The 225,329-nt window shown below is 64.9% G+C and carries 215 protein-coding genes and 23 pseudogenes (2 of these 238 only partly in view); 137 read left to right on the plus strand and 101 right to left on the minus strand.

Annotated elements, in window-relative coordinates; translation table 11 throughout:
• Together ACQP1O_RS16330 and ACQP1O_RS16335 are read right to left on the minus strand one after the other, a co-directional pair.
• A protein-coding gene (locus tag ACQP1O_RS16330) for a protein kinase domain-containing protein (RefSeq protein WP_433566625.1) crosses the window boundary here: on the minus strand, positions 1 to 2,779 show its 5' portion. 506 nt of this gene lie to the left of the window's left edge; the window shows 2,779 of its 3,285 coding nt (coding positions 1-2,779); it begins with the start codon at positions 2,777 to 2,779; its stop codon lies beyond the left edge, outside the window.
• A 595-nt stretch (positions 2,780 to 3,374) separates the two neighbouring features.
• Entirely contained in the window at positions 3,375 to 4,058 is a 684-nt protein-coding gene (locus ACQP1O_RS16335; protein ID WP_433566626.1) for a GntR family transcriptional regulator, read from the minus strand.
• A 166-nt stretch (positions 4,059 to 4,224) separates the two neighbouring features.
• On the opposite strand from ACQP1O_RS16335, the gene ACQP1O_RS16340 reads away from it, so the two are divergent.
• From ACQP1O_RS16340 to ACQP1O_RS16375, 8 genes are read left to right on the plus strand one after another with little or no spacing between them, the layout of a single operon-like run.
• On the plus strand, positions 4,225 to 5,412 hold the full coding sequence (locus tag ACQP1O_RS16340) for a CaiB/BaiF CoA transferase family protein (protein ID WP_433566627.1): 1,188 nt from the start codon (positions 4,225 to 4,227) through the stop codon (positions 5,410 to 5,412).
• Positions 5,409 to 6,266 (plus strand): HpcH/HpaI aldolase/citrate lyase family protein, encoded by an 858-nt coding sequence (locus tag ACQP1O_RS16345; RefSeq protein WP_433566628.1) that lies wholly within the window; start codon positions 5,409 to 5,411, stop codon positions 6,264 to 6,266. The genes ACQP1O_RS16340 and ACQP1O_RS16345 overlap by 4 nt, the downstream gene beginning before the upstream one ends.
• A gap of 2 nt (positions 6,267 to 6,268) precedes the next feature.
• Complete coding sequence (locus ACQP1O_RS16350; RefSeq protein WP_433566629.1) at positions 6,269 to 7,078, plus strand: ABC transporter ATP-binding protein; 810 nt, start codon at positions 6,269 to 6,271, stop codon at positions 7,076 to 7,078.
• The gene (locus ACQP1O_RS16355) at positions 7,075 to 7,908 is read left to right on the plus strand and encodes an ABC transporter permease (RefSeq protein ID WP_433566630.1); all 834 of its coding nucleotides are present in this window, start codon (positions 7,075 to 7,077) and stop codon (positions 7,906 to 7,908) included. Before ACQP1O_RS16350 ends, ACQP1O_RS16355 begins: the two co-directional genes overlap by 4 nt.
• A gap of 10 nt (positions 7,909 to 7,918) precedes the next feature.
• The gene (locus ACQP1O_RS16360) at positions 7,919 to 8,950 is read left to right on the plus strand and encodes an ABC transporter substrate-binding protein (protein WP_433566631.1); all 1,032 of its coding nucleotides are present in this window, start codon (positions 7,919 to 7,921) and stop codon (positions 8,948 to 8,950) included.
• The gene (locus ACQP1O_RS16365) at positions 8,947 to 9,789 is read left to right on the plus strand and encodes a cyclase family protein (protein ID WP_433566632.1); all 843 of its coding nucleotides are present in this window, start codon (positions 8,947 to 8,949) and stop codon (positions 9,787 to 9,789) included. Before ACQP1O_RS16360 ends, ACQP1O_RS16365 begins: the two co-directional genes overlap by 4 nt.
• Entirely contained in the window at positions 9,779 to 11,149 is a 1,371-nt protein-coding gene (locus ACQP1O_RS16370) for an MmgE/PrpD family protein (RefSeq protein WP_433566633.1), read from the plus strand. Before ACQP1O_RS16365 ends, ACQP1O_RS16370 begins: the two co-directional genes overlap by 11 nt.
• Before the next feature lie 20 nt (positions 11,150 to 11,169).
• Positions 11,170 to 11,868 (plus strand): hypothetical protein, encoded by a 699-nt coding sequence (locus ACQP1O_RS16375; protein ID WP_433566634.1) that lies wholly within the window; start codon positions 11,170 to 11,172, stop codon positions 11,866 to 11,868.
• 12 nt (positions 11,869 to 11,880) lie between these two features.
• On the opposite strand, the gene ACQP1O_RS16380 is transcribed toward ACQP1O_RS16375, so the two are convergent.
• Complete coding sequence (locus tag ACQP1O_RS16380) at positions 11,881 to 12,048, minus strand: hypothetical protein (protein WP_433566635.1); 168 nt, start codon at positions 12,046 to 12,048, stop codon at positions 11,881 to 11,883.
• A 150-nt stretch (positions 12,049 to 12,198) separates the two neighbouring features.
• On the opposite strand from ACQP1O_RS16380, the gene ACQP1O_RS16385 reads away from it, so the two are divergent.
• Together ACQP1O_RS16385 and ACQP1O_RS16390 are read left to right on the plus strand one after the other, a co-directional pair.
• Positions 12,199 to 12,945 (plus strand): GNAT family N-acetyltransferase, encoded by a 747-nt coding sequence (locus tag ACQP1O_RS16385; protein ID WP_433566636.1) that lies wholly within the window; start codon positions 12,199 to 12,201, stop codon positions 12,943 to 12,945.
• Between the two features lie 74 nt (positions 12,946 to 13,019).
• Positions 13,020 to 13,214 carry a DUF3303 family protein gene (locus ACQP1O_RS16390; RefSeq protein WP_433567699.1) on the plus strand — a complete coding sequence of 65 codons (195 nt, stop codon included), beginning with the start codon at positions 13,020 to 13,022 and terminating at the stop codon, positions 13,212 to 13,214.
• Positions 13,215 to 13,375: 161 nt separating this feature from the next.
• Here the strand turns inward: ACQP1O_RS16390 and ACQP1O_RS16395 are convergent, their stop codons facing one another.
• Positions 13,376 to 13,870 (minus strand): winged helix-turn-helix transcriptional regulator, encoded by a 495-nt coding sequence (locus ACQP1O_RS16395; protein WP_433566637.1) that lies wholly within the window; start codon positions 13,868 to 13,870, stop codon positions 13,376 to 13,378.
• Between the two features lie 90 nt (positions 13,871 to 13,960).
• On the opposite strand from ACQP1O_RS16395, the gene ACQP1O_RS16400 reads away from it, so the two are divergent.
• The 7 genes and pseudogenes from ACQP1O_RS16400 to ACQP1O_RS16430 all read left to right on the plus strand — a co-directional run bounded on the left by ACQP1O_RS16400 (position 13,961) and on the right by ACQP1O_RS16430 (position 17,729).
• The gene (locus ACQP1O_RS16400) at positions 13,961 to 14,476 is read left to right on the plus strand and encodes a hypothetical protein (protein ID WP_433566638.1); all 516 of its coding nucleotides are present in this window, start codon (positions 13,961 to 13,963) and stop codon (positions 14,474 to 14,476) included.
• Between the two features lie 167 nt (positions 14,477 to 14,643).
• Complete coding sequence (locus ACQP1O_RS16405; protein ID WP_433566639.1) at positions 14,644 to 14,805, plus strand: hypothetical protein; 162 nt, start codon at positions 14,644 to 14,646, stop codon at positions 14,803 to 14,805.
• Between the two features lie 491 nt (positions 14,806 to 15,296).
• Positions 15,297 to 15,647: a hypothetical protein gene (locus ACQP1O_RS16410; RefSeq protein WP_433566640.1), complete on the plus strand. Its 351-nt coding sequence runs from the start codon at positions 15,297 to 15,299 to the stop codon at positions 15,645 to 15,647.
• Positions 15,644 to 15,925, plus strand: a complete 282-nt coding sequence (locus ACQP1O_RS16415; RefSeq protein ID WP_433566641.1) for a hypothetical protein — start codon at positions 15,644 to 15,646, stop codon at positions 15,923 to 15,925. Before ACQP1O_RS16410 ends, ACQP1O_RS16415 begins: the two co-directional genes overlap by 4 nt.
• 38 nt (positions 15,926 to 15,963) lie before the next feature.
• Positions 15,964 to 16,821 (plus strand): annotated as a pseudogene (locus ACQP1O_RS16420) (nitrilase-related carbon-nitrogen hydrolase); the annotation flags it as partial.
• A 69-nt stretch (positions 16,822 to 16,890) separates the two neighbouring features.
• Positions 16,891 to 17,103 (plus strand): hypothetical protein, encoded by a 213-nt coding sequence (locus ACQP1O_RS16425; RefSeq protein WP_433567700.1) that lies wholly within the window; start codon positions 16,891 to 16,893, stop codon positions 17,101 to 17,103.
• 44 nt (positions 17,104 to 17,147) lie between these two features.
• Positions 17,148 to 17,729 (plus strand): UbiX family flavin prenyltransferase, encoded by a 582-nt coding sequence (locus tag ACQP1O_RS16430; protein ID WP_433566642.1) that lies wholly within the window; start codon positions 17,148 to 17,150, stop codon positions 17,727 to 17,729.
• Between the two features lie 145 nt (positions 17,730 to 17,874).
• Here ACQP1O_RS16430 and ACQP1O_RS16435 read toward each other — a convergent pair whose 3' ends face one another.
• The 6 genes from ACQP1O_RS16435 to ACQP1O_RS16460 form a co-directional block, all read right to left on the minus strand.
• Positions 17,875 to 19,500 carry an indolepyruvate oxidoreductase subunit beta family protein gene (locus ACQP1O_RS16435; RefSeq protein ID WP_433566643.1) on the minus strand — a complete coding sequence of 542 codons (1,626 nt, stop codon included), beginning with the start codon at positions 19,498 to 19,500 and terminating at the stop codon, positions 17,875 to 17,877.
• A complete protein-coding gene (locus ACQP1O_RS16440; protein ID WP_433566644.1) occupies positions 19,497 to 21,596 on the minus strand; it encodes a thiamine pyrophosphate-dependent enzyme in 2,100 nt (699 codons plus the stop codon). The genes ACQP1O_RS16435 and ACQP1O_RS16440 overlap by 4 nt, the downstream gene beginning before the upstream one ends.
• 78 nt (positions 21,597 to 21,674) lie before the next feature.
• Complete coding sequence (locus tag ACQP1O_RS16445) at positions 21,675 to 22,445, minus strand: cyclase family protein (protein ID WP_433566645.1); 771 nt, start codon at positions 22,443 to 22,445, stop codon at positions 21,675 to 21,677.
• Between the two features lie 111 nt (positions 22,446 to 22,556).
• Complete coding sequence (locus ACQP1O_RS16450) at positions 22,557 to 24,167, minus strand: phytoene desaturase family protein (RefSeq protein ID WP_433566646.1); 1,611 nt, start codon at positions 24,165 to 24,167, stop codon at positions 22,557 to 22,559.
• 110 nt (positions 24,168 to 24,277) lie between these two features.
• A complete protein-coding gene (locus tag ACQP1O_RS16455) occupies positions 24,278 to 24,718 on the minus strand; it encodes a cupin domain-containing protein (protein ID WP_433566647.1) in 441 nt (146 codons plus the stop codon).
• Positions 24,715 to 25,581, minus strand: coding sequence for a fumarylacetoacetate hydrolase family protein (locus tag ACQP1O_RS16460; protein WP_433566648.1), 867 nt, complete (start codon positions 25,579 to 25,581; stop codon positions 24,715 to 24,717). Before ACQP1O_RS16460 ends, ACQP1O_RS16455 begins: the two co-directional genes overlap by 4 nt.
• Before the next feature lie 176 nt (positions 25,582 to 25,757).
• Between ACQP1O_RS16460 and ACQP1O_RS16465 the strand changes: the two genes are divergently transcribed.
• The 4 genes from ACQP1O_RS16465 (at position 25,758) to ACQP1O_RS16480 (ending at position 30,782) form a co-directional block, all read left to right on the plus strand.
• The gene (locus ACQP1O_RS16465; RefSeq protein ID WP_433566649.1) at positions 25,758 to 26,162 is read left to right on the plus strand and encodes a RidA family protein; all 405 of its coding nucleotides are present in this window, start codon (positions 25,758 to 25,760) and stop codon (positions 26,160 to 26,162) included.
• Positions 26,163 to 26,267: 105 nt separating this feature from the next.
• The gene (locus ACQP1O_RS16470; protein WP_433566650.1) at positions 26,268 to 27,881 is read left to right on the plus strand and encodes an AMP-binding protein; all 1,614 of its coding nucleotides are present in this window, start codon (positions 26,268 to 26,270) and stop codon (positions 27,879 to 27,881) included.
• Positions 27,878 to 28,369: an acyl-CoA thioesterase gene (locus ACQP1O_RS16475; RefSeq protein WP_433566651.1), complete on the plus strand. Its 492-nt coding sequence runs from the start codon at positions 27,878 to 27,880 to the stop codon at positions 28,367 to 28,369. The genes ACQP1O_RS16470 and ACQP1O_RS16475 overlap by 4 nt, the downstream gene beginning before the upstream one ends.
• Positions 28,370 to 28,376: 7 nt before the next feature.
• Positions 28,377 to 30,782: a bifunctional salicylyl-CoA 5-hydroxylase/oxidoreductase gene (locus tag ACQP1O_RS16480; RefSeq protein ID WP_433566652.1), complete on the plus strand. Its 2,406-nt coding sequence runs from the start codon at positions 28,377 to 28,379 to the stop codon at positions 30,780 to 30,782.
• Positions 30,783 to 30,852: 70 nt separating this feature from the next.
• Here the strand turns inward: ACQP1O_RS16480 and ACQP1O_RS16485 are convergent, their stop codons facing one another.
• On the minus strand, positions 30,853 to 31,851 hold the full coding sequence (locus ACQP1O_RS16485) for an AraC family transcriptional regulator (RefSeq protein WP_433566653.1): 999 nt from the start codon (positions 31,849 to 31,851) through the stop codon (positions 30,853 to 30,855).
• 37 nt (positions 31,852 to 31,888) lie between these two features.
• Here ACQP1O_RS16485 and ACQP1O_RS16490 point away from each other — a divergent pair, with 37 nt between their 5' ends.
• The 6 genes from ACQP1O_RS16490 to ACQP1O_RS16515 all read left to right on the plus strand — a co-directional run bounded on the left by ACQP1O_RS16490 (position 31,889) and on the right by ACQP1O_RS16515 (position 38,069).
• Positions 31,889 to 32,872 (plus strand): SDR family oxidoreductase, encoded by a 984-nt coding sequence (locus ACQP1O_RS16490; RefSeq protein WP_433566654.1) that lies wholly within the window; start codon positions 31,889 to 31,891, stop codon positions 32,870 to 32,872.
• Positions 32,873 to 32,898: 26 nt separating this feature from the next.
• Positions 32,899 to 34,128, plus strand: a complete 1,230-nt coding sequence (locus ACQP1O_RS16495; protein ID WP_433566655.1) for a styrene monooxygenase/indole monooxygenase family protein — start codon at positions 32,899 to 32,901, stop codon at positions 34,126 to 34,128.
• The gene (locus tag ACQP1O_RS16500; protein WP_433566656.1) at positions 34,125 to 35,846 is read left to right on the plus strand and encodes a flavin reductase; all 1,722 of its coding nucleotides are present in this window, start codon (positions 34,125 to 34,127) and stop codon (positions 35,844 to 35,846) included. Before ACQP1O_RS16495 ends, ACQP1O_RS16500 begins: the two co-directional genes overlap by 4 nt.
• A 49-nt stretch (positions 35,847 to 35,895) precedes the next feature.
• Positions 35,896 to 36,165 (plus strand): dienelactone hydrolase family protein, encoded by a 270-nt coding sequence (locus tag ACQP1O_RS16505; protein ID WP_433566657.1) that lies wholly within the window; start codon positions 35,896 to 35,898, stop codon positions 36,163 to 36,165.
• Between the two features lie 90 nt (positions 36,166 to 36,255).
• A complete protein-coding gene (locus ACQP1O_RS16510) occupies positions 36,256 to 37,161 on the plus strand; it encodes an acyl-CoA thioesterase (RefSeq protein WP_433566658.1) in 906 nt (301 codons plus the stop codon).
• A gap of 23 nt (positions 37,162 to 37,184) precedes the next feature.
• The gene (locus tag ACQP1O_RS16515; protein ID WP_433566659.1) at positions 37,185 to 38,069 is read left to right on the plus strand and encodes a PaaX family transcriptional regulator; all 885 of its coding nucleotides are present in this window, start codon (positions 37,185 to 37,187) and stop codon (positions 38,067 to 38,069) included.
• 307 nt (positions 38,070 to 38,376) lie between these two features.
• Here the strand turns inward: ACQP1O_RS16515 and ACQP1O_RS16520 are convergent, their stop codons facing one another.
• Positions 38,377 to 39,006: a TetR/AcrR family transcriptional regulator gene (locus ACQP1O_RS16520; protein ID WP_433566660.1), complete on the minus strand. Its 630-nt coding sequence runs from the start codon at positions 39,004 to 39,006 to the stop codon at positions 38,377 to 38,379.
• A gap of 57 nt (positions 39,007 to 39,063) precedes the next feature.
• On the opposite strand from ACQP1O_RS16520, the gene ACQP1O_RS16525 reads away from it, so the two are divergent.
• From ACQP1O_RS16525 to ACQP1O_RS16545, 5 genes are all read left to right on the plus strand, one after another.
• Positions 39,064 to 41,451, plus strand: a complete 2,388-nt coding sequence (locus ACQP1O_RS16525) for an alpha-L-rhamnosidase N-terminal domain-containing protein (RefSeq protein ID WP_433566661.1) — start codon at positions 39,064 to 39,066, stop codon at positions 41,449 to 41,451.
• 18 nt (positions 41,452 to 41,469) lie between these two features.
• On the plus strand, positions 41,470 to 42,738 hold the full coding sequence (locus ACQP1O_RS16530; RefSeq protein WP_433566662.1) for a DUF3089 domain-containing protein: 1,269 nt from the start codon (positions 41,470 to 41,472) through the stop codon (positions 42,736 to 42,738).
• Complete coding sequence (locus ACQP1O_RS16535) at positions 42,735 to 43,970, plus strand: MFS transporter (protein WP_433566663.1); 1,236 nt, start codon at positions 42,735 to 42,737, stop codon at positions 43,968 to 43,970. Before ACQP1O_RS16530 ends, ACQP1O_RS16535 begins: the two co-directional genes overlap by 4 nt.
• A 622-nt stretch (positions 43,971 to 44,592) precedes the next feature.
• The gene (locus ACQP1O_RS16540; protein ID WP_433566664.1) at positions 44,593 to 45,270 is read left to right on the plus strand and encodes an LppU/SCO3897 family protein; all 678 of its coding nucleotides are present in this window, start codon (positions 44,593 to 44,595) and stop codon (positions 45,268 to 45,270) included.
• A gap of 116 nt (positions 45,271 to 45,386) precedes the next feature.
• A complete protein-coding gene (locus ACQP1O_RS16545) occupies positions 45,387 to 45,524 on the plus strand; it encodes a hypothetical protein (RefSeq protein WP_433566665.1) in 138 nt (45 codons plus the stop codon).
• A gap of 250 nt (positions 45,525 to 45,774) precedes the next feature.
• Here ACQP1O_RS16545 and ACQP1O_RS16550 read toward each other — a convergent pair whose 3' ends face one another.
• Positions 45,775 to 46,062, minus strand: a complete 288-nt coding sequence (locus ACQP1O_RS16550; protein ID WP_433566666.1) for an EthD family reductase — start codon at positions 46,060 to 46,062, stop codon at positions 45,775 to 45,777.
• Between ACQP1O_RS16550 and ACQP1O_RS16555 the strand changes: the two are divergent.
• The 3 genes and pseudogenes from ACQP1O_RS16555 to paaI all read left to right on the plus strand — a co-directional run.
• A pseudogene (locus ACQP1O_RS16555) lies at positions 46,043 to 46,468 on the plus strand (2Fe-2S iron-sulfur cluster-binding protein); the annotation flags it as partial. The gene ACQP1O_RS16550 and the pseudogene ACQP1O_RS16555 overlap by 20 nt on opposite strands.
• Positions 46,469 to 46,494: 26 nt before the next feature.
• Positions 46,495 to 46,716, plus strand: a complete 222-nt coding sequence (locus ACQP1O_RS16560) for a hypothetical protein (RefSeq protein ID WP_433566667.1) — start codon at positions 46,495 to 46,497, stop codon at positions 46,714 to 46,716.
• 15 nt (positions 46,717 to 46,731) lie between these two features.
• Positions 46,732 to 47,157 (plus strand): hydroxyphenylacetyl-CoA thioesterase PaaI, encoded by a 426-nt coding sequence (paaI, locus tag ACQP1O_RS16565; protein ID WP_433566668.1) that lies wholly within the window; start codon positions 46,732 to 46,734, stop codon positions 47,155 to 47,157.
• Between the two features lie 570 nt (positions 47,158 to 47,727).
• Here the strand turns inward: paaI and ACQP1O_RS16570 are convergent.
• Complete coding sequence (locus tag ACQP1O_RS16570) at positions 47,728 to 48,315, minus strand: TetR/AcrR family transcriptional regulator (RefSeq protein WP_433566669.1); 588 nt, start codon at positions 48,313 to 48,315, stop codon at positions 47,728 to 47,730.
• A 107-nt stretch (positions 48,316 to 48,422) separates the two neighbouring features.
• Between ACQP1O_RS16570 and ACQP1O_RS16575 the strand changes: the two genes are divergently transcribed.
• The 5 genes from ACQP1O_RS16575 (at position 48,423) to ACQP1O_RS16595 (ending at position 52,774) form a co-directional block, all read left to right on the plus strand.
• Complete coding sequence (locus ACQP1O_RS16575) at positions 48,423 to 49,568, plus strand: FAD-dependent monooxygenase (protein ID WP_433566670.1); 1,146 nt, start codon at positions 48,423 to 48,425, stop codon at positions 49,566 to 49,568.
• A 12-nt stretch (positions 49,569 to 49,580) separates the two neighbouring features.
• Complete coding sequence (locus ACQP1O_RS16580; RefSeq protein ID WP_433566671.1) at positions 49,581 to 50,255, plus strand: MBL fold metallo-hydrolase; 675 nt, start codon at positions 49,581 to 49,583, stop codon at positions 50,253 to 50,255.
• Between the two features lie 102 nt (positions 50,256 to 50,357).
• Positions 50,358 to 50,843, plus strand: a complete 486-nt coding sequence (locus ACQP1O_RS16585) for an ester cyclase (RefSeq protein ID WP_433566672.1) — start codon at positions 50,358 to 50,360, stop codon at positions 50,841 to 50,843.
• A 134-nt stretch (positions 50,844 to 50,977) separates the two neighbouring features.
• Positions 50,978 to 51,523: a 2,4'-dihydroxyacetophenone dioxygenase family protein gene (locus ACQP1O_RS16590; protein ID WP_433566673.1), complete on the plus strand. Its 546-nt coding sequence runs from the start codon at positions 50,978 to 50,980 to the stop codon at positions 51,521 to 51,523.
• Positions 51,524 to 52,579: 1,056 nt separating this feature from the next.
• Positions 52,580 to 52,774 carry a hypothetical protein gene (locus ACQP1O_RS16595; protein ID WP_433566674.1) on the plus strand — a complete coding sequence of 65 codons (195 nt, stop codon included), beginning with the start codon at positions 52,580 to 52,582 and terminating at the stop codon, positions 52,772 to 52,774.
• On the opposite strand, the gene ACQP1O_RS16600 is transcribed toward ACQP1O_RS16595, so the two are convergent.
• The 5 genes and pseudogenes from ACQP1O_RS16600 to ACQP1O_RS16620 form a co-directional block, all read right to left on the minus strand.
• A complete protein-coding gene (locus ACQP1O_RS16600) occupies positions 52,768 to 53,361 on the minus strand; it encodes a DUF5753 domain-containing protein (protein WP_433566675.1) in 594 nt (197 codons plus the stop codon). The two genes, ACQP1O_RS16595 and ACQP1O_RS16600, sit on opposite strands and share 7 nt — an antisense overlap.
• A gap of 16 nt (positions 53,362 to 53,377) precedes the next feature.
• Entirely contained in the window at positions 53,378 to 53,617 is a 240-nt protein-coding gene (locus ACQP1O_RS16605; RefSeq protein ID WP_433566676.1) for a helix-turn-helix domain-containing protein, read from the minus strand.
• Positions 53,618 to 53,642: 25 nt separating this feature from the next.
• Positions 53,643 to 53,765, minus strand: a pseudogene (locus ACQP1O_RS16610) (DUF6879 family protein); the annotation flags it as partial.
• 170 nt (positions 53,766 to 53,935) lie between these two features.
• Positions 53,936 to 54,724 carry an IclR family transcriptional regulator gene (locus ACQP1O_RS16615; RefSeq protein WP_433566677.1) on the minus strand — a complete coding sequence of 263 codons (789 nt, stop codon included), beginning with the start codon at positions 54,722 to 54,724 and terminating at the stop codon, positions 53,936 to 53,938.
• A gap of 228 nt (positions 54,725 to 54,952) precedes the next feature.
• Complete coding sequence (locus tag ACQP1O_RS16620; RefSeq protein ID WP_433566678.1) at positions 54,953 to 55,132, minus strand: hypothetical protein; 180 nt, start codon at positions 55,130 to 55,132, stop codon at positions 54,953 to 54,955.
• Between the two features lie 424 nt (positions 55,133 to 55,556).
• On the opposite strand from ACQP1O_RS16620, the gene ACQP1O_RS16625 reads away from it, so the two are divergent.
• Positions 55,557 to 56,198: a helix-turn-helix domain-containing protein gene (locus tag ACQP1O_RS16625; protein ID WP_433567701.1), complete on the plus strand. Its 642-nt coding sequence runs from the start codon at positions 55,557 to 55,559 to the stop codon at positions 56,196 to 56,198.
• A 35-nt stretch (positions 56,199 to 56,233) separates the two neighbouring features.
• Here the strand turns inward: ACQP1O_RS16625 and ACQP1O_RS16630 are convergent, their stop codons facing one another.
• From ACQP1O_RS16630 to ACQP1O_RS16665, 8 genes are all read right to left on the minus strand, one after another.
• Positions 56,234 to 56,578, minus strand: coding sequence for a hypothetical protein (locus ACQP1O_RS16630; RefSeq protein WP_433566679.1), 345 nt, complete (start codon positions 56,576 to 56,578; stop codon positions 56,234 to 56,236).
• Between the two features lie 116 nt (positions 56,579 to 56,694).
• The gene (locus tag ACQP1O_RS16635; RefSeq protein ID WP_433566680.1) at positions 56,695 to 58,284 is read right to left on the minus strand and encodes an acyl-CoA synthetase; all 1,590 of its coding nucleotides are present in this window, start codon (positions 58,282 to 58,284) and stop codon (positions 56,695 to 56,697) included.
• Between the two features lie 31 nt (positions 58,285 to 58,315).
• Positions 58,316 to 59,149: a 3-(cis-5,6-dihydroxycyclohexa-1,3-dien-1-yl)propanoate dehydrogenase gene (gene hcaB / locus ACQP1O_RS16640; RefSeq protein ID WP_433566681.1), complete on the minus strand. Its 834-nt coding sequence runs from the start codon at positions 59,147 to 59,149 to the stop codon at positions 58,316 to 58,318.
• Positions 59,146 to 59,994: an alpha/beta fold hydrolase gene (locus ACQP1O_RS16645; RefSeq protein WP_433567702.1), complete on the minus strand. Its 849-nt coding sequence runs from the start codon at positions 59,992 to 59,994 to the stop codon at positions 59,146 to 59,148. The genes hcaB and ACQP1O_RS16645 overlap by 4 nt, the downstream gene beginning before the upstream one ends.
• A 60-nt stretch (positions 59,995 to 60,054) precedes the next feature.
• Entirely contained in the window at positions 60,055 to 60,621 is a 567-nt protein-coding gene (locus ACQP1O_RS16650) for a 3-phenylpropionate/cinnamic acid dioxygenase subunit beta (protein ID WP_433566682.1), read from the minus strand.
• 59 nt (positions 60,622 to 60,680) lie between these two features.
• Positions 60,681 to 61,895, minus strand: a complete 1,215-nt coding sequence (locus ACQP1O_RS16655; protein ID WP_433566683.1) for an NAD(P)/FAD-dependent oxidoreductase — start codon at positions 61,893 to 61,895, stop codon at positions 60,681 to 60,683.
• The gene (locus tag ACQP1O_RS16660) at positions 61,895 to 62,233 is read right to left on the minus strand and encodes a non-heme iron oxygenase ferredoxin subunit (RefSeq protein WP_433566684.1); all 339 of its coding nucleotides are present in this window, start codon (positions 62,231 to 62,233) and stop codon (positions 61,895 to 61,897) included. Before ACQP1O_RS16660 ends, ACQP1O_RS16655 begins: the two co-directional genes overlap by 1 nt.
• Complete coding sequence (locus ACQP1O_RS16665; RefSeq protein WP_433567703.1) at positions 62,230 to 63,402, minus strand: aromatic ring-hydroxylating dioxygenase subunit alpha; 1,173 nt, start codon at positions 63,400 to 63,402, stop codon at positions 62,230 to 62,232. Before ACQP1O_RS16665 ends, ACQP1O_RS16660 begins: the two co-directional genes overlap by 4 nt.
• Positions 63,403 to 63,729: 327 nt before the next feature.
• On the opposite strand from ACQP1O_RS16665, the gene ACQP1O_RS16670 reads away from it, so the two are divergent.
• The 5 genes and pseudogenes from ACQP1O_RS16670 (at position 63,730) to ACQP1O_RS16690 (ending at position 68,337) form a co-directional block, all read left to right on the plus strand.
• Complete coding sequence (locus ACQP1O_RS16670; RefSeq protein WP_433566685.1) at positions 63,730 to 64,713, plus strand: zinc-binding dehydrogenase; 984 nt, start codon at positions 63,730 to 63,732, stop codon at positions 64,711 to 64,713.
• 26 nt (positions 64,714 to 64,739) lie between these two features.
• A complete protein-coding gene (locus ACQP1O_RS16675) occupies positions 64,740 to 65,678 on the plus strand; it encodes a 3-carboxyethylcatechol 2,3-dioxygenase (RefSeq protein ID WP_433566686.1) in 939 nt (312 codons plus the stop codon).
• A gap of 44 nt (positions 65,679 to 65,722) precedes the next feature.
• Positions 65,723 to 66,505: an alpha/beta fold hydrolase gene (locus ACQP1O_RS16680; RefSeq protein WP_433566687.1), complete on the plus strand. Its 783-nt coding sequence runs from the start codon at positions 65,723 to 65,725 to the stop codon at positions 66,503 to 66,505.
• A 37-nt stretch (positions 66,506 to 66,542) separates the two neighbouring features.
• Positions 66,543 to 67,355 carry a 2-keto-4-pentenoate hydratase gene (locus ACQP1O_RS16685; protein WP_433566688.1) on the plus strand — a complete coding sequence of 271 codons (813 nt, stop codon included), beginning with the start codon at positions 66,543 to 66,545 and terminating at the stop codon, positions 67,353 to 67,355.
• Positions 67,352 to 68,337 (plus strand): annotated as a pseudogene (locus ACQP1O_RS16690) (acetaldehyde dehydrogenase (acetylating)). Before ACQP1O_RS16685 ends, ACQP1O_RS16690 begins: the two are co-directional and overlap by 4 nt.
• 445 nt (positions 68,338 to 68,782) lie before the next feature.
• Here the strand turns inward: ACQP1O_RS16690 and ACQP1O_RS16695 are convergent.
• Positions 68,783 to 69,094 (minus strand): hypothetical protein, encoded by a 312-nt coding sequence (locus tag ACQP1O_RS16695; RefSeq protein WP_433566689.1) that lies wholly within the window; start codon positions 69,092 to 69,094, stop codon positions 68,783 to 68,785.
• A gap of 20 nt (positions 69,095 to 69,114) precedes the next feature.
• Between ACQP1O_RS16695 and ACQP1O_RS16700 the strand changes: the two genes are divergently transcribed.
• Positions 69,115 to 69,915, plus strand: a complete 801-nt coding sequence (locus ACQP1O_RS16700) for an IclR family transcriptional regulator domain-containing protein (RefSeq protein ID WP_433566690.1) — start codon at positions 69,115 to 69,117, stop codon at positions 69,913 to 69,915.
• Here the strand turns inward: ACQP1O_RS16700 and ACQP1O_RS16705 are convergent.
• The 5 genes from ACQP1O_RS16705 to ACQP1O_RS16725 are packed head-to-tail and all read right to left on the minus strand — an operon-like array spanning position 69,899 to position 73,968.
• Positions 69,899 to 70,741, minus strand: coding sequence for an alpha/beta fold hydrolase (locus tag ACQP1O_RS16705; protein ID WP_433566691.1), 843 nt, complete (start codon positions 70,739 to 70,741; stop codon positions 69,899 to 69,901). The two genes, ACQP1O_RS16700 and ACQP1O_RS16705, sit on opposite strands and share 17 nt — an antisense overlap.
• Complete coding sequence (catC, locus tag ACQP1O_RS16710; protein WP_433566692.1) at positions 70,734 to 71,027, minus strand: muconolactone Delta-isomerase; 294 nt, start codon at positions 71,025 to 71,027, stop codon at positions 70,734 to 70,736. The genes ACQP1O_RS16705 and catC overlap by 8 nt, the downstream gene beginning before the upstream one ends.
• A gap of 29 nt (positions 71,028 to 71,056) precedes the next feature.
• A complete protein-coding gene (gene catA / locus ACQP1O_RS16715; protein ID WP_433566693.1) occupies positions 71,057 to 71,908 on the minus strand; it encodes a catechol 1,2-dioxygenase in 852 nt (283 codons plus the stop codon).
• A gap of 51 nt (positions 71,909 to 71,959) precedes the next feature.
• Positions 71,960 to 73,063: a mandelate racemase/muconate lactonizing enzyme family protein gene (locus ACQP1O_RS16720; protein WP_433566694.1), complete on the minus strand. Its 1,104-nt coding sequence runs from the start codon at positions 73,061 to 73,063 to the stop codon at positions 71,960 to 71,962.
• The gene (locus ACQP1O_RS16725; RefSeq protein WP_433566695.1) at positions 73,060 to 73,968 is read right to left on the minus strand and encodes a LysR substrate-binding domain-containing protein; all 909 of its coding nucleotides are present in this window, start codon (positions 73,966 to 73,968) and stop codon (positions 73,060 to 73,062) included. The genes ACQP1O_RS16720 and ACQP1O_RS16725 overlap by 4 nt, the downstream gene beginning before the upstream one ends.
• A 256-nt stretch (positions 73,969 to 74,224) precedes the next feature.
• Between ACQP1O_RS16725 and ACQP1O_RS16730 the strand changes: the two genes are divergently transcribed.
• From ACQP1O_RS16730 to ACQP1O_RS16815, 18 genes and pseudogenes are all read left to right on the plus strand, one after another.
• Entirely contained in the window at positions 74,225 to 75,613 is a 1,389-nt protein-coding gene (locus ACQP1O_RS16730) for a Rieske 2Fe-2S domain-containing protein (RefSeq protein ID WP_433566696.1), read from the plus strand.
• 12 nt (positions 75,614 to 75,625) lie between these two features.
• Entirely contained in the window at positions 75,626 to 76,153 is a 528-nt protein-coding gene (benB, locus tag ACQP1O_RS16735) for a benzoate 1,2-dioxygenase small subunit (protein WP_433566697.1), read from the plus strand.
• 16 nt (positions 76,154 to 76,169) lie between these two features.
• Positions 76,170 to 78,395: a benzoate 1,2-dioxygenase electron transfer component BenC gene (gene benC / locus ACQP1O_RS16740; RefSeq protein ID WP_433567704.1), complete on the plus strand. Its 2,226-nt coding sequence runs from the start codon at positions 76,170 to 76,172 to the stop codon at positions 78,393 to 78,395.
• Positions 78,396 to 78,474: 79 nt separating this feature from the next.
• The gene (locus tag ACQP1O_RS16745) at positions 78,475 to 81,156 is read left to right on the plus strand and encodes a LuxR C-terminal-related transcriptional regulator (protein WP_433566698.1); all 2,682 of its coding nucleotides are present in this window, start codon (positions 78,475 to 78,477) and stop codon (positions 81,154 to 81,156) included.
• Positions 81,157 to 81,233: 77 nt separating this feature from the next.
• Entirely contained in the window at positions 81,234 to 82,079 is an 846-nt protein-coding gene (locus tag ACQP1O_RS16750; protein WP_433567705.1) for a CoA transferase subunit A, read from the plus strand.
• Positions 82,076 to 82,858 carry a CoA-transferase subunit beta gene (locus tag ACQP1O_RS16755; protein ID WP_433566699.1) on the plus strand — a complete coding sequence of 261 codons (783 nt, stop codon included), beginning with the start codon at positions 82,076 to 82,078 and terminating at the stop codon, positions 82,856 to 82,858. The genes ACQP1O_RS16750 and ACQP1O_RS16755 overlap by 4 nt, the downstream gene beginning before the upstream one ends.
• Before the next feature lie 97 nt (positions 82,859 to 82,955).
• Positions 82,956 to 83,333: a hypothetical protein gene (locus tag ACQP1O_RS16760; RefSeq protein ID WP_433566700.1), complete on the plus strand. Its 378-nt coding sequence runs from the start codon at positions 82,956 to 82,958 to the stop codon at positions 83,331 to 83,333.
• A 591-nt stretch (positions 83,334 to 83,924) separates the two neighbouring features.
• Positions 83,925 to 85,673 (plus strand): FAD-dependent monooxygenase, encoded by a 1,749-nt coding sequence (locus tag ACQP1O_RS16765; RefSeq protein ID WP_433566701.1) that lies wholly within the window; start codon positions 83,925 to 83,927, stop codon positions 85,671 to 85,673.
• A complete protein-coding gene (locus tag ACQP1O_RS16770) occupies positions 85,670 to 86,302 on the plus strand; it encodes a VOC family protein (protein WP_433566702.1) in 633 nt (210 codons plus the stop codon). Before ACQP1O_RS16765 ends, ACQP1O_RS16770 begins: the two co-directional genes overlap by 4 nt.
• A gap of 50 nt (positions 86,303 to 86,352) precedes the next feature.
• Positions 86,353 to 87,183, plus strand: a complete 831-nt coding sequence (locus tag ACQP1O_RS16775; RefSeq protein ID WP_433566703.1) for a fumarylacetoacetate hydrolase family protein — start codon at positions 86,353 to 86,355, stop codon at positions 87,181 to 87,183.
• 18 nt (positions 87,184 to 87,201) lie between these two features.
• Complete coding sequence (locus tag ACQP1O_RS16780; protein ID WP_433566704.1) at positions 87,202 to 87,621, plus strand: nuclear transport factor 2 family protein; 420 nt, start codon at positions 87,202 to 87,204, stop codon at positions 87,619 to 87,621.
• A 32-nt stretch (positions 87,622 to 87,653) separates the two neighbouring features.
• Complete coding sequence (locus ACQP1O_RS16785; RefSeq protein ID WP_433566705.1) at positions 87,654 to 88,400, plus strand: glucose 1-dehydrogenase; 747 nt, start codon at positions 87,654 to 87,656, stop codon at positions 88,398 to 88,400.
• A 46-nt stretch (positions 88,401 to 88,446) separates the two neighbouring features.
• Entirely contained in the window at positions 88,447 to 89,058 is a 612-nt protein-coding gene (locus tag ACQP1O_RS16790) for a hypothetical protein (protein ID WP_433566706.1), read from the plus strand.
• Between the two features lie 267 nt (positions 89,059 to 89,325).
• The gene (locus ACQP1O_RS16795) at positions 89,326 to 89,547 is read left to right on the plus strand and encodes a PaaI family thioesterase (RefSeq protein WP_433567706.1); all 222 of its coding nucleotides are present in this window, start codon (positions 89,326 to 89,328) and stop codon (positions 89,545 to 89,547) included.
• 131 nt (positions 89,548 to 89,678) lie between these two features.
• Positions 89,679 to 90,263: a hypothetical protein gene (locus tag ACQP1O_RS16800; protein ID WP_433566707.1), complete on the plus strand. Its 585-nt coding sequence runs from the start codon at positions 89,679 to 89,681 to the stop codon at positions 90,261 to 90,263.
• Positions 90,264 to 91,178: 915 nt separating this feature from the next.
• Positions 91,179 to 94,490 carry a protein kinase domain-containing protein gene (locus ACQP1O_RS16805; protein ID WP_433566708.1) on the plus strand — a complete coding sequence of 1,104 codons (3,312 nt, stop codon included), beginning with the start codon at positions 91,179 to 91,181 and terminating at the stop codon, positions 94,488 to 94,490.
• Between the two features lie 60 nt (positions 94,491 to 94,550).
• A pseudogene (locus ACQP1O_RS16810) lies at positions 94,551 to 95,353 on the plus strand (IS5 family transposase).
• Between the two features lie 232 nt (positions 95,354 to 95,585).
• Positions 95,586 to 95,728, plus strand: a pseudogene (locus tag ACQP1O_RS16815) (IS3 family transposase); the annotation flags it as partial.
• Positions 95,729 to 96,326: 598 nt separating this feature from the next.
• Here ACQP1O_RS16815 and ACQP1O_RS16820 read toward each other — a convergent pair.
• Positions 96,327 to 97,100, minus strand: a complete 774-nt coding sequence (locus ACQP1O_RS16820) for a transposase family protein (protein ID WP_433566709.1) — start codon at positions 97,098 to 97,100, stop codon at positions 96,327 to 96,329.
• Positions 97,101 to 97,348: 248 nt separating this feature from the next.
• Between ACQP1O_RS16820 and ACQP1O_RS16825 the strand changes: the two genes are divergently transcribed.
• The 9 genes from ACQP1O_RS16825 to ACQP1O_RS16865 all read left to right on the plus strand — a co-directional run bounded on the left by ACQP1O_RS16825 (position 97,349) and on the right by ACQP1O_RS16865 (position 106,220).
• On the plus strand, positions 97,349 to 98,563 hold the full coding sequence (locus ACQP1O_RS16825; RefSeq protein WP_433566710.1) for an NAD(P)/FAD-dependent oxidoreductase: 1,215 nt from the start codon (positions 97,349 to 97,351) through the stop codon (positions 98,561 to 98,563).
• Positions 98,564 to 98,576: 13 nt separating this feature from the next.
• Entirely contained in the window at positions 98,577 to 99,761 is a 1,185-nt protein-coding gene (locus ACQP1O_RS16830) for a cytochrome P450 (protein ID WP_433566711.1), read from the plus strand.
• A 72-nt stretch (positions 99,762 to 99,833) separates the two neighbouring features.
• The gene (locus ACQP1O_RS16835) at positions 99,834 to 101,045 is read left to right on the plus strand and encodes a cytochrome P450 (protein WP_433566712.1); all 1,212 of its coding nucleotides are present in this window, start codon (positions 99,834 to 99,836) and stop codon (positions 101,043 to 101,045) included.
• Positions 101,046 to 101,336: 291 nt separating this feature from the next.
• On the plus strand, positions 101,337 to 102,266 hold the full coding sequence (locus tag ACQP1O_RS16840) for a VOC family protein (protein WP_433566713.1): 930 nt from the start codon (positions 101,337 to 101,339) through the stop codon (positions 102,264 to 102,266).
• A gap of 2 nt (positions 102,267 to 102,268) precedes the next feature.
• Complete coding sequence (locus ACQP1O_RS16845; protein ID WP_433566714.1) at positions 102,269 to 103,123, plus strand: fumarylacetoacetate hydrolase family protein; 855 nt, start codon at positions 102,269 to 102,271, stop codon at positions 103,121 to 103,123.
• Between the two features lie 6 nt (positions 103,124 to 103,129).
• Positions 103,130 to 104,095, plus strand: a complete 966-nt coding sequence (locus ACQP1O_RS16850) for a TAXI family TRAP transporter solute-binding subunit (RefSeq protein WP_433566715.1) — start codon at positions 103,130 to 103,132, stop codon at positions 104,093 to 104,095.
• A gap of 48 nt (positions 104,096 to 104,143) precedes the next feature.
• On the plus strand, positions 104,144 to 104,830 hold the full coding sequence (locus ACQP1O_RS16855; RefSeq protein ID WP_433566716.1) for a hypothetical protein: 687 nt from the start codon (positions 104,144 to 104,146) through the stop codon (positions 104,828 to 104,830).
• A 35-nt stretch (positions 104,831 to 104,865) separates the two neighbouring features.
• Positions 104,866 to 105,123, plus strand: coding sequence for a hypothetical protein (locus ACQP1O_RS16860; protein ID WP_433566717.1), 258 nt, complete (start codon positions 104,866 to 104,868; stop codon positions 105,121 to 105,123).
• Positions 105,120 to 106,220 carry an alcohol dehydrogenase catalytic domain-containing protein gene (locus ACQP1O_RS16865; protein ID WP_433566718.1) on the plus strand — a complete coding sequence of 367 codons (1,101 nt, stop codon included), beginning with the start codon at positions 105,120 to 105,122 and terminating at the stop codon, positions 106,218 to 106,220. Before ACQP1O_RS16860 ends, ACQP1O_RS16865 begins: the two co-directional genes overlap by 4 nt.
• Positions 106,221 to 106,276: 56 nt before the next feature.
• On the opposite strand, the pseudogene pgi reads toward ACQP1O_RS16865, so the two are convergent.
• Both pgi and ACQP1O_RS16875 read right to left on the minus strand, forming a co-directional pair.
• Positions 106,277 to 107,879, minus strand: a pseudogene (gene pgi / locus ACQP1O_RS16870) (glucose-6-phosphate isomerase).
• A 52-nt stretch (positions 107,880 to 107,931) separates the two neighbouring features.
• A pseudogene (locus tag ACQP1O_RS16875) lies at positions 107,932 to 108,162 on the minus strand (6-phosphogluconate dehydrogenase); the annotation flags it as partial.
• A 516-nt stretch (positions 108,163 to 108,678) separates the two neighbouring features.
• On the opposite strand from ACQP1O_RS16875, the gene ACQP1O_RS16880 reads away from it, so the two are divergent.
• From ACQP1O_RS16880 to ACQP1O_RS16900, 5 genes and pseudogenes are all read left to right on the plus strand, one after another.
• Positions 108,679 to 110,034 (plus strand): hypothetical protein, encoded by a 1,356-nt coding sequence (locus ACQP1O_RS16880; RefSeq protein WP_433566719.1) that lies wholly within the window; start codon positions 108,679 to 108,681, stop codon positions 110,032 to 110,034.
• A 38-nt stretch (positions 110,035 to 110,072) separates the two neighbouring features.
• Positions 110,073 to 110,957: a methylenetetrahydrofolate reductase gene (locus ACQP1O_RS16885; RefSeq protein ID WP_433566720.1), complete on the plus strand. Its 885-nt coding sequence runs from the start codon at positions 110,073 to 110,075 to the stop codon at positions 110,955 to 110,957.
• Positions 110,958 to 111,027: 70 nt separating this feature from the next.
• Positions 111,028 to 111,858 carry a formyltetrahydrofolate deformylase gene (purU, locus tag ACQP1O_RS16890; protein WP_433566721.1) on the plus strand — a complete coding sequence of 277 codons (831 nt, stop codon included), beginning with the start codon at positions 111,028 to 111,030 and terminating at the stop codon, positions 111,856 to 111,858.
• A pseudogene (locus tag ACQP1O_RS16895) lies at positions 111,858 to 112,712 on the plus strand (bifunctional methylenetetrahydrofolate dehydrogenase/methenyltetrahydrofolate cyclohydrolase). Before purU ends, ACQP1O_RS16895 begins: the two are co-directional and overlap by 1 nt.
• A gap of 26 nt (positions 112,713 to 112,738) precedes the next feature.
• Positions 112,739 to 113,725, plus strand: a complete 987-nt coding sequence (locus tag ACQP1O_RS16900) for a VOC family protein (protein WP_433566722.1) — start codon at positions 112,739 to 112,741, stop codon at positions 113,723 to 113,725.
• Positions 113,726 to 113,767: 42 nt separating this feature from the next.
• Here the strand turns inward: ACQP1O_RS16900 and ACQP1O_RS16905 are convergent, their stop codons facing one another.
• The 5 genes from ACQP1O_RS16905 to ACQP1O_RS16925 all read right to left on the minus strand — a co-directional run bounded on the left by ACQP1O_RS16905 (position 113,768) and on the right by ACQP1O_RS16925 (position 117,939).
• Positions 113,768 to 114,874: a 4-oxalomesaconate tautomerase gene (locus ACQP1O_RS16905; protein ID WP_433566723.1), complete on the minus strand. Its 1,107-nt coding sequence runs from the start codon at positions 114,872 to 114,874 to the stop codon at positions 113,768 to 113,770.
• A complete protein-coding gene (locus tag ACQP1O_RS16910; RefSeq protein WP_433566724.1) occupies positions 114,871 to 115,581 on the minus strand; it encodes a 4-carboxy-4-hydroxy-2-oxoadipate aldolase/oxaloacetate decarboxylase in 711 nt (236 codons plus the stop codon). The genes ACQP1O_RS16905 and ACQP1O_RS16910 overlap by 4 nt, the downstream gene beginning before the upstream one ends.
• A gap of 6 nt (positions 115,582 to 115,587) precedes the next feature.
• The gene (locus ACQP1O_RS16915) at positions 115,588 to 116,394 is read right to left on the minus strand and encodes a DUF1932 domain-containing protein (RefSeq protein ID WP_433566725.1); all 807 of its coding nucleotides are present in this window, start codon (positions 116,392 to 116,394) and stop codon (positions 115,588 to 115,590) included.
• Entirely contained in the window at positions 116,391 to 117,128 is a 738-nt protein-coding gene (locus ACQP1O_RS16920) for a PIG-L deacetylase family protein (RefSeq protein ID WP_433566726.1), read from the minus strand. The genes ACQP1O_RS16915 and ACQP1O_RS16920 overlap by 4 nt, the downstream gene beginning before the upstream one ends.
• Before the next feature lie 205 nt (positions 117,129 to 117,333).
• Positions 117,334 to 117,939, minus strand: coding sequence for a GntR family transcriptional regulator (locus tag ACQP1O_RS16925; protein WP_433566727.1), 606 nt, complete (start codon positions 117,937 to 117,939; stop codon positions 117,334 to 117,336).
• A gap of 212 nt (positions 117,940 to 118,151) precedes the next feature.
• Between ACQP1O_RS16925 and ACQP1O_RS16930 the strand changes: the two genes are divergently transcribed.
• Positions 118,152 to 118,976: an IclR family transcriptional regulator gene (locus ACQP1O_RS16930; RefSeq protein WP_433566728.1), complete on the plus strand. Its 825-nt coding sequence runs from the start codon at positions 118,152 to 118,154 to the stop codon at positions 118,974 to 118,976.
• A 49-nt stretch (positions 118,977 to 119,025) separates the two neighbouring features.
• Positions 119,026 to 119,547, plus strand: a complete 522-nt coding sequence (locus tag ACQP1O_RS16935; RefSeq protein WP_433566729.1) for a MarR family winged helix-turn-helix transcriptional regulator — start codon at positions 119,026 to 119,028, stop codon at positions 119,545 to 119,547.
• Positions 119,548 to 119,597: 50 nt separating this feature from the next.
• On the opposite strand, the gene ACQP1O_RS16940 is transcribed toward ACQP1O_RS16935, so the two are convergent.
• Positions 119,598 to 119,876, minus strand: coding sequence for a hypothetical protein (locus tag ACQP1O_RS16940; protein ID WP_433566730.1), 279 nt, complete (start codon positions 119,874 to 119,876; stop codon positions 119,598 to 119,600).
• A gap of 519 nt (positions 119,877 to 120,395) precedes the next feature.
• Here ACQP1O_RS16940 and folP point away from each other — a divergent pair.
• The 7 genes from folP (at position 120,396) to ACQP1O_RS16975 (ending at position 126,903) form a co-directional block, all read left to right on the plus strand.
• The gene (gene folP / locus ACQP1O_RS16945) at positions 120,396 to 121,190 is read left to right on the plus strand and encodes a dihydropteroate synthase (protein WP_433566731.1); all 795 of its coding nucleotides are present in this window, start codon (positions 120,396 to 120,398) and stop codon (positions 121,188 to 121,190) included.
• Between the two features lie 90 nt (positions 121,191 to 121,280).
• The gene (locus ACQP1O_RS16950) at positions 121,281 to 122,618 is read left to right on the plus strand and encodes a hypothetical protein (RefSeq protein WP_433566732.1); all 1,338 of its coding nucleotides are present in this window, start codon (positions 121,281 to 121,283) and stop codon (positions 122,616 to 122,618) included.
• A gap of 30 nt (positions 122,619 to 122,648) precedes the next feature.
• Entirely contained in the window at positions 122,649 to 122,894 is a 246-nt protein-coding gene (locus ACQP1O_RS16955) for a hypothetical protein (protein ID WP_433566733.1), read from the plus strand.
• A 20-nt stretch (positions 122,895 to 122,914) separates the two neighbouring features.
• A complete protein-coding gene (locus ACQP1O_RS16960) occupies positions 122,915 to 124,141 on the plus strand; it encodes a chorismate-binding protein (RefSeq protein WP_433566734.1) in 1,227 nt (408 codons plus the stop codon).
• Between the two features lie 153 nt (positions 124,142 to 124,294).
• The gene (locus ACQP1O_RS16965) at positions 124,295 to 125,380 is read left to right on the plus strand and encodes a quinone oxidoreductase family protein (RefSeq protein WP_433566735.1); all 1,086 of its coding nucleotides are present in this window, start codon (positions 124,295 to 124,297) and stop codon (positions 125,378 to 125,380) included.
• Positions 125,381 to 125,511: 131 nt separating this feature from the next.
• On the plus strand, positions 125,512 to 126,543 hold the full coding sequence (locus ACQP1O_RS16970) for a hypothetical protein (RefSeq protein WP_433566736.1): 1,032 nt from the start codon (positions 125,512 to 125,514) through the stop codon (positions 126,541 to 126,543).
• A gap of 48 nt (positions 126,544 to 126,591) precedes the next feature.
• A complete protein-coding gene (locus ACQP1O_RS16975; RefSeq protein ID WP_433566737.1) occupies positions 126,592 to 126,903 on the plus strand; it encodes an alcohol dehydrogenase catalytic domain-containing protein in 312 nt (103 codons plus the stop codon).
• Positions 126,904 to 127,488: 585 nt separating this feature from the next.
• Here ACQP1O_RS16975 and ACQP1O_RS16980 read toward each other — a convergent pair.
• Positions 127,489 to 128,580: an alcohol dehydrogenase catalytic domain-containing protein gene (locus tag ACQP1O_RS16980; protein ID WP_433567707.1), complete on the minus strand. Its 1,092-nt coding sequence runs from the start codon at positions 128,578 to 128,580 to the stop codon at positions 127,489 to 127,491.
• A 5-nt stretch (positions 128,581 to 128,585) separates the two neighbouring features.
• Positions 128,586 to 129,587, minus strand: coding sequence for a hypothetical protein (locus ACQP1O_RS16985; RefSeq protein WP_433566738.1), 1,002 nt, complete (start codon positions 129,585 to 129,587; stop codon positions 128,586 to 128,588).
• A gap of 542 nt (positions 129,588 to 130,129) precedes the next feature.
• Here ACQP1O_RS16985 and ACQP1O_RS16990 point away from each other — a divergent pair.
• Positions 130,130 to 130,519, plus strand: coding sequence for a class II aldolase/adducin family protein (locus ACQP1O_RS16990; RefSeq protein ID WP_433566739.1), 390 nt, complete (start codon positions 130,130 to 130,132; stop codon positions 130,517 to 130,519).
• A gap of 571 nt (positions 130,520 to 131,090) precedes the next feature.
• On the opposite strand, the gene ACQP1O_RS16995 is transcribed toward ACQP1O_RS16990, so the two are convergent.
• From ACQP1O_RS16995 to ACQP1O_RS17025, 7 genes and pseudogenes are all read right to left on the minus strand, one after another.
• Positions 131,091 to 131,336 (minus strand): hypothetical protein, encoded by a 246-nt coding sequence (locus ACQP1O_RS16995; protein WP_433566740.1) that lies wholly within the window; start codon positions 131,334 to 131,336, stop codon positions 131,091 to 131,093.
• An 80-nt stretch (positions 131,337 to 131,416) separates the two neighbouring features.
• Positions 131,417 to 131,647, minus strand: a pseudogene (locus tag ACQP1O_RS17000) (CoA-transferase); the annotation flags it as partial.
• Between the two features lie 110 nt (positions 131,648 to 131,757).
• On the minus strand, positions 131,758 to 132,822 hold the full coding sequence (locus ACQP1O_RS17005) for an alcohol dehydrogenase catalytic domain-containing protein (protein ID WP_433566741.1): 1,065 nt from the start codon (positions 132,820 to 132,822) through the stop codon (positions 131,758 to 131,760).
• A 31-nt stretch (positions 132,823 to 132,853) separates the two neighbouring features.
• A complete protein-coding gene (locus ACQP1O_RS17010; RefSeq protein WP_433566742.1) occupies positions 132,854 to 133,759 on the minus strand; it encodes a dioxygenase in 906 nt (301 codons plus the stop codon).
• A gap of 13 nt (positions 133,760 to 133,772) precedes the next feature.
• Positions 133,773 to 134,837, minus strand: a complete 1,065-nt coding sequence (locus ACQP1O_RS17015) for a maleylacetate reductase (RefSeq protein ID WP_433566743.1) — start codon at positions 134,835 to 134,837, stop codon at positions 133,773 to 133,775.
• Between the two features lie 14 nt (positions 134,838 to 134,851).
• Positions 134,852 to 136,468, minus strand: a complete 1,617-nt coding sequence (locus tag ACQP1O_RS17020) for a bifunctional 3-(3-hydroxy-phenyl)propionate/3-hydroxycinnamic acid hydroxylase (RefSeq protein ID WP_433566744.1) — start codon at positions 136,466 to 136,468, stop codon at positions 134,852 to 134,854.
• A 14-nt stretch (positions 136,469 to 136,482) separates the two neighbouring features.
• Positions 136,483 to 137,199, minus strand: a complete 717-nt coding sequence (locus tag ACQP1O_RS17025) for a class II aldolase/adducin family protein (RefSeq protein ID WP_433566745.1) — start codon at positions 137,197 to 137,199, stop codon at positions 136,483 to 136,485.
• A gap of 108 nt (positions 137,200 to 137,307) precedes the next feature.
• On the opposite strand from ACQP1O_RS17025, the gene ACQP1O_RS17030 reads away from it, so the two are divergent.
• Positions 137,308 to 138,096: an IclR family transcriptional regulator gene (locus tag ACQP1O_RS17030; RefSeq protein ID WP_433566746.1), complete on the plus strand. Its 789-nt coding sequence runs from the start codon at positions 137,308 to 137,310 to the stop codon at positions 138,094 to 138,096.
• A gap of 126 nt (positions 138,097 to 138,222) precedes the next feature.
• On the opposite strand, the gene ACQP1O_RS17035 is transcribed toward ACQP1O_RS17030, so the two are convergent.
• The gene (locus ACQP1O_RS17035; protein WP_433566747.1) at positions 138,223 to 138,846 is read right to left on the minus strand and encodes a MarR family winged helix-turn-helix transcriptional regulator; all 624 of its coding nucleotides are present in this window, start codon (positions 138,844 to 138,846) and stop codon (positions 138,223 to 138,225) included.
• Here ACQP1O_RS17035 and ACQP1O_RS17040 point away from each other — a divergent pair.
• From ACQP1O_RS17040 to ACQP1O_RS17065, 6 genes and pseudogenes are all read left to right on the plus strand, one after another.
• Positions 138,845 to 140,473, plus strand: a complete 1,629-nt coding sequence (locus tag ACQP1O_RS17040) for a bifunctional 3-(3-hydroxy-phenyl)propionate/3-hydroxycinnamic acid hydroxylase (protein ID WP_433566748.1) — start codon at positions 138,845 to 138,847, stop codon at positions 140,471 to 140,473. The two genes, ACQP1O_RS17035 and ACQP1O_RS17040, sit on opposite strands and share 2 nt — an antisense overlap.
• Before the next feature lie 81 nt (positions 140,474 to 140,554).
• Positions 140,555 to 141,550 (plus strand): hypothetical protein, encoded by a 996-nt coding sequence (locus tag ACQP1O_RS17045; protein ID WP_433566749.1) that lies wholly within the window; start codon positions 140,555 to 140,557, stop codon positions 141,548 to 141,550.
• A 2-nt stretch (positions 141,551 to 141,552) separates the two neighbouring features.
• Positions 141,553 to 142,644, plus strand: a complete 1,092-nt coding sequence (locus ACQP1O_RS17050; RefSeq protein WP_433567708.1) for an alcohol dehydrogenase catalytic domain-containing protein — start codon at positions 141,553 to 141,555, stop codon at positions 142,642 to 142,644.
• 21 nt (positions 142,645 to 142,665) lie between these two features.
• Entirely contained in the window at positions 142,666 to 143,349 is a 684-nt protein-coding gene (locus ACQP1O_RS17055) for an MBL fold metallo-hydrolase (protein WP_433566750.1), read from the plus strand.
• A gap of 188 nt (positions 143,350 to 143,537) precedes the next feature.
• The gene (locus ACQP1O_RS17060; protein WP_433566751.1) at positions 143,538 to 143,981 is read left to right on the plus strand and encodes a fumarylacetoacetate hydrolase family protein; all 444 of its coding nucleotides are present in this window, start codon (positions 143,538 to 143,540) and stop codon (positions 143,979 to 143,981) included.
• Between the two features lie 49 nt (positions 143,982 to 144,030).
• Positions 144,031 to 144,240 (plus strand): annotated as a pseudogene (locus tag ACQP1O_RS17065) (acetaldehyde dehydrogenase); the annotation flags it as partial.
• 95 nt (positions 144,241 to 144,335) lie between these two features.
• Here ACQP1O_RS17065 and ACQP1O_RS17070 read toward each other — a convergent pair.
• Positions 144,336 to 144,818 (minus strand): annotated as a pseudogene (locus ACQP1O_RS17070) (transposase); the annotation flags it as partial.
• A 64-nt stretch (positions 144,819 to 144,882) separates the two neighbouring features.
• Positions 144,883 to 145,050 (minus strand): annotated as a pseudogene (locus ACQP1O_RS17075) (transposase); the annotation flags it as partial.
• Positions 145,051 to 145,199: 149 nt separating this feature from the next.
• Here ACQP1O_RS17075 and ACQP1O_RS17080 point away from each other — a divergent pair.
• A complete protein-coding gene (locus ACQP1O_RS17080; protein WP_433566709.1) occupies positions 145,200 to 145,973 on the plus strand; it encodes a transposase family protein in 774 nt (257 codons plus the stop codon).
• A gap of 94 nt (positions 145,974 to 146,067) precedes the next feature.
• Here the strand turns inward: ACQP1O_RS17080 and ACQP1O_RS17085 are convergent, their stop codons facing one another.
• Together ACQP1O_RS17085 and ACQP1O_RS17090 are read right to left on the minus strand one after the other, a co-directional pair.
• Positions 146,068 to 147,123, minus strand: a complete 1,056-nt coding sequence (locus ACQP1O_RS17085) for an IS4 family transposase (protein ID WP_433566752.1) — start codon at positions 147,121 to 147,123, stop codon at positions 146,068 to 146,070.
• A gap of 88 nt (positions 147,124 to 147,211) precedes the next feature.
• Positions 147,212 to 147,361, minus strand: a pseudogene (locus tag ACQP1O_RS17090) (transposase domain-containing protein); the annotation flags it as partial.
• Positions 147,362 to 147,599: 238 nt separating this feature from the next.
• Here ACQP1O_RS17090 and ACQP1O_RS17095 point away from each other — a divergent pair.
• Complete coding sequence (locus tag ACQP1O_RS17095) at positions 147,600 to 148,745, plus strand: IS701 family transposase (RefSeq protein ID WP_433566753.1); 1,146 nt, start codon at positions 147,600 to 147,602, stop codon at positions 148,743 to 148,745.
• 377 nt (positions 148,746 to 149,122) lie between these two features.
• Here the strand turns inward: ACQP1O_RS17095 and ACQP1O_RS17100 are convergent, their stop codons facing one another.
• The 3 genes from ACQP1O_RS17100 to ACQP1O_RS17110 are packed head-to-tail and all read right to left on the minus strand — an operon-like array spanning position 149,123 to position 152,798.
• Complete coding sequence (locus ACQP1O_RS17100; protein WP_433566754.1) at positions 149,123 to 150,064, minus strand: 3-carboxyethylcatechol 2,3-dioxygenase; 942 nt, start codon at positions 150,062 to 150,064, stop codon at positions 149,123 to 149,125.
• Complete coding sequence (locus ACQP1O_RS17105; RefSeq protein WP_433566755.1) at positions 150,061 to 151,935, minus strand: acyl-CoA synthetase; 1,875 nt, start codon at positions 151,933 to 151,935, stop codon at positions 150,061 to 150,063. The genes ACQP1O_RS17100 and ACQP1O_RS17105 overlap by 4 nt, the downstream gene beginning before the upstream one ends.
• Positions 151,932 to 152,798, minus strand: coding sequence for a fumarylacetoacetate hydrolase family protein (locus ACQP1O_RS17110; protein ID WP_433566756.1), 867 nt, complete (start codon positions 152,796 to 152,798; stop codon positions 151,932 to 151,934). The genes ACQP1O_RS17105 and ACQP1O_RS17110 overlap by 4 nt, the downstream gene beginning before the upstream one ends.
• A gap of 172 nt (positions 152,799 to 152,970) precedes the next feature.
• On the opposite strand from ACQP1O_RS17110, the gene ACQP1O_RS17115 reads away from it, so the two are divergent.
• From ACQP1O_RS17115 to ACQP1O_RS17130, 4 genes are all read left to right on the plus strand, one after another.
• Positions 152,971 to 153,483 (plus strand): TetR/AcrR family transcriptional regulator, encoded by a 513-nt coding sequence (locus ACQP1O_RS17115; protein ID WP_433567709.1) that lies wholly within the window; start codon positions 152,971 to 152,973, stop codon positions 153,481 to 153,483.
• A 186-nt stretch (positions 153,484 to 153,669) separates the two neighbouring features.
• Complete coding sequence (locus tag ACQP1O_RS17120) at positions 153,670 to 154,185, plus strand: VOC family protein (protein WP_433566757.1); 516 nt, start codon at positions 153,670 to 153,672, stop codon at positions 154,183 to 154,185.
• Positions 154,182 to 155,846, plus strand: a complete 1,665-nt coding sequence (locus ACQP1O_RS17125; protein WP_433566758.1) for an FAD-dependent monooxygenase — start codon at positions 154,182 to 154,184, stop codon at positions 155,844 to 155,846. Before ACQP1O_RS17120 ends, ACQP1O_RS17125 begins: the two co-directional genes overlap by 4 nt.
• The gene (locus tag ACQP1O_RS17130; RefSeq protein ID WP_433566759.1) at positions 155,843 to 159,361 is read left to right on the plus strand and encodes an indolepyruvate ferredoxin oxidoreductase family protein; all 3,519 of its coding nucleotides are present in this window, start codon (positions 155,843 to 155,845) and stop codon (positions 159,359 to 159,361) included. Before ACQP1O_RS17125 ends, ACQP1O_RS17130 begins: the two co-directional genes overlap by 4 nt.
• A 491-nt stretch (positions 159,362 to 159,852) precedes the next feature.
• Here the strand turns inward: ACQP1O_RS17130 and ACQP1O_RS17135 are convergent, their stop codons facing one another.
• Positions 159,853 to 160,290 carry a PaaI family thioesterase gene (locus tag ACQP1O_RS17135; RefSeq protein ID WP_433566760.1) on the minus strand — a complete coding sequence of 146 codons (438 nt, stop codon included), beginning with the start codon at positions 160,288 to 160,290 and terminating at the stop codon, positions 159,853 to 159,855.
• 128 nt (positions 160,291 to 160,418) lie between these two features.
• Here ACQP1O_RS17135 and ACQP1O_RS17140 point away from each other — a divergent pair, with 128 nt between their 5' ends.
• From ACQP1O_RS17140 to ACQP1O_RS17150, 3 genes are read left to right on the plus strand one after another with little or no spacing between them, the layout of a single operon-like run.
• A complete protein-coding gene (locus ACQP1O_RS17140) occupies positions 160,419 to 161,045 on the plus strand; it encodes a malonic semialdehyde reductase (RefSeq protein WP_433567710.1) in 627 nt (208 codons plus the stop codon).
• A gap of 26 nt (positions 161,046 to 161,071) precedes the next feature.
• Positions 161,072 to 162,019 (plus strand): alpha/beta fold hydrolase, encoded by a 948-nt coding sequence (locus ACQP1O_RS17145; protein WP_433566761.1) that lies wholly within the window; start codon positions 161,072 to 161,074, stop codon positions 162,017 to 162,019.
• A 14-nt stretch (positions 162,020 to 162,033) separates the two neighbouring features.
• Complete coding sequence (locus ACQP1O_RS17150) at positions 162,034 to 162,903, plus strand: fumarylacetoacetate hydrolase family protein (protein ID WP_433566762.1); 870 nt, start codon at positions 162,034 to 162,036, stop codon at positions 162,901 to 162,903.
• A gap of 287 nt (positions 162,904 to 163,190) precedes the next feature.
• On the opposite strand, the gene ACQP1O_RS17155 is transcribed toward ACQP1O_RS17150, so the two are convergent.
• On the minus strand, positions 163,191 to 163,652 hold the full coding sequence (locus ACQP1O_RS17155) for a hypothetical protein (RefSeq protein WP_433566763.1): 462 nt from the start codon (positions 163,650 to 163,652) through the stop codon (positions 163,191 to 163,193).
• A 258-nt stretch (positions 163,653 to 163,910) separates the two neighbouring features.
• Here ACQP1O_RS17155 and ACQP1O_RS17160 point away from each other — a divergent pair, with 258 nt between their 5' ends.
• On the plus strand, positions 163,911 to 164,396 hold the full coding sequence (locus ACQP1O_RS17160; protein ID WP_433566764.1) for a GNAT family N-acetyltransferase: 486 nt from the start codon (positions 163,911 to 163,913) through the stop codon (positions 164,394 to 164,396).
• 136 nt (positions 164,397 to 164,532) lie between these two features.
• Positions 164,533 to 164,982: pseudogene (locus ACQP1O_RS17165) on the plus strand (formylglycine-generating enzyme family protein); the annotation flags it as partial.
• A gap of 506 nt (positions 164,983 to 165,488) precedes the next feature.
• On the opposite strand, the gene ACQP1O_RS17170 reads toward ACQP1O_RS17165, so the two are convergent.
• Both ACQP1O_RS17170 and ACQP1O_RS17175 read right to left on the minus strand, forming a co-directional pair.
• A complete protein-coding gene (locus tag ACQP1O_RS17170) occupies positions 165,489 to 166,049 on the minus strand; it encodes a hypothetical protein (protein WP_433566765.1) in 561 nt (186 codons plus the stop codon).
• A gap of 34 nt (positions 166,050 to 166,083) precedes the next feature.
• A pseudogene (locus ACQP1O_RS17175) lies at positions 166,084 to 166,245 on the minus strand (MFS transporter); the annotation flags it as partial.
• A gap of 65 nt (positions 166,246 to 166,310) precedes the next feature.
• On the opposite strand from ACQP1O_RS17175, the pseudogene ACQP1O_RS17180 reads away from it, so the two are divergent.
• Both ACQP1O_RS17180 and ACQP1O_RS17185 read left to right on the plus strand, forming a co-directional pair.
• A pseudogene (locus ACQP1O_RS17180) lies at positions 166,311 to 166,601 on the plus strand (endonuclease/exonuclease/phosphatase family protein); the annotation flags it as partial.
• Positions 166,602 to 167,274: 673 nt separating this feature from the next.
• Positions 167,275 to 168,630, plus strand: a complete 1,356-nt coding sequence (locus ACQP1O_RS17185; RefSeq protein ID WP_433566766.1) for a Vps62-related protein — start codon at positions 167,275 to 167,277, stop codon at positions 168,628 to 168,630.
• 740 nt (positions 168,631 to 169,370) lie between these two features.
• Here the strand turns inward: ACQP1O_RS17185 and ACQP1O_RS17190 are convergent.
• From ACQP1O_RS17190 to ACQP1O_RS17205, 4 genes are all read right to left on the minus strand, one after another.
• On the minus strand, positions 169,371 to 169,739 hold the full coding sequence (locus ACQP1O_RS17190) for a hypothetical protein (RefSeq protein ID WP_433566767.1): 369 nt from the start codon (positions 169,737 to 169,739) through the stop codon (positions 169,371 to 169,373).
• Between the two features lie 2,122 nt (positions 169,740 to 171,861).
• Positions 171,862 to 172,035, minus strand: coding sequence for a hypothetical protein (locus ACQP1O_RS17195; RefSeq protein ID WP_433566768.1), 174 nt, complete (start codon positions 172,033 to 172,035; stop codon positions 171,862 to 171,864).
• A gap of 553 nt (positions 172,036 to 172,588) precedes the next feature.
• The gene (locus tag ACQP1O_RS17200) at positions 172,589 to 173,812 is read right to left on the minus strand and encodes a PucR family transcriptional regulator (RefSeq protein ID WP_433567711.1); all 1,224 of its coding nucleotides are present in this window, start codon (positions 173,810 to 173,812) and stop codon (positions 172,589 to 172,591) included.
• Positions 173,813 to 173,978: 166 nt separating this feature from the next.
• Positions 173,979 to 174,911 carry a class I adenylate-forming enzyme family protein gene (locus ACQP1O_RS17205; protein ID WP_433566769.1) on the minus strand — a complete coding sequence of 311 codons (933 nt, stop codon included), beginning with the start codon at positions 174,909 to 174,911 and terminating at the stop codon, positions 173,979 to 173,981.
• A 35-nt stretch (positions 174,912 to 174,946) separates the two neighbouring features.
• On the opposite strand from ACQP1O_RS17205, the gene ACQP1O_RS17210 reads away from it, so the two are divergent.
• Complete coding sequence (locus ACQP1O_RS17210) at positions 174,947 to 175,072, plus strand: hypothetical protein (RefSeq protein WP_433566770.1); 126 nt, start codon at positions 174,947 to 174,949, stop codon at positions 175,070 to 175,072.
• Positions 175,073 to 175,311: 239 nt separating this feature from the next.
• Here the strand turns inward: ACQP1O_RS17210 and ACQP1O_RS17215 are convergent, their stop codons facing one another.
• The 5 genes and pseudogenes from ACQP1O_RS17215 to ACQP1O_RS17235 all read right to left on the minus strand — a co-directional run bounded on the left by ACQP1O_RS17215 (position 175,312) and on the right by ACQP1O_RS17235 (position 178,322).
• A complete protein-coding gene (locus tag ACQP1O_RS17215) occupies positions 175,312 to 175,584 on the minus strand; it encodes a hypothetical protein (RefSeq protein WP_433567712.1) in 273 nt (90 codons plus the stop codon).
• A gap of 70 nt (positions 175,585 to 175,654) precedes the next feature.
• Positions 175,655 to 175,933 (minus strand): annotated as a pseudogene (locus ACQP1O_RS17220) (recombinase family protein); the annotation flags it as partial.
• Positions 175,934 to 176,087: 154 nt separating this feature from the next.
• Positions 176,088 to 176,791, minus strand: a pseudogene (locus ACQP1O_RS17225) (PAS and ANTAR domain-containing protein).
• 219 nt (positions 176,792 to 177,010) lie between these two features.
• A complete protein-coding gene (locus ACQP1O_RS17230) occupies positions 177,011 to 177,247 on the minus strand; it encodes a hypothetical protein (protein ID WP_433566771.1) in 237 nt (78 codons plus the stop codon).
• Between the two features lie 649 nt (positions 177,248 to 177,896).
• Positions 177,897 to 178,322, minus strand: a complete 426-nt coding sequence (locus ACQP1O_RS17235; protein ID WP_433566772.1) for an Hsp20/alpha crystallin family protein — start codon at positions 178,320 to 178,322, stop codon at positions 177,897 to 177,899.
• A 147-nt stretch (positions 178,323 to 178,469) separates the two neighbouring features.
• Between ACQP1O_RS17235 and ACQP1O_RS17240 the strand changes: the two genes are divergently transcribed.
• The 3 genes and pseudogenes from ACQP1O_RS17240 to ACQP1O_RS17250 all read left to right on the plus strand — a co-directional run bounded on the left by ACQP1O_RS17240 (position 178,470) and on the right by ACQP1O_RS17250 (position 180,230).
• Positions 178,470 to 178,826 (plus strand): MerR family transcriptional regulator, encoded by a 357-nt coding sequence (locus ACQP1O_RS17240; RefSeq protein ID WP_433566773.1) that lies wholly within the window; start codon positions 178,470 to 178,472, stop codon positions 178,824 to 178,826.
• A gap of 44 nt (positions 178,827 to 178,870) precedes the next feature.
• The gene (locus ACQP1O_RS17245) at positions 178,871 to 179,083 is read left to right on the plus strand and encodes a hypothetical protein (RefSeq protein WP_433566774.1); all 213 of its coding nucleotides are present in this window, start codon (positions 178,871 to 178,873) and stop codon (positions 179,081 to 179,083) included.
• A gap of 309 nt (positions 179,084 to 179,392) precedes the next feature.
• Positions 179,393 to 180,230 (plus strand): annotated as a pseudogene (locus ACQP1O_RS17250) (glucose 1-dehydrogenase).
• Between the two features lie 453 nt (positions 180,231 to 180,683).
• Here the strand turns inward: ACQP1O_RS17250 and ACQP1O_RS17255 are convergent.
• Entirely contained in the window at positions 180,684 to 181,106 is a 423-nt protein-coding gene (locus ACQP1O_RS17255) for an Hsp20/alpha crystallin family protein (protein ID WP_433566775.1), read from the minus strand.
• Positions 181,107 to 181,242: 136 nt separating this feature from the next.
• Here ACQP1O_RS17255 and ACQP1O_RS17260 point away from each other — a divergent pair, with 136 nt between their 5' ends.
• Entirely contained in the window at positions 181,243 to 181,599 is a 357-nt protein-coding gene (locus tag ACQP1O_RS17260; protein WP_433566776.1) for a MerR family transcriptional regulator, read from the plus strand.
• 80 nt (positions 181,600 to 181,679) lie between these two features.
• Here ACQP1O_RS17260 and ACQP1O_RS17265 read toward each other — a convergent pair whose 3' ends face one another.
• Entirely contained in the window at positions 181,680 to 182,597 is a 918-nt protein-coding gene (locus ACQP1O_RS17265) for an alpha/beta fold hydrolase (RefSeq protein ID WP_433566777.1), read from the minus strand.
• 161 nt (positions 182,598 to 182,758) lie between these two features.
• Positions 182,759 to 183,226: an SPW repeat protein gene (locus tag ACQP1O_RS17270; RefSeq protein ID WP_433566778.1), complete on the minus strand. Its 468-nt coding sequence runs from the start codon at positions 183,224 to 183,226 to the stop codon at positions 182,759 to 182,761.
• Positions 183,227 to 183,375: 149 nt separating this feature from the next.
• Here ACQP1O_RS17270 and ACQP1O_RS17275 point away from each other — a divergent pair, with 149 nt between their 5' ends.
• Entirely contained in the window at positions 183,376 to 183,804 is a 429-nt protein-coding gene (locus ACQP1O_RS17275; RefSeq protein WP_433566779.1) for a MarR family winged helix-turn-helix transcriptional regulator, read from the plus strand.
• A 355-nt stretch (positions 183,805 to 184,159) separates the two neighbouring features.
• Here the strand turns inward: ACQP1O_RS17275 and ACQP1O_RS17280 are convergent, their stop codons facing one another.
• The 3 genes from ACQP1O_RS17280 to ACQP1O_RS17290 form a co-directional block, all read right to left on the minus strand.
• The gene (locus tag ACQP1O_RS17280) at positions 184,160 to 184,705 is read right to left on the minus strand and encodes an ANTAR domain-containing protein (RefSeq protein ID WP_433566780.1); all 546 of its coding nucleotides are present in this window, start codon (positions 184,703 to 184,705) and stop codon (positions 184,160 to 184,162) included.
• A 562-nt stretch (positions 184,706 to 185,267) separates the two neighbouring features.
• Positions 185,268 to 186,050, minus strand: a complete 783-nt coding sequence (locus ACQP1O_RS17285; protein ID WP_433566781.1) for a DJ-1/PfpI family protein — start codon at positions 186,048 to 186,050, stop codon at positions 185,268 to 185,270.
• A gap of 111 nt (positions 186,051 to 186,161) precedes the next feature.
• Positions 186,162 to 186,467, minus strand: coding sequence for an antibiotic biosynthesis monooxygenase family protein (locus ACQP1O_RS17290; protein WP_433566782.1), 306 nt, complete (start codon positions 186,465 to 186,467; stop codon positions 186,162 to 186,164).
• A 795-nt stretch (positions 186,468 to 187,262) separates the two neighbouring features.
• Between ACQP1O_RS17290 and ACQP1O_RS17295 the strand changes: the two genes are divergently transcribed.
• The 3 genes from ACQP1O_RS17295 to ACQP1O_RS17305 all read left to right on the plus strand — a co-directional run bounded on the left by ACQP1O_RS17295 (position 187,263) and on the right by ACQP1O_RS17305 (position 188,976).
• Complete coding sequence (locus tag ACQP1O_RS17295) at positions 187,263 to 188,150, plus strand: alpha/beta fold hydrolase (protein WP_433566783.1); 888 nt, start codon at positions 187,263 to 187,265, stop codon at positions 188,148 to 188,150.
• Positions 188,151 to 188,224: 74 nt separating this feature from the next.
• Complete coding sequence (locus tag ACQP1O_RS17300; RefSeq protein ID WP_433567713.1) at positions 188,225 to 188,311, plus strand: hypothetical protein; 87 nt, start codon at positions 188,225 to 188,227, stop codon at positions 188,309 to 188,311.
• Positions 188,312 to 188,511: 200 nt separating this feature from the next.
• Entirely contained in the window at positions 188,512 to 188,976 is a 465-nt protein-coding gene (locus tag ACQP1O_RS17305) for a GNAT family N-acetyltransferase (protein WP_433566784.1), read from the plus strand.
• 808 nt (positions 188,977 to 189,784) lie between these two features.
• Here ACQP1O_RS17305 and ACQP1O_RS17310 read toward each other — a convergent pair.
• On the minus strand, positions 189,785 to 189,937 hold the full coding sequence (locus ACQP1O_RS17310; RefSeq protein ID WP_433566785.1) for a hypothetical protein: 153 nt from the start codon (positions 189,935 to 189,937) through the stop codon (positions 189,785 to 189,787).
• Between the two features lie 64 nt (positions 189,938 to 190,001).
• On the opposite strand from ACQP1O_RS17310, the gene ACQP1O_RS17315 reads away from it, so the two are divergent.
• The 4 genes from ACQP1O_RS17315 to ACQP1O_RS17330 all read left to right on the plus strand — a co-directional run bounded on the left by ACQP1O_RS17315 (position 190,002) and on the right by ACQP1O_RS17330 (position 193,483).
• Positions 190,002 to 190,442 (plus strand): hypothetical protein, encoded by a 441-nt coding sequence (locus tag ACQP1O_RS17315; RefSeq protein ID WP_433566786.1) that lies wholly within the window; start codon positions 190,002 to 190,004, stop codon positions 190,440 to 190,442.
• A 735-nt stretch (positions 190,443 to 191,177) separates the two neighbouring features.
• A complete protein-coding gene (locus ACQP1O_RS17320; protein ID WP_433566787.1) occupies positions 191,178 to 191,450 on the plus strand; it encodes a hypothetical protein in 273 nt (90 codons plus the stop codon).
• Between the two features lie 25 nt (positions 191,451 to 191,475).
• Complete coding sequence (locus tag ACQP1O_RS17325) at positions 191,476 to 191,691, plus strand: hypothetical protein (protein WP_433566788.1); 216 nt, start codon at positions 191,476 to 191,478, stop codon at positions 191,689 to 191,691.
• A gap of 409 nt (positions 191,692 to 192,100) precedes the next feature.
• The gene (locus tag ACQP1O_RS17330; RefSeq protein WP_433566789.1) at positions 192,101 to 193,483 is read left to right on the plus strand and encodes an IS1380 family transposase; all 1,383 of its coding nucleotides are present in this window, start codon (positions 192,101 to 192,103) and stop codon (positions 193,481 to 193,483) included.
• A gap of 171 nt (positions 193,484 to 193,654) precedes the next feature.
• On the opposite strand, the pseudogene ACQP1O_RS17335 reads toward ACQP1O_RS17330, so the two are convergent.
• From ACQP1O_RS17335 to ACQP1O_RS17355, 5 genes and pseudogenes are all read right to left on the minus strand, one after another.
• Positions 193,655 to 194,200 (minus strand): annotated as a pseudogene (locus ACQP1O_RS17335) (IS630 family transposase); the annotation flags it as partial.
• A 116-nt stretch (positions 194,201 to 194,316) separates the two neighbouring features.
• Positions 194,317 to 195,867 (minus strand): group II intron reverse transcriptase/maturase, encoded by a 1,551-nt coding sequence (gene ltrA, locus ACQP1O_RS17340; RefSeq protein WP_433566790.1) that lies wholly within the window; start codon positions 195,865 to 195,867, stop codon positions 194,317 to 194,319.
• A 568-nt stretch (positions 195,868 to 196,435) separates the two neighbouring features.
• Positions 196,436 to 196,999: pseudogene (locus ACQP1O_RS17345) on the minus strand (IS630 family transposase); the annotation flags it as partial.
• 342 nt (positions 197,000 to 197,341) lie between these two features.
• Complete coding sequence (locus tag ACQP1O_RS17350) at positions 197,342 to 197,695, minus strand: STAS domain-containing protein (RefSeq protein WP_433566791.1); 354 nt, start codon at positions 197,693 to 197,695, stop codon at positions 197,342 to 197,344.
• Between the two features lie 215 nt (positions 197,696 to 197,910).
• Positions 197,911 to 198,099, minus strand: a complete 189-nt coding sequence (locus tag ACQP1O_RS17355; RefSeq protein WP_433566792.1) for a hypothetical protein — start codon at positions 198,097 to 198,099, stop codon at positions 197,911 to 197,913.
• A 442-nt stretch (positions 198,100 to 198,541) separates the two neighbouring features.
• On the opposite strand from ACQP1O_RS17355, the gene ACQP1O_RS17360 reads away from it, so the two are divergent.
• Both ACQP1O_RS17360 and ACQP1O_RS17365 read left to right on the plus strand, forming a co-directional pair.
• On the plus strand, positions 198,542 to 199,102 hold the full coding sequence (locus tag ACQP1O_RS17360) for a TetR/AcrR family transcriptional regulator (protein ID WP_433567714.1): 561 nt from the start codon (positions 198,542 to 198,544) through the stop codon (positions 199,100 to 199,102).
• Between the two features lie 37 nt (positions 199,103 to 199,139).
• The gene (locus ACQP1O_RS17365) at positions 199,140 to 200,030 is read left to right on the plus strand and encodes an alpha/beta fold hydrolase (RefSeq protein WP_433566793.1); all 891 of its coding nucleotides are present in this window, start codon (positions 199,140 to 199,142) and stop codon (positions 200,028 to 200,030) included.
• A gap of 113 nt (positions 200,031 to 200,143) precedes the next feature.
• Here the strand turns inward: ACQP1O_RS17365 and ACQP1O_RS17370 are convergent, their stop codons facing one another.
• The 7 genes from ACQP1O_RS17370 to ACQP1O_RS17400 all read right to left on the minus strand — a co-directional run bounded on the left by ACQP1O_RS17370 (position 200,144) and on the right by ACQP1O_RS17400 (position 206,124).
• Positions 200,144 to 200,569: a tyrosine-type recombinase/integrase gene (locus ACQP1O_RS17370; RefSeq protein ID WP_433566794.1), complete on the minus strand. Its 426-nt coding sequence runs from the start codon at positions 200,567 to 200,569 to the stop codon at positions 200,144 to 200,146.
• A 375-nt stretch (positions 200,570 to 200,944) separates the two neighbouring features.
• Complete coding sequence (locus ACQP1O_RS17375) at positions 200,945 to 201,538, minus strand: hypothetical protein (protein WP_433566795.1); 594 nt, start codon at positions 201,536 to 201,538, stop codon at positions 200,945 to 200,947.
• Between the two features lie 128 nt (positions 201,539 to 201,666).
• The gene (locus tag ACQP1O_RS17380; protein ID WP_433566796.1) at positions 201,667 to 201,840 is read right to left on the minus strand and encodes a hypothetical protein; all 174 of its coding nucleotides are present in this window, start codon (positions 201,838 to 201,840) and stop codon (positions 201,667 to 201,669) included.
• Between the two features lie 680 nt (positions 201,841 to 202,520).
• Complete coding sequence (locus tag ACQP1O_RS17385; RefSeq protein ID WP_433566797.1) at positions 202,521 to 203,576, minus strand: NAD(P)H-dependent amine dehydrogenase family protein; 1,056 nt, start codon at positions 203,574 to 203,576, stop codon at positions 202,521 to 202,523.
• Positions 203,577 to 203,609: 33 nt separating this feature from the next.
• A complete protein-coding gene (locus ACQP1O_RS17390) occupies positions 203,610 to 204,497 on the minus strand; it encodes an LLM class flavin-dependent oxidoreductase (RefSeq protein WP_433566798.1) in 888 nt (295 codons plus the stop codon).
• Positions 204,498 to 204,676: 179 nt separating this feature from the next.
• Positions 204,677 to 205,597, minus strand: coding sequence for an SAM-dependent methyltransferase (locus ACQP1O_RS17395; protein WP_433566799.1), 921 nt, complete (start codon positions 205,595 to 205,597; stop codon positions 204,677 to 204,679).
• Positions 205,598 to 205,773: 176 nt separating this feature from the next.
• Positions 205,774 to 206,124, minus strand: coding sequence for a VOC family protein (locus ACQP1O_RS17400; protein ID WP_433566800.1), 351 nt, complete (start codon positions 206,122 to 206,124; stop codon positions 205,774 to 205,776).
• A gap of 76 nt (positions 206,125 to 206,200) precedes the next feature.
• On the opposite strand from ACQP1O_RS17400, the gene ACQP1O_RS17405 reads away from it, so the two are divergent.
• Positions 206,201 to 206,761, plus strand: a complete 561-nt coding sequence (locus ACQP1O_RS17405; protein WP_433566801.1) for a TetR/AcrR family transcriptional regulator — start codon at positions 206,201 to 206,203, stop codon at positions 206,759 to 206,761.
• A gap of 217 nt (positions 206,762 to 206,978) precedes the next feature.
• Here ACQP1O_RS17405 and ACQP1O_RS17410 read toward each other — a convergent pair whose 3' ends face one another.
• From ACQP1O_RS17410 to ACQP1O_RS17420, 3 genes are all read right to left on the minus strand, one after another.
• Positions 206,979 to 207,488: a hypothetical protein gene (locus tag ACQP1O_RS17410; protein WP_433566802.1), complete on the minus strand. Its 510-nt coding sequence runs from the start codon at positions 207,486 to 207,488 to the stop codon at positions 206,979 to 206,981.
• A gap of 212 nt (positions 207,489 to 207,700) precedes the next feature.
• Positions 207,701 to 209,317, minus strand: a complete 1,617-nt coding sequence (locus tag ACQP1O_RS17415; protein WP_433566803.1) for a carboxylesterase/lipase family protein — start codon at positions 209,315 to 209,317, stop codon at positions 207,701 to 207,703.
• A complete protein-coding gene (locus ACQP1O_RS17420; RefSeq protein WP_433566804.1) occupies positions 209,317 to 209,511 on the minus strand; it encodes a hypothetical protein in 195 nt (64 codons plus the stop codon). Before ACQP1O_RS17420 ends, ACQP1O_RS17415 begins: the two co-directional genes overlap by 1 nt.
• 54 nt (positions 209,512 to 209,565) lie before the next feature.
• On the opposite strand from ACQP1O_RS17420, the gene ACQP1O_RS17425 reads away from it, so the two are divergent.
• From ACQP1O_RS17425 to ACQP1O_RS17440, 4 genes are all read left to right on the plus strand, one after another.
• Positions 209,566 to 210,234: a hypothetical protein gene (locus ACQP1O_RS17425; RefSeq protein WP_433566805.1), complete on the plus strand. Its 669-nt coding sequence runs from the start codon at positions 209,566 to 209,568 to the stop codon at positions 210,232 to 210,234.
• A 1,794-nt stretch (positions 210,235 to 212,028) separates the two neighbouring features.
• A complete protein-coding gene (locus ACQP1O_RS17430) occupies positions 212,029 to 212,232 on the plus strand; it encodes a hypothetical protein (RefSeq protein ID WP_433566806.1) in 204 nt (67 codons plus the stop codon).
• A gap of 166 nt (positions 212,233 to 212,398) precedes the next feature.
• Positions 212,399 to 212,545 carry a hypothetical protein gene (locus tag ACQP1O_RS17435; protein WP_433566807.1) on the plus strand — a complete coding sequence of 49 codons (147 nt, stop codon included), beginning with the start codon at positions 212,399 to 212,401 and terminating at the stop codon, positions 212,543 to 212,545.
• Between the two features lie 450 nt (positions 212,546 to 212,995).
• Positions 212,996 to 213,424 carry a DUF3761 domain-containing protein gene (locus ACQP1O_RS17440; RefSeq protein WP_433566808.1) on the plus strand — a complete coding sequence of 143 codons (429 nt, stop codon included), beginning with the start codon at positions 212,996 to 212,998 and terminating at the stop codon, positions 213,422 to 213,424.
• 27 nt (positions 213,425 to 213,451) lie between these two features.
• Here ACQP1O_RS17440 and ACQP1O_RS17445 read toward each other — a convergent pair whose 3' ends face one another.
• Both ACQP1O_RS17445 and ACQP1O_RS17450 read right to left on the minus strand, forming a co-directional pair.
• Positions 213,452 to 213,766, minus strand: coding sequence for a hypothetical protein (locus ACQP1O_RS17445; protein ID WP_433566809.1), 315 nt, complete (start codon positions 213,764 to 213,766; stop codon positions 213,452 to 213,454).
• 328 nt (positions 213,767 to 214,094) lie between these two features.
• Entirely contained in the window at positions 214,095 to 214,562 is a 468-nt protein-coding gene (locus tag ACQP1O_RS17450) for a DUF6301 family protein (RefSeq protein ID WP_433566810.1), read from the minus strand.
• 540 nt (positions 214,563 to 215,102) lie between these two features.
• On the opposite strand from ACQP1O_RS17450, the gene ACQP1O_RS17455 reads away from it, so the two are divergent.
• Both ACQP1O_RS17455 and ACQP1O_RS17460 read left to right on the plus strand, forming a co-directional pair.
• Positions 215,103 to 216,161 (plus strand): lipase family protein, encoded by a 1,059-nt coding sequence (locus ACQP1O_RS17455; protein WP_433566811.1) that lies wholly within the window; start codon positions 215,103 to 215,105, stop codon positions 216,159 to 216,161.
• 151 nt (positions 216,162 to 216,312) lie between these two features.
• Positions 216,313 to 216,480 (plus strand): annotated as a pseudogene (locus tag ACQP1O_RS17460) (ATP-binding protein); the annotation flags it as partial.
• A 638-nt stretch (positions 216,481 to 217,118) separates the two neighbouring features.
• Here ACQP1O_RS17460 and ACQP1O_RS17465 read toward each other — a convergent pair.
• Positions 217,119 to 217,553 carry a nuclear transport factor 2 family protein gene (locus ACQP1O_RS17465; protein ID WP_433566812.1) on the minus strand — a complete coding sequence of 145 codons (435 nt, stop codon included), beginning with the start codon at positions 217,551 to 217,553 and terminating at the stop codon, positions 217,119 to 217,121.
• Between the two features lie 95 nt (positions 217,554 to 217,648).
• Here ACQP1O_RS17465 and ACQP1O_RS17470 point away from each other — a divergent pair, with 95 nt between their 5' ends.
• Positions 217,649 to 218,134, plus strand: a complete 486-nt coding sequence (locus tag ACQP1O_RS17470; protein WP_433566813.1) for a MarR family winged helix-turn-helix transcriptional regulator — start codon at positions 217,649 to 217,651, stop codon at positions 218,132 to 218,134.
• A gap of 184 nt (positions 218,135 to 218,318) precedes the next feature.
• Here ACQP1O_RS17470 and ACQP1O_RS17475 read toward each other — a convergent pair whose 3' ends face one another.
• Entirely contained in the window at positions 218,319 to 218,606 is a 288-nt protein-coding gene (locus ACQP1O_RS17475; protein ID WP_433566814.1) for a hypothetical protein, read from the minus strand.
• A gap of 106 nt (positions 218,607 to 218,712) precedes the next feature.
• Here ACQP1O_RS17475 and ACQP1O_RS17480 point away from each other — a divergent pair, with 106 nt between their 5' ends.
• The 3 genes from ACQP1O_RS17480 to ACQP1O_RS17490 all read left to right on the plus strand — a co-directional run bounded on the left by ACQP1O_RS17480 (position 218,713) and on the right by ACQP1O_RS17490 (position 221,615).
• On the plus strand, positions 218,713 to 219,921 hold the full coding sequence (locus ACQP1O_RS17480; protein ID WP_433566815.1) for an FAD-dependent oxidoreductase: 1,209 nt from the start codon (positions 218,713 to 218,715) through the stop codon (positions 219,919 to 219,921).
• A 377-nt stretch (positions 219,922 to 220,298) separates the two neighbouring features.
• Positions 220,299 to 220,781 (plus strand): hypothetical protein, encoded by a 483-nt coding sequence (locus tag ACQP1O_RS17485; protein ID WP_433566816.1) that lies wholly within the window; start codon positions 220,299 to 220,301, stop codon positions 220,779 to 220,781.
• Positions 220,782 to 221,186: 405 nt separating this feature from the next.
• Complete coding sequence (locus ACQP1O_RS17490; protein ID WP_433566817.1) at positions 221,187 to 221,615, plus strand: hypothetical protein; 429 nt, start codon at positions 221,187 to 221,189, stop codon at positions 221,613 to 221,615.
• Positions 221,616 to 221,792: 177 nt separating this feature from the next.
• Here the strand turns inward: ACQP1O_RS17490 and ACQP1O_RS17495 are convergent, their stop codons facing one another.
• Both ACQP1O_RS17495 and ACQP1O_RS17500 read right to left on the minus strand, forming a co-directional pair.
• The gene (locus ACQP1O_RS17495; RefSeq protein WP_433566818.1) at positions 221,793 to 222,188 is read right to left on the minus strand and encodes a VOC family protein; all 396 of its coding nucleotides are present in this window, start codon (positions 222,186 to 222,188) and stop codon (positions 221,793 to 221,795) included.
• Positions 222,189 to 222,652: 464 nt separating this feature from the next.
• On the minus strand, positions 222,653 to 223,414 hold the full coding sequence (locus ACQP1O_RS17500; protein WP_433566819.1) for an SDR family oxidoreductase: 762 nt from the start codon (positions 223,412 to 223,414) through the stop codon (positions 222,653 to 222,655).
• A 103-nt stretch (positions 223,415 to 223,517) separates the two neighbouring features.
• On the opposite strand from ACQP1O_RS17500, the gene ACQP1O_RS17505 reads away from it, so the two are divergent.
• Both ACQP1O_RS17505 and ACQP1O_RS17510 read left to right on the plus strand, forming a co-directional pair.
• Positions 223,518 to 224,393, plus strand: a complete 876-nt coding sequence (locus tag ACQP1O_RS17505) for a helix-turn-helix domain-containing protein (RefSeq protein WP_433566820.1) — start codon at positions 223,518 to 223,520, stop codon at positions 224,391 to 224,393.
• An 81-nt stretch (positions 224,394 to 224,474) separates the two neighbouring features.
• Complete coding sequence (locus ACQP1O_RS17510; RefSeq protein WP_433566821.1) at positions 224,475 to 225,080, plus strand: hypothetical protein; 606 nt, start codon at positions 224,475 to 224,477, stop codon at positions 225,078 to 225,080.
• Between the two features lie 219 nt (positions 225,081 to 225,299).
• Here ACQP1O_RS17510 and ACQP1O_RS17515 read toward each other — a convergent pair whose 3' ends face one another.
• Positions 225,300 to 225,329, minus strand: partial view of a hypothetical protein gene (locus tag ACQP1O_RS17515; RefSeq protein ID WP_433566822.1) — the 3' end only. It continues 603 nt past the right edge of the window; only the last 30 of its 633 coding nucleotides appear in the window; the start codon falls outside the window, past its right edge; it ends in the stop codon at positions 225,300 to 225,302.

Below are 225,329 nucleotides of genomic sequence, written 5' to 3' on the forward strand. Positions count from 1 at the left end.
ACGGGTCGACCACCCGTCGAGCCAACCGAAGAGCCTCCTCGAATAGCTGCTCTGCCCGCTCGCGGTCACCCATCTGCCAGACGGCAAATGCCATGGTCCGCAGGGCCAGCGTCCGGAAATACGTCTCGCCGTGGGAATCCGAGATGGTCAGTGCTTCCCCGAGGCAGGCGATGACATCTGGCATATCCCGCTTCAGTATGTAAGTCCAGCCAAGTAAATTCAGTGCCTTCAATTGGAACAAGATCGCACCGCGGGCACTGAATGCTTCGACGGCGTCGTTCAACTGGGTGCTCGCGCGAGCCAGGTCGCCACTGCTGAAAGCTGTGTATCCGTCGGTGTAGGCGAGCAGGGCAGAAATCGTCGGGTCGGACGTCTGCTCGGCAAGGGCGCGAAGTTCGGCCACGCGCCCGGTTGCGGCCGGAAGGTCCCCCAGATGCATGGCGAACACGCTGCTCGTGCAGAGGGCCTTGGCTCGGTCCGCCGCCGCGGCGTCGGATGCACTGGCAAGCGTGCGGTCGCACCAGCGGCGTCCCTCGCTGAATCGCCCGCTCGCAGTCCAGAAACAATGTAGGGCGGCGGCGGTGCGCAAGCCGGCTGCGTCCGCCTCAGTTCGGCTGAGCTCCATCGCCTTGCGCAGGTTTGGTAGTTCACGCGCGATCCGGGCGATCCATTCGAGCTGGCGCGGACTGATCCAGTCCGCCTCTGCTTCGAGTGCTAGCCGCTCGTACCAGTCCCTGTGGCGCCGGCGCAGTACTGCGTACTCGCCGGCCTGCTCGATCTTCTGTTTGCCGTACTCCTGCACGGTCTCGAGTTGCCGGAAGCGCACTGCGGCGCCCGATTCCTCACGGATCAGTATTGACTTGTCGACCAGCGCGGAAAGCGTATCGAGGAATTCCGGCTCGCTCTGGTCGCTGCCGCACATGTCCTCGGCGGCGTCGAGCTCGAAACTTCCAGCGAATACCGACAGCCGACCCCATAGTCGCTGTTCGGCCGGTGTGCACAGGTCATAGCTCCAGCCGATGCACCACGCCAGCGTTTGCTGGCGTGTCGGCGCACCCCGACTGCCGCGGGTCAACATGGCAAACCGGTCGGTCAACCTCACCAGGATCTGCTCGGCAGACATCGTGCGCAGCCGAGCCGCCGCCAGCTCGATCGCCAACGGCAGCCCGTCGAGCCGCGCGCAGATCTCGGCCACGCTGACCTGGTTGTCCTCGGCCAGCTGGAATCCTTGCACCGCCGCAGCGGCTCGCTCGGCGAACAGCGTCACCGCGTCGTAGCCGGCCGCTTGGCGCAGGGATGGCCCGCTTCCCGGGTCCGGGAACCGTAGCGGCGGTACGGGCAGCACCGATTCCCCGCCGATGCCGACGGCCTCGCGACTCGTGGCCAGAATCCGCAGCTGTGGGCACGCCCGCAGTAGCGACTCGACCAGTTGCGCGACCGCCTCGATCACGTGCTCGCAGTTGTCGAGCACCAACAACACCTCGCGGGTGGACAGGAATTCCACGAGCACCTCGAGCATCGATCTGCCAACCTGCTGCCGCACGCCGAAGGTGCCGGCCATGACATCGACCAGCAACGACGAATCGCGCAACTCACCCAACTCGACCAGCCAGACGCCGTCGGCGATATTCCGTTGCAATTTGTGGGCCACCCGTAGCGCCAGCCGGGACTTGCCAACCCCGCCGATCCCGGTCAGAGTCACCAGACACGAGACCGACAGCAGGTTCTTCACTTGCGACACCTGGCTACGCCGATCCACAAAACTGGTCAACTCCCGCGGCAAGTTCCCCGTATCCCTGCGCAGCGCAACGCCGCTGCGGCTGGGTACGTGGGTCCCATCTGCGGGCACCGCCGTCGCCGGCGATGCTCGCTCGCCGCCCGGTTCGGCCCGCAGCGCCATCTGATCGACCCCGCAACCGTGCGCTTGTTGAATCCGCTGCAGCTGCTCGCCGAACTCTGCGGCCGAGGGGCGGTCTCGGGTCTCACGAGACATTGCGGCCTCGATGACTGCACACACGTCGTCTGGCATTCCACGCTCGCGCAGGTCCGGAACCGGCTGGGTCGTGATCCGCAGAAACTGCGCCACCACCTGCTCACCACTGCGGCGCTCGAACGCCGCGTGACCGGTCAGCGCACAGAATAACGTGGCACCCAGCCCGTATACATCCGAGCCGTTACTGGGTGAACCCCCGCTGAGCACCTCGGGCGCGGTGAACGCCGGAGAACCGGTAACCGCGCCGGTGGCCGTCTGGAAACCCCCGGCAAGATGAGCAATACCGAAGTCCGTCAACGCCGGCTCACCGTAGTCGGTGAGCAGAATGTTCGCCGGTTTGACGTCCCGGTGCAGAACATCCGCACGATGCGCCGTTTCCAACGCACCCGCCATCTTCACCCCCAGGTGGAGTGCTTCCTCCACGGATACCGGGCCATCGCGGCGGATCCGCGCGTCCAGCGAACCCCGCGGGTGGTACGGCATCACCAGGTACGGCCGACCGGTCTCGGTTTCGCCGACCTCGAGCACCCCGACGATATTCGGGTGGCCCGTCAGCCGGCCCATCGCCCGTTGTTCACGAAAGAAACGCTCCCGATTCTCATCGAGCTCGCAGGTCAGGACCTTCACCGCCACGGTGCGATCCAGCCCGCGCTGGGTGCAGCGGTACACCACGCCGAAACCGCCCCGCCCGATCTCCTCCGCGTCCTCCAACCCGACAGCACTCAACTCCGTGACCACATCAGCACCAAGATCACGTTGCGTCTTCAATGGATCAGAGTCCACCATCAGTCACTCGCAATCCACCCCAGCAAGAGACTACGCCGCTCACCAGGTGTACCTGCACTAACAATCGCCCAACCGGTCGCAGTTGTCGCACTTGAATTGGCGACAGTCCGGACACGTCGACGAGGCGGTTGGTCGACAATCTGTTTGGGCGCTCCTCGATCGACGATAACCGCACTCGTTTGCCCTTGACGTGCTTAGGAATTCCTTGAGGCATCTCACTCACCCCTCGAAAGCCAGCCAAATAAGTTCGTCGCCCATGCCGACATTCCCGTCATCTGCGGCGCTTTCGAATTGGCGGCCGACGCGAGTAGGTCCGACGGTGCCTTCGGCGTCCCTGTGGCACCTTCGCCGTCGCGTTCGCCACGTGAGTGGGGCTATTGGCTGCTGGGCAGTTGAGCACACCGCAGGAGCCCATGGTGGCTCGACGCGCAAGAGTAGTTGTCGAGCGAGTTCCTCGATCAGGTCGTATTCGTTGCTGAGGAGGCTTGTCGGGCCGGCAGTGTGGGCGAGTTGGGCGTGTGAGGGGCGCATCCTGATCTCGCAACGATGGCCTTACCGAACTGCGACGCCGGGATCGCGGTTCGTCGCTCGGTGCTCAGATGGCTGCTCGGTTCGCGCGCTGGTGCATAGAGGCCAGGCGGGCTGAAGCTGCGAGTCGGACTTGTTGCACCATATGGTTTTCGGCGCCTGCAGCGTCCCCGGCTTCGAGTAAGGCCACTAGTCGGGCGTGGGATTCCACCGCCTGCTCGGCGACTTTTGGGTTCGACCAGACCGATTGCTCGATGGGGATGGGGTGGCTTTCCCAGATCCATTGCAGGTGGCGGGCGATGATCGAGCGACCCCCGGCGCGGGCGATCTGGGCGTGGAACTCGCGGCTGGCGGCGGACATGCGGCCGGCGTCGCCGACCTGTAGGGCGGCTCGCAGTTCCCGGTGGATGTCGTGGAGGCGGGCCAGCTCGGCGGGGGAGATGGAGGTAGCCGCCAGGCGGGCCGCCAGGCCCTCGACGGTGGCACGCAGCAGGTAGAGCTCCTCCATGTCACCGGCGGCGTGTTCGGCGACCTTGGCACCGAAATTCGGTTCGTACACGACCAATCCGACCGATTCGAGATTGCGCAGGGCCTCGCGCACCGGGGTGATGGAGACGCCGAGCCGCTCGGCGACCTTGTCTTGCAGGATCGGCGTGCCGGGAGGCATTGCGCCGCTGAGGATTTCCGACCGCAACACCTCCTGCACGTAGCCCGCGCGGCTGCCGGGGGGCTTGACGGTGGCGTAGGTCATGTCAGGTCCGGTGGACCCGGTGGCGGTCGACGCCGTTCCGGTTGCGGCGTTCGCGCTGCGCCGTGCCATCGAATCGAGCCTCCTGTTCTCGTGCTGCTGTCTGTCCTGATCGTAGTGCCCGTGGCGACCCCTTGACGTCTCATCTTATAACTTATAAGTTAGCGCCATGATGTGTCTTGAGTCACTGAAGGTGGTGGACGCGGCGACCCTGTTCGCCGGGCCACTGGCGGCGACGATGCTGGCGGATTTCGGCGCCGACGTCGTCAAGATCGAACACCCGCGTCGTGGCGATCCCAGCCGGGGTCACGGCGCGAGCAAGAATGGGGCGGGCCTGGTCTGGAAACAGTTGGGCCGCAACAAGCGCCCGATCGGCGTGGACCTGTCGGCGGGTGAGGGGCAGGCCGTCGCGCGGGCCCTGCTCGCCGACAGTGACGTGCTGATCGAGAATTTCCGGCCCGGCACCCTGGAGCGTTGGAATCTCGGGCCGGAGGTGCTGCACGAGATCAATCCGAGGCTGGTGATCGCCCGTGTCACTGCCTTCGGCCAGTTCGGGCCGCGCTCGAACGAGCCCGGATTCGGCACCCTGGCCGAGGCCATGAGCGGATTCGCCGCCATGACCGGCGAGCCCGACGGGCCGCCGACCCTGCCGCCGCTGGCGCTGGCCGACGGAATCGCGGGGCTGGCAACGGCTTTCGCCATCATGGTGGCGCTGGGTCAGCGGGAGAGCACCGGCCGCGGCCAGGTGGTGGACCTGGCCATCATCGAACCCATTCTGATGATGCTGGGCGCGCAGATCACCACCTATGACGCGCTCGGTACGGTGCCGCGCCGTACCGGGAACCGGTCGGACAACAATGCTCCCCGCAACATCTACCGCACCCGCGACGACCGTTGGCTGGCGGTGTCGACCAGCGCCCAGTCCATTGCCGAACGTGTGATGACCCTGGTGGGCCGCCCGGATCTGGTGGAGCAGCCGTGGTTCGCCAGCGGATACGGCCGTGTCCAGCATGTCGACGAAGTCGACGGCGCGGTGGCCGAGTGGATTGCCGACCGCGATGCCGCAGCGGTCATCGAGGCCTTCACCGAGGCCCAGGCGGCGATCTCGCCGGTCTACGACATCGCCGATATCTTCGGCGACCCGCAGTACAAGGCGTTGGAAACCATTGTGCGACTGCCTGATCCCGACCTCGGCACGGTGGCCATGCAGAATGTGCTGTTCCGGCTGTCCGAGACTCCGGGCGCGATCCGCTGGGCCGGGCGGGCGCCGGGGGCGGATACCGACGCGGTGCTGGGCTCGCTCGGCTTCTCCGACGAGCAGATCCGCACGTGGCGGGAAGCCGGTGTGGTGGCATGAGATACCCGGGTACCTGGCTGTATGTCCCCGGCGACCGACCCGACCGGATGGTCAAGGCCATGGCCTCCGGCGCGGCGGTGGTAGTGCTGGACCTGCAGGACGCGGTGGCCGAGTCGCGCAAGCCCCAGGCTCGTGCGAGCGTGGCCGAATTCCTCGCGGCGGCCGATCCCCAGGTGCGGGAAACGCGAATTCACGTGCGGATCAACAATGTCCGCACCGAGACAGGCCGGCGTGATCTGGACGCCATCGCGGGATTGCCCGCACTCGACGGCATCCGGCTGCCGCTGGTCGAATCGCCCGCCGATATCGAAGCTGCCGTCCGCATCGCCCGTGCGGGGGGATCGCGGTCCGGATTCCACTGCCTGATCGAAACCGCCATCGGCGTCGAGAACGCCTACCGCATCGCCTCTGCACCCGGCGTCGCCGCGATCTCGTTGGGGGAGGGAGACCTGCAGGCCGAGCTCGGCACGGTCGAGGAAGAAGGGCTGGCCTGGGCTCGCAGCCGAATCGTCGTGGCCGCTGCGGCCGCGCAGTTGCCGGCACCGGGGATGGCTGTCTTCGGAAACGTGAAAGATGCTGTGGGACTGCGTCAGTCCTGTCTGAGCGGCCGCCGGTTGGGTATGCGCGGCCGCTCGGCCATCCATCCCGCCCAACTGCCCGTCATCGCCGAGGCATTTCAGCCCACGCCCGCCGAGATCGACCGGGCGCGGCGCATCGTCGCCGCGGCGGACGCTCGATCGGGCGGTTTCGCCCTGGATGACGGCACCTTCGTCGATCAGCCGGTCGTCGCCGCGGCGCGGCTGACTCTCGAATGGGCCGAACCGTATCCACCACTTCAGTGCACAAGGTCGTGACCATGAGTGACCACCCCGGGCCGGACCGGTTTCCGGCATTGATCGAATTCACCGATGTCGCCATGACATTCCGCGACGCCGGACGCTCCTTCCGGGCCATCGACGGACTGTCGTTGACGATTCCCCGCGGACAGTTCTGCTGCGTCGTCGGCCCCAGCGGCTGCGGCAAGTCCACGCTGCTCAATATGGTGGCGGGCCTGCTCGAACCAACCCGCGGCCAGGTCCGCTACGACGGAAAACCGGTGGCGGGAGCCAATACCCGCGTCGGCTACGTCACCCAGAAGGACAATCTGCTGCCCTGGCGCACCGTGCGCGCCAACGTGCGCCTGCCCCTGGAGTTGCGCGGCGTCGGGAAGGCCGAAACCGACAGGCGCACAGACGAAGTGCTCGATGTGGTCGGTCTGTCCGGATTCGGCGATGCCTACCCGCGTCAGCTGTCGGGCGGCATGCGCAAACGCGTCACCCTCGCCCGCACCCTGGTGTACGAGCCCGAAGTCATCCTCGCCGACGAACCGTTCGGCGCGCTCGACAGCCAATTGCGCACCGTGCTCCAGGGTGAACTGCTCGGGCTGCGGGCTCGCACCGAGGCCACGGTGCTGTTCATCACCCACGATCTGGGCGAGGCGATCGCGCTCGGCGACCGGGTCCTGGTGATGAGCGCGCGACCCAGCCGGGTCCTGCTCGACGAGCCCGTCACGCTGCCACGCCCGCGTGACGTCCGCACCGCGCGATTCGACCCGGAATACGCGCGCCTGCACGAAGCCCTGTGGGCGGCGTTGAGTCCCGAGGTCGAAACGGGAGTACCGGCATGAGCACCCTTGCAGCCGCTCGAACCACCGTGCCCGCGCCGAGCATCGACGCCGACTCCGACGCCCGCTACCGCCGCGAGCGACTGACCTACCGCCTCGTGGTGTACACCGCCCGGATCCTGATCGTCATCGCGGTCCTGGGTACCTGGCAGGGCCTGTCGGGCCCGGTGATCGATCCGTTCTGGGTCTCCTCGCCCCACGCCATCGGGGAGCGCCTGCTGGAATGGACCCGCGACGGCACCCTCGCCGCTAATGCCCGAGCCACCTTGCTCGCCATGGCCATCGGCCTGCTACTGGGCTCTGCGGCCGGCATCGTCGCCGGATTCTTGTTGGGCCGCATCCGTTTCCTCGGCGACGTGCTCAACCCGTTCATCATCGCGCTCAACAGCTTGCCGAAACTTGCGCTCGCGCCGCTGTTCATCCTCTGGTTCGGCATCGGCCTGCAGGCCAAGGTCGTGATGACGGCCCTGGTGTGCTTCTTCCTGGTCTTCTACAACACCTTCGCCGGGGCCCGCGATGCGGATGCTGAACTGCTCGGGGTCGTCACCGTCCTGGGTGCCAACGGGCGGCAGCGACTGACCAAAGTGATTCTGCCGCACACCATGTCGTGGATCCTGACCGGACTGCGGCTGGCCGTGCCGTACTCGCTGCTCGGCGCGGTGGTCTCGGAGATCACCGCCTCCAACGAGGGTCTCGGGCATCTGCTCAAGACCTCCGCCAACACCTTCGACACCGCGGGCACCTTCGCCGCCATCGCCGTACTGGTGGTGGTCGCACTGCTGCTGAACATCGCGGTCAGCCGCGCCGAGAGCCTGAGCTCCCGGTGGAAATGAGAGATCAGCCATGTCAACCAGAACCCGAATCGCGGCCGTCATGGCCGCGCTGGCACTGACCGGATCCGCGGTCGCGGGCTGCGCCGGGCGCGGGCCCACGGTCACCGACTGCGCCGGGCAGACCGTGAAGATCGGACAGTCCACCGCGAACAACCTGCAATACGCGGCCCTGTACGTCGCGCAGGACAAGGGCTACTTCGAAAGCCAGGGCCTGAAGGTCGAAACCGTCGAAATGGGCGGCGGATCCGAGGCCATCCAGGCGCTGGCGGGCGGCAGCGTCGACGTGGCGCTGACCACCTTCGCAGCCATCCTCAGCGCCGCCGAAAAGGGCGCGCCGCTGGTGGCTTTCGCGTCGACCGCCGACCGGAACACCGCCGATATCGGTATGAAGAATCGCTACGCGCCACCCGCGACCGCCGATCTCGACACCGCCGTGCGCGCGCTGCGCGGGCTGCGGGTAGCCGTCACTTCGGCCGGATCCGGGGCCGACCAGACGCTGCGGTACCTGCTGCGGCACGCGGGCATGAACCCGGACTCCGACGTGAAGGTCGTCGCAGCGGGGGGTGCGGCGGAGACGGTGGCGGCCTTCGCCAATGGCTCGGTGGACGCCTACATCATCGGTCCGCCGTCCTCGTTGGTGGCCGCCGAGCGCGGCGACGGCCGAGTCATGCTGCGCCTGGCCTCCGGTATCGCACCCGACCTGGACGGTCTGCTCTACGGCGTGGCCGCCACGTCCACGGCGACCATGGGCCGCAAGGAGGCGGTAATGCGGTGCTTCGCCCGCGCTCTTAACCAGGCGGACGCGTTCATCCATGGGCAGCCCGATCTGGCGGCGGCGCTGCTGCGACCCCGGTTCCCGGAGATGACCGACCCGCAGTTCACCCTGAGCTGGGAGCCGATTGTGAAGGCCACCCCGCCCACGGCGGCCATCGACCCGGCCGAGGCCGACAAGGCGGCCCGATTCGTCGCCACCGTGTTGAACAAGACCAGTGTCGACGCCACCAAGGCTTACGACACCCGCTTCTCGGAGGACATGAAATGAACACCCCCACAACGGACTCCCTCACCGCACTGCAGGCCCTGCTCGGCGGTCTGCGCACCATCGAGCTGGGACAGCCGCTCGAGAACGGTATGCCCTGCTCGCCCAGCCACCCGGGCTTCCGGATGGCGCTGCTGCGCCGGCACGGTGACCGCGTGAACGCCCAGGGCGGCTCGGGGGCCAACGAGCTCATCGTCACCGGCGGACATGTCGGCACGCACCTGGACGCGTTGTGCCATGCGGCCATCGACGGTCGGATGTTCGGCGGCGTGGATGCCCATGCGGCCAGTGTCGGCGGCGCGTTCACGGTGCACGGTGTGGACACCGTGCGACCGTTCCTGTGCCGGGGCGTACTCGCCGACATCCCGAAACTGCTGGGAGTGCCCCGGCTCGAACCTGGCTTCGGCATCACCGCCGACCATTTGCGTGCTGCCTTCGGCGACACCGTGCCCGGAGCGGATGAGGTCGCGCTCATTCGTACTGGCTGGCCGCAGCTCTACCACGATCCGACCGCCTACGTCGGCCACGAGACCGGTGTCCCGGGCATTACCGCCGAAGCTGCGGAATATCTCGCGGATACCGGGGTTCGCGCGGTGTGCAGTGACACTATCGCCACCGACCAGATCCTGCCCGGCGTAGGGCACGCGGCGCTGCCGGCGCACGGGGTGCTGCTCGTGGAACGCGGTGTGCACATCATGGAGGTGCTGACCTTCGAGGAACTGGCCGCCGCCGGCGTGCGCGAAGTGCTGTATGTGGCTGTGCCGCTGCGGATCACCGGTGCCACCGGATCGCCCATCCGGCCGCTGGCGCTGATCCCCCGGGAGGCCGCCGATGTCCGCTGAGTTGTCCCGGGCGGTCGCCGACTGGGCGCACGCCGCCTACACGAAATCCGAGGTGCCGGATGCGGCCTTGACCGCCGCCAGTGAGCATCTGGTCGACACGGTCGCCGTCACCGTGGCCGGACTGGGGGAAGCGCCGGTCGGATCCATGCGGCGTGCGACCCGAAATCGCAGCGACGCCGGTCGTTTCGCCCTGGTGCTGGGTACTGCCGCGCACGCACTGGACTACGACAATGCCCAGACGCCGTCGCTGGTCCATCCCTCTTGCGTGATCGTGCCGACGGCCATCGCTGTTGCGCGCGAACTGCCACGACCGGGCGCGCGAGAGCTGCTGCGCGCCATCACGATAGGGGAGGAGGTGAGTCTCTGGCTGGGTGAAACTGCTGTGGCGGACGGAAATTCGGTGCTGTTCGACCGGGGCTTCCATCCGACAGCAGTGTGCACGCCGATTGGGGCGGCGGTGACAGCCGGTCTGCTGCGCGGGATACCACCCGAACAGCTCGCCCACGCCATCGGTGCGGCGGCCTCCCTGTCCGGCGGGATTCTCGAAGGCAACCGCACCGGCGGCCAGACCAAGCCCATGCACGCCGGATTCGCCGCCGCCGCAGGCATTCTCGCGACCGATCTGGCCGCCGCGGGCGCGACCGCCGCGCCGACGGCACTCGAGGGCCGCTTCGGGTTCCTGCACGCATTCCTCGGCGGCGAAGCCACCATGGGCGGGCCGCCGGAATCGGCCGGGGCGTGGCGCGTGCGGTCGGTGACCACGAAACCGTATCCCACGAACGGCTTCACACACTCGTCGATCGACGCCGCACTGCAGTTGCGGCAGCAGGGATTTCGCCTCGAACCGGGGGCCACCCTGCGCATCGGGGTGGCCGGGCCGGTGCTGCGGACCATCGCCTTCCCTGAAACCGCCAAATACGCTCCGCCCACGTCCTACGCCGCCCGGTTCTCCGGCCCGGTGGTGGTCGCGATTGCCGTGCTCGGCGGCTCCGGCCTCGGGGTCGGACTGGCCGACTTCGACGGCGAGAATCCCCCCGGCGACGCCGTTCTCGCCGCCGCCGCGCGAGTCCGCTTCGAAGCCGACCCGTACGCCACGGCGGCCTTCCCGGACCGGGTCATGAGCAGGGCCGTCGGCACCGACAGCGACGGCAGACAGTACCGGGTCGACATCGACACCGGCCGCGGCGGTCCCGACAACCCGCTCTCACCACGCGACCTGCGCACGAAATTCGACGACTGCGTCACACCCCGGCTCGGGGCGGCCACCACGACACTCTGGAATGCCCTGCAGGACACCATCACCGGCGACGACACTGCCTGTGTCGCCGCTCTGTCCACCCTCGCCGAGCAGCTCGGCTGACGATAGAAAAGGAACACCTGATGAGGAAAATAGCCACGGCATCAACGTTGCTCGTCGCGGCCACGGCCCTGGGGGCTGGCTCGGTGACCGCTGCACCACCTGATCGCGATACGATCACCTACACCGCCACCACGACCGAGCACTCGACCGTGATCACCACCGACGCGGGATCCATGGTCGCCGAGGACGGACTCTTCAAGATCAAGGCAGCCGACGGCACCGTCTTGGCTGGAACCGAATTATCCTTCCGCATAGATGATTTCGTCTTTCCCGTCGCCGCCGACATCGCAGGCCGCACCGCAACACTTACTCCGCAGCTCGACCTGCGGTACGCCCGTTACGCTCCCGTCGCCCTGCCCTTCGAGGACCAGGCACCCTGGAAAACTTCCTACGACCGCGAACAGGCGGCGTGGGGCCGGATGCGCGACACCATCTCCGTCGGTGCGACCATCGGCACCCTGGTCGGCGGCCTCGGTGGAGCCGCGGTCGGCTGCCTGGTCGGCGGAATTGCCGGGGCCACAGTCGCATCGGCCGCCATCGTGGGCTTGTTCGGCGGCTTCCTTCCCGCCGCCGCGCTCGGCTGCCTCGGCGGCATCGTGGCCGTCGGCGCCCTCGGCACGATCGCGGGCCAGCTCCTGGTCACAGCGCCGGTCGCGATCCTGGCCGCGGCCCAGTACTTCACCACCATCAACCAACCGCCGCCCACTCCGGCGAAATAACCGCGCGCGGACTCACTCTCGGTCACGGGACGCGTCCCAATCGGTGACCGCATTCCGGAGACGCAGGGTGACCCGCCTGAACTCCTCGCGATCCCCCGAATGCGGCGTGTAAATCCGGACGACGATCATCGAGACGATCACCAGAACCGTGATGACGAAGGCTCCCATGACGGCCGGCATCCTGCCACCTGGACCTGAGGGAAATAGCCACTGTCGCAGTTGTGGACTGCTGAACAGTAGAGTGCGGCAGTCCACTTCGACGAGAGTGGATCGGGAGAGGAAGCGCGAGATGTCAGTACCGATCACACGCGATCTATCGAGGACGAAATAATGTCTGAGAACGACGAGCAGCGTCAGACCCTGTTGGATGCGCGCGGTGTGCCGGTCTTGACCTACGTGCGCGGTGTTCGCGAGGGGCACCCATGGGCGGACCTTGCCGAAGTGGTCGGCCCCGACCCCGTGGATACCATCGTCTCCGACATGTCCGGATGGGCAGTATCGGGATCCGTGGAGCTCGGTGAACAACTGCTGCGCTGCGGCGCCAGGGTGATACGACACGCCCATGAAATGCGTAGAGACTTGATCGCATATCCGCCGCCCGCCGACTGGTCATCACGTGCCCTCGGAAACGGATTCCGCGTGGTTCCTTGCGACCGCGGTGCCGATGCACTGTTCCCAGCATGGCGAGCCGCTTTTCCGGCCGGCCACCCCGACCATCACCCGGGTAGCGACGAAGACGCAGTGAACGAGCGCCTGGTACCTGTGCTGGCAGGCTCCATCCTCGGTCCGGTTCTTCCGTGCAGTGCCCTGGTGGTGGACGACACCGACCACGTAGTCGCTGGGGCGATCATCACCGACCGCGATGGATTGCCATGGATCGCTGACGTATTCCGCCGGCCTGGGGCACGCTACGCGGGCCTTGGCGCCGATCTGCTTCGTCGAGTGCTCGGCGTTGCCGCGGCCGACGGGCTGACCGAAGTCTCTCTTGTTGTGAGCGATGCGAATCCGGCGCGACGCATCTACGAGAAACTCGGCTTCCAACTGGCTGACACGTCGTTGACCGTAGTAGTGCCGTAGGTCGGGCTTCCACTCGAGAGAAGCCATCCGGGTGTCCCGGCGTCACATCGACATCGACGGCATCCGAGAACTCGCTGCCCGTAGCTACGACCGCGCGTACTACCCGGCGGGCACAGGTAGTCACGTGTCATCAGCTCATGAAGACCGAGGATCCTGCTGTGCTCGATGCCTGGTTCGAGTGCCGGCGCGATCTCATCGCCTTCCACGTGGACCCGGTGACCGCCTCGGCAGAGGTCGCTCGCCGGATTGCCTCTGGCCCGGCGCGCTGACCGTGTGCTCGGACCGGTCTTACCGGACAGTCGACCGGCACATGCCTAATCCGAATGGTGGGCTGCTCCGGGGCCTCGCTGCGCCGCCTCATGTTTTCGGGAGTTGAACGGGCGGCATCCACCCGGTCGAGGACGTGGAAGTTGCTTCGATACAAGCGGATTCATGCGGATGTCACGAAACGAGCGCCTGGGCCGGCGGTGCGGTGGATTGCGGTCGGCGGCAGATGTGTGTGTCCTGCCGCGCATTCGAGCACGACATGGACCGGCTCGTCGCAGTTGTGCTCGGTGTCGGGGGAGTGGTGGCGGACCACGACCGACGGGCCTTCCGGGTCGGCGAGGTATTTGTCGCCCCATTCCAGCAGTGCCACCAGTGTTGGTCGCAGATCTCGGCCGCGTTCGGTGAGGTGGTATTCGTAGCGTTGCCGAGCGCCGGGTTCCTGATATGGGATGCGTTGCAGGACACCGGCTTCGGTGAGACTGTCGAGCCGGGACGACAATAGGTTGCTGGCTATGCCGAGGCGGTCGCGGAAGTCGCTGAACCGGCTCGCGCCGTCGATGGCCTCCCGGACGATCAGCAGCGACCAGCGTTCGCCGATGACCGACAAGGCGCGCCCCACGGAGCAGTTCACGGGGTCGATGCGCGGATCCGAATCCATGCGACCACCCTAGCTCTCTGGGTTGACATTTTCCACTCAGCCGCTTAGCGTCGGGCCCGGCTGAGTAGAAAAACTAAATCTAGGAGGTTGATGGCAATGCCGATGCTGGACGTCTACATCCCTGAGGGCACATTCGCGGCTGACCGCGAAGCAGCGCTGATGAATCAGATCACCGAAATCCTTATCCGCCACGAGGGATTCGACCCCTCCGACCCGGTCACGCGATCGGCCTCGTGGGTGTTCCTGCACCGCCCGGCCGCGGTCTACGTGGGAGGGGAACGGGCGGGCGCGCCGTACTACAAGGTGGTGCCGTCCGTTCCGGAAGGCCAGCTCGACGAGGCCAAGCGCATCGGGGTGATTGGTGAGGTGACCGAGGCGATCCTCGACGCGGAGGCCGGTGCGTGGCCGCGTGATCCGGGGCGGATCTGGGTGTTCCCCACCGATATCCCGGAGGGTCATTGGGGAGGATTCGGTGAGGTCAGATCATTGCAGCGCATTCTCGCCCGCCTGACGCGCGACGATGACGAGCGGGCTGCCCGACTCGCCGCGCAGCGGATCGCCGCGAGCCGGATCGAGCGCACTCGACTTCCGGCCGGCTCCCGCTGACCGTCCGTTGCCGGGGCCGCCCATGGCGGCCCGGCCACCGGCGAGATTTGCGGAGTGTCGCCGTGGTCTCCTGATCCTGCTGCGCGACTTCGGCTGGAGTCGGATCCTCACGCTGCCACTGGCTTCCGATCTGGCCGGGACGCCGCAACAGGTCCTTCGGTAGATCAGTGACGACGACCGCACTCGTCGTCCCGACGCCCGGTGCCGGGCTGCATCCGGTCGCGTCCCCGACGGAGAACCAGCGCGCCCTCGGCGAATTCGCGCAGAACATGAACACCGGCACCCTGGCGGGTGCGGTCTGCGGAATCGTGATGGCCGCGAGGATTTGAAGGAGCCGGTGCCGGGCTGGCCCGCAGAACCCAGCCTGGCCATTGGACGTGAATGACGTACAGGCGTGGAATGACGATCTCACCTGGAAGTCGCCGCTGCGTCGCCTCGAACGACCGGCGGCCTGCGGCTGGCCAGATCGCCGTCACCGGGGCGATCGGTCTGCCGGCGGGATCGAGGACCCGATTCGGGTTCCGCGGATCAGCAGCGTCGACGACCGAGCCGACCGCTTGACCACCAGCGAGTCCAAATCCCTTGGTGTTTCCCCTGCGGCCGAGAACCGGTAACGGAATTCCGGGTCGTCGCGGTGGGCGTCGAACAAGCCCTTGGTCCGGTTTGTTACCGCCGGCTCGCCGACCCTCTCACTGATGTCGGGGGCGTCGTCACAGCGCTCATCGTGCGTGCACTCGAAAATTCAAAAACTTCTCCATTTGGAGAAAATATGAGGTACGTTGCGTGCACAGGAGACAACGGCCGGTAGTGGAGGACAACGGTGACCAACACGATCATCACCGACGGGTGGGCGCGAACGCTCTTCCCGGACACGTCGGAAGTGGAAGCGCTGGTGCTATCCGGCGGATGCGTGCCGGCGGCGGGGGAGCGGGACGCCATGGCGGCGGCCGGGCCGGATGCCCGGCATGTCGACGCTGGGGGCGGTGTGGCGCGGTCCGGTCCGGTTGACACCCATCCGCACGTCGTGTACTTCGAGATCGCGCTGACCCGCCCGATCATGGAACTTGGTGACGTGAGGGTGCTGCGCACCTCTGTGGGCGGCTCGGCCGTCCACAACGGCGGCGTACTCGCCTCGCCGGCCGCCACGGAGACCGAGGAGGCTCGGTCGTGACCGCCGATGCAACGACCCGGGTGCTCGCTCGGATCGATGGCCTGGCTGTGGAATTGGTGGCCGCGCTCGCCGAGGCCATCGCCATCCGCAGCGTGAACCCCACCTATCCGGACCAGGACTACGAGGACCTGGTCGGCGGCGAATCGGCGGTCTCCGGGTTACTGGCCGGGCTGTACCGGCAGGCCGGGGCGGACACCGAACCGTTCGGCAAGGCCCCGGGCCGCGACAATGTCGTCGGGGTGCTGCGCGGGCGCGGCGGATGGTGTGGTGCGGAATGACCGGACGAGCCACCGGGGCAGCACCGGTCGCACCGTATATGGCGGTCGGGTTGTCGACCATCGTTCACGGTATCGGGGCGCGCGACCACATCGCGCGCAACCTCGACACGATCGAGGAGACCATTCACGCGGCGGTGTCGGTCGTCGGCATCAACCTGCCGGTGAAACTCATCGCTCTGGCCGAAGGGGCCCTCACCGGCTTCACCGACGAGATCTTCGATCTGCCGCACAGCCGGTGCGCCAGAGAGCTTTTCATCGATATACCGGGCCCTGAGACCGATCGCCTCGCTGCGCTGGCCCGGATGTACGAGACCTACCTCATCGTCCAGTGCAAGGCCCGCTGGCCCGAGGTCATCGCGGACCGGTTCTTCAATGTCATGGTGGTGATCTCGCCGCAGGGTGAGATCGTCCATCGGGCCGCCAAGAACCATGTGTGGTGCCGGGAGCATTCGTGCACCCCGCACGATGTCTACGATCGGTGGGTCGAGCTGTTCGGCGACGGCATCGAGGCCTTCTATCCGGTGCTGCGGACCCCGGACATCGGCAACATCGGCACCCTGTGCTGCAGCGACGGTGAGTACCCGGAAGCCGTTCGGGCACTGGCGTTCAACGGCGCGGAGGTGGTGTACCGACCCAGCGAAGCCGTGCCGATGACCGCGGCCGGTCCGGACCCTGGAGGCACCTGGCTGCTGCAGAACCGGGCGCACGCGCACTTCAACGGGGTGTACATGGTGTGCCCGAACACCGGGCCGGTCTACTCCAGCCCCGCCGCCGAGCATCCCGTGGATATCGCCGGTGGCAACGGGCACATCGTCGACTATCACGGTCAGGTGATCGGGCGGGCAGCGTCGGGCGCGAACGCGATCATCGCCGCTCCGGTGGATGTCGAGGCGCTGCGTCAGTATCGGATGATGAATCTGAACTCGAACTGGCTCAAGGACATTCGTACCGAGTTGTTCCAGCGCATGTACGATCGGCCGATCCATCCGGCCAATCTTTGGCTCGACCGTGAGCCCGGACGGCACGCCGAGGTGGACGACATCTACCGGGCCAATATCGCTCGTCTGGTACAGCAGCGCGCGTATACCGAACCCGCACAACGGTTTCCCGGTGCACGCCATATCGCGGTGCCGGGCGACGGTGACATGGACGCCGTCGTGGCCAGCTGGCGGACGTAGCCGTCACCGTTCACCTATCACCACCGCGGTCGAAAGGGCGCGACATGGTCTTCACCCCCGGCTGCCCCGCCTTGTCGTCGGCATATCGGGTTCGAGCGCACCGCAACTCGGTATCGTCCTGCTGCGCGCTCGCCGAATCCGCGATGGTGGAGACACACATTGTCATCTCGTACGGAGCACGGCGCTGCATCCAGTTGGAGATCGGCAGCCGGGTTGAGGACGCCTCGGCGTTGGCCGATGTCGTCCACCACCCTGCTGATCTGTCCGCCTCGATATCGTCGGGGTCGTTTCAGACCCTGGGGATGGCGGTGGTGCCGTGTTCAGCGCGCACGCTCGCGGCGATGGCCACCGGAAACAGCGACAACCTGCTGACCCGGGCGGCGGACGTCACGCTGACGGAACGCCGGCCCCTGGTGCCGGCCGTGCGTGAGACGCCGCTGAATCTGATCCACATCCGAAACCTGGAAACCGTCACCCTCGCCGGAGCGGCGGTGCTGCCGCCGGTGCCCGCCATCTACCACCGGCCCCGGACCATCGACCACTTGTTCAGGCAGACCGTTGGCAAGATCCCTCGGCCAATTCGGCATCGACCACCGCCTTTTCGCCCGTTGGCATACTCCCGATGAAGGCCGATGAAATACGCGCGCAACGATTTCCGTGACCGTCTGGACACGCTCACCGCGCTGATGCATCGCATCGGCGAGCCCGTCGACCGGTACCGGCAAACGTTGGTCGTGCCGGGATGTCCGACGCGTTGCCTTCAGAGGATTGTCAGCTGGGCAGTGCTGCAGCGAGCTCGATGGTCAGAGCTGTATCGGTCTCGTCGGCGAGTGCGGCCGCCCGAAGCTTCGAGAGTCGTTCGGCTGCATCTGGGTGCCCGGTCAATTCGTGGGCAGCGTGCATGAGCTTTCCGAAACTGTTGGTGCCGTGTTCGAAGGTGGCGCCGTAGCCCTTGAGCACACGTTGGCATTCGAGGATCTCGCGGGCGAGGTCGGCGTCGAGTGGGGCAGCGGTCGATGCTGCTTTCAGCCATTCGTTGATGGCTTGCTGTTCGCGCTGATAGCGCAACGATCGTGGGCGCAAGGGGCGAAGTCGGGCTGTGATCGACAGGGCGGTGTAGCCGGTGATCGAGCTGGTGTTGACGGTCATGCCTCGGCGGGTGAATTTTCGGACCAGACGCTGGAATGTGCTGGAGCGGCGCAGAACCGAGCCGATTCGAGTCGGCATGGTGTCGGTGATCTCGTCGATCTGTGGGTGGAGGTACTCGCGGACGTGAATCAACTGGTCCGGTTCGGCACGCGCCTCGGAGCGGATGCGATCCATGCGGTGTCGCCGGATTTTCTGCAGCGCAACCTGAATGGTGTCCTGATAGCACATCCACAGTGCGACCTGCCGGGCTGCTTCGGTGGTGAGCAGGGCGCTGCCCTCGGCATCGGGATCTACTGCCGCGAATTCCCCTACGCGACTCAGATATAGCCGGGAGTACGCGGTGTTCTGATACATCGCGGTGCGGACCAGGCCGTGCAGGATCATCGACCGCGCCGCAGGCGGGAGATCCCTGACGGTCTCCGCGAGCTTCCGTAGTTTGGGGCCGACGAGCGCTCCCGGGTCGTTGGCGGCTATTTCATTGCGGCGCTGAACTTCTCGTGTCTTGCGCTCGTCGGCGGTAACCGGCCGCGGAATGAGGGTCAATTCCACCGGCTGTGAAGTTCGCGGTGGGATCGGGGGTTCGGTGACTGTCGGTGCGGCGGCAGCGCTGAAGCCGTCGGCGAATGCACGTAGGGACTGTTCGATCCCTTTGCCGAAGCGGCGAATCGGCCCTTCGAATTGTTCTCGGGTGAACGGTAATACGCCGGATCCGGCCACGGCGCCGAACAGCGCCGCACTGATCACGCTGCGGTGATGCTCGGCTACTGCCATGAAATCGGATGCGATCAGTCGCTTCGATCCGCGCCGGGCCGCGTCCAGAAGCGCCGTGCTGTCGACGCGACCGTCGCCGAGAGCCATCTTCTCGTCGATCGAATACACCCTGTGCGTGGAGGTGAACAGGGTGGTTCGATCCGGTGTTGTGAACCCACGTTGGACGGCGCGGGCCGCTTCCATCAGCTCGGAGGCAATCACGATGTCGACTTCACCAGGGGTGGGGAACACGCTCAGCACAGGTTCGCCGCGTCCGGTTCCGGCGGTGTGGCCGGTTCGGGAGGGCTGGAACAGCTCCACGTAGTACACGGTGGATCCGGTGCGCTGGGCGACACCGGGCACAGACGTGGTCTGGGCGAAGTAGCCGGCCGCCTCGGCGACTTCCACGATCCAGTCGGAGAGTACGCCCCCGCCTTCGCCGCCCATGGCCAGGATCGCGAGGGTTATGGGGCGCTGTCCGGTGTACCAGCCTGTCATGGTGTTACCTCGAATCCGGCGGCGCGGCGCTCTATTCCGCACGCGAGCATGTTGATCCACCAGGTGCGCAGCCGGGCCAGCACGCGATCGCGCCGGGTGGGGTTGTAGACGACGTCCGTTCGGTAGAAGGACGGACACAACACGGCCGCATGCGCGTTGGCGCCGCACACTCCGCATCCGACGCAGCTGTCGAGCACGGTCGCGATGGGATCGGTGCGCATGGGGTCGGGGTTGTCGGTGATGGTCAGCGACGGGCAGCCGGAGATGCGGATGCAGGCGTGGTCACCGGTGCAGGTCTCCGGGTCGACGCCGAAACGCTCGCGGATCACCCGCTCGCCGGCTCGCAATGCCTGTGCCCGCTGCGGCTTCTCACGTCGTTGCCGGTTGAGCTGGCATTCGCTTTGCATGACAAGGACTTTCGGCCCTGTCTCATCGGTGGTGAGCGCATCGACGAAGGTGTCGCGCACGGTGGTGACGTCGTAGGTGTTGTCAATTGTCTTGGCCCAGTTGACACCGATGCCGCGGACGGCGCTCTCGATGGGATGTCTGGTGGAGCGGGTCGGCAGGTCGGCCTGCGAGGACAGCACGTCCTGACCTCCGGTGGCGGCCGCGTAATCGTTGTCGACGACTACCAGTAGCTGGTCGTTCTTGTTGAAGACCGCGTTGCCGACGCCGCTGCTCAGCCCGTTGTGCCAGAAGCCCCCGTCGCCCATCATCGCGATGGTTCGGTGGGCCGAGCCCGTCGAGTTCAGTGCCGCCGCAGCCGCCGAACCGAGGCCATAGCCCATGGTTGTCGCCCCTAGATCGAACGGCGCGTTGATCGAAAACAGGTGACAGCCGATGTCGGCACTGATGTGATGTTCGCCCGTTTCGCGTTCGGCGAGTTTCAATCCGCTGAAGATGGGTCGCTCTGGGCATCCGGTGCACAGCCCAGGCGGCCGGGGCCGCACAATGTGTGGCTCGACCCGGACTGCGAACGGGCTGGCCGGGTGGTCGGCCGAGCGCAGGAGCGCGGGTTCGGCAGTGATCGCCTCGGGCAGATAGCTGCTGAGAAAGGTATGCACTCCACGCGTGACGACCAGCGAGGTGTACTCGCCGGCCATGGTCAGCATGTCCTTGCCGTGCAGTTCGGTGGGTATGCCGGCGCGACGCAGGATGGCATTGATGTTCTGTTCGATGAAGTCCGGCTGGCCTTCTTCGACCAGCAGCACCGCGCGCTTGTCAGTGCAGAATTCGATGACTTCTTCGTCGATCACCGGGTAGGCAACGTTCATTACGTACAGCGGTACCCGAGTGTTGCCGAACGCATCCGAGCATCCGAGCAGTTCCATCGACCGGTTGAGGGTGTTGTACAGCCCTCCTTGAACGATGATTCCGACGTCGGCGAGGTCCTCGCCGAACACCTCGTTGAGCCCGCGGTCGCGGATGTACTTCACCGCGGCAGGCCATCGATTTTCGATCTTCTCCTTCTCATGTTGAAAGCTGGCCGGCGGCAACACGATTCGACTCACGTCGCGAGTGGGCCGCCGGGTCGCTTCGGTGACCGTCATGGGAGGCCGCTTGTTGTCTTCGGCCTCGAACGCTCCGTGCAGGTGACATGAGCGCAGCCGCAGCAGCAAGAACACCGGGGTGTTGCTCGCCTCCGACAGCTCGAAGCCGGATTTGACCGCGTCCACGATCGCGGTGATATTCGGCCGCGGATCCAACAGCCACATCTGCGATTTCATTGCGAACGCGTGCGAACGCTCCTGCATGATGCTGGAGCCCTCGCCGTAGTCCTCGCCGAGGATGACGAGTGCTCCGCCGGTGACGCCGCCGCTGGCCAGATTCGCCAGGGCGTCGGCAGCAACGTTGGTGCCCACGGTTGACTTCCATGTCACCGCGCCACGGAGCGGATAGTGCACGGAGGCGGCCAGCATCGCCGCCGCGGTAGCTTCCGAGGCGCTGTTTTCGAAATAGACGCCGAGCTCGTCGAGTACGTCTTTGGCATCGCCGAGTACGTCCATGAGATGGGAGATCGGTGCGCCCTGGTAGCCGCCGACATAGGCGACGCCGGACTGCAGCAGTGCCTTCGTGACCGCAAGGATCCCCTCCACGTGCAGGGTCGTGCCGGAGCCCTGCCGCAGTTTGCCGACCTCGTTCGTGAAAGACCGTTCTGCCATGGTTTCCCTCCCTTATCCGGCGTCGCGCTCGACGAGCGCGAGCACCCGCGCCGGGCTGCCGGACCCGCCGACGATCGGCAGCGGGGACACGATCAGCAGGGCGCCGGTGGCCGGCACCCGGGCGAGGTTGCGCAGACTGGTCAGGCCCCATTTGTTGGCGCCCAGCAGCCGGCTGTGGCACGGGAAGGGCGGTTCGAACCCAGCGGCCGCGCCGGCGTCGGTGCCGACGGTTTCCACGCCGAGTCCGGTCAGTGCGGACTCTTCGGCCAGCCACTCGGCGCAAGCGGCGGAAACGCCGGGTGTGTGCCCGTCATTGGTGAATGCGGCGGCATCCTCACCTCGGGATTCCCATCCGGTGCGATAGAGCAGCCAGCCGCCCGCGGGGAGTGGTCCGTGCTCTTTCTCCCAGCGGTGGATGTGCTCGATTTCCAACAGGAATTCCGGGTCGGCGGCGACCTCAGCGGTCATGTCGATCATTGCCACGGGCGCGACCAGGGTCTGCATCGGGGCTTGTGAGACATCGTGTCCGTCACGGCCGCTCAACCAGTGCACCGGTGCGTCGAGATGGGTGCCCGTGTGCTCGCCGGTGTGGATGTTGTTCCAGTACCAGGCGGGCCCGCGGTCGTCGTAGCGGCTGATCTCCTCGAGCCGGAACGGGACGGTGTTGGCCAGCGGCGGCGGCAGCTGCAGGATCGGGGTGGTCTCCTGCAACGGAGTGGTGAGATCGATGATGTCGACAGCGCCGGAGCGGGTCGCTTCGATGACGGCGTTGAGCAGAGACATCGTGGCTCCTGGGGTGAGTAACTGGTTTCGAAGTCTGATGCGGCTGGTCGCGCCGAGCTATCCGCTGTACGCGGCGGTTGTCCGGCTGGCGCAGGTGACCGGCGGCGCTGTTCACCGTGCGCGGAACAGTCTGTGCAGCTTGCGATTTCGTGTGAGCGTTCGCGCTACGAGGTGTCCCGATCCGCCGCTCAAGCCGGGGCCGGGATGCGTGGATGCACCGATCTGCCACAGCCCGGACACGGGTGTCGCATGTCGTCCGGCGGAGGGCAGCGGGCGCCACAGGTAACTTTGGTCCAGTTCGCACGAACCCCCGTAGGGATCGCCGGTGACGGCATTCGGGTTGTGTAGGGCCAAATCGGCCGGTGTGATGATGTCGACCGCGAGCACTTTCCGCGGAAGGTCGGGAGCGTGGGTGGCGATTCGCGCCAGTACCCGATCGGCGAAACTCCGTGCCAGCGTCGGAGTCCAGCCATGGGTGGTGTCCAGCACTCCGGCCGCATCGCCTACCGGTGCGAAGGGAACTTCCTGCAGTTGCAGCCAGAGGGCGGCCGTACCGTCCGGCACCCTGCAGGGGTCGAGCAGGTACTGCTGGCCGACGACGACGGTCGGTCGGCGGGGGAGCAGCCCGGCTTCGGCCTCGGCGCAGGCGATTCCGGTGCTGTCGGATCCATCGGAGAGGTGAATCAACGGAATGTCGCGCAATCGGGTGTCGGTCCAGTCCAGCGGTGCCGACAAAGCGACATGGACTTGCATTTCCGCGCGGCCGTAGCGGAAGGTCGCAGCCTCGGCGCGGATGGTGGATGACACTGCGTCAGGCGGTAACAGCTTGTCGTACAAGGCGGTCGGCGTCACCGAAGCGAGCACTGCGCGGCGGGCATATGTGGCGTGGCCGTTGGCGATGACCCCGATTGCTCGGCCGTGGTCCACCAGGATCTGCTCCACCAGCGTGGACGTTCGCACCTCGACGCCGAGAGAATGCAGCAGCGACTCGAACGCTGTCAGCAGCCCGGCGGATCCGCCGGCAACCACCGGCAGTCCGGCCCCGTGCAGGGTGGCCGCGAGCAACGGCATCATCAGTCCGCCTGAAGCGTGGTCCGGAGAGAGGCCGGCGTGCAGCAGCCATGGTGTATAGAGGTGATCGACTTCGGGGCCCCGAAACTCGCGGCGCGCGAATCCACGACCGCTGGTGAGCGCCATCCGGAGCCAGTCTTCGGTGCCGCGTCGCCCGCCGCGGATCAGACCGGCCAGCGGTCGGAGGGCGAATGGCGAGCGCAGTTCGGCGTCCATCAGCCCGCCGATCGGTGCCGCACTCGCGGCAAGCCGGGCCAGCATCGCGAGATATGCGGTTCGGTCGCCAGGGTCGGCGAACTCCATGACGGTGCGTTCCGGATCGCGGTGTGCGATGGTGACGCGGCCGTCATCGGCAGCGCTGGCGGTCACCCATTGTTCGGTGTTGCGGAATTCGAGTCCGTGTTCGTGCAGGTAGGGTCCGAGGCTCGTATAGGCGGCGCCGGAGACGAACAATGGATGCCAGGACGAGTAGGTGTCGTGCCGGTAGCCGGGAAGAGTGCGCTCTTCGGTGGCGATGAATCCGCCGATTTTCGGATTGCGCTCCAGCAACTGCACCGACCAGCCGGCCAGTGCCAACTCGGCCGCGGCCACCAGGCCGTTGACCCCTGCGCCGATGATGATCACGTCGGCTGCGGTTGTGATGTCGGTCATCGCACGCACGGTATGGTTACCGCACTTGCTCGGCTATACGCTGCGCGCGGCATCTGTCCGGATCGTGCGGTCCGATGGCCCGGGCCGATGATGCGACCCGGGCCCGAACATCACGCCTGCCGGTACCCGACCAGGATGGAATCGTCGACATCGGGCAGGTTGACGACGATATTGTCCGGAGTGCGGCAGGTCAGCCAGACCAGCTTCTCGGTGGTGCTCATGTTGACCTCGACGTGCGGCATGAACGGTGGCACGAATACGAAATCGCCTTCGCTCATGTCGACGTACTCCGCATAGTTCTCCCCGTAGTAGATGCGTGCCTTTCCGACGAGGACATAGCCGCCGGTCTCGGCTTCGCCGTGGTGATGGGGCAAGGACCGGTAGCCGGGTTCGTTGGTCACCTTGCCGTACCAGATCTTGGTCGCCGGGGTGTGTTGCGGGCTCACGCCCGAGACGCGCACCGCGCCACCGGACTGTGCCGTCTCGGTGTACTCCGCTCCGGCTCTGGTGACGATCGGAGCGACCTGGAAGGTGGTGTCACTGGGCATCATGATTCCTTTCCGTCCCGCTGAGCGGGCTCGATATCATTGGGGGACAGTGTGATTCGATTACGTAGCAGGCCGATGCCCTCGATTTCGGTCTCGACGACGTCACCGGCACGCAGGTAGCGCGGCGGGTCTGCCGCGATGCCGACACCCCCCGGGGTGCCGGTCAATACGACGTCACCGGGACGTAGCACGGTGAACGCGGAGATGTACGACAGCAGGGTCGCCGCGTCGAAGACCAGGTCGTCGGTGGCCCCGGTCTGCTCCTCGGTGCCGTTGACTCGACAGACGATGCGCAGGCCATCGGCGGGGTCGGCCTCGTCGGGCGTCACCAGATCAGGACCCAGTGGAGTGGTGGCGTCGAAGGCCTTGCCCTGCAACCACTGCGGAGTCCGCTGTTGCCAGCCGCGCACCGAGAAGTCGTTCGCGACGGTGTATCCGGCAATGGCGGCCCGCGCCGCGTCACGATCGGCCCGGCGCAGGGTGGCGCCCACGACGATCGCGAGTTCGGCCTCCCAGTCGAACAGCACCGCCTCGGCCGGGCCGGGCAGGGCGATGTCGGCGTCCCAGGCAGTGAGCGTGTCGGCGAATTTCGCGAAGAGCGTGGGGAATTCGGGTGTGGATCGACCCATCTCGGCGATGTGGGCGCGGTAATTGTGGCCGCAGCACACGATCTTGGTCGGCGTTGTCACCACCGGCGCGGCCCGCCCGGGTGGCGGCTGCTCGCCGGGCAGTGGTCGGACCGAGCGCCAGTTCTGGCCCGAGAGCAGTGCGCCGACGTCGGCGGCCGTCGTCGCGTACCACTGTCCGTCGGAGCGGACTTCGGCGCGAGTGCCGTGGTCGTCGCGGAGAACTGTTCGCAAACGCATCGCTGGAGACTCCAGGAATTCGGCCGGGTTGCCCGCGGCGGCTTCGAACGCGAGGAGCGGCAGCTCATATATAGCGTTCTATTGACGATGATGAATCTAACACCATATTGTGGTCCGGGCCACCCCCCTTCGAATCGGCTCGCCGTCCGGTGGGTCTCCGCGAGAAAGAGGCGATCATGCTCGTCGACCACATCAATCCGCCCGAGCTGGCGAAACCCTCCGGGTTCGCCCACGCCACGCGGTTTCGCGACATCGTTCACCTGGCGGGCCAGACGGCCCTGACACCCGAGGGGAGGATCGTCGACGGCGGGATCGTCGCCCAGTTCCGGCAGGCGCTGGCCAATGTGATCGCGGCGCTCGAGGCTGCGGGCGGAAAGCCGCAGGATCTGCTGTCGGTGACCATCTATCTGCTCGACATTCCCGGCTATCAGGCCAACGCCAAGGAAATCGGCCCCCTCTGGCGCGAGTTGGTCGGCGAGTCGTACCCGGCGATGGCCGGAATCGGTGTCACCGCGCTCTGGCAACCCGAAGCGCTCGTGGAGATTCAGGCCGTGGCCGCGCTGGGCTCCGAACAAGCCTGATATCGCCGGCTCGGTGCCGCCTTGGAATATGGCGCGACATCGACGGCGGTCAACTAGAAACAATGAGATTGTATTGGCCTCACCAGTTCGAAAGGGCCGAGCTTGATGCTCACACCCTCCGCGCACAAAGACACCTTCTGCCGGGACAATCTCCCGCCCGAAGCCGACTGGCCCGATCTGGTCTTCGATCTGGCAGGGCTGCGCTACGCTGATCGACTCAACTGCGCGAGCGCCCTGCTCGATGCGACGGTAGCTGTCCATGGCCGGGCCAGGCCCTGCCTGCACTCCGAGTCCGAAACGTGGACCTACGGCGATCTTCTCGACCGTGCGAACCAGATCGCGCATGTGCTGGCCGACGACTACGGCCTGGTTCCCGGAAATCGTGTGCTGTTGCGCGCACCCAACACCGCGTGGCTGGTTGCCTGCTGGTTCGGTGTCGTCAAGGCGGGTGGGGTGGTGGTGACCACCATGCCCCTGCTGCGTGCTCCCGAGCTGATCAAACTGATCGAGCTGACCCGCCCGGCGCTGGCGCTGTGCGATCACCGGCTGCTCGACGAACTGTCCAAGGCCGACACGGCCTTGCGTATCGCCTCGGTCGGCGGGCCGGGTGACGACGACCTGATCCGCAGGGCAGCAGCCAAACCGGTCGCCCACACCGACGTGCGGACCAGTGCCGACGACGTGGTGCTGCTCGCGCCGACTTCGGGCACGACTGGAATGCCCAAGGTCACCATGCACTTCCACCGCGACGTGCTGGCCATCGCCGACACCTTCTCCGCCCATGTGCTGCGACCGCGCGGCGTTGACGTCTTCATCGGGACACCGCCTGTGGCATTCACTTTCGGCCTCGGTGGGCTGGTGATGTTCCCGCTATCTGTCGGAGCGTCGGTCGTGCTGTTGGAGAAGCCCGATCCGGATGCGCTCGTCGCCGCGATCGAGAAGTTCTCGGCGACAGTGCTTTTCACTGCGCCGACCGCGTATAAGTCTTTGATCAAGCGCGACGATCCGGAACGCCTGAAATCCCTGCGCCGGTGCGTTTCGGCCGGTGAACATCTGCCGGAAGCCGTTTTCGAGCGGTTTCACGAACGGACCGGGCTGAAGATCATCAATGGTCTCGGCGGCACCGAGCTGCTCCATGTCTTTATCTCGGCGGCTGACGACGACATCCGCTCCGGCTCCACCGGCAGGGTGGTGCCCGGATTTCGCGCCCAGATCCAGGACGACGACGGCAACCCGGTACCGGATGGCACTCCCGGCCGGCTGGCGGTGCAGGGACCGACCGGGTGCCGGTATCTGGCCGATCCCCGTCAGCGTCAGTATGTGCGTGATGGCTGGAATCTGACCGGCGACACCTACACTCGCGACGCCGACGGCTACTTCTGGTACCACGCCCGCAGCGACGACATGATCGTCTCGGCCGGGTACAACATCGGTGCACCGGAGGTCGAGGCGATCCTCGACCAGCACCCGGATGTGGTCGAGAGCGCGGTGATCGGGGTTCCCGACGAGGACCGCGGCATGATCGTGCACGCGGCGGTGGTGCTCCGGCAGGGTGTCCCGGGCGACGCGGCGAAGGCTCGCGAGCTCCAGGACTTCGCCAAGAGCACTGCGGCACCGTACAAGTACCCGCGCAGTATCGAATTCGTCGACAGTGTGCCCCGCAATCCCAGCGGCAAGCTACAGCGGTCCAAGGTGCGCGAGAACTGGGGTACGCGATGACCGACATCGTGATCGAGCGTGTCGTGGACTGGCAGGACACCGATGCGGCCGGGCATTACCACCACAGTACGGTCGTGCGCTGGGTGGAGGCGGCCGAAGCCGCACTGCTCGACCGAATCGGGCTGCGCTGGCTGTTCGGCCGGATTCCACGAGTGCGATACGAAGTCGACTACCTGGAGCGCCTCTGGTTCGGCGATACCGCGTCCATCAGCCTGTCGGTGGGCAATGTCGGCCGATCCTCGCTCCGGTACGACTTCATCATCACCAGGATCCCCGCGGTGAAGCAGCCGTCACTGCCGGAGCCGTCGACGATCGCGGCACGCGGCGTCCTGACAGCCGCCCATGCGCCCGACGCCGACAGGGGTTCGGTGCCATGGCCCGACAACATCGCCGCGGCCCTACGCGGCGCAACGCTGCCCGAATTCGGCTCGGCCGAGTCCAAATGGCAGCCAACTGAATTCGAACCGACTTCGACCCGAAGAGTGTGAGGCTTTCATGCGTATCGCCGTGATCGGCGGAGGGCCCGCGGGGCTGTACTTCTCCGCCTTGATGAAACAACTCGACCCCACCCACGACATCACCGTCTGGGAGCGCAATGCTCCCGAGGACACCTTCGGTTTCGGTGTGGTGTTCTCCGACGAGACCCTCGGTGGCATCGAGCATGCCGACGAGGAGATCTATCGTGCGATGAGCGAGCAATTCGCCCGCTGGAGCGACATCGATATCCACTACCGGGGTGAGGTCCGCACCTCCGGCGGCCAGGGGTTCGCGGCGATGAGCCGCAAGGAGTTGCTGCGCATCTTGCAGCGGCGATGCGCCGATCTGGGTGTCACCATCCATTTCCGCACGCTCGCGCCGGATGTGGAGGAGTTGTCCGCCACCCATGATCTGGTGCTTGCGGCCGATGGTCTCAACTCCGTGGTGCGGACCCGTTTCGCGGATGTGTTCGGCCCGGATCTGGATCGGCGGCACAACAAGTACATGTGGCTGGGCACCGACCGGGTGTTCGAGGCATTCGAGTTCTTCATCAAGCGCACGCCGTTCGGGGTCATGCAGGTACACGGCTATCCGTTCAGTGCCGAGCAGAGCACATTCATCGTGGAGATGCACGAATCCGTGTGGCGGAAAGCCGGCTTCGACGCGTTCGCCGACCGCGCGTTTCTGCCCGGCGAGAACGACGAGAAGTCCATCGCGCTACTGGCGGAGATCTTGGCCGACGAGTTGGACGGCCACGGTCTGCAGTCCAACAACTCGCGGTGGATCGACTTCACAACGGTCCGCAACCAGACCTGGCGGCACGGCAATGTCGTACTGATGGGCGATGCTGCGCATACCGCGCACTTCTCCATCGGCTCGGGCACGAAACTGGCCATGGAAGATGCCCTCGCGCTCGCCGCCTGCCTGCACGAAAACGGCTCCGTCGCAACCGGTCTGGAAGCCTACGAGCAGGAGCGACGCCCTGTTGTGGAGTCGATTCAACGGGCAGCCCAGGCCAGCCTGGAGTGGTTCGAAGCGATCGGCAACTACACCGATCAACCGCCGGATCAGTTCGCTTTCAATCTCCTCACGCGCAGTCGCCGCATCACCTACGACAACCTGCGGCTGCGGGATGACGGATTCGTGAACCGGATCGACGGGTGGTACCTCTCGATCCAGGACGACACGCCGCAGAACGCGGCAGTGATCGGCGACGAAACTCGTCCGCCCATGTTCTACCCTTTGCGGCTCAAGGGAATCGAGCTGCCCAACCGGATCCTTGTCTCGCCGATGGACATGTACTCGGCCGTCGACGGTGTGCCCACCGATTTCCACCTGGTGCATCTGGGCAGCAAGGCGCTCGGCGGTGCGGGGCTGGTAATGACCGAGATGGTGTGTGTGTCGCCGGAAGGGCGCATCACGCCCGGATGCGCGGGGCTGTACACCACAGAACAAGAGCGGGCGTGGGCCCGGGTCGTGGAGTTCGTGCACGCCAATTCCCGCTCGAAGATTGGTGTGCAACTGGGGCATTCCGGCCGCAAGGGCGCCACCAAGGTCATGTGGGAGGGCATCGACGACCCGCTGGACACCGGCGGCTGGGACACCGTCGCCCCGTCGGCCATCCCGTACGGACCCGACAGCCGCACCCCGCGCGAGATCACGTGCGAGGAGATGGACGAGATCACCGAACAGTTCGCTCGGTCGGGCCGGGCCGCCGCCCGCGCGGGGTTCGATCTGCTCGAACTGCACTGTGCGCATGGATATCTGCTGTCGTCTTTCCTCTCGGCGCTGGCCAATCAGCGCACCGATGAGTTCGGCGGCTCACTCGAGAACCGCTTACGCTTCCCGCTGCGCGTCTTCGATGCGATCCGAGCGGTGTGGCCTGCGGATCGGCCACTGTCGGTGCGCATTTCGGCCACAGACTGGGCCGAGGGGGGTAATACCGTAGACGACGCGGTCGAGATCGCTCGTGCATTCGCCGAACACGGAGTCGATGTGCTGCATGTGTCCTCCGGCCAGGTGGTCAAGCATGAGAAGCCTGTGTTCGGGCGTAGTTATCAGACGCCGTTCGCGGACCGGATCCGGCAGGAGGTCGGTGTGCCCCACGGCATCTCGGTGGTGGCGGTCGGTGCCATCTCCTCCTACGACGATGTCAATTCGGTCCTGCTCGCCGGGCGTGCCGACCTGGTGGCGATCGGCCGTGCTCATCTGTGGGATCCGCAGTGGACACTGCACGCCGCGGTGGACCAGCAGTATGTCGGCGAAGCGGCGGAATGGCCCGCGCCCTTCCGCGCCGGTAACCGCAAACCGCCCAGCGGCCGCACCGACGGCCCGCCCCCGCGTCTTCAATTGATCCGCGCTGCCGAAGGGGCAACGACCCTCCGGCAGCGCTGGCAGCCGCCTGCGGTCGGTGTGAGTCGCTGAGTACGCTCACACAGGAGCTGTTGACATCCCCGCCCGGGCCACGGGCGGGGCATTTGCCTTGTGGTGTGGGCTATTTCCGGACGGTGCGGTCACGTTCCAGCCGAAGCGTCTGCGACGGCGATTCGCCATAGCGATCGCGGTACAGGATCGAGAAGCGGCCCGGGTGCAGGAATCCCCACCGGATCGCGATGTCGGTCACCGTGGCGGTTGTCGAATCGGCCTGCAACAGGTCGGTCCGCACGCGCCGCAGTCGTACATCGCGCAGGTATGCCATCGGTGTCGTGTCGTAGTAGCGGCGGAAGCCGTCCTGGAGCGTGCGTGTGCTCACGCCGATCGCCTCGGCGATGTCGTCGATGGTGAGGGGTTCATGGGCGTGGGCTTCGATCAGGTCCGCGGCCTGCGCGATGGGCCGGGCCACCGTCGGCTGTGGTCGCCGGTCGAGCTCGTCGTGGTAGTTGTTCGGCTGGCCGAGCAGCAGCTGGCTGACGAGGAGCCCTTCGAATTCGCGGACAGCTATGGATTCCGGGATCTCGGCCGAACCGACGGCATCGGTCAACAGCTTGAACAGCCCGCTCCAGGTGCGGCCGGCCGGGGTCGTGAGATCCATCCGCGGGGCGAATGCGAGGGGCGTGGTCGGTTCCCTTCCGAGCTTCTTGCGCAGCACGTCGTGAACCGATGCGCGGTCCAAGCGCAGCAGCAGTTGCCGATTCGCCCCTTCCCACGACATCGATACACGCGGTCCGGGATCGAGTACCGAGGCCACTTCCGTTGTGGAGGTGAAACTTTCGGCTCCAACGGTGATCGTGGCACGACCGACGAGCGGGACCTGGACGAGGTAGAAGTCGTCGAGGTCGCGCGGGTCGATGCGGACATCGGTGCCGTACTCCAGGTAGTACACCCCGACGCTGCGCCAGCGCAAGCCGTTGAAGTGTGCGTCGAGTCCGGTACCGCGGCTCAGTGGTGACAGCCGGTGATCGCAAAAGGCCTGGCCGACGGTGTCGCGTACGACGTCAGGATCGCTGGAGGCCGCGAGGCGGTATCGGCTGAGCGGGCGCTCATCATCGTTCATGCTTCCTCCAGGCGGCACACGCGCACATATCGTCTTCTTGACCATCGTCATGATTGCGCGTTATCAGTTTGTTCCATCCCGGCGTCATGCGTGTCAAGAACCGTCGGATCGACGCTGTGCGGACAAGCTCCGCGTTTGGGGGATAGCCGACGATCCAACCGCTCCTTACCGTGACTCGGGTCACATTAGCGTGTGTAGTTCGGAGGGCTGCATGTCAACGCCAATCTCACTGTCCACCAAGACGGCAATCGTCACAGGTGGCGCCACCCTGTTCGGGACCGGTGTCGTCGCCGAGCTCGTCGCCGCAGGCGCGCAAGTGGTGGTAGCCGATATCGACGAGGTGGGCGGCGCGGCGGTTGCCGAGAAGTTCGACCGGGCCGCGTTCGTCCGGACCGACATCACCAGCGATGAGTCCGTCCGACATTGCGTCAGCGCGACGGTCGAAACGTTCGGATCGCTCGATGTCCTGGTCAACCTGGCGTGTTCGTACGGAGACGATGGCGCCGACACCGACCGGGCAACCTGGTTGCGGACCCTGGACGTCAACCTGGTCAGCGCGGTGCTGTTCGCTGCCGCCGCCCGTCCCCATCTGGCGCGCAGTCGCGGAGCCATCGTCAACCTGAGCTCGATTTCGGCGAAGGTCGCGCAGGCCGGTCGGTGGGTATACCCAGCGAGCAAGGCCGCCATCGCCCAGGTCACCCGCAGCATGGCGCTGGATTACGCCGCTGACGGTATCCGAGTGAATTCGGTGAGCCCAGGCTGGACCTGGTCGAAAATCATGGATGAGCTTTCCGCCGGCGATCGCGCGCACACCGATTCCGTCGCGGCTCCCTTCCACCTGCTCGCCCGCACCGGCGACCCATCCGAGGTGGGGCGTGTGATCGCCTTTCTCGCCTCCGAAGCGGCGTCGTTCGTCACCGGCGCCGACTGGGCCGTCGACGGCGGCTACTCCGCTCTCGGCCCGGAGCAGACCGTGAGTGCCATCCCGCAACTCGTCACCGAGACCGCGCCGGCGCACTGACCAGATCCGAAAATCGAAGGAACACAATGCGTACCATCACCATCATCGGTGCCGGTCAGTCCGGCCTGCAGCTCGGCGTGGGTCTGCTCGATGCCGGATACGACGTCCGGATCGTGTCGAACCGCACCCCCGAAGCGATCCTCACCGGCCAGGTGAGCTCCAGCCAGTGCATGTTCGGCAGCTCGCTGGCCCGAGAACATGCACTTCATCTGGATTTCTGGGCCGAGGAATGTCCGAATGTGGACGGCATCGCGTTCACTGTTCCCGACGACAAAGGGGATAAGGCGATCTCCTGGGCATCCCGGCTGGACCTTCCGGCGCAATCTGTCGACCAGCGAGTGAAGATGCCACGCTGGATGGGCGAATTCGAAGACCGGGGTGGCCGACTCGACATCCATGATGCCACCCTCGACGACCTCGAGAGGTATGCGCGCGAGTCCGATCTGGTACTGGTGGCGGCGGGCAAGGGCGACATTGCCAAGATGTTCGAACGTGACTCGGCCCGTTCGACATTCGACCGACCGCAACGAGCCTTGTCACTCACATACGTGACCGGCATGGCACCCCGCGAGCCGTATTCGGCAGTGTCGTTCAACATGATTCCCGGGATCGGTGAGTACTTCGTATTCCCGGCGCTGACCACGACCGGCCCGTGCGAGATCATGGTCATCGAGGGTGTGCCCGGCGGTCCGATGGACTGCTTCGGCGGTGTCACCGACCCGCACCAGCACCTCGAGACCGCGAAGAAGATCGTCGAAACCTACCTGCCGTGGGAGGCCGAACGTTGCCGCGACCTCGAGCTCACCGACGACCTGGGCGTGCTCGCCGGCCGTTTCCCGCCCACCGTGCGCCGCCCGATCGGGGTGCTTGCTTCGGGTACTCCTGTGCTCGGAATGGCTGACGTCGTCGTGCTCAACGACCCCATTACCGGGCAGGGATCCAACAACGCCTCCAAATGCGCCACCTCCTATCTGGCGAGCATCCTCGAGCACGACGACCGACCATTCGACCGGCAGTTCATGCACGACACGTTCGAAAGGTATTGGGACTACGCGAAGTACGTGGTGAACTGGACCAACGGGCTACTGGTTCCTCCACCCGAACACGTACTGGCGATGTTGGGCGCGGCCGGAACGAGTCCGCGGATCGCTCGTCGCTTCGCCAACGGTTTCGACGATCCGCGGGACTTCTTCCACTGGTTCATGGACCCCGACAGCGCGCGGTCGTACCTCGACGACCTCGCTCCGGCGGCATGAACGCTCAGGAACCCCACCGTATCGCCATCATCGGGGCAGGACAGGCCGGAGCCCTGCTGGCGTTGGGGCTGCGGCGCCACGGCTGCACGGTGACCTTGATCGGCGACCGCCACCCCGACGAGGTCCGGACCGGTTCGGTGCTGTCGAGTCAATGCCTGTTCGGGTCGGCCCTACGGGTCCTGAGCCGTATCGTCGACGTCGAGGAAGTTGCCGATGCCCCTGCTATCGACCGTCTTACACTGAGCATCGACGGTGTGGGGGAAGTGGTTTCGGCGTTCGAGACTCCTGCGTACTCGATCGACCAGCGCGTGGCCTGCGCCGCCCTGATCGAGGCGTTCATCGCCGAGGGCGGGAGCTTCCACGTCGAGGACGTCAGTGTGGAACGTCTGGATTCCCTTGCGGCACACCATAGTCTGACCATCGTGGCCACCGGTACCGGAGATCTGGGCCGGATGTTCGCCCGCGATCGGGTGCGGTCGCCGTACGACCGTCCGAAGCGGGCGCTGGCCGTGGCGTATGTGCGCGGTCTGCTGCCCGCCGACTCCGGCGCCGACCTCACCATCTCGGTGGTGCCGGGGGCAGGGGAAGTGATCACGCTGCCTGCGCTCACCACCTCCGGCCCATGCTCGATCCTGGTCGTCGAAGCGATCCCGGGCGGACCGATGGATCGCTTCGACAACGTGAAGACACCGGAGGAGCATCTGCAACGGTGTATGGAGGTCCTCGACGACACGTTTCCGAAGATCGCGGCCCGAGCCCGCGACATCGAGCTGACCGATGACGGCGGCGTGCTGCGTGGCCGGTTGACGCCCACGGTGCGCCGGCCGGTGGCCTTCACCGCGTCCGGACATCCGCTGCTGGGCCTGGCCGACGCGGTCGTGCTCAATGATCCGCTGACCGCGCAGGGCGCGAACAACGCTGTCCACGCGGCAGGTATCTACCTCGATGCGATATTGCGGCACGGCGTGAAGGTGTTCGACACCGAGTGGATGCATGAGGTATTCGAATCCTTCTGGCGCAACTGGGGGCGGTGGTCCGTGGCGTGGACCAACCGCATGCTCACCGAGATCCCCGAGCATGTACTGGATTTCGTGCGGATCACCGCGGACGAGCCAGCGGTGGCCGGGTTGTTCGCAGCTGGATTCGACGACCCGAGCGCCGTGCACGACTGGTGGTTCGACCGGTCCGATGCCGAGCGCATGCTCGATGCGGTCCGGTCCGAATCGAATGCGGTCGACCCGCGGGCCTTGCGAAATGCCCTCGGACTGTACGCGACCGGTGTCACGGTCGTGACCTCACGCGCGCCCGATGGCCGCAAGGTCGGGGTGACCGCCAACTCGTTCACCTCGGTCTCGCTGGATCCACCGCTGGTCGCCTGGTGCCCAGCCAAGAAGGCACCGAGTCTGCCCGACCTCGTCGCGGCGTCGCATTTCGCCGTGAACGTACTCGCCGTCGACCAGCACGAGCTCTCGCGGCAGTTCGCCACGCCCGCGCCGGACAAGTTCGTCGGGGTGGCCCACCACGACGGAATCGCGGGAATTCCATTGCTGGACAACAGCATCGCCCGCTTCCAGTGCCGGACCGTGCAGCGGGTGGAAGCCGGTGATCATGTCATTTTCATCGGCGAGGTCGAGCAGTTCGACACCTGTCATGGTCAGCCGCTGGTCTTCCACTCCGGGGGTTACCGAATCGCCGCCGATCATCCCGACTTCCCTTGAACGACAAGGGCACTCGATCACCGGTCGTCCGCGCGAAGGAACAATCGACATGGGCGAGTGCGTCGACGTCACGAAGGAATCCGGCGAGAGTTTCGCCGTCTACCTGCCCGTACCGAAGCAGGGTTCCGGACCGGGCGTGGTGCTGCTGCAGGAGATCTTCGGCATCAACGACTACATGCGCGACATGGCCGACCGCGATGCGGAGGAGAGTCATGTCGTCCTGGTGCCCGACCTGTTCTGGCCGGCCGCGCGCCGCATCGAACCCGGGTTCGGCGATTGGGTGGTGGTTGCCGTCGTGTGGCCACGACCTCCTCCGTGATGTAGATTATCGGTGACGATCGAAAGATTCACTCTATATATCTGCTGCCGCAGTTCGTACCTGCGGGCTACGCTCTGAACGGACGGATCGATGCAGACCGAAACCCCGACCACCTCTACGATCTTCACTGCGGCAGTAACGCTGACGCCGACCGAGCCGCAGCATTTCGATTTGGCCTTCGACGCCATCACTCAGCCGTGTCCATGGCCCAAGGCTTACGGAGGCGATCTGGTGGCTCAGGCCGCCGCATCGGCGATGCGGTCGGTGACCGATGGCAAGACGCTGCATTCGATGCACAGCTACTTCCTCCGCCCTGCCGATATCGGGGCGGTAGTGCGCTACGAGGTGGAGTTGCTGCGAGATGGGCGCGGCTACAGCACCCGCCAGGTTCGGGGTTACCAGAACGGCAGGCCGGTCTACGTCTGCCTGGCAAACTTCGCTGCTGGTGAATCCGGCGGCACCTTCGCCGGGCACATTGCGACTCTCGTCCCCGATCCGGACGAGTTGCCCAGCTCCGCGCGATATCTGGCCGATCGTCACGGCGGGACCATGACCGACGAGTCGAAAGCCTACTGGTCCGAAGGCCGAAGCTTCGACATGCGCCACGTACCGGGCCCTGTCTACCTGACGGTTGAAGGAGAGCGGGCACCGCACCAAGCGGTGTGGGTGAAACCATTCGACCCGCTTCGCCCGGTTGACGGTCTCACCGATGCTCAACGCGACCTCGCCGCCCTCGCCTACGTCTGTGACTACACCATCCTCGAACCGGTCCTGCGAGTGCTCGACCTGCCATGGGCTCGGCCCGGCCTGGTCACCGCCAGCCTCGACCACGCGATGTGGTTTCATCGCCCCGGCCGGGTCGGCGACTGGCTGCTCTACGTTCAGGAAGCGGTCGCCGCTGACGCCGGGCGCGGTGTCGGAATCGGTCGCTTCTATGACCGCGACCAGCGGCACCTGGCAACTGTTTTGCAGGAGGGAATGATTCGCGCCGCGTGATCCAGGGGACGTATGGTGCAAATATGACGGCAGAGCTGGAAGTGGTGTCGAGTGTGCGCGGACGAGAAGCTCGCCTCGCGCAGTTGATCATCACCATCTTCGGGCTGTGCGCGCGTGCCGAGGGCAACTGGCTGTCCACGGCGTCGGTTATCGCCCTGATGGGAGATCTGGGAGTAGATGCCCAGGCGGTCCGATCCTCCATCTCACGGCTCAAGAGGCGCGGCGTACTACTGAGCGAACAGAACGCCGGTGCGGTCGGATACTCCCTTTCGGACTCGACGCTGGAGGTGCTGGCCGAAGGCGATGTGAGAATCTTCCATCGTGCCAGGGCATCCGAGGAGGACGGCTGGATTCTGGTCGTTTTCTCTGTGCCCGAGTCGGAGCGCGAGAAACGCCACGCGCTCCGATCGAGCCTGACCCGGCTCGGCTTCGGCACCGCGGCACCGGGAGTCTGGGTCGGCCCCGGAACGCTGGCCCGGGAGACCCGCCAGATGTTGGACCGTCGCGAGTTGTCGGGCTACGTCGACATGTTCACCGGCCACCACCTCGGATTCGGTGACATGCGTGCGAAGGTGCGTCAATGGTGGAATCTGCCAGAGCTCACTCAGCTGTACACGGAATTCCTGCAGCGGTATCGGCCCGCCCTCTATCTGGTGACTACGACGAATATCGCCCCGCAGGAAGCGTTCCAGCTCTACGTCCCCATACTGACCGAATGGCGTCGGCTACCGTACCGTGATCCCGGCCTCCCCTTGTCGCTACTGCCCCCGGCATGGAACGGGGAGGCCGCCGGCACCTTGTTCGACGAACTGAACGAGGCCCTCGCCATACTCGCCCAGAAGCACGCGCTGGCCGTGATTCATGGGCAGCGCGCGAAGAGGCGGAGCCCGGCGCGGAAGGAGCGCTGAGCCCCGACGCCGGTCGATCCGGATGGTGGGCTGCTGCGTCACACCGATCTCGACCCACGTCGACTGCATGCTCGATCATCTCGGGTCGATCGCCGCGCGCACACTGCGTGAGTCCTGCCTGCGTGGTCGGCGGTTGGGGTATGCGCGGACGGTAGGCCATCCATCCCGCCCAACTGCCCGTCATCGCCGAGGCGTTCCAGCCCACGCCCGCCGAGATCGACCAGACGCGGCGCATCGTCGCCGAGGCGGACGCCCGGGCTGATCGTCTCGTCGGTTTTCAATGACTCGAATGGGGTTGCCCTACGGGCTAATTGGCCGTGAGGGTGCGGATCAGGTCGTGGGTGAAGGAGTCGGTGACGGCTTGCAGGTCGATCGAGTCGGGGTCGAGGAGCCATTGGGTGTTGACGCCCTCGATGAAGGCGACGATTTCGATCGCTTTGAGCGTGGGGTCGATGGTGGGGGAGAAGTCGCCGGTGCGCTGGCCCTGTTCGACGAGTGCGGCGACGACGGTGCGCAGGTTGCGGTAGCGCTGGACGAAGTGGTCGTGGGCCAGGTCGCCGGGGTTGAGGTTCTCGGCGAGCAGGACGGCGAACAGGCGGGCCAGGTTGGGGTCGGCGATATTGCGGCGGGCGAAGTCGGGCAGTTTGTCCAGGGCGCGAACACCGCCCAGGGCGGCGAGTTCCTCGGCGAATCGCAGGCTTTCGTCATCGCGCGCATCGATCACCGCGTGCAGCAGGCCAACCTTGCTGCCGAAGTAGTAGAGCAGGGCCTGCTGGGTGACACCGACACGCATCGCTACGTCGGCGAGGCTGGTGTCGCGGTAGCCGCGCTCGGCGAAGAGGATAGCCGCAGCGCGGATCAGCTCCTCGCGGCGGGAACGACCGTCGGCGCGTTCCTTGCGGCCTCGTCGGCGCGGCGCTGTCGGTTGCGGCTTCATGGATTCTTCTTACAACACCGCCTTGAGTTTTACCGAGTGGTAAGTAAAACTCTGGGGGTGGCGACCACGCGAGACACCTGGACAGGGCAGTGGATCTGGTCCGATCGCCCGGCTCTGGGCGGGCCCAGTCAGGCGCAGCCGTACGGATCCCTGGACCCGAGTCGCTTCGACCAGCGGGTGCTGTTCCGGCGTGGCTTCGAGCTGGCGAGCGTGCCGGCCCGGGCCACGGTGCGAATCACCGCCGATTCCCGGTATCGGTTGTACGTCAACGGAGTCGACATCGGAGCGGGTCCGGTCCGGCACGGGCCGCGCCAGCTGTGCTTCGACGAATACGACATTCGCCACACACTGCGCGAGGGCGGCAACACGGTCGCAGTACTCGCGCGCTTCTACGGATATCCGGTGCCGTGGTGGGAGCCGTCGCCACCGAGCTTCACCATGGGTGGCGGCGCCATGGTGGCGGAGATCCGGCTCGGCGAGGAGATCATCGCGACCGACCCCTCGTGGCGGTTCGCACCCGGCGACGCCTGGCGCACCGGCCGCCCGCCTGGCATGCTGCTGACCCAGCTGCCCGAGAACCTCGATGCCCGCCTGCTCGAACCACGTTGGACGGCACCGGATTTCGATGATTCCTCCTGGTCGTCCGCGCGAGTGCTGGCCGAGTACTCGGTGGTCGGCCCGCGCGGTGGGACGCGACCGCCCACCGAGCCGTGGGGCATCCTGCGACCCAGGCCCATTCCGGCCCTGACCGGTGAAATCCGCACCGCCACAGTCCTGAACAGCCGGGCGGCCCCGGCTTCCGGCGATGATCCACGCGTCGCCCTGGCCGCGGCCCTCGGCGGGGCGGGCGGCGAACGCGCGCTGCTGATCGCCGATTTCGCGATGATCGTCAGTGGCAGGCTGGAACTGCATTTCGAGGCAGCCCGCGGTCAGGTCATCGACGGCGCTCTGGTCGAGGTGCCCACGGTAGCAGCGCTCGACAGCGCGCCGGTATTCCGGTACGTGGCCCGCGGCTCAGCTGACACTTATCTTTCGGCGGACTCGGTCGGCGGACGCTACCTCGTCCTCGCACTGGAGGACGCGACGACGCCGGTCGCGCTCCGGATCCGTGAACAACTGCGCCCCCGGGATCCGGTCGCCCCGTTCGAGTCCAGTGATTCACGACTCGGCGCCGTCTATCGCACGGGTCTGCGCACCGTGGACCTGACCTCGCACGATGCTTACATCGATTGCCCGACAAGGGAACAGCGGTCCTGGACCGGGGACGCCGTGGTGCATCAGTCCGTCGATCTGATCGCCAACCAGGATTGGCGGTTGGCTCGATGGAACCCGCAGCTGGCGGCGCAGCCGCGCGCCGACGGCCTACTGCCCATGGTGGTAGCCGGTGATTTCGCGACCACGCAGGTGCCGACCATTCCGGACTGGTCGCTGCACTGGATTCGATCCGTGCACAACCTGTTTCGCTACACGGGCGATCGGGAGCTGGTCGGCGGTCTTTTGCCCACCGCCGAGGGAATCCTCCGCTATTTCGAACCTTATTGTGGCCCGGCGGGTCTCGTGGAGAAGGTACCCGGATGGGTCCTCATCGACTGGTCGCCGGTGCAGGTGTCGGGCGCGAGTGCGGCGCTGAATGCGCTGCTGGCGCGCGGATTACGTGACTTCGCCGAGATGGCGCGCTGGCTCGGTGATCATGGTCGGGAAGCCTGGGCGGCCGCCTTCCACGATCGCCTGCGCGGCGGGTTCGAGTCCTTCTGGGACCCGGGGCGGCGTGCCTATCGCGACAATCTGGCCGATGGCCGCCGTGGCACATCGGTGAGCGAGCACGTCGCTGCCGCAGCGGTCTGCGCGGATCTCGTGCCGCCCGAACGCAAGCCGGAGATCCTGCGGCTGCTGCTGGACCGATCGGCCATGTTCACCGCCAGCCCGCTGGCCGATCACGGCGGTGACGCATTGGGACCCAGTGCCGGTCAGCCGGTGTCGGTGCGACCCGAACCCGATTGGGACACGGAGCGTTCGGTGGTGGGGGCGCAGCCGTTCTTCCGTTATGTCGTGCACGACGCCATCGCACGTTTGGGTGCGGCCGACCGGATCGCGGAGCTGTGCCTGGACTGGGATCGCCTGCGCGCCGGTGCCCCGACCGCGTTCCGGGAGTGCTGGGAAGGCGGATCCTACTGTCACGGCTGGTCGGCCACGCCCACCCGGGATCTGGTCTGCTACACCCTCGGCATCACCCCGGCCGAACCCGGATTCGCACGAGTCCGCATCGCGCCGCGCCCCGGTGTGTTGACCGCGGCGTCGGGCGCCGCGCCGACGCCGTACGGCGTGGTGTCGGTGGACATCGACGGTGATCGGCTCTCGGTCGACTCACCGGTGCCGGTGAAGATCGTCGACCGATCGGGTGTGGCGACCCCGCATGCCGCTGGACGGATCACCACGCGCTTCTGAAATATCCTGGAGTATCCAATGAAACACGCGCTCCGAATGATCGTGGCGGCCGTGCTCGCGGTTGTCTCGGCGTCGGGGACGGCCGCGGCCGTCCCGCCCGACAGTGCGACCGGGACGATGTGGCTGTGCAAACCCGGCATCGCACTCGATCCCTGTGACCAGGATGCCGACGGCAGGCCGGGCGCCCAGCCCGCGACGGCACGCTATCCGGACGGCAGCCGAGCTGCACTGTCGGTCACCACCGTCGGTCGCAGCGGCCTCGCTGACGAAAACGGCACCGCCACAGCCCTTCCTGGCGTCGATTGCTTCTACGTCTATCCCACGGTGGACCTGGTGCCCAACCCCGTGACCGGAGATAGGCCACAGCCTCGGGCCGAGGAACTCGCGGTGCTGCTCGCACAGGTGGGGCCGCTGCTCGGTCACTGCCGCATGTTCGCCCCGCTCTACCGGCAGGACACCCTGCCGCAGCTGGCTCAGCATCTGGTCACCGGCTCCGACGGCTACGCCGGACCCGGATTCGCCGACGTGCTCGCGGCGTGGGACGACTACTGGGCCCACGACAATGTCGGACCGGGCGGCGACAGGCGCGGGGTGATCCTGCTCGGCCATTCACAAGGCAGCATCGCGCTGGAACAGCTGATTCGCGACCGGATCGACGGACGGCCCGGCACCACCGCGCAACTGGTCAGCGCCGTGCTGCTGGGCGGAAAGGTGCAGGTACCCGACGATCGTTCAGCGGGCGGCGGCGCCGACCCGGACTCCACCTTCCAGTTCGTGCCGCTGTGCGGCGCGAGTGCACCCGTTCCAGCCGGATGCGTCATCGCCTATTCCGCCTACGCCGAGGGGCATGCGCCTGGGGCGAAGAGCCTGGCCTGGAGTGCGGCTCCCGGTCACCGCATCGCCTGTGTCGATCCGGCTGCGCTGCGCCACACCGCCGTTCCAGCCGTGCGCACTCCGCTCGACACGGTCATGCCGACGCGGAATCTGCTGCAGGGCAACGACATCGCGCCCGCTGGGCACCTGGCGGCAGTGCTGCGCGACTATCGGGTGCCGAGCGCCGCAACGGGTTTCGCCCGCTTTCCCGGCGTGCTGACGGGCACCTGCCGCTACGCTCCGGGAGGTGACGGCTCAGCCGCGTGGCTGGAGATCGGCGGCGATCTCGATGCCGTCCTCGGCACCTCCGGCGACGCGCAACTCGGCCTGCACGTGGCCGATTATGGTGTCGCGCTGGGTGATCTGGTGGCCGTGCTGGATCAGCAGTCCGCTACCTGGCTCGCTCGCCGATGACCGCGACGACCGATCACGTCGCAGTGGTGCGGCCCTGGTCGCTGGCGGCCCTGGCGGGCATGGCCTCCTATCTGGACGCCGGCACCATCATCGCTGTGTCTGCGGCGCTCTCGCACTGGCAATCGAGTTTTCGAATGTCGGAATGGCAGTTGGGTTTTCTTTCCGCTGCGCTGACCGTCTGTATCGGTCTCGGATCCATTGCCGGTGGGCGCATCGGTGACCTGTACGGCCGCAAACGGGTCTACGCCGTCGACCTGCTGGTGTACATCGCCGGGCTGCTGTGGCTGGTGCTGGCCGTCCATCCGGTCATGTTGTTCGTCGGCGTGGTGACCGTGGGCCTGGCCATCGGTGCGGATGTGCCGCTGGCGCTGGCTCTGGTCGGCGAGAATGCTCCCGCGTCGGAGCGGGGACGGCTGGTGACCTTCACCCAATTCCTATGGGCACTGGGACCTTTGGCCGTGATCGGACTGGAATTGTCCGGTTCCCGGCTCGGTGATCAGCTGCCGCGCGCGATTTTCGCGCACCTGCTGGCCTTCGCGCTGATCACCTGGCTGCTGCGGCGGCGCATCGTCGAATCCCTTCGTTGGCAGCCGTCGCACAGCAGCCTGCGGGAGCTGCTCGCCCCGAATCTGCGGCGCGGCAGTATCTTTTTGCTCGTCTTCTATCTCACCGTCACCCTGGGCACCAACTTCTACGGGTCCTTCGGCCTCTACGCGCTCGAGACCGTGGGCCATCTCGACTCGTCCCAGGCGCTGGCGGCCTCGCTGCTGGCAGTGCCGCTCATCGCGGTTACGGTGCTGGCGATGATGCCGTTGATGGATACCCGGGCCCGTGCACCGGTTTTCGTCGCGGGCGCGGTCACGCAAACCCTGTCCTGGGGTGCCCTGCTCGTGGTGGACACCGGCGCGCCCACGCTCATCGCCGCGTTCATCGCTTACGGCATCGGCAACACCCTGGCCGGTGAGGCGCATTACAAGCTGTGGTGCCAGGAGAGTTTCCCGACGCGATTGCGCAGCACGGCAATCGGCCTCAGCTTCGGCCTTGCACGCGTCGCCTCCGCCGTGATGCTGGTCTTCGTGCCGACCCTGTTGCACCGCGGCTTCACCGCCCTGGTGGTCATGATGATCGTCGTCACCGTGGGGTCGGGCCTGGTGGGTGTGACCTTTCGCCCGCGCGGTCGGGGCGAGAGCATCGAATCCATCGATGCCCGTCTGGAATCCGATGCTACGTGACCGAATCTCTCTGCTGCCCCGGCGAGATCGTCGCCGTCGGCTGTGTGGCGAGGAAGCGGGTCAGCGTGTCTCGCAGCTGTCGGGTGGACTCGCTGCCAGGTTCGGCCTCGAATACCATGACTGTCCGCTCGCCCGTCAGAATTCCGGTTCGGCTGGTCCGCGGCCCGGGCAGCGGCTGACGCAGATCGACGCGGCGCAGGCCGACAGCCCCCGGCTGGACGAGACTGCGTGCGGCACTGCGTGATCCGGCCTGGCATCTGCTCGTTTTCGGGCCTTCCGTACCCGACGCTGCACCCGGCTAATCGGGTGCACGCGATCGGGCCGGACCGGCAGGCCGATCGGCCGCCGTCCACGATTCCAACTGGCAGGTTCGTCGGATGCTCCCAGCCGCTCCGGGCGACTGGATCCTCGTGCGGCCGGACGGAAACCTCGCGGTCCGGGGAGAGCGGCTTCGAGCCCGGCACTGTCGCGCAAATACTCAGGCAGCTTCCGCATCTGGTTCATCGCTCCTGAATACCTTGAATTTTACCTAGTGGTAAGTAAAACTCATGCAGCGCGAGTTTCGCGACGGTGTCCCCTCGCGCTCATCCGAATCCATACTCATTGAGCAAGAAGGCTTTTCATGACCAGTTCGTCCGATCATCGCGCACCGCAGGGCTTTGGGCCTGCAACGCAGCAGCCCGGCACCGGCTATCCGCCCCCGTGGCCGCCGCAACCACCGAGGCGACACCGGAAGTGGCTGGGCAGGCTCGGCGGCCTGGTCGGCGTGGCACTGTCGATCATCGTCGTGTACGGCTGGCGGCACGTCACCGATCACGGCCATGTTCGAGACGGTGGTCGTGATCCGCTGAGGAAGGTGTCCGAGGGTGACTGTGTGAAGGTCAGCGGCGGGCCCGCCACGGTCGACGTGACAGCGGTGTCCTGTGACGATCCGACGACGATCTATCGCGTCGGCGTGGTGCTGAAGGATCCGGGTGGCGGCTCGTGTCCCGGGACCGATTACGACACCGTGCGCTCCATCGGCGGCATGCGCAACACCACTTTGTGCCTGGAATTGCAGGTGCGCGAGGGCGAATGTGTGGCACAGAACAGCATCGACAACTCGGCGCAGCGGGTCGACTGTGGCACCGCCGCCGCGCAGAGCGGACACCAGGTGCAACTGACCTATTTCAAGATCGCACGAATCATCAAGGGTTCCACCGACCCCACCGCGTGCGGCGACGCGATCGACGCCCACAACGCGGTCGTCTACCCGAAACCCGATCCGACGACTCTGTGCCTGGTCGATCCCAGCGAGTGAATCACGGCAGCGGACGGGCGCCCGATACCGGAGTAACCGGGCGCCCGGAACGAAGCCGCAGACCTGCCCTACGGTTCGATCTACCACCATTTCCCGGCGGCAGGGAAGAAATCGCGGTGGCGGCGATCGCGGGGGCAGGGAAGCTCGTCGGGCGGATGATCCTGCAGGCGCCGGATGACGTATTAGCCACGGCGACAACGCTGTTCGACTTGATGGCGGCGAAACTCGCCAACTCGGACTGGGCCGCCGGCTGACCGGTCGGTACACCGGCTCTCGAAGGGGCGCCGATGTGGACGCGGTCCGCACGGCCTGCGCATCGGCCTTCGAGGCGATGGAACGCGGATTTCGCCGAACACGCCTTCGACGATGGCTTTGGCAGCCTCACCTCCCGGACCAGCCGACAGATCCTTCTCGGCTTCGTGCGCGGCACCCGATAGTTCGCGTGGTGCTCGGGAAAACCAGCCGACAGGGAGCCCGGACTCTCGCCCGCCGGGGTCGTGCAGATCAGGGAATCAGTCCTGATTGCTCGGATTGTGTGAACATGGTGACTCCGCCGGCGGCGAAGTTGCGGACGTCGCGGCCTGCGGCCTTCATCTCGGTCGAGGTCAATACGTGCTCGAGTGCCTCGGCCGTCGGGAAGTGCAGGCTTGCAACCATGTAGTACGGCGGTTCTTGGCTGCCGAGTGGGGAGCAGTGGCCCGGCGAGGCCGGGGATCTTCCGGGCCAGCAGGACATGGGTTTCGGCGTAGACGAGGGCGTCACCATGGGCGCGCTGGCCAGGCCGCATGGCATGGCGGACGACACCGTCACCGTGCTGGCCGATTTCGGGGTGGCCGCCGATCGCGTCCACCGGGAACTCTTCTATGTCGGCGACACCCCGCCGCCGCCGGAGACGCATCTCGAACCGGGGACGATCGGGCCGAGCAGCCGGGTCACCATCACCATCGACGGCCGCTCCACCACCGCCGACCTGCCGCAGGACCGGACGATTCTGGATGCTGCCGAAGAGGTGCGCTCCGATATACCCTTCGCGTGCAAGGGCGGCGTGTGCGGCACCTGCCGCGCCAAGATCACCGGCGGGGCCGCGGACATGCGGCGCAACTACGCCCTCGAAGACAGCGAAATCGCGGCGGGCTTCGTGCTCACCTGCCAGAGCTACCCGACCACCGACACCCTCTCCGTCGACTTCGACGCCTGATCACCGCACACCGACAGGAAAATCCCTTGACCACCGCCCTTCCCACTCCCGCAACGATTCCCGACGGCGATATCGAATTCGCTCCTCGCGGCCGAATCGCCGCACTGCAACTCGATCGGTTGCGCTGGCCTTTGCGGCACGCCTGCCAGCGGATCGGCGTCACCGTGAGCGTTGAGGTGCTCGCGCCCGACACCATCGAACGTTCGCTGGGCAAGGTCCGCCGCCTGATCGACAACCGGCCCCACTGAACGCGGGAGTACACGATGAACGAACTCAGCGGCCAGGATTCCACCGGAGCCGGCTTCGCCCACGCCATGCTCGACACCGACCGGGCATCGAGCGAATGCGGAATCCAGTTGCTCGCCAACGGACCCGGATCAGCCACCCTCGCCATGAAGATCACCGAGGACATGCTCAACGGCCACGCCATCACCCACGGCGGCTATGTCTTCCTGCTGGCCGACACCGCCTTCGCGGCGGCGTGCAACGGCTACGGCCGTCCCACGGTGGCCGCCGGCGGGTCGATCACCTACCTCGAACCGACGACCGCCGGGGACGAGCTGGTCGCCGAAGCCGTCGAGCGGGCACGCTACGGGCGCAACGGAATCTACGACGTGACCGTGCGCCGCGGCGACGTCGTCATCGCCGAGTTCCGCGGCACGAGCCGGGAGATCCCGGCCTGGTCGTAACGACCGGATCAGCTGAGGGGGATCGCCGGTCTCAGCCTTGTTGATGGCGACAAGCTGTTCGTAGCCGACGGCGAAACCGCGCAGCAGGGCATGGACGGCGTCCTCCACATCGTCGTCGGTGGTGAGGACGTGGGCGAACGACCCGGCGCACACCGCCGCCGCGGACCGATTGCATCGACCGCCGCCTTGCACTCGCCGATCCCGATGCATTTCTCTACGGCTCCGCCCAACCAAACCCCGACAGCTCGTCGAGCACTGAAAACAATTGGCTCCTGGACTAGTTCGCCGAAATTCAGTACGACCATCAGCAGGCCCGAACAGCCGACGATGATATGGCGTTTGTGGCCTGCCACTTTCTTCCCTGCGCCGAAACCGCGGGGACGCTGCCGACAGTTTCGGTGGCGCGGATCGACTGCTGGTCGATGACCGCCGCGGTTGGATCGGGTACGCGTTTCCGCGGCGTCGCGACAGGCCTCGCGCAGTTCGGTGTGGATCGCGGTGAACTGCCCGCTGGTCCACCAGCGGGTGAACGCGGCGCAGACGGCTGACGTTGTGACGACAGCAGTCTGTCTACGGATGCCAGGTATTCAGCACGCGCTCCAGCCCATGGCGCAGGGGAGTCAGATCGTCGGGTGCGCGTGTGAATCGATCGAAGATCAGGCCATCGAGCAGTGCGACGATAATGCGGGCATCATGATCGGGGTCTTCGGAACCGGCTGCAACGGCGATCGGCCTGACCGCACGCCACATCGCGGCAGCGCCGTTGCTGACGGCGGTTCGAACCGCAGGATTTCGGGTGCCTTCCAGTAGTACCTCATACCTCGCAATTTGGTGGATCGGGTCGCTTTCGATCCAATCGATGAGAGCTTGCTGAAGCGAGTCGTAGTCCGGCTGAGGTGAGCGGCGGGCCAGTACCAGCATCAGCTGGTGCATGAGATCGATCAGGCGCTTCTCGTCGAGCTCGGCGAGGCGCTCGACTGCGGCTACCACCAGATCGTTACGGGTACCGAAGTAGTAAGTGACAGCCCCATGCGGTACGCCGGCGGTCTCCTGCACCGACCGGTGCGTGACCGCTGCGAGGCCCTTCGTGCCGATCACCTGTATTGCGGCATCAAGCAGTCGGGCACGTCGGTCGATGACATCTGAACTCTGTCGCATGAGGTCAGTATCCCATCCACTCTTGACAGCCCTAGCAACCTGGTCTACAACTGTAGCAAGAACTACTACTAGTGTAGTAAAACCGGCTGGGTGCTAAAGGAGTTTTGGTGGCGATACCACAGAGGATCTTGATAGTCGGTGGCGGGATTGCTGGATTGACATTTGCTGCCGCTTTGAAGCATCATGGCGCTTCCGCTGATGTTGTCGACCTCGCGCCTGAATGGCGCCCAGTCGGTTCTGGAATTGCAATCGGATTCAACGGAGTTCTGGCATTGAACTCCATTGGATTGGGAAGTGCGGTCCAAGAGCGCGGGGTTCCGCTGAACAGCGTGACTCTCCTGGATCCGGATGGCAACCGCATGAACGGATTCCGGTTCAGCTCCGTGGCGGATGTTTACGGAACGTCAACGACCGGGATACACCGCGGAGCTCTGCATGACGTCCTCGCCGGCTCGCTCGAGAATAGTCCCCGACTCGGGATTACTGTGACCGCATTGAGGGAGCTCGCCAGAGGCGTGGTCGCAGAATTCAGCGACGGAACCAGCGCGGAGTACGACCTCGTCGTCGGAGCGGACGGGCGAAATTCAACGGTTAGGAAACTGATCTTCGGTAAGGTTGATCGCCACTATGCGGGATACTGCGCGATTCGAGTGGTTATCCCGCGACCGCCGGGGTTCGAAGGTATGTACGAACTCTGGGGTAGCGGTCGGAGAATGGGGATACTTCCAATTGGTGAAGATCTTCTTTATTCGTACTCTACTTTCCTTTCCGCTCGAGGCGCTGTGCGGAACCCGTCCGAGAATATGAATCTCCTGCGTGAGATGTTCAGCGATTTCAAAGGACCAGCCAGGTATATCGTGGATTCGAGCCCGGATGAGGCCTCGATACATTACGGTGATATCGAACAGGTAATCCTACCCCGGTGGATCTCGAGGCGAGTAGTTCTGATCGGGGACGCGGCGCACGCCATGTGTCCAGACCTCGGCCAGGGTGGCTCCATGGCAATCGAGGACGCGATCACGCTGGCTCGAAATCTGGTCAACTCGACTGAAGTCGCGGACGCGTTGCATCGCTTCCAAACCAGCAGGTACAAACGAGTCCGAGACATGCAGCGTAAATCTCGTCAGTATGGATGGATGGTTCACAGGCGCACAGCACCTGCTCTTGCTGTACGCCGACGTGTTGTCGAGAGTTTCGAATCGGATCAACTCGCGCGCACCACGGTTGCCAGCTTGATAAATCCGGTTGCCTGAACACTATTGGGAATGGCGATGATCGTAGAACTTGCCGAGGATGTATACCAGATATGCGGATATCCAAGGTACTCTATCAACTCCTACGTAATCGACGGAATTCTGGTTGATGCCGGAACCAGATACAGCGGCCGACGAATACTGCGTGATATAGCGCGACTCGATATTCGGGCGCATGCGGTAACGCATGCACATCCCGATCACTTCGGGGCGAGTAGGCGAATTTGTGAGGAATTGGGAATACCTTTATGGGTCGGTCATGCCGATGCCGCAGCGGTCGAGACGCTCGGGCTGATGTACGACCGGTTTCCGGATCATCCTGCTCCCAGGATATTGAGCCGCTTGCAGGGCGGTCCGCCGGCCGCGGTCGACAGGCGGCTTCGTGAGGGTGATCGCGTCGGGAGTTTCGAGGTCCTCGAAGTTCCCGGACACACAGTTGGACACTTGGCATTCTGGCGCGAGTCGGACCGAACTCTTCTGCTCGGCGATGTTGCGAGTGGTCACCATCCGTTCACGGGAGTCCGCGGATTGCGGGAACCGTTCGCGTTCTTGACAGCGGATCCTCGAGGCAATCGCGAGTCCATCACCAGACTCGCCGGGCTCGAGCCGGATCTGGTCTGCTTCGGGCACGGACCGGTATTGCGTGATGCCGACAGGTTTTCTGATTTTGCAGCGGCCCTCCAATAACCGCTGATCAGAGCTCGGGCAGTGAGATCTTCCAGGGTCGAACCTCAGGAAGCACGCCGGACGTGTTCGCCAGGGAAAGAATAATTCGCAGGGAAGGAAGTTGTGAAGGTGGATATCCAAGATGTAAACAAAGATGTAGTGGTGCGCCTCATGGAGGCTTTTTCTGTGGCAAACCACGGATTGCTCGACTCTCTCATGTCCGATGACTACATTCAGCATAATCCGACTCCCGACGGTCGCGAGCCGGTCAAGCGCATGGCAGACGTCCTCCAGACTGCATTTCCCGACGGGCGGATGGTGATCAACGATATTGTTGCCGAGGGTGACAAGGTTGTAGCGAGAATTTCGATGACAGGTACACACACTGGACCGCTCATCGGAATAGCTCCGACCGGCAAGCACGTCGAAATGACTTCGATTGATATTTGGCGGTTGAAGAACGGGATCTGTGTAGAACACTGGGACGAGATCGACCGAGTGGGTCTGCTCCGCCAGATTGGTCTGAAAGCGATTCTTCGCGCACTCCTGAAGAGCAGTAGCCGACGCCAGATACTCTCTTTCGCGCGCGAGCAAGGGATCATGCGCTGAACCGGAACCGCGTCGCCGGGATGATCTTCGTGGCTTGACATTCCGATACGCAGGAGGTAGTTGCGCCGATCCGACTGCTGATTCGATATTCACAAGCATTTTCACATCATTGAGAAATACGAGAGAGGTTGAACATGGATATTCCTGGTCCCATCCGGACGTCGAGCGGAGCGCTTCTTCCCTTTGTCGCTTTGCCTCAGAGTGAGGTTCTGACGGTAAACGTCAGTGGAACACCACTGATCAGGGATGCTTTAGGTCCTGGGGTGCATTTTCAGCCGCTGCGACTGGACATTGAAGCCGGTGTGTGGGTGGTATTGGCGACCTTCTCGCCCGGTTCGGTGATTCCACTCCATTACCACACCGGTATAGCTGAGGTCTACACCTTGTCGGGCAAGTGGTATTATCTCGAATATCCGGAACAGCCACAAACAGCTGGCTCCTACCTTTTTGAGCCGGCAGCATCTGCGCATACCTTCGTCTGTCCTGAGTCGAACACCGAGGACACAGTCATTCTCGTGCGCGTCGAGGGTGCCAATGTCAATTTCTCCGAGGATGGAAGCTACCACTCGATCCTTGATGCTGCGGCGCTCCGTTATCTGACCGGGCAACTGGCCGATGCTCAGGGTTTGGGACCTGTGGACTTTATCTCTGGGGGTACCGCCGAGAACGCCCTGAAATAGGGAGTCGGCAGTGACCTTGATTTCACGCCGGGCCTTCGGCCCGGTGTGATCGGGTTCGGATTGGGGTTTCCCGATCGTATCCGGGTTGGGGGTGCAGCCGAGCGGCCCGTCTGAGAGGCTGGCTGCTGGATTCCACGGGCCCGGTGGCGGTGACAGCGAGGCTGGTCCACGGTTGCGTGTCGGCAACCGCAGGCGGACTTGGTCGATCAGGAGGGTGGAGATCGAGAACAGCCGCAGCCGTAGGGTTTTCGGTTCCCAACGGCATTCATCGATAGCCGGAGCCGACGAGATCTCGCTCGAGGGATCCGCTGTGCGGCGTCGCAAAGTCGCCGGTGATATCAGACCCACACGGTCATCGTAGAGCGGCGCTCGCAGGAGGCGATGTCAGCAGGGGGAGAGGAGGCACGTCCTCGATACCTTTGCGGGACTTGGTATCTGAAGGCCGAATGCTCGGTGTGTGCGTCACAGCTGAGCGAGTTCCAGACCGAGAATTCCAAACGCTGACGCGTTTTGGCAAGGGTGATCGGCGGTCGAGTGGTCCCGAGAAGTTGAGGCAGACAAACCTCGAGGGGAGTGTGTACTGTGTGCAAATCACAACTGAAGACGCCGATGACGCGCAGCCGACCCGGTACCCCCAGGATGGTTCGGGACCGCGCGCAGCTCGACAGCGGTCGAGGACCTCGGCTTCGGACCGGACTTCCGGCTTCTTCGGAACGGCAACAGCCTCTGAATATCGAGCATGAGCGAAGCTATGGGCAGCTGCGCGCAGTGTCTACGTACGAACTGATCGCGTACTGGCCATGCCTTCGGCGATAGTCTCCCCGCGATCAGTGATATCCACTTCGGTCCGCGGCTACATTGGGTGCAAAATCCAAATCCTGGCGGGGACCTCTCGGCCCCGGTTGTGGTTCGTTGGTTTTCGACGGTCGGGACGGTGTCAGCGATGGCATCTGACCACTTCCTCGCCGCGGTCCGAAACGTCCTCGCCGAGGTCGAGCCGACTGAGTTGTTCGACGGGCGCGATGTGCTGCGCGCGGTCGGCCTGCGGTCGACCTGGTGCCGGGCCTGGATGACGTCTGCGAGGTGCCAGAGTTGCTCGACCTGCCGATGCTCGGCGGTGTTATTGCGTTGTGCGACGGCGTGTATGGGACCGGACCCGCGCCGAGCGTCGTTCTGGCCGGACTCCGCCGCCTCGCCGACGCGGTGCGTGAGGTCGACTACGACGACGAGGAACCAGACGACCGCTACTGACCGACGGCCCGGCGGCGTTCGACCGCGGCCAGAATGAGCGCGGCCGCGTCACCGGTGACCGAGAGCTCGGCGAGCATGTCGAATGTGCGTCCATACGTTGAGATCTCGCGCGGTCGGGTGATCGTCAGCTCGGCCGTGATGGTCTCGACAGTGGTCATGCGGTCGTCGAACATGGCGAAATTCGTTGTTTGCTGCGGAATCTCAGCGGTTACCGGGATGATGCCGACTGTGACCCGGGGCAGTCTGATTGCGACGAGCAGGCGATCGAGTTGTCCGATCATCACGGAGTCGCTGCTGATGGTGGTCAGGAGGGCCTGCTCGGCCAGCAGGATATGAAACTGCCGGTCGCCGTGGTAGAGAATCTGTTGACGCTCCGTACGTTTGGCGACGCCGGTGTCGATGTCGTCGGTCAATCCGTGCCGGGTGATGGACCATTCCAGGATTGCCCGTGCGCACTCGGGTGTCTGCAATATGCCTGGGATCAGCACGTTTTGATAGATGCGGCTGAGTCTGGTCCGTTCGGCGAGCCGGACCAATACATCTTGGCTGCGCCCAGTGCCGCCGCTGAGCACGCGCCGCATTTCCATGTACGCGGCGTCGATGTTATGAAGCGTGACGAGCAGGTCGTCGTCGATCGTCGAGCTGATCCTCAGCGTGGGCGTGCGTGCAGTAGGCGCGTGCGTCGTCGGACGCGCGCAATTTGCCGTATTCGAGCTTGGAGACCTTGGACTCGTGCCAGCCCGCCAGCGCGGCGAGCTGACGTCCGGAAAGCTCTGCCCTGCGCCTGATGTCGCGCAAACATTGGCCGAGGGCTTCCCGGGCGTCCTGGGTTGCGTTCGTCACCTGGGGACGGGGTCGAGTACTCGGCATACGGCTTCGCGATGGGCCAGAGCCGGTCCCGGACGCCGCGGCAGTACTCGGCGATCTGCGGGTCGCTGGTTACCGCCATTCCGGCGGGGCGACCGTCGTCGTCGACATTGTCTTGGGCCAAAGAGCGTTAGCAGTTGCGACCGGTGACGATGTCGACTTGCCGGCTCAAGCTGGGCGATACGCTTGCACTCCGGTTCGAGCATTTCGGAAGCACGGCTGACCTGCCCGTGCGGGGTGTCGACTTTGCTTCCGAGATGCATCTGCCTTGCAGGATGCGCGGGTCGCGCAACGTTATGCGGTCCGGGGAAGTCGGGCGCGGCCGAGGGCGTTTGACGCTGCAGCGCAGACCTGGCGGAGGGTGGTCTCGAGGCGGTGGGCTTCGAGGTTGCCGTGGGGTCCGGCCACCGAGAGCGCGGCGATGGCGCGACCACGGCCGTCGAAGACCGGCGCTGCGATGCAGGACAGTCCGAGTCGGCTCTCCTGGTTGTCGTAGGCCACACCGTTGCGCCTGATAGTGGTCAGTTCGCTCACTATCTGAGCTGGGTCGACGATGGTGTGCGGGGTGATTGCTTGCAGTGGGGAAGCAAGAACCGGGGTTGCGGTCTGAGGATGGTAGGCGAGCAGGACCTTGCCTACCGCGGTGCAGTGGGCCGGGAGTCGCCCACCAATGCGGGAGGGCGCTGGAATGGTGCGGTGGCCGTACAGTTTGGCGAGATAAACCACGTCGGTGCCGTGTAGAGCGGCCAGATGCACTGTATGCCGCGTTGTTTCGTAGAGATCGGTGAGGAAGGGCAGCAGCAGATCCCGGATGCGTTCGTACTCGGGCGAATACACCGCTTGACCCAGCTGATGCAGTCGTGCGCCGAGGCGATAGCCGGTTCCTATACGTTCGACGACACCGTTGCGCTCGAGCATGCCGAGCACGCGGAAGGCGGTTGACTTGCTCAGTTGTGCGCGTCGCGCGAGCTCGCTGACGCCAACGCCACTGCTGGCCTGGTCGCCGAAGGCGACCAGCAGACTAATGGCCTTGTCGACGGCGGCGCGGTCGCCCCGGACCGGTTCGGCAATTGACGTGGTCATGCTCGTTCCTCTTGCTCACGCTGCGGTGTCAACTTCAGTACACCGGTCCGGCACTTCTATGTGACAATCATGCAAACCTGACATCCGTTCGTCAACAATGACGGACCGTCAATTTAAAGTGACACGTAGCGCTGGTAGCTGGGAGTTGCTGCTGCCGGTTCAGTCGCCGTTCGTCATCAAGCTGTCGTCGCCATGGTCGTGCCATCGATATCGGAACGTCGGGATCGGTCAGCCGCCCGGGTTCATTATGTTGCGGTTCATGATCGCGCGGCGGGCCGCGGCGAGTTCCTTCGGCTGGTCGACAGGGAGGACCGCGACCGGACGGCCGTCGGCGGCCGGCCAGGCAGTCGACGGGGCTCCGGTGCGCTGCTCGCGCCACAGGAGTTCGTGCTCGCGCCCGAAGCTCAAGGTGGCTGCTCGATGCGGGTGCCTGCTGCCTGCCCCGCGTCGAGCAAGTCCCTCGCACCCGTGAACCGAGACAGATCGGCCTCCAGGCGCGAGCGGCCGACGTGGCCGACGTGGCCGACGTCTGGCCGTTTCACGATCGTGAATGCCGTCGCCGCCTTCGCTAGGTCTGTGGCACAGGATAATTGGCGCCGATATCTGAACCTGGCGCTCAATGGGGTGCGTGAGGATTTCGTCGCTCGTCGTCGGCTGGCGCGCGGCTGCTGACGCAGGGTGAGATCGGTCGAGCTCGCGCCGTCGCTGCCGAGGAGCGCGACAGGCGCACCGTGGGCTGCACTCCGGCCGTCCGCCGGGACGACAGACAGCAGGGCGTGCCGTATGTCGATCCGTGGGTGCATTTCTCGGTCAGTTCGTCAACAATGACGATATGCATATCAAAAGTGACGGGCGGATCGATGAAAACGAGCTGGTGGCGCGCAATGTCCGCCGGTACCGGCTGGAGCGGGCCATGTCGCTGGGAGATCTGGCACGTCGATCGGGACTGTCCAAGCAGACGTTGTCGAAAATCGAACAGGGCGTGGGCAATCCGACGGTCGACACGCTGTCGCAGCTGGGGACGGCCTTGGATGTGCCAGCTCGGCGACTGCTCACCGAATGGGGTACGCCCGTGTATGTGCAGCGAGCCGTCGATGGCGAGTGGACGGACGGCGCCCACTGGTCGGAGCGGCTGCTTGATGAGACCTATGGTTCGGGCCACGTGCGCACGCTGATGTTGCGCCTCGAGCGAACAGGCCCGGAACCCGCTGTGATCGAACCGCATGCTCCCGGCACGCTGCACCACGTTTACGTTGTCACCGGCAAGCTGCGCACGGGTCCGCTCAGCGAGCCCGTCGATCTGGCGGCGGGTGATTTCGTACGGTTCCCGGGCGATGTCCCGCATCGGCACATTTGCACCAGTGAACGGGTGCTCGCGCACATGGTCACCACGGTTCCACAGGTTCGTCAATTCGGGCCGACTGTGACCCGGAGCGGTGGGACTGCGACGGTGGCGGCACAGACCGCGAACTGACCTGTTGATCGAGGCAAGAAGGTGCTGTGCCCCGATCAGGTTCCAGGGACATGATCGAGATCCATATCCACTGCGGTGACCCAGTTCGGCTCCGCGACCAGCAAGCTCAGCCGGGCGTCGGGCAGGTCGATGTCGACGACGGATCGAAACCCAACCGACTCGGCAGCGGCGATGGCATTGCAGCCATCCGCGGATGCTGCGAAGACGAGTCGACGGCTGTACGGGTCGGCGGCCTCGACGGCCGCGAAGAGCGCATTGAGCAGGTCGGCCAGCAGTGGACCAGGCAGCGTGCCGGTGACGCGCACTTCGACGTCGTGGCTGTGGACGGGATAGGTATGCCGCAGGCGGCCAGTTGCGCAGCGCTCGAGTTCGACCGTCACTCCGCCGTCGACGGGATGACGGACATCGAGTACAACCGTTGTCCGGGAACGGGATCGGACCTCGACGGTCCACGGCTCATGGAGGACGGGCACGAAGATCGGGGGAGCCGACATGATCAGGGCCCTTCCGTGGCGAGCCGCCGGATGGCGATCTTGTCGAGCTTGCCGGAGGCATTGCGAGGCACCGACGGTACGAGTGTCAGCCGCCGTGGCAGCTTGTAGCGCGCTAGCTTTTCTGTCGCGTATTCGCGTACATCCTCGAGAGTTAGGCAAGCGCCGTCTGCGAGGCTGGCGATGGCGACTACCGCTTCGCCCCACTGCTCGTCGGGAGCGCCCACCACGGCGACGTCGACTAGCCCCGGCAGATCAGCGAGGGCACGTTCGACTTCGGCAGGATAGACATTCTCACCTCCGGTAATGATCATGTCCTTCAGGCGGTCGACGATGAAGAGGTAGCCGTCCTCATCGAGGTAACCGATGTCGCCTGAGTGGAACCAGCCTGCATCGTCGAACGCTGCGACAGTGGCCTCGGGATTGTTCCAGTAGCCCGGCGTGACATTGGGGCCACGGACCACCACCTCACCCGGGACGCCAGGTGCGACCTGTGTGTTCCAGTTCGGGTCGATGACACGGACCTCGGTGTACGGCATGGCGATTCCCGCAGATCCGAGTTTATCGAGGGTACGTTCGACGGGTAGATGGGTGGCGAAAGGGGCGGTTTCGGTCAGCCCCCACGCCTGCTGGAGCAGAATGCCGTGCCGAGCGAAGCGCTGGATCAGTGTAGGTGCGACCGGTGCTCCGGCGACCACGGCGGTGCGCAGGTGTGGCAGCTCGGTCTCGAAACAGCCGGGAACTCTTGCCAGGGCGGCCAGCATTGCTGGAACCGCGAAGAACGAATTCACTTGATACGAAACGAGATCGCGGAGGAAGGCGGCCGGATCGAAGCTGCGGCGGACGATCAGGGTGCCGCCACGGACGATAGTCCGCAATGCGAGTGCGTTGACTCCACCGATGTGGAATAGGGGAGCCACCGCATGGGTGATGTCGCCGCGCCTGGTGTCCAGGCGGCTGTCCACATTAACAGCGTTCCACCAGATGTTGCCGTGAGTGAGGACAACGCCTTTGGGAAGCCCGGTTGTCCCGGAGGTGAACATGAGGATGGCCGGATCGTCGAATCCTCGGGGGATGGCGGAGGCGGCAGGTGTCGCCTCCACGGCTTCGATGAGGCGAGCCCAAGGTTCCCAATACCCAGGTATTTCCGTCTCATTCGGCAGCTGTGGGTCATCGTCGATGAGCAGAAAGTGGCGCAGCTTGGTGTACTCGCGCACGGCCTCTACCGCGGCGCCGTGGCCCGGCTCGCACACGATGGCCGAGGCCCCACTGCTGGACAGCACGGCTCGTAGCTCGGGTCCGGCCAGTCGGAAGTTCACGGGAACGAAGATTGCCCCGAGCCGGAAAGTGGCCAGCATCGTCACGAGGTAGGCAGAGCTGTTCAAACCCAGATACGCGACACGATCACCGGTGGTGACTCCACGAGCTGCCAAGAGAACAGCCACCCGGGCGGTCTTGAGATCGAGCTCGCTGTAGGTGAGATCGCCTCCGGCATAACGGATCACCGTGCTGTCAGGCTGGAATCCGGCGAGCGTGCTGATTGCGGTGGCCGGGTTGATATTCACCGTTGTGGTTGGATGCGTCACGGTGCTCATCGAGGTCTCCTTGTGCTCGTTGTCGAGCGAACTACAGGTGGTCACCACCGGCGGCGGTGGCGAAGCCACGGACACCAATGCCGCCGTCGACCGAAATCGCTTGTCCGGTAATCGGTCCACTTTGTTCCCGCGAAGCGAGCAGCACGTAGGACCCGGTGAAATCGCGAGGGTCGGTGCTGGAGTCGTGCAGCGGGATCGGGGGCGGGGGAGCGTCGGAGCTGCGTTTAGCGAACGACGCGGCCAGCGAACGTTCGTGCAGCGATAGCGATTCCGGGCCGCGCAGGTCGGTGTTCATACCCCCGCAGGCGACGCCGTTCACACGGACCTTGGGTGCGAGCTCATAGGCGAGTTCGCGCATCAACCCGAGGCAGGCATGTTTGCTCGCGGTGTAGACCGGTCCACCACCGTTGACGTAAAAGGAGGCATTCGACAGCGTCATCACGATGCTGCCTCGGGTTTTCACCAGTTCGCGCCAAGCGGCCTCGGCAGCGAGGAAGTATCCCTTCACATTGATCGAGAACAGCTCGTCGAAGGTGTCGGAGAGTTCCTTGCCGTTGAGGCGAGTGAGCTGGCGCTGGTAGTCCCAGATGCCGGCGTTTGCGACCAGCGTGTCGAGTTTGCCGAAGTGGGAGACGGTTTCGGCGACCGCAGCGTGCATCTGATCGGAATCGCGCACGTCGGCCTCGATGGCAAGCATGCGGAACTGGTCAGGACAGGCCCCTACGACTTCGTCCAGCTTGTCGCGGTCGCGTCCGAGAATGGCCACGTTCGCGCCTTCGGCGACGAATCGTTCGGCGACCGCCCGTCCGACTCCGGAGCCGCCACCGGTGATCAGTGTGACGTACCCGTCCAGCCAGCCGCTCATGACAGCTCCGCCAGGAAGTCGCCGACCAGGCGCTCGAATTCGCGCGCGCGCTCGAGTTGGACCCAGTGCCCGCAATTGCCGAAGATGTGCATCTGTACGTTAAGGATGTTCTTGAGCATGAGTTGCGCGCCGTCCAAGGTGATGGTGCGGTCGTCGCGGCCCCACAGCAGCAGTGCGGGTGCCTTGATCTTGTGCAGGTCGCGCCAGAGCGGGTCCATGCCGTGTCGTTTGACGAAGGCAGCGTTGTAGCGGTGGTAGAACTCGATGTGGCTCTCGTCGAGGGATGCCTCGTAGCGGGCGTTCACGACGTCCTCGCCGAACTGCTTGTGGTCGAAGACCATGGTGCGGATGAAGTTGGCCATCTTCTTCACGCTGGGCCCGCCGCTGTTGTAGTAGCGGAACATCTCCTTCTGGCCCTCGGTGGGGGTGGGGCCGAAGGGGAGCCATCCGCCACCGGGTGCCATGAGCACCAGACCGGTGATCCGGTCCGGCTGGGTTTGCGCCATCGCAAGGGCGGCGGCACCGCCGAGGCTGTTGCCCAGCAGATGGAAGCCGTCGATACCCAGCGCATCGAGTGCCTGGAACAGGGCGTCGACAGTGATCTCGGTGATGGAACGGGCATCGAGGTCGGCCTCGGTGGGCCGATAGCTGCCGCCGAAGCCGGGCTGGTCGGGCAGGATCACCCGGAATCGTCGAGTAAGGGTGGCCAGGTTCTGGTGATAGTTGCTCACGCCGGAGGCACCGGGGCCGCCGCCGTGCAGCATGACCAGAACCGGGCCCCGCCCGGCTTCGGCCACGGCGATGGGGCCAAGAGCGGTGGCCACGGTGTGGTGCGTCAGCTGAATGTCGCGCTGTTGCAGGGCGAAATCGAGTTCGGACACGGACACGGTCGTCCCTTCGGTTGGTCAGAAGAAGGTAGAGATGTTCTTGGCCTGCAGGATGTTCTGATCCAGCAGGATGGCGCGGCGGGCGACCCGCAGCCGGTCGCCACTGCGGCGCAGCACATCGGTGCGCTGTCCGGCGAAGACGTTATCTTCGCGTTCGAGGCGGTTGCGGTAGACCAGGAATGCCGATCGCGCCAGCAGGTCGTCGGTCGTGAAGCCCAGTTGATCGGCCGGATCAGCATGGTGCACAACAACATTGGTGACGAGGTGGCGGGTGCGGGAGGGCGGGTCCTCGGCCCAGGCCATCCCGGAGTCGAAGCGCCGGATGCGCCAGGTGAGACTCTCCTTGGTCTCTTCGTAGTAGGCCGCCTCGCCGCGGGACGCGATCGACAGTGACTGCTGGCGGCGCAACCGGTTGGTACGGGTTGGCATCCAGTAGTCCAGGTCGTCGTCGAGCAGGTCCAGCCAGTCGGTGAAGCGCCCGGCGTCGAGCAGTTCGGCTTCTTCGTAGTAGAACTGCTCGACCTCGAAGTGAATCTCGCGGTCGGCCTTCGAGCCGGCCGCTAACTGTGCTGTTGTGATGCTCACGGTCTCATTCCATCCCTTCTACGGGCAGCGCCACAGTGGTTGTGCCGCACGGCGGCACGTCAGCTGCGCACTAGCTTGCGGAGGTCGGTCGAGGGGTCGGCGAGCCGGTCGCCGTCGACTGCGATGCCTCGGTCGATGAGGCGGCGAGCGGCGCGCACGGCGGTGGAGTTGTCGACGCCGACCGCTGCCACGACCTGGCCATTCCGCAGCCCGAAAGCCGCGAATGACGCTGAGCCGGGGGCGCCGCGTATCACGATGTCCTCGGCGGCGGCCATCTCGCCCACCACCTCGACGTGCCGGTGATGCCGATCGGTCCAGAACCACGGCGCGGTATCGGCCGGCGCGGCGGAACCGAGAATGGTTGCGGCAGCACGCTGCCCGTCGTGCTGGGCGGCCTCCCAGTGCTCGGTGCGCGGTAGCAGCGCACCGTTGCGCCGAGTGCGGGCCGGATCACCGACCGCGAGGACGGCCGGGTTGGAGGTGATCTGGCGCTGGTCCACGATGATGCCACGATCCACTTCCAGCCCGGCCGACGCGGCCAAACCGGTTTCCGGGACCATGCCGACGCCGAGGATGGCTACATCGAAAGTGCGGGGGAGATCAATACTCGTGAGCCGCGCCTCGATGCCGAACGCGGTGTCGCGCAACGACTCCACTCCAGCTTGGAGGGTGATGACACCGCGCTGGGTATGCAGCGTGTGCAGCCAGGCAGCGAGCTCGGATCCGACAGCGGCCGTCAGCGGCGGCCGGACCGGGTCGACCAGGACGACATCGCAGCCGAGATCGACCGCGGTGGAGGCGACTTCGGCGCCGATGAGTCCGGCGCCGACGACCAGCACGCGCGCCTCGGGGGTCAGGGCGGCCCGCAGACGGTCGGCATCCTCGCCGGTGCGCAGCACGTGCACCCGTGCGCTGTCGCTGCCCGGGATGGGCGGTCGGGCGGCTCGGCCGCCGGTGGCAAGCACCACGTGGTCGGTGGAAAGCGTTGTGCCGTCCGAGAGTTCGACACGGCCGAGGCCGGTGTGAAGCGCTGTGACGCTGGTTCGCGTGATGAGGCGAATCTTGTTGTCGTCGTACCATCGCGGCGGCTGTAGCGCGATGTCGGTGAACGCCTTGCGGCCTTCGAGGAACTCCTTCGACAGCGGTGGGCGGTCGTAGGGAAACTCCCCGGCATCGACGAGAGTGACATCGCCGACAAAGCCACCCGCCCGCAGCGCGGCGGCGGTGCTGACGCCGGCGATTCCGCCACCGACGATCACAACACTTCCGACCATCACGGCGCCTCGTTCGGGAACAGGTAGACCTCGCCGTCACGGACTTCCAGGCGATGCGGATGGGCATTCTCCGTGGCCGGAAGACACTGGACCTCACCGCTTTTCAGGCAGAACTTGCTCGAGTGCATCGGGCACTCGACATATCCGCCCTCGACCCAGCCCTCGGCGAGCGAGGCGACCTCATGGGTGCAGGTGTCGTTCAACGCGTAGATGCTGCCGTCGTCGTCGCGCAGCAGCGCGATGTCGTCGTCGGTGCCGGCGACAGCCTTGTCGATCGCGATACCTTGGCCGACCGGGATGTCGTCGAGTGTGGCTACCCGGATTCCCGTGCTGCTCATCGTTCTTCCTTCTCGTGCCAGGCCGGTGTGTTCATCAGATCGCGCCAGCGGCCGTAGAAGGCGCGCCCAGCGGCGTCGCTGTAGAGCTCGCTCGTCGTGCCGGGGTAGCGGCCGTCTTCGCGCTCGGACCCCATGCCCATCTGGTAGTTCAGCGGTACGCGGTTGGTGATGAAGCCGCGCGAGATGTGCTGTACCTCGCTCCAGTTCTCGCCGTCGTCCTGTTCGAAGATGCCGCTGGGGCCGAAGGTGCGCAGGTTGTACAGGCGTTGTGCCTCACGGACTTCCGGGGGCATCGACTTGTCCACCACGGTCCAAGCCCACACCTCCATGCGATCGGGGCCCTTCGGGTGCCAGACTCGGATGGTGCCGATCACCGGTAGATACGAGAAATTGGGGAAGATAGTGGCGTGGCCATCGGTGAGCGGTCCTTCTACCCGCGCGTCGCCGAGGCGCTCGCGCAGTGCCTCGTAATCGGTCCACTCGTGGACCTTCTGCGCGTTGAACCGGTTCTTCGGATGTACCGGGAATCCGGCGCCGTGACCGTTCGGATCCAGGTACTGGCGGCCACTGCGGTGCACGATCTCGTTCTTCGGATTCTTACTGGGCGACAACACCATCAGTGCCGACGCGTGACTCATGTTCACGTGGTACCAGTCGGTTGCGAACTGTTCGGCCGACAGCTTCCAGTTGCCGTCCAACACCCACTTGTGTACGCCGCCGACGACGGCCGTGCCCTCCGAATCGTGATCCAGCATGGCGTCCATGTACCACGCCATATCGCCGAGGTATTCGCGCAGCGAGACGGGATCCGGATTCCAGGTTCCGAAGATCAGACCGCGATAAGTCTGCACGTGCGGCACCTCGACCAAGCCCCAGTCTGCGGTGTCGAACGAGGCCGGATAGCCGTCCTTGTTCGGGATCGAGACGAGCTTGCCGTCCAGGTCGTAGGCCCACCCGTGATAGGTGCAGGTGAAATTCCGGGTCGCCCCGACATCCGCCCGGCACACCCGTGCGCCGCGATGGCGGCAGGAGTTCAGGTAGGCCCGGATCTTCCGGTTCTTGTCCATGGCGACGATGACCGGGTCCTCGCCCATATATGTGGTGAAGAAGTCCCCGGGCTTGTGAAATTGGTCGGTGTGCGCCAGGAACAGCCAGCTCGGGGCGAACACCCGTCGCAGCTCCTGGCGGTAGAGCTGCTCGTCGGTGAAGATGGCCCGGTCCAACAGGCCGCCCTCGGAATCGACCAGCCCGGAGACATCGAGATTGCGGGCCAGCTCGACCGGCCGCCGCAGGGCGCCGCACGGGGTGGCGGTGGCGGTCTCGCAACCTGTCGCGGGTTCGATGGTGGAGGTCATGGTCTTCAAAGAACCCGGTGGAAACCGCCGAATCCATCGCATGTTCCGCAGGACGGCACACCCCCGACGGGATCCGCGCGCTGTTCCGCAGGGCGGCACGCGGACTAGGGCGACGGGGATCCGCGCAGCGAGTGTGACCACATGCTCGCTGCACAGGCCATCGCCCAGAGCGCCACCGACCCGTTGTCGGGTCTTGTGGTGCGCGATATCGCTATCCCGTTGCCGCCACCTGGTTGGACTCTGGTCCGGGTGGTGGCGGCCTCGTTGAATATGCACGACCTGTGGACGCTGCGCGGCGTCGGTCATCCGCCGGAGCGACTGCCGATCGTATTGGGCTGCGATGCAGCGGGTTATGATGCGGACGGCAATCCGGTCATCGTTCACCCTGTGATCGCCGACCCGGACGCCGGTAGCGGGGACGAGACCCTGGATCCGAACCGCGCGTTGATGTCTGAACTCTTCGACGGCACCTTTGCCGAATACTTGGCCGTGCCTGCCCGGAATCTTGTGCCCAAACCGACGTGGTTGTCCTTCGATGAGGCGGCCTGTCTGCCGGTCGCGTGGACCACCGCGTACCGGATGTTGTTTACCAAGACCGGAATTCGACCCGGTGATCGGGTACTCGTCCAGGGAGCGGGCGGTGGAGTCTCCTCGGCGGCCATCAAACTTGCGGCGGCTGCCGGAGCAGTGGTGTACGCGACCAGCCGCAGCGAGAGCAAACGCGCCGAGGCGCTCGCATGGGGTGCCCATGCCGCCGTTCCTGCCGGTGAGCGGCTGCCCGAGAAGGTCGATGTGGTCATCGAAACTGTCGGCGCGGCGACGTGGGAACACTCCTTGAGGTCGCTACGGCCGGGCGGTGCGATCGTCGTGGCCGGAGCGACCAGTGGTGCCAACCCACCCGCAGATCTGAACCGTGTGTTCTATCTGCAGCAACGGATTCTCGGTTCCACCGGTTGCACCCGCGCCGAGCTGGAGGGAATGCTGCGCATGATGGGATCCACCGGCGTTCGGCCCGTGATCGATCGAACGTTGCCGCTCAGTGATATTCACAAGGGCTTCCAGTTGATGGTCGATGGCGATCTCACCGGCAAGCTCGTCATCCATCCGCCCGCTGTCTCGCACTGACATCCGACCCAGCTCGAGGAATCGTTATGACTGCAGCAGCTGTGGGACTCTCCCACTCACCGCTTATCGGCAAGAATGATCCGGCTCCGGACGTACTGGCTCGGGTGGACCAAGCCGTGTCCGCCGCGAAAGATTTCATTCGCGACTTCGATCCGGAACTAGTCGTGTTGTACGCACCCGACCACTACAACGGCTTCTTCTACAAGGAGATGCCGCCTTTCTGTCTGGCCACCGAGGCACACGCGGTCGGCGATTTCGACTCGGCGGCGGGTCAGCTCTCGGTTGACACGGGTGCGGCGAAATTGATCGCGAAGGGCGTGCTCGACCGCGGCGTCGATCTGACCATCTCGGCCCGGATGATCGTCGATCACGGGTTCGCGCAGCCGCTCGAAACCCTCTTCGGCGGCATCGACCGAGTGCCGGTGGTACCGGTGTTCGTCAACGGTGTCGCCACTCCGCTAGGACCGATGAGCCGAGTCCAGGCACTGGGCACCGCGATCGGCCGGGCGGCCGACGAATTGGATTTGCGCGTACTGTATCTCGCCTCCGGTGGGCTTTCGCACGATCCGCCGGTGCCCGTGCTGGACGGCGCGCCGCCGCGGGTTGCCGACGCGCTGATCGAAGGCCACGCGCCGACCCCCGAACAACGTGCCAAGGGCGAACTGCGGGTCGTACAGGCCGGCCGCGACTATGTCGCCGGAACCAGTACGATGACCCCCATCAACCAGGAATGGGACAACCGGCTACTGGACTTGCTAGAGCAGAATCGCCTCGGCGAGTTCGCCTCCTGGCCGGTGGACTGGATGGGCGAGCAGGGCGGCGGTTCCGCCCATGAGGTGCGCACTTGGCTGGCCGCCTACGCTTCGCTCGCGGCGGGGGGGCCTTTCGATCTGAAATACCGCTTCTACGAAGCGATCCCGGCCTGGATCGCCGGGTTCTCCGTTACCACGGCGCTCCGACAATGAGGTATCCGCACTACACCGACAACGGCCGGCGCAGTGCGCCCGCCGTGGTGTTCATCGGCTCGCTCGGCACCACGCTGACAATGTGGGACGCGCAGGTCGAGGACCTCGGCAGGCGATATCGCACCATCGCGGTCGACCTGCCCGGGCACGGAGGCACTCCGGTGCCGCAAGTGCCGTGCACGGTGCGGGGATTCGCCGCCGAAGTACTGCGACTGATGGACGCGCTCGGTATCGCTCGGTTCTCGGTAGTGGGTTTGTCGTTCGGTGGCGCGGTCGCGCAGACCCTTGCAGGAAGCCATCACGATCGCATCGAATCGGCCGTAATCGCGTGCGCCGCACCGCGATACACGGCGGAGTTGTGGCATGACAGGGCACAGGAGGTCCGCAAGCGTGGGCTGACCGGCGTGGTACAACGCACTGTGCTGCGCCGCTTCGCCCCCGGCTTCGACCGCCGGGAGCCGCAGGCCTACGCAGCATCGCTGCTGATGCTCTCCACCATGGATCCAATGGGCTACGCGGCCTGCTGCGATGCACTCTCCACCCACGACGCCGAAGCGCTGTTGTCGCGCATCACCGCGCCGACGCTGGTCCTCGCCGGCGAACTCGACCATGTCACCCCGCCCGCACTGGTACGAGAGATTCACACGCTCGTGCCCAACTCCGAATTCCGTCTCATCAGAGGCTGTGGGCACCTGGCGAACATCGAGAAGCCGCAGGCATTCAACACATTGGTCGACACCCACCTCGCGAATTCAATTGGTTCGCAGGAAACCTCGTTCCGTCCAGCGAAACGCGCCACTGATCGGCATGACCGTGCCCGGGCATGATCGGCGTGGCAGCTGTCAGAAGGACGTGAATTCACCTATGAACGCAACCAGTATCGAGGCGAACATCGTCGGGCAAGCTGCCGACCACCTCACGCACGCGATCCGGACACTGCGGCCGGTCGCACCGGTCCGCGATCTGCTCGGCGTGGGCGACATCGCACTTGCCTACGCCGTACAGGCGGAGCTCACCCGGCGGCGGGAAGCCACGGGCGGCGTGGTCGTCGGCCGCAAGATCGGCCTGACTTCACCGGCGGTGCAGCAGCAACTCGGTGTCGACCAGCCCGATTTCGGTGTGCTATTCGCCGACATAGATGTCTCGGGCGGCGCTGAAGTGCCCTCGCGGCGGTTGCTGCAGCCCAAGGCCGAGGCCGAAGTCGCTTTCATTCTGAAAGAGGATCTGGTAGACGGTTACCTGGAGGATGAACAGATAAGCGCCGCAGTCGATTACGCCGTCGCGGCGCTCGAAATTGTCGACAGCCGTATCACCGACTGGGACATCACCATCACCGACACGGTGGCCGACAACGCCTCCAGCGGCCTGTTCGTGCTTGCCGACAAGCAACTCACCCTCGCAGACTTCGCCCCGCGTGAGGTGACAATGCGGATGTACGCCGACGACGTGCTGGTCTCGAAGGGAACCGGCGCCGCCTGCCTCGGTGACCCACTCAATGCCCTGGCCTGGTTGGCCCGCACCGCCAAGGCGTATGGAAGTCCGTTGCGGGCCGGGCAGATCATCCTCACGGGTGCGCTCGGTCCGATGATTCCTGCGCTGCCGAGTACCCGTATTCGGGCCGAAATCGGTCCGCTCGGTCCGGTTTTCGCCACGTTCTCTCCCAAGGAGGGGCAATGAGCAACACCACCAAAACCAAGGTGGCCATCAACGGGTCAGGCAATATCGGCACCGACCTGATGATCAAGGTGCTGCGTCTGTCGGACACCCTGGAGGTCGGCGCCATGGTTGGCATCGATCCGGAGTCCTACGGGCTGGCGCGTGCCCGGCGCTTGAAGGTGCCCACCACCTCAGAGGGTGTCGACGGACTGATCGCCCTGCCGAACTTCGACGACGTTGACATCGTCTTCGACGCCACCTCCGCCGAGGCACACATCGCCAACGCCGCCAAGCTGGAACCCTTCGGCAAGAATCTCATCGAACTCACCCGGCCGCGATCGGACCATTCGTAGTGCCGCCGGTCAATCTCGACGAGCACCTCGACGCCGGCGTGGCGAACGTCAACATGGTGACCTGCGGCGGGCAGGCCACGATCCCAATGGTCGCGGCAGTCTCCGCGGTCGCCCCAGTGCACTATGCGGAAATCGTGGCCTCCATCGTCTCCAAATCCGCAGGCCCCGGCACCCGGCCCAATATCGACGAATTCACCGAAACCACCTCGCAAGCCATCGAATCCGTCGGTGGCGCGGCCCGCGATAAGGCGATCATCATCCTGAATCCGGCCGAGCCGTAGTAGATCATGCGTGACACCATCTTCTGCTTGATCGGCGACGCTGACCAAGACGCCATCCGCGCGTCCATCGCCGAGATGACCGAACGGGTTGCGCAGTACATGCCCGGCTACCGGCTGAAGCAGCAGGTGCAATTCAGCGCGGTGGATCCGGGTGAGCCAGTCCACACGCTGGTTCCCGCAGGTGCGGGTCCGGTGACGACCCGGGTGTCGGTGTTCCTCGAGGTGGAGGGCGCGGCACACTACCTGCCCGCTTACGCAGGCAATCTGGACACCATGACCTCGGCGGCGCTGCGTGTCGCCGAATCCATCGCCCGCCGGAAAGACAACGCCGCGCGGGGACTTACGACCGCCGGGGAGGCAGTGCGGTGACCCGTCAGCTCTACATCCAGGACGTGACCCTGCGCGATGGGATGCACGCCATCAGGACATGATCGTCGATATCGCCCTGGACCTACTGCCGGAGCCGGATGCGGTCCCGGTCGGCTAGAGGCAGTCCGCTCGATATCTCCCCGTCGCGACCCATCATCGAAGGAGATGCCCCTAGCCGCGCCCATCACCATCCATATCCCGATCGACGGGGAGCACCTAGGTGCCTGGTGGTTTCTACGGAGGATGCGAAAGGGACCGCGCCGTGTGTCGTGCTGGCACACGCGTTCCGGGGTGCCGCATTGTTGAATACGCCGCCGGCCCATGGGGTTCGGTTATTGATCGTCGGACTTCAGGGCGCTCCGCGCCGTGTGGGGCAGGCTGCCATGCCTGTGAGGGCGGCTGGACGCCCTGGGGAGCATGATGCGGTGATGATCATCCCGGACGCCTACTCGGGCATGCTCAGACTCGTGCCTGCCGCGGCGCGATTCAAGGTCGCCGCCCGGATCATGTTGATCTCGTATACTTTTGGCTCATGACGATCGCGCCGCGAATGCTTCAGCGTCTGGCGGCTCTTGGCCCAGGTCCGTACAACGGTCGACTTTCCCAGCGAGCAGGAGCTCGACACCGCGACGGTCGCGCCGCCGTCGCGCAGTCCGGCCAGGCGCGGTAGGGACTGATCGGGATCGGTGCGCCACACGTTCTGCTGAATGCCCGGTCCCCGCACCTCGACGTTCGCTCTGCGAAGAGATGTGCGCATGCTGAATGTAGGATGACGGCATGACCGAGAATGACGCCGAGCGTGGCCCGCACCATGTCCAGTCCTTGGAGCGTGGGCTCGCGGTCATCACCGCGTTCGATGCTGATCATCCGCGACTGACGCTCTCGGATGTGGCGCGGCGGACCGGTTTGACGCGGGCGGCGGCACGGCGATTCTTGCTCACGCTGTCGGATCTGGGGTACGTACGAAACGACGGCAAGCTATTTGCACTCACCGCCCGGGTGCTGGAGCTTGGGTACTCCTATTTGTCGAGCATGACGCTGCCTGAGGTGGCGCAGCCGCATCTCGAGCAGTTGTCGGGTGAGGTGAACGAATCCAGTTCGGTGTCGGTTCTCGACGGATCCGACATCGTTTACATTGCCCGAGTAGCCGTGTCGCGGATCATGACGGTCAGCATCAATATCGGGACCAGGTTTCCGGCCTACGCGACATCGATGGGGCACGTACTGCTAGCCGGACTGGCGCGGCCAGCGCTCGACGACTACCTCGCCGCGACGGCTCTACGCGGCTTCACCTCGCACACCACAATCGACGCCGATACCCTGCGGGCGGAGGTGGATACCGTTCGGGAGCAAGGGTATTCGATCGTGGACCAGGAACTGGAGGAGGGGCTGCGATCGCTGGCCGTGCCCATCCGAGACGCGACCGGGGCGGTTGCCGCTGCCGTCAATATCTCTACCCAGGCCACCCGACACACCGTCGAATCGATCCGCACCGGTCTATTGCCGCCCCTGCGGACCGCTGCTCTGCGCATCGAGCGGGACCTGGTGGCCGCGAAATCCGTTACCCGCCTGGGCTGATGCTCCTCAGCGCCGGATGCTCGGTCGGATCGGAGATCGAATCGAGGAAGCGCTGAACCGCGGTGTTGAAGTCCAGTGGTGCCTCCATGCTGGGAGTGTGGCCGGCCTGGTCGACCACGGCAAATCGGCAACCGGGAATGGCGGCGGCCAGTTCGACGCCGAGTACGCCGCGGTCGAAATGGTCCTCCGCACCTACGATCACCAGTGCCGGAATGGAAATCGTACGCGCTGTCCCGGTGTAGTCGGGTCGCTCCGCGCGCCCGCGAAGTGCGGCGGCGGCGGTCGACGCGGTGGCTCCGGCCATCATGGCGCGGGCTCGCGTGACCACATCCGGTCGATTGTCCATGCTCCGATCGCTGAGAACGAGCGGGAGGAATTCCTCGGAGTACCCGTGCGCACCCTCGAATTCAAGGCGGTCCGCCAGGGCCAGTCGCGCAGCGCGGCCCTCGGACGTATCGAGTCCGGCGAAAGTATCAGACAATACGACTGCGGTGGCGCGAGATGGATTGGCGCCGAGGAAATCCAGGACGACCTGGCCTCCCATCGAATAGCCGATCAAAATGGCCCTTTCGATACCGCATGCGTCGAGCATCGCGGTGAGCGCAAGGGTGTGGGCCGACATCGGGATGAGGCCCGCGTTCCCGGTGCTGGCGCCGAAGCCGACCATGTCGATGCACAGCACGCGGTAGCCGAGCGGCGTGAAATGTTCGATCTGCGGTGCCCACATCGTCTTGTCGAACAGGAACCCGTGGACGAAAACCAGAGATGGGCCGCTTCCGTCGTCGGTGTACGCCATAGGGCCGAGCAGCGTGGAGATTTCAGGCACGGTCGCTGTCCAGGATCTTGGACGGGTGTGGCACCAGCGGTGTCACCTTGATGGTCATGTACGAGAACAGCGGCAATCCTGACAGGAGATCGTGCAGTTCGTCGGTGGATTCGACATCGAAGATCGAGTAGTTCGAGTACTCACCCACGATGCGCCACAGCTGTGGCCACTTCCCGGCCCGCTGCAGTCGCTGGCTGTACTCCTTCTCGTGCGCGACGATTTCGGCGCGAGCGTCGGAGGGCAGGTCGTGCGGCAGGTGGACGTCCATCCGAACGTGGAACAGCATGGGTGAATCTCCTTGGTGGTGAGGGATGTTCAGATGCCGGACGGGTCGAGAACGAAGTCGTAGGACACGGACTCGGTGTTGTCCGGACCGGCCTGGGGGTCGAGCAGGAGTTCCGGCTTGACCGCCGAGGCGATGTCGTCGTCGTTGTGCTCGTCGCCGGGGAAATACAGTTGCGCGGTCAGCAACTCGTGTCCGGGCGCTGACACTTTCACGTGCAGGTGGGCCGGTCGCCAGGCGTGCCAGCCTGCCGCGGCGATGAGTTTGCCGCAGGCTCCGTCGGTCGGGATCTGGTATGGCGCGGGACGAATGGTACGGATCTCGAAGCGACCCTCATCGTCGGTGGTGAAGGTGCCACGCAGATTCCATTCCGGGAGGCCGGGAGCGAACTGGGCGTAGAGGCCGTCGGCGTCGGCGTGCCACAACTCGACCTTGGCTCCACCCAGCGCGCTGCCATCGGTGGACGTGACGCGGCCGGTCCACGCCAGGGCAGTTCCGGATTCGTTGTCCCGCATGGGAATTGTGCCGTTGGAGCCGCATTCGGGAGAGCCGGGAACATAGTAGGGGCCCTCGATGGTGCCCTTGTTTCCCTTACGGTGCGTGGTGGCGACTTCCTCGACGACGTGCTCGACCCACACGTCGAGGAACAGTGGCCATTCCCCGTCCTGGCCGACGCTGATGAGCCACGCCTTCAGCGCGTTGTATTCGGCGTAGGTGACGTTATGCCTGCGGATGGTGGCGTGCACGGCGTCGAGGACCTCGCGGGCGAGCAGGTCGACACGCTCCTTCGGGGTGCCTGCTACGGCGGTCTTGTCCGCCTTGAAGCGGGCAGTCGCCTTGGCGCCGGAGTCGGAGGCGGTGGGCTCGGCCTGAGTGGTAGTCATCTCTGGTACTCCTTGGTTCTCGTCCGGTATTCGGTTGTCAGACAGTTGGTTTCAGTTGTCCTGGCGGTAGCGGACGAGCTTCTCGGGGTCGATGTCGACGCCGAGCCCGGCACCGGAACGGATGGTGAGTTCGCCATCGCGGATAGTCAGCGGCTCGGTGAGCAGGTCGTCGCTCATGTCGAGGAAGTTGGACAGCTCGCCCGCTCGTCGGGAGGTGAGCGGATAGGCGGCTCCGAAGGCGACGGTGCAGATCGAGCCGAGCTGACCGTCGATCTGGTTGCCCATCACGACCTCTAGCCCCAGCCCTTCGGCGAGGTGGTGAACGCGCTGGGACACCGTGAAACCGGTGCGGGCGGTCTTGATGCTGACCGCGGTGGCGGATCCGCCGAGCACCTCGCGCGTCACATCGGCCGGGGTCGGCGCCGATTCGTCGGCGATGAACGGGATGCCGACCCGGGAGACCAGCCATCGCCGGCCGAGCACGTCATCGGCCGGGCACAGCTCCTCGGCGAACAGCAGTCCCAGGTCGGCCATCTGCGCCATGGCGGCGGCCGACTCAGAGGCGGTCCAGCCGCGGTTGCCGTCGATGTAGAGCTCAATATCGTCGCCGAATCTCTCCCTCAGCGCCCGGACCACCGCGATGTCCAAGCCGACCGGTCGGCGGCCGACCTTGACCTTGAAGGTGCTGATGCCGTGCTGCTCACGCATTCTTTCCGTTTCGGCGACCATGGCGGCGGGATCATCGAAACCGAGCATGTGACAAACCCGCATGCGGTCGGTGTAGCCGCCGAGCAACTCGGTCACCTGAACGTCGAGGGTCCGGCCGAGGGCATCCCACACCGCCATGTCGATGGCAGCCTTGGCCGCTGGGTTTCCGACGGTGTGGGACAGGCGGGAGTGGAGGGTCTCGCGTTGCATCAGAGTCAGTCCGACCACCCGGGGCGCGAACAGCTTTCGGATCACCGCGACCACCCCGTCCTGGGTCTCGCCGTAGGTGAACGGCCGGGGCGGTGCCTCGGCGATCCCGATCACACCGTCGTCGGTGTGCACCCGGACCAGGACGTGCTCGGCGGCGTGCACCTCGCCGGATGCGAATCGCAAGGGCTTGCGGTAGGGGATGGCGAACGGAATCGCCTCCACCTCAGTGATTTTCATCGATCGGCCTCTGCGGATTGGGGGTCGGTTGGCAGGGAGTCGGTGAGCACGTCGAGCGTCGAGCGGATCAGGGCGGAGTCGGTGCCGTCCCGCCACGCCAATGCCAGGTCGACGGTTTCGGCATCGGCGAGATCTCGGAACACCACTCCGGCCAGTGGCAGGGCCCGCGCCGACGCCGGGAGCACGGCGATGCCGAGGCCACCAGCGACCAGCGCCAGCAGTACATCCGTGCCCGCCGCCTCGTGAGCGATGTGCGGGCTGAATCCGGCGGTCCGGCAACTGCGCAGGACCGCGTCGTTGACCACCGAATCCGTGGACACGTATCCGATGAAGTTCTCGGTGCGCAGGTCGGCCATGGCGATCACTGGTTCCGCCGCCAGCCGGTGATCGGCGGACATCGCGAGCACCAGAGGTTCGACTTCCAACAGGCGCAAACCAATTCCGTCGCCCCGGATGGGCGGACGGAGCACACCCATATCGAGACTGCCGGCTCGCAAGCGATCGCATTGCGCCGAAGTCAGCAGGTCGGAATGCACTTCCAAGGCAACGGCCGGCAGGTGGCGCCGCATGCTGCGGGCGATCCGCGGCAGATACGACAGCGTGGCGGTGCCGGTGAATCCCATTCGGACCTGCCCGAGGCGACCTTCGGCGATTCGTTGGACTCCGCGCACACTGTCGTCCAGCGCCTCGAGGACGCGGCGTGCCTCGTCCCGCAGGAATTCCCCTGCCGGAGTGAGAGCGACCTGGCGGGTGGTGCGGACGAACAGGGGGGTGCCCAGTTCGGCCTCCAATTGCCGGATCGCTTGGGAGAGCGCCGGTTGCGCCATGCGGAGCCGCTGTGCCGCCTGGCCGAAATGACAGGTCTCGGCGACGGTCGCGAAGTAACGCAGGTGACGCAGTTCCATGGCTGGGCCTCCATTCCGCTCCACCGCGACGTGCCGGATCTGTGTGTTGACTCACGGTAGATATCAATATTGAGTCGGCACAAATACTAATTACCGGTCTATTGATACGCGTCACTGATTAATAGAGAACCAGGTCGAGACTAGGTATTTGTCTGAGGTGATCGGTGTCACATATTGGCAACATCAACGGACGTGCCATGGCGACCCCAGGCCGTCAGAGGCGTCTGGGGCCCGTTCGAGGCCGATTGGAGGACTCATGACCACTGCGCTCGATCACCTGTCGGAGGTGCTCGCCGACGCGATCGTCGAGGACCACGCCGCCGGTATCTTCCGCGCGAATCGCCGGATCTTCGCCGATACGGAACTCTTCGAACTCGAGATGAAGTACATCTTCGAGAGCAACTGGAACTACCTTGCGCACGAAAGCCAGATCCCGAATCCGGGCGACTATCTCACTACCTATATCGGCCGCCAGCCGGTCGTGATCACCCGGGACCTTGACGGGGAACTGCATTGCCTGATCAACGCCTGCGCACACCGCGGCGCGATGATCTGCCGACGCAAGACGGACAACCGGATGACGCTGACCTGCCCGTTCCACGGGTGGACGTACCGTAACGACGGGAAGCTGCTGAAGATCAAGGACCCCGACGGTGCGGGCTATCCGGAGTCCTTCAACCGCAACGGATCCCACGACATGACAAAGGTGGCGCGGTTCGAGAGCTACCGCGGGTTCCTGTTCGGCAGCCTGAATCCGGACGTGCCGAGCCTGCGTGAGCACCTCGGCGACACCACGGTGCTCATCGACATGCTCATCGACCAGTCTCCGGACGGACTGGAGGTGGTGCGCGGCTCCTCGACCTACACCTTCGACGGCAACTGGAAGGTGCAGGCGGAGAACGGAGCCGACGGCTATCACGTGACCGCCACCCACTGGAACTACGCGGCCACCACCTCGCGCCGCAACAACGGCGAGTCCAAGAATGACACCAAGACCCTCGACGCCGGCGGATGGGGCAAGTCGGGCGGCGGCTACTGGTCGTTTCCGCACGGGCATCTGTGCCTGTGGACGTGGGCCGCCGACCCGCAGAACCGGCCGCTGTGGGCCCAACTCGACGAGGCGAAGCGCAAATTCGGCGATGCTGCGGGCGAATTCATGGTCAAGGGTTCGCGCAACCTGCTGCTGTACCCGAACGTGTACCTGATGGATCAGTTCAGTACCCAGATCCGGCAGTTCCGCCCGATCGCGCCGGACAAGACCGAGGTCACCATCTACTGCATCGCGCCCAAGGGGGAGAGCGCGGAGCACCGTGCCCGGCGGATCCGGCAATACGAGGACTTCTTCAACGCCTCGGGCATGGCCACTCCGGACGATCTGGAGGAATTCCGGTCCTGCCAGCTCACGTTCCGCGCCGGCGCCGCACCGTGGAACGACATGAGCCGAGGCGCCACCCATTGGCTCGACGGCCCGGATCAGATGGCCGAGTCCATGAACATGCACGGCGTCGTTTCCGCAGGGCGGAAGAACGAGGACGAGGGCCTGTTCTCGGTACTGCATGCCTACTGGCTGCGCACCATGCGTGCGGCGCTCGAACGCGAACGCGCGCGGGAAACCGCCGACAGCCTGGCTACAGCCGACGCCTGAGGAGATCACACCATGACAACCGCCGCAGACATCGCCGTCGCAGGTACCAAAGCCATCACCCACAACGACATCGAGCAGTTCCTCTACCGCGAGGCGCGCCATCTCGACGACCGCGAGTTCGAGACGTGGCTGGAGTGCTACGCCGATGACGTCGTCTACTGGATGCCATCGTGGGGTGACGACGACCTGCTCACCGAGAACCCGCAGAACGAGATATCGCTCATCTACTATCCGAACAAGGGCGGTCTCGAGGATCGGGTGTTCCGCATCCGTACTGAAAGGTCTTCCGCCACTTCGATTCCTGAACCCCGGACCAGTCACAACATCACCAACGTCGAGGTCATCGAACGCCGCGGGGACTTGGTGGATGTCCGATTCAATTGGCACACCATGTATTTCCGGTACAAGACGGTTGACCCGTACTACGGAACCTCCTTCTACACCATCGACTTCTCCGGTGCTGCGCCGCTCATCCGTCGCAAGACCGTGGTGCTCAAGAACGACTACATCCACCACGTCGTCGACGTGTATCACATCTGAGCCGGGGGTTGCTGTCATGACCTACCGGGTTGCGCTCTCCTTCGAGGATGGGGTGACGCGTTTCATCACCTGCGTCGCGGATCAGACCGTCGCCGAAGCCTCCTATCGAGCGCGCATCAACATTCCGCTGGACTGCCGTGACGGCGCCTGCGGCACGTGCAAGGCGTTCTGCGAATCCGGAGAATACGATGGCGGCGCCTATATCGACGACGCTCTGACCGCCGCCGAGGCAGAGGCGGGTTACGTGCTGCCGTGCAGCATGAAACCGAAATCCGATCTGGTGCTGCAGATCGCGACCACCTCCGAGCTGGCGAAGACCCAGTCCAGCACCTACACCGGCACGATCACGGCGCTGGACCGGCTCTCATCCACGACCGTCGGACTGACGGTGGAGGTCCCCAACCGCGACAAGCTGGCTTTCCTCCCCGGCCAGTATGTGAATATCGCGGTGCCGGGCACGGATCAGAGCCGGTCGTACTCGTTCAGCAATGCGCCAGGCGACAAAGAGCTGACCTTTCTGGTGAAACTCACTCCCGGCGGCATGATGTCGGAGTACCTGACCGAGCGTGCCGCGATCGGCAATGCGATCAGCTTCGCCGGTCCCAACGGCAGCTTCTTCCTGCGGGACGCGCAAGAGCCGGTGCTGCTGCTGGCCGGCGGCACCGGGCTGGCTCCGATTCTGGCGATCCTGCGCGCATTGCGTGAGTCGGGATCGGCGCGCAAGGCGCACCTGCTCTACGGCGTCAGCACCGACGACGATCTCGTCGAGCTGGACACGATCGGCGAATTGTCCTCCCAGCTCGGCAATTTCACATGGGACTACTGTGTCTCCGATCCTCACAGTGGCGCTCCGAACAAGGGGTATGTCACCAGCCTGATCGGAAATGAGCACCAACACGACGACAACGTCTCGGTGTACCTGTGCGGTCCTCCGGCGATGGTCGAGTCGGTGCGTACTCATTTCGCGAATGTCGGAATCGAGCCGACGGGTTTCTACTATGAGAAGTTCGCGCTGTCGGGCACTGCGACCGAAGCGAATTCACATGACTCCGCAGCCGCGGACGGGAAGGATGGCGAGGAGGCGGAGCCAGAAGCGGAATCTTTTGTGCTGCAAGCAGTACCGATCGCCGATCAGATCGAGGAGGTCACTGTCGCGGTGGCGTCCGGTGCTGGGCGGGCGATAGCGGGCCAGGAGATGTTCGCTCCCTCGTTCACCCGCCCACTTGGTGCGACGGTGACCGTGAGCGACGATTCGAGCGCGCGACGCTCCATCGCTGGGCAGCGGATCTGGCCGACCACCGGTGGAAGGACCGGCGGACCGGACGCTGGTGAGCCGATACGCCCCGCCGGAGCGGCACGCGGCATCCTCGGACAGGAACTGCTGCGGCCACCGAACGACGTCGAACCACTGGTGACATCGAAATCCCCTGTCGGCGAGCAGCAATGGCCCACGTTCACCAGCCCCGGTCGCTTCGACGGCAAGGTCGTGGTGGTTACCGGTGCCGCGCAGGGAATCGGTGCGCATACGGCCCGGCGGATCGGCGCCGAAGGCGGCACGGTCGTCCTCGTCGACCGGTCGAAAGTCGTCGCCGATGTCGCCTCCGAGCTCCACCGGGCCGGTGGGCGAGGCGAAGCTGTGACCGTAGACCTAGAGACCTGGGACGGTGCCCAGCATATGGTCTCGCGGACCCTGGCACGCTACGGCCGAATCGACGTACTGATCAACAATGTCGGCGGTGCGATCAATTTCAAACCGTTCACCGAATTCTCCGCGGCGGAAATCCACACCGAGATCACCCGCTCGCTCATGACGACCCTGCTGTGCTGCCGAGCCGCCCTGCCTGGCATGGTCGATCGCGGGCATGGGGTCATCGTGAACATCTCGTCGGTGGCCACTCGCGGAGTCCACCGGATTCCGTATTCGGCGGCCAAGGGCGGAGTCAATGCCCTCACCGCATCGCTCGCGATGGAGTACGCGGATAAGGGCATCCGGGTGGTGGCTACCGCCCCGGGCGGCACCGCCGCCCCGCCGCGCCGAATCTCGCGCGGCGGCCGACCACCGGAATCGGAGCAGGAACGCAAATGGTTCCAGGCCCACATCGACCAGACGCTGGACTCCAGCCTGATGCATCGCTACGGCACACTCGACGAGCAGGTCGCCGCGATTGCCTTCCTAGCGTCCGACGAAGCCGCCTACATCACCGGCACGGTGTTGCCGGTCGGTGGTGGCGACATGGGCTGACCGGTGAGCAGGTCCGGCTGCCGCCCTGTCGCCTTCACGATTGGGCGGCGGGGTCGGCCAGTTGGTTTACGGTGACAGCATGATCGGAGCGGGTTCGGCTGTCGGTGTTCGAGCCGCAGTGCTGACCGACTTGGCGCACCGGCTGCGCGAGGTCGATGCAGACGGTCCCGGTCTCGCTCTGTTGGTCGGGCGGGCTGGAATGGGGCGGACCTTCATCGCGCGCGCTCTCGCCGTCGCCCATCCGGGGCTGGTGCTGTGGGCAACGGCGGCGGAGTGGGAGTCGAACCGCCCCTTTGGTGTGCTGGACCAACTGGTTCCGGGTATCGGCGACTCGGCCGATCCGATCGCGGCGGGTACGGCACTGATACGGCATGTCGCGGGTGCGGATGATCGGGTCCTGGCCGTGGTGGATGATGCACACTGGGCCGACTCGCGATCCCTGCAAGTGCTCTCGACGGTCGTTCGCCACCACCCCGAGGCCCGCTTGCTGGTGTTATTGACCGCGGTCAGCGGCGACCCACGTGTTACCGTGTCGAATACCGAACTGGTGCACCATGTCTCGACAATCCGGCTCGAGCTGCCTCCGCTCACTGCGGCAGAGGTTGGGCAGTTGGCCGCCGAGCGGGACATAGTGCTGCACCCCTCGATGGCCGAACAGTTGTGCCGTCATACCGGGGGCGTCCCGCGCAACGTCGATCAGCTACTGGACGAGCTTCCGGAAGAGCTGTGGTCACGCTTCGATCCGGACCTGCCCGCGCCGACCACGGTCGCAGGACGGGTGCGAGAGGCACTGGCCGCATGCGCTCCGGCGACGCGAAGGCTGGTAGAAGCGGTCTGCGTACTCGGTCCGGATACGGCGGTTCGGGATGCCGTACTGCTCGCCGAGATCGATGAGGGACTGGTCGCTGCTCTCGACGAGGCGGCAGCGGCGGATCTGATCGCCCTCGGTCCGCGCGGTCTCTCCGTGACAGGCCCGGTCGACCCCATGGTGCGGTCGGCCGTGCTCGCCACGATGGGCCCGGCAGCGGTCGCCGCTGCTCGGCGTCGTGCGGCGGAGTTGATCGACGATCCGGTGCGCCGGTTGAGTCTGCTGGTCGCGGCCGCACCGGTGCCTGATGCGGCACTGGCCGATCGGCTCGATGTGATGGCCACCGAGCGGGCGGCCCAGGGAGCTTGGGCCGCCGCGGCGACGCTGCTGCACGACGCGAGTCGGCTCACCGAGGATCGGCTACAGCGGGAACGCAGGCTCACCCGGGCGGTCGATGCTCTGATCGGCTCTGGCGACGTATTCGCCGCCGCCGCACTGATTCCCGAAGTCGAGAGCCTGCGTGAAACTCCACTGCGGAACGCGGTGCTCGGCTATCTGGCGATTGTGCGCGGCCGCCCGACGGAAGCGGAGAACCGGCTGGCACGAGCGTGGGACCTGGTGAACGTCGAGCGCGAACCCGACATCGCCGCCCTGATCTGCCAGCGCTACGTGCTGCACACCTTGTGCCGGTGCCGTCCTCATGACGTGGTGCGCTGGGCCGATCGGGGGATCGGGCTGGCTGGACCGGATACCCCGGCGGCTGTCGAGGCCTCCGCGATCCGCGGGCTCGGCATGGCATACGGGCGAATGGACGAGGCGCGGCGGTCCTATGCCGAACTGACCCAACGGGTCCGGCACGGTGCTCAGGTGCAGAGGATCGTGATGGGACGCGGCTGGCTCGACCTCATCGCCGACGAGATCGACGAGGCCAGGGCTGATCTCGAAAGTTCCGTTTCCACAACAGTTCTCGGTGGGTCGGCGCGAATCTCGTTGTGGGCCAGCGCTTGGCTGGCCAGGCTTCAGTTCCTCACCGGGGACTGGGACGACGCGCTGCGCACGGTGCGGGAGGCCACGTCGTTGCTCGATCGTACGGGCATCATCCTGACCGGACCCCTGTTGCAGTGGACCGCCGTGGCGGTGCACGCCCTGCGCGGTGAATGGGACCTCGCCGAGGTGGCGCTGCGGCGCACCGACGCGGGGCCTCAAGACTACGAAATCATGCGCCTGCCTTCCTGTCTGGCCCGTGCCCAATGGGCCGAGGCACGCGCGGACGCGGCGGGCGTCCTGCGAGCTCTGCAGCCGCTCACGCAGGCATGGGCAAGGGGCGGCGCCGACGATCCCGGCCAATGGCCATGGGCCGACATGTATGCCCACGCACTCGTCGCTCAGGGAAGATACGACGAGGCTGACATCTTCCTCGAGCGACACGAACGATTGGCGGCCGATTTCGGCAGAACTGCGGCGTCAGCCCGGCTCGGCGCCGCCCGAGGCCATCTGCTCGGGGCCAAGGGTGAACTCGAACCGGCGCGCACACGGTTTCAGGACGCGCTGCGGCGGCTCGAGGCCATGCCGCTGCGCTATGACCGAGCCCGCGTCGGTTTCGTGTACGGCCAGATTCTGCGACGCGCCGGCAAACGCCGTGAGGCCGACGTTGAAATTTCGGTAGCCCGTGACATTTTCGTCGCACTCGGCGCCGAAACCTATGTCACACGGTGTGATCGTGAGCTCAAGGCCGGCGGTGTGCGCGTCCAGCGCGCCGATCGCGGCATCGGTGAGCTCACCCCGCAGGAAGACGCTGTCGCCCAACTGGTGGCGCAAGGGTTGTCGAACCGCGAGGTCGCGTCCGAACTGTTCATCTCCACGAAAACCGTCCAGTACCACCTGACCCGCGTCTACGCCAAGCTCGGCATACGTTCGCGGGCCGAACTGGCCGCCAAACGCCGCATGAATTAGCCTGCGGTGTCTTCCGATTCATGTCGGGCAGTTGACCCTGCCCTTAAAAATGTTCATAATAAGCACAAATGTTCACAATGCGAACGGGAGTGGTGGTGGCCAGAATTGCATCCGTGGCGGAGGCGGTGGCCGAGTTGGTCGGTGACGGCGACACCGTCGCGCTGGAGGGATTCACACATCTGATTCCGGTGGCGGCGGGCCAGGAGATAATCCGCCAGCGCAAGCGAGAGTTGACTCTGGTGCGCATGACCCCCGACATCGTGTATGACCAGCTGATCGGGGCCGGATGCGCCCGCAAGCTGGTGTTCTCCTGGGGTGGGAACCCCGGTGTGGGTTCGTTGCAGCGCTTCCGGGATGCGATCCAGCACGGCTGGCCGACACCGCTCGAGATCGAGGAACACAGTCACGCCGGTATGGCGAACCGATATGTCGCTGGTGCGTCCGGACTGCCGTTCGCGGTGTTGCGCGGCTACGTCGGCACCGACTTGCCGACCGTGACCGACACCATCAAGCCGATCACGTGCCCGTTCACCGGAGAACAGCTGACCGCGGTACCTGCGCTGCGCCCCGATGTCACGATCATTCATGCCCAGCGCGCCGACCGGTCCGGCAATGTTCAATTCTGGGGATTGCTTGGTGTGCAGAAGGAAGCGGTGCTCGCGGCGCGGCGGAGCCTGATCACCGTCGAGGAGATCGTCGATGAACTGACGCCCGTGCCCGGCGCCATCGTCCTGCCGTCCTGGGCGGTGACCATTGTGGCCGAAGCGTCCGGTGGCGCGCACCCCTCCTATGCGCAGGGGTATTCGGAGCGCGACAACGCCTTCTACGCCGCGTGGGACGCCATCAGTCGCGACCGGGAGTCCTTCACCCGGTGGCTCGACGAGCGTGTCTTCACCGCAACGACATCGGGGATTGAATCATGACTGTCACCGAAAAGGCCGTCAACGCAACGGAACTAGAATACACTGCCGACGAAATGATGACGGTCGCCGCAGCCCGGGCGCTACGCGGCGACCGAACCTGCTTCGTGGGGATCGGATTGCCTTCCAGCGCAGCCAATCTCGCGCGCACCACGCATTCGCCCGGTCTCGTGCTCATCTACGAGTCCGGAACCCTCGGGTCGAAGCCGTTCCAGCTACCCGCCTCGATCGGTGACGGCATTCTGGCCGAGACCGCCGATGCCGTGATCAGCGTGCCCGAGGTCTTCAACTACTGGCTGCAGCCAGGCCGCATCGACGTCGGATTCCTGGGCGCCGCGCAGTTGGACAAGTACGGCAACATCAACACCACCATCATCGGCGGCGACTACGCCCACCCGAAGGTGCGTCTACCCGGAGCCGGTGGCGCACCGGAGATCGCCGCATCCTGTGGCGAAGTGTTCGTCGTGGTGCGGCAGTCATCGCGAACCTTCGTAGAACAGGTCGATTTCATCACCTCGTTCGGCCACGGACGAGGCCAGGGCGAGCGCGCGAGACTCGGATTGCGCGGTGCGGGACCTACATTGGTCATCACCGATCTCGGTGTGCTGCGCCCCGACGAGGACGGAGAGTTCGTCCTCACCGGCTTGCACCCCGGTGTCACACTCGACCGGGTTCGGGCGGCGACCGGGTGGGAATTGAAGGTCGCGCGGGAGATCGAGGTCAGCGATCCGCCGACGGCCGCCGAACTCGGTGCCCTGCGTGCCCTGCGGGCGGAGTCATGACCGCCGCCTTTCTGTACGAGGTAATCCGAACACCATTCGGACGCTACGGCGGCGGCCTGCGCGCGGCACGGCATGACGATCTGGTCGGCTCGGCCGAGTGCCGCTCGCGCGTCTCGCTGGGCGTGGCGCCGCGGGCGTCGACCCGGATTTGTTCGGGACCGGCCCCGTCCGATCCGCCGAGATCGCCTTGCGGCGCGCCGGAATCGAGTGGGGCGACCTCGGTCCGGTGGAGCTGAACGAGGCGTTCGCGGCGCAATCGCTGGCCTGTCTCGCCGACTGGCCCGAGCTGGACCCCGAGATCGTGAACGTCGACGGCGACGCCATCGCGATCGGCCATCCGCTCGGTGCCTCCGGCGGCGGGATCGTCACCCAGCCCGCCCTCGAGATGCGGCGCGGCGGCAGTCGTTGGAGACTGGCGACCCTGCGCATCGGCGTCGGCCAGGGCATCGCGGTCGTCCTCGAATCAGCAAGCTGATGGCTGGGGAGAAGACGTGTGTGCTGCCACCCATCCCGCGATCGACCGGTTAGACGGGCCTTTGCGGCCCGAAATCGCCTGTGTCGTGTATCCCAATGATTTGAGCTATTCGACGGACCAGGGCCAGGACGAATCCGGCGCGGTAGGTGATCGCGAGCTCGTCATAGCGCGGGCCACCGCGCGCCCATGCTTGGCTCCCTTAATGGCACGTTCGATGACATTGCGGCGCTTGAAAAGCCGCGGATCGGAGTTCGGTCCACGCCCGCCGGCGCGGCCCTTGTGTTTGCGGTTGACGATCTGATCGGAACGTTTAGGGATCACGGTGTCGGAGAAGGTGTTCGCAGTCCGCGCTTCCGGTGAACAATGCCGCGCGCGGCGGGGTCGAGGACGGGCAGGGTGTGTGTCGTCACGGTGTCCGCAAGTTCGGTCATGAGTGTGCCTCTTCTCTGTTCGAGCAAACCGGGGTCGTATCTTGAACGACAGTTAAGAGCATCCGAAGATCAACGGGCAAGCTCTTGACTTGCAATCAAGAGCATTCTATCTTGGTGTAGAGACGCATTAGTCGGCGATAGCAATAGGAATGGACTCCGAGTGGACAAAGACTGCCCGCTCGCCGTCGAACCAGTGAACTATGGTTCAGGCGAAGGAATAGATGAACAGACCTTCGAATACACGCAGGTACTTATCGTTGGAGGCGGCCCGGTGGGGCTTTCTCTGGCGAATGAGCTCGGCTCACGCGGCATATCCTGTGTTCTTGCCGAAGCGGGTAATGGTGAAATCCAGTTCCCGGCCGGAGAGCACATATTCTCACGTTCGCTCGAGCATATGCGCCGGTGGGGGATAGCCGACAGAGCCAGGAACTTAGGATGGCCCCCGGCGGAATACCAGACCGACGTGGTGTTCGCGACCAACGCGATGGGTCATGTTCTCGCGCGATTCGGGGCAGCTGCGAAGTCGGTCGGCGAGACGGGCGGCTTCCCGTCACCCGAGCGCCCGATGATGCAGGCCAAGTTCAAGCTCGATCCGCTGCTCAGAGAGACTGCAGCATCTCGAGAATCCGTAGCACTGATGTACGGACACAGGGTGATCGGAATCGAGCAGGATGAGCACGGCGTAACCGTCACCTTCACAGACACGGCCAACAGTCGCACTGGTGAGATCCGGGCGGCCTACGTTGTCGGATGTGATGGGGCACGGAGCGTTGTTCGGCAATCCATTGGAAGCCGGTTGGAGGGCGAGTTCGGGTTAGGCCACAACTATGCGATCTATTTCCGGTCGCATCGACTGCAGGCGCTCCTCAACGAAGTCGGCATCGGTGAAGTAGGCCAGATCCACACGGTCGGCTCGGCCGCCCGCCCGTATCTCACCATTGTGGACGGCAATTCGCTGTGGCGATGCTCCGTGTACGTCGATGAATCGGCCGACGATCCGGACGCCAAAGCGCTCATCCGCTCTGCGGTTGGTGCGGATGTTGACGTCGAGATCATCCAAGCACAGCAGTGGACCGGGCACGAGGTTGTCGCGAGTTCGTACCGCCGAGGTCGAGTCATGATCGCTGGCGATGCGGCCCACTTACGGTGGCCCAAGGGCGGGTTCGGTGCGAACACGGGCATCGGTGATGCCGTCGACATCGGCTGGAAGTTGGCCGCGGTGAGCGAGGGCTGGGGTGGCGAGGGATTGCTCGACAGCTACGAAATCGAGAGACGGCCGATCGCGCAACGCAATAACCGCTGGGCCGCCGAAAACTGGCGCCGCGACCGTCAGGTGCCGCATGGCCCCGAACTGGACGCCTCGGGCGAGCGCGGTGTGGCGGCGCGTAATGCGGCAGGAGATGAGATATCTCGCCTACGCGCCGGTGAGTTCGCCACTATCGGAGTCCAACTGGGCTACCGGTATGAGAACTCTCCGATTTGCGTCTACGACGACGGGCCTGTTCCCGAAGATCGCCCGGACGCCTATACGCCATCATCGGCGCCAGGCGCCCGAGCACCGCACGTCTGGCTGGCCCGTGGCGAGTCGATACTCGACCATTTCGGCCGCGGATTCACCCTCGTTCGTTCCGATCCGGGCATTCCGGTCGCCGAGCTCATGGCCTGCGCGGTCCAGCGCAAAGTTCCGCTAGATGTGCTCGATATCGACAGTGATCAAGAGCAGGAGGCGGTGCAGCTCTACGGCTATGCACTGGTGCTGGTGCGACCGGACGGGCACGTGGCATGGCGGGGCACACGGCCACCCGAGGACGCCGGTGCCCTGCTCGATCAGGTGCGTGGATCGGTTCGGCCAAGTCCCGCAAAGCAATTGGAAGAAACAGTTTCCATTCGAGAAGAGGCAGAACTGTGAGCATCACCGAGGATCTCGCCGGCGCGGAGCTCGACAAGCGCGGTGCGCAAGTCCGGCTGAGGATGTCCGAGCTGGTCTTGAAGAGTAGGGATATCACACCACTTCGGGACTGGTACGGGCTGCTACTGGGGCGCGATCCGTTCCTCGAACGGCAGCCCGCGCCGGACGCAGACAAATCGAAGGTCGACGGGCAGGAGCGAGCCTCGGATGTTCGGCTCGCGTTCTTCACCGTCCATGAGGGTGAGCACCCCTACAACCAGATCCTCGCTCTGTTTGAAGTCGGCGACCTCGCTGTGGACCCGACCGGGCCGGGTATGCACCACTTTCAGTTCATGTTGGGCTCGCTCAATGAGCTGGCTGCGAAGTTCGAGCAGTTCTCGGCACACGGAATTCGCCCGCACCGATGCGCCAACCACGGTCCCATCACCAGTTTCTACTATCGTGACCCGGACCGGAACATCATCGAACTCTCCTGCGCGAACTTCGACAGCTACGAGGCTGAGCAAGTGTACTTCAAATCGGAGAAGTTCCGCCGCAACCCCTCCGGCGTCGAATTGGAACCGGATGACTTCATCACGCGCTTCCGTGCGAATGAGCCGCTCGAGACTCTGCTTGCCATTCCTGATTAGAAGTTGCTGTTCGACCGGACTCTCTCCAGCACGAAAAGGTGTGTACTACTGTGACTCGACTTGTTACGACGACGAAAGGTTTGGGCCGGCTCGAGGGCGATCTGATCGCGTTGCTCGATGCGCCGTACGCCGATCTGGGAGCTGCGCTGGTGGCCGGTGAGACGGTCGAATCGCTGACGGCCAAGCCGATTTCGTCCGTGGTGCCGACAGCTTCGATTCGATTGCTGGCACCGGTATCGAGCCCCTCGAAGATCTGGATTATGGGGTGGGCCTACCACGAGCACAGAATCGAGACCGGCCAGCAGGCTACAAAGGAGCCGTTCGCGTCGCTGGTCGCCCCGACCGCGGTGACCGGCCCGTACGATCCGATCCGCCGCCCGGCGACCGCTCCGGACAAAGTGGATTATGAGGGCGAACTCGGTGTGGTCATCGGAAAGCAAGCCTCGGCAATCGCCGAGGATGCTGCCTGGAGCCACATCGCCGGGTTCACTGTGATCAATGATGTCAGTGCACGAGATGTGCAGAAGGGTGAACTGGGCGGACAGCCGGCCAACGTCAACATGGCCAAGAGCTTCGACACCTTCATGCCGATGGGCCCGTGTCTGGCCTTGCTCGACGAATTCAGCGATCCGGGCGACCTTCTGCTTCGTACATGGGTGGACGGCGAACTGCGGCAAGAGGCAAGAACTTCGGAGCTCATCTGGTCGATCCCACATCTGATCAGCTTTCTGTCGACATTCACGACACTTCGACCGGGTGACGTCATCAGCACCGGGACGCCCGGCGGCGTCGGCCATAAGCAAGGGAAGTTTCTCCGCAGCGGATCAGTGGTCCGGGTGGAGATCGAAGGGGTCGGTGCTATCGAGAATGTGGTGATCTGAATGTCGTTGGGAGATAACATGTCAACTTCAGCACAGCTGAGCCTTGACAATGAGCGTCACTGCAGCGCTCTGCTACATCAGATGTATGAGTGCGTCGACGGCGGTCGCGCCGAAGAGGCACTTGCACTTTTCAGTCCGGATGCGGTGTTCCAGACACCGTTGCGGGTTAACCGGGGCACCGAAGAAGTCCGCGCAGCGCTCGAGAAGCGTGGTGCGCAGCACGATCGTCGGACACGTCATGTCGTGACGAATGTGCGGATGTGGGCTTCCGATGCGGACGAGGTGCAGCTGACCGGGACGCTGCTGCTGTTCGTTCTGAGCGATCCGGATCCGCTTGTGCCGAGTCGAATCGCCCAACTGCAGGACACGTTCGTGCTCCGCGGTGGTCGCTGGCTGATCAAATCCCACGGCTCCACGCCGCTCGCCGAGCGTGGCTGACACGGGGCAAATCGACAGAAGGATGATATGACATGAGCTCGAAAACGGGGCGTGTGGCGGGAAAGGTCGCCATTGTTACCGGGGGAGCGCGCGGTATGGGTGAAAGTCACGGGCGCGCTCTGCTCGCCGAGGGCGCTTCGGTTGTCCTCGTGGACGTGTTGGATGAATCGGGCCAGGTGCTCGCCGCCGAACTGGGCGATGCGGCACGCTATCTGCACCTCGACGTCACCGACCCAGAGCAGTGGCAGAAGATAATCGATTACACCCGAACCGAATTCGGCGCGATCGACATTCTGGTCAACAATGCCGGCATCGCTACGGGCCATCCGCTCATCGACTATCCGATCGAGGCGTGGCGGAAGGTGATCGATGTCAACCTTTCTGGAGCCTTCTATGGCATGCGTGCTGTAGCACCGGTGATGACCGCAGCTGGAACCGGCTCGATCATCAACATCTCCTCGGTGGAGGGACTGCGCGGCAGCGGCGCGAGCATCGGATATGCCGCGTCCAAGTTCGGCGTCCGTGGCATCACGCAATCCGGCGCTCTGCAACTGGCCAGCGCTGGGGTACGGGTGAATTCGATTCACCCTGGCCATATCGCAACCCCAATGACCGACGGGTTCGCTGCGAGCTCGCTCAAGATCCCACTGGGTCGAAGCGCTCAGCCAGCCGAGGTCTCGACGGCGGTGGTCTTCCTTGGCTCTGACGAGTCGAGCTACATCACCGGCGCGGAGCTCGTGATCGACGGTGGCCTGATCTCCGGTATACCCACCGCCTGAAGTGTGCTGCGCCGCAAAAGCCGCGGCGTGACAGAGAAGGAAGAACATGAAGATCTTCGACGTTCGCGACGTCCCCGCCGCGACCGATGCTCGCCTGGCGGTGACCGAAAACCCTAGGCACCGTCATATTCTCGAGAACTTTCGCCGACACGGACTGCTCGAGGTCTCGGGGCTGTGGCAGGACATCCTCGTGCCAACCATGACCGTCGAGCAGCCTCTGTACCGACTGATGATCGGTGGCCGCACGTGCATCTTCGACGGGATGGACGAGGTTGCGTCCTTCTATCGCGACACCGCTGCCGGAAGGGAGAACGTCTTCGGCCCACTCGAGGAGGAGATCGCGGTCTCTGATCACGGTATCTTCTCCGAAGCGCTGTTCGCGCATGTAGTGCGGGGTACTTCGCCAATGCTCGCCGACGACGACGTCGATCCGGACAAGGTTTATCAGATCACTCACTACATTGCGATGACCTGGCCGTATGTAAACGGTCGGCTACGCGGTGAGCACGTTTACGACGACCGGGACTCCCGGGTCATCACCGAGGTCGACGAATCAGCGATCACCACACCGGAGGAGGCTCGGCGAATCCTGGCCCCCTATCTGGCGGACAGCCCGCTATCGAAGATCGAAGAAGGGCTCGCGCTCTTCGCGAGCTGAGGCGTTTCGCGAATCCCGCAGTGCGGCAATTGAATTCCAATTGAGAGGGAGCGATGCCCGAAATCACCGCATCGCAAGTCCCTACTAGCGGCTCCGAAGCGGAGCGCTTGTTCCTGACGCAGTCACCACGTCCAGCGCCTAGGTATCGAACTCCTCGAGATCGGTGATGACCGCGCGCGGCTCCGGCTGCCGTTCCGGGACAACCCAGTCACCATTGGCACAATGGTGCACGAGGGTGTGCTGGCCGGATGTGTCGGCATCGGGATCATGGCGGCGGCCTGGGCAGGCCCATACGTGCCGGAAAAGCCTCGCGGAGTGACAGTTTCGATGTCGATCGAATTCATCGAGGCAGCGCTCGAAGAAGATCTCGACATCATCGGAGTGCGGCCGCGTCAGGGGCGCCGGTCGAGTACCTGTTCGGTGGACATCGTCACGACCAATGATGGCCGGCGTGTCGCGGAGGTCACGGGCACCTATCAGGCGGGATAGGAGCTTCTGCGGGCAGACCTCGCATGAACTGCATGCCAGAGCAATGCACGTCCACCGTGACATCCATTCCTACGCCGCCGCCGAACAGCCCCGGCCTTCTCGACCGAGGCATGAAACTCTGGAGGATCCTGATGAAGGTGTTGAATCCCCTCGACATTTGCGCTTCGCCGGACGAGCTTCTGAGAGTCGTAGATAATCCTCGACACAGAGCCATGCTCAAGAATTACCGGCGCCATGCGATGCTCGAGGTCGCCGGACGGTTCGGCGAGGTCCTTGATCCAGGCATGCTCGTCGATCATCCGGTCTATCGGATTTTCGAGAGCGGCAAACAACTCCTGCTCAACGGCCGGGGTGAGGTCGCTGCCTACTATCGCGATTTCGAACTGTCAGGGGCAACCGTATTCGGTCCCTTGGAGGAGCGGATGGCTGTCGCAGACTGGGGATTGGCGCTCGAATCGCATTTTGGTTGCCACATGCGTGGATATCAGCTGGCTGCACTAGGAGTCGAGGTCGGCAACCTGGAAGGCTTCTACCAGCTCAACCGGTGGGTAAGTTCCTTCTGGCCGTTCGACGAAAATTGCCTGCTGATCGGCGAAAATATTTACGAGAACTTCGCCAGCCGCGAAGTTCATATGCTGAACGAGGCAGACTTCGTCACCCAGGAACGCGCGTCCGCTTTGCTCGATCCGATTCTTGACGGGCCGGAGGAAGACTAGATGCCAGACATTGTGCGATGACAAAGACGGGTTCGCCTTCCCGATGATGCGATGGCTTGCTACATCGAACACCGTGCTGCGGCACTTGTCGGGTGGGATTGGTGGTGCGGATAGGTGAGTCATCGAAGAGCCCTCCTTGATCGCGAAGCGGTTGGCAGCGGGAGGCATGAGCGGTGTTGTCCGGGTGCGAAGTCCCGGCGGGGCCGACGACCAGAAATGTTGAGGAGGGGCGCAGGTCCGGACATTGTGTGCTCGCATGGATCGCATTGCTGACATGGCTGTGCGATCTATGCCCGACTGCGCCATAACGTCGGCCGAAATCCACGCAGAAACAGCGGTCGTCGTCGTTCGCGGCATCCGGGCGCAGCCATCGACTCACATCCACCGCCAAGGTGATCCGTCCTGCCCGATCATGCGGCGCCAGCAGCCCGGTCAGCGTGCGCCGGATAGGCTAACGTCGATCCGGCCAGCAACCAGCCCGCAGTACACGTTTCCGTGCGTCGGCGACGCTCCGGCACCAGCGACAACCCCACCAGGTTTTGTCACCAACCCGTCCGCGCCCAGCACCGCATCACACAACGAACAACGCATCCGACCGCGTGGTCACACACCGGCACAGATCCTGCCCAGACACCGAGAGGTCCCCGAGCGCACCGGCGCAGCCGATATCGTGCACACGGTTCGTCGAAGCCTTTGGTTATCAGATTTGTTCTGTCGCAAGACCAATCGTCAACCCAGTGCTTCACCCATGATCCAACCGGGGCGCCGGACCACAACCTTGGATCTTAAACCACAAGCTCAGGCGGTAGCCTGGAACCAGGTGACATGCGGGTACCGCAGCTCAGCGCAAGGATTGTTCCTGGACGTCGGCCGTGAGGCCCCGGAGGTCACGGATTTGGCACTGGGAGACCCCCGATGGCTGAGAGCGATGCGCGGAGTGCGGCACACGATATGGCTGCGGGCCTCGCAGACGAGTTGTCTGCGGAAGGATTCGAGAATGCTCAGGTGCTGGGCCTCGGAGGATTCGGGGCGGTCTTCCGCTGCGAACAGCCATCCCTGAGCCGGACGGTGGCTGTCAAAGTGCTCACCGTCGGGCTGGACGCTGACAACGTTGCGCGGTTCCTCCGAGAACAGCAGGCCATGGGGTCACTTACAGGTACACCGAATATTGTGAGCATCTTTGCCGTAGGGACCACGTGTAGAGGTCGTCCATACATCGTGATGCAGTACTACCCAAGGGGCTCTCTCTATGCGCGGATCCGCACGAGCGGACCGCTTTCTGTCAAAGAGACCATTCAAGTAGGGCTGAAGATCGCCCGCGCCTTGGCCGAGATTCACCGGAATCAGATTCTCCATCGTGATGTCAAGCCCTCAAACATCCTGCTAACCGACCGTGACGAGCCAGTCCTTGCGGATTTCGGGATTGCACATGTCGCAGGAGGATTCGAAACCTCCGCCGACGCCGTCACCGGTTCGCCCGCGTACATGGCACCCGAGGTACTACGTGGCGAGGCACCAAGCCCGGCCTCGGATATCTATGGACTCGGCGCGACGTTGTTCTGCGCGGTCACTGGTCATGCAGCTTACGAGCGCCGTACCCGCGAAGACGTTGTAGCGCAGTTTCTTCGTGTGGCGAGCGAGCAGAATTCGGGCGTGCGCACAGCAGAGATCCCCGCGCCGTTGCGCACCATTATCGCCCGAGCAATGTCCAGCGATGCGCGAGACAGGCCGGCAACGATGGACCTCTACCGGTCCCTGCAACGAATCCAGACCTGCTCAACAGCCGAGATAGGCACCGTGGCAGACGATGTCTCAGTAGGGTCCACTCCAGCATCCGAGAGGGAACGCGGTATACGCACCCCGACAATGCAAGATGTGCCGATCGCACGTGAGACCGCCGCACGCCGATCGAACCATCAGCAGTTGCCCCTAGCGCTGACCAGTCTCGTGGATCGCCGAACTGAGCTCGCTGAAGGAAAAAAGCTCCTGAAAGCCGCTCGGCTGGTGACGCTTACAGGGGTAGGCGGGGTGGGCAAGACTCGCCTGGCCTTGCGCCTCGCCACGGACTTACAAAGGGTTTTTGCGGACGGCGTCTGGCTTGTCGACCTGTCCGAGCTGACCGATGAGTCGCTTCTTGTGAACGTCGTGGTGAAGGCCCTAGGTTTGCGGGAATCCTCGCCGCGCCCTCTGGACGAAGTCCTCGTCGAGTTCGCATCTCCTCAGGAGCTATTGCTCGTATTCGACAACTGTGAGCACGTGGTCAATGCCATTGCGAATTTGGCTGAACTGATATTGCGTACGTGCGGAAATGTGCGAATTCTCGCCACGAGCCGTGAGTCTCTCAGCGTCAGCGGCGAACGAGCTATGCGCGTTCTCCCGCTCTCGGTCCCTGATGAGGATCATCTCCTTACGGTCGAGGGAGTCGGTGCGTATGATTCCTTGACATTATTCGCAGAGCGCGCGCGAGAGATAGTTTCGGACTTCAAGATCGACGAGGGCAATGTAAATCCAGTTGTCGGTATATGTCGGTATCTGGACGGACTTCCATTGTCGATAGAAATGGCGGCTTCAAAACTTCGTGTCATGTCTGTAGTTCAAATTTGGGAGAATATAGAAAAACGGTACAGGTTTCTCTCTACCGTAAGTAGGTCGGCTCCCGCTCGGCAGAAATCTCTGCGACTGTGTATGGACTGGAGTTACGATCTCTGCTCGAATAACGAGAAAAAGGCATGGGCGCAACTCTCCGTGTTTGCCGGAAGCTTCGAGATCGATGCGGCCGCGGGTGTTTGTGGAGCGGGTGAGGATCCGGGTCCGCTAGTCGACGTACTTACTTCTCTGGTCGACAAGTCAATCCTTGTACGGGAAGAAGTCGATTCAAGTGTTCGTTTCGGAATGCTCGATTCTCTCCGTGAGTACGGTCGCGAGAAATTGATACAGTCCGGCGAATACGGAAGCCTCGTCGAGAGGTACGGGCAATGGTACAAGGATTTGGCTGTTCGCGCGGAAGCGGGATGGATCAGCGCGAAACAATTGGAATGGATATCCCGACTCAATCGTGAGCAGTCAAACCTGCGTGAAGCGATGGATCACTTCATCCGTGTCCTGAACTTTGATGCAGCACTCGATATGGCCGGTGCGCTGTTCCCGTTCTGGCTGTCGCAGGGGCAGTTGACCGAAGGACGCCAGTGGCTAGACCGATCTTTGTCGCTCGAGTCGAGTACTGCGGCACCTGCGCGGAAGGTGAAGGCTCTTTTCGCGAGCGTTGTACTGGCTGGGATTCAAGGCGATATTGCTGCCGGGGCCGAGCGGGTCGAGGAGGCGAGGGCATTGGCTGCTGGCCTGCCCGATCAGTTGACTGCTGCACAAATCGCTCTCTCGGAGGGGGGTCTTGCGCTCTGGTCTGGTGATCATCTGTTGGCGCGCTCCAGGCTGGAGCAAGCGCTGGCGGCTCTCGATGTCAGGGACGAACTCATGCTGCGTATCCCGGCGCTGGCGCTGCTCGGAGTTGCACTCGCGATAGAAGGTGATCACGAAGGGTCCGCTGATTGCCACGAAAATGTCCTTGAAATCGTCGAGCCGCGGGGCGAATCCGTCTATCGATCCTACTCGTTGTGGGCGACAGGAATAAACGCAATCCGACAGAAGGATTATGGCGAGGCAAGTGAACGACTGAAACGAGCTCTCTTATTGACTAGTCAATTCGATGATATCGTGGCGATCGCTGGAATTCTCGAGCCGCTTGCATGGATCTCCAGTCACGAAGGCGACCCCAAGAGATCTGCCGTGCTTATGGGTGCCGCTGATTCGCTAGGATCATCCATCGACACATCTTCAATCATATATCCGGAATTGGCTGTTCATCACGATGATTCCGAGACCTCAAATCGTAGTGCTCTTGGCGACAGAATCTTCGAGGAGTTCTATTCGAAAGGAAGGGCTCTTCGCGTCGACCGCGTGGTCGCATATGCGCTCGGAATGCAGCCTAAGGCGGCACGGCGACCGCGCGAGCATGATCCGACATCGTTGACCGATCGAGAATTAGAGGTCGCCGATCTGGTCGCGGAGGGTCTAACCGACAATGCGATAGCGGCAAGGCTCGTAATATCAAAACGAACTGCGTCGGGGCATGTCGAGCACATTCTATCGAAACTCGGATTCGCCTCGAGAGCACAGATCGCTGCCTGGATTGTTGAAAAGCGCAACCGCGACGGGGAGACGGAGCCTTAGAGCTCCTAACAGGTTCGGCGGGTTGTCGGTGAGTAGTGTTGCAGTGCAGGATGTTTCGCTGTGGCAGCACCGTGGATCGTGGATGACCGGTTGTGGGCAGTGATCGAACCGCTACTGCCGGTGAAGCCGGCCGGGACACCGGGACCGGCCCAGATGGACAACCGGCTCGTGTTGCGAGGAATCCTGTTCGTGCTGATCACCGGGATCGGGTGGGAAGACCTGCCCCAGGAACTGGGGTTCGGGTCCGGGATGACATGTTGGCGCAGGTTGCGGGATTGGCAGGCCGCCGGGGCGTTCGGGGAGATACATCAGGCCGTGCTCGCCCGCTGCCACGCCGCCCGGTTGATCGATTGCGACCGGGTCATGGTCGACGCCTCGCATGTGCGGGCGAAAAAAAGGGGGCGCCGCAACAGGTCCGAGCCCAGTCGACCGCGCCAAGACCGGCTCGAAACACCACATCCTGACCTGCAGCAACGGGTTCCCGCTCGCGATGGCGTTGTCGGGCGCCAATGTCAATGACCACCTGCTGTTGCCCACGCTGCTCGACCGGGTCCAACCCCTACGGGGTCGCCCGGGCCCACCCCCGACAGCGAATCACAACCTTGATCGCGGACACCGGATACGACTACCCCAGCGTGTATTCCGAACTGCGGCAACGCCGCATCACCGGCTACATCCCCCGCCGCGGCACCCGCGACAAGGTCACCGCTGGCCGCTGGATCGTCGAGCAATCCTTTGCCCTGCTCCACCCGTACCGGCGCCTGGCCATCCGATGGGAACGACGCACCGACATCCACCACGGATTCCTCGACCTCGCCGCAGCACTGATCTGCTGGCGACGACTCAGCAACCGAACCCGATAGGAGCTCTAAGTCATGGCCACCTCGGTATGATCGCCGTGACTGCTGTCCCACTGAGCGTCTCGACTTCCTCACGAGACCAACGCGGTCGAACTACCGGGGCATACCTGTATCGGCCGGGCGGCAGTATCGCAGTAAGCCGACCGCGGCAGTCCTCGGCTGTCGACTTCGCCGAGGACTGTAAGAACAACTGCTTTGGCTCACTTCCGGTTGCCGCCGTGAGGCTGTGCCAGGAGTTGGCGGCCTCGCGGAACGCTCGATCACCGCCGATTGGCTCATCGACGAGCTCGACGGGATCGCCGTCGACCGCGGGTATCCCGCAGTGCTGCGCTGCGACAATGGACCCGAACTGGCTGCACGCCCATGGCCGACTGGGCCGGTCGTCGAATTCGGGCACGCAGTCGGATCGCCATAATGGAGCTCCGTTATCATCGAATGGATAGATGTTCTGAATGAATGGTCGGTGTCCGTTTCTGCGGTGACGATACTTGAAGAATAAATTCTGAGCGCTGGGTTTATTCTGTTTGTGAATGGTATTCGCCAGAGATTTCCTGATCCTGGATTATTCGAGCACCCCCGGCGGTGGCCCTGAGGCGGCGTCGATGATCAAACTCGATCGGCTTCTCGGCTGGCTGGCTACCTCCCTTTGTGCGCCATGAACGATCGATGTCATCTCAACCTCTTTCCTTGAAGTCTTGACATTGGAGCGGTCTTAGTGTCAGCAGGGCGTGTGAAGTGATGGGTGGTGGCTGGACGGCGGCCAGGTGGATTGGCAAGTTGTCCTGAAAATCAGGACATGTGTCTTGACACGTAGATCATGCGAAATCTACGGTTATGGCGCATATCACACGTTCGCCATATTCCAGCCCTGTGAAATTCGGATGGCGAAACCTGATTGGAGTCAGATGGACAGCTCGAAAGTTGGTCGACTCTTTGTCGATAGTATTAGGTGTGAAGGGTACGGACTGAGCCTTTTTCATCCTTGGTTGGCTTCGAGTTCGCGGTTCTGGAGTGCGTGAATCGCTTTGGCGAGCTGTCCGGCCCTGTGCGGGCAGCTGCGTAGCTTCCGCAGCACCTTCCAGCTCTTGAGCTGGGCGTTGGCGCGTTCACCGGGGGCACGCAGTTTCGCATGGGCTCGGTTGGCCTGCTTCTGGGATTCGGGCTTGTCGCGTCCCTTGTAGGGAGTGAGCAGGCCACCGACACCGTGATATCCCTTATCCGCCAGCACGATCCATCCGCTGCGCTCGAGTTCGGCCACGATCTGCCAGATCCAGGCGGCTTTCGTATCGTGCACGCTGCCGGGCAACGCACCCGACACCCACACGATGTCCCCGCTGGGTGTGGCGAGGACCTGCACATTCATGCCGTGGTGGCGGTGTTTTCCCGAATAGTAGGGCCGGTCAGCGGCCACCCGGTCGATCGGGATCAGCGTGCCGTCCAGAATCAGATAGGCGTGCCCGTCGGCTTTCGCCTTCTTCAGCGCCGAGCGCAGCTTCGGGGCTCGCTCTGCCAGCAGTTCCACGGTCTCGCCGACGTATCGCCATGCGGTGGTCGTCGAGATGTCGAACCCGGCACCGAGATCGGCGTAGGTTTCGGCTTTGCGCAGGTGGGCCAGCACGAGCAGGGCTTGGCGGGCCGGGTCGAGCTTGCGCCAGGCCGAGCCGATCGTGCGGCGGTGCCGGCGGATCAGCCCGGCGACGAAGTGGAGGGTCCGACGTGACAACGCCAGCGCGGAACGGTAGAACAGCAACGGAAGCCCTTGGGGTACAGCGAGTCTTGGTCGACAGCCGTCCTACCAAGGGCTTCCCCATATCCGGCACAGGCGCGCCGTCACCAGTTCCGTTGCCTACCAACAACATCCAGTCAGGATGAAAAAGGCTCACTGTGTGCGCAAGCGGCGCCCGATCTCGTCCATCTCGATGACGAGGATGTGCTTGTAGTCGACATTGAGGACATCGATCTGGTTTCGCGACCGCTTGCCGATGCCGCTGTGAGGGCATGTCCGGTAGCAGCTCTGCGAATCCAGACCAGCGATTCGTCACCGGCATGACCGCTCTCCGGCGCATTGTTGTGGCGGGGGCGTCTCAGGCGGGGTTGGCGAGTGCGGCGGCGTTGCGTGGGTTCGGATTCGACGGCGAGATCATCATGATCGGCGATGAGAATCACCGGCCCTACACACGACCGCCGCTGTCCAAGGGTGTTCTCCTCGGCGCGGAGTCGGAGGAGAGCGTGTTTCTCGACGGCACTGCCGATGATGTGACGCTCCGAACGTCCACTCGTGCAGTCGGTCTCGACTGTTCGAGCAGGCTCGTCACGCTCGAGGACGGAGAGCGTGTCTCCTCTGACGGACTGATCATCGCGACAGGCGTGCGGGCGCGTCGCGTGGATTCCGGAGCTCATCGCGGAGAGATAACTCTGCGGACCCTCGATGACGCGGTGGCGGTGCGTGATCGGCTTGTTGAGGCCGAGCACGTGTCGGTTGTCGGCGGTGGATTCCTGGGTATGGAGATCGCATCCTCTGCGGTCAAACTTCACAAGGTCGTGACCGTTGTCGATCAGGTCAGGCCATTGATCGCGCATCTCGGGCCGGTGCTCGCTGACATGTGCCTCATGGCCGCGGATGATCACTCGGTGAAAGTTCGGCTGGCCGATGGGGGTGTCGAATTGGGGTTCGACGGCGATCTACCACGTCGAGTGCTAGGAGTGGACCACACGGTGATTGCCGAGGGCGATCTTGTCATCACTGCAGCGGGAGACGTACCGAACACCGAATGGTTGAGTGGAAGCGGAGTGCGCGTGGAAGATGGTGTGCTGGTTGACGATTGCTGCCGCGTCGCGCCAGGCATAGTCGCAGCCGGTGAGGTGGTTTCCGCGCCGGCAAGCGGTAACGCGCGTGGCCGGCGGCCGCATTGGTGGAATGCTCTGAGGCAAGCCAGGATCGCGGCAGGCACATTGCTCGGCTGCGGAACCGAAGCCACTGCGGGCGATTCCGCCGTCCCGTTCTTCTGGACCGAGATCTTCGGTCTCAATATCCGTATTGCCGGGAAGCTGGCCCCCCTCGGTGAACCCATTGTTATCGAGGGATCCGTCGCAGATCGCAGGGCGTTGCTGGTATGGCCTGCGAACCACGAGGGCTTCGGGACCGCAGTATCGGTCAACTTTCCGATCTCGGTAGCCAAACTCACCCGGTTGGCCAACCAGCCCTCGACGTAGAGAAGGAATCCGTATGCCCGACAGCAGCACCGTTCCCCGGTCAGAACTCGACATCTTCACCGACGAGTTCATGGCCGATCCCTACCCGGCCTTCCGCGACTTGAGAGACGTCGGCGGCGTGGTCCATCTGGACGCCCTCGATCTGTGGGCCGTGCCGCGCTATGCGGAGGCTCGCCATATACTCGCATCGTGGGAGCAGTTCTGCTCCGCGGATGTTGCCCTCAACGAGCAGTGCAACGCCTACGTCGGCGACGGCATCCTCCGCGCGGATCCGCCTCTGCATGACCAGCTGCGGAATGTGCTGGCATCCCGACTTGCCCCGCGTGCTCTGCGGAAGCTCGAAGCAGACATCAACGCTCGCGCTAGAGCTCTCGTCGAACCGCTCGTCAGTCGGGGATCCTTCGAGGCGATCTCCGAACTGGTGCGGCGCTTCCCGCTGGAGATTGTCGCCGATCTGATCGGGTTGCCGCTTGCTGGCCGCGAGGAGTTGCTGGGTTTGCTCGACGCAAACTTCAACTTCTTCGGTCCTGATAATGCGCGTCTTCGTGAATCTGCGCCGAAGCTGGGTGAACTCATGGAGTACATGATGTCGACGGCGACCCGTCAGTCCTTGGCCGAAGGCAGCATGGGGCGAGCGGTTTATGAGGCAGCCGATGCGGGACAGATTCCTGAAGAGTCCGCGCCCACACTGGTGTTGACGTACGTGACAGCGGGGATCGACACCACCGTGCACGCTCTCGGGCATGCGATCTGGCTGCTGGCCGAGCACCCCGAGCAGTGGGATCTGCTGCGACAGGATCGATCCCTGATACCGCAGGCATTCCGAGAAGTCCTGCGGTTCGAATCCCCGATGCAGGTTTTCGGTCGCACTGTCAGGACCGATTGGGTGGTCGACGGCGTGACGGTACCTGCAGGTGATCGTCTGGCGGTGCTCTTCGGTGCCGCGAATCGGGACGAGCGCAATTGGAAAGACCCGGACCGCTTCGATATTCGGCGCGACAACGTCGAGCATCTGGCCTTCGGTTACGGGCTGCACGTGTGTGCCGGACAGGCGTTGGCCCGAATGGAGGGCGCTGCGATTCTGACTGCCTTGCTCGACAGCGTTAGTCGGCTGGAGGCCGGAGAGCCGGCGCGCCACTTCAACAATGTGCTGCGTGGATTGGAATCGCTGCCTGTGCAGGTGGTGGCGTCTGCCTGAGCAGGAGCTCCGGCTCATCCGGCTCGACAGCCGCAAGGTTTCGTGGAAATACCGCAATCTAGGGAGTAAGAATTGTTTTCTCCTGCCGATTCACCGAAAGTATTCAATCCGTTGAACTCTGATCATTTTCCAGAACCCATCCCGCACTTGAGGGCATCCCGCGCGAACTGCCCGGTCAGTACGCCCAGGGACGGGTTGCACGTCTTCTCTCTCGACGAAGACGTACGCAGCGTACTCGCCGACACCGAAAACTACTCGAACAACGGGAATTTCAGCATCGAGCGGGAAGACGTTCCGCTGGAGTTCCAGACCATCACGAATGCTGATGATCCCCTGCACGCCGACCTTCGTGATCGGCTCCGAAAGAACTTCGCGCCAACACATCTGCGTACTCTCCGCCCGTGGGTGGAGGGAATCGTCGCTTCAGCTATCGCGGCTCTTCCCGACCACGGCGAAATCGAACTGTTCGAGGAATTCGTTCGGGTCATCCCGGCATCCGTGATGCATACCTTCATCGGTATCCCCCGCGAAGCGTGGAGCCAGGCGCAGGCATGGGGGAACGTCATCGTAGAGACGGTCCCAGGTCCACTGGATGTGCTTCCTGAGTTCGGACAGCTGCTGGCTCTGCTCGGCAGCCTGGTTGCCCAGCGCAAAGCACGTCCTGACGAACGGTCGGAGGATGCCCTGGACAACCTCTGTTTCCCCGCGCCGGGTGAACGGGAGATGCCGGACGGGGAGATCGTCACACATATCTTCCAGTTGGTCGTCGCAGGGACTGACACAACTCGGAGCCTGATCGCAAACTGCATCTGGCGGCTGCTCGAAGACCCCAACGGATGGGATGCGGTCGTCCGTGACCGCGCTCTCCTGCCGAACGCGGTCGAAGAATCCCTGAGACTGGATTCTCCGGCTCAGTTCCTCGTGCGCACCGTGAAGAGCGATGGCATCGTTCGTGGCTGTCCGATCAGTGAGGGCGACAAGGTCTACCTCAGCCTGCAGTCCGCGAATCTGGACGAAAAGACATGGGGACCGAGCGCTGATCGATTCGACCCGCCGCGTGAGGGCGCAGCGGCACACCTCGCGTTCGGTCGTGGAATCCATGCTTGTCTGGGCGCGCCACTGGCGCGCATCGAGGCGATCGCTGCCATCGAGGCGCTAATGGACAGGTATCCGACAATGCGGCTGAGTCCTCGAGCGAAATGGGTCAACACCGGCGGCTCCATCACACGCAGACCCGAACAGGTCTTGGTGGCCCTAGCCCCGGATCCTCGATTGGATGCCTGAAGGCCCCGAAATTCACCAGTCCTGTATTGCAGGACGGCTATTCCGAGAATCAGGACTCCTGTTCTACTGTGATCTGACCAACCCGGGAGAGAAGTCATGCGAGGGCATTGCTCGAGAAGGTCTGCGGCGCGGGTCCTGTCGACCTGACTGCTATCGCGGTGCTGAATGTTTCGAATGCGCCAGGTCGCATCGTGACGTCGGCGCGAATGCCCACACCTCGTCCTGACAGTCCAGTCATGGGCATGCCATCCACTCTCGGGCTGGAAATGTCACCAGAAAGGGTCATCAGTCATGGATAAGCCACAGCGCGTCGTGTTGCAGGAACGCGGCGCGGCCGGAACGCTAACCCGAACTGCGGTGTCACACATTGGCTTTTCAGTGCCGGACCTCGCCGCGACCGCTGACTTCTATCGGCGTTTGCTAGGTCTCGTCGTGCACGAAGAGCTTCCGCAGGGGGGATTGCGACTGGGCTGGGGCGGTGGCCATCATGTCATCGAACTGGTCGAGGGACAGAAAGGATTGCGGCACTATGGATTCGAAGTCCGGGATGCCGACGGTCTCGACGGGATCGCCAAGCGATTGGCCGACTCCGGGCATACGGTGTCCGCTCTCGACGAGCGGTATCTCGATGAAACCGTAGGCGAACCACATGGGCTGGTCGTGTCCGATCCGCATGGCACCCCGGTGCATTTCCACACCCCGGTGCAGAGGCAGGGCGAGACGGCAGCGGACACAGGCCGCAGACCGATCAAGTATCAGCACATCACCCTGGCCACCGATGATGTCGAGGCCATGACGGCCTTCTTCGTCGATGTGGTCGGCTTCCGTATCTCCGATCAGCTCGACGATGGCCGGTTCGCTTGGCTGCGCAGCGACCAGGACCATCACACGCTGGCCGTCGTGAACGTGGGGCAAGGCGGCGACATCGACCACTTTTCGTTTGACTTGGCCGAATGGGCGGACTTCAAGTCCTGGTGCGACCGGCTCACCGATGAGGATGTCGATGTCACCTGGGGTCCGGGGCGGCATGGACCCGGCGACAACCTGTTCGTTTTCTTCGACGATCCGGCCGGCAATCACATCGAGCTCTCTGCCGAGATGGAGAAGTTCCACGACGATCGCGTTACCTACGTTCCGCGCCGCTGGAAACCGATTCCGAACACCGTCAATTTGTGGGGCGGCCAGTTGGCTTCCTGGCGCCAGACCAGCGAAGGGAAATGACCATGGCATACGCAACTTACGAGCACCGCGGCGTACGGGCTGTCGGTGAAGTGCGGGACTCGACGCTGATTCCGCTCGAAGGCGTGACGGACCTCGGGAACGGGTCCATGCCGGACCAACTGATGTCCGCCACGCGCAATGTACGGGCACAAGTTCCGGTCGACGAAGTGCGGCTGCTTCCACCGGTGCAGAGTCCGTCAAAAATCTTGTGTGTCGGGCTGAACTACCGCACGCATGTGACCGAGACCAAGCGGGAACTGCCCACCTACCCCGTGCTCTTCTCGAAGTTTGCCTCCAACCTGCTGGGGCCCAACGATGACATCATGTTGCCGCCGGAATCGACGCAGGTGGACTACGAAGGCGAGCTGGTCGTGGTTATCGGCCGGCCAGGTCGACGTATCGCCGAGGCCGACGCCCTCGATCACGTCCTCGGTTACACCGTCGCCAACGACGTCACGATGCGGGACTTCCAGTACAAGACCCACCAGTGGTTGCAGGGCAAGGCATGGGACGCGAGCACGCCCATCGGGCCTTATCTCGTTCCACCGAATGAGATCAACCTTGAGAATGCCGGAATCAGAACAGTTCTCAATGGCGAGAAGGTTCAGGAATCCGATCTGTCCATGCTGATCTTCTCGATCCCGCATCTGATTGCAACCATCTCGACGTTTGCCGAGCTGAAGCCGGGAGATCTGATCTTCACCGGCACGCCTGGTGGTGTGGGTTACCGGCGTGACCCACAGGTCTTTCTCCGTGAAGGTGACACGATCAGCGTCGAGATCGACGGCCTGGGCGCACTGCACAACCACGTACGCGCAGACGAGACCAGCGGCGGAACCGTCGCAGCAGGGAGTTGAAATCCGTTGAGTACCAGCAACCGGCCGCAGGAACCGAGGATCGACCGCAAGCTCACCCTGCATATGCGGGGGGACTGGGGAGCCGCCAACCTACATCGTGTCTGCGGTTGGGTCTCACAGGAACTGACCGACCGTAGCGGCCCGGGTACCCGGGTTGCGATCTGGAACAGTCGAGGGTTTGCCGACGCGGTCCGCGCGGTCGGTCGCGGTGAGGTGGATATTGCGATGACCACGCCGGCGGCTTTTACTGTGGCTGCGCTCGACGGCCGCGGTATCTACCGCGACGAGCATTTCCCGAAGCTACGGGCTCTGGGCGTGGTTCCGCAGCGTGACCGCCTGGTCGTGGGCATTCACCGCTCACTCGGGATCACGACTTTCGCGGAGTTGCGGGATCGAGCGCCGCGATTGCAGATGGCAACCGCTCTCGATGATGGCGAGAATCACGTCGGGCTGGCTGCCCGGCAACTTCTCGGCCGGGCCGGCGTCGATGTTCTCGGTTGGGGCGGAGAATTTCTCGAAGATGAACGGCCGCAGGAAGCCCTGGCACATGTGCTGGCCGGCAGGGCGAACGCGATCGTGCAGGAAGCGGCCATGCTCCCGCAGTGGCAGCAGTTCGGCCCGGACTTCCACTTCCTGGAAGTGGAAGCGGACGTGCTCGCGTCGCTGGATGCGGACTTCGGTTGGCCCGCTTCGACCGTGCCCGACAATTACTTTCCTGGGCGCAGCGCGTTCCGGACTCTGGACTTCTCCGATTTCCTCATGCTGACCACTACCGATCTTGCAGACGACATCGCATACGCCATCGCATGGATTCTCGGAGAAACGCGCCACATCATCGAGGAGCAGTATCTCCACCTTCGACCGGAGAGCAGCCCGATCACCTACCCGCTGGACCCACCCACTATGGGGCACGCCCCTATCTCGCTGCACCCCGGCGCGGCTCGCTATTACCGGGCGCTGCCCACGGTCTGACCGCTCGCCCAAGCGAGACAAGCGTTTACCGAAGACAAGGAGGTCCCGATGAACGTCGTCGAGGACGTCATGGTCATGGGATCCGAACGGCCGCTTCGCAGTGTCGAACGCGATGAGCATCTTTTACTCGCACCGCCGCATCCCGCCAACCTGCCGATCAACCTCTGGCGCGAGCATCCACCGCTGACGGTGGAGCGGTACGAGGCACAACCCTTCGCGCCGCCGCGCGGGATCTACGAGAACGATCAGGTCCGGATCGAATGGCAAATCATGAACAACCGTCAGCCGTTCTATCACCGCAACTGTGATGTCGACGAGATCTCCTATCAGATCGCAGGCGATCGCACACTGATGACCGAACTCGGCGTGATCGAACACCGTCCCGGAGACTTCTCCCGCATCCCGCGTGGCGTCGCCCACGACAACTACGGGCGTACGGAAAGCCATCTGCTGTTCTATCTTCCGGCTCCGGCCTCCGAGCTGACCTCATGCGTCAGTAGCTCGCAGCCGACCTTCCCACCGTTCGAAGGCTGGGAGGCGGGAGAGGTGAACGAAGCGATCACACAGTGCATGGCTCCCCAAGCCATGACGTCGTCGTGGTCCCCGCCGACGAACGTCGAATCCTCGATCACGTCCACGGAACACGGGACCGCATCCAGGTTCTGCGTGGCGCCGACGAACCCGGGGTCAGGTGGCTCTACGCCACGCCTCTCTTCCGTCTTGGGATCACCGTGACCGGCGTAGACAGTGAGCGTCGGTATCGCCGCACTGTGGACGGGGACGAGATCCAATACCAAACCCGTGGACACCGCACACTTTTGACGCAGCGTGGCATTGTCGACCTCGGGCCCGGCGACTTCATCCGAATCCCGCTCGGCATAGCGCACGCCGATGTTGGTGACGAATCGAGTGAGTACATCAGCCTGCTGTCGTACCACGAACTGCCGCAGGTCGCCGACACATCGCACACCGGGGAGCCGTATTCGACCGCGCGGCTCGACGCTATCTACTCGAAAGCTGCCCGATGACTGCCACCATGCTCGCCGCAAGGGCCCATCCGGATTCCAGTTCCATTGTGCTCGAAGAAGTTCCAATTCCTGAACCTGGACCACGCGACGTGGTCGTCAAGGTTGCCGCGGCCGGTTTGGTGCCCGGAATGATGCGTGTGCTGAAGTACGGTCTGCTGAAACACCTTCCGACAACACTCGGGCACGAAGCCGCGGGGACTGTCGCGGCGGTTGGCACCGAGGTCGATCGGATCACCGTCGGCGACCGGGTTCGTGTACACCCGAATCTGAACTGTCGTGATTGCGTCTACTGTCGCACGGACCGCGACATGATGTGCGCCCAGCAGGCGATGATCGGGTTCGCCGCGTTCGGCGATGTCCCGATGCCCCTCTACGACGAATATCACGACGGCGGGCTCGCCGAGTACATACTTGTCCCGTTCTGGCTCATCGACGAGCTGCCCGACAGCGTCGGCTTCGATGTCGCCGCGAAAGTGCACGATCTCGCCAATGCAGTACGGGCTCTGAAGCGTGCGGATCTGCCGCTCGGGTCGACGGTCGTGGTCACCGCCGCGACGGGCACGATGGGCACCTCTACGGTGAAGCTTGCCGAGCATTTCGGGATCTCTCGCTTGGTGCTGGTCGGTCGCAGTGGGGAACGGCTGCGTGAAGTACGAGCACTCGCCGGCAGAGTCCCTGCCGAATTGGTTGCACTCGACGAGCTTGTCGATTGGGCGTCCAGCGGTGGACTGACTCGGCGGCTGCGTGAACTGGTTCCCGGCGGTGCGGACGCGGTGATCGACTTCATCCCGGACGGGCCGGCGACCGGCCAAGCCATGGCGGCACTGGCAACCGGCGGAACACTGGTACACATGGGCGGCAATCAAACTCCGCTGCCACTGCCCGCCATCGCGATGATGTCCAACTGCTGGCGTTTCGTCGGCACTCGCGCATGTACGCGTACCGACGCCCGAGAGGTGTTGGAGTTGCCGGGAATGGGCACACTCAACGTCGATGAGCTCATCACCCAGCGATTCGCTTTGAGTGCGGTGGTCAGCGCGGTCGAGGCGATGGAACGCCGCAGCGACCCGATGTGGATGACGGTCGTCAACCCGTGACGGACCGATCGGTGGGCCGGGTCCTTGCGTGACCGGCCCACTGATCGCTGTTGAAATCACAAGTGGAGCACGCGGTACCGCCTCATGAGGGTCGCGGTGGAGGAGTCCAGATCGGCTGAAGGTTCCTGAGCGGACAGCGCGTGTTGGAGTCGGTTCGCCTCTGCTTTCCCGAATTCGACTCCCCACTGGTCGAACGAGTCGATCCCACCGAGTACGCCTTCGACGAAGACCCGATGCTCTTATAGTGCGATGAGCTGTCCGAGGACGCCGGGCGTAAGGCGATCCGCGAGAATGATTGTCGACGGTCGGTTGCCGGGCATCACCTTGTGTGGCGCCAGGGAGGGTTCTGCGCCCTCGGCGATGACCTCGCCATAGCTCTTGCCGAACGCGAGGAATCGGGCCTGCGCGAGCATATTGGAGAAGAAGATCTCGTGCACGTGTCCCGTGCAATCTTGCGCGGGCTCGTCGGTGTTCGCGAATCCGATGAAGTCAACCGGGACCAGGACGGTGCCCTGGTGCAATAGCTGATGAAAGGCGTGCTGCCCGTTGGTCCCCGGCTCACCCCAGACCACAACACCGGTGGTCGTAGCCGTCGGCGATCGATCGAACGCACACGCTTGCCATTGGACTCCATGAACAGCTGCTGCAGATACGCAGGAAGCCGGGCCAGATCGTTTGCACAGGGCAGCACCGCGCGGGTCTGGGCGCCGAGTAGTTCGCGTACCAATAGCCGAGCAACCCGAGCAGGACCGGGGTATTGCGTTCGAGTGGCGCTTCAGTGAAATGCCGGTCCAGCGCACGGAATCCGGCGAGGAACTCGGTGAACGCCGCCGGACCGATCGCGATCATCACCGACAGCCCGACAGCGGACCCGACAGAATATCGGCCGCCAACCCAGTTCCAGAACTCGAACATTCTGGCCGGGCCGATGCCGAAGGCGTTCACCTTCGCGCTTTAGGTGGATACCACGATGAGGTGTTCGGCCACGGCGTCCTCGCCCAGGGCCGCGGTCAACCAGCGCCGGGCCGCTTCGGCGTTCGTCATCGTTTCCAGCGCAGTAAAGGTCTTCGAGACAACGATGAAGAGCGTGCTCGCGGGGTCGAGACCGGTCAAAGTGTCGCAGAGGTCGGCAGGATCGACGTTGGAGACGAACTTGAATGCAAGGTCGGGATGCACATAGCGACGGAGTACGCGGGTAACCATCGCCGGCCCGAGGTCGGAGCCGCCGATTCCGATATTCACAACCGCCTCGATGCGTTGACCGGTTACACCACGCCAGTGTCCCGACCGCACCTTATCGGCGAACTCCGCCATGCGGTCGAGCACATCGTGAACATGCGCAAAGACGTCACTGCCGTCGGCTACGAGCTGCTCGCCGGCCGACCGGCGAAGTGCGGTGTGCATCACCGCACGACGCTCCGAGGTATTTAAGCGCGAGCCGGCGAACATGGCGTGACGGCGCTGTGGGACGCCGGACTCCCGCGCGAGGTCGAGCAGCAGGCCCAGTGCGCGGTCGTCGATTCGATTTTTGCTGTAGTCGATGTATAGATCGGCGGCCTGCACGTCGAATTCGATTTGCCGCAAGGAAGTTTCGACAAAAGCCTGACGAAGATGAAGCGTCGCAAGGGATCGATGGCACTCGTCGAGCAGCAGGCGCAGATTTGGAGAGCGATGGTCGACCGGAGTGTCGCGACCGTGAGCCCTCGGTTGTCGCGACCCCCAATACATCATGCCCGCCAAATTGGTTACGGAGTGCGGCAACGACTTTCATCGCGGGAGACTCGGGTTGCCGGGAACCGAAGCGCGCGAAGAGAGCTGCTGAGATGACCGGCGCGGGTACGGCGTGCGCGATCGCCTCCTCGACCGTCCATCGCCCTTCGCCGGAGTCCGCCGCGTATCCGGAGACCAGTGCCAGACCGGGATCGTCCTCGAACACCCGCACCTGATGAAGGAGTTGCACGATCCCGTGTTTGGCTTGCGGAATCGACTGGGCCACAACGCATCATGACACAGCTATCTACGACACCGACGGGTAGGTGATCGCACGGTTTCGCGTCACCGACGACGCTGCCGGGTTCGCGCTGATGCTGCGGCCGTCGGCTGCGGCCGGCGAGAACGCCGACGGTCCGATCCCGGTTACCAAGGCCGCCATCGGTACACGAATCGGGCGTCACGTTGACGATGCCCACGACAAGGCGCTGCCGGCGGACCGAATGCGACCGGCACCGTCACGGCACTGGGATCCATCTCTGACGTACTTCTTGGTGCGGTCGTGACCTGCAGCCATGCATCGTCACCAGAATTGTCAACAATCATTGCGACGATCACGGATGCGATGCTACTGTCTGTATAGCAGACATATAGTCTGCATTGCAGACATCTCTGGTCGACTGGCGATCGGAGACGCGAGTCGCAAATTCCAGCGCCAAAGAAGTCCGAGTGGAGAGGTGCCCCTTACATGAGTGTCGAGAACGTCGAGCAAGCGATCGCGCGAGCGGGTGGAGCGGTGCCTCTGCTTCGGAACTCTCCGATCCGGCCGCATACGTTCCCGGTAGTTGCGGAGTTCACGAACTGGCGCAGCGAGCAGCGGGCCTGGCGCGATGCGTGCGCGCTGCTGGATCAGTCCCACCACATGACCGACCTCTCCGTGAGCGGACCGGACGCACAGCGGTTGCTCTCCGATCTCGGAGTGAACAGTTTCGCGAGCTTCGGTCCGGGCAAGGCGAAGCAGTTCGTGGCCGTGAACAACCAGGGCTATCTGATCGGTGATGCGGTGCTGTTCCATCTGGAGGATCGGACGTTCGACCTGGTTGGGCATCCGATGGTGCACGACTGGGTGCAGTACAACCTCGAAACCGGAGGTTATGACGCGGTCAGCACCCGAGATGACAACTCATTCGACCGTGTGTCCGGACCACCTGTCGTCTACCGCTACGAACTGCAGGGTCCGACCGCGGCCGCGGTCATGGAGAAGGTGGTCGGCGCGCCATTGCCCGAGGTGAAGTTCTTCGATATGACCAGCCTCACGATCGCCGGCTGCGCCGTCCGCGCACTTCGGCACGGTATGGCCGGGCAGCCTGGTTATGAGCTGTTCGGGCCGTGGGAAGACGGCGAAAGGGTGCGTGCAGCCATCATCGAGGCTGGACAGGAATTCGGGCTTGTGCGGGTGGGGGCGAAGGCCTACTCGACGGCGAACCTCGAGTCCGCATGGATTCCCGCGCCGCTGCCGGCGATCTTCTCCGAGCAGATGAAGGGCTACCGCGAATGGCTGCCCGTCTCGGCGATGGGATCGTTGGGTGGATCGATGGACTCCCCGAACATCGAGGACTACTACGTGACGCCGTATGACGTGGGGTACGGGCGTCTGGTGTCCTTCGACCACGACTTCGTGGGCCGCGAGGCACTGCTCGAGATCTCGAAGCATCCACAGCGGGAAAAGGTCACCTTGGTCTGGGACAGCGATGACGTCACGGAAGCGGTGGGATCGAGGTACCGGCCCGGGCTGCCGGCGAAGTACATCGAGGTTCCCAAGGCGCGCTACGCATTGCATCAAAGCGACAAAGTCCTCGCCGGCGACAAGCTCGTGGGCATCTCGATGGACGCCGGATACCTCGCGAACGAACACCTCATGGTGTCCCTGGCGACAGTCGACCCCGCATACAGCGAGCCCGGCACCACGCTGACTGTGGTCTGGGGTGAGGACCCCAATTCCGCCAAACCGGCGGTCGAGCCGCACCAGCAGATCCAGATCCGGGCAACCGTCGCGCCCGCTCCCTACGTCCGGTTCGCCCGCGAAGCCTATCGAGCCCGGTGACGGATGAAAAACGTTGTTCCACAGGGACATTCCCGACGATGAAAAAGGATGCCGTGGTTCTACACGACGACGGAGCCGATGGTCGTAGCGCGAGATCAGCGCGCACCATCCTGCGCAATATCAGCTACGAGATCATGCCGTTCCGGGGGACCGAGGACGCTGTCCTCGAACATGTGCCGCGAGATGTGGCGCTGACGGTGACCGTCACGGAGGCCAAGGGTCTCGCCGCCACCATCGACCTGGCAACTCGTCTCACTGCCTATGGATATCGGGTGGCGCCGCATGTCGCGGCGCGCATGGTGCAGGACCAGGCGCACGCGCTAGATCTGCTGGCGCAGCTGGTCGAAGCCGAGATCGAGCGTGTCTTCGTCATCGGCGGTGATGCGCCGACGCCTGCCGGAACATTCCATGGCGCAGCCGACTTCCTCCGAGTGCTCGACACGGCTGGTCATCACTTCGAGAGAGTGGGGATCGGCGGCTACCCGGAGGGACACGCCACAATTGGCGACGACGAACTGTGCACCGCTTTGACACAGAAGGCGCCACTGGCATCACACATCATTACCCAGATCTGCTTCGACGCCCGCACAACGCTCGACTGGGCACGCCGGTTGCATCAGCGCCATCCGAACCTCGAGGTCGTGGTCGGTGTGCCTGCGCCGGTGAGCCGGCAGAAGCTCGTACGAATCTCCGCGGGCATCGGTCTCGGCCAATCTGCACGGTTCCTCCGCAAACAACAGAACGTGATCTGGAAGCTGATGCGCCCCGGCGGATACCGCCCCGACACATTGCTGCGCGGCCTCACGCCTCATATCGCCGGAACGGATCTCAACGTTCGAGGTATTCACCTTTTCACCTTCAACGAGCTCGAGCGTGCCGAGACCTGGAGACGCGCCCGGCTGGCGGGTCTCGGCGACAGCTGACTCACATTACGAGGAACAACCCATGGAATGGACAAACAGGAACGGCAACGCCGATCAAGCGCGGCTGCTCATGTCCGGCAACGACCGTCCCGGCATCGTCTCCGCGGTGTCGAACATACTGACCGGCCACGGCGCGAATATCGTCTCTCTCGACCAGTACTCGACCGACCCGGAGGGTGGCCGCTTCTTCCAGCGCGCCGTGTTTCATCTGGACCACCTCGCTCAGCAGCGCACGGCGCTCGAGGTGGACTTGCGCGGCGCGCTCACCGGGCGGTTCGGACTCCAGTGGTCCCTGATCGATGCCGCAGCGCCGAAACGGGCCGCGCTATTCGTGTCGAAACTCGACCACTGCCTGCTGGAGCTACTGTCGCGGCATCGGCATGGGGAACTGCCGATGGATGTAGTTACCGTGGTATCCAATCACACGGACCTCGCCTGGGTTTCCGATGCGTTCGATGTCTCGTTCCGACACATACCGGTGGAAAAGGACCGCAAGTGGCAGGCCGAAGCGGAACAGCTCGCGTTGCTCGAGGGTAAAGTCGACGTGGTTGTTCTCGCCCGGTACATGCAGGTACTTTCCGGAGACTTCCTGGCAGCTGTCGGGGTTCCGGTCATCAATATCCACCATTCGTTCCTGCCCGCGTTCGTGGGTGCCGCGCCCTATCGCAAGGCAAAGGAACGAGGCGTCAAGCTGGTCGGCGCCACCGCACACTTCGTCACCGAGGATCTCGACGAAGGACCGATAATCGAACAGGACGTCGTTCGAATCAGCCACACCGATTCCGCCGAGGAACTGGTCCGGCGCGGGGCCTACGTCGAACGACTTGTGTTGTCTCGCGCGGTCGAAGCGTTCTGCGAGGACCGCATCATGCGCGATGGCAGCACCACGGTGGTGTTCTAGTGGCCGCGACTGTACTCGATGGCAAACTGGTCGCTGCACAGATCAAGGAGAAGCTGCGGATTCGGGTGGCTGCACTGACCGATCGCGGGTGTACTCCCGGTTTGGGGACGGTACTCGTCGGCCAGGACCCGGGCAGTGTGCTCTATGTGGCTGGCAAACACCGCGATTGCCACGGGGTCGATATCGCATCGATCAGGGTCGACCTTCCCGCCGACGCGACAAGCCGATGTCGCCGCCGCGATCGACCGGCTCAATGCGGATCCCAGATGCACCGCCTACATCGTTCAGTTGCCGCTGCCGCGTGGGCTCGACGAGTTCGAGATCATCGAGCGAATCGACCCGGCAAAGGACGCCGACGGATTGCACCCGACCAACCTCGGGCGTTTGGTACTCGGTGCTGCGGGGCCGCTGCCGTGCACGCCAGCGGGAATCGTCGAGTTGTTGCGCTGGTATGACTCCCGATCGCGGGTGCGCACATATGCGTCGTCGGGCGCGGTATCACGGTCGGGCGTTCGCTGGGACTGCTGCTGACCCGACAGACGGAGAACGCGACGGTCACCCTGTGCCACACCGGCACACAGGACCTCCCGGCGCGGGTGCGTGCCGCCGGCATCGTGATCGCTGCGGCGGGATCACCGGGTCTCATGACTGCCGAGATGATCAGGCCGGGTGCGGTGGTGGTCGATGTGGGAGTCAGCCGCGGCGCCGATGGCAAGGTCGCCGGTGACGTCGACCCGGCCACTGCCGAACGGGCTGGCCGGATTTCGCCGAATCCGGGTGGGGTTGGCCCCATGACGCGGGCCATGCTGCTCGAAAACGTGGTCCGCGCAGCCGAACTCGGTTCCAGCAATTAACTCGTCCGGTCAAGGAGGACTGAAATATGGCACCCCGTCACGAAATTGCGCATCTGGCGCACGTACAACTGCTCACCCCGAAGCTCGACGAGAGCGTCCGCTTCTGCACCGACTTCCTCGGCCTACGTGTGGTCGGCGCCGCCGGCGACCTGGTCTACCTACACGCCTGGGACGACTACCAGCACCACACCCTCACCCTGCGGGCGCACCGGCACGCTGGGATCGCCCGCACTTATCTGCGCGCGGCGAGCTCGGAAGCACTGCACCAGCGAGTCGCGGCGATCGAGGCGGTCGGTCGTGGCATCGGCTGGACTGATGGCGAGCCGGGTTTCGGCCCCACCTATCTGTTCACCGATCCGGACGGCCACGAGTTCGGCCTCTACTACGAGGCCGAGTGGTTCGAATGCGGTCCCGATATCCGGCCGTCGCTGAAGAACCAGGCCGCGGCCTATCCCAGCGGCGGTGTGCCGGCGCGACGGCTGGATCACGTCAACTTCCTCGGCAAGACACCAGTGGACAACCGTGACTTCCTGGTGGACGCGCTCGGTGCGATGACCACCGAACAGATCGTGCTCGACAGCGGCACCGTGGCGGGTACCTGGACCACCTTCACCAATAAGAGCTACGACATCGTCTACACCAAGGACAATCTCGGCAAGTCCGGACGGCTGCACCACATCGCGTTCGCCGCCGACAGTCGCCATGACATCCTGCGCGCCTGCGACGTCGCCCTCGACCAGGGGGTATTCATCGAGACCGGGCCGCATAAGCACGCCATCCAGCAGACCTTCTTCCTCTATGTCTACGAGCCGGGTGGTAACCGGATCGAGCTGTGCAACCCGGGCGCGCGGCTGATCCTGGCGCCTGACTGGAAGCAGGTGGACTGGACCGAGACCGAACGCGCCAAGGGGCAGGCCTGGGGGCTGAAGACCATCGAGTCGTTCCATACGCACGGCACCCCCACCGCCGAGGAACTCGCGAGTGATGCGGGCACCGACGTCGCCAACTGCTGATCACGTCGAGGAATATCGCAGTTGGCTATTCGGGACGGGCAGCTATTCGGGACGGGGAAAAGCCTTACCGGCGAATAGTTTTCGAGCTGTCCGCACCACACCTGCGGAACGTGCCAGCGGCGGGGCGACGGTGGTGTCCAGATCGATGTCGATCAGTAGATGCCCGGAGGGGTGCTCCACGTCCACCCGCCGTGGCCCTGGCGGCAGACCGGCAGCGAGGGCGTAACCGACCGCTCCCGGAGTCATTATCGCCGTTGCGGCACTGATCGCGGCGAATACGCCGATGGCGGTGTGCGGCTGCACCGGAATGAACGAGCGAGTGCACACCAGCCCACCGTCGCGGGCGGGCGCCAGCAGCACCGTCTTGGGCACCGAGGACCCCGACACGTCGCCCAGCCCCATCAGCTGAGCTGCCTTGCGGCGCACGGTATCCACGTGCTCGAGCAGCGCGGCGTCAGCGGCCAGGTCGGTGGGCGGCTCGTAGCCGGTGAGTCCGTAACTCGCCGCGATCGCGACTATCACCGGCATGCCGTTGTCGACGCAGGTGATGTCGATGCCATCGATGTGGTCACGCACCCGCCCGGTCGGGAAAAGGGCCGTAGTGACCGACCCGGCGATGTCCTCGAACGTCAGTGTCACCGGCGCGGCAGTGCCCGGCACGCCATCGATACTCGTATCACCCGCGTAGACTGGGCGACCGTCGCGGATCGGGAAGCTCGCGGTGGCGGTGCTGTCGGAATTGACCTGGTGTATGCGCACTGTCGCGTTGTCGCCCGTGGCGGTCACCAGTCCGGCTTCGAGGGCGAAAGGCCCGACTCCGGCCAGGATATTGCCGCAGTTCTGCCTATCCGACACGGTCGGCCGGTCCACACCCAATTGCAGGAACAGGTAATCCACGTCCACACCGGGCCGTCGCGACGGCGACACCACCGCGACCTTGCTGGTCAGCGATGTCGCCGCGCCCATGCCGTTGATTTGTCGGGGGTCCGGCGTGCCCATGATCCGCAGGAGAAGATCATCGCGGACCGTCGGGTCGGTGGGTAGGTCGGAGGCGAGGAAGTAGCCGCCCTTGGAGGTTCCCCCGCGCATCCAGATGCACGGCAAACCTTCGGTTTCCGCATTCGCGCCGGGGCAGGGGAGAGCGGTCACCGCGTCTCCTCGGCGGTGGCGGAGTCCTCGAAGGGGACATAGGATATGCCGAATTCGTCCAGACGCGACCGCAATCCATAGCGGTCCAGACCGAGTTCGCCCCGCCGAAAGGCCTCCCGGCTAGCCTCCTCCTTGGCGAGCCGCGCGGCCGCGGCGGTCAGCACCTCAGGAACCCGGGCACGCGGCACACAGGTAACCCCGTCGTCGTCGGCGACGATCACGTCGCCTGGATGGATCACCTGGCCTTCCACGACGATCGGCACATTGATCGCCCCGGCGGTCGCCTTGACCGAGCCTTGCGCACTGACTGCGGTCGACCACGCCGGGAAGGCCATCTCCCGCAGTTCCGCGACATCCCGGACACCGCAGCCGAGCACCACTCCGCGCACGCCGCGCCGTTGTAGGGCGATGGCGAACAGTTCGCCGAACAGTCCGTCCGTGGACGGCGAATTCGTCGCCACCACCAGGACGTCCCCGGCGCGGCACTGCTCGACCGCGACATGGATCATGAGGTTGTCGCCCGGCCAGCAAAGGACCGTGACCGCCGTCGCGCCGATGCGGCTGCCCGGCCAGGCCGGACGGAGGCGCGGACCCAGATATCCGACGCGACCCGCCGCTTCGTGCACGGTGGCCACGCCGTAGTCACCCAAGCGGGCGGCGTCCTCGGTCGAGGCACGCGGCGGATCGACGACTACGATGTTCTGCATTCCGCTCTACTCCTTCTCGGCCATGGGTGCGTCGCCTTCGGCTATGGCGCGCAAGGCATCTCGGGTGGCCGCTGCGATCCGCGGGGTGAGGCCGAGGTCGGCCAGCTGAGCCGCCGCGGCGTCCATCTCCTCGGCGCGCCGCGCCGCGTGCTCGTACGTACCGGAGATCAGCCGATCGATCATGTCCGCGTCGAAGCGGACGAATTCTGTGGCCAGATGGTGCCGGAACCAGCCCTCGCATCCGGCGGCCCGGGCCCCTTCCATGGCCTCTACCACTGCGGCGGCCAAACCCTTGTAGACGACGCTGCGCAAGAGTTTTCGGGAACTGGCCGCGCCGATCGGTCCGGCGACGTGTGTTACGAGGACCCCGAACTCGGACATTATCGTGGCAAACCGCAGGGCGGCGGGGCCGGACACCGCCATCGGCGTGTAGAGGCCCGTGCCGGGTACTGGAGCCATGATGGCCACGTCGACCAGCTCGCCGCCCGCGTCCCGGATACGTTCGGCCAGGTGGGCTTTCAGGGCCGGACTCGTCGTATTTGCTTCGGCCCAGAGTGTGCCGGGACGCAGTGCGGGCAGGGCGGCCGAGAGGGCGGCCTCAGCCGCGGAGCCGGAGGTTAGCGAGAACACCAGCTCGGCGTCGCGTACCGCATCGGCATCGTCGCCGCGCTGGGAAACGCCGTGCGGCGCGGGGACTTCGGGATCGAAGCCGCGCACCGAGGCACCCGCAGCGGTCAGGTCGCGGGCGAAGGCGCCACCGGCCTCACCGAACCCGAGCACCGCGACCTGCGGGCGGCGGGGTGCAGTGGTCATGACAGCTTGGCAGTGACGTGTGGGTAATGGCGCACGAACGCCTCGGCGCGACTGTTCCTCAGCAGTCCGAGGTTCGGTCCTGCATTGCGCTCGAGCTGGACGCCGCGGCGGGCGGCCAGATCCTCGTAGTAGATCCACATGTGTTCCTGCGCGTCCAGACAGCGCATGGCCTGGCGCTTGATCTCGAACACCTCGGTGATGTCCAGCAGCACGTCGGGACGGAATTCCGACATCTCCGACTGGTGCGGTTCGAAACTGAAAACCGGTGGGGCACCGAGTGGTTCGCCCAGCGCGTCATAGCCGACGGCCTGGGCCAGAATACGGGCCTGCAGCGCCATACGCGCCGCGGCCGGGTGATCGCCGTTGTAGGGGTCGACCAGGGTGTGGGTGAGCACCACGGTCGGGGCAGTCTCGCGGTAGACAGTCACCAGTCGGTCGATCAGCTCCGGCGACTCCGGCAGCGGATAGTCCCCGGCGTCGAGGAAGCGGATGTCCGCGCCGAGGACGTCGGCCGCTGCTGCTGCCTCGGTGCGGCGCAATTCCTTGATCTCGGCGAGCTGCTTGCCTTCCCGCCAGGCCTTGGCCGACTCACCGCGCTCGCCGTAGCTCAGGCACACCACGGTGACGCGTTCACCGCGCGCCGCCGAGAGTGCTATCGCCCCACCCGCGCGCCAGACGAAATCGCCCGCGTGGGCGCTCACCACCATGAGTGAATCGGTTGTGTTCTCGGCCATCGCCTCACCTCTCTGGATCACAGATGCCGCCGCATCGTGCAGCGGTCTGCGGACGGTCCTTTGCGGCTCGCGTCCGGGTAATCCCAACCTAAAAGTTTGTCGGCGAAATTGTCAACAATTTTGTTTACGACATTGAGATTGGGTGATCGCTTCGATGGATGAGGTTGTCGTCGACTGTCCTGGAACAGGTGGTTGAGAGCTGCGCTTAGTCGGCTTCGTTCAACGCAGCGATGACGCTGTCGAGGTGGTCGCGCATGGCCTGCTCGGCGGCAACCGGATCATGCGCGATCACCGCCTCGACGATGGCAAGATGTTCGCCCAACGAGATCTGCGGGCGACCGGGGCGCAGTGACAGCTGGAATTGATACCGAACAACTTGGATGTTGAGCTTGCCGATCAGCTCGGCCGCCGTCCGCTGCTCGGCGATCTCGGCCAACACGGTGTGTAGCTCATGGTTCAGCGTCGAATATTTCAGGGGCTCGTTGTCGCGTACCGCAGCGCTGAGCTGGTCCGCGTAGTCGCGCAGCCGGGCGATGTCGGTCTCGTCGGCGTGTGCGGCGGCCTTGGCTGCGATCAGACCCTCCAACGCCCGTCGGCACTCCAGAACCTCGATCGCCTGCTGCTTGGTGACGGTGCGCACTCGAGCGCCGCGGTTATGGATACGTTCGATCAGACCTTCGCCGATCAGGTCGTCGAGGGCCGCCCGAACGCTGCCGCGGGTGACGCCGAACTGCTCGACGAGATCCGCCTCCACCAACCGCTGCCCGGGTGCGACCTCGCCTTGCCGGATGGCCTGGCGCAGTCCCTCCACCGCGATGGTCTTGCCCTCTGTCCCGCGCGCAAGCTCGGAAGCATCCGACACCGATACCGTCCTCATCTAGGCAACCATTTTGTTTAGAATTATGCCAACGATTCTCGGCGTGGCTGTCCAGCGTGGCCGGAGATCGGTCGTTCGGTGATCGGTGGGACACGTAGCGGCTGCTCCCCAACTGGCGTAATCGAGCGGGAAGGCGATGAGATGCTATGAGCATGAACACTGGACCTGATCGTTTGGGCGAACTGACCGAGCCTGCGGGTCATGCCACGCCTGCATATCCTATCGGGTCGGTCGACAACACCTTGCGGATTCTGCTGCTCCTGCGTGACCGCGGTAGCTTGACCCTCGCTGAAGTCTCCACTGAACTGGGCATCGCGCGATCCAGCGCGCATCGGCTCATGGCCATGCTGACCTACTACGACTTTGTGCGGCAAAGCCCCGCCGACCGTTCGTTCCGCATCGGCCTCGCCTTGGTCGACATCGGCTTGGCAGCCGCCCGAACCCTGGACGTGCGAGCGCTTGCCAGGCCGATCCTCACCGGCCTGGCCCAGTCCACGGGAATGACAGCCCATCTCGTATTCCCGCGCGGAAGGGAGGTTCTGTTCGCCGATGGCGTCGAAACCGAGCGGACGATCCGCGCCGCGCTGCGCACCGGCAGTACACTTCCGGCCCATGTCACCAGTGCGGGCAAAGCAATGCTGGCGACCCTTTCGGACGACCAACTGCGCCAGATGTTTTCGAAGGAGCCACCGCAGGCGTTGACCGATATTTCAGTGTCGTCGCTCTCGGCTCTGCTGCGCGAGATTTCCGGGATTCGCCGTAGTGGTTACGCGATCAATCATGGTGAAAGCGAACCCGGCGTGCTGGCCATGGGCGTCGCTTGCGTCGTCCGGGGCGCCGAGCTCATGGTCGGTTTGTCTGTGGCGGGACCCGATTTCCTGCTTGATCAGGCCTGGGAAGAGCAAGTCGCGCAGGATTTGCGCCAAGCGGCGACGGAGCTCGCCAAGCAGATTGAAACCTATAACCTGTAAGAGCACTCGCCTGATCGGTTCGGCTCGGGCGATGTGTGACCATCGTTCTGTGAGCGACGTGCAACTGACGCGGGCCAGTGACGCCCTGACCCGGCTGGTGTTGACCATGTTCCGAGCCAACGGGGTATTGAATGCGGCGGGTAATCGGCTCGTGGCGGACCAAGGGCTGACCGGCGCGCGGTGGCAGGTGCTGGGCGCAATCGTGCTGGCGGACCGGCCACTGACGGTCGCGCAGATTGCGCGGCGGATGGGGTTGACGCGGCAGAGTGTGCACGCGTCGATCCGGCGTCTCACCGACGATGGTTTGCTGGCGTTCGCACCGAATGCGGACCATCGGCGCTCACCACTCGTCGAACTCACCGCGGCGGGCGCGGCGGCATATTCGGAGGCGAATCGTCAGCAGATCGCATGGGCGAACCAGCTCGGCGCCACAATCCCGACGGCGGACCTCGCGACCGCCGAGCACGTCATCGATACTTTGTGTCGGCAGTTGGACGGGGAGGAGTCGACGGACGCCGACTCGTGGAGGCGCCGAGTTTCCGTGCTACACAACGCGTTTCGTAGTTTGTAAGCGCATCTGCCGACCGAGCCCGGTTGCGGCCTGCTTCAGTTTCTGTGCGGTCAGCTCTCGTTCAGCACGGAATCCGGTCCCGCCACAGACCGGCCGGCGACGATATCGGCTTCTGGGAGGGTGTATGCGATACCCATCGCCAGCACGCCTGGTTCGCTTTCGCCATGGTTGATCGCGTAGCCGACACGGCGGGTCGTGGCGACCTCGCGGATCAGGGTCGAGATCGAAACACGTACTTGCCGGTCATCGCCTGCGGGGCTCGTCCGCACACCTCTGGCGCAGTTGTTCGTCGGACAAGCGGCCAGCATCGGTTTGCCCGCGCTGGCCACATCGGGATGTCATATCGGGGCAACTCGGCGATTCCTGCCAGCGGCACGGCGGCAGTCCCTGACTTCCCAGCAACAGCGCCCGAGATCGGTCGGATGCAAGTAATCGGCAACCTTTGCCGGGGGAGAAGCTGTCGACTCCCAGGTTGGGCAACAGCTGGTATGCGTCCGGTCCACGCAGGGTAGCGACGGCGCGGCTGTGCTCGCTCGCGTCATCGCCTGCCCGGTTCGGCACCAGCACAAGGTCACCTGTCGGCCGGGACATGGCCGTCTCTACACCTGCGGTCCGAGATCGATCGCTACCCGTCGCTGATTTGTCTGTATTACAGACCAATCTTCTGCTATACAGACAGTGGCACTGCTGACAGAATTGTCGCAATGATTGTTGACAATCATGCCGTGCCGATGCGTTACCGCAGATGAGGCCGCCGTACGAAGGAGTGCGCCCCGATGAATCCGAGGACCGCTGAAGTGGCACGTAATCGCGTGCGGGGTCTTCCGGTGCGGAAGCGGTGCTTGGTCATGGGCATCGTCAATGTGACGCCGGATTCGTTCTCCGACGGCGGGCTCTACCTGGCGACCGATCGCGCCATCAAACGCGGCTTGGACATGGCCGCGGCTGGCAGCGATATCGTCGACGTGGGTGGTGAATCCACCCGGCCCGGCGCGAGTCGCGTGCCTGGCGAGGAAGAGAAGCGCCGCGTCCTTCCGGTCGTTCGTGCGCTGGCGGCAGCGGGCGTCGCGGTCAGCATCGACACGATGCACGCCGATGTTGCCGAGGCCGCTCTCGATGCGGGGGCGTGCGCCATCAACGACGTGAGCGGCGGGCTCGCCGATCCCGATATGTCGCGGTGCGCCGCCGATTCGGGCGTTCCGTATATCGCAATGCATTGGCGCGCGCCGAGCGACGAAATGTACAGGCACGCCGCATATTACGACGTTGTCGCCGAGGTGGCCGCCGAACTGGAGCGGCGGCTGGACGCGTTGGTCGGCGCCGGTGTGTCGTTCGAGCAGATCATCGTGGACCCCGGATTGGGGTTCGCGAAGAACGCCGGCCACAACTGGCAGTTGCTCGCACGACTCGACGCGCTGCATGCCCTCGGCCGCCCGATTCTCATTGGGGCATCGCGCAAATCGTTCCTCGGCCGGCTTATCGGGGAGGGTAGCCCGCCTCGCCATCGCGACGATGCTACGGCGGCCGTGTCCGCCCTCGCGGCGGCGGCCGGAGCGTATTGCGTACGGGTACACAACGTCGCCCCCACCCTCGATGCCGTACGGGTCGCCGCAGCCTGGGCGCACGGCGGATCCGCGCCCTGACATTCCGCCGTTCGCGTCGTCCACTGCCCCGACCGGCGGTCCTGATCCAACTCTGGTGTTGCTCGAAATCAATTGGCAAGGAGTACTCGAATGACCGTTCCGACCCTTCAGGACGCCATCGACCAAGCGGGATCCCCGATTCGGTTGTTGTGGAAGCCGAATGCGCCACGGTGGCTGCCTGCGGTCGTACCGTCGGAGTTCGTCGGCTGGAGCGCAGAACATGCGGCCGCCTACGAATCCGTCGCACTGTCAGATCTATGCCACCACATGACGCATCTGTTCGTCGAGGGACCGGACGCGCTGCGGCTGCTGTCCGATTACAGCACGAACAACTACGACAATTTCGTGATCGGCCAGGCGAAGCAGATCATCGTGGTCACCGAACAGGGATACATCATCAACGATGCGATTCTCACACGGGACGGGGAGCAGAAATTCACCCTGACCGGCGTGCCCTCCATCATGTCGTGGATCAAACATTATGGGACAACGGGCGACTACGACGTATCCATCTCCTACGACCCGGACTCGGGAGTCCGCGGGGGCGGCGATCCAGTGTTGTTCCACTACCAGGTTCAAGGGCCGCGCGCTCTGGACCTGGTGGAGCAGGTTTTCGGTGGACCGCTGCCGAAGACCAAGTTCTTTCATTCCGCCGCAGTGGAATTGGGCGGGCGACGTTTCCGCGCACTGCGGCACGGCATGACCGGGCAGCCCGGATACGAGTTCACCGGTGCGTGGCAGGACGGCGAGTTCGTCAAGCAGGCGCTGCTGGAAGCCGGTGAGTCGTTCGGTCTGGTGCAGGTCGGCGCCCTGGCGTACTCGCTGAACGCGGTGGAGAGCGGCTGGGTGCCGATCCCGACTCCGGCAATCTACAGCGCGCCGGAACTGCGGGAGTATCGGGAATCGCTCAGTGCGCGGTCGTTCGAGGGTTTCAATCCACTACACGGCACCTTCTTCTCGGAAAATATCGAGGACTACTACACCACGCCGTATGAATTGGGCTACAGCAAGCTGATCGCGTCCAACCGCGATTTCGTGGGACGCACGGCGTTGGCGGCGGCAAGAGACAACACGACCCGCGAACGGGTCACTCTCGTTCTCGATCGTGATCAGGTGCGCCGGGTCTGGGGCGGCCCGGAGTTGCAATTCGAGCAGAGCCACGGCCGCTACCGCGTGGAAGTGGACGGTCAGCTCATCGGAATCACCTTCTGCACCGCCTCGATTCCCGCCCTCGGGACGTTGCTGGCGTTGGCGTTGGTCGACAAGAAATACGCCGCGCCGGGGACCGAGGTGACCTTCGTGTGGGGCGAGCACCCCGGCTCGGGGACCGATCCCGATGCCGATCTCGGTTTCGACCGCATCAAGGCGACCGTGCAGCCATCGCCCTACAACGAGTTCGCGCGCAACAGCTACCGCGTGAACAACTGAGTTGTGCAGTTCTATCCGAGGAGTACGAAAGTGACCGCACCGAACCTGCAGGAAGCGATCGACCGAGCGGGATCTGCGATTCGGCTGCCATGGCAGCCGAACGCATCGCGCTGGCAGCCCGCAGTGGTGCGACCGGAGTTCGTCGGATGGCGGCAGCAGCATGCGGTGGCCTTCGACACCATGGCGCTCGTCACGCGCGACACCGTCGTCGTGACCGAAACGGGCGCGGAGCGGCTGGGCAGCCGCCGGCGCGAGCTGATCGTCGTCGACGCGTAGTGCGCGGAGGGTGAACCAGGATGACAGCGCCTGTTTCATGGGGGCGTTTCGACGATCTGGTCACTGGATCTTCTTGGCGCTTCCCCGATATCGCGTACGACGTGGCGGCCAGCCGGCCTGAGCAGGTACGCGATGTGCTGCGCGAGGTGGAGTTCGCGACCACGCGTGGTTGGTGGGCCTTCGGTTTTGTCTCGTATGAGGCGGCCCCCGGGTTGGATCCGGCGCTGACCACTCGGGAACCAGTCGAGGGGCTGCCGCTGGCCTGGTTCGGAATCTGCCGGGAACCACGGAGCACGCCAGCTCTCGTGGGCGCTGTCCCGGCGATATCCGGGCTCGGTGACTGGGTGTGTCACTGGCCGGATGAGCACCATCGGCGGCAGGTCGAGCGGGTACGGCGGGAGATCGCTGCGGGCGAGACCTACCAGTGCAACCTGACGACCCGCCTCACCGCCGATTTTCGTGGGCGGCCCGAGGATCTGTATATCGGGCTGGCGCTAGCCCAAGGGGGTTCGTACAACGCGTGTATCGATACAGGTCGGTTCGTGATTGCCAGCGCGAGTCCGGAATTGTTCTTCGAGACCGTCGGTGCGGACCTGTGGATGCGGCCGATGAAGGGGACCGCCCCACGCGGGCGTACAGCGGCAGAAGACGCGGCAATCGTGGCGCGGCTGCGAGCCAGCGAGAAGGAACGCGCGGAGAACATCATGATTGTCGACCTCGTTCGTAACGACGTCGCGAAGCTCGCGGTCACCGGAGGTGTGTCGGTTCGTTCGCTGTTCCAGGCTGAGCGGTACGAAACCGTGCACCAGCTCACGTCCGAGGTGACCGCTCGGTTGCGACCCGGAATCGGCCTGCCGGAGATATTCGGCGCGCTCTTCCCCTGCGGGTCGGTCACCGGAGCCCCCAAGGCTCGTACGATGCGGCTCATCCGGGACGTGGAGGACGAGCCGCGCGGCGTCTATTGCGGCGCGATCGGTATGGTTGCTCCCCCCGGCGCTCCCTTCGGCGCACGGTTCGGCGTGGCGATTCGCACGGTAGTCATCGATCGGAACCACGACACCGCGACGTATGGCACGGGTGGTGGTATCACGTGGTCCTCCGACCCCGCCGCCGAATACGCCGAACTGCAGGCCAAGACGGCACTGCTCACCAGGCTGAATACCGGGGGTGGGCACCGGAGGTGGCATCGCGCCGCCGGGCGGTCACCGGCCGTCGTGGGTCCAGGGGGTTTCCAGGATGCCTCGTAGGGATGGAGCGCGCATTTCTGTCCGCGGACCGATCTCCGGAATGTCGTGCCACCATCTTCTGATTTCCGGAAACGCGCTGCCCGGAACGCGAAGGCCTGAAATTCCATACAACTATCGAAAGGTCCGGCCCATCCGGCCGATAAGGAGGGAATTGTGAATACCGTCGAAACAGGCACGGAGAAAACCATGAAGGCAGTGTGGTTGTTCGAATGCGGCGGCCCCGACGTGCTGTCGTATATGGACGTACCGATGCCCACGGTTGGTGCCGACGAGGTCCTGATCCGGGTGCACGCCACATCGGTCAACAGTTGGGACCTTCGTTACCGGGCCGGCAATCTCCCATCGGCTCTGCCGGGGCGGGCAGCGTTCCCGCTGCCATTTCAACTCGGTCGCGACGCTGCGGGCGAGATCGTGGAAGTCGGTGCGGCCGTCACCCGATGGCATGCTGGCGACCGCGTGGTCCAGATGACGCATCCCGCATGCGGACAGTGCGCGATGTGCCTGCGTGGCAAGGACAACCTGTGCATCAATATCGCAATCCCCGGTCACCAGATCTTCGGCGGCTACGCCGAATACATCGTGCGCCATCAGGACGCTGTGCTTCCCATTCCCGAGGGCATCGGCTTCGAGACGGCCGCGGCCACCCTGTGGACTTACACCACACCCCTCAACTGTGCGCGGCGAGCCCCGGTCGGCCCGGGCGATACGGTAGTCATCACCGGCGCCAGTGGTGCCATGGCCACCGCCTGCGCCCAGCTGGCGAGGCTCAACGGTGCGGTCGTCATCGGGACCACCACCAAAACCGATCGCGATGACCGGCTGAAGGCAATCGGCTACGACCATGTCGTGCACTCGACCGACCCACAACTGGCCGACCAGGTCCGCGACCTCACCCATGGGCTCGGCGCCGACGCCGTCTGGGACTGCGTCGGCGGCAACGACTCTTTCCAACTGTCGGTGTCCTGCACCCGCCTGGGTGGCACAGTCCTCGTCCTCGCCGCACCGTTCGACGCGAAATGGGGCCTCGAAATGAACGTGTCGTCGTTCCTTTTCAAGGAATTGAATGTCCACGGCATCCGCGGTGCCAAACGGCGGGATCAGGAGGTCTGCCTGACGCTGCTCGCGAACGGAAAGATCAACCCGATAATCGACCGTCGTTTCCCGCTGGCCAAGGCCGCGGAGGCGCACGCATACCTGGAAAGTCAAAGCCAGATCGGAAAGGTACTCCTACTGCCGTAGAAATTTCATTCAGCCATAACGACAAGCGAGATAATGAATATCTTACCAACCATTCACTGCGGTCTCGGCGTCGCCGAAGGCGTGCAAGCCGCATTCCGTAACTCATCGGCTTACGCCGGGAAGGCAGCGCAATGACGAATCAGACGGTGGCCAATGCCGAGCCGTTCATCGATCGGCAGATCTCGCTGAGGTTCAAAGGCGATTGGGGCGGGGCCAACCTGCACCGCGTCTGTGGCTGGTTGAGCCAGGAACTCGGCGATCGGTGCGCCCGAGGATCGCGATTCACCATCGCGAACGGTCGTGGTGGCACCGATGAGGTTCACGCGCTGCTCGCCGGCGACGTCGACGTCGCGATCCTGACGCCCACCGCCGCGGCCGCGGGCATTCCCGCCGGAGTCGGGCCGCTTGCGGTCCCGGGCGCCGGCCAATTGCGGGCCCTGGGCACCGTGCCGCAGATAGACCGGCTGGTCACCTGCGTGGACGCGGAGTTGGGCGTGTCCCAGATGAGCGAGCTCGCCGACCTGTCGTCGTCGTTGCGCATCGCGACCAGCCCCAATGATGGCGAGCATCTGATCGGAGTGGCCGCGCACCGCCTGTTGAGCGCGATTGGTATCGAGCCGCGCCAGCTGGAGGAGGCCGGCGGTTCCTTCATCTACACCGAGCGGCCGATGTCGGCGATCGCGGCATTCCGGGAGGGTGTCGCCAACGTACTGATCAATGAAGCGATCATGCTTCCCGTCTGGCAACGAATCACCGAGAAGAAGCCCGTCACCTATCTCGACGCCGGTGCCGCGGCAATCGGTGCGTTCGCGGAGTGGAACTGGCCGACCGCCACGGTCGCGAGCGGCTATCTGCCCACACTGGACCGCGATCTCACCGCGCTGGACTACTCCGACTTCCTGCTGGTCTGCCGGGCCGACCTGCCCGACGATATCGCCGCCCTGATCGCGTGGTGCATGGTCGCCACCCGCGACGCGATCGAATCCCAGTACTGGTACATACCTGCGGATCAGAGTCCGATCACCTATCCACTCACATTGCGCGGGATATCCACCGCCGTCATCCCGCTGCATCCCGGTGCCGAGGCCACCTACGCGACCCTCGACGAGAACACCAGAGCCGTCAACGAGGACCAGATCTGGCTCCCCGGGAGCCGATCGTGACCGCCGCACCGTATCCCTGCCATCACTAGGCCGTCCGCATTTTCGCGCATGGCGGGCCGGGCGAACTGGTATGTGGCGATTACCGGCTGGAATCGCTCGGCCCGACCGGGGTGCTCGTCGCGGTTCATACCGGTACCGGGGAGGGACCTGCACTCGCGCTCCGGCAGAGTCCGGACGGTGAGCCGCCGCGGCCGGTGGAGCCTGCCGATGCCGCGGCAGCAGGGGAGAAAGGTATCCGGCACGGTCGTCGCGGTCGGCACAGCGGTGACTCGCTTCCGGCCCGGACAGCCGGTAGTCGCCGTCGTCAACCCGAGAACCCGTACTCGCCGGAGGCTTACCGCGTTTGAGCAATCTCTCTGAATAGAGCCCCTGGGCACGCCGGCACCGGCTCGTACGCGGAATACCTTGTGCGCGATCAGGATATGTGGCTGCCGCTGCCAGACCACGTCGATTTGGATCGATCTGGAACAAGCCGCGCTGATCCTCTGGACTCACGGCACCGCCCATCAAGTGATTCGTGACCGGCTGCGGGCCGGGCTGCGGGAGACGATCTTGGTGTGCGGTGCTGCCGCCGCGGGAGTGGGCCCCCGCCCGGTTGGCCGCGGCTGGCGGGTGCCCGCGTGGCGATGACGACCCGCTACCCCGAGAAGGCGGATGCGCGCTCCGGGTGATCGGTGCCCACGAGGTGGTGGTCACGGACGACCTGCCTGCGGCCGTGCCGCAGATCCGAGCGTGGACCGATGTGGGCCGCCGTACCAGAAGGCACTATGACGCAACCGCCCGTTAGCTCCGGTGGAGTCGCGCGCCCTGGATGCGGCGCCCGCAATGCCCTGAGATGGCGCCTGGCGATGTGTCCGCATCACGCGCCAGCCCTCGCCCTGGCCGGCCAGACCAGGCGCGTTCTCAGCGCTTGGTACCAGCGCGGCCGGGCGAAGGCTGCTCCGGTCAAGGGTTCACAACGGTCATCCACATGGGTTCATCCCGGCGCCGCATTGCGTCAACGGCCTTGATCGCATCGGTGAGCGGGAATCGATGGGTGATCAGGTCCTCCGCGACGAGTGCTTCGGTTTCGAGCAACCGAAGGACTTCCCGTGCGTCATTGCGGGTGCAGGCGCGGGTTCCGACGAAACGCCAGCAGTTGACCATGAGTGCGATCGGTGGAAATGGCAGTGGAGTGGAGTTCGCTCCCATATGTACCAGTGTTCCGCCGGTAGCCAGAGCTGCCATCGCTTGCGCGGTAGCGGGCCCCTCGGGGATGAAGTCGATGACAGCGTGGGCGCCATCGGGTGCGTACTCGCGCAACCGGCGGGTGAGCACGCCGGTTGCGCGCCAGTCCGCGGGGAGGTCGCCAAGAGCGATGATCTCGGTATGGATGCTGTCGGCCAGACGAGCGACGGACCGCAGCCGACCGGCGTCGCGACCGACCAACAGCAGACGTGCGACACCGAAATGTCCGGCGAGCTTCACAGTGGCGGTACCCATGGCGCCGGTGGCGGCATTGACGACAACGGTAGATCCGAGCGGCAGATCGGCGCATTTGAGCGCGCGTACCGCGTCGGCCAGGTCGTGCACCTTGGCCGCCACATCGAAACCGATGGAATCCGGCAGCGGATCGGCCAGCCAATGCGGAATGCGAACGTATTCTGCGAGTCCGCCGTTGTGGTATTCGTCGTAGAGGGGCCTCGGGAGATCGCCGAAGGCGGCGTGGCCGAGGGTGGCCTGCTGGGCGCACATCATGTCTCGATCGGTGCGGCAATAGACGCATTCCCGGCAGTTGAGGTTCGGGTGCACACGGACCCGGTCACCGACCGCGAATCCGGTGACAGCACTGCCTACTGCGGCAACGGTACCGGCGGCTTCATGCCCGAGAGTGGTCGGCAGATGTTTGAACGCCCGCATCTCGAGCAGGCGAATGATTCCCGGCGCGAGACCTGCCGCAGCTACTTTAACAACGACATCGAGAGGACCAGGGCTGGGAATGGGAAGGTCTTCCAGCACCAGGGTGTCGGCACCGGCATGGGCGCGAAGGGAGAGCATGGTCGTCACTGATGGACCTCCGAGTCGAGCGAGTTGAGGCGTTCGGCCGAATATGCGTCGGCGGTACGAGCGGTGTCGGCGACCTGGGGCAGCTCACGGTGCGAGAGCAGCCTGACGTACTCGCCGGGCTCAGTCGTGACGCTGGAGTGTGCGATCCCGAGCGGAATTCGCACGAAGTCACCAGGTTCCAGGTCGACAATGCCGCGTTGACTGATCAGGGTGCGGTGTCCGCGCGCCTGGTACTGGATCTCGTCGGCGTCCAGCGTACGGCGATAGCGCCGCACGCTGGACGGTGCGGTAATGACCGCACCGAGCCGAAAGCGCTCGGCGCCGTACAGCCAGGTGGTATCCCGGCTCGGGTCGGCGCGCAGGACCCGCATGCGGCGGTCTTCGGCATGAACCTGCTCGAGCAGTCGTCGTTCGTCGGCCCCGAAAACAGTGATGTCGTGGCCGAGTGCGCCCATGCATTGCGTGACGGCCTCGTTGACTTCGCCGGGCTCCCAGCCTGGATACGGCGGAAGTACCGGCTGCGACGTTCGTTCCGCCGGAACGAGTTCGGTGACCGGCGCGGGCACATAGAACAGCAGATGGCATTCGCCGCGGCAATAGTTGTCGTGGGCGACGCCACGCGGGATGCGGGAGAACTCACCGGGCCGGTGTTCGATCACACCGAGTTCGGTCATCAGGGTGCGCTCACCGGAGACCTGATAGCTGATTTCGTCGACGTCGCAGTTGCGGTGGTAGAACGGCTGGCGACCTCGCATGATCTGCCACTCGACGCGGATCTCGTCGTTCTCGTACATGCCGCGTGGCGGGCCAAACGGCTCGCCGCCATATTCTTGCGGGCGGTGGACCACCTGCAGCGGCGGATGGTCGTGCCATAGTTTGACGGGCACCGTGGGCGGGCGCGGTGGCGCCAGCAGCAGATGCTCATCGCGGACGAGGCTCCGCAGTGGACGGTCAGATCCTAGTACCATGATGTCTTCGACGATTTCGCCGATGCTCACGGTGACCTCCTTGTTGTCTCAGAACGGCTTCTGATCAGTGAGCTCGGGCCGGGGCTCGTTCTGCCGGCGCCGGTGTACCCCCTGTGGAGTGCCGGGCGCTTGGAACGATTCGGTGGCCTTCAGGCCCCGGGCTCACCAGCTGAGTGGCCTTGCGGCGCAAGGTATCCACGCGCCTCCGCAGAATTGGTCGATCGATATACGGCTGAATCGGTCGCCACGATGGATTTCACGAGCATTTATCTCCTGCCACAGCGCGTGCATAGGTGCCTCCATCAGGTCCCACGGAGTGATATGCCAGCATCGCTCGGGCCAGAGGGAGGGTGAACGCGGCCAGGACGGCTGCGGCATGAGGCAGTGATGCTCGCGTGGTGCCATGTGCCGATGCGCAGTTGTCCGGTATCGGCCGTGTCCGTCGTCACAGTAGGTGTTTGTGTGCAAAATTGTCAACAATTTCTAGGTTGTTGACATGTTCTAAAGCCAACTGACAGCGTTGGGCGCTGGCCGCAAGAATCCAGGGCGAAATTCGGTCATAACACACGACAGTGATCACCGACGTCGTCAGCGCCAGCCATGCCCTGGCCACTGCAGGTCTGTCGGACATGGTGTGGGGCCATGCGGCGGTCCGCGATCCCGTTGGCAAGGGTGCGTGGATGAAGGCTTCCGGATTCGGATTCGAGGAGGTTCAGCCCGATCTGATCGTCCTGTTCTCACCGGATGGTGATGTCCTCTCGGGCACCGGCAAGCGGCACCTCGAGTATCCGATCCACACTGAGATCCTTACTCTACGAACGGATGTGGGTGCGGTCGTCCACACGAATGCGCCCGCACTGGCTGCCTTCTCCTCGCTGGAGCGCGATCTGCAACCCATCTCGCACGACGCGGCGCCGTTCACCCATCCCAGCTTCCGCGGTTCAACCGCACCGGGGCGTTGACCGCCACCCGAGACCTGGGGAGGGCACTCGCCGAAAGCCTGGGCGATGCGAATGGCATCCTGATGCCCCATCATGGTACGGGTGACAGTCGGGTCGGATATTGCCACTGCAGTCATGCACGCGGCGTTGCTGGAACGTGCTTGCCGCATACAGCTTCTCGCGGAAGCAGCCGGTGGGCCTCGAACGGCTTCCGATGAAGCCGAGACCCAATTCAAGCACGACCAGGTCTGGAACCCCGCACAGATCAATGCCGGATGGGCATATCTGGTTCGCCGCTCCGGCACTCCGAGCTAGACATGGCCATATCGCAGGCCGTCGGCATCAGCGTGGCCGCCGCCCCAATTGCCGGGTGCCAGCGGCCTGCCCACGGCACTGTGACACCCGGCCTATGGCGATCTCCATACGTACTGGCGGTTCGGTGGCGAGAACCGGCCCCATTCGCTTGTCACGAACAGCCACGTGTACCAAGGCTTTGTCTCCGGCCCCGTGCTCGGGCGGATCTGCTGACCGCCGAATGTGCGCCGGACGACGGCGTCGGTGGCGTCCGCGGATAACCGCGGAAACTCTCGCGTCAGCCGGTGTAAGACAGGTACCGGAACATCACTGCGGTGGCACCGGCCATGACCGCTTGCATTGCACCGGTCAGGCGGTGGGCATGGTCGTCCACGGACGCTCGCCGATAGGAATGGGCGACCCAGACGGCGGCCACCGCCAGGTAGCCGAGCCCGATTGCCAAGTCCCGGTGTCCCGCCCGGGACGGCAGCCGCATCGTCATCGTCGACGGCATGGACATCGTCACGGCGCGGTCCATGTCCATCGAGCCGCCGCCGGCGGATTATGGGTACCGCCGACGATCGATGGGTCCATGACGGCATGCATTCACGCCATCATCGCCACCCTGGTCAGGCGGTCGAAGACCCATGAATCATGCTGCGGTGGAAACGAACACACGATCTTGCGCACGCGGGTCGCTGCGAGCAGCGCGGCGAGGCCGGTATCGCCGTTGCCGGCATTGTTCGAGACTACCGTCAACTCTGCGGCGCCCTGTTGGATCAGGGCGTCGATCAGATGTACCGGCATGTCGGCCATGCCGAATCCACCGATGAGAACTGTTGCGCCATAATTGATTTCAGCGACTAGGTCAGGCGTTGGTGGTGATGAGCTTCGTCGTCAACGAAGGCATACCGTAGAGCCACATCGAGGGTCATAGCCGGTCACGAAGCATCCCTTTCGATTCACTATGGAATGAGGAGGACTTTGCCGATCTGATTGCCGGCCTCCAGGTACTCGTGCGCCAAATCAGCCTCTTCGAGCGGATACATTCGGTCGATGATGGGGTGAATTCGGCCTTCTCCGAGCATCGTCATGCACACTTGCTGGTCTCGGCGTCCTGCGGCCCGGACGCCAGTGATGTTGATTTCGCCCGCGATGAAGGATGGTGACGCGATCTCCACCTTCGGGCCGTTGATGGCCAGAATTGCGATCGTTCCTCCGAGCCGTACGGATGCGATCGCCAACTCCAGGAACTGCGTGCCACCCACACATTCCCACACGACATCCGCCCCCAAGCCGCCGGTGAGCTCCCGGACCTGGTCGGGTGCGGACGGATCGAGTGAGTTGACGATGTGGTCGAACCCGGCAGCGAGTTGTTCGGACGAACGATGCGGTTTGGTCGTCGTTCCAATGACTTTCGCGCCGTGCAACCGCGCGATCTGTGCGGCCGCGATGGCCAGCCCTCCGCTGGCTCCCGTGATCAGCGCGGTCTCCCCGAATCCCACCGGGGCACGATTAGCGGCACAGTTCAGGGGCGTGGTGTAGGACCACAAGGTTGCCGCGGCCGCGTTGTAGTCCACCCCGTCGGGGATGGCCAGGATGGAGTGCTGGGACCGGACGACGTATTCCGCGTACCCACCGAAGGTTTGATGGCCCGGATAGGTGGTGTCGACACAGAGGTTGTCGCGGCCTCGAAGGCACATTCGGCACCGGCCACACGCGGGATGGGGCATCTGAACGACCCGATCGCCGACCTTCCAGGTGTGAACATCCGCACCGACTTCCAGGATTTCGCCCGCGGCGTCGCGGCCGAGCTGAAACGGCAGCGGCCACCCTGGCCTGCCGGGCAGCGGCGGCGGCAGGATGCCGGCACGGTAATTGAGATCCCAGCGGTTGATCGCGGTGGCGTGTACCCGAATGAGCACCTCGTCGGGGCCGACCAAAGGAATTGGGACGTCGACTGTTCGAAGTACGGAGGGGTCGCCATGCTCGAAAAGCCGTACGGCCCGCATGGTTCCGGTAATCGACATGAAGATGGTCCTTCGTCGAGTTGCGAATAATTCAGGGACTTACTGGCGCGAGAACGATGTCGAAGCGGACCCGAGCCCAGGGCCGGCCGCCGAGATCTCTGCCATCGGGCGGGCGCGTATCCGGCTGCTGCTGTTCGAATTCCTTGATCAGTGAGTCTTTGACTCCGAATACGCTGTCGCCGACCGTGATCTGCGGATCCCCTGCGACGAAGATATGCGTCACGAGAGTGCGCATGCCGTCGGCGGCGACCATGAAGTGCAAGTGGGAAGCGCGAACCGGGGAACGACCCACCGAGTCGAGCAGTTTGCCAACCGGCCCGTCGCTCGGGATCGGATACGGAACCGGCGTCAGCCCCCAGAATCGGTATGCCCCATCGGAATCGGTGTAGAGGTGGGCACGTCCGGCGCATCGTCCGTCGGGGTACTGCACGTCGTAGAAGCCGTCCTCGTCGCACTCCCAGACCTCGATGCGAGCCCCAGCGATACGGGTGCCCCGGGTATCGGTGACGTAGCCCTCCACCCAGCATGGTTGCCCGACGGCACCGTGCGCGATATCGCCCCCAAGCGGGATCTTCGGCGAGTTCTCGGTGAAGAAGGGTCCGAATACCGTTGCCTCGGTAGCATTCTCGTAGGCCGGGTTGTTCACGGCGATGGTCTGCATGGACACACCGAGCACATCGGACAGAAGCACGAACTCCTGTCGTTTGTCATCGGTTATATGCCCGGCAGCAGTGAGGAATTCGATAGCGGCGTGCCATTCTTCCTCGGTCAGACGGACCTCACGGATGAACGCATGAAGATGGCGGGTCAGTGACTGCATCAGGAGCCTCAGTCGACCGTCGTTGGTCTGGGAAAATGACGCGACCACGGCGGTAACGAGCTCTTCCTCGACTGCCTGCTGTGCGGGGCTGATCGGGCCGGACGCGATGTGCGTCATGATCGGGGTCCTTTCAGGCGGTGGGAACAGTCCCTGAGTAAGCGGCGAAGAGAAGGTTGCGCAGTTCGGTCTCGGTGACCGTGCGCGGATTGGATTTGGGTACGGCGCCCATGATCAGCTCGGCTGCCCCCGGAACGCTCTCCTCTCGGAATCCGTACTCCTTGAGCGCTCTGGGTGCGTCCAGCCTGGCGTACAGGGACGCCAGTCCTGCTGTGGCGGTGGATGTTTCGAAGGCTCTGACGATTCGTGCCGTAGCTTCCGGAGCTGCCGGTGCATTGAATGCCAGCACATGTGGCAGAAGCACAGCATGGGTTTCGGCGTGGGGCATGTTGTACGCACCGCCGAGGACGTGGCAGATCTTGTGGTGCAAACCCGATCCGGCGGAGGCGAATGCGACCGCCGAGAGGTATGCGCCGTAGAGTGCCTGCTCACGGCCGAGTACGTCACTCGGGTCGTTCTTGATGGTGGTGAGGCCCGCGGAGAGGGCGCGGATACCCTCGACCGCCAAAGTCTGATTGATGGGATCGGTGCGCGGGGCCCACATCGAGTCGACGCAGTGGGCGATGCCGTTGAGTCCCGAAGCGATCGACAGTTTGACCGGCAGCGAGAAGGTAAGCGCCGCATCGTAGATCACGCTGACGGGCAACACTTTGTTGTCGATGCCGGTGGTCTTTCGGCCAGACTCCGTCAGCCCCCATACGTTGGTCGCCTCAGAGCCGGAATACGTGGTGGGCAACGCCACGATCGGGAGGCCGGTTGTCAACGCGATTGCTTTGGCAAGACCGGTGGTCGAGCCGCCCCCAATGCAGACGAGTAGATCGATATCGTTTCGACCTGCGATCGCTCGCGCTTCTCGTGCGTTGGCGAATGGTACATGCTGCGCCACATCGGAGTGGTGGACCGCCACGGGGATGCCGCGTGTCACTTCGCGCGCGAGAGCTGCTTGAGATGGCGCGGCGATCACCATCACTCGGTTCTTCTCGAGCCGACCGACCTCGGTCGCCAGATTCTCTGCCGCCGCCCCGGTTCCGAAGATGATGCGCTGGCCGAGAGTGACGTGTTCGAAGACCAGATTCACGTGGGTACCTGCTTTCAATGGACGACGACCGAGCTGTCGTCGATGGCGGTCAGGTGCATGCCAGAGAAGAGATGGTTCAACGATTCACGCAGTTCGACGGGATCCGCAGCCGTAGCGGCGACATAAAAGTCGGGGCGCAGGATCACGAATTCACCACCGATCTCGTCGAACCACCGCGCGTAGGTGCCATCGACATCGATGACATCAGGATCTGTTTCCGCGCTGCCGATGTGGAACGATCGACCACCGATCCGACTCCAGGATCCTCGTTGTGCAGCCGTCAGGTGTGCGATCGGTGAGCTGTGGCGCCCGAGGAGGATCCAACCGCGTCCGGCGACTTCGTCGAAGCGGCCACGGTGGCCACTCGCTTCGACGATGCCCTGTACCGACAGTTCTCCGGCATGCGGTGTGCCGGCGTGCCAGAGCCCCGGTCCCAGGGAAGCGATATCGGTGTCAACGGGCTCGGCCCGCGATTCGGTCAGCTCGGCGATCATCCGTCGATCCCGAGCTTCGGCCTCGACCGGATCAGCGATGCAGATGATTTGGCCGAGCTGCATCGAGAAGTCGATGTAGTGGCGGACATGACCTTTGCGCTCGGTGGCATAGGAATCGAGAAGGCCGTCACCGGCCGTGCCGGACAAGACCATGTCCAAGCGCCAGGCCAGGGCTACGGCGTCGCGCAGGCCGGCGCACATGCCCTCGCCGGCGAACGGCGGCATGAGATGTGCGGCGTCCCCGGCGATCAATCCGCGCCGATTACGCCAGGACTCCGCCCAGCGGGCCTGGAATCGGTAGACGGCCGCGCGTTCGAGGACGGCGTTGGCGGATGTCACCCCCCAGCGTTCGAGCAGCCGCCAGGCCGATATCTCTGATGCGAGCTCTTCGGCGGATTCGCCTGGGAGAACCATGTATTCCCAGCGGCGTCGACCCGGTCCTCCCGGAACGATCGTCGTCGGTCGAGCCGGATCGCACAGTTGCCAGTGTGCCGGGCCGAGGTCGAGTTCGGCGTGGGGGATCACATCGAGGATGAGCCAGTCGAAGAAGAATCCGTGATCGGCGAATTCGAGGTCAAGTGCCTGGCGCACAAAGCTGTTCGCGCCATCGGCGCCCACGACATATTTCGCGCGGATTCGTTCGACAGCTCCGGTGCTGTCGACACCTGCGAGAAGGGCGCTATGGTCGTCTTGAACCAAGTCGGTGGCCAGCCAACCCCGTCGTAATGTCACTGTGGGCAGCGTCGAAGCCACTGTGCTCAAACGTTTTTCCAGTTCGGGCTGAGAGAACCAGTATCGGGTTCGCCAACCGGATGCAGCAACCGAGCGCCAGTCCACCTCGAGCAGTGTCTGTCCTTCTGCGTTTCGCCAATAGTAGAGCTCGTCGTGGTATTCGATCGATGGGTCGTTGTCGGAGTCGATTCCCAAGATGGCGAGGATGCGGGCGATCTCGTGGTCGAACGTCACCGCACGGGGCTGGGCATAGGGCTCGGGCCACTTGTCGACGAGAGTGACGCGGTGGCCGTGTTGCCCCAGCAGTACTGCCAGGAGTGCTCCCACCGGACCGCAGCCCACCACCGCAACATCGGTGTCGTGGAACTCGCCGAGATCGGGGGGCGCGATCGACATGTCCGTCATGTGAGTCCTTCTCGTCAGGTCGTCGGTGTTCCGGCGGCCCGGCAATGTGTGTCCGCTCGACGGGCCAGGTAGTTCCAGCCGGCCCGTATCTGGGTGGGATTCCAGACCTGGTCGCGTTTGAAGGCGGTCTCGGTGGCGTCGGACCAGATTGCCGGACCACCGGCCGCCTGTGCGAGAAGCTGGGTGTGGCACGCTCTTTCGAGCAGCACGGCATACATGACCGCGGTCTCGATGTCGGGGCCGACCGTCACGGCGCCGTGGTTGGGGATCAGCACTCCGTTCGCGCTCCCCAGCGTTCGGGCCAGAGTGCGGCCGAGCTCGGGGGTTGCGATGAGGGCCCCGGTCTCGGTGAATCGAGGCAGTTGTGGGTGGGTGAACGGAACGCCGTCGTGGGAGAGAGGTTTCAGCTCGCAGTCGAGCGAAGCAAATGCGGCCAGCGTGGGTGCATGAGTGTGCACAACCGCGCCCACATCGGATCTACTCGCCATGATCTCGGTATGGATGGCGAATTCGACGTGGCGATTTCCGGCGCCGTCGAGCACCTTTCCGTCAGCAGAGACGAGGAGGACTTGGTCCTCGCCGATCTCCTCGAATCCCCAACCCGAAGCCTTCATCCACACGCCGCGACCTTGCGGGTCGCGGATGGATGCGTGCCCCCAGACCATGTCACCGAGGCCGGCCTCGGCAAGGGTCCTACTTGCTCGGCTCACGTCCTGTCGAAGATTGGGCAACACAGCACTCCTTTGTGTTCGTGGTGGGAGCAGCCTAGAATCGTGTTCTGCTATACGAAAGGAATGTCCTGATTTACAGGACTATGTACAGAAGGTGTGGTTCCGTATATGGCCGGACATGATCGCGGCGCCAGCGCGTATCGAGAACGCAATTCCACCGCCGATCGGGCACTGGACATCCTGCTGCTGTTCTCTGCGGAGAAGCCGGTCTGGAGTGGCGGTGAGATCTCCGACCGACTGGGCGTTGCTCGTTCGACGGGCTATCGCTATCTGCAGAGCCTCGTCGGCGGCGGATTCATCGAAGAGGCGACAGGTGGATTCCGGCTCGGCCCAAGAATTTTCGAGCTGGCGAGGCTGGCCAGGGTCGGCCTGGGCCTGTCGGAGGTCGCATTGCCGGTTATGCGGTCGCTGGCCGCGCGCGTCAACGAGACCGTGCTGCTGACCCGTCGCTCGGGCCGTTCGGTGGTCTGCCTCGATCTGGTGGAGGCGAAGCATGCGGTGCGGCTGTCCTACGAGCGCGGGCATGTACTGCCGATCAACGCGGGTGCCGCAGCCGAGGTGCTGTTGGCATGGGCTGACCCGGACGAGGTAGCCGGGGTGCTGGAAGGTGCGCCGCTGGAAAGATTCACTGCCAAGACGCTCACCGACGCCGATGCTCTGCGTACTCGATTCCTGCATATACGTAAGCGGGGAGTGGCGATTTCGCAGGGGGAGCTCGACGAGCACATTCTCGGTGTGGCGGCTCCGATTCGGGATGCCTCCGGCGCCGTGTGTGCGGCGATCAGCGTTGCGGCACTGGCGGCGCGGATTCCGCGCGCCGAGTTGAAGAACGTTGAAGTCGCTGTTCGCAGCGCTGCGCATGCGATTACCGCTGAACTCGAACGGCGCGACGCCTGACCGGTTCGGCCGATGTGTGCCGCTGAATGCCCGAGCGGAGGGGCGAACTTCATAGATATAACTCTAGTACTAGAGCTATAGTTGTAGAGTGAATTTTTTCGGCCCGATTCGCCGAGTGGATCGGGGTCAGGCTCGCGGGCTCAGCATCTGCGTGAGCTCGTGCAGGTCGGGGAGGGCGGCAGCGATCCGCGCCCGGGCTTGTTCGCCGAGTCCTTCGAGGGCTTCGGAAACTCCCGCGTCGAGCCGGGTGGCCAATTCCTGTGCGGCTGCGCGCATCTTGGCGGTGGGGTACAGCCGCACCTGGCGGCCGTCACCCGGATGCGGACGACGCTCCAGGTAACCGTCATTGGCGAGCCGGGAGACCAGGGTGCTGACATTGTTGGCTTGCATGCGCAGTGCGTCGGCGAGTTCGCGCACACTGGTCCCGGGTTGTTCCGAGACCAACCTGAGTACCTCCACCTGCGCAGGGGGGCGGGGGGTTTCGCCTGTGGGGGCACCCTGGCGCTGCCGCAGTGCGCGGTGCAGCGCCCATACGGTTCGAGCAAGCTCGGCCGGCAAGGCGTCGTCGGGCTGGTTTGATCGCACGCCCCAGCGTAGCTCCGAGGCTGGGGCAATCCGTGTGTATCTCGCTGCCGAACGTTTATCGAGAGCGATTCTCAAGTCCTGTTTTACAGGACATAACTTCCGTAATTCAGGACATGATTTTAGGGTGGGCGCATCAGTTCCAGAGCTCAGGAGAGGTGCGTTCATGGCGGCGGAATCGCTGGGCAGAGTGGATGTCGCTGTGTGCGGAGCAGGGCCGGTGGGTCTGACGGCGGCGGCGCTGCTGGCTGCCCGCGGCGTGACGGTCGCAGTGCTGGAGCAGCACGGCACGACCAGTGACGAGCCGAAGGCCATCAGCATCGACGATGTCTCGTTGCGAGTGTTTCAGCAGGCCGGAATCGTGGATCGCATACTGCCGATCGTGGTGCCGGGTACCGGCACCCGCTACTACGACAGCTACGGGGAACCGCTGTTCCACGCACGGGGGCCGCACCCATTCCGGCTCGGTTTCCCATTCAAGAACCCTTTCGCGCAGCCCGATCTCGAGCGTGCGCTGGCGTCCGCGCTGGCCGAATCGCCCACGGCGCAGCTGCGATTCGGTACCCAAGTGATCGGGTTCGAGCAGCTTCCTGATTGCGTGCGGTTGTCCGCGGTAGCCGATGGGGTCGAGCAGGCGCTGGAGGCCGACTATGTACTCGGATGCGATGGCGGGCGATCGGCGACGCGTCTGCTGCAAGGCGTCGACATGACCGGCCGCAGCTATGACGATGTGTGGTTGGTCGTCGATACCCTCGATGACCCGCACACCGAACGTTTCGCCATGCACCACGCTGACCCGCGCCGGCCGCACGTCATTGTGCCGGGGTTGGAAGGACGCTGCCGCTACGAGTTCCGGCTGTACGACGGCGAGGGTGGCGCGGGAGAGCCGCCGTCCTTCGAGCTGATTCGGAGGCTGGTTGCCCCCTATCGGGCGATCGTGCCGAGCCAGGTCGAGCGGGCGGTCAATTATCGGTTCAACGCGGTGGTCGCTGATCGGTGGATGATCGGCCGCTCGTTCTTGTTGGGTGATGCGGCGCATATGATGCCGCCCTTCGCTGGGCAGGGGCTGAATTCCGGTATCCGGGACGCAGCCAATCTGACGTGGAAGATCGCCGATGTGCTTGCAGGACAGCTGGATCCGTCAGTATTGACAAGCTATCAGGTCGAACGAGCACCGCACGCTTTGGCGACGGTCCGGATGTCCGAACGGCTCGGCCGGGTGGTCATGACCACCTCGACCCGGTTGGCTCATCGTCGGGACGAGTCCGTTCGGAACGCGCTGCGCACCAAGGAAGGCCGCACCTATCTGGAGGAGATGCGGTATCGGCCATCGTCGCAGCTGACCGATGGGATGGTCGTGGTGCCCGCGGGTAGGTCGGAAGATGTGGGAGTCCCGATCGGCCAGCCGCTGTCATTCGATGCCACCGCCCATGCGATGCGACGCCTCGATGACGTCGTCGGCACAGGCTGGGCCTTGATCGGTGTTGACGTTGACGAGTCCGACTGGACTGCAACGGATCCGATTCGTCTTGCACTGTCGGCCACCGATGCACTGGTGGTGACCAGGGAGCAGGTCCCGCGGACTCGGCGCCGGGTGTTGATCGACATCGATGGCGGGCTAATGCGTGAATTCTCGTGCTACCAGGGACGATTCGTGCTGATCCGGCCGGACCGAATCGTTGCGGCCGCGTGGACGCCGAGCGCCTCGGCCGATGTGACCGCCGACGTTCTGAAGTGGACCCCGCAATCGGCGGAAGTAACTCAGGCAGCCGAGAAAGCCCTGAGTCATGGATAGCTCCACCGCATTCGTTTGCCGAGGTAGTCGGCTGCGGATCCGGATGGGGCGCAACTCGAACTCGAGACGAGGAGGTCTCCAATGGCCGTCGTGGAAGACGTTATGGTCATGGCATCGGAACGGCCGTTGCGCAGCATCGAGCGGGACGAGAACTTGCTGCTGGCGCCGCCGCAACCGAGCCGAATGCCGATGAAGCTATGGCGCGACCATGCACCACTGGAAGTGGTGCACTACCCGCAGGAATACCGGGCGCAACCGTTTGCTCCGCCGCGCGGAATCTACGAAAATGACCACATTCGCATCGAATGGCAGACGATGGACAATCGCCAGCCGTTCTATCACCGAAACTGCGACGTTGACGAGATCTCCTACCAGATCGCGGGTGAGCGGACCTTGATGACCGAGCTCGGTGTCATCGAGCACCGGCCGGGCGAGTTCTCGCGCATTCCTCGTGGGGTAGCGCACGATAACTACGGTCGCAAGGAAAGCCATCTGTTGTTCTATGTGCCCGCACCGGCCACTGAACTCGTTGAAGCAGAACGCATTTCGCAGCCGATCTTGCCGGCGTTCCCAGGGTGGCAACCGGCGACGGTCAACGAGGCGATAACGCAGTGCATGGGCGCGCTCGGCCATGACATTGTGGTGTTTCCGTCCGACGAGAGTCTGCTGCTCGAGCATGTCCACCAGGAATCCGAGCGTATGGGGGTACTCGCCACCGGCAAAACCCTCGGCCGTACCTGGCTGTACGCCACGGAAAGCCTTCGCCTCGGCACAGTCGCGATCTCCGGTGACTCGTCACGGCGCCGGTACCGCCGCACCCTGGATGCCGATGAGATCCAGTATCAGATCAGCGGTAGTCGCATGCTGCTGACCCAGCGCGGGATTGTCGAGCTCGGGCCGGGAGACTTCGTTCGAGTCCCGCTCGGCATCGCCCATTGCAGTATCGCGGCGGAAGAGTCGGTGCACGTGAGCTTGCTTTCTCATCGCGAACTACCGCAGGTCGCCGAGACGACGCGTACTGCAGACATGTACTCCAGCGCGCGCCTGGCCGCTGCAGTGGAGAAGGTCGGCGCATGAGTATGCTCGCCGCCCGTGCTCGTCACGGAACGAATACGCTCGAACTCGAACGGATTCCGATCCCGGAACCCGGCCCGGACGACGTCGTTATCAAGGTGGCCGCCGCCGGTCTGGCCCCTGGGATGATGTCGCTGCTGGCGATGGGAGCATTCCGTCACCTGCCGACCACCCTCGGGCATGAGGCAGCCGGGACCGTCGCCGCCGTCGGTGAGCGGGTAACCACCGTAGCGGTCGGCGACAGGGTCCGAGTGCATCCGAACTTGAACTGCCGAAACTGCGTTTACTGCCGCACCGACCGCGACATGATGTGTGCCCAGCAGGCCATGATCGGACACGCGGCGTTCGGCAGTGCACCGATGCCGCTGTACAAGCGCTACCACGACGGTGGGCTGGCGGAGTACCTCCGAATCCCGCATTGGCTGATCGATCCGCTGCCCGAAAGGGTCAGCTTCGATGTCGGTGCGAAGATTCACGATCTGGCCAATACGGTGCGGATTCTGAAACTGGTGGAACCTCCGCTCGGCTCCACGGTCGTGGTCACCGCTGCGACCGGAACGATGGGCACCGCGACGATCAAGCTGGCCGAGCATTTCGGAATCGGCCGGCTAATACTGGTCGCGCGCAATGCCGAAAGGTTGAATGCGGTGCGGGGACTTGCGAGATCTCTCGCCGTCGAGACGATCGCGCTCGAGGAACTGCCGTCCGACTGGGAGTCCACAGGGTGGCTCACTCGGCAGCTACGCAGTGTGGCCCCAGAAGGCGTGTCAGCTGTTCTCGATTACATCCCCGCCGGAGCAGCGACCGGTCAGGCCATGGCCGCACTGACAACCGGCGGCGTGTTGGCACACATGGGAGGCAACGCCACCCCGCTACCGATTCCGCCGATCGGGCTGATGTCCAACTGCTGGCGGTTCATCGGCACTCGCGCCTGCACCCGCAACGATGCTCATGATGTCCTGAACATGCTCGCCTCCGGTGTACTCACCGCCGAAGAGCTGATCACTCAACGCTTTCCGCTGACCGACACCGTCGACGCGGTCCGGGATATGCAAAACCGAAATCACCCGATGTGGATGACCGTCGTCCATCCCTGATACCAACCGGAGCGAAAACGTATGGAACTCACTCACTACGGCCACGCCTGCGTGCTGGCCGAGGTTACTGGAGAAGCCGGGGTTGCTCGGGTGCTGTTCGATCCAGGCGCCTATTCAAGGGATTTCGAGGAACTTCGTGACCTCGACCTCATCCTGATCACCCACGCTCACCCCGACCACGCTGATGCCGAGCGAATCACGAAACTGATGGCCGACAATCCGCAGGCGCACCTGGTGCTCGGACCCGACACCCTGGCCGCGCTCGACGACCGGCTCGAAGAACGTGCCCATGTTGTCGAACCCGGTGACAAGCTGTCGCTGCGTGGTCTGGACCTCGTGGTCACCGGCGGCACGCACGCATGCATTCACCCCGCTCTGCCTGCTTCCCCCAACAGAGGATTCATCCTGAACGGCAGCTTGTTTCACCCGGGCGACGCGTTCGACCAGCCGCCCAACCAGGTCGAAATCCTGCTGCTGCCCACCGGTGGTCCCTGGATGAAGGTCGGCGAAGCCATCGACTACCTTCGCGCGGTCGGACCGCGATCGGCAGTCCCCATCCACCAGGCCGGCCTCGCCGAAGTACATCAACAAATGCACATGCAACTCCTGATGAAGCTGGCGCCGACCGATACCGAAGTCGTCGTGCTCGAACACGCTTCGCCCCACGCCTTTCCCAAGGCCGACGGTGCCCACAGCGGCGGATAGCGATCTCCTAGATGAAATATGCTGTCTGGACGTATCTCGTTCACGGGCTGATCCTGATCGGCGTCAACGTGACCGGATCAGCTGAGTGTTACGCCGAGTACTCCCGCTACCGACCGTTGACGCCGTTCCGCAGGACAAGGTGGGATTGGTCGATTCCTCAGCGGTGGTACGACTCGGAGTGTTGACAGGTGACCAGCCGAAGTCAAGCATTGGCGAGTCACTGGGTGTTGGGTCCTGCCCGTCATTTGTATTCCACGCGCCGGATTGCGCCGCTGCTGTCGGCGGTTACGCCGTTGGCTCGGCAAGGGTGGAAGGCGGCGATTGAGGTACTCGCCGGACACGAGTTCACTCTGGCTGAGTTCGTACCGCGACAGGTCGCGATGCCGATGTACGCCGACGACGTACTGGTATCGGAAGGTGACGGGACCGCTTGCCTGGGTGACCCGCTCAACGCACTGGCCTGGCTGGCTCGCACCGCCAAGGAATACGGAAATCCGTTGTGCGCTGGACAAATCGTGCTGTCAGGGGCGCTCGGTCCCATGGTGCCCGTAATGCCGGGCACACGGGTTCATACGGAGATCGGCCCCCTCGGTTCGGTTTCCGCCACCTTCGCTCGTAAGGAGGGGCAATGAGGAAGACCCAAGTGGCATCATCGGGTCCGGAAACATCGGAACCGACCTGATGATCAAGGTGCTGCGCCTGTCCGGAACACTTGAAGTCGTTGCCATGGTAGGCATCGACCCCGGCTCGGATGGACTCGCCGGCGCCCGGCGGCTGAAGGTGCCGACCATATACGACGGCGTCGACGGACTCATCGCGCTCCCGAACTTCCGCGACATCGAGATCGTCTTCGACGCCACCTCGGCCAAAGCGCACGTCGCCAATGCCGCTAAGAGCTCCTGCCGGGTTTGGTTGCTGAGTCGTCGCCAGCAGATCAGTGCTGTGGCGAGGTCGAGAAATCCGTGGTGGATGTCGGTGCGTCGTTCCCAGCGGACGGCGAGGCGCCGGTATTGGTGGAGCAGGGCAAAGGATTGTTCGACGATCCAGCGGCCGGCGGTGACCGTGTCACGGGTGCCGCGACGGGGGATGTAGCCGGTGATGCGTCGTTGCCGGAGTTCGGCGTAGACGCTGGGATAGTCATAGCCCTTGTCCGCGATCAGGGTTGTGATGCGGTGGCGTGGGCGGCCGGGACGGCCGCGCGGCGGTCTCACGCGGTCGAGCAGGGTGGGCAGCAGCAGGTGGTCGTTGATGTTGGCTCCCGATAACGTGACCGCGAGTGGGAACCCGTTGCTGCAGGTCAGGATGTGGTGCATCGAGCCGGTCTTGGCGCGGTCGACTGGGCTCGGACCGGTTGCGGCGCCCCTTTTTTCGCCCGCACGTGCGAGGCGTCGACCATGACCCGGTCGAAATCGATCGACCGGGCGGCGTGGCAGCGGGCGAGCACGCCCCTGATGTATCTGTTCGAACACCCCGGCGGGCCTGCCAGTCCAGCAACCTGCGCCAACATGTCATCCCGGACCCGAACCCCAGTTCCTGGGGCAGGTCTTCCCACCCGATCCCGGTGATCAGCACGAACAGGATTCCTCGCAACACGAGCCGGTTGTCCATCTGGGCCGGTCCCGGTGTCCCGGCCGGTTTCACTGGCAGTAGCGGTTCGATCACTGCCCACAACCGGTCATCCACGATCCATGGTGCTGCCACAGCGAAATATCCTGCACTGAGCCTTTTTCATCCTGACTGGATGTTGTTGGTAGGCAACGGAACTGGTGACGGCGCGCCTGTGCCGGATATGGGGAAGCCCTTGGTAGGACGGCTGTCGACCAAGACTCGCTGTACCCCAAGGGCTTCCGTTGCTGTTCTACCGTTCCGCGCTGGCGTTGTCACGTCGGACCCTCCACTTCGTCGCCGGGCTGATCCGCCGGCACCGCCGCACGATCGGCTCGGCCTGGCGCAAGCTCGACCCGGCCCGCCAAGCCCTGCTCGTGCTGGCCCACCTGCGCAAAGCCGAAACCTACGCCGATCTCGGTGCCGGGTTCGACATCTCGACGACCACCGCATGGCGATACGTCGGCGAGACCGTGGAACTGCTGGCAGAGCGAGCCCCGAAGCTGCGCTCGGCGCTGAAGAAGGCGAAAGCCGACGGGCACGCCTATCTGATTCTGGACGGCACGCTGATCCCGATCGACCGGGTGGCCGCTGACCGGCCCTACTATTCGGGAAAACACCGCCACCACGGCATGAATGTGCAGGTCCTCGCCACACCCAGCGGGGACATCGTGTGGGTGTCGGGTGCGTTGCCCGGCAGCGTGCACGATACGAAAGCCGCCTGGATCTGGCAGATCGTGGCCGAACTCGAGCGCAGCGGATGGATCGTGCTGGCGGATAAGGGATATCACGGTGTCGGTGGCCTGCTCACTCCCTACAAGGGACGCGACAAGCCCGAATCCCAGAAGCAGGCCAACCGAGCCCATGCGAAACTGCGTGCCCCCGGTGAACGCGCCAACGCCCAGCTCAAGAGCTGGAAGGTGCTGCGGAAGCTACGCAGCTGCCCGCACAGGGCCGGACAGCTCGCCAAAGCGATTCACGCACTCCAGAACCGCGAACTCGAAGCCAACCAAGGATGAAAAAGGCTCACTGCAACACTACTCACCGACAACCCGCCGAACCTGTTAGGAGCTCTAATACCAAGGCCGCGCAGTTTGGGTTCCTGCCCGGTTGTCAACCGGGCAGGATATGCACGCTGATCTGGGTTTTGTAGATATTGCGGTCGATGTCGCCCTTGGCACGGTGTTTGGAGATGGCGCGTTTGACGATGCGGGGGCTGGTGCGTGCGCGGCGCGGGGGCAACGGGCTGGTCAGGATCGCGCGGCCGATCGCGCCGATGAGGTCGATCGTAGTGTCGTTGACGATCGCGGCGGCGTGGATCAGTTGGTCGCGCGCGGTATGCACGGCGATGGTGAAACTGCCCCTGTCCGGGGAGAAATCGTCTGTGGCCAGGGCGGTGTCGGCGATGGCGGTGCGCAGCGCCTGGTAGGTGATGAGCACGGCGTAGACCTCTTGCGCGATCCCGGCCGGGGTGCGGGCACGCAGCACCCGTCCACCGAGGATGGTCGATTTCAGTTCCAGGTAACTGGTTTCGATCTCCCACCGCTGATGATAGAGATCCACCAATTCCGTTGCGGGGTAACGCTTGTCGTCGGTCAGGCTGGTGATCAGCCGGTAACGCTCGACCCGTCGCGGCCCACCGGCGCAGGTGACGGCGATCTCGGCGTCGATCACGCGCACGGTCGCGGTGCCGGCACGCGTGAGCCACGACCCGTCGCCCAGCCGCGCGATCGCGGGAACGCGCCGGTTGAGCTTGGCGCGGATCAGCAGGTTCGCGCCGGTGCCGGTGATCTGCTCGATCAACGCGGTGACCGCGAAGTTCCGGTCGGCCAACAGCAGCATACCAGGACGCAGACACCCCAGAAGCCTTGGCGCATAGGCCGTTTCGGCCATCCGCAACGGGCCGAACACGACATCGACGACGGTGCGGGTGCCGCACGCCACCACCGTCAGCATCCGCAGCATCGGGTAGCCGGCCCGGGCGTGACCGCCACCGTGACGGCCGAACGCGGCCACGTTGGCCGGGCTGTCGGGCACGAACAAGCTGGTGCCGTCGATCGCGCACACCAGCAGTCCCCGCCACCGCACCGCTCCGACGGCAGGCCCGCGGACCAGGTCGAACAACGCCGCCAACGGTTTGACCCCCACCCTGCGCAGCGCCTGCGACAACGCCGAGGAACCCGGGCACGCGACCACACGGCCGGGCACCCCGGCACACAACCTCGCCCACACCTGCCCATACCCGATGCCGGTGAACCAACGCCCCGGCCAACAGCAGATACACCACCACCCGAGACGGCAGCAGCCGCACTCGCGACTGCACCGCACCAGCCGTTTCCAGCGCCGCATCGACCAGGTCGAACGACACGATCCTCGTCAGTTCCCCCAGATGACCCGGCGCGAACACACCTGCGGCTACCGCGCCGCGCCGGTGGATGACAGACTGATCCGACAGCGGAGCTCCCAGTGAAGAGTTGTCTTGGAGTGACAAACCTCTTCTACCAGGCGCTCCGCTGTCCTACATCACGGCACACCAAGCCCCACAACATCATTCGATTGACACGCCAGCCGAACCACTAACTGCGCGGCCTTGGCTCTAATACTGCAACGGCACTCAGCTGAGTAGGTGCTGGTAGATCTGTTGTGTGGTGTTGGATCGTATTGTGGCCGAGTTGGATTCGTTGATGTCGAAGATCGGGAGCCGGTTCACCCGGTGCGAGCCGCGGGCGCGGGCGCGGGAGTATGTGGCTGGATTGACCGCGGGTTTGGAGCGGAAGAACGGCTGGACGTTGGCTGAACGCGCTGGTGAGGGGTGTCCGGACGGGATGCAGCGGCTGCTGCGCAAGGCTGACTGGGACGTCGACGGGGTTCGTGACGACGTGCGCGGCTACGTGGTCGAGTACCTTGGAGACCCGGAGGCGGTGCTGGCCGGTGATGAAACCGGATTCTTGAAGAAGGGCACCAAATCCGCTGGGGTGCAACGTCAGTACTCTGGCACGGCCGGTCGGGTCGAGAACTGCCAGATCGGGGTGTTCCTGGCGTACGCGTCGAAACACGGACACGCGTTGATCGACCGCGAGCTCTATGTGCCGGTGTCGTGGACCTCCGATCGCGATCGCTGCCGCGACGCCGGTATCCCCGACGACGTCGGGTTCGCCGAGAAGCCGCGGCTGATGATCGCCATGCTCGAACGGGCGCTGGCCGCCGGGATCCCGTTCGCGTGGTTCACTGCTGACGAAGCCTACGGCCAAGCCGGGTACCTGCGGGTTTGGCTGGAATCACAGGACGTGTTCTATGTCCTGGCCACCCGTTGCGACCAGCAGGTCGCCACCCGCGCCGACCGCGTCGGCCGGGTTGATGAACTGATCGCCGAGCTGGCGCCGGCCTCGTGGCAGCGACTTGCGGTCGGCGCGGGCGCGCACGGACCCCGCGAATACGACTGGGCACGCCGCCCGATCGACGGCGCCTGGGCTCGTGGGCGTGGGCACTGGCTGCTGGCGCGTAAGTCGTTGACACCCAACAGCAAAGGCGAGTTCGAGATCGCCTACTACCTCTGCTACGGGCCACACGCCTCGCGACTGGTCGATCTGGCCTTCACGGCCGGGTCGAGATGGCATGTCGAGGAGGCGTTTGCGCAGGCCAAGGGCGAAGCCGGACTTGACCACTACCAGGTTCGTTCCTGGCGAGCCTGGCACGCCCACATCACCTTGTCCATGCTCGCCCTGGCCTGGCTGGCCGCCTCGAAAACCGTTGCCGCAAAAGGTGACTCGGCGTCAGCGGTGAAGACATGATCGCTCTCACGTTACCGGAGATCCGCCATCTGCTGGTAGCGCTGGTACTCACCCCGATCCATGCCGCCGACCACATCTGGTCCTGGTCGAGGTGGCGGCGACGCCGCCAGCACCAAGCCCGCCTCAGCCACTACCGGCGACGAGGCCACCCACTCACATAACCAGCAAGTGCCGTTGCAGTACTAAGGCGCGCAAGCTCCCGCTGTACGCCAATACGTTGCCCGGGCTCCGCGCGAGTTAAGGAGGTCGCTGAGAAAGGCTATCAGGACTTTGCGATGCATCGCCTGAACAGTCTAGAGCCGCACGCATTTTCGCGGCCCACTCGGAGATCCGATCGGTTGTGGTTTCCAGTGCGTGTTGCCACGCACTGGAAACCGTCAGTACTCCGAACTCAGAGCCGTGGTGACCGAGAAGCCGACTATCCATTCTGGTACCGGTTCATAGAAACGCGTTGTCATGCGATAGCTGCCGGTCGCGGCGAGCGAGGCGTAGGCAGCGATCCATGTGCGAACCTCATGTGCGGAGCCGCCGCCCTCTTTACCCATCCAGGTGGTTGTCCAGCGGTCGATATCGCCGAGTGCACCCTGCTCGAAGGTGTCGAGGACATGGTTGTCCCAGCGCGGGTTGATCGGGATCGTCGTCGGTAACCCGGCTCCGTAATTCACAGCGGCCACCAGTACTCGATGTTCGAGGCGGGCGCGCTGTTCGGGCGTCGGGTGACCTTCGATGAGAGCCTCCGCCACGCGCTGTGTGGCGGAGGTTACGGTCGGCACGGGCGGATCGTTGGACAACCCTCCCGAACCAACGAAGAGGACCCGTTTATCCAGCTCGAGGGCTGCTTCACCCAGAGCCTGCCCCAGCGCACGGATTCGATGTGGCGGCCCGAAAGGTGCGGCGACGCCATTGACGAACACGGGCACCACGGGCATTCGATCGATCCCGCCGAACAGGATTTCGAGCGGTTGGATGAATCCGTGGTCGACCGGCATTCGCGCGGAGATCGCCAGATCGATCCCGCGATCCAGAACGCATTGGGCCAACAGTTCGGCCGCGAGGGTGTCGACGAGCAATGGCCCGGGCCGGGATCCGAAATCGCCGACCGAGTAGGCGTCGACGCCGAGGCAGAACTGGGGCATCGTCTTGTAGAAGAAGCCATTGTAATGGTCAGGCGCATACAGGACGACGAGGTCGGGAGCGAAATCGGCCACGAAGTCGCGTGCCTGTCCCAGCGCGCCGTAGATCCGGTGCAGAGCAGCCGGATTCGGGTCGTTCTTGCCGATGAGCGGCGAGTGCGACATCGCCACCAGTGCGGCGGTCACCTGCCTGCTCCTGGACAGCTGTCGAGGTGTTCGCAGTGAAGCTCATAGGAGAACGAATAGGCGTTCAAGCGAGTGACAAGGGCTCTGACACCTTGTTCGTGTACATCGGCGGGCAGCTGAATGTCGGCGTGCGCCTGGCCGTTTCGGTCCTTCACCGAAATGTCGGCGCGCAGGTCGCTGGCGTGCAGTTCCTGCTGGATGACACGGTTGACGGAGTCGTGCCGCAATACCACCTTGTTCACCTTGCCGACCGCTGTGACCGGAATCGCCTCGACGGTATGGAGGAACTTTGGTGTGGCAGCGGGCTCGGGCGAGTGCTGGATCGCCCACTGGCGGAGCTCATCGATACCCGGATTCGCTCCGGACCGCAGGACCAGATAGGCGGCCGGCACTTCGCCGGAATGCGGGTCCGGCCGCGAAACCACCGCCGCCCCAGCCACATCGGGGTGCGCGAGCAAGGCTTCCTCGACCAATTGGGGATCGATATTGTGGCCACCGCGAATGATCACATCCTTTTCGCGGCCGGTGAGGTAGACGAAGCCGTCGGTATCCACCCGGCCGAGATCTCCGGTGATGAGCCATCCGTCGAGGATCACTCCGGATGGATCCGGTCTCGGCCCGGCGGGGCCGGAGCGGAGATATCCGGGAAATACGCTGGGCCCCTTGATCGCCAGCACGCCGGTTTCTCCGGTTTCGCAGTCGGCGAACGACAGCCCGTTGCCCGTCAGCCGGACCGCCTTGACTTCCTGATACGGCAGGGCTTGCCCGACCGATCCGACGCGCCCACCGCAAACGGGGGAGAAGGTGTTCGCACAGGTACCTTCGGTGAGCCCGTAGCCCTCGACCATGGGCACTCCAGTAGCTGCCTCGAAGTCCGCGCGGACTCGGGCGGGCAGCGGTGCTGCCCCGACGATTCCGGCTCGCATGCTCGAGACATCGACATCCGCAGGTACGGGCGGCAGCGACGCATAGACCGTCGGCACCGCCGAGAAGGTGGTAATGCGATATCGCTGCACGATACGCCAGAAGTCGGCCATGGCCGCTCGGTCCCGGTAACCGAGAGCGCCCAGCGACACGATGGCGCCACCGCGGAGCAACGGCGTCAGAGTGGAGACCAGAATCGCATTGACGTGGAACAGCGGCAGACCGGTCAGCACGACGGTATCGCCGCCGAACGCCTCGTGCTCGCCGAGCGCCCAGGCGACGTATATCTCTCCGGCATGCGTATGCGGTGCGACCTTCGGTACGCCGGTGGTACCGCCGGTATGGAAGTAGGCCGCGATATCGCCAGGGCCGCGACGATGTTCACCGTTCAATCGATCGCTGGGCTGGACTGCGGCCAGCTGATCGAAATCACCGACCCAGCTACGTGGCGCGGCACGCGTACCGCCGCCGACGGAGATGAGCGCCTGCAGCTCGGGCAGTGCCTCCGCGACAGAGCACGCTTTCTGCCAGCCATCGGCGTCGAGTTCCGGTGCGGGTGCGAGGAGGATGCGGACACCGGTGAGGCGCATGATCTCGATGATGTGCTCGGTGGCGAGCATGGGGTTGACCGGGTTTGCGATACCCACTGCTTGCGCGCCGAGTAGCGCGGCATAGGTCGCGCCGGTGTTGGGCAGCAGCAATCCGACGACGCCGCCGGGCTCGAGCCCCAGTGCGACATACAGATTCGCCGCTCGGGTGACTTGTTCCGCCAGATCGCGGTACGTCCAGGTCACCGGTTCGTCCCAGCCGTCGCCGTCGGGTAGAAGGTGCAGGGCGGGACGTTCTGGATGGGCTCGAGCGGACCGAATCAGTATCTCGTATGTCGTTGGGGGCAAGTCCTTTTCGGAAACGATTGCCTCGGCGGAGCCCTGACGATTGCCGCTCATGCCGCCGCCACCAGATTGGTCAGCACCCCGATGCGTTCCACCTCGATCTCCACCAGGTCTCCCGGCCGGAGGAACCGTCCGGAGAACATTCCGGCGCCACGCGGAGTGCCGGTGCAGATCACGTCGCCCGGCTGCAGAGTCTGGTACTTCGACAGGTGTGCGATCAATTCCGGGATTGTATGGATGAAGCTGCCGGTCCGATCATCCTGGCGCAGTTCGCCATTCACACGGGTCCGGATCGAGAGATCCGGCTCGCGGGTGAACTCGTCCGCGGTGACCAGGCATGGACCCAGCGGGGTGAAGGTGTCGAAGCTTTTCGCCACCCCAACCGACGCCACGGCGTCACCCAGCATCGCGCGGCGCTGGATGTCGCGTGCCGAGACATCGTTCGCGATGGTCAGACCGGCGACGTGTGCCCACGCATGCTCAGCGCTCACGCTGGTCGCGGCGCTACCGATCACGACGGCGAGTTCGCCCTCGTAGTCCACTTCGTCGGCTGCGACGGCGGGCAGGACGATCAAGCTGCCAGGGGCGGTCACGGAAGACCCGGCAGTGACCTGCATGTTTGGTTCTTTCGGCAGTTCGATGTCGGTGCGTCCGAGTGCCGCGAATGCCGCGAGCGCCTCCTCGGCGTGGCTGGGATAGTTCAATCCGACGATGATCACTTTGCCGGGACGGGCCACCGGCGCCCGCACTGTCGCGTCGGCTAGTGGCAGTTCTGCGCGCGTGGCGGCGTCGCGCGCGCTGTCGAGACCTGACCCCGCGAGTAGCTCGCCGATATCCCGGTAGGGCAGGTCGAGTACGGAAAGCAGCCCGGGATGGTCCTCCCTGGCGACGCCGACGGTGGTGGCGTAGAGACGCATTCTGATACCTCCGCGATCCAAGGCGGCCGCATCGCCGCTCTTGATTGACAGTTAAGAGCACACTCGACTCTCGGTCAAGAGTCGGGTCCGGGCGCAGTAAGCTCGCGCTATGCCCAAGAATCGACAGCAGATCCCGAAGGCCGAACGCGAAGCGGCTGTCATCGACCAGGCCGTGGAGCTCTTCGCGGCCAACGGATATCGAGGGACGAGCGTTGCTGCGGTGGGGCGTGCCGCGGGACTGGCTTCATCGGCAGTGCATTGGTACTTCCCGACGAAGGACGATCTGTTCGCGGCGGCCGTGAGGTCGATATTCTCGACGGCTCGGGATCGGGTGGAGGCGGATGCCGGCATAGCTGGTGATCCACGCGGCGAACTGGTTGGGTTGCTGGATGCTGTTCAGCCGTATCGCTCGCTGCATCGCGAAGCGTATGAGCGAATGGCGGAGTCGGAGTCCGTTCGCGCCGCCTACGAGGAAGTCCAGCGTTGGCTCGAGCAGCGACTGTTCGGGGCAATCGCCAATCGGCTGCCCGAGGGTGCGGATGTGGCTCTCATCGCCGACGCTGCGCATGTGCTGTTCGAAGGAATTCTCGTCAGTACGCGTCGCGTCGACCGGCCGATTGGCGAACTGATCGACCTGCTCACCGATGCGCTGGTGGCGTCGGCGGCCGTCAAGGCTCGCCACTGATCTTCTCCTTCATCCGGGATCGCTTGTAACCCAACGGATTCTGGCGTTCTCTGATCTTCGATTCGTCGGTCGATCGCTTCCCGGGGTAAGCGTCTGAACTTTCTCTTGACTGACAATCATGAGAGTGGCTACGGTGTCTCGAGTCACAGTCAAGAGATTTGATCTCACTAGTCGGAGGTGCCAACGGTGGCGTCACCAGCCAAACTCGCGCATGTGGTCTTGCGGACCGGCCAGGTCAAGGAAATGACCGACTGGTATGTCCAGGTTCTGGAAGGTCGTGTTGCCTTCGCCAACGACATGCTGGCCTTCATGACCTACGACGATGAGCATCACCGGGTCGCTTTTATCGGCACCGGGGCCTCGGAGCGGCCGGGCGACATGCATACCGGCCTGCATCACGTCGCGTTCACGTATGCCTCGCTCGAAGATCTGATCGGTACCTATCAACGCCTGAAATCCGTTGCAGTGGAGCCTTTCTGGTGCGTAAATCACGGGCCGACCATGTCGATGTACTACCAGGATCCCGATGGCAACCAGATCGAGTTGCAGATCGACAGCTTCGAAACCGACTCCGAGACACAGGCGTTTTTCGAATCCGACGCCTTCATCACGAATCCCATCGGTGTCGACTTCGACCCTGAAGAGCTGATCACCCGATACGAGTCGGGCGAGCCTTTCGCGGATCTGGTGAAGCGGCCGTGAGCATTGACACCCAAACCCCCGTCGTGATCGTCGGCGCCGGACCTGTCGGGCTGGCGACCGCGTATGTGCTCGGGACACACGGTGTCCGTAGCCTCGTATGCGAACAGTTCGACGGGATCAACCCCCATCCCCGGGCACACGTGGTCAACACCAGATCCATGGAGCTGCTGCGTAGTTGGGGTGTCGCCGACGGAATACTCGACGATGCTGTGGATCTGAACTGCGGATTGAGCTTCGTTTGGAAGCACACCGTGGCGGGCGAGGAATTCGGTCGCATCGATCTCGCCGATGCACCCGAGCCATTGGATCGGCGGTTGTCCTCCTCGTCGGTCACAATCGCCTCTTGCGCACAGGACCGCGTCCAGCAGCGTTTGCTGGACGCGGTACGCGCACAGGGCATGGCCTCGGTCCGGTTCGGAACACGGGTCATTTCTGTTGACGACCTCGGCGACGCGGTGGCTGTCTCGACCGAAACAGCCGACGGCAGCTCCACATTGCGCGCGGGCTACATCGTGGCCGCCGAGGGCGCCTCCGGCTCCCTGCGCCGCGGTCTCGGCATCGGCGTCGAGGGAATCCCGGAATTCGGCCGACAGATCAACATCTATTTTCACGCCGATCTGTCGCAGTGGACCGACGAAGATCCCGCCTTGCTGTTCTGGGTTCTCAATACCGGCTGTCCCGGTGTGCTGATTCGCATGGGCGGCAACCGCTGGACCTTCAACATCGGGTTCGACCCCGCCGCCGAAGCCGTTGCCGACTACACGCCGCAGCGCTGTGCCGGACTGATCCGGGCCGCTATCGGCGCATCGGATCTCGAGTTGGAGATCCGCTCGGTGGGCAGCTGGATTCTGGGCGCGAGCACGGCCACGCAGTACCGGAAAGGCCGCATCTTCCTCGTCGGCGACGCGGCACATCAGTTCCCTCCGACCGGTGGCCTGGGCATGAACACCGGACTGGTCGATGCCGACAACCTCGGCTGGAAGCTGGCGGCCGTACTCAACGGCTGGGCTCCGGAGGCACTGCTCGACACCTACGGCGCCGAGCGGCGTCCGATAGCTCTGGCCAATGCGCAGCACAGTATCGAGAACGCGGTCAAGATGGCCGATGCCGGCATCGGGCCCAACACGATGGAAGTGGCCGCACGGCTGGAGAGTTCGGATCCGGTTGTCGCTGCGGCCGAGCGGGTTCGGCTCGGCGCAGCCGTTCCCGAGCAGCGACCGCACTTCGACAGTCTGGAGCTCGAGATCGGCTATGTCTATGGGGCACAGTGTGAGTCGGTTGATCCGGTGGTGGCCGTCGACCCGGTCACAGCTGCGGTGCGAGGAGCTCGGCTTCCGCACGCCTGGATCGGCACAGATAGCGGGCGAGTTTCGACGCTGGATCTGGTGTGGCCGGGATTCACCCTCATCACCGGACGTGATGGTGCAGCCTGGGCCGAATCCTTGACCGAAGTGGCCGGATCGACACCCGCGCGAGCGTTCGTGGCAGGTCGCGACTTCGACTGCGAGGGTGACGCGCCCTGCGGCATCGGTGCCACCGGTGCGGTATTGGTGCGCCCGGACGGCCACATCACCTGGAGCACGGCGGAACTCTCGCCGACTCCGGACAAGGACCTGATCAACGCCTTCGACACGGCCCTGGCCAGGACCGGTGGTGCATGAGCGGACCCACGCAACCCGTCTCGCCACGGGATCGATACGTCGCGGAGCGCGGTACGGCGCACCTGACCGGGATACAAGCTCTCGCCCGTCTACCGCTGGACGCGCGCCGAGCCGACGCTCGGGCCGGTCGCCGCACGGCCTGCTTCATCTCCGGCTACGAGGGCTCACCACTGGCCGGCTATGACACCGAACTCGCCAGGAGCGCAACGCTACTCGCGGACCACGACATCGTATTCCAGCCCGGTGTGAACGAAGAACTGGCGGCCACGGCAGTACAGGGCACGCAGCTGGCGGCGATGCAGCCGGACAAGCGAGTCGACGGCGTGAGCGCGATCTGGTACGGCAAGTCGCCGGGCCTGGATCGCGCAGCCGACGCGATCCGCCACAGCAACATCATGGGCACCCATCCCGCGGGCGGAGTTCTCGCGCTGGTCGGCGATGATCCAGCGGCGAAATCCTCTTCCGTACCAGGTGCTTCGGAGCTGCTGCTCGCCGATCTCGGACTGCCCATCCTGTATCCGGCAGATCCGCAGCAGGCATTGGACCTCGGTCTACACGGGATCGCGATGTCACGTATGTGCGGTCTGTGGGTGGCGATGAAGGTCGTCACCAATGTTGCCGATGGGTCCGGCACCGTCGAGTTGGATCCCGACCGGGTCCAGCCTGTCCTGCCCGACCTCACTGTGGATGGCATCGAGTATCGGCATGAGGTGACCGCCCATGTCCTGCAGCCGACACTCGGCGCGCTGGAGCGCAGCCGGGACGGGGCCCGGCTCGAGATCGCCCGCCGCTACGCCGCGGCCAATGCGCTGAACCGCATCATGCACCGCGGCGCCGAGGATCGGGTCGGGATCATCGCCGCGGGCAAGACCTTTCTCGATGTGCGCCAGGCGTTGCGCATGCTCGGGCTCGACGAGCAGGAGCTGACGCGCTCAGGCGTCCGTCTGCTTCAGCTGGGGATGATTCATCCGGTGGAACCATCGATTATCGAAGCCTTCGCCGACGGTCTCACCGAGATCATCGTGGTCGAAGAGAAGCGCCCGTTCGTCGAGACCGCGGTGAAGGATCTGCTCTACGGTCGCGACGACGCGCCCACGGTGTCTGGGAAGCGAATGCCCGGTGGCGCAAAGCTTTTCCCGCTCGACGGAGAACTGGATCCGGACGGCGTGGCCGCCGGGCTGGCGTCGCGGTTGTCACGCATCGGCGGATTCACCACCGTGGACTCCTGGCTCGCACGCGCGCGTCCGCGGCGTGGAGCGATTCCTCTGCCCTTGGTGACGCGTACGCCCTACTTCTGTTCGGGCTGCCCGCACAATGTTTCGACCAAGATTCCCGCCGGGGCGACTGTGGGAGCCGGGATCGGCTGCCATGCCATGGTCACCCTCATGGACGCCGCTCAGGTGGGGGAGGTAGCCGGGATGACGCAGATGGGTGGTGAGGGTGCACAGTGGATCGGCATGGCGCCCTTCGTCGATCGTGATCACCTGATCCAAAACCTCGGCGACGGCACCTTCCACCACTCCGGAAGCCTGGCGATTCGAGCAGCCATCGCTGCCGGCATCGACATCACCTACAAGCTGCTCTACAACTCCGCGGTCGCGATGACCGGCGGGCAGCAGGCGGTCGGTCTGATGTCGATCCCGGCTATCTGCGAGGCGATGAACGCCGAGGGCATCGCCCGAATCATCATCACCACCGAGGACACCCGCAGGTACCGCAAGGCGAAACTGCCCGGAGGAGTCGAGGTTTGGCCGCGTGAACGGTTGATCGAGGCGCAACAGACGCTGGCCGCGACCAGCGGTGTCACCCTGCTGATCCACGATCAGGAATGCGCCACCGAGCTGCGGCGCAAACGCAAACGCGGGCTCGCGCCAGAACCGGTGCAACGCGTCATGATCAACGAGCGGGTCTGCGAGGGTTGCGGCGATTGCGGCCAGAAGTCCAATTGCCTGTCCGTGCAACCGATCTCCACCGAGTTCGGCCGCAAAACCAGGATCGATCAGTCCTCTTGCAACAAAGATCTCTCCTGTCTGGCCGGGGACTGCCCCTCGTTCCTCACCGTCGTACCCGCCCGCCGGAAGACCGGTCGGCCGACGGCCCCCGCCGTTGACATCGAAACGATTCCGGATCCCCGCTCGAGTCTGCAGGGCACACACGTCACGCGTATCACCGGTGTCGGGGGAACCGGGATCGTCACTGTCGCACAGGTTCTCAGCACCGCGGCCTCGTTGTCCGGGCTCCATGTGCGCGCGCTCGACCAGACCGGGCTCGCGCAGAAGGGTGGTGCGGTGGTCTCTGACATCAAGATCACCGCCGAACCGATCGAGCAGGCTGCCAAGGCTGCCGACGAGGAATGCGACCTCTATCTCGGCTGCGATCTGCTCGTCGCCGCGGACAGCAAGTATCTCGTTGCAGCGCATCCGGACCGGACCGTGGCGGTGATCTCGACCAGTGAGGTGCCGACCGGGCAGATGGTCATCGATCCCGGCGTGGAGTACCCTGCGCGGGGACCGATCGAGAGCACGTTGCGCAGTGCGACGCGCGATGCGGTCTTCCTGGATGCCCGACTGGCCGTTACCGCGCTGCTGGGGGCCGACCAGTACGCGAACATTCTGCTCGTCGGCGCTGCCGTGCAGACCGGGTCGCTGCCGCTGACCCCAGCCGTTGTCGAGGAAGCGATCACCCTCAACGGGATCGATGTCGCCGCGAACGTCGCCGCATTCCGATACGGCCGCCTGGCGGTCGCGAACCCCGCGGAGTTCACGGCGGCGATCAACGGCAAGCCCGTCAATGCGGATCGGAATCGCCCGGTCCCGAACGGGATTCGCGAGTTGATCACGGCATCGGCAGGCGGTTCGGACACGGAATTGGCGCGGCTGCTCACCATCCGGGCACCGGATCTCGTCGAGTACCAGAGTTTTTCGTACGCCAGCAGATACATCGAGTTCGTGGACCGCATCCACCAGGCGGAATCGCGGCTGGTTCCCGGGGCGACGGCGCTGTCGGAATCGGTTGCGCGCAACCTGTACAAGCTCATGGCCTACAAGGACGAGTACGAGGTAGCCAGGCTTTCCCTCGATCCGGCCGTGTCCGACGCGGTGGCGGCTGAGTTCGGTCCCGGCGCGCGCATTTCCTACCGGCTGCACCCGCCGGTCCTCAGGGCGATAGGCATGCGGGACAAGCTCGAGCTCGGACCGTGGTTCCGGCCGGTGTACCGCACCCTGAAGGGCATGCGGCGGCTGCGCGGCACTCGCTTCGACCCCTTCGGCGTCGCCGGCGTACGCCGTCAGGAACGTGCTCTGATCGAGGAGTACCGGTCGATGCTCGAGGAGGTCATCGCCGACTTGGGACCCGAAAACCATCACCTGGCTGTCGAAATCGCCGACCTGCCGGATATGGTGCGCGGCTACGAGTCGATCAAGCTGGACAGTATTGCCCGCTACCGTGCGGTGGTCGCAGAGCTGTTGGAGGACTACCGGCGTACTCGCCGAGCGGTCGGCACAATCCAGGGGTAGCCGCAGATTCGGTTTGGAACGATCGCCGCATGGGGCAAGGAGGGCCAGAAGTACGTAGGAACTCGGGAAGGCCGCCCGATGGTCGGCGTCGGAGTGATCGTCGAACGTCCCGACCGGCATATCTAGCTCGGTCGGCGCACGAAACCGGCGGAACCACCGACGTGGTGCCAGACCGGCGGCCATCTCGAGTGCGGGGAAAGCGTTGAACAGGCTTTCGCGCAGCGGCAGAAGCGATGGGGACAGTTACCTTCATCGATGGGGTGGGATGCTGGATCCAGTCGGAGTAACCGAACGAGGTGAACACCGGTCGGCCGAGGGCATCGGGAGAGAGAACAGCCCTGGCGGTGCGCACACTGTCGCTGTACCGAACAACTATGCGCACCTTGATATCTCGGCCGGGACGTTACTCGCAGTCGGCCTGATCTACCCGAGCCGTGCCGAGGAAGCGCTGGAAAGTACGCCGAGATCGGACGCCATGACCCTGTGCTCGGCTAGCCCACCTGGTAGGTACCCAGCCCCTTTGCAATCAGTCGGCCGCCCTCGGTCGTGGCGATGTCCACGGTGCAGGTACTGAGCCTGCGGCCCTGGCGTACGCGAGTGCCGATGATGTCGAGATCTTCGGCGTACGCGGCCTCGATGAACTCGATGGACATCGAAACGGTCACGCCTCGAAGCTTTTCCGGTATGCGCGGTCCTGCCCAAGCGGCGGCCATGATGCCGATGTCGACGCAGCCGGCCAATGCACCGCCGTGGACCATGGTTCCGATCGTGACCAGGTTGTCTCGGTAGGGCATGCGGAGACGGGCGTGGTCGTCTCCGAGTTCGATGAGTTCGATGCCGAGATGGCGAACGAACGGGGAGTTCGGCAGGAATAGGCGCATGGCTTCGGACCCACTCGTGGGGGCCTGGGTGGTGTCGAGTTCGGACATGGAGGGACCTCTCGGGTGCTGGGTCGATGAGCGGGAGTCGGGCCCGCTTCGCAGAAACAATCTCTTGACTTGTGATCATGAGATGTTCTTGACTGATAGTCAAGACAGCCGCCGATCGGCGGAACGAGATTGAGGACACCATGACCGAACAGCTCACCCGCACGTTGCCGCTCCTCGACGAGGCAGGGCGCGCAACGCTTTTCACCGCGGCGCGCACCGCCAATCGCTTTGCCGACATCCCTGTGACCGATGCCGAACTGCGCGAGATCTGGGAGCTCGCGCGGTGGGCGCCGACCGGGGCGAACACCCAGCCGTTGCGGGTGTTGTATGTCGGCGCCGGTGATGCGCGTCGTCGGCTGGTTGAGCACATGGATGAAGGCAACAAAGCCAAGACCGAGGCGGCCCCGGCGGTCGCGGTGCTTGCGCTGGACACGCACTTTCACGAGCACATGTCGCAGTTGCTGCCTTTCCGCCCCGAGCTCGGCGACGTGCTGGGTACGAACGAGGAATTGCGCACCAGCACAGGACGATTCAATGCCGCGCTGCAGGCCGGGTATTTCATCCTCGCGGTCCGCGCACTCGGCCTCGCGGCCGGACCGATGGGTGGATTCGACGCGACGGGCGTAGATACCGAGTTCTTCCCGGACGGACGGTGGCAGTCGATCCTCGTGGTGAACATCGGCCATCCGGGCGAGAACCCGTGGTTCGATCGCCTGCCTCGTCTCGATCCCGCCGACATCGTCCGCTGGGCCTGACGCAGCGCATCACGAGGAGAGTTTCAATGACCGAATTGCGTCACCACTACGTCGAGATAAACAGGCTCAGGCTGCATTTCGTCGAGGCGGGCGATGGGCCGGCCGTCGTACTTTGCCACGGTTTTCCCGAGCTGTGGTACAGCTGGCGTCATCAGCTTCCCGCATTGGCGGAGGCAGGGTATCGGGCGATCGCACTCGACATGCGCGGGCACGGTGAGTCCGAGGCGCCCGATGCGGTGGAGGACTACGACGTCTGTCGCACAGTCGGCGATGTCGTCGGATTGCTCGATCTCCTCGAGATCGACAAGGCGGTCTTAGTCGGCCACGATGCAGGTACCTCGACGGCCTATCACGCGGCTCTGATGCGGCCGGATCGCGTCCGCGGTGTAATGGGGCTGTCGGTTCCCTACATCCCGCGCGGGCCGCTCAGCATCCTCGAAGGGTTCGATGGCGCGGTGCCGGACGGCTTCTACATGCGTTATTTCCAGGATCATGGCGTCGCGGAACGAGATCTGGAACGCGATGTCGAAGAAAGTCTCCGGCGGCTGATCTATGCGAACTCCGGGCTGAACCCGCAGGTTCCTTTCCTCATGACGGTGCCGGATGGCGGCACTCTCATCGAGGAGCTGCCCACCCCGGGCGGCCCGATGACGTTCCTTTCGGACGCCGATCTGGCTGTGTATTCGGAGAACTACTCTCGCAACGGGTTTCGCGGTGGCCTCAACGGATACCGTGTATTCCAACGCAATTGGGAGATCACCGCACCATGGCATGACATGGCACTGCCGGTACCGAGCGCCTACGTGGGCGGAACTGCGGACACCGTCCTACATTTTCCAGGCTTCCGTGCTGCGGCAGAAGCCATGGGACAGGCCACGTTTCTCGACGGTGCGGGGCACTGGATTCAGGCCGAGCGGCCCGGCGATGTGAATGCCGCGCTGCTGTCCTTCCTGGCTTCGCTTCCCACGACCTGAATCGGAAGGAAACAGTGCGTCTCTACAGCACCGATGAGGGCATCGCGCGTGAGGACGTCGAGGGCACCCTGGCCGTACTCGATCTGCCCTACACCGGCTTGATCGACCTATTGGAAGGTCCGGGGCTGGAGGCCGCGCGTATCGCACGGCCTCTGCGCGAGGTGCCGCTCGAACACACCGGACTGCGTCCATTGCTGTCCCGGCCCGGCAAGTTCTTGACGGTCGGATTGAACTACCCCAGCCATGCCCAGGAGGCACTCGAGAAGTTCGCCTCGATCAGCCGCCACGATGTCCAGCTGCCGACGGAGCCGAACGTTCAAATCGCGGCGGGGTCGGCCGTGACCGGTCAGCACCAGCCGATCGTGCTACCTGAAATCGCTGCCGACCATGTCGATTTCGAAGGTGAGATCGCGGTGGTGATCGGCCGCAGTGTGAAGGACATCTCCACGCACGCCGAGGCATGGGCGTGTGTGGCGGGGCTGACTGTGCTCAACGATGTCACCGCCCGCGATATTCAGCGCCGTGCCTATGCCGGGGATCCGGTTGCCTCGATCGGTGTCGCGAAGAGTTTCGACACCTTCAAACCGCTCGGGCCCTGCCTGGTGAGTGCCGACGAGTTCGCCCAGCCGCTGGATCTTCGGCTCCGTACCTGGGTGAACGGCGAGCTGCGCCAGGACGACCGATCGAGGAGTTTCCTCTACTCCGTTCCGGAGCTGATCTGCTATCTGTCGCGCTATCAGACCCTCGAGCCAGGTGATGTGATCGCGACCGGAAGTCCGCGCGGCGCAGGCCAATTCACCGAACAATTCCTGCGCGCTGGAGACGTCGTGAGCATAGAGGTGGAGGGAATCGGCAGGCTGGTCAACCCGGTGGCCACAGCCTGAGAAGCTGTGGCCGGTCGGCCACGCCGCGACTGCACGCCGAGCGGTGAGGTAAGCCCGCCACCACGCACCGCCTCACCGCTTTTCCATGTTCGCAGCAGCACTGCGGTGTCTTGAACATCAGTTGAGAGCCCCTCGAGACCGACAACACACTCTTGACTTGCAATCAAGAGGCTCTATCTTGATTGAGACGCACACCGCGGCCGCGGGCAGTAACCCTGTGGGAACCTGTGGATTCACAGGCCACGGCGGCGAGCCTGCCGTTTGGGCGTGCACCGGCCATGTTCAGTTCAGAGGTCGGCTGCCGGGTCGGAGAAGTTGGGAGTGATAGTCAATGGTGGGCTGGCGTCGGGTGCTGAAGTTTCGGGCTCGGAGCGGGCGGCGTGGCTACGGATATGATGCTCGGTTTCTGTCTCTGCGGCCGTGAGGTGGGAACGCCGCAGCTGTTCGCGCTGGAGTTGGTTGAACTCATCGACCAGCCAGTCATTTTCGGCGTTCGATGGGGCCTCAACGGTTGGGTGGGCGGGACCGTATAGAAGTGCTTCGGTGTCGGTAGGTGCTAGGCGGCGGGTGATGGTTTCGATGTGCTGAGCCAGTTCTTCGTCGGTCAGGAGAGTGAGTGTATTTGGCGTGTCGATATCTCTTTGAATAGGAGCGATGCCGGGACGGGAGACGGTAATGGCTTCGGGTAGGTGTTGCGTGACCCATGCTTCGATCTCGGCTCGGGCTTCGGGATGGTGTAGGGCCGGCAACGGGGGCGTGTGTTCCGCTGCTCGCGGGCCTGCGATTGGTGTCGTTGGTGCCCGCCACCGACTGAGAGGATGCCCGGCTGTCTGGTCTGATCGCCGTCGACGACCAGCGCCGCGATGGTGATCGTGGCGTAGCGGTCGGAGTGGGCGCATCTGGGGACCGGATACGGCGACGTCCATGCCTCACCGGTTCGGAACCCCGACAGCGCTCACCCAAAACCATTTGCCAACACAGCTATTCTTCAGCAAAGGTTGTTGTTCGTGACGACGACTCCCAGTGCCCACCCGGCTGCGCGCGTGCCCGAACCGCCCTCGCTGACCATCCGTCCCTACAGCCCCGAGGACGAAGAGGCCGTGGTCGGACTCTGGAGCCGTGCCACCCGCATCGCGCATCCCTTCATCGCCGATGAGGGCTCCGGGGAGCGGGAGCGCAAGCTTCGCGAGATCTATCTCGTCCACGCCGACAACTGGGTCGCCGAGATCCCGGCCCGGGGTGTGGTCGGGCTGCTGGGAATGCTCGATGCCGAGATCGGCGGCCTGTTCGTCGACCCCAGCACCCAGAAATCGGGCATCGGAAGGCAACTGGTCGCCCACGCTCTAGGCCTGCACCCCACGGTGACCCTCGACGTGTTCGAGCTCAACACCTCCGCCCGCGCCTTCTACGCCCGCCTGGGTTTCGGTGAAATCAGCCGCCATCTCGACCCCGACACCGGCTACACCCTCATCACCCTCGAACTCACCGCCTGACTTCGCCGAGCACCGGAACCCACGACCAACGCCAACAACCGAGCCGATAAGAAATAGCAACGGCCACAACAAGTTACGTGATGCTCCGGGAATCGACTCCGGGGCATCACTGCACTTACAGCTACTTTTCGCACCGATGTTCCTCACACCCCAATACGCCGAAGAGCTGCTGCTGGCGGCTGCCGCCGGATGTGGCCGCCGATCCCGCGCATGCGGCCGACCGAGCGAGGCCGCTTGGGAGCGCGCCGCGCGCGGTGGCACTGTGCAGCAGCGGTTTCCGTGGGGCGAGGAACTCGTCCCACGCGGCCGCCGCCACCACGCCAACGTCTGGCAGGGAGTCTTCCCCACCCACAACACCGCCGCGGACGGGTATGTGGGTACTGCACCGGTAAACGCCTTTGCTCCCAACGATTTCGGGCTCTACAACGTGGTCGGCAATGTGTGGGAATGGTGCTCGGACTGGTTCACGACCGAGCATCCGGCGGCCTTGCTGGACAATCCCGCGGGCCCGCCGACCGGTACCGGCAAGGTGATCAACGGCGGCTACTATCTGTGCCACCACACCGACTGCAACCGGTCCCGGCTCGGCGCGCCGAGCGCCACCACCCGCGAATCGGGGACTGGCAACCTGGGATTCCGCGTAGCTGCGGGGTTGGTTTCCTCGTGCTCGGGCGAAAGCGCCGCCGGTCGCCGGGGTGCGGCCGTGTTTCATCACCAAGGCGATCAGCAGCGCACACACCGCGGCTGCGCCACCGAACCAGAATCCGAGCTCGTATCCCTTGTCGGCGAAGACATTCGGCAAGGTGCTCTCCTGCGGTGGCCGCCCCGCGATGCTGACGCTGGTGGTGATCGGGTGGGCGCTGACGAAGGCGGTGATGACCGCCGTGCCGATCGCGGTGCTCAGGCTCTGCGTCGCGCCCAGCATGCCGACGCTGATGCCCTGCTGTTCCGGCGGGACCGCCTCCACCATGAGGATCGGCATGCAGGCGTAGTAGAGCCCGAGCGCGGCGCCGAATCCGAAACTGTTGAGCGCGAAGGCCTGCCAGGTGTGCGGGAGCACAGCCAGCGAGACTGTGGTGATCGCGAACAGTGTCAGTGCCCCGAGCAGGGGCAGTCGGGGGGGCCGGCGCGCCGGGCCAGGAGTCCGGCGATGACGCCGAATGCCATGGCGACCAGCCCCGAAACCAATCCGATGCGTAAGGCGAACTGCATCAGGGACAGTCCGTTGCCGTAGCTGTAGCCCGGAGTGAGCGTCACGTGCACCAGTTCCGGCGGTAGCGTGTGTCCGGTCGCCTGGACGACACGTGCCAGGGTGCGTGACACGATCGTCGGTTCGAGAGCGGATTGGGAGGGAGTCTGGGCCATGTAGGCGACGGCGTAGCTGTGCACACCGACCACGCAGGCGGCGAACACCGCTGTGAGCAGCACCAGGCTGACCCGTGGCGCGAACAGCAGCCGCATGTCCATCAGCGGTGTGCTCGAGCGTAATTCGACGAGCACGAACAACGTGAGCGCTGCGATCCCGCCGATCAGCCAGGCCAGGGTCGTCATTTTGGACCAGCCCCAGCTGTTGCCTTTGGACACGTATATCAGGGTCATGGCCACGCCGCCGGAGAGCAGAACGGCGCCGGCGAGGTCGACGCGGCTGTGCACGCGAAGTTTCGACTCGGGGTACCACCAACGCCTCCATCGGCGTCATGACCGTCACAAAAGCGAACAGCACCCAGAACATCGCGCGCCAGCTGTGCTGATCGACCAGGTACCCGGCCAGGATCGGCGCAATGGCGGCGGAGAACCTGAGGCCGGTCGCCGAGATTCCGAGGCCGATCGGAACATACTTTTGCGGCAATAGATCTCGGATGAGCCCGTAGGCGACGATCGCACAAACCGGTCTTCCAGTTCGACTGCGAATACGAACGCGAGCTCCGGGCAGTCGAGGCGGCCCGGTTCATCGACGAAGTCCTCGACGGACGTGAAGAACATGTTGTGGTCCTCGGTGACTTCGATGCCACCCCGGACTCCGCCAGCATACGATTCTGGACCGGCCGCCAGTCACTGGCAGGCATGAGCGTCAGTTACCACGACGCATGGGAAGTACTGCGGCCCAACGATCGCGGGCATACCTTCACCCCGGACAACCCACTGTGGTCGCCCGCGGTGACATGTTCACGGCCGCAGGGCGGCGCATCGACTACGTGTTGGTGAGAGGGACCAGTTTCGGGCCGACGCTCGAGGTGCGGTATGTCGACGTATCGGCGTTGACACGCGAGGCGGGGTTCAGGCGAGCGACCACTACGGCGTACTCGCCGAACTCGCTGTTCCTTCACGCGCTCCAGGGGTATGGAGCTGACCCCAACGCATGCGGGTCGCGGCAGAACAGTCTCGGAGTCGATGCTCGACGTTGTCGGCAATCGTTTTCCGAACAGGCGTTCCGGTAGAACCCGCGCGGAAGACACCGAAGTTTGCTGGAGTCCTGTCACCGTCCAGGCTGCATTCGGTCGTCCGGCTCCGGCGCCCTTGTGGTTGCGCGCGGCAAGGGTTCAGCTGGCCGCTGAGGGTCCGTTTCGCGGGAATCTGCTTCGTGCAAAGCTGTTGCAGGGCATGCTTGTTGCTGGATGCGGGTGCCGGGCCTGGCAGGTTCGGTGCGCGTTCTGATCTGCCGCGATGTGTGGTTCCGCGGCCAGGTACCGACGCGCCGGCGGGGCTCGATTCGCGTTTCTTACCAGGGCTTCGGTGGTGACGGCAGTCGATGAACAGGGGAGTCCATTAGGTCTGTCGAGCAGAACTTACAACCGCCCAACCACCGTTCCCGCTCCTGCGCACTGGACTCTCCGACACCCAGCACACGGCCTCACAGCCTGACGGAAAGGAAGATCCTGTGATCTCACAGCGGTACGGAGACCTGGAGCTCGGTTTCACCACAGACTTCGTGGAGCAGAGATTTGACGCCATTGGCGGGGCGAACACCCTGGGGTTCTGGCGCCCGACCGCCCCCGCGGGGTGGTCGGTCCTGGGGACGTACTGGGCTGGATCGTTCGAGTATGACCCGCGAGGCAAGCGCGGTGGGTTGATCGTCAAGGACGCGTCATCCGCCGGGCTTCTCCGGTCCCCCGTTGACTATGAGCGGATCTGGTCGTACGAATTGCCCCTGTTCGGTCGTTTCGCGTCGCTGTGGCGGCCCAAACCGCCTGCGGGCTATGTGGCACTGGGCGACTACTTCCAGGGCGGAACCGACAAGCCGCCGGCCGATGCGATGGTTTGTGTGAAAAAGACCCACCAGGGCCGGGATCTGGTGCGGGAAGGCGAGACGAGCCGTGGTCCGTTGTTCGGCTGGAATATCGGCTTCGGTGGTCAGGTGTCGGGGTGGACCATCGGGGCGCCCCCGTACCCGAACGGCGACGTCGACAAGCACCTCTACGTTCCCACCGGCCTGTTCACCGCCGTTACCGGCTGGGACCGTCCATCACCGACGGCCGTGACGTGGGTGCTGGATCTGCCGGCGGTCGTAGAGGACGGACCCGACCCGCAAGAGCCGGTGCTGCACGGCCACCAGGCGCCGCCCGAGCAGACGGTGGTCACCGACCGGATCGTCACCGTGCCCTACTTCATGGTCAAGGACACCGACAGGGACGAGAAGTGGAAGGTCGACAACTCGCCGTTCTACAAGCTGCGGCGCAAGCGCCACTACGAGCTGATCCTGTTCCGCAACAACGAGCACGGCTCGGAGTCCCAAACCGCCTCCGAGGCCGTCACGACGGGGGTCTCCACATCGATGGAGGAATCCTTCAGCCAGACCACCGGCATCACCGTCGGCTTCAGCATGGGCGTTGAGGCCAGCGCCAAACCCTTCGGCATGGGCGTCACCACCACCATCGAGACCTCGGTGAGTACCACGGTCGAACTGGGCTACGAACGCCGCTACGGCGTGACCTCGATGGAGAGCACGACCATCACCCAGCAGCTGACCATCCCGCCGCGCTCGAGCGGCGCGCTGTGGATGGAACGCCACGAGCTGCTGCCCGTCCGCGCCGACGGTGCCATGGTCAGCACCAACGGCAAGCTCCCCTTCCGCACCAAGATCTACCGCACCGGCCAGTACCCGCCGGCCTCCGAATCCGGCGAGGAAATCGGCTACCAGGAACTGGCCCCTAACGGCCAGCCCCTCCCCGAAGCCCTGCGCCAGGCCATCCCTGCCCCGGAAGAAGCCAAACCGGACGAGACCCTCACCGCCTGAGACAACCCCGAGGAGCCGCACCCTAAAACCACAGGGGCGGCTCCTCCACGTCGAGGAACGCAGAGAACTACCCCAGCTACGCAGGTCTCTCCGATTCGGCCGCCATCGTTTTTCCGAACACGGACGTTTCGGGTACATCGGCGTGGCGGCAGTCGTGGTCGGGGTGTAGATACCTACGATCGCCTGTGGTCACCCCCGTTCCGGTGACCAAACTGGAGAATCCCCGCACCCGCCCGGTTCATCCCTCCCCGGAGGCCAGGCGGGTCCATGACCGGGATATGTGGCCGGAGGTCGTTGCCAACGATGCGTGGCAACCCGAATCACACGATTCGGTGCAGGCGTGTTGCGTCCTGATGGCCGAAAGCCCCGGGTGATAGTTGCGAACCGCCTTTTTGGACACGTGACCATTCATGCCGGAGACCGTCGTTTTCGTGCCGTCACGGCACGGCTGCTGTAATCCGCCGCGTGGTACCGGCTACGTTCTCGAGCGGATAGCCGCAAGGACGCTGGTACGGGCTGCATCGTAGCCGTCTCGCCGTCCTGGTGGCTGTCTGGACCGCCCGCCCTGGCGGTCCTGATCGGCACTGCCCTGTTGAGCCCAGGGCTGTCGCCGTGCACGTAAAGTGCTCGAAAGGGCGGCGGGACACCCCTGCAGACGGAAGCGTCCTGTCCCGCCGCCGTTCCCGAGCCTGTGCCCAGAACTCGACCGACCTACCCTGATTTGTTCGCCCATACGGACCTCACGGGCCGGACAGCTCGCGAGCTCTCGTAGAGCTCGGCCAACGTGCCGGCCCCGTGGAGGCTGCGGCGATCGCGGCGCACTGATAGCGCAGGTACGCGGCCGTGAGCAGGCCGTCGGCGGTGGCGTGCCAGCGCCGGCGGATCCGATCGGGGATCGTGAAATCGGCGGTGCGGTAGACGATTTCGGCGTCACAGAGTTGGCGGCGGATCCCGATGTCGGCCTGGGTCAGATCGGCGCCACGGTCCGGGCCGGTCAGCGACGGCCACAGTTGGGGGTAGCGGTCGTAGAGCTCGTCACAGATGGCGATCACGGACTGCCACCGATGAATCTGGGCATACAGCACGTAGAGGTCTACGAGGCGGTCCATGCGATCACCGCAACCGGAACCCGGCGCGCTTGCCCGGCCGAGCGCATCCGACGGGCATCCGTACCTGCTCATGCCACACGACCACTTCCACCGTGACGGTCGGAATTGCTGCTCAGGCCGGATGGATCGAAAGAGTCTGCGGGCCGATCCACCCGGCCGCCGAGCACGATGCACCGCCCGAATTGGCGAACGGGGCGCCGGTTCCGGAGCCATCCGCGGTGACCCCGGCCGGATGATCCGACGCGAGACTGCGGCGAGGTAACCGCACCCGGATCCCCGCCACGCCCCACGACAAGCTCACCCGCACCGCACGGTACGGAGATCCTGTGCCGCAGCGGCCGGATATCGCGCTGGTGGCACGAATCGAGAGTGCCCAGGCACGCACGGTCGCAGATGTCTCCGAATCGGTTGCGTGAGAATGCCGGACAGAACCGGGCCAGCCCGTCGATGAACCTCAATGGGGTGCAGATGACCGATCCCTATGACCGATCTGACGGGAGGAGGTTCTTTGGACTCGTCTTCCCTCTGCGGTCATAGCGAGATGTACTCGCGGATTTTGCCTTTGATCATCGGTCATTCGTCGCCGAGGTTGAGCGCTGTCGCGTCACTATCCCAGTCCGGCCAGGGTCTGACTCGGGCGGCGGGGTTCGGTGGATCGATCGTTATGGCTCGGCCGGTTCGGCCGGGCGAGGAGCGCAGAGCTCGAACTGGCCTGCCAGGCCGGTTGCTTCCAATACCCGTGTGACGCAGTAGGAACCGTCGATGCACATCGGGCAGTGGCACCGAGACCGACAACGCCTCATCGCCGAACGCGACCCGACAGTGCTGACCTCGCCGGGGTATTCCCGCCATGGTGTTCGCCGTGGCAGTGCCGTCAGGAGCGCCCCTGACGGCAGTGCGCACAATGTCGCGGCTGTGACCATGGATTCCGAACGGCCGCGCATGGCAGGTCGGCAAACAACCGGGAGATGTTTGCCGACCTGTAACTAATGGTAAACCCGGACGCGTTGACCGGTGAAAATCATTGAAGATCAAGGATTATGTCTTGATTGCAGATTGTTCGCTGAAGGTGGACGCCGAAGGCGTCACTACCTCAGTAGGTCTTTCGGTCCGCGACGCGTGCGTACCGGGCGGGCGTCGCGGGCCGCGGGACGGTGCCGTCAGGAGAGCGCCCCGGACGGCACCGCACATGGCAAGGTCAGCGAAGCCGGGGGAGGGGTTTGCTCGCTGACCCACGGCAAGAGTAATGCCGGTCATGTCTTGCCAGTGCAGTGGGTTGCCTTCGACCGCAACGTGATTGGGCCGTCGGAGGTAGGCGCAGGGCAGTGCGTTGCTGGTGCCGTCGCGCTCCGCGGTGACGCGGTGACGGTCACCGTGCCTGTCCCTGTGGGGGAGACCCGCACGCGAGGAAACCCGGCTCCCGCCGCGCGGCCTTGCGGACCCGGCCACCAAGGCACGGTCCCTGGCCGCCCGCGGATCCCTTGCGCACGCCAACCGGACTCGCCAATTCGGGTGTAACCGGCAGGCGGAGTCTCGGTAGTGGGCAGGGGATGGTGTTGTTGCCGGCGGTGTTTCACACTGAAGGCGACCGGTGTGAGGCTCCCGCTGGTCGGCCCGGATCGGTGGACAGACTGCACGGCTCGCCAGAGCGGGCAAGCACGGACCGGCACCCGGATGTCCGCGGATCCCGGACATCCGGGTGCCGGTCGGCTTCCCCGGGCAGGCCGCGGCGCTAGCGGCCATCGTCCGGGCCCCAGGCCCGGACGCTCATCCCAGTGTCCGGGCCGCCCAGCTTCCCGTGGCGCACCTTCTGAATCCCTGCCCGACTCCCGGTCTCACCGGGCGGGCTGGAATTCTCAACTCGCGGCGGCGGTGTACGCCGAGGTCGACCGCACGCGAGCAATGCCACGAAGGCCCAGGGGCAGCGATGCCGAGGGGTCTGCGCCACCGCATAGGGGGCCGACCTGCGCCATCGTAGGCGTTCAAGGTCAACGGAAGGCTCCGTTTTCAGCCGACCAATGATCACCCGGTCCCGGTTCTGCTGGGCCGCAACCAGTTCCGCGGCACCCGCCAGGAAAGAGACAGGGGCCGCGCGCGTCTCGAACCGAGACCCGGGAGGGGTTTATCGCAGGCCGTGGACCTCGGGCCAGGCGTGCAGGGGGTCGCGGGAGTACCAGTGCCCGTCCCATTCCCGCCGCGCGTCGCAGGCGGCGTAGAAGTCCTCGTCGTCGGGCAGCTCGGGAAAATACGCGGCCGGCACCGGCCGGCCGGGGTGGAAGCGGCGGGCCCGTTCCACACACCGCGCGGATTTCTCGGCCTGGTAGGCCCGCTCGAGGATCCGCTGCTCATCGCCCAGGCCGTCGTCGAGGGGGTAGTACAGCCTGTAGTAGTGGCGTGCGATCTCGGGGTCGCGGTCGTAGACCCAGTGGATCCATGCCGGGACCGCTGCACCGCCAAAGCCCGTTCGGCGAACCCGCTGCTCGCGGTCGAATCCTCCGGGTCCCGGCGCGCGACCTGACCGACCCAGGTCGCCGCGGTACCAGCGGTGGCTGCCCGCTTACGCCGATACCAATTCATAGCGAACGACTATAACCAGCTGTGACGTGTGCGAAGTGGTGCGACATCCGCTGCGACACGGCTCCGGTCCTCGGATCACCTGACGGGATTACGGTCGCGGACGAGGATTGTGCGCGGTGCTGGCGCAGTGGCTGCCTGCCCGGGTGATGGCCCACGTGTTGGTCACGGCGGTCGGAATCAGGGAGTATCACGAGCGCAGGCCGGTGAGGATGTCGCCCGGCCTCGACCATGTTGCGGGCGAACCGGTCGAACTCGGGAGTTTGCCGCCGCGGTCAGTCCGGATTCGGCCGCAGTACCGCCGCGCCGTACCAGTGGCAGATCAGCAGTGCCAGCTCGACGTCCAACCGGTCGTCGTCGGTGATCGGCCGACCGCGTCGCGAAACCGCCCGCCCGACCCGGTATTTCACCGAATTGGAATGGAGATCGAGCTGCGCGGCGGCCGCCTTGTAGCTGGATCCGGTGTGCAGGAACACCCACAGCGTCTCGCGCAGCCGGGCATCGTTGTTGTTCTCGGCGGCCAATTCGCCGAGCACCTCGTCCACCCACTCGCCGACCTCCGCGCGGGTGCCGTCGAACAGTGCCGCGGCCGACAGCCCGGGATCACTGGCCACGGTGATTCCCGGTTCTGCGCCTGCGCGGGCGAGCGCGACCGAGCGTGCGCGCAGCGCCTGCCGATGGGACCGGCGGAAGCCGGACAGCCCCTGGCCCATGATGCCGATCGCCAGACGCGGTGTGTCGGGCCGGCGGCTCGCGAAATCACGGACCTGGGTCACCGCATCGGAGCGCTCGGACCGATAGGGCAGCCAGGCCCATGCGCTGGTGCGGTCGGCGGCCGCGAACAGCGGCGCGGCCGCGGTGCCGGCCGCCTCGGCCAGCTCACGGACGAAGCGTTGCAGCCGGGTGAGTTCGTCACGACTCGCGCCGGTGTCGGGATACCAGAGGATCAGCGCCAGGTGATGCCAACGCAGCGGGTAGCGGATGGATTCGGTCGTGGCATCGATATCGACCGGCTCCCTGCCGGACAGCACCTCACCCACGCGCAGCGCGCGGGCGCTGTTGCGGCTCTCGAGCCACTGCTCACGCTCGGTCTCGTACACCGCGACGACCTGTGTGGTGATCCGGTCGATGTATTCGAACATCGGGGTGGTGATCGCCTGCGCGACCGCGACACCATCGGCGGCCGCGATGTCGCCGGCCCGCAATTCGGCGAAGACCAACTCGGTCATCCGCCGGTGGCCGACCCGATAGGCGCGGATCAAGGCGTTGACCGGAACTCCATGCTGGGCCAGGCGTCTGGCGTATTCGATGGCCGCGGTGGGAGCGTTGATCCGAGCGACGGGTATGTCGTGTTGCAGCGCGTGCAGGATGGTGTCGACATTGGCTTCCACGCTGGCGCCGAGCAGTTCGACGGTGCGGGCGTCGCCCCGCAACTCGGGGATATCGTCCTCGAGACCGCGCCGCAGGATCGCGGCGATATCGGTCACCCGCTCGTTCATGCGGGCGGCGATCCGCGCGACAGAGCGGCCCACATCGCCCTCACCGTCGCGACGAGATGTCGTCACTCCCCAACGGTAGTTACTGCGCGGTTGCCGCGCGGGAAATTGCCGACTGCACACCCACGACATTGCCGCGAGGTGGACGCCTTCGGATCAATGGTCCGAATCAGCCGGCCCGGCAGGAGTATCCCGACGGCGTCCACCGTGGCGGTGACGGTGAGCGGCGCGCTCGCACCGGAACTTCGGAGACATGGCCGTCGATGATCGGAATTCCGTAGCGGCGTCGGAATTCGGTCAGCACTTCGGCATCGGCCGGGGCCGCGCCGCAGATCGCGAACCGTACCGATGAGGTGTTCGGCCGGATGTGGGCGGGCAGCTCCGACAGCAGTGCATACGTGGCCGGAACAGCGCAGATGCATGTGGCATGGCTGCGCTCGATCCGGTCGACGAAAGTCTTCGGGCTCGAGGCCACGGTGGCGCGCCCGCCGGCGAGCAGCGGCGACACAGTGCCGACAACGATGCTGTTGACGTGGAACAACGGCAGATGCAGCAGGCCGTGGTCGGCTGCGGTGAGTTCGAATGCCTCGATCGCCACCGAGCACATGGCGTTGAGGTTGGCGTGGTCGACCGTCACGCTGTGGGATTTGCCCGTGCCATGGGTGCGGAACAGCAGCGCGAGGGTGTCGTCGCGGGGCCGTGCGGGTTCGGCGACATCGGGGTCCGCGGTGGTGAGATCGTCGGCGGGAATGACGACGCGGACCGCAGCGTCGGGGGTGGGCCGCTGCGCGGTGATCAGGACCTTGGCGCCCGTATCGGTCAGCTGATAGTCGGCTCCTGCGGCGGTCAGCGAGGGGTCGAGAGGGGTGACCGTGGCACCCACACGCCAGGTAGCGAACAGGGATACGACAAGAGCGGCGGTGTTGGGCAACATGATCGCGACCACGTCGCCGCTCGAGACCCCCGCGGCGCGCAGGGTCGCGGCGGCACGCCGCACGGCATCGAGGAATTCGGTGTTGTTCAGGTCAGTGCTGTCGTCGGCGACGGCGGCCGCGTCCGGTACGGCGGCCGCACGACGGTCCGGGAGAGTCGATAGATTCATCAGCGGTCCTCAGAAAGGGGTCCAGGGAATAGGGAATGACGACAACGGTAGAAATCACGCCGCCGCTCGGCACCGTCGTGCATGAACGAAATTCGCCGCAGACATTGTCACCGCAGGCCAATGCCGAGCTCGTATACACCGCCGTGGTAACCGGGATGTAACTACCGCCTCCGCGGCTTCCTCGCTTCCCCATGGTTCGAGCCAGGTGCGGGAGTTGATGGCGTGACCATCGGCAGCTGCCGAGGAGCGCCATGCGCGACGTTTGTCGCTCGAACCGCTCGAGCGGCACCATCGTAGGAGGCGCTGGAGCCAGGCACTCACACCCGCTACCGTGGTCGAGGTTCCCGCCCCATCCCCTTCGGGGCGGGTTCCCGCGTCTGGGGATGTCGGTAAGGATCGGTCACCAACCGCAATCGAGGGTTAGATCTGGGTTAGATCCGCGGCGTGGTGCCGCTGATGATGCGGTGGATGGTGGAGCGGCTGACGCTGTATTCCTCGGCGAGGTCGGCCAGGCTCGCGTCGTCGGCGGGGTCGTGATAGCGGGGATGGATCGTTTTCGTGCTACTGGAGACAGTTTCGGCTGTTTGCCCTTGAGGCGGCCTTTCGCGCGGGTCGTGGCCATTCCTTCGCGGGCGCGCCGATGGTTCAGGGTGGCCTCGAACTCGGCGACCACGGCGAGGGTTTGCAGGACCAGCTCGCCGAACGGGTCGCGCCAGTCCGCTGCCGAGCCCGAACAGCACGTTGCGCTCGCGTAGGCCGGTGAGGATCTCGCCGGCTTCGGCCATGTTGCGGGCGAACCGGTCGAACTCCGTCGTGGTGAGCACGACCTGCCGATCGGTGACTGCCGCGGCAGCGGAGGTGACCGCGGTGAGCGCATTGTCCGGCCCGGTGCGGTTGCGGCGGGTGGTGCCGGAGAAGCCTTTGTCGATGAAGATCCGCTCGTGCGGTACGGCGAGGGCGAGCAGTTGCTCGGTCTGGATCTCGACGTCCTGTTCGTCGGTGGAACAGCGGCACTCGCCCACCCGGATCGGTTCACCCGTGCTCGAATTGTTCCGGATAGCGGGGCAGTGCGCGGAACACTCTTACCGAACACCGGTGACCTGGGCCAGAATTCGCGCGTCGTGGTGTTCCGGTGGTGGATCGGCTTACGGGACACCTCCGTGCGGGGGCGGGGTTTCAGCGGGCGAGGCTGTGTTCGACGGGATTGTGAGGGGCGTGCTGGGGCAGGGTCAGCAGGAGCTGGTCGAATTGCGAGCGTGTCGCCGGTGATATCTGTATGGCGGCGATTTCGCCGATGAGGTGGGTCGCCAGATCACGCAGGCGGATGTTGGTTTCCTGTGACCGCCACACCAGTACGCGGAACGCTTGCTCGGCGTTGATGCCGTAGACGAGCATCAGCGCCCCCTGGCCTGCTCGATCACCACCCGATGTTGGAGTATCTGCGGCAGCAGGTCGTCGAGGAGTGCGTGGGTCTGTGCGGCGTCGCGGTCGGTCAGGTCGATGTAGTAGCCCTCGGTGCCGACCACGGCGCCGGTGTCGTCGGTGATCGAGTCCGACACGACCACGACGTGGTGTTCGATGCCATGGGTGTCGATGATGCGGTGGCGGCTCGAGAACGGGGCGTGGTCGCGCACCGAGGTGACCAGTGCCGCTTGCACTCGGTCGCGGTCATCGGGATGTTTGTGCGAGAGCAGCAGTTCGGTGGTCGGGGTCACTTGCCCGGGCGTGTAGCCGTGCATGCGGGCCACCTCGTCGGACCATTCCCAGCGTTGGTCGGCGAAATGGAACCGGAACCAGCCCGCGTGCAGTGCGTTGCCGGCGCCGACCACCTTCTCCACCGAGGCCAGCTTTTCACCGGTGCCGCCGTCGTCCTCGGTCATGGCCTCGTCGCATTCGGCGGCTGGGCGGGAGCCATGATGGTGGTCCACCAGGATCGCAGGGGGCTGGGTTCGGGCCACTGCACCACCGGTGAGTTGCCGGAATCGATTGCGGCCGTGAGCGTGTGGCCCATGTCGAGGCAATGATCGGCTGGGGCGTGCGGATGTGATCGGGCGGTCACGATGAATCCTTGTGCTGGTGTGGGTGGGGCGCGGGTGAGGTCAGACGGTGTCGCGGTTGTGGTCATAGTCGTCGTCGAGATCCAGTGGGGTGATCCAGGCTTGGTCGATACGGTCGGTGAGTTCGGCGGCGTCGAAGACAGCGCGCTCTCGTTCGGCCGGCGGGTGCAGCGCGGCGGTGTCCAGGCCGGCGTCGCGGTCGCTGTCACGGGCGAGAACGTTCTGTTCGGCGCGGTCGAAGTCGCTGCCTGCCGGGACAAAGGTTGCGGTGTTGGTCATGGCGGTCGCCCTCCTCGGATGTCCATCGTGTGGTCGATTCGGTGAAAGGGCCGGGTGAGCCCGGAAGCCCTGAGCTGACCGGGCTCACCCGTCGACGGAAGGAATCTGACGCAGTGTTGTGAACGGTCGCGCGGGGACGGGAACGACGCGCTTTGCCTGCGATGCCACCTCGGGTGGCTGTGCACGCCCGTCGCGAGTTTCTCGGAACGGGAACTGGTGCCGGGTGCAGGCTCGGGGTCGACGCGGCCCCGCTTCCCGCGCGGATCGGCTGTGCTGTTGGGGGACAGGCATCACCTCCTCGAATGCTCACGATCTCGGATTCGGGACGACACCGCGGCCAGGCCCGGGGGACCGCGCGGAGCCGATGAGACCGGGCCCGGGCTGCGGCCGTGCAGGCGGGCAGGCCAGCGCGCTCGTGTCCGACCGGACCGGCGAGCCGTTTCCGGGTCGGATCCGGGCCCGGGCGTGGGGCCTGGGGCGCGGCGGTCCTCGACCTCGGCGAACAACTCCTGGGCGTCGGGATCCGACGGAAGCAGCCGCGCATCCAACCACGAGGTTTGCGTGGCGCTGGTGCTGGTCAATGCAGCCATGACCGGGCTGCCCTTCTCCGTCGGACTCGGCGCCCTCGTACCGGCGTGCGGCACCAGAGTCAGGCGTTGATGGCCTGACGGTCGGCCGATTCGGCGCGGGTGATCTCGATCTTGCGGGGCTTGGCCTTCTCCGCGACCGGGATCGACAGGCGCAGCACCCCGTCACGGTAGTCGGCGCGGATCGCGTCGGTGTCGAGGTTCTCACCCAGGAACAACTGGCGGGAGAACACACCGCGGGTGCGTTCGGCGGCGATCATCGACCGCCCCGGATCCAGCTCCGGACGCGAGGCCTTCACGGTGACCACATTGCGTTCCACATCCAGGTCCAGCGAATCCGGGTCGATGCCGGGCAGATCGAATTCCACGAAGAACTCATCACCGTCGCGCCAGGCGTCCATCGGCATCACCACCGGCCGGGCCGGCGTGCCGAACACCGCCTGCGTCAGGCGATCCAGGTCACGGAAGGGATCAGTACGCATCAGCATGGTCGCCACCTCCGGTTCACTCCATTCTCGATCGGAAGGTAACTCAGATAACTTGTGTCATCTGGCTGAGATTTGTTTTAGCACTCTACCGAGAAGAGCGCAAGCATGGTGGTGAGGTAATCTGGAAAGCGCGAGAGAGGAGCCTGAATGCTGCCGAATCACCACGACCACTACCCGCCCGGTCACCGTCCCGGCCCGGGACAGGCGGTGTACGGGATCTCGGTGGCCGCCGAGCTGGCCGGGATGGGAGCGCACTCGCTGCGCCTCTACGAACAGCACGGGCTGCTCACCCCGGCCCGCAGCTCCGGTGGCACCCGCCGCTACAGCGACGACGACCTGGCGCGGCTGGCGCGTATCGCCACCCTGGCCGGGCAGGGGATCAACCTGGTCGCGATCGCGCGGATCCTCGACCTCGAAGACGCCAACACCGCGCTGCGCGACACCAACGCCGCGCTCACCGCCGAACGCGACCAGCTCCGCGGCCACCACCACGACTGCTCGTGACCGCCACGACACGCCGGTCACCACCGCCGGCCACCAGGATCGAGATGCTCGAGCAGATCCAGGACGCGCTCGCCGAGATCGCCCGTGATGTCGACACCCTGCACCAAATCGAGACGATCCAGCAACAGCACCAGGCCACACTCGCCTCGGCCCAGGCCATCGCCGACCGCTTGAGCACCGACGTCACGGCGTTGCAGCACACCCTGGCCCAACTCGGCTACCACACCGTGCCCGAGGCCCGCACGACAGGGAAATAGCCCCGACCCCACCAGCCTTCGCCACGCCTGAGCCCCGTGGCAGCTCGCTCACACGCCGAAGGCGAGGCGAGTGCTCATGTTCAGCTTGACCTCCCCATAAGCGAGCGCGTGCGACCAGAACAGCCTCGGCGGTGAGCACGGCGTCCCAGTCGGGATCAGCGAGGATGTCCTGGATCATCAGCACATTCACATGGACGATGAGAGCCGTGCTGGACCGCGGCGGGGTTTGCTCGGGCACGGCAGGGGTATGTCGACCGCGTTCGACGATTGAGCGCCCAAGTCGACCACCTCTTCGGGGAGTAGGTGCTGATGGGATTCCGCGACCAACGACAAACGCCGCCGGGCTCTCAGAAGCTGATACGGCCGGTCCCCGATTGCGGCGAGAAGAGCTACCGTGGCAGTGGCAAACTCACCGACAAGGTCGCGGTGATCACCGGTGCGGACAGTGGCATCGGCCGGGCGGTGGCGATCGCTTTCGCCCGCGAGGGTGCCGACGTGGTGCTGTCCTATTCCTCGAACATGAGGACGCGGCGGAGGTGGCCGAGCTGGTCGAGTCGGCGGGCCGCAGAGCAGTAGTCGTGCCCGGAGATCTGTCCCGGGCCGCGAACTGCTATGCGTTGATCGACACCGCGGTCGCGGAATTCGACCAATCGACGTCCTGGTCAGCAATGCCGCCTACCAGATGACACACGCCACCTTGGACGAGATTTCCGACGAAGCGTTCGACTACACCTTCAAACTCAACGTGGCGGCGTACTTCACTCTCGTCAAAGCGGCGCTGCCGCACATGCGGCCGGGCGGTTCCATCATCGCCAGTTCGTCGGTCAACTCCGACATGCCCTCGCCGACGTTGACACCGTATGCGGCGACGAAGGCGGCGATCGCGAACCTCTCGGCCAGTTTGGCGCAGATGCTGGGTCCGAACGGGATCCGCGTGAACAGTGTTGCACCAGGTCCGCTCTGGACGCCGTTGATCCCGGCGACCATGCCCGACGAGAAGGTCGGCGCTTTCGGTGATGACACGCCATTGGGGCGTGCCGGTCAGCCTGCCGAGGTCGCGCCCGCTTACGTCCTGCTCGCCAGCGACGAAGCCAGCTATATCACCGGTGCCCGCCTGGCCGTGACCGGCGGACGGCCGATTCTGTGAAGTGTTGGTCACGGCGGTCCCGCCTCGAATGTGTTCTCACGTGGTCGATGCGGGCAAAACGGGCAAAAGACCGGGTGGGCCCGGAAGTCTGGTGCGGACCGCGGGCACACCCGTCGGTGGAGAGAATCTGGATTATCGGCGAGGCTTCCCGCGCGGGCGCGAGCCGTGCCTGCTTGCTGTGCCACCCTTAGTGGCTGGGCGCGGGACGAAGGGGCGTGTCCTCACGCACTGTGCGGATATGCAGGGCTGCCTACCCGGGCGGGAAGCTGTCGCGTGGCTTTCGTTGTCTTCGACAGGCATCACCTCGCTCTCACCTCGACATACGTCGAGGTCCGACCCCAGCAGCGCGGGCTGGCAGCGTGGGCTCGAGCCGCCACGCCCGCGGGCTGGGCTTGCTGGCCGCCTCACCGATCGAGCGCTTCATCCATCACAGGACCGGGGCGGTGGGCGGGTTCAGGCGTCGATCGCCTGGTGTTCGTCGTGATGGCGGGTGATCTCGATCTTGCGGGGTTTGGCCTTCTCGGCCACCGGGATGCCCAGGCGCAGCACGCCGTCGCGGTAGTCGGCGCGGATGGCGTCGGTGTCGAGATCATCGCCCAGGAACAGCTGGCGGCTGAACACACCGCGGGTGCGTTCAGCGGCGATCATCGACCGGTCGGGGTCCAGTAGCGGGCGAGACGCTCGCACGGTCACCACGTTGCGTTCGATATCCAGATCCAGTGACTCCGGGTCGATGCCGGGCAGGTCGAGTTCGACGAAGAACTCCTCACCCTCGCGCCAGGCGTCCATCGGCATCACCACCGGACGCGCCGGGGTGCCGAAGACCTGCTGGGTCAAACGATCCAGGTCACGGAAGGGATCGGTGCGCATCAGCATGGTCGCCACCTCCCACTCACTCCCTTCTCGACAGAAGGAAACTAAGATAATCTGTGTATCTCGCCAGAGATCTTTTCTAGCACTACTGCTAGTAGAGTGCAAGCCCTCGCAGAAGGTAATCTGCAAGCGGGTCGACATGAGCGAGAACAGGGAGACATCGACGATGCTCGGGCACCAACCAGGTCATCTGCCCCACTCGGGGCATGCGGTGTATGCGATCTCGGTGGCCGCCGAGTTGTCCGGTGTCGGGGTGCAGACCCTGCGCCTCTACGAGCAGCACGGGCTGGTCAGCCCGGTCCGCAGCGCGGGCGGTACCCGCCGCTACAGCGGCGATGACCTCGCCCGCCTGGCGCGTGTGATCGCCCTGACCGCCCAAGGGGTCAACCTGGCCGGGATCGCCCGCATCCTCGAACTCGAAGACGCCAACGCCGCGTTGCGCGAGACCAACAACGCCCTCATCGCCGAACGCGACCGCGACCCGAACCAGCACTGACCCCATCGGAATCTTCCAGGCATGGTGTCGGCCGCGGCAGTGCCGTCAGGAGCGCCCCGGCGGCACTGCGCGTGTCGGCGTCACCGGGCGACCTTCTTTCTCGCTAATGGACTGGTCAGGCCACGGCCGCCCTCGTGGGCCGCGTCCGGTGAGGCTGCGGCCTGGCCGGGATCCTCTGCGGGTCGGGGGTCGGCGCGGTCGGATCCGGCGTGTGTGTGGATGTGTTCGGAGATCAGGGTGGCGATGGTGTCGGGTGCCTCGAGCATGGGGACGTGTCCGGCACCGTGGACCAGGATGAGGTCTGCCGAGTCGGGCAGCTCGCGCAGGAAACGCTCGGCGTAGGCGAGGTGGGGTGTGATCTTGTCTCGTTCGCAGATCAGCAGGCGTACCGGGGTTTTCAGCCTCGGCAGGTCGTGCGGTCCGGGCATGCGCAGGCCGCCGATCAGCAGCGGCAGCATGGCCGGGCAGTGCAGTGCCGCGGTGATCGCGGTGGTCACCTCCGGCGCCGGTACCGCGGCGGGGTTTCCGGCGAGCGCTGCCAGCGCGAACCGGCGGGCGGGACCACTGAATCGCAGCGCCGGACCGACGCGCTTGCCGAGCGCCACGATCGGTACCAGCGCCAGGAACTTCAACCCCACACGCAGTTGCAGCAGCGACGGGCAACCCCAGCCGCCGGCCGGTGCGATCGCGGTGAGACTGCGAGCTCGGCCCCGGTGGGCCAGTTCGAAACCGACCCAGGCGCCGAGTGAATTGCCGGCGATATGGCAGGTGCGCCAACCCAATTCGTCGAGCTGGTTTTCGATCTCGTCGGCCAGTGCCGCCACATCCAGGTACCGGCCGGCCGGGGCGGGTCCGCCCCAATGGCCGATCAACGCCGGGGCGAACACTTCACACTCCTGCGACAGCCGCGCCGCGACCGGCTCCCAGCAGCGGGGCGACATCATGAACCCGTGCAGCAGGAGCAGGGGCTCGCCGGAGCCGGTGTGCAGGGCTTTCACCGGGGATAGGGTCGTGGGCCGACCTGTGGCCGACGCTGACATCATTGTCATCGCCTCTTTCTGGACTGCGTTGTCCGCAAGCGCAATCGCCGCGGGAGACGTTTACCTCATCCGCGTGAATGTCGAGGTGGCGGCCGGACCCGGTGATGGTCCGGCTCGCACTATGGGAGGCGCTTCGCGCTCAAGGAGGACCGGTTCATGCCGAGCGCCACCGAGCCCAGCCCGAGCAGCAGGGCGACCGTACCGGCCACCACGTTGCTCCAGATCGTCGCGGTATGGGCGGCATCGCCGCTGACAACCCAGGGGCTGATGATCATCCATACACCGAGCAGCGGCGCGACCCAGCCGATGCCGTGGATGCGCCCGTACATCGAGGCGAACCCCAGCGCCAGCACCGCCAGTGCGAGCCCGACGATCAGGTTGTTCACCGTCAAGGTCGGGAACCGGGTGAATCCGACAACCCAGGCGGAGATCGCGGTGTAGAGCCCGGTCAGGAACATCAGGCCGGTGGCCGCTTGGGCGGTCGGCTTCTCCGCGGCGAGTTCGTACTTCTCATGCTTGGCCCGCAACTCCACGATGTCGGGATGCAGGTGCATGCTCATGGTCTCGGCAGCCATCTCTTCGGCCATGTCTTCCACCACCCTTCGGACGCACAGTGGAGGCATTCGAACCGGGGCGGGGGCGATCGGTCACCGCGTGACGCGGAACCGGTCGGGGATCTCCACCACCGGCCCATATGTCATACTGTGATAATATCACTTATATGGCATGCGAGTCGATGTCATCACCCGAAATCACCGACCAGCAGTACTCGAGACTGCTGGGGTTCCGCACCGAACTGCGCCGGTTCCTGCGCTGGAGCGAGCACCGCGCGGCCGAGGTCGGCCTCACCGGAACTCAGCATCAACTGCTGCTGGCGATTCGAGGCCATCTGGCCCCGGGCGGGCCCAGCGTCGGAGAAATCGCGGAATACCTGTGCGCCCGCCACCACAGCGTGGTGCAGCTCATCGATCGCAGCGAGCAAGCCGGGCTCGTCGCCCGCAACCGGGAGCAGGGCAAGGACCGCCGCGTCGTGCGCCTCACCCTGACCGAGACAGGCCGGCAAACCCTCGCCCTGCTCAGCGCCGCACACCTGGAAGAACTCGCCCGGGTGACCTCGCTGGTCGACGCGCTGACCGACCCGGCTACCGCCCCCCAGGCACGATAACCACACCCTCACCCGATCTCCCAGTGCGAAACTAGTTCGCTACCAACGGATTACGCCTATCCGCTTTTTCGGCGGTCACTACCGGAATCCCGACAGCAACCCCCACGCGAGCCACGCGGTGACAGGCTCGCTCGCCGGCCGGGAAAGCGGTACACGACCCCATCCACAATCACCAGCGGTTCCGACGACGATGTGCCAGTGGTGCACTGGCCGGAGCCGAGTCGGCTCGAATCGTGGTGGCACGCGGTCATGCACCCCGCCCCGAGCCACCCGCACCCACATGACCAGAACACTGCCGCGCGTGACTTTTTCGCGGCATCAGCCCTCACGGGCCCTGTCACTGTCATGAGTCGAGTCAGGTCGAGTCAGGGGGGATGCGCTCATGCAGGGTGAGCAGGATGTGGTCGAACGCCGACACCGTGTCGGGCCGATCCGGTGGCACGGCGGGCAGCTCACGCAGGCGCTGCTCGGTCAGGGCGCGGAGCGTGGTGTTGGTTTCCTGGGACCGCCACACCAGCAGTTTGAATGCCTGCTCGTCGCCGATGCGGTACATGCGGATCAGCACGCCCTTGGCCTGCTCGATCGCCGCCCGCGCGTTCACGAGCTCTTGTATCCGCGTGTCGAGGGCTTCGTGCTCGGCGGTGAGCAGGGTGCTCGACAGGTCGATGTAGAAGCCCGCGGTGCCGACCGTGTGGTCATGATTGAAGATGCGGTCGGCGACGACCATCACCTGATGCTCGACTCCATGGGTGTCGATGAACCGGTGTCGGCTCGAGAACGGCTCACCCAACTCGACCGAGCGGGTGATCGTCTCGGCGACCTTGTCGCGGTCGTGGGGATATTTGTGTGCCAGAAGCATTTCGGTGGTCGGCTCGATCTCGCCGGGGGTGTAGCCGTGCATGCGGTCAGCTCCGGCGACCATTCCCAGCGGCGGGTGGCGAACCAGAACCGGAAACTCCCCGTCTGTGGCCCCGGGTATGCTCCCGCCGTCCAAACCAGCGATTCCGCGGGCAGATCGGCAGGAGAATCCATGCTCTGATCATCGGCTGCCCAGTGCCCGTCGTCGTGGGCCTTTCGTTGTCGAAAGTCCCGACCCGGGAAGCGTCATTGGTCCCGCAAAGTCTGTCAGGGATCCCTTACATCGCTGTGATGTCAGGAAATCCTGACGGCGTGGGAGTGGGTCATGGGGTGGCAAACCGAGTACGGGCGGCACGAGGGGCACATCGAGTTCGTGTTCGCCGACGGCATGGCCGGCGGATCCTGGTCGGCGGGGCCGATCGCGACCACCGCCGCCTGGAACCCGACGAGTGGCAGCACGGCTCCGGCGCCCGAGGGTGCGGGCCAGGATCGCGGCGGGGATCTCGGTGGCCAGCTGAAATACGGCGGTGCTGCGGTCCTGGTTGACCGTGGGTGTCGAATGGCGGGCACACCTGCGACCGACCACATGTCCGAAGTGGATTTCCTCAACGCGTGGCGCGCAAAGTGTTTTTCACCCCTGTGCGAAATTCGGTGAACATTCCCTCCACTATGGTTCTCGTCGTCGGCGGGGCAGTGTTGGGAGAGCCCGCATCGAAGGGGGGCCGCGGCGCGTATTCGGCCATCAGTTGCACCGTTTCCGCGTAGCGCTGGTCGCGCAGCAGCGACAGGATGACGTAGCTGAGGTCCAGTCCCGCGCTGACGCCGGCGCCGGTGACCCGATTGCGGTCGACGACGACACGCGAATCTGTTGGTATCGCGCCCGCTTCGGCGAGTAGATCCTGTGCGGCCCAGTGTGATGTGGCCCGGTAACCGTGCAATAGACCCGCCGCGCCCAGCAGTAGCGAACCGGTGCAGACACTGGTGACCCATCGTGCTCTTCCGCCACGATCGGCGATGAACCGAACAACGTTGTCGTCGCGCATCGCGGCCAGCGTTCCATTCGTTCCGCCGGGTAAGAACAGCACGTCGACATCGCGAGGGCATTGCTCGAAGGTTGTCGTCGGCATCAGGGTCACGTTGGTATCGGTGACTATCGGGTCCATGGTGGCCGCGACCTGGTGCACGGTGGCTCCTGCCAGGCATCCGAACCCATACTGGGGGCCGACGAAGTCCAACGCCGTGCACTGTGGGTAGAGCAGCATGGCAATCTGCTCGTTTCCGCTGAGCAGCGGTTCATCGACCGGCTGAATGTGGGCTGAGGTATCACCCGGCGATCCGGTCTGCCCGCGCAGCCACGGCGCACCGGCCAGAGCCGCGGTAGCGCTCATCAGGAAATCTCGGCGACCAGCAAACATCTCTGCCTTCCCATGACAGCCGTGGGCCGTCGTACCGTCGAGCTCGTCCCGCCACTGCAGTTCGGTGTGCGATGTCGGGGAACGTCATCGCGTCAACTGGAACTGGGACTGCAGTGTGTGGATTTCGCGGGGGCGCTGCTCACGCTTATCGAAGACGGCGACTGTGCCCAGGCTGCGAGCAGCGGTCATGGCCGCTTGGAACGCCTCCGGAGATTCGAACTGGCAAGCGGTGACGACCGAGTCTCCATCGGGCGTTGCGGTGGTCCAGCACCCGCCGGACAAGAATCCCGGCGTCGACCGCATGGCTTCGCCCATCTGGCGTGCCCTGTCGATGAATTCTTCGAAATGCTCGGCCTTGGGGTAATGGAATCCGATGAATCCGATGGACATCGTGGCCTTCTCTCTCGTCAGTACGGGGTCGACTCGCCCGCACCTGTTATACGGTTGCGTATAACAGAGATTAGCCCTGATATACGGCAGCGTATAGTGTGGCGACGAGTGAGGGGAGTCACACAATGGGCGTGGCCCGTACTCCGCGCCGACGTGTGGATCGAGCAGGGGTTGCAGACGCACCAGCGGTGTCGATGCGGTGCGAGTCGAGGTCTCGGCCAAGTCATTGGGCGTGACCAAGGGTGGGTTCTATGGCTATTCGCCGACGAGGCCCTGCTGGAAGCGATGCTCGACGCCTGGGAAAGCGAATGCGTCGACGATGTGCTCGACCGCGTCCAATGAGTGCAGGACCCGCGGGGCAGGATCGTTCTGGCCGTACAGCTCACTTTGCCCAGCGAGCGTCTGCTGACGATCGACCTTGCGATTCGTGATTGGGCGCGACGAGGCGAGTCGGTGTTCGCGCGCCTGCCGCGTGTCGACAACCGGCGCATGGAACTGCTACGGAAGATGATCGGCACGTTCTGTGCCAGCTGCTGGTTGCGCCAGCCGTCGAGCATGGCTGCGAACACCTGCTCCTCGGGTCGTAGCAGCGACAGCCCGTCCACCAGGTGCAGCGACGTCCGCCGTCGGTGGGCAGTTCTGTGGCTCGACATTGTCGGGTTCTGGCTGACGTCCTGGTCCACCCATCGACCACCGCGACACGGGAGTCTGTCATCAGCCCCGGGGCCGACTACCAACCACCGAGATAGTATGTCAACAAAAGTTGACGCAGATACGCCCGATCGGACTCCTGCCATGCACGAGATCCACGCCGACTACTCACTCGAACACGCGGAGTCGAAGGATGGAACACGAATCGGATACCGCCGCTTCGGCTCAGGTGAACCCATCGTGCTGATCCACGGCGGGATGATGTCCGCACACAACCTCATGCGCCTCGGCGCCGCCCTGGCCGACTGCTTCACCGTCTGTATTCCCGACCGACGCGGACGCGGAACCAGCGGACCCTACGGTCAACACTTCTCCCTGCAACGCGCCGCCGAGGACGTCGCCGCGGTCGTCGACCACACCGCAGCGCACAACATCTTCGCCCTCAGCGTCGGCGCCATACCCGTACTGCAGTGGGCACTGTCGGCCCCACCCGATTACCGCATCGCCGTCTACGAACCCCCACTGCCCGTCAACGGCTCCACGCCGGCGGCCTGGCTGCCACGCTACGAGTACGAGATGGCGCGTGGCAACACCGCAGCCGCCCTGATCACTATCGCCAAGGGCACCAAGGACTCTCGCCTGGTGCAGCTGCTGCCGCGCCCGCTCATCGTGCCACTCATGCGAGTCGCCATGCGCGCCCAGGCCCGCCAGGCCACCGCCGGCGCCATCCCGCTCAACGACCTCATCCCGACCATGCACTTCGACGCCCAGACCGTTCTGGACGCCGAGACCCTCGCCGACCGAACCAGCGCCATCCGCGCGCAAGTATTGCTGCTCGGCGGCAGCAAAAGTCCTCGCTACCTCGCCGACGCCCTCGACGCACTGCAACACACCCTCCCGCGGGCGCAGCGGACACAACTGCGCGGCCTGGCCCACTTGGCCGCCGACAACGACGGCCACCCCGAACGCATCGCCGCCGCCCTCGCCGACTTCTTCGCCCACAACACGCCACCAGCATCACCGCCGGAGTGACCCACTCACCGACTGCGAGCCGGGCCGGGCGCCTGAGCCGCGGGACAACCCGAAGTGCTCGGGTGAACCTGCACGTGTTCGGCCCCAACTGTCCAGAGACCATCCGACTGCGCATGTTCCGCGACTGGCTGCGCGAGCACCCCGAAGATCGCGCTCTATGAGGACGCCAAGCGAGCCGCCATCCCCGGAGGCGGCAACGTCATGGACTACAACGCACGCAAGCAGCAGGTGATCCGCGAGATCTACGATCGTCTCCTCTGCGCCTTCGGGATGAAATAGACAATCCCCGGAACCGGCATCCGGAAATGCCGCATAGTGCGCGAAGCGGGTATCGCTCACTGGGGCTCGAAGAAGGCGGCGTGTGCGGGGCGCCCAGTACAGTGCCGTGGTGGCTGTCACTGTGGAAACACTGACCGAGGTCGACGACGAGATCGTGGAAGCTTTCGACCGGCTGCTGCCCCAGCTGTCGGCAACGGCGAAACGATTGAATCGAGAAGCGCTGGTGCAGTTGGCCTCTGCGGAGTCGACCACCGTCCTGGTCGCGCGGAGCGATGGGAAGATCGTCGGGACGCTGAGCTTGGTGATGTTCGCGATCCCGTCGGGCCTTCGAGCGCGGATCGAGGATGTGGTGGTCGATGACGCGGCCCGCGGTCAGGGCATCGGCGCGGCCTTGATCGAGGAGGCCAAGGCGCGGGCTGGCACTGCCGGTGCGCGGACGTTGGATCTGACCTCGCGAGCTTCGCGCTCGGCGGCCAATCGCCTCTATGGGCGGCTCGGATTTCAACCGCGTGAATCACGGGTCTATCGCTTCGCTCCAACCGACTGATCCCGCGCGGGCCGGCCTCCTCCCGACACCGAGTTGTGGATGTAGCGGTGGGGGGTGTCGCGGCGTGGCGGGGGAGCGGTGCATGGTCGCGTACCTACGATGATCGGTGGTCATCCGGCCGTTTGGCCCATGGTCGGGTGCCTGCTGTCGAGATATGTCACCCCCGCCCGGTGCTGCCTTCTGTCCGCAGGGCCGGGCGGGCCACGTCCCGGGGAGCAATGGGAACCGTCGACGCGCATCGCGCAGTGGCACCGAGACCGACAACGCCCTCATCGCGACAGCGACCCGACAGTGCTGACCTCGCCGGGGTACTCCCGCCATGGTGTTCGCCGTGGCAGTGCCGTCACGAGCGCCCCTGACGGCAGTGCGCACAATGTCGCGGCTGTGACCATGGATTCCGAACGGTGGCCGCCCGCACCTGCGGGGCCACCACGCATGGCAGGTCAGCAAACGGCTGGGAGGTGTTTGCCGACCTGTAACCAGTAGTGAATCAGGACGCGTTGACCGGATCAAAATCATTGAAAATCAAGGATTATGTCTTGATTGCAGATTGTTCGCTGAAGGTGAACGCCGAAGGCGTCACTATCTCAGTAGGTGGTTTCGGTCCGCGAAGCGTGTGCATCCGCCGAGCGTCGTGGGCCGCGGGGACGGTGCCGTCGGGAGAGCCAGGAGAGCCCGTGACGGCACCGCACATGACGAGGTCAGCGAAGCCGGGGGAGGGGTTTGCTCGCTGACCTACGACAAGAGTAATGCCGGTCATGTCTTGCCAGTGCAGTGGGTTGCCTTCGACCGCAACGTGATTGGGCCGTCAGAGGTAGGCGTAGGGCAGTGCGGTGCTGGTGCCGTCCAGCTCCGCGGTGACGGTGACGTTCACCGTGCCTGTCCCCGTGGGGGAGACCCGTACGACGCCGCGAGCACCTGGACCGTCTGGGCCTGCCCCGCGGCCCGGTCCTGCGATCACCGTCCTACCGCGATATCCCGGTCTCGCGGATGCTCGAGTCGCCGCCGAGCACGGCATCGAGGGCGTGATCGGCAAGCGTGTGGACAGCACCTACCGTGCCGGACGGTCGCAGGCGTGGCGCAAGCTCCCGCTGCGCCGGTCCACCGAGGTGGTGGTGGTCGGCTGGCTGGCCGGCCACACCGGCAGCGAGGTATTCGGGTCCCTGCTCGTCGCCGCCCACGACGACCGCGGGCAGCTGGTGCTGCTCGGCGCGGTCGGGACCGGTTTCAGCGACACCGCCCACCACTCGCTGCAGCGCGAGCTGGCAGCCCTGGCCGTTGCCGCGCCGCCGGTCACCGGTGAGATCCCGTCGTCGATCGTGGCCACCGCGCACTGGGTCGCCCCGCACCTGGTCGGCGATGTCGCCTACCGCGAACGCACCGCCACCGGCCTGCGCCACCCGTCCTGGCGCGGACTCCGCTTCGACCGCACGCCAGCCGACATCGCGGCCCCCGAGCACAACTGACCCTCCCGCACGCGTCAGGCTACCCGGCCGATCCCTGCCACCCCAGGCGTTGTGGATCGTTTTCCGAACAGTGAGGTCGGGGTACATCGGCGTGGTGGCAGTCCTGGTCTAGGTGGAAAACCTACGATGGTCCGCGGTCATCCTCCCGGTATTACGGTGGCCAGCTGTGGGTCAACCCCGCCCGGTCCATCCTCCCGGAGGCCGGGCGGGTCCATGACCGGGATGCGATGAGGGGTCGGTCGCCAATGGTGTGCCTGCCATGTACTGGAGTCGGCCCCACCGGCCAGCCGATCCGGCCCATAGTCGGGGGCTGCCCGGATCACCAGGACCGGTTCACTGTCAGCGAACAGTCTGCAATCAAGACATATATGCAGATAGGTAGCCTCTTACCGCCCTCATTATGTGGCATGAATTATCATTAGTTACAGATCAGCAAGCATCGGCCCGTCGTTTGCTGATCTGCCATGCGCGGTTGTTTCGGGACCGCACATGGCCGCGGCATTGTGCGCAGTGCCGTCAGGGACGCTCCTGGCGGCACTGCCGCGTCTCAACCATGGCGGGAGTTCCGGCGAGGTCAGCGCTGGTTCGCGGTCGCGGTGCGGGCACGAATCGGGAGTGTCCGGACACGGAAGGCCGTAGATATCTCCGAAGTAGCTGCGCGAGCGCGATTGTCGTGCAGAATGCCGGGGTAAGAACCCGGCCCGACCGGTCGGGGAAAACCTTGACGGGGTGACAGTGACCGATCCGACGGGGTCGACCGTGCACGAGCTGCTCGCGCAGATCCTCGCGCGCTACGGCAGCATCGAGGTCTTCATCGCCCGCCTGCACGTTCTGCTGGACGCGCCCACGGTCGTGCTCCTGGCCGCAACGGCACCCTCGGCCAGTGGCCGGCACCGACACCGACTCGCAGAGCCCACCGGCACAGTGCCGAGTACCACACCGGTCAGGGACCCGGAATGGGCGAAGGCGAAGGCGTCGTCTGCGATCCGGCGTGGCTTGTTGGCCTGATCCCTGGCAGGTCCAGCGTTGTCGTATGGCGAGCCGCGACATTGTGGTGACGGTGGGCGAGGACGACTGGCTCCTGTTCACCGATGCCGCCGAATGCGCGGGTATGAGCGTGCAGGCTTACCTGTCGTGGGGAGTGCGACTGCCGGCGTTGCAGGCCCGCCCCGACAGCGCGAAGCAGGACAGCCGCGCCGATGGCCCAAGGACGCGACGGCCTGCATCCGGTCGGCGCGGCGAGGAATGACAGACGGCTGCGTGGACGGAAGCCTTCGCCCCAGCGCCTGTCGTCTCGCGGCGACCGGCATCCCCCCGACACCGAGGTTTGGCGGTAGCGGTGGGATCTTTGCGTCGCGGCGTGGCGGGGACCGGTGCGCGGCCGCGCGTCTACGATGGTCGCCGGTATCCGGCAAAGGCCGTGGTCGGATGCCTGTGTGGAGTTATCGCACCCCCCGCCCGGTTCTGCCTTCTGTCCGCAGGCCGGGCGGGCCCACGTCCCGGGGGCGCTCGCGGGGTCGGCCCGGGGTGTTCGTGCCTAGCCTCGACCGGTCATGCTGTTCTGCTCGGATGGTCTTCTGAAATGGCGAAAGGTGCTCTGAGCTGCGATAATTCGATTTGCTTAGGACCGAATACGCAGTTTGAGGAGCACCCTTCTGGTGAGGGAGTCTACGTCGTGGTACCCGTCGCTGAAAATTGGCGGGGACGGGACAGGTGTGGTGTCGCAGGCGGGAGCGGTGGCGCTGCTGCGGACCGCGGTGAAAGTGGGCCTCGATCGGGCGTTGTCGCAGGTCCTGGTGCCGTGGCGGAAGCCGTTGTCCGTCCATGATCCGGGGAAGATCCTGCTGGACCTGGCGGTGATGGTCGCGATCGGCGGCGACTGTGGCGCCGATGTGGCGTTGTTGCGCGGCGAGCCGGAGGTGTTCGGGCACGTCGCCTCGGACCCGGCCGTGCACCGGCTGATCAGCACACTGGCCGCCGATGCGCCGAAAGCGTTGGCCGCCATCGCTTCTGCTCGCGCCGCCGCGCGCGCGGCGGCTTGGCAGGCCGCCGGTGATCGGGCGCCGGATCATGCGATCACCGCCAGCGACCCGCTGTCCATCGATCTGGATGCCACCCTGCTCGACTCGCATTCGGAAAAGGAATGCGCGGCACCGACATACAAGAAGGGCTATGGCTTCCACCCGCTGCTGGCGTTCGCCGATCACGGACTCGACGGCACCGGCGAGCCCCTCGCGGAGCTGCTGCGACCGGGCAACGCCGGCGCCAACACCGCCGCCGACCACAAACGGGTCCTCGCCGCCGCGATCGCGCAACTACCCTGGCGGCCGGACTACCGTGTCGGCCGGAAAGTGCTGGTGCGCACCGATTCCGGCGGCGGCACCCACGACTTCGTCGACTACTGCACCGCCCGCAGAGTCCAGTACTCGCTGGGATTCACCCTCACCGACACCATCGTCGAAGCGGTCAACGAGATCCCCGCTGATGTCTGGACCCCAGCCTACGACGCCGACGGCGACGTCCGCGACGGCGCCTGGGTCGCCGAGGTCACCGACATGCTCGACCTCGACGGTTGGCCCGACGACATGCGACTGATCGTCCGCAAAGAGCGTCCGCACCCCGGCGCGCAGCTGCGGTTCACCGACGTCGACGGGCTGCGACTGACCGCGTTCGTTACCAACACCCGCCGCGGCCAGCTCCCCGACCTGGAGTTACGACACCGCCGCCGCGCCCGCTGCGAGGACCGCATCCGCGGCGCGAAAGCCACCGGGCTACGCAACCTGCCGTTCAAATCCTTCGACGCGAATCGGATCTGGGTCGCGATCGTCGCACTCGCCCTCGATCTGACGGCCTGGCTGCAGACCATCGGTCTGCACGACCACGCTGCCCGGCGCTGGGAACCGAAAACACTTCGCTTGCAACTGTTCTCGATCCCCGCCCGGCTCGCCCGCCACGCCCGCCGCGTTCACCTGCGCCTGTCCAAGCATCACCGCGGCACCGGCCTGCTACTGACCGCCCTCAACCGCCTGCAACCAGGATGACCAGCACAAACCATCCCTACGATCACCGAAAGGACTTCCTCCCGGGCCCGTGGAACCCGGCAGCCACCCGCTGACCGGGCTACCCTGCGTTGCCCACCGGTCGCTGATCAGCGGCCCAAGACCAATCCGAAACCGATCAGACCAGGCCGGACACCCCGAGAAAGATCGAGGCTAGTGTCCCGCGCCGGGAATTCGTTTCAAATATGAGGCAAGTCGTTCCAGGATCTCATCAGCGGTCTTGGTCCAGACGAACGGCTTGGGGTCCTCGTTCCACGCGGCGACCCAATCGCGGATTGATTTCTCCAGTGCGGCAACGCTTTTGTGGACGCCACGTCGAAGTTGCTGGTCGGTGAGCAGACCGAACCAACGTTCAACCTCGTTGAGCCAGGAGGAGTACGTCGGTGTGAAGTGCATGTGGAAGCGGGGATGTGCCGCAAGCCATTTCACGATGATCGGAGCCTTGTGAGTGCCGTAGTTGTCGCAGATCAGGTGCACATCCAGCTCGGCCGGTACTTCCCTGTCGAGCCTGGCCAGGAACTTCTTGAACTCTGTGGCGCGATGGCGGCGGTGGATTTGTCCGATCACCTCGCCGGTGGCCACGTTCAGCGCGGCGAACAGGGTCGTGATCCCATGGCGGACGTAGTCGTGGGTGCGCCGCTCGGGCATGCCCGGCATCATCGGCAACACCGGCGCCGACCGGTCCAGGGCCTGGATCTGTTGGGTCGGAGACGGGACGCCGTGCAGCATTTCGGCTGTCGGTCTCCCCGTCTCCGCCCGCCGAACCCGGCGTGCGAGTTGTCCCCGCACCGGGCTCTCCACGTGTCCCGATGGGTTCAGTTGACGAGTTCGGACACCTGCCCGACGAACGCCACATCGTCGTGACTCGTCCGCCGGAAACGTGCTCCGGCCGGATCGAGGCTGTCGATGTTGAATGGCGTCGAGATGCGCGTGCCGCGGTAGCGATACCGCCTCACTTGCATCGTCGCCGGGTTGTAAAGGACCAGCTCACCATCGCGGATCCGGTCGGTGCCGTAGTAGCGTCGCCGGATCTGTTTCCAGGTCAGGTGCGGATGCTTGCGGCGTATCCAGTAGATGACCCGCCACCAGGCGTAGTAGCCCAGGTAGGAGAAGGTCTTCTTGGATGCGCCGTAACGGAAGTAGGCAGCCCATCCCCGCAGGATCGGGTTGATCTTTCGCAGCAACTGCCCCAACCGCATCGAGGTCGTCGCCGCCCCGGTGGCCTGCTTGATCTTGCGCATCACTCCGGCCAGCGCTTGTCTGGACGGGATAGTGCGCACCACCCGGTGGTCGGTGCCCTGCTGCCACCGCTGGATGCGGAAGCCCAGGAACACGAAACCATCTTGCTGATCGATATGGGTGATGTGGGTCTTCTCGACAGAGAGAGTCATCTTCAGCTTCTGCACCAGCAACTCGCCGACCTCATCGCGCAACGCTTCGGCGTCGGACTTGTCGCCGTGCACCAGCACGACGAAGTCGTCCGCGAAACGCACCAGACGATAGTTCGGCAACCCTTTGCGGCGGCGCTGCTGACGCCGCCACGGCGGGCTCATATCTCGATCCCAGATCTCGGCGAAATGTCGATCCAGAACCGACAGATAGATGTTGGCCAGAAGCGGTGAAGCAACTCCACCCTGCGGCGTTCCGGTCAGGCTCGCCGCGAAACCACCGTGCTGTTCGACGATCCCGGCCCGCAGAAACGCACAGACCAGCCGCAACACCTTACGATCAGCGATGCGTTCGGCCACCAGGTCCATAAGCACCCGGTGATCGACATTGTCGAAACACGCGGTGATGTCGCCCTCGACCACCCATTCATAACCCTGGGTGGTGAGTTTGTGGATCTCGGCGATGGCATCCTGAGCCCGACGCCCAGGCCGATATCCATAGCTGTGCGGATAGAAATCGACCTCGAAAATCGGTTCCAGGACCAGCTTGAGGGCCATCTGCGCCACCCGATCCCGCAGGGCCGGAATCCCCAGAGCGCGAAGCTTTCCGCTCTTCTTGGGGATCATGACCTGCCGCACCGGCATCGGCGTATAGGTGCCGTCCTTCAGCGAGGACCGTAGATCCTCGAGAAACGCCGCCACCCCGATGTCCCGTTCGACGTGGCGGCGGGTCACCGCATCCACGCCCGCTGTCCTGGCACCCCGGTTGCCAGACACCCGATCCCAGGCCACCAGTATCGTGGCCTGGTCGTAAACCAAGTTGAACACGTCACCGAACCGCTTGCGCGGCTCGGTCATTGCCCATCGGTGCAGCTTGCGTTGATGACCGAGTACCCGACGCTCAGCGAGGAACACCGCCTCCGCGTCCGGGACACCGCTATTCAACGGCTCCTCCTCATCACTGCCGCTGCCGATCACGCTGCCGTCCTTCCCGATGCACGTGGCTTTCCCACGCTCGCAGTACTACGACGACTCCGCCACGACCCGATACCCACAGTGGGCGTCGCACCTGCCCGCCACCCGACCGGCCGCCGGAAGGCTCGGGCGGCACCGGACCGCTTCCCACGTTCACTGATGTCCGTTCCGACAGGGGTCGGCGCCCAGCTATACCCCGGCGGCATCGCCACGGACCGCGCATCGCAGTCTTGGCCCGGGCCTCCGGTCACCCAAATCACACGGGCGACAAGAGCGGACAGCTCAAAAGCCACGAACTGTCCAGCACCGCAACGCGATCCATCCACCAGGTTTACCGGATCGCCGACGACTGACGGGGCTTCTGCCACTGGTTCGGTTTCCCTGCACCTTTCCTGTCCTCGCTAGCGGGCACGAACCGTCTGGCAGTTCCGGCTCGCCCCTACATTGTCGAGGCTGCTCCCGGCCTTACCCTCAACCCAGGGCTCGACCTGCCTCCAGCTTCAACCGGCCGCTACGACGACCGGCGGCGGGCACCACCTCCCACACGGCTACCATCAGCGCCTCGTGGCGCACGGGACTTCTCGTCCACACACAACACGATCGCCTTCTCCGGAGGATCCAGATACAGCCCGACCACGTCACGTACCTTGTCCACGAAGAACGGATCGTTGGAAATCTTGAACTCGTCGGCCCGGTGCGGCTGCAACCGGAACGCCTTCCAGATCCGGCCGACCGACGACCTCGACAAACCGGTCTCGGCAGCCATCGACGCCCTCGACCAGTGCGTGGCACTTCGTGGGGACCGCTCCAGCGTCGCGACCAGTAGCTGCTCGACCTGCTCGTCGGTGATCGTGCGCGGACCACCCGGCCGCGGCTCGTCGCCCAGCCCGTCCAGCCGCTTCTCCAGAAACCGCTGACGCCACTTGCCGACCGTCGGCAGCGAAACACGTTCCTGCGCAGCAACATCAGTGTTCGACCGCAGCCCGCCCTCCTCCGCACACGCCAGCACGATCCGTGCCCGCTGCGCCAGCGCCTGCGCCGACTTGCGCCGTCGGGTCCACCCGGTCAGCACCTGCCGCTCCTCATCGGTCAACACCAACCGTTGCTTCGGACGCCCACGCACGACCACCAGCATGAACGGTCCATCCCGAGCAGACCTACCGACACGCCAGCCCACAACCGCGATTTAAATAACGAATTCCCGGCGCTGGACACTAGGTCGGGCCTGCCGTGAGCGAGCAAGGTTCCGATTGATGACCCATTCCGGTCGCCACGGCGCGACCAGGCTTACTCTTGTCGCAGGTCGGCGAAACAACCACCCCCTAGGATTCGCTGGCCTGCCATGCGCGGCTCAGATGGCCGCGATCCGTACACATGGTGCAGTGCCGTCAGGGCTGTCCTGACGGCACTGTCACGTCACGACCCCGCCGGCCCGGCCTGCGTCACGTTCAGGCGGCGGGCGGCGGATCGATCGTTATCAGGCGGCCGGTTCGGCCGAGCGGGAAACGCAGATCTCGAAGTGGCCTGCCAGTCCGGTTGCTTCCAATACCCGTGTGACGCAGTAGGACCCGTCGATGCGCAGCGCGCAGTGGTGCCGGTCCGCGTGATCCTGGGCCGCGAGCAGGGCCCGGACTCCGGCCACGCCGAAGAAGGTGACCTCTCTCAGATCGACGACCGTCGATTCGCCGATATCGAGGCTGTCGAAGAGCGCTTGCTGGAACGTGGGGGCGGTCAGGGTGTCGATCTCCCCGCCGACGATGCACACATGGGTGTGATCGGCCAGGGACAAGGCTGTGATGGTCAGCAGGCCAGCACGAGGGAGGTGATTCATCACCATCACCTGGTTTCGGGGGCGCGAGGGCTGAAACGCCGTCCGCGGTGAGCGCCCTCCACCACCGCGAGTGACCAGGCTGTTGTTTGAACCCTGCCTGTAGCGTACGCCCCGCCGACACCGGCGAAGCAGACGATTCGGCCACGCGGCCCGAAGCGGCACCGCGTCACGACCGCGCAGGGTCCTGCTTCATTGGCAGGGCCCTGGCCCGGGTCTCAGTTCTCCTGGGCCGCAACGTGTGTGCGATCGTCGATTCCGCCGACGGGCCGCAGCCAGCGAACCGGGACACGCAGGGGTTCGACCTCGGGTGTACCCACGGATCGGTCCTGGTCGCCCAGCAACCGCCCGCGCACGCGATAGTGGCCATCGAGCAGGCCCAGCGCGGTAACCCGCCCGCGGGCCACGACCTCGATGCTCGGGCCTTCGGTGACCAGTCGCCCCTTCCACCATGGCCGCAGTGCCGGTCGAGTCCACCGCGGTGACGGTGAGCCGGAACCGAGTACCGCTCATCGGCCACCACGCCGACGCCGGCGTGCCGGGTTGATCACGGTCGGGATGGCGTCTCTGCGATATCCGGTGCGGAATCAGCACCACATAGGTTTGCCCGACCACGACGTCGCGAGCCCGCGTGCACTCAGCCTGCGCGTCCGCATCTCTGCTGGTCAAGCCGGTTGTGTTGGTTTTCGGCGTGATAGGGACTGGCTGCATCCCCGGTGGACGTCGGGCCGATGCCTTGATACGGTACGAAACGTGCCGTTTCGTAATGTGCATGCCGTGGATCCGACTACGGGAATGCGTACCGGACGGCCTCGCGATCGAGTGCGTGAGGTCGAGATTCTCGCGTGCGTGTTGGAACTGCTGGGCGAGGTGGGTTACGACGCGTTGACGTTCGAGGCGGTCGCACGCCGCGCTCGGGCGTCGAAGGCGACGTTGTACCGGCGCTGGGAGACCAAGCGCGACATGGTGATCGCCGCCGTCAAGGCAGGCCCCACCTCCGGCACCCCCGCTGGTGCGGTGGACACCGGCACCTTGCGGGGTGACTTGATCGCCCTGTGCGAACGGCTCGACACCACCATGAGCTCGGCCGACCCCACGATGAGCCTGATGCTGCTGCACGCGGGCCTGCAGGACCCCGATTTGTGCCGCCACATCGAAGAAGCGACCGGGCCGACCGGGGCCAAGCTGCCGGCGTCGGTGATGTCCGCGGCCATCGACCGGGGCGAGCTGCCGGTTGGCGCGCGAGCATTCCCCTACGAGGAGATCACCGGGTCGGTGCTGCTTCTGCGCCGGCTGAACGGGCTTCCCACCGGAGCCGAATACCTGGCGCAGCTGGTCGACACCATCCTGATTCCGGCTCTTCGAGCAAGCGCGAGCCCGAAACCTCCACTGCGGGCCATTTTCTCCTGATTGCACATTTGTCCACCAACTCACGAAGGGTGTGCCGATGACGGCTACGACGATCGACGGCTTCGACTACCGACAGCTTCCCGGGACGGGCGGCGTCCGTCTGAACGTCGCCGTCGGCGGTGACGGTCACCCCGTCGTCCTGTTGCACGGCTTTCCGCAAACTCACCTCATGTGGCGGCACGTCGCCGGTGAACTCGCCCAGCGGTACACGGTTATCGTGCCCGACCTGCGTGGCTACGGCGCGAGCGACAAACCCGAAGAAACGACCCCGGACACCTACTCGAAGCGGACCATGGCGCTCGACATCGTCAACGTCGTGCGCGAAATCGGCTACGAACAGTTCGGCTTGATCGGTCATGACCGCGGCGCACTGGTCGGGGTCCGGGCCGCGCTCGACCACCCGGGGAAGCTCACCCACTTGGGGATCCTGGATGTCCTGCCGACCATGGATACCTGGGACGTGCTGCACGGCGTCGATGCGGCGGTCGCCTGGCACCTGTACCTGATGGCGCAACCGAAGGGCTTGCCCGAGCGGATGATCGAAGCGGTTGCCGAAGACTTCTTCGGCTCGTTCCTCGACGCCTGGGACCCCAGCGGAACCACATTCCCACCACACGTGCGCCGGCACTACATCGACAGTTCCTCGCGCGCTGTGTCATCCATCGTCGCCGATTACCGGGCCACCGCCGGTGTCGACCTCGAGATGGATCGAGCCGACCGCGAGGCAGGCGTCCAGTTGGCGATGCCCGTGGCTGTGATCTCGCAGGACTGGGGGTCGCGGCTGGGATTCGACGCGTCTGCCCTGTGGCGGCAATGGGCCCCGGCCGCCACCTACCAGCCGATCGATGCCGGCCACTTCATGGCAGAGGAAAAACCGGCAGACGTTGCCGCCTTCATCCGGGAACTGGTACAACGCACGCCCGCATGAATCGACCACCTCGAAAAACGCCGGAGGCTACAGCTGGCCCAGCTGCGAGGAGGACGCCATCCTTGAGAGTTCTTCGACACTCGACACCGAGACCGCCGCAGCGCCGTAACCGATCATCGGCCGCGGCGGCGTGACGCCGGGCCGGTGTCGGCCTGCCACCGTCCCATCGCCTCTGCCGACACCTTGATGTACTTGGCCAGGCTGCGCACCGAGGCGTGCCCGGACAGTGCCATCAGCATCGGTGTCGAAGCGCCGGTCTCGACGGCGTGGGTGAGCTTGCTGTGCCTCAGTTGGTGAAGCGTGAAAGGGTCGCGCTTCATCGATGCCGTGTGCTGCTCGAACAACGTCGCCGCTCGCCGATACGACAGCCGGGCGCGTTGAGTGGTCGGGTCGACATCGGCCTGCGCCACCGACGGTTTCGCCTTGCGGTCGGTGAGGAACAACGGACCGCGCCTGCGGCCGGCGATCAGGCGCGGCAACAGCCGCGCGATGCTGGTCTGCCAAGAGACGACATCGCGGGCACCGCCCTTGCGGACCACGGTCGCGCACGGTTGACGGTGTCGAGGTCCTCGACGTCGAGAGTCAGGATCTCCTCGGCCCGCGCCGCGGTCTCGTACAACATCGTCCACAACGTGCGCTCCCGCACGACACGTCCAGGGCCAGCAACTCGCCGATCTCGTCGTGGAGATTGCCCCTGCCCCTCAACGTCTTTCCTGCTGCAAGCCTCCCTGTCTGGGCAGCGATATCCGCTACTGCCGCCTACCGCGCTGATCGAACCGGCCAGCGTGGGACAGGCAAAGATCAACTGGCCGTGCCGATCCGGGGCCGCCCGAACGCACCATAATGCCGAGTTCAGGATGCGCTCACTGCGTGGTGGGCATGGCCAGCAGTCCGGCGAGGCCATCGCGGCCGGCCTAGTCCTCGGCTTCCTGCGCGAGCATCCGCATGTACCGGTGGAGGAATTCACCGTCCGCGACGGGGCCGGTGCAATCGAGCCAGTAGTCAGCGATGACCGACGGAGCGAGTAGGTCAACGGCAATGATCGCCCGCCGGAGCAGTTCCAGACGCGCGGGGTCTTTGGTGTCGGCCCGAAACCAAATACTCTCGACCAGAGGCTCATCGCCGTTCAACTTGATGAAACAGGACGCGTTCACGCCGTAGCAGTAGGCGTCATCCTCGTAGATGCCCATCGGGTCCCGTCTGCTCTCGTCGAACCCTGCCGACGCCGTCGCGACGAACCGCCGGACCCGCGGCATGATCGGTGCCAGTACCGCATCGACCTGTGCGAACGTCAGCCCTGCCTCCGCGTAGTCGTGCTCGGGCGCCGCGATCTCGTGCACATCGGTCCAGCCGATGCCGTCCGGCGCGCGGTTGGCACCGCTCGCGACCTCGCTCGCACGCAAGTCGCCCGCCACTTCGGTGGCGGCCGCCAGAGGGTGAAGGCAGCGCATGCCCCACTCGTCCTCGTGGATATGAATCTTCGTCACGGCGGCGAACTCGTCGGTCATGCGGCCCACCCTGTCATGGAACGCGCACTACCGACACCAGACCGCCCCTGCGGCACACACTTCAGGCCAGCAGCAAACGACGTGTCATGCCGCTGATCGTACTGACGAACCGGTCGGAGTGTGATCGCTTACGGGATGCAGTCGTAGCCGTTGACGTAGGCAGGAGCATTTGCGATGTTGCCGGAGATGGTGAGGAACTCGATGGGCTTGCCGTCGAGGCCACGGGGCGCTGGAGGTTGCTTTCCGCAGCTGTAAGTGATGGGTGTCGGGTTGCGTTGGGTGATCTGCCAGGGACCTCTCATCGTATTGTCCTGTCCGGCAGTGCCTTCTGCGGGTTGGCAGTCGCCTCGGCCGGTGATGACGACGGTGTCCCCATTCTGTAACCCAGCGGCTGCACGACGATGGCCTCATTGCATACGTACGTGGGGATCTGGGCGCGACCGTCGTCGGCGGTCTCGCATGCGGTGAGAAGTGTTGCGACAGTGATTCCCCCGAGAGCGGTCGATGTCTGCGTCATGCTCATGCTTCGAGGTCCTTCGTGTGGCGTGCGGCTGGAGCCGTATCGACTTTGACCAACACCGTTATCCCTCGTCCGCTCGATGCGGGCGGCGTGACGATCCACGACGAGTGACAATGTCCACCCGGTGAAGCGGGCCGCCCCCGGACAGTGACGCTCCCGAACCCCTCCATGACCATGGCCGACTGCCCTGTCCGGGCGTCCTCGGCGAATTCCTGCCAAGTGGTCGGCACAGCGGAGTCGATGACGGGTTCCTCCAAATTGACGTCGTACGCGTCTTCGTCCGCTGCCGGGTCCAGGTGTCCATCAGCCAATTCGACCACTCCTTGTCGCTCATCAGGCGTCGGAACTGATGATGGAACACGCTTTCGATCCGTTGCAGCGTTGACAGCGGACCTCAGGCACCGGGCATCAGAAGAGCAACGGGCACAGCGAGATCCAGTCGGCGCGAGACGCCCGGTGCGATCAGCGCGCCAGGTCCGGGTGCGCCCGACCGGTGACCACGGGCATGTCGACGAAGGTCAGCAGGCCGGGTTCGGCAGCACAGACGTAGGGGATCGAGTTCACGCAGTGCGCCGCGGTCACGACGATGCCGGGGTTGCGCTGCAGGCCGGCCGCCACGCTGGTCGGGTGCCATCCATGGATCGTCACGAAGCAGTCGGGATCGCCCTTCACCTCGACCTCGAACCGGACGCCGCCGTCGCCGTATTTCCAAGGCGGGTCGAGGTTCTCATCGCCCATCAGCCAGTTGACCGCGACCCTGACGACCTTGGTGTCGCCGATGAATGCCTCCCAGGCGAAGCGCTGGGCGGCGACCTGGCCGGGCTGGATCACGCCGATCGGCGAGTCGATCGGCGCGGTCGCGACCGCCACCGCGCGGCTGCTGCGGATCTCGGCGTCGGCGAAGCCGAGCGCGTCCAGGCACATCCGCACCGACTGGTCGAACCCGTTGTCCAGCAATGCCAGCATCGGACCGTCCATCGCCTGCTCGGGCGACTGACCGAAACCCATGAGGTGGCGTACGACGTCGGGGGCGTCGTAGGTGCGGATGTCGGAGTACTCCTCACCGCGGACGAACGTGATTGCGCTGGACAGGCCCGTGAAGAACAGCGGCTGCTGCTCGGTGGCACCGCCCGGGTCGATCCCGGTCCCGTGCAGCGTCACGCCGCCTTCGCGGGCCGGGGCCGTCATCCTCTCCTTCTCCTCCGCGGTCGGCCAGAACCAGCCCAGCGGCGTGACGACGTTCTTGCCCGAACGCAGAATCGCCGCCACCTCTTCAGGATTCGGCATCAGCGGCGAGTAGAGGACGCAGTCGGCGTCCATCGCGAGGATCTCGTCGATGCGGTTGGTGGCGGTGACACCGATCGGGCCGATCCCGGCGAGCTCACCGGCGTCCCGGCCGACCTTGGCCTGCGAATGCACCCAGCACCCGACGAGCTCGAGATCCGGGTGCAGCTGGATCTGGCCGATCGCGGCCTGGCCAAGCCCACCGGTGGCCCACTGGATCACGCGCAGCGTCATGCATGGAATAGAACAGGTTCCATTCCTCGAGCGTCAAGGCCGTGCGGTCACCACCTCGGCCGCCACCTCGAGGAATTTCAGGTCGGTGACGGCCGGGACCAGGATGAACTCGTCGCACCCGGCCCGCTCCGCGCCGTCGAGAATGTCGGCGAGCACCTCGGGACTCGACGCCCGCGTCGAGGCGGCGATCATCTCGGCCAGCCTGGGTCCGAGGAAGCCGAGGTAGCGAGCGGTGAAGGCGTGCAACGCCTGCGAGGCATCGGCGACACCCAGGGCGGTGAAGCAGCCACTGACCTTGCGCGGGGTCGTCGCACGACCGGCCTCGGCCCAGCACCGGTCGGCGAGCTCGCCCACCTTGGCGATCTCCTCGGCATCGCCTCGAATACTGAAGCCGGAGATGCCATCCGCCCACCGCGCCGCCCGACGCATCGCCTTGGGCCCCATCGCACCGGCGAGAATGATCGGCCCGCCCGGCGCCACGCACGCCGGCCCGACCGGGTCCGCGCCCTCGAACGGCGGCTCACCGGCGAGCAGTGACTTCAACTCGGCCACCTTGTCGTCGAGCTGCTGGTGCCGTTCCTTGAAATCAGCGCCGAGAGCACGGTAGTCGTGCTCGCGACCGCCGACGCCCACGGCCACCTCGAGACGTCCGTTCGCGAGCTGGTCGAGAGTCCCGATCTGCTGTGCGACCATCGCCGCCGGGTGCTGTGGAAGCACCCAGAGGTTCGCCAGAACCCGCACCCGCTCCGTCACCGCCGCGCAAGCACCCAGCGTCGCGACCATCTCCGGATTCGAAAACGTCACCCGCTCGCCCACCGAGACACTCGAAAACGGACCCGCGTCGATTCGCCGAGCCCAGTCGAGCGTCGTGCCCGGTCCGTACCCGGGAGCCATCTGCGGAAGCGCAACACCGATCTTCATACGGCGACCCTCTCAGAACCACCCGACCCCGGTCAGGCGATTTCGATTTCGAGAAGCGATGGCGGTCAACAGATTCAGCGCGGCCCGACATCAGCAGTACGCGCTCATGCCGATGAGCGTGTACCGGCGAACCCATGGTCTTGTACCCATGTCGAAACCTGCGACGTGGCGGGTAGCCGCTACTTCGTGGTCTTGTCGAGGGTGCCGCTGACGTAGAGCAGGTCGACCATGGCGATGTCGTCGTTCTTCAGGGGTGGAAGGTTGTTGGCGGTGAGCAGGTCTCGGACGCTGATTTCGTTCAGTGCCCAGCCGCGGTCGGTCAGGTAGGCAGCGGCTTCGTTGCGTTCACCGAAATATCGCAGCCTGGCCATGTCGGGATCGAACCCGTGCGTGCGCCGGCGGTCGGAGATCCCGTGCAGGCGTTCCTTCGTCGTGTCCTCCTGGCCCGGTTGCGGGTTGGACCTGCTCTCGGTGGCCACCCGGCTTCCGGGTGCGCTGAGGTTGGTCATGGTGTCCAGCAGGCGGTCCTGCGCCTCGGGTGGCAGGTAGCCCAGCAGTCCTTCGGCGCTCCATGCGCTCGGGCGGGTCGGGTCGAATCCGGCGGTGTGCAGCACGGTGGGCCAATCCTCACGCAGATCGACCGCGGCCACTCGACGGTCGGCGGTGGGGGCAGCGCCCAACTCGGCCAGTGTGCGGGTCTTGAATTCGATGACCTGCGGCTGGTCGACCTCGTACACCACGGTCCCGGCCGGCCAGGCCAGCCGGTAGGCGCGGGAATCCAGCCCCGAGGCCAGGATCACGACCTGGGCGATGCCCGCGTTCGCCGCGTCGCGGAAGAACTCGTCGTAGAACGTGGTCCGTATCGTGGCCACGTCGATCCAGATCTGATCGACGAGGCCGTCGGGGGCCACCTCGCCGGTCGCCAACTGGGTGGCAAGCTCGACGCCGACCGCCCGCACGAGCGGTTCGGCGAACGGGTCGTCGATGAGCTGCCGATGTGTGCGGGTTGCTATCGCCCGGGCCACCGCGGCCATGGTGGCGGTGGCGCCGACACTGGATGCCAGATCCCAGCTGTCTCCGTCGTACCTGGTCGAAGTCAAGTTCTGCCCTACCTTCCTTTGAACTGCGAGTGCATTCGGCAAGTGGCATAACGCTTTTGAAGGCTCAGGTGGATCCCCTCAACCTCGAAACCTAACCGAGGCGCCCAGGTCGATGTGGCGGGCATGGCCGGTGATCGCAGCCGATGACGGCAGCGCGCAGGACCGGTGCACGGCTGCTACTGCTGCGCGGCCTGCCACAGCGCCAACGTCGCGCCGCCGGGTTCGTCGATCACGACCACCGACCCTGGCGGCAGGTCGATGCGGGGCTTGACGATTCGCGCGCCGAGCGCGACCGCCTGCTGGGCCGCGGCATCCACGTCGGGCACCGGCACGTACGGAATCCATTGAGGGCGACGCGAATCGTCGTCGGCGAGCGGGGTGAATCCACCCCAGAGTCCGTCGCTGGTGCCGAACATCGGGCCTGCGGGGGATTCGGTGATCGGCCAGCCGAACAGCTCGGAATAGAAGCGGCGTGACGCATCGAGGTCGGTGGTGCGGACGTCATGGAAAACGAAAACTTGGGACATGTGTCCTGACTTTAGGTCGGGTGTCCCAACTTGGCAACGGGGTGGGTAGATTGGTGCTGTGACAGCGACGAGACCAGTGATCGAGGCCAACCGGCGCGGCAAGCGCGAGCAGATCGTCGATGCGGCCAAACAGGTTCTCGCACGCGATGGTTTGGCCGCGTGTACAGCGCGCTCGGTCGCGCAGGCGAGCCCGCTCACCAAGAGTGCGGTGCACTACTACTTCGACGACATCCACCAGCTCGTGGATCTCGCCATGGGTGAACACGTGACCGCGATGGTGAAGGCTCTGCGTCAGGCCGCTGACGCAGAAACCGATCCGGCCGAGAAGGCGTGGGCGGTGGTCAACGCCTACTTGACGACGTTCGCCGAGCAGCCCAACGCCGCGTTCCTGTGGTTCGAGTACTGGATCGACACCGGCCGCCATCGTTCGACCGAAACGGTCGGTGCAACCCTTGGCGACATGCACACGCTGCTGAGCGAGATCACCGCCCAACTCCCTGTCGAGGATTCCGCGGCATCCGCGCGGATGCTGCTGTCCTGGCTGCTGGGCACCGTTGTGCAACAGCAAGTCCAGCCGAACACGCCAACCGCTATACGCCAAGAACTGAACTCGATCCTCCGGAACGCCACCACATAGATCGACCCGTGACCGACCAATGCGACATCCTGTAATTGGCGCCGCATACTGCGCTGACCGAACCGGCCAGCGTAGGGCATCGGAAGATCAACTGGCCGTGCCGATCCGAGGCCGGTGGAACGTCCGCTATTGCCGCTTCCCTCGCTGACCGAACCGGCCAGCGCAGCGCGGACGGCGGCGAGACCGTTCGCGCCCCAAGGACATCGCTACTGCGACATCACTGGCTGGCAGAACCGACGGCCTTGGCGTTCACAGCGGGGAGGGTCTGGACATCGTTGGCCGCGTACTGGACAAACGCGTCGATCGCCGCCGTAGCCGCTAGATAGCGCTGTTCATGTTCCTCCGCATCGCACGCGGCCACACCGGTTCGCTGTATCCCTCGAATCGCTTCGATCGCTTCATCTGCCAGTCGATGCAGGCGGCTATCGTCGGACAGCAGCTTGACACGGAGGAACTCGGTCTTCAGGGCCGCCTTCTGGGAAAAGGCCTCCGACCTCGAATTCAGCTCCGCGCCGGGATCTTGCCTCAGCCGATGCCATCTCTCGATTTGATGATGGCGATACTCGATCGCTGCAGCAGCGAACGCGTTGTATGCACTCAGTCGATCCTGCCGCAGCCTCTCCGAGAAGCTCTGCCGGATCGCCCTGTGAGCTGAGGCCCGCTGAAAGTAGTGGGTAACAATGGATCCCAACAACGTCCCGGCGACGGCAATCAACGCGGTAATCACACCGTCAACCTATCCGGTTTCGCCGGATCTCCTGTGCTGCTGTCGATTTGGGAGTTCAGCGCCACGTTTCGTGGCTGCGGACAAGTCACGAACGGCAATGGTTCCAGCGCGCTCGATCATCCAATTCTGCCGCGACCGCGCTGCGGTTCGATATGGCCTGTGCACCTGCCGCGAATGCACTGAACTGCCGCTGGTCGCGCGGTTCGAAGTGGTCAGGGCGAGCCTTTCGGAGGATCACCTCTGTGAGATCGGTGGGCTTTTCGGCTGTTGGCGACGTGGAGGTGTTTTCGGGCCTGCAGCTCGAGGGCGTGGAAATGGTGCTCGGCCCAGATACGACGTGAGGGCTCCTGCGGGTATGGCCGCTCGGTCGCCCGGATGTCGTAGACGCGGGTGGTGCGGGTGCGTGAGTCGTAGGGTGCCCAGCCGGGGTCGCCGCTGGTCGCGAATGTGGTCCAGTCGGTGCGCATCGTGTCGGCGACGTGGCTGATTTCGTTCGCGGCGTTGGGGTGGGCGTGAGGGTGTGCGGCGACTTCGGCGGGGCTGAGGGTGCCGAAGACGAGCAGGAAGTCCAGGCAGTGCGAGGCGCCTTGTCTGGAGTTGAAACTCCAGTCCAGTTCGTAGAACCAGACCCGTCCGCCACCGGCGTGCGCGGCGTCGGCCAGGTGCAGGCTCGGCATCCGGAACAGCCAGTCACTGTTGAGCAGCTCGAACCGTTGGGTGGGTGTCGCCTCGGGGTAGGTGGCACGGTAGCGCCGTTCGCCGTCCGGTGGCGCGAGATGCTCGAACGCGGCGGCGATCTGCGGTGTGGTCGGTTCGCTGCCGGGTCGTGTCGTGTAGAGCCGGAATTCGTCGCGGGTGTGGCCGACGAGCAGGTCGATTCCGCGTGCGGCACCGCCGGCGAGCCCATGCCAGGGTGTGCAGGGCAGGATCTCTCCGTCGATGACGGGGGAGAACGGTGTGGGCGTGAGGGCCATCGGGCCCCAGGTATCGGCGAACTGCGGCATTTGCGCGATCACTGCGGCGGTCGCGTCGGTCAGGGCCTGTGGTGTCACGCGGGTGAGGTCGTCGATGGTGGCTCGGACTCCGAGGTGGCCGGCGATGGTGTCGGCTATCGCGGTGGCCAGGGGCGGACAGAAGTAGGTGCCGGGCATGCTCTGGCTGATCGCCCGCCGGAACAGTCCGGTCGCTGACGGCATGACCAGCAGTGCGGCGATACACGCGCCGCCGGCGGACTGGCCGAAGACGGTGACATTGGCCGGGTCGCCGCCGAAGGCCGCGATGCTGTCCTGGACCCAGTGCAGTGCTGCGATCTGGTCGAGGATGCCACGGTTGTCGGGGGCGCCGGCGATGCGGGCGAAGCCGTCGGCGCCGACGCGGTAGTTCATGCTGACGACCACCACACCTGTCCCTGCGAGCAGGGCAGCGTCGTAATGCGGGTTGCGGGTGTGGTTTTCCAGGTACGTGCCGCCCTGGATCCATACCATCACCGCCAGCCCCGCAGCACCGGGGTCCGGCGTCCAGACGTTGAGGGTCAGGCAATCCTGCGAGCCGTCGTCGGTGCTGCCGGTCAGCGACGACATCACCGCACCGGTATGGCCGGGCTGCGGAACACAGGGACCGAACTGCAGCGTGTCCCGGACACCGTCCCATCCGCGCACCGGGACCGGTGCGCCGAAGCGTCGAGGCCCGATGGGGGCCTCGGCATACGGGATCCCCCGAAAGATCGCGACCGCGCCGTACCAACGGCCCCGCACCGCTCCGGCAGCGGTACGGACCTCTACTCGATCCGCGCGCGAAGCAGCAGCATGACCCTCAAACACGCTCGCCATCACAACATCCTCGACAGCAGTCCTGGAATCGCGCCACCGATTTCACCGTTGCTGCTCGCGGCTCGCCCGCCAACGCACTCATCTGCCGCATATCGCGTGGTTCGAAACGGCCACGGATGGCTGTCCAGCCCGATCATGACGTCAGTTTTCGCCGTTTCGGCATCCAGCTCGCTCGGACCGCCGTCGAGATTCACCGATGAACGACGTCAGGGTTCACCGATGTAGCCAGGCCTGGCATGGTCTCGTGAATGGGTATCTGGACGGACCAATTCCTCGCCCCGTACGAGGCACAGCTGCCGGAGGCGGCGGACTTCGCCGAGTTGGCGGCGAGCATGATTCGCTATCAGGTGGCGTGCGCGCCCTGGACGCTGGTCGCCGGAAACCTGTCCGCCAACGCCGAACTGCCCTATGTCGGGATTCTCGGCGACATCCGATGGAGCATCCGCGACGGTTCTCTGACCGTGGGCGGCGAGCGGGCCACCGACACCACCGAACGCACCGAGTGGGACGAGAAACAGCTGCCGCCGTGGGGGCAGGCTCTGGAGGGGGCCCGGGTGCTGGCTACCGGGACCGACCCGGCGGATATCGCGCCCGCACTTTCCGCCGCACCGTACGGGCGAGAGGACATCGCCGTTGTCTTCGACCAGCTCGAGTTCGGCAATCCCGAAGTGCTGAACCACTTCTGGAGCGAGGACAGCCGAATCCAGTTGACCTGCTTCGCGCTTGCCCGCCCGCAATACCGGCCGCTGTCCGCCAATACGCTCGCTGATCCGGACAACGGCCCGGTGCATCCGGTGCAGGCGTTCGTGTCGGTCGGCTACAAGCTCGGCGACGGCGGCTATCCGTGCCCGGCGATCGCGGATGCCGTAGTGCGAGTCCTGGGTCCAGGTCTGGTGGTCGGTCAGACGATCGGTTGAGCGTTCCCCTGGTTCTTCCCTCGGTGGCGCACGGACAGGAACTGGTCGCCGCCACGGCAACTAGGCACGGCAGATGATGCGCGCCGGGTCCGGGTTGTCGGCGCGGACTGCGGGCGAGGCGGATGTGGTGGATGTGCCCCAGCCCCTGCGATACTGGCGACCATGGGCAGCCGCGGCCCTCGCGCGAGACGGTGATCGAGATCCTCGACGCGGTGGGGCTCCGGCCGGATGAGCCGGCAGCTGGCTACGCCGGTGAATCCTGCCGTCGGCTATCGGTGAACTCTAGCGCTGATCAACGAAGCCGAGAGCTGTTGGCATCGGCAAATTCTGACGTCACCAGCGAGCGTGTCCGGGCTGCTTGGGCGTGTACGGCGAACGCACCATCATGCCGATGAGCGTGAGCGCATCGCATCGGCCACCGCTGGCGTCCACCGCGGTTACGCGGACTCCGTGTCAGCGGACGAGCAGGCTTGCGGGTGGGCTGCTATGGAACGCTCCATGAAGGCGATTGCTTCTGGGGGAAGGAGCTCCCGCGGGAGCACCCGTAGGCCGATTTCGCCAGACAGTGCCACGGTGTGCTCCTGGACTCGAATTCGCTGGATCATGGCATACGGGTAGGCCACGAATTCGGTCGCGGTCATCAGCTCCAAACCGTCGGCCAGGTACCGAAGCTGTAGTACTGCACCGGGATTCGCGAATTGCCACACTCGGCGAGAGCCACGCCGACCTTCTCTCAGGGAGAACGCCGCCAGACATGCCAGCACCCCCGCATAGATCGCAGCGGCTGTTACTACGACAGCGAAAGGTCTTGTCCAAGTGAGGTATCGGCCAGGTGAACCCGCTTGCCAGATCAGATACGTGACGGCACGGAGGGCCATAATCACCGCCGTCACGCCAGCTGCGACCAGCCACACCTCGAGCCCGCGCCACCTCAGAAGTAGCTCGTCACGGGTTATCCACACCACCGTCCGCGGCCCCGCCGCATACCGGACAACCGTCGCCCCCACCTGATCCTGATGGATCGAGGTCTGCCCAGACTCCATCACGCCTCCCCTAGAGCAAACCTCACGGCAGCCTACGCCCAAACACCACTTCCATCCGATTGAACCGCGACCACACCCTGACTGGTCGAACCGACCATCGCACCCCGCCGAAGGTCAACGGCCCGAGACCAGGCGCGGCCCGTTCGTGTGCCCGCTCATAGCCACATACTGCGCTGACCGAACCGGCCAGCGCGGCCCCTCGGCAACGGGCCGCGGGTATCCTGCCTGGCCGAACGCGCTGAACCGCCGATTTCGGCGCGATCGATCGCAGCCGAGATGCCGAGATGCCGACCGAGGCAGGCCCAGTTCGGTGTCCAGGTACGACAGTTCACCGTCTTCTGCACAGCCGAGGCGTGCACCAGCCCGATCGCGATCAGTGGCAATGTTCCGGTGCCGACCGCACCGCCGAGCTGGCTGACCGCCGCCGCACCCCGCAACCGGTAGGGGCCCGGGCGAAAGCCGCGTCGGCGGGGCGGCGCGCATGATGGCTTCGCCGCCTCGCACAAGAGCAGCGACGGGCTTTCCCGTAGGCAGGTGCCGGGCGCGTTCGGTACCACTGCGGGCACGGCCGCGCCGGCGAGTGTACAAACCCACTCAATTGCCGCATACCGCGCTGAGCGAACCGGCCGGCACAGTACAGCCTGCGTCCGGAACCTGTTGCGGCGCAGAACGTCTCCAACTGCCGATGGCAGCGCGATGCTAGTGCTGCTTCGAAGACGGTGGTCGGCGCTGGTGAGCATCGTCCCTGGGCATGGGCTCCGTAATGCAGGTGTATTTGGCTGACCTCGCGACGCTGAAGGCTGCATTTGGCTCGAAAGACACGAGGCTCGTCGACGCGATCACTGCGACGTGGCGAACTGATCCGGACGGTACCGAGGACGCCGCAAGCGGGGCCAGGTTGTCCGCTACGGCGACGGTGATCATCTCGCAGGTGTGGTCCGCAATCGGCAGTTGACGTCGTCGCGCAGTGGGATCCTGAAGGCCGATGCGGCTTGCGGTACGCGACGGTATTGCACCGAGAGCGCGTCACGGCTCTGTCCGAGGCGCAGACCCTACTCAGCCACACGCGGCACCTGCACCGAGGTGGACAGTGCTTTGAGGAAGGTGAGGGAGCAGCGGGTGTGCGCCGCGGGTATCGGTGGATGCTCGTCGGCAACGAGGACGTGATCAAACCGGATCGGATGGTGATGCGCTGGCTGCAGGTGCACGGCGCCGACCTCACCCCACACGCCGCACGGTATTGCTCGGCAGGATTGCCGAGCAACTGAGCCGGACGGGCTCCCGTCGAATCACCCCGTGGGAGGTCGATCACGCCATCTGGCTGGTCACTCGTTCGTGACATCGACCTCGCCCAGCGGACCGGCATGGTGAGATTCTCTCGGGAAAGGCTCGCCCACGTAATCATGTGCCGGACAGTCGATTCGGAGTCCGGCCCGGGTACAGCGATCGATGGGTCGCGCCGACCATTGACTCCGTCCGTGCTCTGTTGTAACGACCGGCTGACACCCGTCGATCTGGTGAATGTTCTCCCCATTGGCCAAATTCTTGGCCCAGGAGGACTTCCACTCCCACCCGTAATACGCAGGCGATCACCCATGCCCAAAACACCCCCACCCACGTCTCCAGGACGTCAGCCGAACCATCCACAGCCACAACGGAACCGGGTGCCCCGGAATCCCGCGGCGAAACCACATCCATGGAGGTGGGTCATCGGTCTCGTGGCATTGCTGACCGTCGTGTCGACCATGATCGGCGCACTCGGTTCCAGCGGCCACAAATCCACCGGTGTCGTTGCCCCGATTGCGGGTACCGCCGCAGCGGCATCGACGACCCGCGCCGTCCCGTCCTTCCCCTCAGCGCAGGTCTCGCCGCAACCCCTTACTGGCATCCCCGGATCGACGGTCGCACCCCTGGCGGCCGCGCCACCCACGGTCGACAGCCCGGTGTCACCGGTCGCACCGGGCGCGACCGGCACGTGTGGGGGCGACTTCTACATCAACACTGACGGGGTTTGCGTGCACCGGCCCGAACAAGCCGCAGCGCCTCCGGCGGGTGCTACCGCGCAGTGCACCGACGGCACCTACAGCTTCAGCCGTACCCGGTCGGGAACCTGTTCCAAGCACGGCGGCGTTGCTCGATGGTTGTGAACGTGCCCTGAATTCCCGGGCCAGGTGTCATCGGCCGCGCTGGCGACTGCTTCTCGCGGCCGCCGCACGCGTTGTCCCCGCGCCGGCTCCGAAGATCGTCACCGGCACAATATCGAAATGCACAGTTGCCCAAGTGGTCCCGATGTGGAGCCGATGGTCGAGTGCCCGCAGCTCGAACGCGCGGTCGGCGAAGCGGTCCGGCAGGCGCAGCGGTTGCAGTGGCCGCAATGCCAGCAGTGCCGCGTCGAATATGTAGCCGATGGCATCGGAAACGGCGTCGCCGTCGTCCACGCAGGCGAACGCGAATGCCAGGTGGGAAAAGTCGGAGGCAAGCAGGTGCATGAACGTCGCCCAACGACTGCTGAACACCGATCTCGAACGCCGACAGTCAGACCCACCGGCAATCGGACATTCCCTCAAGCCCTGCACAGGAGCGGTTGCAGCGTTGTAGCTGCATCGGGCCGAGGGCATTGCTTTACTGTGCGCTCATGCTGCACAGCGCGGTTTGTGACGCGCAATGCTCTGCGGCGCAGTGGATTCAGGGCTGCCGACGGGCACCGAACTCCAGCCGAGTCCCAGTCATGCTGTCGGCGGTTCCGAGGGGCCGAGAAGTCCCACCGGTTGCCAGAGTCGCTGGAAACCGTGCTCTGGCCAGCGCTCTATCGGCGAATTACGAACCACCCCAACCATTGCGAACACGGCCGGGCCCCGGTTCCAATGCTCGAAGCCAGCCGAAGGCTCGGTGGGGCTCGATGCCGAGACGCAGGTAGGAATATCTGATCGAACGCGTCAATCTGAGGGTGATATCCGGTCGACACCACGTCGCGAACGCGTCGGGTCCACCTACCAGTGGCGGTGCGCCGAGCAGCCGAACGCACGCCTCCAGTGCCGCCGCGTAGGCCCGATCCAACTGTGCCGGAGCGACATACTGTGTCATGGACAGGTCATGGAATTCACCGAATCCCCAGCGTTCGGCATCCATGTAGCCGGGTGTCGTCGACGCACTGACATACGACCAGTGGGAATCCGTCTCCATGACGGCCTTGATCCCGTGCCGATCCTCGTGGACAGGCCAACCTGTCCCGTCGAGAATCCGGTCGATATCCGCGCGCGACCACGATCCGAAATTCGCGCCCACGAGCCGCGGGATCGCCTCGAGCAGCTGGCGACCCTCGACCAGGTTCAGGATCGGCTCGGAATATTCGTTCGGCCGACGGTGGAAACGGAGGAATCGCGCTGTGGCCGTATCGATCTCATCACATCTCGCTGGTGTTCACTCACGCGGCGAATCTGGCAACGGCGACCGACACGATGGGACGACGATCGATCGGCGTGATCTTGATCGTCGATTCGGGCATCCATCCCGATCGAGGAATGTATTCTGACGGCGCTCAGGGGGATTCGTGGGAGTCGATCCCCTCCAGGGAGGGAAGTTCGAGTAATGGGTAGTGTCGTATCAGCCTGTGGTTCAACGGGTTCAGTGGTCAAGCGCAGTCAATTGCGCTCGGTTCTGATCGCGGTTTCGGCGATGGCGTGCTTTGCCGGTAGTTCCGTGGCGGTCGGTAGTGCGGATCCGCTGGTGACTCCGCAGAACGACCCGTTCTACACCCCGCCGTCGGGCTGGGAGTCGAAAGCGCCGGGCACGATCCTGAATTCGCGACCCGTCGAGGTGGCCTCGATGACGCCACAGGCCCAGGACGCCGACGCCTGGCAGTTGCTGTATCGGACGACCGATACCAACGGCCAGCCCATGGCGACCGTGACGACGGTGCTGCGCCCACGAACCGGGCAGGTCAAAGGCTTGATCAGCTATCAGGCTGCCGAAGACGCCTCGGCCCCCCAGTGCGCTCCCTCGTACGTGCTGCGGCAAGGAGCGCCGGACAAATACGACGCCTCACTGGATTTGATTCCGATCGACCAGATGCTGTCCTCCGGTCACGCGATTTCCATCCCCGACTGGGAGGGCCCGAAGGGGGTGCTGATCACCCCGAAACAGCCGGGTTACGCCGCGCTCGACGGAGTGCGCGCGGCCGAGGCTTTCGCGCCGCTCGGGCTGTCCGGAACCGATACTCCGGTTGCCGCGATGGGGTACTCCGGCGGGGCGATCAGTACCATTTGGGCCGCGCAGGTCCAACCGACCTATGCTCCCGAACTGCGACTGGTCGCCGTTGCCCCCGGTGGTTGGACAGCACCCATCGGCCCCTACCTGCAGTCGCTGAATGCCGGTCCGTTCTCCGGTTTCCTGCCCTCGCTCCTGCCGGGCATGATGCGTGCCGATCCACGGGTGGCGGCGGCTTTCGACACGTATCTGACGCCCGCCGGGCGCGCTCTGATGGCCGCGGGTGACAGCAAATGCGTGACGCCGAACGTGGCTCGGCACGCGTTCGTGAACATGGACGACTACCTGACGATCCCCTTCTCGCAACTGATCGAGCAGATAGAGCCGTCGTTGGGCGAATTGGACTTCAGCACCGTGCCGAGCGCGCCGCTGTTCGTCTATCACGCCGTGAACGACGAGATCCTCATCGTCTCGAAGACCGACCAGGCGGTGGCGGATTGGTGCGCATCGGGGGCACGGATCACCTATACGCGGGACCAAACGAGCGAGCACGTCAGTCTCGCCCTCAAGGGGACTCCCGAGGCTCTGCGTTGGGTCGACGAGCGTCTGGCGGGGCAGGCCGCGCCCGACGGTTGCTCGACACGCACGGTGACGTCGATGTCGCTCGGTGGTGCGTAGCACGGTCGAAATATCGTGCGCTCCCGGATGATCGGCGGGAGCCTCGCCACGGCCCGATTACATCGCCCGCCACGACCGATTCGGAACCCGACCCCGGCACGGAAACCGCGGGTCGGCCCGGTCCTCAACGCAGGGCGCGACACGGGTAGAGAACTCTGTCACTATCGCCTCGAGCGAAGCGTTCTCCGGCTGGTCGAACACGTTTCCCGAACCACGGCTCTGCGCCGCGATCCTCGACCGCCTCCCATTCGGCGGGCAGATCATCGAAACCGGAACAGACAGCTACCGACTCACCCGCACCGCCGCACTCAACACCGCCAGCACCACTACGCAGTCCCCGGCGCCGCAGCAACCGGTTTTCACCGATGCTCAGCAGTCGCTGGAAACCGTGCTCCGACCAGCGCTCTATCGGCGAATTACGAACCACCCCAACCATTGCGAACACGGCCGGGCCGCGGTTCCCACGGCCCTGGCCCGGCCACCGGAACGCATGGTGAAGGGTCGTGTAATTCGACGGTGTCCCCGAGCAGCGGGTGAGGTTCGCGCCGTGCTGATGCACCCGCACGATCGTCGAGTCGATCGACACGACCCAATCCAGACTGCCCGTGGCGTCGGCCAATGCGACCAACGCGGTCAGCACTCGGTCCCACGTGCCGTCGACACCGTAGCGGCGATGGCGTTTCCACCCGTCTGCCAGGGACCGAAATGCTCGGGCAGATCCCGCCACGGCAGCCCGGCACGTAGCCGAGATACAGCATGCCCTCCACCACCAGACGATTGTTGGCGAAGTTACGGCCCACGCGGCCTTCGGATTTCGGCAGCAGCAACTCCGGCAATTCCCACCCTTCGTCGGTCGGAACACGGTATCGGTCACTGATTGCGGTCGCTGAAACGGCCACGATGAACGACCGGCCCCAAGCGCGCGGGACCGGCCGATCTGCCTCATCGCGAGATGACCTACAGGGCCCGGTCGAGGGCTTCGGTCAGGGCAACCGCGTTGATCTCGAGACGGTCGAAACGCCAGCCGTTCTCGGTGCGGCGCGCCCGGTAGCGGTGGATCCCGGCCGCGATGGCCTCGGTCTTGTCGTCGATGACGAACACGGCAATGTCATGAGCGCGCACCGCGGCGTTGTCACCGTCGAGGTCGATGACGAGGTTGCACTTGTTGTGCAGGGTCCGTGCGTAGGTTCCGTGGCCCGCGCGCACGAGCCCGATGAGTGCCTCGATGCCGCTGACCTGCCCGCGCGGGGAGGTGACGGTGACGTCTTCGGTGAAGAGCCGCTCGGTCTCGTCGCAGCGGCCCTCGTCGATCCACAGGCTGTGGCGGGCGACCAGGTCGGCGAGTTCGGCGCGGTCAGCGAGGTCGCGGATCAGGGTTTCGGTGCTGGTCATGACAGCTTCCTCAATTCATTCGGAGCACTAACGTTTGAAGCACTAACGAATTTAGATCGTTAGTGGCACTAACGCAAGCGGGATAGGCTGTCTCCATGCAGACCAGCGACGAACTGCGATTCGACGACGGCGAGCAGACCCCTGAGCGACTCAAGGGCCAGCTTTCGCGACTCGTCGGATTCACGGCCGCCCAGACACACCGCATCGCGGGCGAGGCCCTACGCGCGGTCGGCGCCCGCAAGGACCATTTCGTGGCGCTCGCGGCTCTCTCCGAGTTCGGCCCCGCGAGCCAGGCGGCCCTGTCCGGCCGCACCCGTATCTACAAGAGCGACCTCGTGTCGGTCCTCAACGATCTCGAAGACCGCGGCTGGGTCCGCCGCGCCCCCGACCCAGCCGACAAACGACGCAATGTCATCACCATCACCGCCGACGGCGAACGCCGCCTGGCCGAACTCGACCACGTCCTCGACGGCGTCAACGAGCACATCATGGCTCCGCTCAGCCGTGACGAACGCGCGCAGCTGTTCGACCTGCTCGGCCGCATCAACGCCCACCTCACCACCCCGCCCGACCACGCCTGATCACCAAATCCGCACCGGCCCGGCCCACCAGAATTCGTCACCGACAACATCGTCGAATGGTGAAAATCATTGGGAGACATGCCCTGGCCGGACCGGACCGGCGACAACACCACGGCTGGCCGGGGCGCCGGCGGCAATCGGCGCTTCTGGCGTCATGGTTCCTCCCGTCCGCCACGCGAAACAATCACGATTCGGCTCCTCGTAGCCATGTGGTAGCCGCATGGTGCTCCGTGGCGCGCGTCGAGAATCGCTTCTGCGCGGCCTGCCGGGAGACACCGAGGCGGGTGCCGATTTCCGTCCAGGACATGCCTGCGTGCCGGGCCCGGTCCACGCAGTAGTCGAGCAGCTGATCGGTCACCCGCAACCAGTGCGCAGCGAGAATCACCCCCGTCGCCAATTGAGCCAGGCGGCGATCGGGGTGGGCGCGCTCGATCGCGGCTATCACATCGCCCGGTGGCACCTGTCGAACCATGAGTCAACAATAGGTTGACGATTGACTGAACGTCAACTATTAGTTGACGATATGGCGATAGTTCGTGGACGGCTTTCGCCGACAACACACCGATCCAGGAGTCGCAATGGAAGCTTTCGAGAGCGCTGCGCATCAGCGTGCCAAGACATCGGGCAGGCGGGCGATGGTCGTCGGCGCCGGGATCGCCGGTTTGGCCGCCGCGTTAAGGCTGTATCGGCAAGGCTGGGACGTCGTCGTGGTCGAACGTGCGCCGAGTCGTCGCAGTAGCGGTTACCTGGTGAACCTGCACGGACCCGGATATGCCGCCGCCGAGCGGCTCGGGCTGGTACCGGCGCTGACTCCGCGCGATATCGGGTTCTTCACCTCGGTTCTCGTCCACGCGGACGGCCGGGAGAAGCTCAGGATTCCAGCCGCTGTCACCGAGGCTGCGGTCGGGAGCCGGGCACTGAGCTTGTTCCGCGGCGACCTGGAGTCGGCACTGTACGACGCCGTGGCCGATCACGCCGATATCCGTTTCGGCACTACCGTGCAGGCCGTCGCCCAGACCCCCGGGGAAGTCGTGGTCACCCTCAGTGACGACACCCGCCTGCACACCGAACTCCTCGTCGGCGCCGACGGCGTGCACTCCCGAGTCCGCGAGCTCGTATTCGGTGCCGAGCCCGAATATTTCGTAGACCTGGGCCACATGGTCGGCGCATTTCCGCTGGAAACAGTTCCCCAGCACATATCCGAAGGCCTCGGCACCACCTTCATCGGCCCCGGACGCACGGCCGCGGTGATGAACCTGGGACCCGAACGGTCCTCGGCGTTCTTCACCTACCGCTGCCCCGACCCTGGCGCCGAGCTGGCTCTCGGCGCCGCACCCGCCCTCACCCGAGCGTTCGGGGATCTCGGAGGCGGTGTCGCCGACGCCCTCGACCAACTCGAGGCCGACCCCGCCACCGCCTACTTCGACTCGGTCGGCCAAATCGTGATGGACCGCTGGAGTCACGACCGAGTCGTCCTGCTTGGCGACGCAGCATGGTGCGTAACGGTATTCGCCGGCTACGGTGCCGCCCTCGCCCTCGACGGCGCCGACCGGCTCGGCACCGCGCTGACGGCACACGGCAACGACATTCCCACCGCTCTCGACACCTGGGAGACGTCATTGCGCCCGGAAGTACACAAACGACAGGCACTGGCCCGCAAAGGAATCAGCCGATTCGCCCCGCCGTCACGCACACATGTGTGGGCCGGCGAACTGACGCTCCGCGCCATCCAACTCCCCGGCATCCGCGGCCTGGTCCGACGCTCCATCCAACGCGCCAACAACTAGTCAGGTGCCAAGCTCGGCGACCGAACACCGCGAGTCCGACACACGACAAAAGCACTGCCCCCAGGTAGCTCTCACGAACGCACGATATGCCGCTACCCGCGCCGACCGAATCGGCCAGCGCGACCCTTCTGACTGCATGTGGGGCTGTCGTTTCGGGGTTGATCGAGGGCCTCGCAACCCGCGAACAGGTTGAATGCGGCGTGTTCGGTCAGATGTGTGCCATGGTCGGGTGTGGGCGGCGGGGTCAGCGATCGCCCGGTGGTGATTGCTGAACCGGCTCAGGCGCACCGGATTCTGTCGTACTGATCCGAGCGTGTCTCGGTAAAGGTGATCTTCACGCCGTGATCCGTGCTAGGACAGAAGTCATGATGCGAGGCATGCTCAGGTTTGCGGCAGTATCAGCTCTGCCGGTCATCGCGTTCGGGGTTCTGGTCGGCCCGGCGTCCGCGGACACGTCGTCCTTCGATCCTGCCCATGTCGATGGCGGACCGGGCTGCGCGGGGACGGTCAGCGCGTCGGCTTCCCCTCAGCAGGGGCAGCAGGGCAGCGATCATGCGACCTTCTTCGACAGCTCGGTGCAGGTCCAGGTGAGCTTCAAGGCCGATGCCGCGAGCGACCCGCTCGGTTCGGTGTCGGGATCTCCCACCGCGGGTACCAACTGCTCGATCTCCGCGACGGTTACCGCCACCAATCTCGACACGGGCGTCACCGCGACCAACACCCAGTCCACCCATTACGACAGTCATTACGGCTGGAACGCCACCTTCTTCAACTTCCCCGGCTCGGGCCGAGTGAGCATCCAGGTCAGCACGAATCCCAGCCCCGCCGAATTGGTTGTGGACGTACCAGCACCACGCTGACCGCGAAAGGCCAACGGGCCGCGTGCATTCGGTACCGACGATCGCGCCCTCATGCCGAATTGAGTTCGTCTGGCTGACGGATCGGTGCAACATCGAAGGTGGGCAACGGATCGAGGGTATTTCGCACGGCGTGGATCGGCTTGGCACTGAACCGGTGGTCACCGGTGGTGGTCACCATATTTTCGTGTCAGTTCGGGATGTGCCGTGGTCGAGGGTCCCGGCTGCGGGGTGGGGTGGTCGGTGCTGATGGACTTTCAGCCGACGTTTCCGGTGAGCCCGTTGTGGGTTCGTGCTGATGTTGGGATCGGTAGGCAGCGCAGGCGGCATCTACTTACCTCGAGACCGCGGCAACCCGCAGCGAACCAACAATGGTGTGCTGGTGGCGTTCTGGCCAGGAAGGACGACATGGCAAAGAAAAATAGGGACGACATGGCCGAGAATGAGGCCGCAAGAGCCATGATCGAATGGGCCAGCACTGTGTCGCCGGCGGACCTGGCAGCAGAGCTCATGGCGGCATTCGGCCCGGACGGACCGAAGGGCGGCAACGACGTCCACCACAGCAACCTCGTCGAGTGGCTGTTTCGTGAGCATCCCAATCCCGGCGGGTATGTGTTCCAGGGCGGTAAGTCATATGGTGAGCCGTCCAGGGTCTACGAGCAGCTACACAGGCCGATGAGGGAGGCCTTGCAGCTGTTGGAGCATGCCGAACTGATCTATGTGGGCTGGATCGAAGCCGCCTATGCTGCGTGGAGCGGCACCCGTTTGGGTCGGGCGGTCCTCGCCAACGGGAAGGCCGCGGTCAGGCAGCGCATCTTCGATCGCACCGGCGTGTAGTGCTTCGAGGCCGTCACCTGCGGCTCTCCGCTTCTGCCGCACACCGCGCTGACCGAACCGGCCAGCGCGGGGCGCCGGCAGCCGGAACCTGGTGCGGTGCAGAACGTCCGCTACTGCCGATGAGTGGATGCGGGCCGATCCGATGTCAGGGCACGGGCTGAGCCCTGGTCAGCAGGTTCAGTAGCTCGGCCAGTTGCCCGGTGTCATGAGTTCGAGGAGGTGCTCGTCGGGATCGCGGAAGTAGATGCTGCGGCCGCCACGTGCCCAGTTGGTCCGGCCCTCGATCGAGATGTCGCGTGCGTTCAGGTGCGCCTCCCACTCGGTCAGTTGGTCCTCGGATACGGCAAAGCACACATGAAGTCGGCCGCTGCCATCGTGGGGCGGGATCTCGCCGTTCGGCAGACCTGGCCCGGGCAGCACCTTCGGTTCGAGCGATCCGCCACGGCGGAACAGCAGCAATACATTGTCGCCCCCGATGTCGAACGCGCACAACGGATCCGCATCGAGAATCGGATTCAGCTGCAACACATCAGTGTAGAACTTGCGGGCACGACCGAGGTCGTCGACATACAACGCGGACTCGATGATCCGGTCGAGTTTCGGCATCGTTCGCTTCTTCCCCTCGAGTATGGTGTCGAAGTCATCGTGCAACCTCGAGCCCACTCGAGGTCCAGGGTTGCGTGCCTCACAAAACCACCATGCAGCCCGCGCCGCCGACCCCGCGCCACCGCCCGCGCTGACCGAACCGGCCCGGCAGGGCCGAACGAAGATCAAGTGGCCGTGCCGATTCAGAGCTGCCCGAACACACTGTCATATGCCGAATAGGGTGCGTCGGCCGTGCCGATTGGAGCGATCTTCTTCGCACCTGGCTGAGTGCGGCTTCGGGTCTTCGCCTCGCCCGCAACACCGGAACCTAACTCGAATCATTGTCTGCGGCAACAACATCCAACATTTCGGGAAAACCGCGCCTTTGGATCGTCGAGACGCAGCGACACTGTCGGGTGGCGGCCGCCTCGGCATCCGGGTTGCCGTCGTGTCTACTGGTGGCTCGGGAGGATCGTGAGCGCTTGGGATCGCTGGGCGACCAACTCGTCGTAGGTGCCGTCGCGCTCGGCCCACCGGTGCATCAACACGCCCTTGACGAGGATCTCGTGCGGAGTGGGGTCAGTGCGGAGCAGATCCATCACCTCGGTGGCGAACTCGGCGAGCTCGAGCGCGCGGGGATTGTGCCGTGCCAGTTCGGGTGTCGTGGCGACAGCCGGAGGGACGAGTTCGGCGACCTCGATACCGGTACCGTCCAATTGGGCGCGCAGGGCTTCGGAGTAGGCGTGCACACCGGCCTTCGATGCGGCGTAGGTGGGCATGGGTGGGAACGGCAGGAAGCCAATGCCCGAGGTGACCGTGATGATCGTGCCGGTGCCGTGCGCGATCAGGTGGGGAGTGAAGGCGTCGACGACGCGGATCGTGCCCAGCAGGTTGGTGTCGATAGTCTGCTGCGCGGCGGCGAAGTGCGCGGGATCGCGCAGGTCCTCGAGGATCATGACCCCGGACATCGTCACGATCGTGTCGAGGCTCGGGTGGCTGTGCAGGATGGTGTCGCGGGCGTGGTCGATGCTGTCGGGGTCGGTTACGTCGATGGTGGCGGTCGCGAATCCTTCGGTGCCGATCCGATCGAGCAGGTCGGTTCGGCGGCCGCCGACGATGACGGTACTGCCGGCCGCGGCGAAGCGCCGGGCGAGTTCGAGACCGATTCCGGAGGTGGCGCCGACAAGGAAGACCGTGCGGTTGGTGATGTCCATGCGGTCAGTGTCGATCTGTTTCCCAGTCGCAGGCAGTGCCCCCGCCTTCCAGGGTTCTCTCAGGGCCTCCCAGCCCAGGCAGCCCCGAATTACGATGCGGAATATGAGCGCCGACGACCGTGCCAACCTGCTCGGTGATTACCTGCGTGCCCGGCGGGCGCTGGTCACTCCGCAGCAGGCCGGGCTCACGGCGGGTTCGAATCGCCGTGTTCCTGGGCTCCGCCGCGAAGAAGTCGCCATGCTCGCGGGCATCAGCGCCGATTATTATCTGCGGCTCGAACGCGGCCGCGACAAGAATCCCTCACCTCAGGTCCTCGAATCACTCGCGCGGGTCTTGGAGCTCGACGAACTCGAACAGCACTATCTTCTCGGCCTGACTGCCTCGCGCCCGAGGCCGCGTCGGCGGCGCAAGTCCGAACGCGTGCCCGAACGGTTGCATCAGCTCCTGGCGGGGGTGCAGGTTCCCGCGTTCGTGGAAGGGCGCGCGTTCGATGTGCTTGCTTCCAACCGGCTCGCGGTCGCACTCTCGCCGCGCCTTCAGCCCGGATACAACCAGCTGCGATCGCTGCTGCTCGATCCCGAAGAGCAGGCGTTCCAGCAGGACTGGGCACGCTCGGCACAAGGATTCATCGCTGCCTTCAGAAACTCCCTCGGCGACGACGTCGATGACCCGCGATTCGTGGAACTGGTTGGCGAGCTTGCCCTTTCGAGTGAAAGATTCCGAACTCTATGGGCGCGCCACGACATCCGAGATCTCGACGGCGGCACCACCACAGTGAACCATCCCGTCGTCGGTGAACTGCACCTGCACCGAGACAAACTCCCCGTCGACAATCTGATCCTGGTCCTCTACTACGCCGATCAAGGCAGCGCGAGCGACGAAAAGCTACGCCTGCTCGCCTCCCACGCCCAGAGCGCGGTCGGAATCCCTGCCCCGCCCAATTCGCCGACAGCGGCAGCCCACCCAAGTGCACCATAATGCCGCTGATCGCGCTGTTCGAACCGGACATGGGCGGTTCTGTGTCAGTCCTGGTCGGAGGCCGGTGTTAGGTTGCGGCGCATGGGTATTGATGGGAGTTCGAGGGTCGAGGTTCTTGCCGCCAAAGTCGCCCGACTTCGGGCGATACTGGCCAAGGATCCAGAGGGAGATCTCCTGGCGTCGTTCCCGCCGGGTGTCGAACTCGACCCGAGCCGTGAACTCGATGTCTACCGTCGTCAGACACGGGCCCGCGTCGCCTCCGATCGCTCTCCCGCTGCGGCGGCGATCGGGTTGGAGAGCCTTGGGCTGCCCACCGCGGTGATCGAGGTGTATCGCCTCACCGACCGCGCCCAGGCCGGCGACATCGAACTGTTCGGCTCGTTCGAAAAGGGCGCGATCATGAACGCCGAGGGGGAGGTTGATCGCGTTGAGGAGGACTGGCTTCGTATCGGGTTGATCGGCAACGACAACTTCCTGGTCAGCCTCACCACCGGCGAGGTGATGTTCGCTGACCAGTACTTCTGGCGGTACGGGGAGCAAGATACGTCACGGTTGGTGGCACCGGACTTGCTGGCGTTCTTCGACGAATGCATGACGGGCCCGCGGTACCGGGAGTTCATCACCGACGAGGAGTTGGAAGACGAGGACGGCTGGTACCGGTTCCTCCAGGACAACGGCTTCATCTGAGCCATTGCTCTGAGCCAGTCGAACATCCGGCGTTTCGTCCACTTCGGTTTGACCGGGGCGGCCAGCCACATCCTGTAATCTATGCCGCTGATCGCGCTGACCGAACCGGGCCAGCGCGAGGCGCAGGCGCCCGGAACCTGGTGCGGTGCAGAACATCCGCTACTGCCGAATATCGTGCTCGTCGCCCGGCAGTTGCCGTGAATTGGGGCTCCACGTCAGCTACAGCACGCTCACGTAGTTTCCGTAACG

The sequence above is a fragment of the Nocardia sp. CA-151230 genome, from assembly GCF_050942175.1.
Lineage (GTDB): Bacteria > Actinomycetota > Actinomycetes > Mycobacteriales > Mycobacteriaceae > Nocardia.

What these genes read in the sequence shown, in the direction of transcription:
- ACQP1O_RS16350 (WP_433566629.1), top strand. Translation starts at nt 6,269, where the DNA reads ATGAGTGACCACCCCGGGCCGGACCGGTTTCCGGCATTGATCGAATTC.
- ACQP1O_RS16975 (WP_433566737.1), top strand. Translation starts at nt 126,592, where the DNA reads ATGGCGGGCCGGGCGAACTGGTATGTGGCGATTACCGGCTGGAATCGC.
- ACQP1O_RS17135 (WP_433566760.1), bottom strand. Translation starts at nt 160,290, where the DNA reads ATGTCCGAACTCGACACCACCCAGGCCCCCACGAGTGGGTCCGAAGCC.
- ACQP1O_RS16695 (WP_433566689.1), bottom strand. Translation starts at nt 69,094, where the DNA reads ATGCGCACATCTCTTCGCAGAGCGAACGTCGAGGTGCGGGGACCGGGC.
- ACQP1O_RS16900 (WP_433566722.1), top strand. Translation starts at nt 112,739, where the DNA reads ATGGCACCCCGTCACGAAATTGCGCATCTGGCGCACGTACAACTGCTC.
- ACQP1O_RS17240 (WP_433566773.1), top strand. Translation starts at nt 178,470, where the DNA reads ATGCTGCCGAATCACCACGACCACTACCCGCCCGGTCACCGTCCCGGC.
- ACQP1O_RS16745 (WP_433566698.1), top strand. Translation starts at nt 78,475, where the DNA reads ATGATCGGAGCGGGTTCGGCTGTCGGTGTTCGAGCCGCAGTGCTGACC.
- ACQP1O_RS16455 (WP_433566647.1), bottom strand. Translation starts at nt 24,718, where the DNA reads ATGATGCCCAGTGACACCACCTTCCAGGTCGCTCCGATCGTCACCAGA.
- ACQP1O_RS16785 (WP_433566705.1), top strand. Translation starts at nt 87,654, where the DNA reads ATGAGCTCGAAAACGGGGCGTGTGGCGGGAAAGGTCGCCATTGTTACC.
- ACQP1O_RS16365 (WP_433566632.1), top strand. Translation starts at nt 8,947, where the DNA reads ATGAACACCCCCACAACGGACTCCCTCACCGCACTGCAGGCCCTGCTC.
- ACQP1O_RS17245 (WP_433566774.1), top strand. Translation starts at nt 178,871, where the DNA reads ATGCTCGAGCAGATCCAGGACGCGCTCGCCGAGATCGCCCGTGATGTC.
- ACQP1O_RS17255 (WP_433566775.1), bottom strand. Translation starts at nt 181,106, where the DNA reads ATGCTGATGCGCACCGATCCCTTCCGTGACCTGGATCGTTTGACCCAG.
- ACQP1O_RS16855 (WP_433566716.1), top strand. Translation starts at nt 104,144, where the DNA reads ATGAACGTCGTCGAGGACGTCATGGTCATGGGATCCGAACGGCCGCTT.
- catA (WP_433566693.1), bottom strand. Translation starts at nt 71,908, where the DNA reads ATGACTACCACTCAGGCCGAGCCCACCGCCTCCGACTCCGGCGCCAAG.
- catC (WP_433566692.1), bottom strand. Translation starts at nt 71,027, where the DNA reads ATGCTGTTCCACGTTCGGATGGACGTCCACCTGCCGCACGACCTGCCC.
- ACQP1O_RS17380 (WP_433566796.1), bottom strand. Translation starts at nt 201,840, where the DNA reads ATGAGAGGTCCCTGGCAGATCACCCAACGCAACCCGACACCCATCACT.
- ACQP1O_RS17390 (WP_433566798.1), bottom strand. Translation starts at nt 204,497, where the DNA reads ATGAAGATCGGTGTTGCGCTTCCGCAGATGGCTCCCGGGTACGGACCG.
- ACQP1O_RS17490 (WP_433566817.1), top strand. Translation starts at nt 221,187, where the DNA reads ATGGCAAAGAAAAATAGGGACGACATGGCCGAGAATGAGGCCGCAAGA.
- ACQP1O_RS16345 (WP_433566628.1), top strand. Translation starts at nt 5,409, where the DNA reads ATGAGATACCCGGGTACCTGGCTGTATGTCCCCGGCGACCGACCCGAC.
- folP (WP_433566731.1), top strand. Translation starts at nt 120,396, where the DNA reads ATGGGCATCGTCAATGTGACGCCGGATTCGTTCTCCGACGGCGGGCTC.
- ACQP1O_RS17205 (WP_433566769.1), bottom strand. Translation starts at nt 174,911, where the DNA reads ATGAATCTATCGACTCTCCCGGACCGTCGTGCGGCCGCCGTACCGGAC.
- ACQP1O_RS16865 (WP_433566718.1), top strand. Translation starts at nt 105,120, where the DNA reads ATGACTGCCACCATGCTCGCCGCAAGGGCCCATCCGGATTCCAGTTCC.
- ACQP1O_RS17415 (WP_433566803.1), bottom strand. Translation starts at nt 209,317, where the DNA reads ATGGCGAGCGTGTTTGAGGGTCATGCTGCTGCTTCGCGCGCGGATCGA.
- paaI (WP_433566668.1), top strand. Translation starts at nt 46,732, where the DNA reads ATGAACGAACTCAGCGGCCAGGATTCCACCGGAGCCGGCTTCGCCCAC.
- ACQP1O_RS16840 (WP_433566713.1), top strand. Translation starts at nt 101,337, where the DNA reads ATGGATAAGCCACAGCGCGTCGTGTTGCAGGAACGCGGCGCGGCCGGA.
- purU (WP_433566721.1), top strand. Translation starts at nt 111,028, where the DNA reads ATGTCCGGCAACGACCGTCCCGGCATCGTCTCCGCGGTGTCGAACATA.
- ACQP1O_RS17145 (WP_433566761.1), top strand. Translation starts at nt 161,072, where the DNA reads ATGACCGAATTGCGTCACCACTACGTCGAGATAAACAGGCTCAGGCTG.
- ACQP1O_RS16485 (WP_433566653.1), bottom strand. Translation starts at nt 31,851, where the DNA reads ATGAACGATGATGAGCGCCCGCTCAGCCGATACCGCCTCGCGGCCTCC.
- ACQP1O_RS16615 (WP_433566677.1), bottom strand. Translation starts at nt 54,724, where the DNA reads ATGACCACGTCAATTGCCGAACCGGTCCGGGGCGACCGCGCCGCCGTC.
- ACQP1O_RS16590 (WP_433566673.1), top strand. Translation starts at nt 50,978, where the DNA reads ATGGATATTCCTGGTCCCATCCGGACGTCGAGCGGAGCGCTTCTTCCC.
- ACQP1O_RS16430 (WP_433566642.1), top strand. Translation starts at nt 17,148, where the DNA reads ATGGTCTTCACCCCCGGCTGCCCCGCCTTGTCGTCGGCATATCGGGTT.
- ACQP1O_RS16400 (WP_433566638.1), top strand. Translation starts at nt 13,961, where the DNA reads ATGGCAATGCCGATGCTGGACGTCTACATCCCTGAGGGCACATTCGCG.
- ACQP1O_RS16450 (WP_433566646.1), bottom strand. Translation starts at nt 24,167, where the DNA reads ATGACCGACATCACAACCGCAGCCGACGTGATCATCATCGGCGCAGGG.
- ACQP1O_RS16570 (WP_433566669.1), bottom strand. Translation starts at nt 48,315, where the DNA reads ATGCGACAGAGTTCAGATGTCATCGACCGACGTGCCCGACTGCTTGAT.
- ACQP1O_RS17260 (WP_433566776.1), top strand. Translation starts at nt 181,243, where the DNA reads ATGAGCGAGAACAGGGAGACATCGACGATGCTCGGGCACCAACCAGGT.
- ACQP1O_RS17485 (WP_433566816.1), top strand. Translation starts at nt 220,299, where the DNA reads ATGCTCAGGTTTGCGGCAGTATCAGCTCTGCCGGTCATCGCGTTCGGG.
- ACQP1O_RS16580 (WP_433566671.1), top strand. Translation starts at nt 49,581, where the DNA reads ATGGCGATGATCGTAGAACTTGCCGAGGATGTATACCAGATATGCGGA.
- ACQP1O_RS16600 (WP_433566675.1), bottom strand. Translation starts at nt 53,361, where the DNA reads ATGGAAATGCGGCGCGTGCTCAGCGGCGGCACTGGGCGCAGCCAAGAT.
- ACQP1O_RS17130 (WP_433566759.1), top strand. Translation starts at nt 155,843, where the DNA reads ATGAGCGGACCCACGCAACCCGTCTCGCCACGGGATCGATACGTCGCG.
- ACQP1O_RS16950 (WP_433566732.1), top strand. Translation starts at nt 121,281, where the DNA reads ATGACCGTTCCGACCCTTCAGGACGCCATCGACCAAGCGGGATCCCCG.
- ACQP1O_RS16880 (WP_433566719.1), top strand. Translation starts at nt 108,679, where the DNA reads ATGAGTGTCGAGAACGTCGAGCAAGCGATCGCGCGAGCGGGTGGAGCG.
- ACQP1O_RS16335 (WP_433566626.1), bottom strand. Translation starts at nt 4,058, where the DNA reads ATGACCTACGCCACCGTCAAGCCCCCCGGCAGCCGCGCGGGCTACGTG.
- ACQP1O_RS16510 (WP_433566658.1), top strand. Translation starts at nt 36,256, where the DNA reads ATGCAGACCGAAACCCCGACCACCTCTACGATCTTCACTGCGGCAGTA.
- ACQP1O_RS16380 (WP_433566635.1), bottom strand. Translation starts at nt 12,048, where the DNA reads ATGCCGGCCGTCATGGGAGCCTTCGTCATCACGGTTCTGGTGATCGTC.
- ACQP1O_RS17295 (WP_433566783.1), top strand. Translation starts at nt 187,263, where the DNA reads ATGCACGAGATCCACGCCGACTACTCACTCGAACACGCGGAGTCGAAG.
- ACQP1O_RS16385 (WP_433566636.1), top strand. Translation starts at nt 12,199, where the DNA reads ATGTCTGAGAACGACGAGCAGCGTCAGACCCTGTTGGATGCGCGCGGT.
- ACQP1O_RS17505 (WP_433566820.1), top strand. Translation starts at nt 223,518, where the DNA reads ATGAGCGCCGACGACCGTGCCAACCTGCTCGGTGATTACCTGCGTGCC.
- ACQP1O_RS16780 (WP_433566704.1), top strand. Translation starts at nt 87,202, where the DNA reads ATGTCAACTTCAGCACAGCTGAGCCTTGACAATGAGCGTCACTGCAGC.
- ACQP1O_RS16930 (WP_433566728.1), top strand. Translation starts at nt 118,152, where the DNA reads ATGAGCATGAACACTGGACCTGATCGTTTGGGCGAACTGACCGAGCCT.
- ACQP1O_RS16720 (WP_433566694.1), bottom strand. Translation starts at nt 73,063, where the DNA reads ATGAAAATCACTGAGGTGGAGGCGATTCCGTTCGCCATCCCCTACCGC.
- ACQP1O_RS17510 (WP_433566821.1), top strand. Translation starts at nt 224,475, where the DNA reads ATGGGTATTGATGGGAGTTCGAGGGTCGAGGTTCTTGCCGCCAAAGTC.
- ACQP1O_RS17365 (WP_433566793.1), top strand. Translation starts at nt 199,140, where the DNA reads ATGACGGCTACGACGATCGACGGCTTCGACTACCGACAGCTTCCCGGG.
- ACQP1O_RS17210 (WP_433566770.1), top strand. Translation starts at nt 174,947, where the DNA reads ATGACGACAACGGTAGAAATCACGCCGCCGCTCGGCACCGTCGTGCAT.
- ACQP1O_RS17005 (WP_433566741.1), bottom strand. Translation starts at nt 132,822, where the DNA reads ATGTCGATTACCGGAACCATGCGGGCCGTACGGCTTTTCGAGCATGGC.
- ACQP1O_RS16395 (WP_433566637.1), bottom strand. Translation starts at nt 13,870, where the DNA reads ATGGATTCGGATCCGCGCATCGACCCCGTGAACTGCTCCGTGGGGCGC.
- ACQP1O_RS16460 (WP_433566648.1), bottom strand. Translation starts at nt 25,581, where the DNA reads ATGCGTTTGCGAACAGTTCTCCGCGACGACCACGGCACTCGCGCCGAA.
- ACQP1O_RS16750 (WP_433567705.1), top strand. Translation starts at nt 81,234, where the DNA reads ATGCGAACGGGAGTGGTGGTGGCCAGAATTGCATCCGTGGCGGAGGCG.
- ACQP1O_RS17055 (WP_433566750.1), top strand. Translation starts at nt 142,666, where the DNA reads ATGGAACTCACTCACTACGGCCACGCCTGCGTGCTGGCCGAGGTTACT.
- ACQP1O_RS17285 (WP_433566781.1), bottom strand. Translation starts at nt 186,050, where the DNA reads ATGAGCGCTACCGCGGCTCTGGCCGGTGCGCCGTGGCTGCGCGGGCAG.
- ACQP1O_RS16635 (WP_433566680.1), bottom strand. Translation starts at nt 58,284, where the DNA reads ATGAGCACCGTGACGCATCCAACCACAACGGTGAATATCAACCCGGCC.
- ACQP1O_RS16505 (WP_433566657.1), top strand. Translation starts at nt 35,896, where the DNA reads ATGGGCGAGTGCGTCGACGTCACGAAGGAATCCGGCGAGAGTTTCGCC.
- ACQP1O_RS16530 (WP_433566662.1), top strand. Translation starts at nt 41,470, where the DNA reads ATGAAACACGCGCTCCGAATGATCGTGGCGGCCGTGCTCGCGGTTGTC.
- ACQP1O_RS17375 (WP_433566795.1), bottom strand. Translation starts at nt 201,538, where the DNA reads ATGACCGACGAGTTCGCCGCCGTGACGAAGATTCATATCCACGAGGAC.
- ACQP1O_RS16675 (WP_433566686.1), top strand. Translation starts at nt 64,740, where the DNA reads ATGACTGCAGCAGCTGTGGGACTCTCCCACTCACCGCTTATCGGCAAG.
- benB (WP_433566697.1), top strand. Translation starts at nt 75,626, where the DNA reads ATGACAACCGCCGCAGACATCGCCGTCGCAGGTACCAAAGCCATCACC.
- ACQP1O_RS17445 (WP_433566809.1), bottom strand. Translation starts at nt 213,766, where the DNA reads ATGCACCTGCTTGCCTCCGACTTTTCCCACCTGGCATTCGCGTTCGCC.
- ACQP1O_RS16830 (WP_433566711.1), top strand. Translation starts at nt 98,577, where the DNA reads ATGCCCGACAGCAGCACCGTTCCCCGGTCAGAACTCGACATCTTCACC.
- ACQP1O_RS17325 (WP_433566788.1), top strand. Translation starts at nt 191,476, where the DNA reads ATGGCGAGCCGCGACATTGTGGTGACGGTGGGCGAGGACGACTGGCTC.
- ACQP1O_RS16370 (WP_433566633.1), top strand. Translation starts at nt 9,779, where the DNA reads ATGTCCGCTGAGTTGTCCCGGGCGGTCGCCGACTGGGCGCACGCCGCC.
- ACQP1O_RS16790 (WP_433566706.1), top strand. Translation starts at nt 88,447, where the DNA reads ATGAAGATCTTCGACGTTCGCGACGTCCCCGCCGCGACCGATGCTCGC.
- ACQP1O_RS16360 (WP_433566631.1), top strand. Translation starts at nt 7,919, where the DNA reads ATGTCAACCAGAACCCGAATCGCGGCCGTCATGGCCGCGCTGGCACTG.
- ACQP1O_RS16475 (WP_433566651.1), top strand. Translation starts at nt 27,878, where the DNA reads ATGACCGACATCGTGATCGAGCGTGTCGTGGACTGGCAGGACACCGAT.
- ACQP1O_RS17470 (WP_433566813.1), top strand. Translation starts at nt 217,649, where the DNA reads ATGCAGACCAGCGACGAACTGCGATTCGACGACGGCGAGCAGACCCCT.
- ACQP1O_RS16725 (WP_433566695.1), bottom strand. Translation starts at nt 73,968, where the DNA reads ATGGAACTGCGTCACCTGCGTTACTTCGCGACCGTCGCCGAGACCTGT.
- ACQP1O_RS17455 (WP_433566811.1), top strand. Translation starts at nt 215,103, where the DNA reads ATGACGCCACAGGCCCAGGACGCCGACGCCTGGCAGTTGCTGTATCGG.
- ACQP1O_RS17280 (WP_433566780.1), bottom strand. Translation starts at nt 184,705, where the DNA reads ATGCACGGCTACACCCCCGGCGAGATCGAGCCGACCACCGAAATGCTT.
- ACQP1O_RS17350 (WP_433566791.1), bottom strand. Translation starts at nt 197,695, where the DNA reads ATGAATCACCTCCCTCGTGCTGGCCTGCTGACCATCACAGCCTTGTCC.
- ACQP1O_RS16995 (WP_433566740.1), bottom strand. Translation starts at nt 131,336, where the DNA reads ATGGACATGGACCGCGCCGTGACGATGTCCATGCCGTCGACGATGACG.
- ACQP1O_RS17105 (WP_433566755.1), bottom strand. Translation starts at nt 151,935, where the DNA reads ATGAGCGGCAATCGTCAGGGCTCCGCCGAGGCAATCGTTTCCGAAAAG.
- ACQP1O_RS17270 (WP_433566778.1), bottom strand. Translation starts at nt 183,226, where the DNA reads ATGGCCGAAGAGATGGCTGCCGAGACCATGAGCATGCACCTGCATCCC.
- ACQP1O_RS16915 (WP_433566725.1), bottom strand. Translation starts at nt 116,394, where the DNA reads ATGACCACTGCACCCCGCCGCCCGCAGGTCGCGGTGCTCGGGTTCGGT.
- ACQP1O_RS16885 (WP_433566720.1), top strand. Translation starts at nt 110,073, where the DNA reads ATGAAAAAGGATGCCGTGGTTCTACACGACGACGGAGCCGATGGTCGT.
- ACQP1O_RS16845 (WP_433566714.1), top strand. Translation starts at nt 102,269, where the DNA reads ATGGCATACGCAACTTACGAGCACCGCGGCGTACGGGCTGTCGGTGAA.
- ACQP1O_RS17200 (WP_433567711.1), bottom strand. Translation starts at nt 173,812, where the DNA reads ATGAACGAGCGGGTGACCGATATCGCCGCGATCCTGCGGCGCGGTCTC.
- ACQP1O_RS17010 (WP_433566742.1), bottom strand. Translation starts at nt 133,759, where the DNA reads ATGACGCACATCGCGTCCGGCCCGATCAGCCCCGCACAGCAGGCAGTC.
- ACQP1O_RS16520 (WP_433566660.1), bottom strand. Translation starts at nt 39,006, where the DNA reads ATGAAGCCGCAACCGACAGCGCCGCGCCGACGAGGCCGCAAGGAACGC.
- ACQP1O_RS16700 (WP_433566690.1), top strand. Translation starts at nt 69,115, where the DNA reads ATGACCGAGAATGACGCCGAGCGTGGCCCGCACCATGTCCAGTCCTTG.
- ACQP1O_RS16435 (WP_433566643.1), bottom strand. Translation starts at nt 19,500, where the DNA reads ATGACAGGCTGGTACACCGGACAGCGCCCCATAACCCTCGCGATCCTG.
- ACQP1O_RS17020 (WP_433566744.1), bottom strand. Translation starts at nt 136,468, where the DNA reads ATGACGGACATGTCGATCGCGCCCCCCGATCTCGGCGAGTTCCACGAC.
- ACQP1O_RS16425 (WP_433567700.1), top strand. Translation starts at nt 16,891, where the DNA reads ATGTACGATCGGCCGATCCATCCGGCCAATCTTTGGCTCGACCGTGAG.
- ACQP1O_RS16515 (WP_433566659.1), top strand. Translation starts at nt 37,185, where the DNA reads ATGACGGCAGAGCTGGAAGTGGTGTCGAGTGTGCGCGGACGAGAAGCT.
- ACQP1O_RS16535 (WP_433566663.1), top strand. Translation starts at nt 42,735, where the DNA reads ATGACCGCGACGACCGATCACGTCGCAGTGGTGCGGCCCTGGTCGCTG.
- ACQP1O_RS16730 (WP_433566696.1), top strand. Translation starts at nt 74,225, where the DNA reads ATGACCACTGCGCTCGATCACCTGTCGGAGGTGCTCGCCGACGCGATC.
- ACQP1O_RS17030 (WP_433566746.1), top strand. Translation starts at nt 137,308, where the DNA reads ATGGCCGGACATGATCGCGGCGCCAGCGCGTATCGAGAACGCAATTCC.
- ACQP1O_RS17475 (WP_433566814.1), bottom strand. Translation starts at nt 218,606, where the DNA reads ATGGTTCGACAGGTGCCACCGGGCGATGTGATAGCCGCGATCGAGCGC.
- ACQP1O_RS16800 (WP_433566707.1), top strand. Translation starts at nt 89,679, where the DNA reads ATGAAGGTGTTGAATCCCCTCGACATTTGCGCTTCGCCGGACGAGCTT.
- ACQP1O_RS17190 (WP_433566767.1), bottom strand. Translation starts at nt 169,739, where the DNA reads ATGGACCGCCTCGTAGACCTCTACGTGCTGTATGCCCAGATTCATCGG.
- ACQP1O_RS17235 (WP_433566772.1), bottom strand. Translation starts at nt 178,322, where the DNA reads ATGCTGATGCGTACTGATCCCTTCCGTGACCTGGATCGCCTGACGCAG.
- ACQP1O_RS16670 (WP_433566685.1), top strand. Translation starts at nt 63,730, where the DNA reads ATGCTCGCTGCACAGGCCATCGCCCAGAGCGCCACCGACCCGTTGTCG.
- ACQP1O_RS16910 (WP_433566724.1), bottom strand. Translation starts at nt 115,581, where the DNA reads ATGCAGAACATCGTAGTCGTCGATCCGCCGCGTGCCTCGACCGAGGAC.
- ACQP1O_RS17110 (WP_433566756.1), bottom strand. Translation starts at nt 152,798, where the DNA reads ATGCGTCTCTACGCCACCACCGTCGGCGTCGCCAGGGAGGACCATCCC.
- ACQP1O_RS17500 (WP_433566819.1), bottom strand. Translation starts at nt 223,414, where the DNA reads ATGGACATCACCAACCGCACGGTCTTCCTTGTCGGCGCCACCTCCGGA.
- ACQP1O_RS17035 (WP_433566747.1), bottom strand. Translation starts at nt 138,846, where the DNA reads ATGAACGCACCTCTCCTGAGCTCTGGAACTGATGCGCCCACCCTAAAA.
- ACQP1O_RS16500 (WP_433566656.1), top strand. Translation starts at nt 34,125, where the DNA reads ATGAACGCTCAGGAACCCCACCGTATCGCCATCATCGGGGCAGGACAG.
- ACQP1O_RS16805 (WP_433566708.1), top strand. Translation starts at nt 91,179, where the DNA reads ATGGCTGAGAGCGATGCGCGGAGTGCGGCACACGATATGGCTGCGGGC.
- ACQP1O_RS16655 (WP_433566683.1), bottom strand. Translation starts at nt 61,895, where the DNA reads ATGGTCGGAAGTGTTGTGATCGTCGGTGGCGGAATCGCCGGCGTCAGC.
- ACQP1O_RS17040 (WP_433566748.1), top strand. Translation starts at nt 138,845, where the DNA reads ATGGCGGCGGAATCGCTGGGCAGAGTGGATGTCGCTGTGTGCGGAGCA.
- ACQP1O_RS17050 (WP_433567708.1), top strand. Translation starts at nt 141,553, where the DNA reads ATGCTCGCCGCCCGTGCTCGTCACGGAACGAATACGCTCGAACTCGAA.
- benC (WP_433567704.1), top strand. Translation starts at nt 76,170, where the DNA reads ATGACCTACCGGGTTGCGCTCTCCTTCGAGGATGGGGTGACGCGTTTC.
- ACQP1O_RS17230 (WP_433566771.1), bottom strand. Translation starts at nt 177,247, where the DNA reads ATGACCAACACCGCAACCTTTGTCCCGGCAGGCAGCGACTTCGACCGC.
- ACQP1O_RS17430 (WP_433566806.1), top strand. Translation starts at nt 212,029, where the DNA reads ATGGGCTCCGTAATGCAGGTGTATTTGGCTGACCTCGCGACGCTGAAG.
- ACQP1O_RS16495 (WP_433566655.1), top strand. Translation starts at nt 32,899, where the DNA reads ATGCGTACCATCACCATCATCGGTGCCGGTCAGTCCGGCCTGCAGCTC.
- ACQP1O_RS17480 (WP_433566815.1), top strand. Translation starts at nt 218,713, where the DNA reads ATGGAAGCTTTCGAGAGCGCTGCGCATCAGCGTGCCAAGACATCGGGC.
- ACQP1O_RS17290 (WP_433566782.1), bottom strand. Translation starts at nt 186,467, where the DNA reads ATGTCCATCGGATTCATCGGATTCCATTACCCCAAGGCCGAGCATTTC.
- ACQP1O_RS17400 (WP_433566800.1), bottom strand. Translation starts at nt 206,124, where the DNA reads ATGTCCCAAGTTTTCGTTTTCCATGACGTCCGCACCACCGACCTCGAT.
- ACQP1O_RS16480 (WP_433566652.1), top strand. Translation starts at nt 28,377, where the DNA reads ATGCGTATCGCCGTGATCGGCGGAGGGCCCGCGGGGCTGTACTTCTCC.
- ACQP1O_RS16795 (WP_433567706.1), top strand. Translation starts at nt 89,326, where the DNA reads ATGGCGGCGGCCTGGGCAGGCCCATACGTGCCGGAAAAGCCTCGCGGA.
- ACQP1O_RS16445 (WP_433566645.1), bottom strand. Translation starts at nt 22,445, where the DNA reads ATGTCTCTGCTCAACGCCGTCATCGAAGCGACCCGCTCCGGCGCTGTC.
- ACQP1O_RS16355 (WP_433566630.1), top strand. Translation starts at nt 7,075, where the DNA reads ATGAGCACCCTTGCAGCCGCTCGAACCACCGTGCCCGCGCCGAGCATC.
- ACQP1O_RS16540 (WP_433566664.1), top strand. Translation starts at nt 44,593, where the DNA reads ATGACCAGTTCGTCCGATCATCGCGCACCGCAGGGCTTTGGGCCTGCA.
- ACQP1O_RS16970 (WP_433566736.1), top strand. Translation starts at nt 125,512, where the DNA reads ATGACGAATCAGACGGTGGCCAATGCCGAGCCGTTCATCGATCGGCAG.
- ACQP1O_RS16470 (WP_433566650.1), top strand. Translation starts at nt 26,268, where the DNA reads ATGCTCACACCCTCCGCGCACAAAGACACCTTCTGCCGGGACAATCTC.
- ACQP1O_RS16660 (WP_433566684.1), bottom strand. Translation starts at nt 62,233, where the DNA reads ATGAGCAGCACGGGAATCCGGGTAGCCACACTCGACGACATCCCGGTC.
- ACQP1O_RS16625 (WP_433567701.1), top strand. Translation starts at nt 55,557, where the DNA reads ATGCATATCAAAAGTGACGGGCGGATCGATGAAAACGAGCTGGTGGCG.
- ACQP1O_RS16755 (WP_433566699.1), top strand. Translation starts at nt 82,076, where the DNA reads ATGACTGTCACCGAAAAGGCCGTCAACGCAACGGAACTAGAATACACT.
- ACQP1O_RS16340 (WP_433566627.1), top strand. Translation starts at nt 4,225, where the DNA reads ATGATGTGTCTTGAGTCACTGAAGGTGGTGGACGCGGCGACCCTGTTC.
- ACQP1O_RS16550 (WP_433566666.1), bottom strand. Translation starts at nt 46,062, where the DNA reads ATGCCATGCGGCCTGGCCAGCGCGCCCATGGTGACGCCCTCGTCTACG.
- ACQP1O_RS17465 (WP_433566812.1), bottom strand. Translation starts at nt 217,553, where the DNA reads ATGACCAGCACCGAAACCCTGATCCGCGACCTCGCTGACCGCGCCGAA.
- ACQP1O_RS17275 (WP_433566779.1), top strand. Translation starts at nt 183,376, where the DNA reads ATGTCATCACCCGAAATCACCGACCAGCAGTACTCGAGACTGCTGGGG.
- ACQP1O_RS16920 (WP_433566726.1), bottom strand. Translation starts at nt 117,128, where the DNA reads ATGGCCGAGAACACAACCGATTCACTCATGGTGGTGAGCGCCCACGCG.
- ACQP1O_RS16980 (WP_433567707.1), bottom strand. Translation starts at nt 128,580, where the DNA reads ATGCTCTCCCTTCGCGCCCATGCCGGTGCCGACACCCTGGTGCTGGAA.
- ACQP1O_RS16960 (WP_433566734.1), top strand. Translation starts at nt 122,915, where the DNA reads ATGACAGCGCCTGTTTCATGGGGGCGTTTCGACGATCTGGTCACTGGA.
- ACQP1O_RS17045 (WP_433566749.1), top strand. Translation starts at nt 140,555, where the DNA reads ATGGCCGTCGTGGAAGACGTTATGGTCATGGCATCGGAACGGCCGTTG.
- ACQP1O_RS16825 (WP_433566710.1), top strand. Translation starts at nt 97,349, where the DNA reads ATGTCCGGTAGCAGCTCTGCGAATCCAGACCAGCGATTCGTCACCGGC.
- ACQP1O_RS16685 (WP_433566688.1), top strand. Translation starts at nt 66,543, where the DNA reads ATGAACGCAACCAGTATCGAGGCGAACATCGTCGGGCAAGCTGCCGAC.
- ACQP1O_RS17425 (WP_433566805.1), top strand. Translation starts at nt 209,566, where the DNA reads ATGGGTATCTGGACGGACCAATTCCTCGCCCCGTACGAGGCACAGCTG.
- ACQP1O_RS16465 (WP_433566649.1), top strand. Translation starts at nt 25,758, where the DNA reads ATGCTCGTCGACCACATCAATCCGCCCGAGCTGGCGAAACCCTCCGGG.
- ACQP1O_RS16375 (WP_433566634.1), top strand. Translation starts at nt 11,170, where the DNA reads ATGAGGAAAATAGCCACGGCATCAACGTTGCTCGTCGCGGCCACGGCC.
- hcaB (WP_433566681.1), bottom strand. Translation starts at nt 59,149, where the DNA reads ATGAGCGGCTGGCTGGACGGGTACGTCACACTGATCACCGGTGGCGGC.
- ACQP1O_RS17385 (WP_433566797.1), bottom strand. Translation starts at nt 203,576, where the DNA reads ATGACGCTGCGCGTGATCCAGTGGGCCACCGGTGGGCTTGGCCAGGCC.